This is a genomic window from Synechococcus elongatus PCC 6301 (assembly GCF_000010065.1).
In the GTDB taxonomy this organism is placed as follows: Bacteria; Cyanobacteriota; Cyanobacteriia; order Synechococcales; family Synechococcaceae; genus Synechococcus; species Synechococcus elongatus.
Window position 1 is genome coordinate 2,055,633 of sequence record NC_006576.1, and the last position, 226,633, is coordinate 2,282,265.

The 226,633-nt window shown below is 55.8% G+C and carries 223 protein-coding genes, 2 tRNA genes and 5 pseudogenes (2 of these 230 only partly in view); 127 read left to right on the forward strand and 103 right to left on the reverse strand.

Annotated features, from left to right (window positions below; all coding sequences use genetic code 11):
• The 5 genes from SYC_RS10175 to SYC_RS10195 form a co-directional block, all read left to right on the forward strand.
• Positions 1-154, forward strand: the 3' portion of a protein-coding gene (locus SYC_RS10175) for a hypothetical protein (protein ID WP_011378353.1). It extends 32 nt beyond the left edge of the window; the window shows 154 of its 186 coding nt (coding positions 33-186); its start codon lies off the left edge, out of view; it ends in the stop codon at positions 152-154.
• A 52-nt stretch (positions 155-206) separates the two neighbouring features.
• The gene (locus tag SYC_RS10180) at positions 207-1,418 is read left to right on the forward strand and encodes a site-2 protease family protein (protein WP_041677030.1); all 1,212 of its coding nucleotides are present in this window, start codon (positions 207-209) and stop codon (positions 1,416-1,418) included.
• Between the two features lie 52 nt (positions 1,419-1,470).
• Complete coding sequence (locus tag SYC_RS10185) at positions 1,471-1,908, forward strand: peroxiredoxin (RefSeq protein WP_011244225.1); 438 nt, start codon at positions 1,471-1,473, stop codon at positions 1,906-1,908.
• Between the two features lie 166 nt (positions 1,909-2,074).
• Entirely contained in the window at positions 2,075-2,953 is an 879-nt protein-coding gene (locus tag SYC_RS10190; RefSeq protein ID WP_231621387.1) for a lipid kinase, read from the forward strand.
• 49 nt (positions 2,954-3,002) lie between these two features.
• Positions 3,003-3,344 carry a phage holin family protein gene (locus SYC_RS10195; RefSeq protein WP_011244227.1) on the forward strand — a complete coding sequence of 114 codons (342 nt, stop codon included), beginning with the start codon at positions 3,003-3,005 and terminating at the stop codon, positions 3,342-3,344.
• A gap of 20 nt (positions 3,345-3,364) precedes the next feature.
• Here the strand turns inward: SYC_RS10195 and SYC_RS10200 are convergent, their stop codons facing one another.
• Complete coding sequence (locus SYC_RS10200; RefSeq protein ID WP_039755585.1) at positions 3,365-4,237, reverse strand: branched-chain amino acid ABC transporter permease; 873 nt, start codon at positions 4,235-4,237, stop codon at positions 3,365-3,367.
• 64 nt (positions 4,238-4,301) lie between these two features.
• Here SYC_RS10200 and SYC_RS10205 point away from each other — a divergent pair, with 64 nt between their 5' ends.
• Both SYC_RS10205 and SYC_RS10210 read left to right on the forward strand, forming a co-directional pair.
• Entirely contained in the window at positions 4,302-5,447 is a 1,146-nt protein-coding gene (locus SYC_RS10205; RefSeq protein WP_011244229.1) for an NAD(P)/FAD-dependent oxidoreductase, read from the forward strand.
• 103 nt (positions 5,448-5,550) lie between these two features.
• Positions 5,551-6,651: a Fe(3+) ABC transporter substrate-binding protein gene (locus tag SYC_RS10210; protein ID WP_011244230.1), complete on the forward strand. Its 1,101-nt coding sequence runs from the start codon at positions 5,551-5,553 to the stop codon at positions 6,649-6,651.
• A 242-nt stretch (positions 6,652-6,893) separates the two neighbouring features.
• Here the strand turns inward: SYC_RS10210 and SYC_RS10215 are convergent, their stop codons facing one another.
• From SYC_RS10215 to SYC_RS10225, 3 genes are all read right to left on the reverse strand, one after another.
• The gene (locus SYC_RS10215; protein WP_011244231.1) at positions 6,894-7,523 is read right to left on the reverse strand and encodes a Crp/Fnr family transcriptional regulator; all 630 of its coding nucleotides are present in this window, start codon (positions 7,521-7,523) and stop codon (positions 6,894-6,896) included.
• Positions 7,524-7,619: 96 nt separating this feature from the next.
• Positions 7,620-8,180, reverse strand: a complete 561-nt coding sequence (locus SYC_RS10220; RefSeq protein ID WP_011244232.1) for a (2Fe-2S) ferredoxin domain-containing protein — start codon at positions 8,178-8,180, stop codon at positions 7,620-7,622.
• A complete protein-coding gene (locus tag SYC_RS10225; protein WP_011244233.1) occupies positions 8,177-8,437 on the reverse strand; it encodes an Asr1405/Asl0597 family protein in 261 nt (86 codons plus the stop codon). The genes SYC_RS10220 and SYC_RS10225 overlap by 4 nt, the downstream gene beginning before the upstream one ends.
• A 234-nt stretch (positions 8,438-8,671) precedes the next feature.
• Between SYC_RS10225 and SYC_RS10230 the strand changes: the two genes are divergently transcribed.
• On the forward strand, positions 8,672-9,202 hold the full coding sequence (locus SYC_RS10230) for a Dps family protein (RefSeq protein WP_011244234.1): 531 nt from the start codon (positions 8,672-8,674) through the stop codon (positions 9,200-9,202).
• Between the two features lie 198 nt (positions 9,203-9,400).
• Here the strand turns inward: SYC_RS10230 and SYC_RS10235 are convergent, their stop codons facing one another.
• Positions 9,401-9,850: a Fur family transcriptional regulator gene (locus SYC_RS10235; protein WP_011378350.1), complete on the reverse strand. Its 450-nt coding sequence runs from the start codon at positions 9,848-9,850 to the stop codon at positions 9,401-9,403.
• A gap of 109 nt (positions 9,851-9,959) precedes the next feature.
• Here SYC_RS10235 and SYC_RS10240 point away from each other — a divergent pair, with 109 nt between their 5' ends.
• Positions 9,960-10,238 carry a hypothetical protein gene (locus SYC_RS10240; protein ID WP_231621389.1) on the forward strand — a complete coding sequence of 93 codons (279 nt, stop codon included), beginning with the start codon at positions 9,960-9,962 and terminating at the stop codon, positions 10,236-10,238.
• A gap of 94 nt (positions 10,239-10,332) precedes the next feature.
• On the opposite strand, the gene pcrA is transcribed toward SYC_RS10240, so the two are convergent.
• Positions 10,333-12,717: a DNA helicase PcrA gene (gene pcrA, locus SYC_RS10245; protein ID WP_011244237.1), complete on the reverse strand. Its 2,385-nt coding sequence runs from the start codon at positions 12,715-12,717 to the stop codon at positions 10,333-10,335.
• A gap of 212 nt (positions 12,718-12,929) precedes the next feature.
• Between pcrA and SYC_RS10250 the strand changes: the two genes are divergently transcribed.
• From SYC_RS10250 to SYC_RS10260, 3 genes are all read left to right on the forward strand, one after another.
• On the forward strand, positions 12,930-13,382 hold the full coding sequence (locus SYC_RS10250) for a hypothetical protein (RefSeq protein WP_011244238.1): 453 nt from the start codon (positions 12,930-12,932) through the stop codon (positions 13,380-13,382).
• Between the two features lie 158 nt (positions 13,383-13,540).
• Positions 13,541-13,912, forward strand: a complete 372-nt coding sequence (locus SYC_RS10255; protein ID WP_011244239.1) for a hypothetical protein — start codon at positions 13,541-13,543, stop codon at positions 13,910-13,912.
• A gap of 116 nt (positions 13,913-14,028) precedes the next feature.
• Complete coding sequence (locus SYC_RS10260) at positions 14,029-14,409, forward strand: hypothetical protein (RefSeq protein ID WP_011244240.1); 381 nt, start codon at positions 14,029-14,031, stop codon at positions 14,407-14,409.
• On the opposite strand, the gene SYC_RS10265 is transcribed toward SYC_RS10260, so the two are convergent.
• Positions 14,406-15,791 (reverse strand): Rieske 2Fe-2S domain-containing protein, encoded by a 1,386-nt coding sequence (locus SYC_RS10265; RefSeq protein WP_011244241.1) that lies wholly within the window; start codon positions 15,789-15,791, stop codon positions 14,406-14,408. The two genes, SYC_RS10260 and SYC_RS10265, sit on opposite strands and share 4 nt — an antisense overlap.
• A gap of 81 nt (positions 15,792-15,872) precedes the next feature.
• Positions 15,873-16,361: a hypothetical protein gene (locus SYC_RS10270; RefSeq protein WP_011378348.1), complete on the reverse strand. Its 489-nt coding sequence runs from the start codon at positions 16,359-16,361 to the stop codon at positions 15,873-15,875.
• A 102-nt stretch (positions 16,362-16,463) separates the two neighbouring features.
• On the opposite strand from SYC_RS10270, the gene SYC_RS10275 reads away from it, so the two are divergent.
• On the forward strand, positions 16,464-16,673 hold the full coding sequence (locus SYC_RS10275) for a hypothetical protein (RefSeq protein WP_039755588.1): 210 nt from the start codon (positions 16,464-16,466) through the stop codon (positions 16,671-16,673).
• Here the strand turns inward: SYC_RS10275 and SYC_RS13875 are convergent.
• The 5 genes from SYC_RS13875 to apcB form a co-directional block, all read right to left on the reverse strand.
• Positions 16,654-16,821 (reverse strand): hypothetical protein, encoded by a 168-nt coding sequence (locus tag SYC_RS13875; RefSeq protein ID WP_155813921.1) that lies wholly within the window; start codon positions 16,819-16,821, stop codon positions 16,654-16,656. The two genes, SYC_RS10275 and SYC_RS13875, sit on opposite strands and share 20 nt — an antisense overlap.
• A 40-nt stretch (positions 16,822-16,861) precedes the next feature.
• Positions 16,862-17,518, reverse strand: coding sequence for a class I SAM-dependent methyltransferase (locus tag SYC_RS10280; protein ID WP_011244243.1), 657 nt, complete (start codon positions 17,516-17,518; stop codon positions 16,862-16,864).
• 12 nt (positions 17,519-17,530) lie between these two features.
• The gene (locus tag SYC_RS10285; protein ID WP_011378346.1) at positions 17,531-18,685 is read right to left on the reverse strand and encodes a pyridoxal-phosphate-dependent aminotransferase family protein; all 1,155 of its coding nucleotides are present in this window, start codon (positions 18,683-18,685) and stop codon (positions 17,531-17,533) included.
• A 61-nt stretch (positions 18,686-18,746) separates the two neighbouring features.
• Entirely contained in the window at positions 18,747-19,679 is a 933-nt protein-coding gene (locus SYC_RS10290) for an alpha/beta fold hydrolase (RefSeq protein ID WP_011244245.1), read from the reverse strand.
• Between the two features lie 89 nt (positions 19,680-19,768).
• On the reverse strand, positions 19,769-20,278 hold the full coding sequence (gene apcB, locus SYC_RS10295; RefSeq protein WP_011244246.1) for an allophycocyanin subunit beta: 510 nt from the start codon (positions 20,276-20,278) through the stop codon (positions 19,769-19,771).
• Positions 20,279-20,671: 393 nt separating this feature from the next.
• Between apcB and glnA the strand changes: the two genes are divergently transcribed.
• The 3 genes from glnA to SYC_RS10315 all read left to right on the forward strand — a co-directional run bounded on the left by glnA (position 20,672) and on the right by SYC_RS10315 (position 22,897).
• Complete coding sequence (glnA, locus tag SYC_RS10305) at positions 20,672-22,093, forward strand: type I glutamate--ammonia ligase (protein ID WP_011244248.1); 1,422 nt, start codon at positions 20,672-20,674, stop codon at positions 22,091-22,093.
• Between the two features lie 197 nt (positions 22,094-22,290).
• Positions 22,291-22,665, forward strand: coding sequence for a hypothetical protein (locus SYC_RS10310; RefSeq protein WP_039755593.1), 375 nt, complete (start codon positions 22,291-22,293; stop codon positions 22,663-22,665).
• 28 nt (positions 22,666-22,693) lie between these two features.
• The gene (locus SYC_RS10315) at positions 22,694-22,897 is read left to right on the forward strand and encodes a hypothetical protein (RefSeq protein WP_011378343.1); all 204 of its coding nucleotides are present in this window, start codon (positions 22,694-22,696) and stop codon (positions 22,895-22,897) included.
• A 73-nt stretch (positions 22,898-22,970) separates the two neighbouring features.
• On the opposite strand, the gene SYC_RS10320 is transcribed toward SYC_RS10315, so the two are convergent.
• The gene (locus tag SYC_RS10320; protein WP_039755595.1) at positions 22,971-23,399 is read right to left on the reverse strand and encodes a hypothetical protein; all 429 of its coding nucleotides are present in this window, start codon (positions 23,397-23,399) and stop codon (positions 22,971-22,973) included.
• Positions 23,400-23,754: 355 nt separating this feature from the next.
• Between SYC_RS10320 and SYC_RS10325 the strand changes: the two genes are divergently transcribed.
• Positions 23,755-25,014, forward strand: a complete 1,260-nt coding sequence (locus SYC_RS10325; RefSeq protein ID WP_011244250.1) for an HlyD family secretion protein — start codon at positions 23,755-23,757, stop codon at positions 25,012-25,014.
• Between the two features lie 29 nt (positions 25,015-25,043).
• Positions 25,044-27,257 (forward strand): glycosyltransferase family 2 protein, encoded by a 2,214-nt coding sequence (locus SYC_RS10330; protein WP_011244251.1) that lies wholly within the window; start codon positions 25,044-25,046, stop codon positions 27,255-27,257.
• Positions 27,258-27,375: 118 nt separating this feature from the next.
• Here the strand turns inward: SYC_RS10330 and SYC_RS10335 are convergent, their stop codons facing one another.
• The 5 genes from SYC_RS10335 to SYC_RS14030 all read right to left on the reverse strand — a co-directional run bounded on the left by SYC_RS10335 (position 27,376) and on the right by SYC_RS14030 (position 31,365).
• Positions 27,376-28,419 carry a linear amide C-N hydrolase gene (locus SYC_RS10335; RefSeq protein ID WP_011244252.1) on the reverse strand — a complete coding sequence of 348 codons (1,044 nt, stop codon included), beginning with the start codon at positions 28,417-28,419 and terminating at the stop codon, positions 27,376-27,378.
• Positions 28,420-28,640: 221 nt separating this feature from the next.
• Positions 28,641-29,501 (reverse strand): ABC transporter permease, encoded by an 861-nt coding sequence (locus SYC_RS10340; protein ID WP_011244253.1) that lies wholly within the window; start codon positions 29,499-29,501, stop codon positions 28,641-28,643.
• Between the two features lie 51 nt (positions 29,502-29,552).
• A complete protein-coding gene (locus tag SYC_RS10345) occupies positions 29,553-30,575 on the reverse strand; it encodes an ABC transporter ATP-binding protein (RefSeq protein ID WP_011244254.1) in 1,023 nt (340 codons plus the stop codon).
• A gap of 96 nt (positions 30,576-30,671) precedes the next feature.
• Positions 30,672-31,082 carry a type II toxin-antitoxin system VapC family toxin gene (locus tag SYC_RS10355; protein WP_011244255.1) on the reverse strand — a complete coding sequence of 137 codons (411 nt, stop codon included), beginning with the start codon at positions 31,080-31,082 and terminating at the stop codon, positions 30,672-30,674.
• Complete coding sequence (locus SYC_RS14030) at positions 31,075-31,365, reverse strand: hypothetical protein (RefSeq protein WP_162010013.1); 291 nt, start codon at positions 31,363-31,365, stop codon at positions 31,075-31,077. The genes SYC_RS10355 and SYC_RS14030 overlap by 8 nt, the downstream gene beginning before the upstream one ends.
• Positions 31,366-31,487: 122 nt before the next feature.
• Here SYC_RS14030 and SYC_RS10365 point away from each other — a divergent pair, with 122 nt between their 5' ends.
• Together SYC_RS10365 and SYC_RS10370 are read left to right on the forward strand one after the other, a co-directional pair.
• A complete protein-coding gene (locus SYC_RS10365; RefSeq protein WP_011378338.1) occupies positions 31,488-32,375 on the forward strand; it encodes a carbon-nitrogen hydrolase in 888 nt (295 codons plus the stop codon).
• A 5-nt stretch (positions 32,376-32,380) separates the two neighbouring features.
• Positions 32,381-32,869, forward strand: coding sequence for a thermonuclease family protein (locus tag SYC_RS10370; protein ID WP_011244257.1), 489 nt, complete (start codon positions 32,381-32,383; stop codon positions 32,867-32,869).
• Positions 32,870-33,227: 358 nt separating this feature from the next.
• Here SYC_RS10370 and trpB read toward each other — a convergent pair whose 3' ends face one another.
• Complete coding sequence (gene trpB, locus SYC_RS10380) at positions 33,228-34,439, reverse strand: tryptophan synthase subunit beta (protein WP_196794078.1); 1,212 nt, start codon at positions 34,437-34,439, stop codon at positions 33,228-33,230.
• A 155-nt stretch (positions 34,440-34,594) separates the two neighbouring features.
• On the opposite strand from trpB, the gene SYC_RS10385 reads away from it, so the two are divergent.
• Positions 34,595-34,930, forward strand: a complete 336-nt coding sequence (locus tag SYC_RS10385; protein WP_011378336.1) for a translation initiation factor — start codon at positions 34,595-34,597, stop codon at positions 34,928-34,930.
• Here the strand turns inward: SYC_RS10385 and SYC_RS10390 are convergent.
• The 5 genes from SYC_RS10390 to SYC_RS10405 all read right to left on the reverse strand — a co-directional run bounded on the left by SYC_RS10390 (position 34,903) and on the right by SYC_RS10405 (position 37,739).
• Positions 34,903-35,367 carry a hypothetical protein gene (locus tag SYC_RS10390; RefSeq protein ID WP_011244260.1) on the reverse strand — a complete coding sequence of 155 codons (465 nt, stop codon included), beginning with the start codon at positions 35,365-35,367 and terminating at the stop codon, positions 34,903-34,905. The two genes, SYC_RS10385 and SYC_RS10390, sit on opposite strands and share 28 nt — an antisense overlap.
• A 378-nt stretch (positions 35,368-35,745) precedes the next feature.
• Positions 35,746-36,099: a cupin domain-containing protein gene (locus tag SYC_RS10395; protein WP_011244261.1), complete on the reverse strand. Its 354-nt coding sequence runs from the start codon at positions 36,097-36,099 to the stop codon at positions 35,746-35,748.
• Positions 36,100-36,318: 219 nt separating this feature from the next.
• Positions 36,319-36,483: a hypothetical protein gene (locus SYC_RS14245; RefSeq protein WP_247223783.1), complete on the reverse strand. Its 165-nt coding sequence runs from the start codon at positions 36,481-36,483 to the stop codon at positions 36,319-36,321.
• A gap of 172 nt (positions 36,484-36,655) precedes the next feature.
• Positions 36,656-37,087, reverse strand: coding sequence for a cytidine deaminase (locus SYC_RS10400; protein ID WP_011244262.1), 432 nt, complete (start codon positions 37,085-37,087; stop codon positions 36,656-36,658).
• Between the two features lie 97 nt (positions 37,088-37,184).
• Positions 37,185-37,739, reverse strand: a complete 555-nt coding sequence (locus SYC_RS10405) for a glutathione S-transferase family protein (protein WP_234701770.1) — start codon at positions 37,737-37,739, stop codon at positions 37,185-37,187.
• Between the two features lie 379 nt (positions 37,740-38,118).
• On the opposite strand from SYC_RS10405, the gene SYC_RS13880 reads away from it, so the two are divergent.
• Positions 38,119-38,268, forward strand: a complete 150-nt coding sequence (locus tag SYC_RS13880) for a hypothetical protein (protein WP_155813922.1) — start codon at positions 38,119-38,121, stop codon at positions 38,266-38,268.
• 170 nt (positions 38,269-38,438) lie between these two features.
• Here the strand turns inward: SYC_RS13880 and SYC_RS10410 are convergent, their stop codons facing one another.
• Complete coding sequence (locus SYC_RS10410) at positions 38,439-39,464, reverse strand: type II toxin-antitoxin system HicA family toxin (RefSeq protein ID WP_011244264.1); 1,026 nt, start codon at positions 39,462-39,464, stop codon at positions 38,439-38,441.
• A gap of 353 nt (positions 39,465-39,817) precedes the next feature.
• Between SYC_RS10410 and SYC_RS14250 the strand changes: the two are divergent.
• Positions 39,818-39,895, forward strand: a pseudogene (locus SYC_RS14250) (hypothetical protein); the annotation flags it as partial.
• Positions 39,896-40,103: 208 nt separating this feature from the next.
• Here the strand turns inward: SYC_RS14250 and SYC_RS10415 are convergent.
• Both SYC_RS10415 and SYC_RS10420 read right to left on the reverse strand, forming a co-directional pair.
• Positions 40,104-40,673, reverse strand: coding sequence for a hypothetical protein (locus tag SYC_RS10415; RefSeq protein ID WP_039755600.1), 570 nt, complete (start codon positions 40,671-40,673; stop codon positions 40,104-40,106).
• A 161-nt stretch (positions 40,674-40,834) separates the two neighbouring features.
• A complete protein-coding gene (locus tag SYC_RS10420) occupies positions 40,835-44,821 on the reverse strand; it encodes a magnesium chelatase subunit H (protein ID WP_011244265.1) in 3,987 nt (1,328 codons plus the stop codon).
• Positions 44,822-45,110: 289 nt separating this feature from the next.
• Here SYC_RS10420 and dapB point away from each other — a divergent pair, with 289 nt between their 5' ends.
• From dapB to SYC_RS10440, 4 genes are all read left to right on the forward strand, one after another.
• Entirely contained in the window at positions 45,111-45,932 is an 822-nt protein-coding gene (dapB, locus tag SYC_RS10425; RefSeq protein WP_011244266.1) for a 4-hydroxy-tetrahydrodipicolinate reductase, read from the forward strand.
• 9 nt (positions 45,933-45,941) lie between these two features.
• Positions 45,942-46,625 (forward strand): hypothetical protein, encoded by a 684-nt coding sequence (locus tag SYC_RS10430; protein WP_011244267.1) that lies wholly within the window; start codon positions 45,942-45,944, stop codon positions 46,623-46,625.
• A 64-nt stretch (positions 46,626-46,689) separates the two neighbouring features.
• Complete coding sequence (locus tag SYC_RS10435; RefSeq protein WP_011244268.1) at positions 46,690-47,739, forward strand: N-acetylmuramoyl-L-alanine amidase family protein; 1,050 nt, start codon at positions 46,690-46,692, stop codon at positions 47,737-47,739.
• 137 nt (positions 47,740-47,876) lie between these two features.
• Positions 47,877-48,428 (forward strand): hypothetical protein, encoded by a 552-nt coding sequence (locus SYC_RS10440; RefSeq protein WP_011244269.1) that lies wholly within the window; start codon positions 47,877-47,879, stop codon positions 48,426-48,428.
• Positions 48,429-48,430: 2 nt separating this feature from the next.
• Here the strand turns inward: SYC_RS10440 and glmM are convergent, their stop codons facing one another.
• Both glmM and SYC_RS10450 read right to left on the reverse strand, forming a co-directional pair.
• Positions 48,431-49,849 (reverse strand): phosphoglucosamine mutase, encoded by a 1,419-nt coding sequence (glmM, locus tag SYC_RS10445; protein WP_011378332.1) that lies wholly within the window; start codon positions 49,847-49,849, stop codon positions 48,431-48,433.
• A gap of 54 nt (positions 49,850-49,903) precedes the next feature.
• Complete coding sequence (locus SYC_RS10450; RefSeq protein WP_049749333.1) at positions 49,904-50,083, reverse strand: hypothetical protein; 180 nt, start codon at positions 50,081-50,083, stop codon at positions 49,904-49,906.
• Positions 50,084-50,142: 59 nt separating this feature from the next.
• On the opposite strand from SYC_RS10450, the gene SYC_RS10455 reads away from it, so the two are divergent.
• Entirely contained in the window at positions 50,143-52,215 is a 2,073-nt protein-coding gene (locus SYC_RS10455) for a transglycosylase SLT domain-containing protein (protein WP_011244271.1), read from the forward strand.
• A gap of 32 nt (positions 52,216-52,247) precedes the next feature.
• On the opposite strand, the gene SYC_RS10460 is transcribed toward SYC_RS10455, so the two are convergent.
• The gene (locus tag SYC_RS10460) at positions 52,248-52,832 is read right to left on the reverse strand and encodes a hypothetical protein (RefSeq protein WP_011244272.1); all 585 of its coding nucleotides are present in this window, start codon (positions 52,830-52,832) and stop codon (positions 52,248-52,250) included.
• Positions 52,833-52,839: 7 nt separating this feature from the next.
• Entirely contained in the window at positions 52,840-53,244 is a 405-nt protein-coding gene (locus SYC_RS10465; RefSeq protein ID WP_011244273.1) for an NIL domain-containing protein, read from the reverse strand.
• Between the two features lie 72 nt (positions 53,245-53,316).
• Here SYC_RS10465 and txlA point away from each other — a divergent pair, with 72 nt between their 5' ends.
• Positions 53,317-53,892 (forward strand): thiol:disulfide interchange protein TxlA, encoded by a 576-nt coding sequence (gene txlA / locus SYC_RS10470; RefSeq protein WP_011244274.1) that lies wholly within the window; start codon positions 53,317-53,319, stop codon positions 53,890-53,892.
• 159 nt (positions 53,893-54,051) lie between these two features.
• On the opposite strand, the gene nblA is transcribed toward txlA, so the two are convergent.
• The gene (gene nblA, locus SYC_RS10475) at positions 54,052-54,231 is read right to left on the reverse strand and encodes a phycobilisome degradation protein NblA (protein WP_011378330.1); all 180 of its coding nucleotides are present in this window, start codon (positions 54,229-54,231) and stop codon (positions 54,052-54,054) included.
• 362 nt (positions 54,232-54,593) lie between these two features.
• Here nblA and SYC_RS10480 point away from each other — a divergent pair, with 362 nt between their 5' ends.
• Positions 54,594-54,998, forward strand: coding sequence for a hypothetical protein (locus SYC_RS10480; protein WP_011244276.1), 405 nt, complete (start codon positions 54,594-54,596; stop codon positions 54,996-54,998).
• On the opposite strand, the gene SYC_RS10485 is transcribed toward SYC_RS10480, so the two are convergent.
• Positions 54,995-55,396, reverse strand: a complete 402-nt coding sequence (locus SYC_RS10485; protein WP_011244277.1) for a hypothetical protein — start codon at positions 55,394-55,396, stop codon at positions 54,995-54,997. The genes SYC_RS10480 and SYC_RS10485 overlap by 4 nt on opposite strands.
• A 122-nt stretch (positions 55,397-55,518) precedes the next feature.
• Between SYC_RS10485 and SYC_RS10490 the strand changes: the two genes are divergently transcribed.
• The 10 genes from SYC_RS10490 (at position 55,519) to SYC_RS10535 (ending at position 65,124) form a co-directional block, all read left to right on the forward strand.
• Entirely contained in the window at positions 55,519-56,490 is a 972-nt protein-coding gene (locus SYC_RS10490) for a histone deacetylase family protein (protein ID WP_011244278.1), read from the forward strand.
• A 60-nt stretch (positions 56,491-56,550) separates the two neighbouring features.
• Positions 56,551-57,597: an anthranilate phosphoribosyltransferase gene (trpD, locus tag SYC_RS10495; protein ID WP_011244279.1), complete on the forward strand. Its 1,047-nt coding sequence runs from the start codon at positions 56,551-56,553 to the stop codon at positions 57,595-57,597.
• 65 nt (positions 57,598-57,662) lie between these two features.
• Positions 57,663-58,838 (forward strand): glutamine-hydrolyzing carbamoyl-phosphate synthase small subunit, encoded by a 1,176-nt coding sequence (gene carA / locus SYC_RS10500; RefSeq protein WP_011244280.1) that lies wholly within the window; start codon positions 57,663-57,665, stop codon positions 58,836-58,838.
• Between the two features lie 50 nt (positions 58,839-58,888).
• The gene (locus tag SYC_RS10505; RefSeq protein ID WP_011244281.1) at positions 58,889-59,281 is read left to right on the forward strand and encodes an STAS domain-containing protein; all 393 of its coding nucleotides are present in this window, start codon (positions 58,889-58,891) and stop codon (positions 59,279-59,281) included.
• Between the two features lie 2 nt (positions 59,282-59,283).
• Positions 59,284-59,700, forward strand: a complete 417-nt coding sequence (locus SYC_RS10510; RefSeq protein WP_041677031.1) for a ribonuclease III domain-containing protein — start codon at positions 59,284-59,286, stop codon at positions 59,698-59,700.
• Positions 59,701-59,741: 41 nt separating this feature from the next.
• On the forward strand, positions 59,742-61,301 hold the full coding sequence (rlmB, locus tag SYC_RS10515; protein ID WP_011244283.1) for a 23S rRNA (guanosine(2251)-2'-O)-methyltransferase RlmB: 1,560 nt from the start codon (positions 59,742-59,744) through the stop codon (positions 61,299-61,301).
• A 115-nt stretch (positions 61,302-61,416) separates the two neighbouring features.
• The gene (locus tag SYC_RS10520) at positions 61,417-61,704 is read left to right on the forward strand and encodes a DUF1816 domain-containing protein (protein WP_011244284.1); all 288 of its coding nucleotides are present in this window, start codon (positions 61,417-61,419) and stop codon (positions 61,702-61,704) included.
• A gap of 99 nt (positions 61,705-61,803) precedes the next feature.
• Positions 61,804-63,243, forward strand: a complete 1,440-nt coding sequence (gene gatA / locus SYC_RS10525; protein ID WP_011244285.1) for an Asp-tRNA(Asn)/Glu-tRNA(Gln) amidotransferase subunit GatA — start codon at positions 61,804-61,806, stop codon at positions 63,241-63,243.
• A gap of 4 nt (positions 63,244-63,247) precedes the next feature.
• A complete protein-coding gene (locus tag SYC_RS10530) occupies positions 63,248-64,108 on the forward strand; it encodes an alpha/beta hydrolase (protein ID WP_011244286.1) in 861 nt (286 codons plus the stop codon).
• A 161-nt stretch (positions 64,109-64,269) separates the two neighbouring features.
• Entirely contained in the window at positions 64,270-65,124 is an 855-nt protein-coding gene (locus tag SYC_RS10535; protein WP_011244287.1) for a GNAT family N-acetyltransferase, read from the forward strand.
• A gap of 118 nt (positions 65,125-65,242) precedes the next feature.
• Here the strand turns inward: SYC_RS10535 and SYC_RS10540 are convergent.
• From SYC_RS10540 to SYC_RS10550, 3 genes are all read right to left on the reverse strand, one after another.
• Positions 65,243-65,315: transfer RNA gene (locus SYC_RS10540), tRNA-Glu, on the reverse strand.
• A gap of 92 nt (positions 65,316-65,407) precedes the next feature.
• Entirely contained in the window at positions 65,408-66,571 is a 1,164-nt protein-coding gene (gene sasA / locus SYC_RS10545; RefSeq protein ID WP_050738290.1) for a two component system sensor histidine kinase SasA, read from the reverse strand.
• 101 nt (positions 66,572-66,672) lie between these two features.
• Positions 66,673-67,668, reverse strand: coding sequence for a ribose-phosphate pyrophosphokinase (locus SYC_RS10550; RefSeq protein ID WP_011244289.1), 996 nt, complete (start codon positions 67,666-67,668; stop codon positions 66,673-66,675).
• Positions 67,669-67,896: 228 nt separating this feature from the next.
• Between SYC_RS10550 and SYC_RS10555 the strand changes: the two genes are divergently transcribed.
• Entirely contained in the window at positions 67,897-68,439 is a 543-nt protein-coding gene (locus SYC_RS10555) for an AAA family ATPase (RefSeq protein WP_011244290.1), read from the forward strand.
• 26 nt (positions 68,440-68,465) lie between these two features.
• On the opposite strand, the gene SYC_RS10560 is transcribed toward SYC_RS10555, so the two are convergent.
• Positions 68,466-69,374, reverse strand: coding sequence for an ROK family protein (locus SYC_RS10560; protein WP_011244291.1), 909 nt, complete (start codon positions 69,372-69,374; stop codon positions 68,466-68,468).
• Between the two features lie 124 nt (positions 69,375-69,498).
• On the opposite strand from SYC_RS10560, the gene fmt reads away from it, so the two are divergent.
• Positions 69,499-70,482 (forward strand): methionyl-tRNA formyltransferase, encoded by a 984-nt coding sequence (gene fmt, locus SYC_RS10565; RefSeq protein ID WP_011244292.1) that lies wholly within the window; start codon positions 69,499-69,501, stop codon positions 70,480-70,482.
• Here the strand turns inward: fmt and SYC_RS10570 are convergent, their stop codons facing one another.
• Positions 70,483-72,258, reverse strand: a complete 1,776-nt coding sequence (locus SYC_RS10570; RefSeq protein WP_011244293.1) for an ABC transporter ATP-binding protein — start codon at positions 72,256-72,258, stop codon at positions 70,483-70,485.
• Positions 72,259-72,312: 54 nt separating this feature from the next.
• Positions 72,313-72,681 carry a hypothetical protein gene (locus tag SYC_RS10575; protein WP_011244294.1) on the reverse strand — a complete coding sequence of 123 codons (369 nt, stop codon included), beginning with the start codon at positions 72,679-72,681 and terminating at the stop codon, positions 72,313-72,315.
• 531 nt (positions 72,682-73,212) lie between these two features.
• On the opposite strand from SYC_RS10575, the gene SYC_RS10580 reads away from it, so the two are divergent.
• The 5 genes from SYC_RS10580 (at position 73,213) to SYC_RS10600 (ending at position 77,281) form a co-directional block, all read left to right on the forward strand.
• The gene (locus SYC_RS10580; RefSeq protein WP_234701771.1) at positions 73,213-74,535 is read left to right on the forward strand and encodes an ABC transporter substrate-binding protein; all 1,323 of its coding nucleotides are present in this window, start codon (positions 73,213-73,215) and stop codon (positions 74,533-74,535) included.
• A 9-nt stretch (positions 74,536-74,544) separates the two neighbouring features.
• A complete protein-coding gene (locus SYC_RS10585; RefSeq protein WP_011244297.1) occupies positions 74,545-75,336 on the forward strand; it encodes an ABC transporter permease in 792 nt (263 codons plus the stop codon).
• A gap of 3 nt (positions 75,337-75,339) precedes the next feature.
• The gene (locus tag SYC_RS10590; protein WP_011244298.1) at positions 75,340-76,209 is read left to right on the forward strand and encodes an ABC transporter ATP-binding protein; all 870 of its coding nucleotides are present in this window, start codon (positions 75,340-75,342) and stop codon (positions 76,207-76,209) included.
• A gap of 10 nt (positions 76,210-76,219) precedes the next feature.
• Positions 76,220-76,660 (forward strand): cyanase, encoded by a 441-nt coding sequence (gene cynS / locus SYC_RS10595; protein WP_011244299.1) that lies wholly within the window; start codon positions 76,220-76,222, stop codon positions 76,658-76,660.
• Positions 76,661-76,876: 216 nt separating this feature from the next.
• Positions 76,877-77,281, forward strand: coding sequence for a DUF3291 domain-containing protein (locus SYC_RS10600; RefSeq protein WP_011244300.1), 405 nt, complete (start codon positions 76,877-76,879; stop codon positions 77,279-77,281).
• Between the two features lie 42 nt (positions 77,282-77,323).
• Here SYC_RS10600 and SYC_RS10605 read toward each other — a convergent pair whose 3' ends face one another.
• From SYC_RS10605 to rfbC, 5 genes are read right to left on the reverse strand one after another with little or no spacing between them, the layout of a single operon-like run.
• Positions 77,324-77,563: a 2Fe-2S iron-sulfur cluster-binding protein gene (locus SYC_RS10605; protein WP_011244301.1), complete on the reverse strand. Its 240-nt coding sequence runs from the start codon at positions 77,561-77,563 to the stop codon at positions 77,324-77,326.
• An 11-nt stretch (positions 77,564-77,574) separates the two neighbouring features.
• Positions 77,575-78,459 (reverse strand): glucose-1-phosphate thymidylyltransferase RfbA, encoded by an 885-nt coding sequence (rfbA, locus tag SYC_RS10610; RefSeq protein ID WP_011244302.1) that lies wholly within the window; start codon positions 78,457-78,459, stop codon positions 77,575-77,577.
• On the reverse strand, positions 78,456-79,529 hold the full coding sequence (gene rfbB / locus SYC_RS10615) for a dTDP-glucose 4,6-dehydratase (protein WP_011244303.1): 1,074 nt from the start codon (positions 79,527-79,529) through the stop codon (positions 78,456-78,458). Before rfbB ends, rfbA begins: the two co-directional genes overlap by 4 nt.
• On the reverse strand, positions 79,526-80,395 hold the full coding sequence (rfbD, locus tag SYC_RS10620; RefSeq protein ID WP_011244304.1) for a dTDP-4-dehydrorhamnose reductase: 870 nt from the start codon (positions 80,393-80,395) through the stop codon (positions 79,526-79,528). The genes rfbB and rfbD overlap by 4 nt, the downstream gene beginning before the upstream one ends.
• Entirely contained in the window at positions 80,392-80,943 is a 552-nt protein-coding gene (gene rfbC / locus SYC_RS10625) for a dTDP-4-dehydrorhamnose 3,5-epimerase (protein WP_011244305.1), read from the reverse strand. The genes rfbD and rfbC overlap by 4 nt, the downstream gene beginning before the upstream one ends.
• A 65-nt stretch (positions 80,944-81,008) precedes the next feature.
• Here rfbC and SYC_RS10630 point away from each other — a divergent pair, with 65 nt between their 5' ends.
• The gene (locus tag SYC_RS10630) at positions 81,009-81,929 is read left to right on the forward strand and encodes a DUF1853 family protein (RefSeq protein WP_041677032.1); all 921 of its coding nucleotides are present in this window, start codon (positions 81,009-81,011) and stop codon (positions 81,927-81,929) included.
• Between the two features lie 9 nt (positions 81,930-81,938).
• Here SYC_RS10630 and SYC_RS10635 read toward each other — a convergent pair whose 3' ends face one another.
• From SYC_RS10635 to SYC_RS10665, 7 genes are all read right to left on the reverse strand, one after another.
• A complete protein-coding gene (locus SYC_RS10635; RefSeq protein ID WP_011244307.1) occupies positions 81,939-83,933 on the reverse strand; it encodes a diguanylate cyclase domain-containing protein in 1,995 nt (664 codons plus the stop codon).
• 228 nt (positions 83,934-84,161) lie between these two features.
• Positions 84,162-84,545, reverse strand: coding sequence for a hypothetical protein (locus SYC_RS10640; protein ID WP_011244308.1), 384 nt, complete (start codon positions 84,543-84,545; stop codon positions 84,162-84,164).
• 244 nt (positions 84,546-84,789) lie between these two features.
• Complete coding sequence (locus tag SYC_RS10645; RefSeq protein ID WP_011244309.1) at positions 84,790-85,191, reverse strand: fasciclin domain-containing protein; 402 nt, start codon at positions 85,189-85,191, stop codon at positions 84,790-84,792.
• Positions 85,192-85,237: 46 nt separating this feature from the next.
• Positions 85,238-86,530 carry a CO2 hydration protein gene (locus SYC_RS10650; protein ID WP_011244310.1) on the reverse strand — a complete coding sequence of 431 codons (1,293 nt, stop codon included), beginning with the start codon at positions 86,528-86,530 and terminating at the stop codon, positions 85,238-85,240.
• A gap of 48 nt (positions 86,531-86,578) precedes the next feature.
• Entirely contained in the window at positions 86,579-88,120 is a 1,542-nt protein-coding gene (gene ndhD3 / locus SYC_RS10655; RefSeq protein ID WP_011244311.1) for a proton-translocating NADH-quinone oxidoreductase subunit NdhD3, read from the reverse strand.
• Between the two features lie 11 nt (positions 88,121-88,131).
• The gene (locus tag SYC_RS10660) at positions 88,132-89,970 is read right to left on the reverse strand and encodes an NAD(P)H-quinone oxidoreductase subunit F (RefSeq protein ID WP_011244312.1); all 1,839 of its coding nucleotides are present in this window, start codon (positions 89,968-89,970) and stop codon (positions 88,132-88,134) included.
• 250 nt (positions 89,971-90,220) lie between these two features.
• Positions 90,221-91,519, reverse strand: coding sequence for a homoserine dehydrogenase (locus SYC_RS10665; RefSeq protein WP_011244313.1), 1,299 nt, complete (start codon positions 91,517-91,519; stop codon positions 90,221-90,223).
• Positions 91,520-91,814: 295 nt separating this feature from the next.
• On the opposite strand from SYC_RS10665, the gene SYC_RS10670 reads away from it, so the two are divergent.
• Positions 91,815-92,729 carry a vitamin K epoxide reductase family protein gene (locus tag SYC_RS10670; protein ID WP_011244314.1) on the forward strand — a complete coding sequence of 305 codons (915 nt, stop codon included), beginning with the start codon at positions 91,815-91,817 and terminating at the stop codon, positions 92,727-92,729.
• A 354-nt stretch (positions 92,730-93,083) separates the two neighbouring features.
• Here the strand turns inward: SYC_RS10670 and SYC_RS10675 are convergent, their stop codons facing one another.
• Together SYC_RS10675 and hisF are read right to left on the reverse strand one after the other, a co-directional pair.
• Positions 93,084-93,398 (reverse strand): hypothetical protein, encoded by a 315-nt coding sequence (locus tag SYC_RS10675; protein ID WP_011244315.1) that lies wholly within the window; start codon positions 93,396-93,398, stop codon positions 93,084-93,086.
• Between the two features lie 85 nt (positions 93,399-93,483).
• Complete coding sequence (hisF, locus tag SYC_RS10680) at positions 93,484-94,251, reverse strand: imidazole glycerol phosphate synthase subunit HisF (protein WP_011244316.1); 768 nt, start codon at positions 94,249-94,251, stop codon at positions 93,484-93,486.
• A 157-nt stretch (positions 94,252-94,408) separates the two neighbouring features.
• On the opposite strand from hisF, the gene SYC_RS10685 reads away from it, so the two are divergent.
• The 3 genes and pseudogenes from SYC_RS10685 to chlG all read left to right on the forward strand — a co-directional run bounded on the left by SYC_RS10685 (position 94,409) and on the right by chlG (position 96,749).
• The gene (locus SYC_RS10685; RefSeq protein WP_011244317.1) at positions 94,409-94,609 is read left to right on the forward strand and encodes a cytochrome b6f subunit PetP; all 201 of its coding nucleotides are present in this window, start codon (positions 94,409-94,411) and stop codon (positions 94,607-94,609) included.
• 31 nt (positions 94,610-94,640) lie between these two features.
• Positions 94,641-95,717: a Get3/ArsA fold putative tail anchor-mediating ATPase NosAFP gene (locus SYC_RS10690; RefSeq protein ID WP_011244318.1), complete on the forward strand. Its 1,077-nt coding sequence runs from the start codon at positions 94,641-94,643 to the stop codon at positions 95,715-95,717.
• Between the two features lie 102 nt (positions 95,718-95,819).
• Positions 95,820-96,749, forward strand: a pseudogene (gene chlG, locus SYC_RS10695) (chlorophyll synthase ChlG).
• Positions 96,750-96,803: 54 nt separating this feature from the next.
• On the opposite strand, the gene SYC_RS10700 reads toward chlG, so the two are convergent.
• On the reverse strand, positions 96,804-97,475 hold the full coding sequence (locus tag SYC_RS10700; RefSeq protein ID WP_011244320.1) for a MarC family protein: 672 nt from the start codon (positions 97,473-97,475) through the stop codon (positions 96,804-96,806).
• Between the two features lie 349 nt (positions 97,476-97,824).
• Between SYC_RS10700 and SYC_RS10705 the strand changes: the two genes are divergently transcribed.
• Positions 97,825-99,813, forward strand: a complete 1,989-nt coding sequence (locus SYC_RS10705) for an elongation factor G (protein WP_011244321.1) — start codon at positions 97,825-97,827, stop codon at positions 99,811-99,813.
• A 79-nt stretch (positions 99,814-99,892) separates the two neighbouring features.
• Positions 99,893-100,843, forward strand: coding sequence for a glycosyltransferase family 2 protein (locus tag SYC_RS10710; protein ID WP_011244322.1), 951 nt, complete (start codon positions 99,893-99,895; stop codon positions 100,841-100,843).
• Positions 100,844-100,971: 128 nt separating this feature from the next.
• Here SYC_RS10710 and SYC_RS10715 read toward each other — a convergent pair whose 3' ends face one another.
• A complete protein-coding gene (locus tag SYC_RS10715) occupies positions 100,972-103,362 on the reverse strand; it encodes a phosphoketolase family protein (protein WP_011244323.1) in 2,391 nt (796 codons plus the stop codon).
• 282 nt (positions 103,363-103,644) lie between these two features.
• Between SYC_RS10715 and SYC_RS10720 the strand changes: the two genes are divergently transcribed.
• On the forward strand, positions 103,645-104,826 hold the full coding sequence (locus SYC_RS10720) for an acetate/propionate family kinase (protein WP_011378306.1): 1,182 nt from the start codon (positions 103,645-103,647) through the stop codon (positions 104,824-104,826).
• Between the two features lie 8 nt (positions 104,827-104,834).
• A complete protein-coding gene (locus SYC_RS10725) occupies positions 104,835-105,473 on the forward strand; it encodes a histidine phosphatase family protein (protein ID WP_011244325.1) in 639 nt (212 codons plus the stop codon).
• Between the two features lie 376 nt (positions 105,474-105,849).
• On the opposite strand, the gene SYC_RS10730 is transcribed toward SYC_RS10725, so the two are convergent.
• The 6 genes from SYC_RS10730 to grpE form a co-directional block, all read right to left on the reverse strand.
• The gene (locus tag SYC_RS10730; RefSeq protein ID WP_011244326.1) at positions 105,850-106,266 is read right to left on the reverse strand and encodes a thiol-disulfide oxidoreductase DCC family protein; all 417 of its coding nucleotides are present in this window, start codon (positions 106,264-106,266) and stop codon (positions 105,850-105,852) included.
• Between the two features lie 66 nt (positions 106,267-106,332).
• Positions 106,333-107,385 (reverse strand): small ribosomal subunit biogenesis GTPase RsgA, encoded by a 1,053-nt coding sequence (gene rsgA, locus SYC_RS10735; RefSeq protein WP_011244327.1) that lies wholly within the window; start codon positions 107,383-107,385, stop codon positions 106,333-106,335.
• Positions 107,382-107,633 carry a sulfurtransferase TusA family protein gene (locus SYC_RS10740; protein ID WP_011244328.1) on the reverse strand — a complete coding sequence of 84 codons (252 nt, stop codon included), beginning with the start codon at positions 107,631-107,633 and terminating at the stop codon, positions 107,382-107,384. Before SYC_RS10740 ends, rsgA begins: the two co-directional genes overlap by 4 nt.
• On the reverse strand, positions 107,630-108,760 hold the full coding sequence (dnaJ, locus tag SYC_RS10745; RefSeq protein ID WP_011244329.1) for a molecular chaperone DnaJ: 1,131 nt from the start codon (positions 108,758-108,760) through the stop codon (positions 107,630-107,632). The genes SYC_RS10740 and dnaJ overlap by 4 nt, the downstream gene beginning before the upstream one ends.
• A gap of 141 nt (positions 108,761-108,901) precedes the next feature.
• Complete coding sequence (gene dnaK, locus SYC_RS10750; protein ID WP_011244330.1) at positions 108,902-110,869, reverse strand: molecular chaperone DnaK; 1,968 nt, start codon at positions 110,867-110,869, stop codon at positions 108,902-108,904.
• A gap of 104 nt (positions 110,870-110,973) precedes the next feature.
• On the reverse strand, positions 110,974-111,597 hold the full coding sequence (grpE, locus tag SYC_RS10755; RefSeq protein ID WP_011378302.1) for a nucleotide exchange factor GrpE: 624 nt from the start codon (positions 111,595-111,597) through the stop codon (positions 110,974-110,976).
• Between the two features lie 276 nt (positions 111,598-111,873).
• Here grpE and SYC_RS10760 point away from each other — a divergent pair, with 276 nt between their 5' ends.
• From SYC_RS10760 to SYC_RS10775, 4 genes are all read left to right on the forward strand, one after another.
• A complete protein-coding gene (locus SYC_RS10760; RefSeq protein ID WP_011244332.1) occupies positions 111,874-113,874 on the forward strand; it encodes a GspE/PulE family protein in 2,001 nt (666 codons plus the stop codon).
• 70 nt (positions 113,875-113,944) lie between these two features.
• Entirely contained in the window at positions 113,945-115,033 is a 1,089-nt protein-coding gene (locus tag SYC_RS10765) for a type IV pilus twitching motility protein PilT (protein ID WP_011244333.1), read from the forward strand.
• 24 nt (positions 115,034-115,057) lie between these two features.
• Positions 115,058-116,290 carry a type II secretion system F family protein gene (locus SYC_RS10770; RefSeq protein WP_011244334.1) on the forward strand — a complete coding sequence of 411 codons (1,233 nt, stop codon included), beginning with the start codon at positions 115,058-115,060 and terminating at the stop codon, positions 116,288-116,290.
• Between the two features lie 5 nt (positions 116,291-116,295).
• Positions 116,296-116,850, forward strand: coding sequence for a hypothetical protein (locus tag SYC_RS10775; protein WP_011244335.1), 555 nt, complete (start codon positions 116,296-116,298; stop codon positions 116,848-116,850).
• Here the strand turns inward: SYC_RS10775 and SYC_RS10780 are convergent.
• Positions 116,815-118,062, reverse strand: a complete 1,248-nt coding sequence (locus SYC_RS10780; RefSeq protein ID WP_011244336.1) for an NAD(P)/FAD-dependent oxidoreductase — start codon at positions 118,060-118,062, stop codon at positions 116,815-116,817. The genes SYC_RS10775 and SYC_RS10780 overlap by 36 nt on opposite strands.
• A 26-nt stretch (positions 118,063-118,088) precedes the next feature.
• Here SYC_RS10780 and dusA point away from each other — a divergent pair, with 26 nt between their 5' ends.
• A complete protein-coding gene (gene dusA, locus SYC_RS10785; protein ID WP_011244337.1) occupies positions 118,089-119,120 on the forward strand; it encodes a tRNA dihydrouridine(20/20a) synthase DusA in 1,032 nt (343 codons plus the stop codon).
• Positions 119,121-119,216: 96 nt separating this feature from the next.
• Positions 119,217-119,471, forward strand: coding sequence for a helix-hairpin-helix domain-containing protein (locus tag SYC_RS13645; protein WP_011378297.1), 255 nt, complete (start codon positions 119,217-119,219; stop codon positions 119,469-119,471).
• 123 nt (positions 119,472-119,594) lie between these two features.
• On the opposite strand, the gene pheS is transcribed toward SYC_RS13645, so the two are convergent.
• Complete coding sequence (pheS, locus tag SYC_RS10790; RefSeq protein ID WP_011244339.1) at positions 119,595-120,596, reverse strand: phenylalanine--tRNA ligase subunit alpha; 1,002 nt, start codon at positions 120,594-120,596, stop codon at positions 119,595-119,597.
• Between the two features lie 135 nt (positions 120,597-120,731).
• Here pheS and surE point away from each other — a divergent pair, with 135 nt between their 5' ends.
• From surE to proC, 6 genes are all read left to right on the forward strand, one after another.
• Entirely contained in the window at positions 120,732-121,508 is a 777-nt protein-coding gene (surE, locus tag SYC_RS10795; protein WP_011244340.1) for a 5'/3'-nucleotidase SurE, read from the forward strand.
• A gap of 70 nt (positions 121,509-121,578) precedes the next feature.
• Positions 121,579-122,814, forward strand: a complete 1,236-nt coding sequence (crtL, locus tag SYC_RS10800) for a lycopene beta cyclase (protein WP_011244341.1) — start codon at positions 121,579-121,581, stop codon at positions 122,812-122,814.
• 121 nt (positions 122,815-122,935) lie between these two features.
• Complete coding sequence (gene pipX / locus SYC_RS10805; protein ID WP_011244342.1) at positions 122,936-123,205, forward strand: transcriptional coactivator PipX; 270 nt, start codon at positions 122,936-122,938, stop codon at positions 123,203-123,205.
• A gap of 24 nt (positions 123,206-123,229) precedes the next feature.
• Entirely contained in the window at positions 123,230-123,895 is a 666-nt protein-coding gene (locus tag SYC_RS10810; protein ID WP_011244343.1) for a YggS family pyridoxal phosphate-dependent enzyme, read from the forward strand.
• 231 nt (positions 123,896-124,126) lie between these two features.
• Positions 124,127-124,702 carry a cell division protein SepF gene (locus SYC_RS10815; RefSeq protein WP_011378295.1) on the forward strand — a complete coding sequence of 192 codons (576 nt, stop codon included), beginning with the start codon at positions 124,127-124,129 and terminating at the stop codon, positions 124,700-124,702.
• Positions 124,703-124,837: 135 nt separating this feature from the next.
• Positions 124,838-125,632: a pyrroline-5-carboxylate reductase gene (gene proC, locus SYC_RS10820; RefSeq protein ID WP_011244345.1), complete on the forward strand. Its 795-nt coding sequence runs from the start codon at positions 124,838-124,840 to the stop codon at positions 125,630-125,632.
• Positions 125,633-125,641: 9 nt separating this feature from the next.
• On the opposite strand, the gene plsY is transcribed toward proC, so the two are convergent.
• From plsY to SYC_RS10835, 3 genes are all read right to left on the reverse strand, one after another.
• Entirely contained in the window at positions 125,642-126,274 is a 633-nt protein-coding gene (gene plsY / locus SYC_RS10825) for a glycerol-3-phosphate 1-O-acyltransferase PlsY (protein WP_011244346.1), read from the reverse strand.
• Positions 126,275-126,413: 139 nt separating this feature from the next.
• Entirely contained in the window at positions 126,414-126,653 is a 240-nt protein-coding gene (locus SYC_RS10830; protein ID WP_011244347.1) for a DUF2949 domain-containing protein, read from the reverse strand.
• Positions 126,654-126,855: 202 nt separating this feature from the next.
• A complete protein-coding gene (locus SYC_RS10835) occupies positions 126,856-128,100 on the reverse strand; it encodes an FAD-dependent hydroxylase (RefSeq protein WP_011244348.1) in 1,245 nt (414 codons plus the stop codon).
• Positions 128,101-128,201: 101 nt separating this feature from the next.
• Here SYC_RS10835 and SYC_RS10840 point away from each other — a divergent pair, with 101 nt between their 5' ends.
• Positions 128,202-129,143: a class I SAM-dependent methyltransferase gene (locus tag SYC_RS10840; protein WP_011378292.1), complete on the forward strand. Its 942-nt coding sequence runs from the start codon at positions 128,202-128,204 to the stop codon at positions 129,141-129,143.
• Here the strand turns inward: SYC_RS10840 and SYC_RS10845 are convergent.
• A complete protein-coding gene (locus SYC_RS10845) occupies positions 129,140-131,071 on the reverse strand; it encodes a S9 family peptidase (protein WP_011244350.1) in 1,932 nt (643 codons plus the stop codon). The two genes, SYC_RS10840 and SYC_RS10845, sit on opposite strands and share 4 nt — an antisense overlap.
• Before the next feature lie 141 nt (positions 131,072-131,212).
• Between SYC_RS10845 and SYC_RS10850 the strand changes: the two genes are divergently transcribed.
• Together SYC_RS10850 and SYC_RS10855 are read left to right on the forward strand one after the other, a co-directional pair.
• Positions 131,213-132,085 (forward strand): ABC transporter permease, encoded by an 873-nt coding sequence (locus SYC_RS10850; protein WP_011244351.1) that lies wholly within the window; start codon positions 131,213-131,215, stop codon positions 132,083-132,085.
• 10 nt (positions 132,086-132,095) lie between these two features.
• Positions 132,096-133,538, forward strand: coding sequence for a TM0106 family RecB-like putative nuclease (locus SYC_RS10855; RefSeq protein WP_011244352.1), 1,443 nt, complete (start codon positions 132,096-132,098; stop codon positions 133,536-133,538).
• Here the strand turns inward: SYC_RS10855 and SYC_RS13890 are convergent.
• Positions 133,535-133,690 (reverse strand): hypothetical protein, encoded by a 156-nt coding sequence (locus SYC_RS13890; RefSeq protein WP_155813923.1) that lies wholly within the window; start codon positions 133,688-133,690, stop codon positions 133,535-133,537. The two genes, SYC_RS10855 and SYC_RS13890, sit on opposite strands and share 4 nt — an antisense overlap.
• A 17-nt stretch (positions 133,691-133,707) precedes the next feature.
• Positions 133,708-134,817, reverse strand: a complete 1,110-nt coding sequence (locus tag SYC_RS10860) for a hypothetical protein (protein ID WP_155813924.1) — start codon at positions 134,815-134,817, stop codon at positions 133,708-133,710.
• A gap of 544 nt (positions 134,818-135,361) precedes the next feature.
• On the opposite strand from SYC_RS10860, the gene psaA reads away from it, so the two are divergent.
• On the forward strand, positions 135,362-137,653 hold the full coding sequence (gene psaA / locus SYC_RS10865) for a photosystem I core protein PsaA (RefSeq protein ID WP_011244354.1): 2,292 nt from the start codon (positions 135,362-135,364) through the stop codon (positions 137,651-137,653).
• Positions 137,654-137,672: 19 nt separating this feature from the next.
• A complete protein-coding gene (gene psaB / locus SYC_RS10870; RefSeq protein ID WP_011244355.1) occupies positions 137,673-139,877 on the forward strand; it encodes a photosystem I core protein PsaB in 2,205 nt (734 codons plus the stop codon).
• Positions 139,878-140,026: 149 nt separating this feature from the next.
• On the opposite strand, the gene gcvP is transcribed toward psaB, so the two are convergent.
• Both gcvP and gcvH read right to left on the reverse strand, forming a co-directional pair.
• A complete protein-coding gene (gene gcvP, locus SYC_RS10875) occupies positions 140,027-142,888 on the reverse strand; it encodes an aminomethyl-transferring glycine dehydrogenase (protein ID WP_011244356.1) in 2,862 nt (953 codons plus the stop codon).
• Positions 142,889-142,946: 58 nt separating this feature from the next.
• Positions 142,947-143,336 carry a glycine cleavage system protein GcvH gene (gene gcvH, locus SYC_RS10880; RefSeq protein ID WP_011244357.1) on the reverse strand — a complete coding sequence of 130 codons (390 nt, stop codon included), beginning with the start codon at positions 143,334-143,336 and terminating at the stop codon, positions 142,947-142,949.
• A 118-nt stretch (positions 143,337-143,454) separates the two neighbouring features.
• Between gcvH and SYC_RS13895 the strand changes: the two genes are divergently transcribed.
• The 5 genes from SYC_RS13895 (at position 143,455) to SYC_RS10900 (ending at position 149,588) form a co-directional block, all read left to right on the forward strand.
• Positions 143,455-143,634 (forward strand): hypothetical protein, encoded by a 180-nt coding sequence (locus tag SYC_RS13895; RefSeq protein ID WP_155813925.1) that lies wholly within the window; start codon positions 143,455-143,457, stop codon positions 143,632-143,634.
• Positions 143,635-143,676: 42 nt separating this feature from the next.
• Entirely contained in the window at positions 143,677-147,264 is a 3,588-nt protein-coding gene (gene smc / locus SYC_RS10885) for a chromosome segregation protein SMC (RefSeq protein ID WP_041677034.1), read from the forward strand.
• Between the two features lie 143 nt (positions 147,265-147,407).
• Positions 147,408-148,421, forward strand: a complete 1,014-nt coding sequence (locus SYC_RS10890) for a PRC-barrel domain-containing protein (RefSeq protein ID WP_011244359.1) — start codon at positions 147,408-147,410, stop codon at positions 148,419-148,421.
• A 304-nt stretch (positions 148,422-148,725) separates the two neighbouring features.
• On the forward strand, positions 148,726-149,145 hold the full coding sequence (gene speD / locus SYC_RS10895; protein WP_011244360.1) for an adenosylmethionine decarboxylase: 420 nt from the start codon (positions 148,726-148,728) through the stop codon (positions 149,143-149,145).
• A gap of 116 nt (positions 149,146-149,261) precedes the next feature.
• A complete protein-coding gene (locus SYC_RS10900) occupies positions 149,262-149,588 on the forward strand; it encodes a hypothetical protein (RefSeq protein ID WP_011244361.1) in 327 nt (108 codons plus the stop codon).
• A 6-nt stretch (positions 149,589-149,594) separates the two neighbouring features.
• Here the strand turns inward: SYC_RS10900 and murJ are convergent.
• A pseudogene (murJ, locus tag SYC_RS10905) lies at positions 149,595-151,216 on the reverse strand (murein biosynthesis integral membrane protein MurJ).
• Positions 151,217-151,263: 47 nt separating this feature from the next.
• Here murJ and sfsA point away from each other — a divergent pair.
• The 6 genes and pseudogenes from sfsA to SYC_RS10935 all read left to right on the forward strand — a co-directional run bounded on the left by sfsA (position 151,264) and on the right by SYC_RS10935 (position 156,912).
• Positions 151,264-151,974 carry a DNA/RNA nuclease SfsA gene (sfsA, locus tag SYC_RS10910; protein ID WP_011244364.1) on the forward strand — a complete coding sequence of 237 codons (711 nt, stop codon included), beginning with the start codon at positions 151,264-151,266 and terminating at the stop codon, positions 151,972-151,974.
• An 83-nt stretch (positions 151,975-152,057) separates the two neighbouring features.
• Entirely contained in the window at positions 152,058-152,864 is an 807-nt protein-coding gene (locus SYC_RS10915; protein WP_011244365.1) for a hypothetical protein, read from the forward strand.
• Positions 152,865-153,337: 473 nt separating this feature from the next.
• Complete coding sequence (locus SYC_RS10920; protein WP_011244366.1) at positions 153,338-154,030, forward strand: helix-turn-helix domain-containing protein; 693 nt, start codon at positions 153,338-153,340, stop codon at positions 154,028-154,030.
• A 203-nt stretch (positions 154,031-154,233) separates the two neighbouring features.
• Positions 154,234-154,878, forward strand: a complete 645-nt coding sequence (locus SYC_RS10925) for a hypothetical protein (RefSeq protein WP_011244367.1) — start codon at positions 154,234-154,236, stop codon at positions 154,876-154,878.
• Positions 154,871-155,875 (forward strand): aromatic ring-hydroxylating oxygenase subunit alpha, encoded by a 1,005-nt coding sequence (locus SYC_RS10930; RefSeq protein ID WP_011378286.1) that lies wholly within the window; start codon positions 154,871-154,873, stop codon positions 155,873-155,875. The genes SYC_RS10925 and SYC_RS10930 overlap by 8 nt, the downstream gene beginning before the upstream one ends.
• 3 nt (positions 155,876-155,878) lie before the next feature.
• A pseudogene (locus SYC_RS10935) lies at positions 155,879-156,912 on the forward strand (Rieske 2Fe-2S domain-containing protein).
• Here the strand turns inward: SYC_RS10935 and SYC_RS10940 are convergent.
• From SYC_RS10940 to SYC_RS10950, 4 genes are all read right to left on the reverse strand, one after another.
• On the reverse strand, positions 156,889-157,971 hold the full coding sequence (locus SYC_RS10940) for a glycosyltransferase (RefSeq protein ID WP_162010030.1): 1,083 nt from the start codon (positions 157,969-157,971) through the stop codon (positions 156,889-156,891). The pseudogene SYC_RS10935 and the gene SYC_RS10940 sit on opposite strands and share 24 nt — an antisense overlap.
• Positions 157,890-158,075: a hypothetical protein gene (locus tag SYC_RS14255; protein WP_081422179.1), complete on the reverse strand. Its 186-nt coding sequence runs from the start codon at positions 158,073-158,075 to the stop codon at positions 157,890-157,892. The genes SYC_RS10940 and SYC_RS14255 overlap by 82 nt, the downstream gene beginning before the upstream one ends.
• Positions 158,076-158,375: 300 nt before the next feature.
• The gene (locus tag SYC_RS10945) at positions 158,376-159,068 is read right to left on the reverse strand and encodes a hypothetical protein (protein WP_011244372.1); all 693 of its coding nucleotides are present in this window, start codon (positions 159,066-159,068) and stop codon (positions 158,376-158,378) included.
• 21 nt (positions 159,069-159,089) lie between these two features.
• Positions 159,090-160,280: a tetracycline resistance MFS efflux pump gene (locus tag SYC_RS10950; protein WP_011378282.1), complete on the reverse strand. Its 1,191-nt coding sequence runs from the start codon at positions 160,278-160,280 to the stop codon at positions 159,090-159,092.
• A gap of 113 nt (positions 160,281-160,393) precedes the next feature.
• Here SYC_RS10950 and SYC_RS10955 point away from each other — a divergent pair, with 113 nt between their 5' ends.
• Both SYC_RS10955 and SYC_RS10960 read left to right on the forward strand, forming a co-directional pair.
• On the forward strand, positions 160,394-160,975 hold the full coding sequence (locus SYC_RS10955; protein WP_011244374.1) for a phycobiliprotein lyase: 582 nt from the start codon (positions 160,394-160,396) through the stop codon (positions 160,973-160,975).
• A 122-nt stretch (positions 160,976-161,097) separates the two neighbouring features.
• Entirely contained in the window at positions 161,098-161,850 is a 753-nt protein-coding gene (locus SYC_RS10960) for a phycobilisome rod-core linker polypeptide (protein WP_011244375.1), read from the forward strand.
• Between the two features lie 162 nt (positions 161,851-162,012).
• Here the strand turns inward: SYC_RS10960 and SYC_RS10965 are convergent, their stop codons facing one another.
• The 5 genes from SYC_RS10965 to SYC_RS10985 form a co-directional block, all read right to left on the reverse strand.
• Entirely contained in the window at positions 162,013-163,599 is a 1,587-nt protein-coding gene (locus SYC_RS10965; RefSeq protein ID WP_011244376.1) for a glucose-6-phosphate isomerase, read from the reverse strand.
• Between the two features lie 122 nt (positions 163,600-163,721).
• The gene (locus tag SYC_RS10970) at positions 163,722-164,783 is read right to left on the reverse strand and encodes a glycosyltransferase family 4 protein (protein WP_011244377.1); all 1,062 of its coding nucleotides are present in this window, start codon (positions 164,781-164,783) and stop codon (positions 163,722-163,724) included.
• 14 nt (positions 164,784-164,797) lie between these two features.
• Positions 164,798-165,541 carry a glycosyltransferase family 2 protein gene (locus SYC_RS10975; RefSeq protein ID WP_011244378.1) on the reverse strand — a complete coding sequence of 248 codons (744 nt, stop codon included), beginning with the start codon at positions 165,539-165,541 and terminating at the stop codon, positions 164,798-164,800.
• A gap of 2 nt (positions 165,542-165,543) precedes the next feature.
• Positions 165,544-166,947 (reverse strand): undecaprenyl-phosphate glucose phosphotransferase, encoded by a 1,404-nt coding sequence (locus SYC_RS10980; protein ID WP_011244379.1) that lies wholly within the window; start codon positions 166,945-166,947, stop codon positions 165,544-165,546.
• 2 nt (positions 166,948-166,949) lie between these two features.
• Positions 166,950-168,035, reverse strand: coding sequence for a glycosyltransferase (locus SYC_RS10985; RefSeq protein WP_011244380.1), 1,086 nt, complete (start codon positions 168,033-168,035; stop codon positions 166,950-166,952).
• 116 nt (positions 168,036-168,151) lie between these two features.
• Between SYC_RS10985 and SYC_RS10990 the strand changes: the two genes are divergently transcribed.
• From SYC_RS10990 to SYC_RS11015, 6 genes are all read left to right on the forward strand, one after another.
• Positions 168,152-169,012, forward strand: a complete 861-nt coding sequence (locus SYC_RS10990) for a DUF72 domain-containing protein (protein ID WP_231621390.1) — start codon at positions 168,152-168,154, stop codon at positions 169,010-169,012.
• Positions 169,013-169,176: 164 nt separating this feature from the next.
• Positions 169,177-169,638 (forward strand): ribosome maturation factor RimP, encoded by a 462-nt coding sequence (rimP, locus tag SYC_RS10995; protein ID WP_011244382.1) that lies wholly within the window; start codon positions 169,177-169,179, stop codon positions 169,636-169,638.
• A 56-nt stretch (positions 169,639-169,694) separates the two neighbouring features.
• Positions 169,695-171,020: a transcription termination factor NusA gene (nusA, locus tag SYC_RS11000; protein ID WP_011244383.1), complete on the forward strand. Its 1,326-nt coding sequence runs from the start codon at positions 169,695-169,697 to the stop codon at positions 171,018-171,020.
• Entirely contained in the window at positions 171,017-171,310 is a 294-nt protein-coding gene (locus tag SYC_RS11005) for a YlxR family protein (protein ID WP_011244384.1), read from the forward strand. The genes nusA and SYC_RS11005 overlap by 4 nt, the downstream gene beginning before the upstream one ends.
• Positions 171,311-171,460: 150 nt before the next feature.
• A complete protein-coding gene (gene infB / locus SYC_RS11010) occupies positions 171,461-174,553 on the forward strand; it encodes a translation initiation factor IF-2 (RefSeq protein ID WP_011244385.1) in 3,093 nt (1,030 codons plus the stop codon).
• Positions 174,554-174,635: 82 nt separating this feature from the next.
• Positions 174,636-175,505 (forward strand): low-complexity tail membrane protein, encoded by an 870-nt coding sequence (locus SYC_RS11015; protein WP_011244386.1) that lies wholly within the window; start codon positions 174,636-174,638, stop codon positions 175,503-175,505.
• A 63-nt stretch (positions 175,506-175,568) separates the two neighbouring features.
• On the opposite strand, the gene SYC_RS11020 is transcribed toward SYC_RS11015, so the two are convergent.
• Positions 175,569-175,814: a DUF3493 domain-containing protein gene (locus SYC_RS11020; RefSeq protein WP_011244387.1), complete on the reverse strand. Its 246-nt coding sequence runs from the start codon at positions 175,812-175,814 to the stop codon at positions 175,569-175,571.
• 60 nt (positions 175,815-175,874) lie between these two features.
• Here SYC_RS11020 and SYC_RS11025 point away from each other — a divergent pair.
• Positions 175,875-175,946, forward strand: a tRNA-Thr gene (locus SYC_RS11025).
• Between the two features lie 81 nt (positions 175,947-176,027).
• Here the strand turns inward: SYC_RS11025 and SYC_RS11030 are convergent.
• Positions 176,028-176,321, reverse strand: coding sequence for a YggT family protein (locus tag SYC_RS11030; protein ID WP_011244388.1), 294 nt, complete (start codon positions 176,319-176,321; stop codon positions 176,028-176,030).
• A gap of 154 nt (positions 176,322-176,475) precedes the next feature.
• Here SYC_RS11030 and psbX point away from each other — a divergent pair, with 154 nt between their 5' ends.
• From psbX to SYC_RS11050, 4 genes are all read left to right on the forward strand, one after another.
• The gene (gene psbX, locus SYC_RS11035; protein ID WP_011244389.1) at positions 176,476-176,595 is read left to right on the forward strand and encodes a photosystem II reaction center X protein; all 120 of its coding nucleotides are present in this window, start codon (positions 176,476-176,478) and stop codon (positions 176,593-176,595) included.
• A gap of 117 nt (positions 176,596-176,712) precedes the next feature.
• Positions 176,713-177,546 carry a Ycf66 family protein gene (locus SYC_RS11040; RefSeq protein WP_011244390.1) on the forward strand — a complete coding sequence of 278 codons (834 nt, stop codon included), beginning with the start codon at positions 176,713-176,715 and terminating at the stop codon, positions 177,544-177,546.
• Positions 177,547-177,554: 8 nt separating this feature from the next.
• A complete protein-coding gene (locus SYC_RS11045; RefSeq protein WP_011244391.1) occupies positions 177,555-178,148 on the forward strand; it encodes a TolB family protein in 594 nt (197 codons plus the stop codon).
• Positions 178,145-178,672, forward strand: coding sequence for a TolB family protein (locus SYC_RS11050; protein ID WP_011244392.1), 528 nt, complete (start codon positions 178,145-178,147; stop codon positions 178,670-178,672). The genes SYC_RS11045 and SYC_RS11050 overlap by 4 nt, the downstream gene beginning before the upstream one ends.
• Here the strand turns inward: SYC_RS11050 and SYC_RS11055 are convergent.
• On the reverse strand, positions 178,669-179,886 hold the full coding sequence (locus SYC_RS11055; RefSeq protein WP_234701772.1) for a SpoIID/LytB domain-containing protein: 1,218 nt from the start codon (positions 179,884-179,886) through the stop codon (positions 178,669-178,671). The two genes, SYC_RS11050 and SYC_RS11055, sit on opposite strands and share 4 nt — an antisense overlap.
• A gap of 120 nt (positions 179,887-180,006) precedes the next feature.
• On the opposite strand from SYC_RS11055, the gene SYC_RS11060 reads away from it, so the two are divergent.
• Both SYC_RS11060 and psbV read left to right on the forward strand, forming a co-directional pair.
• Positions 180,007-181,188 (forward strand): ribonuclease Z, encoded by a 1,182-nt coding sequence (locus SYC_RS11060; protein WP_011244394.1) that lies wholly within the window; start codon positions 180,007-180,009, stop codon positions 181,186-181,188.
• Between the two features lie 213 nt (positions 181,189-181,401).
• Entirely contained in the window at positions 181,402-181,905 is a 504-nt protein-coding gene (gene psbV, locus SYC_RS11065) for a photosystem II cytochrome c-550 (RefSeq protein WP_039755617.1), read from the forward strand.
• A gap of 359 nt (positions 181,906-182,264) precedes the next feature.
• On the opposite strand, the gene SYC_RS11070 is transcribed toward psbV, so the two are convergent.
• Complete coding sequence (locus SYC_RS11070; RefSeq protein WP_011244396.1) at positions 182,265-185,033, reverse strand: AAA family ATPase; 2,769 nt, start codon at positions 185,031-185,033, stop codon at positions 182,265-182,267.
• An 11-nt stretch (positions 185,034-185,044) separates the two neighbouring features.
• Complete coding sequence (locus SYC_RS11075) at positions 185,045-185,527, reverse strand: flavin reductase family protein (protein WP_011378274.1); 483 nt, start codon at positions 185,525-185,527, stop codon at positions 185,045-185,047.
• A gap of 89 nt (positions 185,528-185,616) precedes the next feature.
• Here SYC_RS11075 and coaD point away from each other — a divergent pair, with 89 nt between their 5' ends.
• Both coaD and SYC_RS11085 read left to right on the forward strand, forming a co-directional pair.
• Positions 185,617-186,117 carry a pantetheine-phosphate adenylyltransferase gene (gene coaD / locus SYC_RS11080; RefSeq protein WP_011244398.1) on the forward strand — a complete coding sequence of 167 codons (501 nt, stop codon included), beginning with the start codon at positions 185,617-185,619 and terminating at the stop codon, positions 186,115-186,117.
• A complete protein-coding gene (locus SYC_RS11085) occupies positions 186,114-186,800 on the forward strand; it encodes a hypothetical protein (RefSeq protein WP_011244399.1) in 687 nt (228 codons plus the stop codon). Before coaD ends, SYC_RS11085 begins: the two co-directional genes overlap by 4 nt.
• 148 nt (positions 186,801-186,948) lie before the next feature.
• On the opposite strand, the gene SYC_RS11090 is transcribed toward SYC_RS11085, so the two are convergent.
• The 4 genes from SYC_RS11090 to SYC_RS11105 form a co-directional block, all read right to left on the reverse strand.
• Positions 186,949-187,770 (reverse strand): anti-sigma factor, encoded by an 822-nt coding sequence (locus tag SYC_RS11090; protein WP_011244400.1) that lies wholly within the window; start codon positions 187,768-187,770, stop codon positions 186,949-186,951.
• 9 nt (positions 187,771-187,779) lie between these two features.
• Complete coding sequence (locus SYC_RS11095; RefSeq protein ID WP_011244401.1) at positions 187,780-188,370, reverse strand: sigma-70 family RNA polymerase sigma factor; 591 nt, start codon at positions 188,368-188,370, stop codon at positions 187,780-187,782.
• A 221-nt stretch (positions 188,371-188,591) separates the two neighbouring features.
• The gene (locus tag SYC_RS11100; protein WP_234701773.1) at positions 188,592-189,248 is read right to left on the reverse strand and encodes a CHRD domain-containing protein; all 657 of its coding nucleotides are present in this window, start codon (positions 189,246-189,248) and stop codon (positions 188,592-188,594) included.
• 104 nt (positions 189,249-189,352) lie between these two features.
• On the reverse strand, positions 189,353-190,063 hold the full coding sequence (locus SYC_RS11105) for a hypothetical protein (protein WP_155813926.1): 711 nt from the start codon (positions 190,061-190,063) through the stop codon (positions 189,353-189,355).
• Positions 190,064-190,231: 168 nt separating this feature from the next.
• Between SYC_RS11105 and minC the strand changes: the two genes are divergently transcribed.
• The 3 genes from minC to SYC_RS11125 all read left to right on the forward strand — a co-directional run bounded on the left by minC (position 190,232) and on the right by SYC_RS11125 (position 193,950).
• Positions 190,232-191,050 carry a septum site-determining protein MinC gene (gene minC / locus SYC_RS11115; RefSeq protein ID WP_050738292.1) on the forward strand — a complete coding sequence of 273 codons (819 nt, stop codon included), beginning with the start codon at positions 190,232-190,234 and terminating at the stop codon, positions 191,048-191,050.
• A 167-nt stretch (positions 191,051-191,217) separates the two neighbouring features.
• Entirely contained in the window at positions 191,218-193,440 is a 2,223-nt protein-coding gene (locus SYC_RS11120; protein WP_011244406.1) for a transglycosylase domain-containing protein, read from the forward strand.
• 222 nt (positions 193,441-193,662) lie between these two features.
• Positions 193,663-193,950 carry an RNA recognition motif domain-containing protein gene (locus SYC_RS11125; RefSeq protein WP_011244407.1) on the forward strand — a complete coding sequence of 96 codons (288 nt, stop codon included), beginning with the start codon at positions 193,663-193,665 and terminating at the stop codon, positions 193,948-193,950.
• 304 nt (positions 193,951-194,254) lie between these two features.
• On the opposite strand, the gene SYC_RS11130 is transcribed toward SYC_RS11125, so the two are convergent.
• Complete coding sequence (locus SYC_RS11130; protein ID WP_231621393.1) at positions 194,255-194,833, reverse strand: GAF domain-containing protein; 579 nt, start codon at positions 194,831-194,833, stop codon at positions 194,255-194,257.
• Between the two features lie 194 nt (positions 194,834-195,027).
• Between SYC_RS11130 and SYC_RS11135 the strand changes: the two genes are divergently transcribed.
• From SYC_RS11135 to hisIE, 3 genes are all read left to right on the forward strand, one after another.
• Entirely contained in the window at positions 195,028-195,246 is a 219-nt protein-coding gene (locus tag SYC_RS11135) for a high light inducible protein (protein WP_011244409.1), read from the forward strand.
• 184 nt (positions 195,247-195,430) lie between these two features.
• Positions 195,431-195,781 (forward strand): hypothetical protein, encoded by a 351-nt coding sequence (locus SYC_RS11140; protein ID WP_011244410.1) that lies wholly within the window; start codon positions 195,431-195,433, stop codon positions 195,779-195,781.
• A gap of 55 nt (positions 195,782-195,836) precedes the next feature.
• Positions 195,837-196,472 carry a bifunctional phosphoribosyl-AMP cyclohydrolase/phosphoribosyl-ATP diphosphatase HisIE gene (hisIE, locus tag SYC_RS11145; RefSeq protein ID WP_011244411.1) on the forward strand — a complete coding sequence of 212 codons (636 nt, stop codon included), beginning with the start codon at positions 195,837-195,839 and terminating at the stop codon, positions 196,470-196,472.
• Between the two features lie 29 nt (positions 196,473-196,501).
• Here the strand turns inward: hisIE and mtnC are convergent, their stop codons facing one another.
• The gene (gene mtnC / locus SYC_RS11150; protein ID WP_011244412.1) at positions 196,502-197,218 is read right to left on the reverse strand and encodes an acireductone synthase; all 717 of its coding nucleotides are present in this window, start codon (positions 197,216-197,218) and stop codon (positions 196,502-196,504) included.
• A gap of 5 nt (positions 197,219-197,223) precedes the next feature.
• Positions 197,224-197,844, reverse strand: coding sequence for a methylthioribulose 1-phosphate dehydratase (gene mtnB, locus SYC_RS11155; RefSeq protein WP_011244413.1), 621 nt, complete (start codon positions 197,842-197,844; stop codon positions 197,224-197,226).
• A 119-nt stretch (positions 197,845-197,963) separates the two neighbouring features.
• Here mtnB and mtnA point away from each other — a divergent pair, with 119 nt between their 5' ends.
• The 5 genes from mtnA to SYC_RS11180 all read left to right on the forward strand — a co-directional run bounded on the left by mtnA (position 197,964) and on the right by SYC_RS11180 (position 202,674).
• Positions 197,964-199,010, forward strand: a complete 1,047-nt coding sequence (gene mtnA / locus SYC_RS11160) for an S-methyl-5-thioribose-1-phosphate isomerase (protein ID WP_011244414.1) — start codon at positions 197,964-197,966, stop codon at positions 199,008-199,010.
• Between the two features lie 66 nt (positions 199,011-199,076).
• The gene (mscL, locus tag SYC_RS11165; RefSeq protein ID WP_011244415.1) at positions 199,077-199,478 is read left to right on the forward strand and encodes a large conductance mechanosensitive channel protein MscL; all 402 of its coding nucleotides are present in this window, start codon (positions 199,077-199,079) and stop codon (positions 199,476-199,478) included.
• 392 nt (positions 199,479-199,870) lie between these two features.
• Positions 199,871-200,533, forward strand: coding sequence for a TMEM165/GDT1 family protein (locus SYC_RS11170; RefSeq protein WP_011244416.1), 663 nt, complete (start codon positions 199,871-199,873; stop codon positions 200,531-200,533).
• 46 nt (positions 200,534-200,579) lie between these two features.
• Positions 200,580-201,491, forward strand: a complete 912-nt coding sequence (locus SYC_RS11175; RefSeq protein WP_011244417.1) for a cation diffusion facilitator family transporter — start codon at positions 200,580-200,582, stop codon at positions 201,489-201,491.
• Between the two features lie 49 nt (positions 201,492-201,540).
• Positions 201,541-202,674 carry a hypothetical protein gene (locus SYC_RS11180; RefSeq protein ID WP_011244418.1) on the forward strand — a complete coding sequence of 378 codons (1,134 nt, stop codon included), beginning with the start codon at positions 201,541-201,543 and terminating at the stop codon, positions 202,672-202,674.
• A gap of 590 nt (positions 202,675-203,264) precedes the next feature.
• Here SYC_RS11180 and SYC_RS11185 read toward each other — a convergent pair.
• Entirely contained in the window at positions 203,265-203,579 is a 315-nt protein-coding gene (locus SYC_RS11185; protein WP_011244419.1) for a hypothetical protein, read from the reverse strand.
• 213 nt (positions 203,580-203,792) lie between these two features.
• Here SYC_RS11185 and SYC_RS11190 point away from each other — a divergent pair, with 213 nt between their 5' ends.
• Both SYC_RS11190 and SYC_RS11195 read left to right on the forward strand, forming a co-directional pair.
• A complete protein-coding gene (locus tag SYC_RS11190; RefSeq protein WP_041677039.1) occupies positions 203,793-205,067 on the forward strand; it encodes a M16 family metallopeptidase in 1,275 nt (424 codons plus the stop codon).
• Positions 205,060-205,953: a fructosamine kinase family protein gene (locus tag SYC_RS11195; RefSeq protein WP_011244421.1), complete on the forward strand. Its 894-nt coding sequence runs from the start codon at positions 205,060-205,062 to the stop codon at positions 205,951-205,953. The genes SYC_RS11190 and SYC_RS11195 overlap by 8 nt, the downstream gene beginning before the upstream one ends.
• 32 nt (positions 205,954-205,985) lie before the next feature.
• On the opposite strand, the gene crtB is transcribed toward SYC_RS11195, so the two are convergent.
• Together crtB and pds are read right to left on the reverse strand one after the other, a co-directional pair.
• Positions 205,986-206,912 (reverse strand): 15-cis-phytoene synthase CrtB, encoded by a 927-nt coding sequence (gene crtB, locus SYC_RS11200; protein WP_011244422.1) that lies wholly within the window; start codon positions 206,910-206,912, stop codon positions 205,986-205,988.
• An 80-nt stretch (positions 206,913-206,992) separates the two neighbouring features.
• Positions 206,993-208,417, reverse strand: coding sequence for a 15-cis-phytoene desaturase (gene pds / locus SYC_RS11205; RefSeq protein WP_011244423.1), 1,425 nt, complete (start codon positions 208,415-208,417; stop codon positions 206,993-206,995).
• Positions 208,418-208,566: 149 nt separating this feature from the next.
• Between pds and SYC_RS11210 the strand changes: the two genes are divergently transcribed.
• Positions 208,567-208,899: an NAD(P)H-quinone oxidoreductase subunit M gene (locus SYC_RS11210; RefSeq protein ID WP_011244424.1), complete on the forward strand. Its 333-nt coding sequence runs from the start codon at positions 208,567-208,569 to the stop codon at positions 208,897-208,899.
• A complete protein-coding gene (locus SYC_RS11215) occupies positions 208,899-209,507 on the forward strand; it encodes a hypothetical protein (RefSeq protein WP_011244425.1) in 609 nt (202 codons plus the stop codon). The genes SYC_RS11210 and SYC_RS11215 overlap by 1 nt, the downstream gene beginning before the upstream one ends.
• Here SYC_RS11215 and SYC_RS11220 read toward each other — a convergent pair.
• A complete protein-coding gene (locus tag SYC_RS11220; RefSeq protein WP_011244426.1) occupies positions 209,504-210,493 on the reverse strand; it encodes a LysR family transcriptional regulator in 990 nt (329 codons plus the stop codon). The two genes, SYC_RS11215 and SYC_RS11220, sit on opposite strands and share 4 nt — an antisense overlap.
• A gap of 168 nt (positions 210,494-210,661) precedes the next feature.
• On the opposite strand from SYC_RS11220, the pseudogene SYC_RS11225 reads away from it, so the two are divergent.
• From SYC_RS11225 to SYC_RS11265, 9 genes and pseudogenes are all read left to right on the forward strand, one after another.
• Positions 210,662-211,385 (forward strand): annotated as a pseudogene (locus SYC_RS11225) (NnrU family protein).
• A 33-nt stretch (positions 211,386-211,418) separates the two neighbouring features.
• The gene (locus SYC_RS11230) at positions 211,419-211,754 is read left to right on the forward strand and encodes a thioredoxin family protein (protein WP_011244428.1); all 336 of its coding nucleotides are present in this window, start codon (positions 211,419-211,421) and stop codon (positions 211,752-211,754) included.
• An 80-nt stretch (positions 211,755-211,834) separates the two neighbouring features.
• Entirely contained in the window at positions 211,835-213,832 is a 1,998-nt protein-coding gene (locus SYC_RS11235) for an NAD(P)H-quinone oxidoreductase subunit 5 (RefSeq protein ID WP_011244429.1), read from the forward strand.
• A gap of 169 nt (positions 213,833-214,001) precedes the next feature.
• The gene (gene ndhD1, locus SYC_RS11240) at positions 214,002-215,606 is read left to right on the forward strand and encodes a photosynthetic/respiratory NAD(P)H-quinone oxidoreductase subunit D1 (protein ID WP_011244430.1); all 1,605 of its coding nucleotides are present in this window, start codon (positions 214,002-214,004) and stop codon (positions 215,604-215,606) included.
• Between the two features lie 29 nt (positions 215,607-215,635).
• Entirely contained in the window at positions 215,636-215,989 is a 354-nt protein-coding gene (locus tag SYC_RS11245) for a LapA family protein (RefSeq protein ID WP_011244431.1), read from the forward strand.
• Between the two features lie 185 nt (positions 215,990-216,174).
• Entirely contained in the window at positions 216,175-217,011 is an 837-nt protein-coding gene (locus tag SYC_RS11250; RefSeq protein WP_011244432.1) for a segregation/condensation protein A, read from the forward strand.
• Positions 217,012-217,078: 67 nt separating this feature from the next.
• Positions 217,079-218,248, forward strand: coding sequence for a nucleotidyltransferase family protein (locus tag SYC_RS11255; RefSeq protein WP_011244433.1), 1,170 nt, complete (start codon positions 217,079-217,081; stop codon positions 218,246-218,248).
• Between the two features lie 93 nt (positions 218,249-218,341).
• Positions 218,342-219,109: a tetratricopeptide repeat protein gene (locus tag SYC_RS11260; RefSeq protein WP_011244434.1), complete on the forward strand. Its 768-nt coding sequence runs from the start codon at positions 218,342-218,344 to the stop codon at positions 219,107-219,109.
• A gap of 65 nt (positions 219,110-219,174) precedes the next feature.
• Positions 219,175-220,362, forward strand: coding sequence for a M20 family metallopeptidase (locus tag SYC_RS11265; RefSeq protein ID WP_011244435.1), 1,188 nt, complete (start codon positions 219,175-219,177; stop codon positions 220,360-220,362).
• Between the two features lie 186 nt (positions 220,363-220,548).
• On the opposite strand, the gene SYC_RS11270 is transcribed toward SYC_RS11265, so the two are convergent.
• The 5 genes from SYC_RS11270 to SYC_RS11290 all read right to left on the reverse strand — a co-directional run bounded on the left by SYC_RS11270 (position 220,549) and on the right by SYC_RS11290 (position 225,675).
• Positions 220,549-220,926 carry an AbrB family transcriptional regulator gene (locus tag SYC_RS11270; RefSeq protein WP_011244436.1) on the reverse strand — a complete coding sequence of 126 codons (378 nt, stop codon included), beginning with the start codon at positions 220,924-220,926 and terminating at the stop codon, positions 220,549-220,551.
• 435 nt (positions 220,927-221,361) lie between these two features.
• The gene (locus SYC_RS11275; RefSeq protein WP_011244437.1) at positions 221,362-222,720 is read right to left on the reverse strand and encodes a TIGR03279 family radical SAM protein; all 1,359 of its coding nucleotides are present in this window, start codon (positions 222,718-222,720) and stop codon (positions 221,362-221,364) included.
• Between the two features lie 46 nt (positions 222,721-222,766).
• A complete protein-coding gene (locus tag SYC_RS11280) occupies positions 222,767-223,633 on the reverse strand; it encodes an undecaprenyl-diphosphate phosphatase (protein ID WP_011378257.1) in 867 nt (288 codons plus the stop codon).
• A gap of 101 nt (positions 223,634-223,734) precedes the next feature.
• Positions 223,735-223,992: a chlororespiratory reduction protein 7 gene (locus SYC_RS11285; protein WP_011244439.1), complete on the reverse strand. Its 258-nt coding sequence runs from the start codon at positions 223,990-223,992 to the stop codon at positions 223,735-223,737.
• A 33-nt stretch (positions 223,993-224,025) separates the two neighbouring features.
• Positions 224,026-225,675, reverse strand: coding sequence for a Ppx/GppA phosphatase family protein (locus tag SYC_RS11290; protein WP_011378256.1), 1,650 nt, complete (start codon positions 225,673-225,675; stop codon positions 224,026-224,028).
• An 87-nt stretch (positions 225,676-225,762) separates the two neighbouring features.
• Here SYC_RS11290 and SYC_RS14190 point away from each other — a divergent pair, with 87 nt between their 5' ends.
• Positions 225,763-225,918 (forward strand): hypothetical protein, encoded by a 156-nt coding sequence (locus tag SYC_RS14190; RefSeq protein WP_336884506.1) that lies wholly within the window; start codon positions 225,763-225,765, stop codon positions 225,916-225,918.
• A gap of 39 nt (positions 225,919-225,957) precedes the next feature.
• Positions 225,958-226,633: the 5' portion of a 4-hydroxybenzoate octaprenyltransferase gene (locus tag SYC_RS11295; RefSeq protein WP_336884507.1), read on the forward strand. Its footprint extends 8 nt past the window's final position; only the first 676 of its 684 coding nucleotides appear in the window; its start codon is at positions 225,958-225,960; the stop codon falls past the right edge of the window.

The window sequence follows — 226,633 nt, forward strand, 5'->3', positions numbered from 1 at the left end:
CAGCCTGATCGCTTGCTTGCTACTGGCGGATCTGCCGACCTTTCTTAGCCATCACACTTGGATGGGACTCGTTGCTGATGGCATGGGGCTTTTGTTGTGGATCCTCGCGCCAGTGATTGCTGTTTGGATTGCGGCTCAAAACAGCCGTTACTGAAGCTGCCAGAGGGCTTCGGCTAAGGTGAAACTGCAGGCTCGGAGCAAAGTGCATGCAAAGTGGCTGGCGGATTGGCTCCATTTTGGGCATCCCGCTCAGGATCGATCCTTCTTGGTTTGTGATCGTGGCACTCGTCACGTTCAGCTATTCCGAAACCTTCCGATCGCAGCAGCCGACTTGGTCGCCGGGGCTGTTGTGGGGGGCTGCCCTCGTCATGGCCTTGCTGCTGTTTGCCTCTGTCTTGGCCCATGAGTTGGGGCACAGTCTGATTGCCCGCGCCCAAGGGATTCGCGTCAGCTCGATCACGCTCTTCCTCTTTGGTGGTGTCGCGGCCATTGAGCGCGAGTCGCGGACCCCGGGGGGCGCTTTTTGGGTCGCGATCGCGGGGCCGTTGGTCAGCTTTGCCTTGGCGTTGTTACTGCTGATCAGTCAGCTGTGGTGGCCAGCAGGTTCACCAGCGCAAGTTTTATCTCTCAATCTGGGGCGACTGAGCTTTATCTTGGCGGTGTTTAATCTCATCCCGGGGTTGCCCTTGGATGGTGGTCAGGTGCTCAAGGCGATCGCCTGGAAAGTGACGGGCGATCGCTATCGGGCGGTGCATTGGGCTGCGAACTCAGGTCGGATTCTCAGTGCGATTGCCATGGCGATCGGGCTATTTAGCTGGTTTTTGGGGCCCGGCGGTTTTAGCGGCGTGTGGCTGGCGCTGTTGGGCTGGTTTGGCTGGCGTAATGCCACGGCCTACGATCGCACCACCACCTTGCAACAGGCGATCCTGGCGATCGGCGCCAGCGAAGCGATGAGTCGTCGCTATCGGGTGCTGGAAGGATCACTGACCTTACGGCAGTTTGCGGAGCTGCTGATCACTGAAGAGCAGGAAGGATTTGCCTACTTTGTGGCTAGTGACGGGCGCTATCGGGGTCGGATTAGCTTAGCGACCCTGCGGCAAACTGAGCGATCGCAGTGGGATCGGCTGACCTTAACGGATTTAGCAGAACCGTTCGACCGCTTGCCTGCGCTGCCCGAGACGGCCAATCTAGCCCAAGCGATCGCTGCTTTGCAAACAGCCCAGCCCAGCTACGTCACAGTTCTGACTCCCAGTGGCGCGGTCGCCGGCATCATTGACCATGCCGATGTGATTCAAGCCCTCGGCAAAAAACTGGGCTTTCAGCTCCCCCCTGCCGAACTCCAGCAGATTCGGGGCCGTGCCGCCTATCCCGATGGACTGCCGCTAGAAATGCTGGCGCAGTCAGTTCTAAACAACTGAAGTTGCCGGGCTGGCAGTGCTACGATCGCCGCCAAAAGCTTGGATTTGCACGATGGCTTTGACTGTAGGTACTGCTGCACCCGACTTTACCGCTCTCGATGATGCGGGCCAGAGCATTCAGCTCTCGCAATTCCGAGGCAAGACGATCGTTCTCTACTTCTATCCGAAGGACGATACCCCTGGCTGCACCAAAGAGGCTTGCAGCTTCCGTGATTCCTACAGCGCCTACCAAGGTAAAGACATTATTGTCTTGGGCGTCAGCACGGATGATTCCAGCTCCCACGAACAATTTAAGACCAAGTTCAGCTTGCCCTTCCCGCTGGTGGCGGACCCCGATCGCAGCATCACTCAGGCTTACGATGTCGATGGCGGCGGCTACGCCAAGCGCGTCACCTACGTGATTGACGGCGAAGGCCAAATTATTCGCGTCTACGACAGCGTCAAAACGGACACCCATGCCGGCGACATCCTCGCTGACCTAGGACTCTAGGCGACCGCCCAGATCGGCGGGGTCAGGCAGTCCCTCGACCCCGCTTTTGGCCGTTCCCGATGAGCCTTGACAGCCGATCAAACTGGAGTGTGTTTCCCTAGAGGCATCTGACCATTCAGTCTGGGCCTTCTTGTTAAGGAGCAATGTTCTGAAGCAACGTGCCCTCTTGCTCGTTAATCGGCGATCGCGCCGAGGTCGTAAGCTGCTCAAACCAGCGATCGCGCAGCTGGAAGCGGCTGGGTTTGAGTTGGTTCAACCCTACCTCGATCGTCACAGTGATTATTCGGAGCTAATTACAGCCCACCGCGATCGCGTCGATCTGGTCATTATTGGGGGCGGCGACGGCAGCCTCAACGCCGCAGCCCGAGGGCTTGTTGAAACGCAGCTTCCCTTAGGAGTTTTGCCCCTCGGTACCGCGAATGATCTGGCTCGCACCCTGGCCCTACCGACGGATCTCAGTCAAGCCTGCCAAGTCATTGCCCGAGGGCAAACCCAAGCCGTCGACCTCGGTTGGGTCAACGGTTACTACTTTTTTAACGTCGCTAGTTTGGGGCTGAGCGTCAAAATTACCCAGGGCTTGACCTCGGGCGTCAAGCGCCGTTGGGGTGTCCTGGCCTACGCTCTCGTCGCTCTGCGATCGCTCTGGCGTTTCCGCCCTTTTCGCGCCGAGATTCAGATTGGCGATCGCCGGCTCCAGACTAAAACTGTCCAGATTGCAGTTGGCAATGGTCGCTACTACGGCGGTGGGCTCTCCGTCGCCCACGATGCTGCGATCGATGATCAACGACTCGATCTCTATAGTCTCTCGATCAATCACTGGTGGCAGATTGTTCCCTTGCTACCATCGCTCTATCACGGGCGTTACCCTTCGCCGCTGACAGAGCAATGTGGCCCAGGCGAGACCATTGAAATCCGCACCCGTCGTCATCGCCACATCAACACAGATGGTGAAATCCACACCACGACGCCTGCTCAATTTCGTGTCATTCCCCAAGCGCTGCGAATTTTTGTGCCAGTTACAGCGGCGTCGCCCCCAACACTGTGATGCTTTTCCCCGATTCGCTACCCTGAATCCAGCAGTGAGGCGTTAATCCATGGATTTACTGGTGACTTGGCTGGTGACCGCTTTTGCCCTGCTGATTGTGGCTTGGTTGCCTACTGGCGTCGAAATTGATGGTTTTGGCAAAGCCCTCGTTGCCGCTCTGGTCTTTGGCCTGCTGAATGCTTTGGTCAAGCCGGTACTTCAGGTTTTGGCGCTGCCGCTCAATATTTTGACCCTTGGTCTCTTCAGCTTTGTAGTCAATGCAGCTGTGTTTGCCTTGGCCGCAACTTTAGTCAGTGGCTTCAGCCTGCGCAATGGTTTTTGGTCAGCCTTGTTGGGTTCGATCGCCCTCAGCCTCGTTTCGCGGCTCTTGGGTCTGATTCTGCCGAGCTAGATGGCAAACGGGGTCTTCTCCTAGCGAGCAAATAGGCCTTGGGGCCGGATCACCAGCACGCCAATCAAGATGACAAAGGCAACGGCAAGCTTGTATTCCGCTGGCAGCCAGTAAGTGCTGAGTTCTTGGGCAAATCCCAGAATCAGCCCTCCTGCGATCGCACCGTAAGGGCTACCAATCCCTCCGAGGATGGCGCTGGCAAACAGCGGCAGGATCAAATTCCAGCCCATAGTGGGACGGACAGCAGTGATCAATCCGTAGAGGCCCCCTGCGATCGCTGTCAGACCGCCCGCAATCACCCAAGTCCAGCGGATCACGGTTTCGACTGGTACGCCACTGACCCGTGCCAGGTCGGGGTCATCAGCGATCGCTCGCATGCCCTTGCCGATGCTGGTGCGCTGCAAAACCCAGTGCAACAGAACCAAAGCGGCAGCTGCCCCAATCACCACGAGGAGGCTATTGAGCGTGATCCTGAGTCCCCAGAGGGTTAAGGCCGGTTGGACTGCCAGCCGGTAGGCCTGATTGCCCGCGCCCCAAATCAAAATCACCAGATTGCGCAGGAACAGCGACAGGCCAATAGTCAGGATGATCAGAGTGGTGGTGTTCACCCGTTGCCGCCGCAGCGGTTCCCACAAAACTGCTTCGCCCAGCAAGCAAAGTGCGATCGTCGCGATCGCCCCGAGAGGAATGGCCAGCCAGAGACTGAGCCCAAGGCTGTTGGCAACCAACGTGAAGTAAGCGCCGAGGGTCAAAAACTCGCCTTGGGCAAAATTGGTCAGTCGCAGGATGCCGTAGATCAAGGTCAGACCCGTTGCGGCTAGGGCCAGGAGGCTGCCGGTCGCCAGTCCATTGATGGCCAATTGAGCCAGTTGTGAGAGGTCTGGGCTTGCCATCCCAAGCGCTCGATGCAACGTCCTCCAAGTTTTATCATCAAGGCGCAGACAGAGGCAGGCAGCAATGGATTGGCTCGTCATCGGGGCAGGGTTGACGGGGGTGGCGATCGCCTACGAACTGCAGCGGCAGGGAGCCAAGGTGCAACTGGTTGATCCCCAGCAGCCCGCCAGCCAAGCCAGTCGCTTTAGTTACGGTGGAGCCCCTTTTTGGTCGGCAAGCCGTCCTGCAATCGCGGATCTCTTTGCAGAGAGTCAGCAAATTTATGCAGACCTCAGTGCCGAAACGGGTTTGACCCTCGGCAGCGATCGCCAAATTCTCTTGACCTGTAGCCACGTCGATCACATTGCGATTGCGCAAGACCTCTTTGCAACCCTTGCTCAACCGCCGCAATTGCTGGATCGCACTGAAGCGATCGCCCAAGAGCCCTTGCTGGCTGAGGGCAACACAGTGGCTGCCTTCGTGAATTCCCATCCGCTCTACGATCCTGAAACCGTGGTGCAGGCCTACCGCCAAGCCTTTCTCGCGATCGGAGGACAGGTCTGCTGCGATCGCCTTAAAGCCATTCACCCCCAAGTTCAAGGCAGTCTCGGTACCTACGCTGCCGATCGTCTCGTCATGGCCACGGGTGCAAGCAGTTACCAGTGGGCGCGATCGCTGGGCTATCGCTGGCCACTCTACTTTAGTCATGCGGAAATTTTGGAAACGCCGCCACTGGATCTACGCCTGCAGGCAATCGTGATGCCTGCTCTACAACAGCGGTTTCAAATTGAGCAGCAGGCCGGCCAATATGCCTGGGATAGTGATCATCCGCCGGCAGAATTTGTCAGTATTCTCGATGCCGGTGCTGTGCAATTGAGCGATCGCCGCTATCGGCTGGGACAAATCAGTCGTCTGGCTGCCAGTCCGGCTGATCAGCTTTCCCCTACGGCTAGCGAGCAGTCGATTCGTTCTGCCCTCGCCCCCGTTTTGCCGGCGGTCAGTGTCCTACCGGGCGATCGCCATCACTGCTGTGTCAGCTTCAGTACTGACGGCTTACCCATCGCAGGCAATACCCCAGAACATCCGCAAATCTATTGGTTTACCGGCGTCAGTGGACCCTTTGCGTGGGTTCCTGGACTCGCTCGCGCCTTAGCTCAGACTTGGCTGCAAGCGGCAGGAGACAACGGAATTTGGTCAGCACTCTCACCGCAGCGCTGGATGTCCCCCTGAGTTATCGCGGTGCGAGTTCAGGCTGGGTTTACCAGCTCAAAAGGCGCCGATACCAAGAGTGTGCTGGCACACCTACTTGGGCCTATGGGGTTTCCTAGTGTAAATGCATCACAACCTATCTCTACCCTCCATGTCTGAATCAATGTTCAGTCGTCGGGACTTTTTGTTGGGCGGGACAGCTCTCGCCGGAACGCTATTACTCGATAGTTTTGGTGACTGGCGCCGTCGGGCAGAAGCTGCTGAAGGTGAAGTCAATTTGTACTCGGGTCGGCACTACAACACCGACAATCAAATCTATCGGGAATTCACCCAAAAAACAGGGATTAAAGTCAATCTAATTGAAGGTGAAGCCGATGCACTTTTAGCCCGTCTCAAGAGTGAAGGCAGCCGCAGCCCGGCAGATGTTTTCATTACGGTTGATGCGGGGCGCCTTTGGCAAGCGACTCAAGCCAACCTGCTCAGACCACTGACTCAAGCCCAAGCTCCGAAACTGTATCAAGCAGTTCCGGCGAATCTGCGGGATCCCCAGGGACGTTGGTTTGCCTTGTCCAAGCGGGCGCGAGTCATTATGTACAACCGCGATCGCGTCAATGCTAGCCAGCTGTCTACCTACGAGGATTTGGCCAATCCAAAATGGCGCAATCAAATCCTCGTGCGCAGTTCCAGCAACGTCTATAACCTCTCCTTGACCGGTGAGATGATTGCTGCGGATGGTGCGGCCAAAACTGAGGCTTGGGCGCGGGGGCTTGTCCAAAACTTTGCGCGTCAGCCCCAAGGTGGAGATACCCCGCAAATTCTGGCTTGCGCCGCGGGTGTCGGCTCTCTGGCAATTGCCAACACCTACTATTTGGTGCGTCTCTTCAAGTCGAAAAAAGCAGAAGAGCGGGAAGCTGCAAGAAAGATTAAAGTCTTCTTCCCCAACCAAAAAGGACGGGGCACCCACGTCAACATCAGCGGTGCTGGCATCGTCCGCACGGCCCCGAATCCACGGGCTGCTCAACTGTTACTGGAGTACCTGCTCAGTAGCCAAGCCCAGGCTGTGTTCGCTAGAGGCAATGGTGAATATCCAGTCTTGCGTGGGGTCTCGCTCGATCCGATTTTGGCAGGCTTTGGTCAATTCAAAGAATCCAAAATCAGTGCCTCAGTCTTCGGGGCCAATAATGCTCAAGCCCTGCAGTTGATGGATCGTGCTGGCTGGAAATAAGACGTTATTGGATCACTTCACCTCCTCTCTACAGCAACGCGCGCTGTAGAGAGGAGTTTTTTATGGATATTGATATTGTTTTGAGTCGAAGAACTAGGACATTTTAATTGGCACTCATCAGCCTAAAGTCGATGATCAATATCGGCTAACTTTACTCACTCAGATTGACTCAGATTGAGTCCTTAAAAAGACGTCCAGAACCCCTGGGCGTCTTCGTTTGTAACTGCTTGATGGGCGATCGCTTAGGCATCTATGGCATCAATCGGTAGGAGCTGATCGATGTTGGTGATCAGCAGTCGCTGACCACTAAGTCGGATCAGTCGACCTTCCGTTTCAAACTGATTGATCAGCTTGGTAATGGTGACGCGCGTACTGCCGACAATATCGGCGAGGACCTGATGGGTGAGATGGAGGTCTAGCATCCAGCCATGTTCGGTGTTGAGCCCGAATCGAATCGTCAGCCAGTGCAGGAGGCGCAGCAGGCGGCTGGGGACTCGGCGCAGTCGAACAATACTGAGGAGTTCCTCAACTTGCTGGAGTTGCAGGACAAGAGTGCTATCCAGGTTGTCCAAAGGAGCCGTGATCACAGTAGCGGTCACCGGCGTCAGGCATTGCAACTCGTAGGGCTGGAGACGCGACAGCGAGCCCCCCACCCAGTCGCCGGGGCCCCAAATACCGAGGGTGATCAGCTCGCCAGCTTCGTCCCAAGTCAGGCTGCGGACAAATCCAGTTTGAATACACCAAGTGGATTGCACTGGCAGGGGCTCATTGCGACCCCAAAGATGAATTTCAGCCGTTGTCGGCGATCGCAGAGGAACCACTTTCCCTCCCACTAGAACAGTTGCTTTGGGGGTTACGTGACTGGCAATCATGATTCAAATCCTTTGCCAAACAGCAGATTGAAATGCAGATCAAAAAGGTTGGGGCTGGAGTGAGAGCAATGAGTCCAGCCAAAAAATCGGAGCCGTTTAGCCCACGGCAGTGCCTGAGACAACCGCTGGGGTTCGCCAGGGCGAAAGCAGCTCGGCGGCAGCCTGCGGTGAAAGCTGTGACAGAATCTGGTTGTCGGAGCTGCGCCGGACATTGATGCCTTGCTTACAGCGGCCGAGACAACCTCTCGTTCGCACCTCAACTGCACAGGTTTTTGCTTCAGCCTGCAGGCGATCGCACAATTCCAGCGCGCCGCGTCGGCGACAGGTTCCCCTCGTACAGACTTCTAAAACAGCTGGTTGGGGCTTGGGGGGTTCCTCAGAGGCAATGAAGGCTGGTAAGCCAGCAGGATCGAATAAAACCCGCTCTGCTTTGAGCTTGGGGGGCAGATCTAGACCTTGAAAGGACTGCTGACCTTCAATCCGCAGAGGTTGCCCCACTGTCAACTGTTGCCAGGGTAAGTGTCGCAGTGGCTTAGCCAACTTGAGGGTGTAGCGGTTGCCTCCGTCACTCTGAACGTGAATAAAGCGAATGTTGTCGGGGGTATCGGGATCTTGCAGCCCTAGAAAATACCCCTCTAGGTAGAACGGCAGTTTCATCGTTGTTGCTCGTGGTAGACCGGTAGCTGCCAGCAGCTCTCCAAAAAGCCAGACAAACTGGGGCGATCGCGTTGAATCCACTGGCAAATGCTCCAAACCTGCAGCGCTTGGAGCGGCGTTTCGACATAGATCCGCAGTGGCTGGCAGGGGGTGCAGTAGCAATCCAGCGCTAGTTCACAACAGCGGTGGTAACAATCCCAGCGGCTGGTGCTGTCGAGGTCGAGCTGAATCCAGTGCGAAGAGTGCCGAGAGTCCACAGTCTTGTCCCAATCAAAATTTGTGAATCGAGAAATTGAAAATATTCAGCAATTAGCAGGTGATGGAGTCCTGTCGATTGGCGATGCGATTCAGGTCTGCCGCACGATTAAAAGTTGAGGGGGGAACCGAAATCGGGAAAATAGTTGAGAATGGGTTCCACTCGGCTCAGGAAAGGCCTTCTCAGCCTTGTCTAGAATGGCAACAACAGTTGTTGAAATGCGAGCGAAGCTGCCATGACGAATACAGGTTTGGTCCAATCCTTTAGCCAAATTGAGCCCAATGTCTTGGGCTTGGAAACATCGGTTACGAGTCAGATTTGTGAAGGTCTGAACCGGGCCTTGGCCAGCTTTCAAGTTCTCTATTTGCAGTACCAAAAGCACCACTTCACGGTTCAAGGGGCTGAATTCTACTCGCTCCATGAGTTTTTTGAAGATAGCTATGGTTCGGTGAAGGATCATGTCCACGACTTGGGTGAGCGCTTGAATGGCTTGGGGGGTGTTCCGGTTGCCCACCCGCTCAAGTTGGCTGAGCTGACCTGTTTCGCGATTGAAGAAGACGGTGTCTTTAACTGTCGGACGATGCTCGAACACGATCTGGCGGCTGAGCAGGCCATCTTGTCCTTGCTGCGGCGCTTGACTGCCCAAGTTGAAAGTCTGGGCGATCGCGCAACTCGCTATCTGTTGGAAGGAATTTTGCTGAAGACCGAAGAACGGGCTTATCACATTGCTCACTTCTTGGCTCCCGACAGCCTCAAGCTTGCCTAACCTGCAAGTCACTGAATGATTCATCCCCAGAGGGGCAGCGAGCTTCAGCCAGCTGCCTTTTTTTGTGTGGGTCATTGTTCTCGACAGGACAGGACGGAACAAATTCCTTGACAATTGAGAATGAATCCTAACTTTTGACTTATGCAAGACTTTAGCACGTTTTTATAGTGGTGCAACTTATTCTCAATAAGCGGCTTACTAGTAGCGACAAGCAGCGCAAATGCCCATGATCAAGAGCTGGCAGTTCAGTAGTTGAAAGCCGTAGCGATCGGCGATGCCCTCGCTCAGGTGGATGACGCGATCGTCGAGAAACTCAATCACCGCTTGGCAATGCAGGCAGGTGAGGTGGTAGTGAGTACCCTCACGATTCAACTCGTAGCAACGTTGCTTACGGTCTAAGGTGATGCAGCGCAGCCAAGCGGCATGGCAGAGGCTCTCGAGACTGCGATAGATGGTGGATTTGGATAAGGGGGTTTGGCGATCGCTGAGGTGACGCTGCAGATCAATCGCGCTGAGATGCTCACCCTGAGCCAGTCCCTCAAAAATCTCTGCAATCCAGTAGCGCTGGGGGGTGAGGCGATACCCTGCCTGCTCCAAAGCACTGCGGAGCGCGGCCACTCGGACTGCCGATAGCGAGGAAACGGTCACTGTTGGCACCAGTTGAAAGTTAATTGCAACTAAAGCAGCGCCAACCTAAGATAAACAGTGTTCGATGTCAACAACAGCTGTTAGTTATTCTCAAGTTCAGCAGGTAAGCATGACGGTGTTACCCAAAATCTCTCACTTCGGGGGCAATGCTCCGGTGCTGAATTGTGAGGCGGGCATTCGCCTAGCAATCGCCCCGCTCTACTGCGACTTAGCGGTACTGGAGTTGCCCCCAGCTGTGCAAGAGGCGCTGCAGTTGCAGTCCCGTCAGCAGATCAGAATTGAGGCGCGGTCGCCCCTCGGGTCTGTACTGGTGCGTATTCTTCCCGATCGCCTGATTTCCCTAGGCCCAGATTGGGCAGCGGCGATCGCGGTCCAGAGCCCAGGCTAAATCGACTGTTGCGATCACCGGTCCGGCGATCGCCCGTTGTCTTAGACAGCAGGATATTGACCCATTCCTGGATGGGAGAGTGATCGCTTTGGCCTCAACCGAGGGGTTCAATCGGTGCTAGGCGTGGATCGAGGATGCGCTGACCTGTCGCGCCGCTGAACTGGACCACAATCGATTGGCGATCGCCCGCACCGAAAATTCGGGTGATGCGTCCAACGCCAAACTGACGATGCTGAAGGCGATCGCCGACTTGCCAATGGCGGGCCGGTTGCTGAACTTGTTGCACTTTGGCTGCATTCGCGGCCACGCGATCGCGCAGGCTGGCGCGGCGCTCATGGGTAACCGGTGGCTTGAAGTTTGCTTGGGTCTGACGACGGGTCTGTGGTGAGTGACCCACGATCAGTTCTGCCGGTAGTTCACTCAGGAAATTGGAGGAAATGGCGGGCTCTCGACCTCCACCCCACAGACGACGAGCACTGGCATGGGTCAAGAACAGTCGCTCTTGGGCGCGTGTGATGCCGACGTAGCAGAGGCGTCGTTCTTCTTCAACGGCGCGCGGATCGTCGAGCGATCGGAAACTGGGGAAGAGGCCCTGTTCTAGTCCAACTAGAAAAACAACCGGAAACTCAAGGCCTTTTGAAGCATGCAAAGTCATTAATGAGACTTGCTGGTTCGCTTCTTTGTTATCTGCATCTGAGGCTAGTGAAGCTGTTCCCAAAAAGCCAATCAGGCTAGGGTCATCATTCTCCTCCTCATGTTGAACAGCTGCATTCACCAACTCTTCCAAGTTCCGACGACGGTCCTCGTCTTCACCAGTGCCGCTGCGTTGTAATTCAGCAATATAACCAGATGCTTCTAAGAGCTGGCGAATCAATTCGGAGGGGCGTAATTCATCTGCTTGATCTTGAAAATGCTGAACTAAATTAGCAAACTCTAGGATGCCTTTCGCCGATCGCCCCGCCAGGTTTTGCACCGTTTCGGAATCACTCAGGATTTCCCAAAGGGGTACATTTAGCTCTTGCGCAGCATCAACCAATCGGCCAATCGTGGTTTTGCCCACGCCGCGTTTAGGAACGTTCACCACCCGTAGTAAGCTAACCGCATCGAAGGGATTGGCGATCGCCCGCAGATAGGCCAAGATATCTTTGACTTCGCGGCGATCATAGAACCGCAAGCCACCAATGACGGTGTAGGGAACATTCCAGCGAACGAGAGAATCTTCAAAGGCTCGCGGTTGAGCGTTAGTGCGGTAGAGAATTGCAAAATCGCCCCAATTCAACTCAGGATGCTGTTGCTCAAGCTGGCGAATTTGTTGAACAACATACTCCGCTTCGGCCATTTCATCGTCAGCCCGATAGCAGGCGATCGCTTCGCCACTACCTCGGGTGGGGCGCAAAACCTTATCGATGCGCTCAGTGTTGTTACGAATTAGCTCATTGGCAGCCTGAAGAATGTTTTCAGTCGAACGATAATTTTCTTCCAGCTTGACCATCGTGCGAGTGTCATCATCCGGCAGACGATCGCCAAAATCATCCTGAAAGCCCATCAGAATGGTGAAGTCTGCGGCTCGGAAAGAATAGATTGACTGATCAGCATCGCCTACGACAAAGACTGAGCGATGATTCCACGGATCAAAATCTCGCGTTTCAGCACCATTCGTTGTCAGCAGCCGAATCAAATCGTACTGAGTGCGGTTTGTATCCTGATACTCATCAACCAAAACATGGCGAAAGCGCTGATGCCAATAGGCCAAAACCTGTTCGTTTTGCCGGAAGAGTTGCACTGGAATCAGCAACAAGTCATCGAAATCAAGAGCATTATTTGCCGCTAGTTGATCTAAATAACGCCGATAGACCTCACCGATCACGCGGCCCCGATAGTTCGGCTGCTGGCGCTCAAATTCATCGGGTGACCAACCATTGTTCTTAGCCGAGCTGATTGTGTAGCGAACAGATTTTGGCTCAAACTTCTTGGTATCTAAATTGAGCTGATTGCCAACAATCTCTTTGATTAAGCCTTGGACATCATTTTCATCAAAGATGGAGAACTGCTTTGTCCAACGGCGGCCATTGGGATCGCAATACTTGTCGATATCAAAGCGAAGAATCCGTGCACAAATTGCGTGGAAAGTGCCAATCCACAAATCCTTGGTAACTTCGCGATAGACACGCGATCGCAGTTGAGTTTTTTCTATTTCTCGCAGTGTCGTGAAGGGCTGGCCGTACTGCAACTCCGCCAGTTGCTGAGCAAATAAGCGCTCCAGCCGCTCCTTCATTTCCTTCGCCGCTTTATTGGTGAAGGTCACCGCCAAAATGTTTTCTGGACCGACCCGATGCTGTCGCAGCAGATGGGCAATCCGAAAGGTGAGTGCCCGCGTTTTGCCAGAACCAGCACCAGCAACCACCAACAGCGGCCCGCTGTAGTGTTCGACGGCTCGACGTTGGGAGGTATTGAGCTGGCTTAGAAAGTCGCTGGACATTGCGATCGCAAACAGGGCTGCTCCTCAGCCTATCGTCTCTGGTTATCGCTCCGCTCTGAATCACCGCCCGTAAGGGCTGGGCGATCGCCCTCGATCTCCCTGTGATCAAAATCACAACGGTGGCGGACCAGGGTCACAGCGATCGCGCAATGCAGCAACGAGAGTAAGCACAACCGCCGCTGAGGCGACCTGCTCTCTTTTCCCAAACGGCCATGATTTTCTCCTTGCACAAACTGGGTTCTGCGATCGCTCCCGTTACTGCGATCGCGATCGGTCTCACGGGGCTCACGCTGCCTGCTCAGGCCTATCCGGCTTGGACTACACAAGATGATTACGAATTTGTCCGCAGCTTCACTGCCTCTTTTCAGGCCCAGATGGGCTACGCCCCCAGCGACAGCTTGGTGGCCTGGAGCTTGAATTGCGTCAAAACCAACTACACCCAATCGGTTGTGAGCGGGATCAATCCCAGTACAGCGGTGAATACAGCGATCGCGAACTGTGGTCGCGCCCTGCAGACGGTAGTCGGTAATGGCAATGGCGGTACAGGTCGGGGCAGCACGATTTACAACTCCTCTGGTGATTCCAGTCTTTCCAGCGATTCCAACGGTTGCCTCTATTTCTCATCGGGATCTTTTTCGAATTCCACCTCCTATTCGACCTGCTGATCAATTGAGAGAGGCCGCTCTCATCTGAGGCGGTCAAAGCGGCTCTAGCAGTCCTGATTAACCGAGCGTGATCAACATCACAACGGCGACTGATCTGGCTCACGGCGATCGCAGTACCGACGCCCGACAGTAGGGTCAGTCGCCCGGAAGTCCCCCTGATGAAAGCCTCTGCAACTTCTGACTCGCGCCTCACTTACTGGCTCAGCCAAGCCGCTGCGATCGCTCTGACAACGACTTTTAGCGTGCTGAATAGTGCTGCGATCGCGTCGGCTTCAACCCCTTGGACAGTGCAACAAGCCCAGGCTTTTGCAACTGACTACACGGCCGCCTTTCAAGCTAGCCAAGGTTATCGCCCTAGCACTCAATTGGTAAAAGACACGCTTGCCTGTATGCAGCGGGCCTACGACTGGCAAGTGCAGCAGGGGCGGAGCAGCAATGAAGCCTTGGACTATGCCACCCAGCAATGTCATCGCTATCTGCGCTATCTCGGCACGGATTTTGCGGGCGACAGCGATCGCGCTGCCGACTAGGTGCTGAAGATCCAATCCCAGCGATCGTCTCAGCCGCCTTGCGCATTCACTAGGACTTTAATGAGTCCAGTACCGTTCTCTACACTGAACGCAATCCTTGAGTTCTGGCAACAACGATGGGTGTAGCACTTTTCATCGTTCTCGATCGCGACCTACCCACGGGCGACACTGCCATGGACGGCAAAGCTCTCGCTCGCCATGCCGATCGCCTTGCAGAACTGGCGCAACAAGCTGGCGTTCCTGACCTGATGAGCTTCTGCAGTTTAGATGAGAACGATGGCTTGTTTGAGGACTTTGGGATCGAGCCAGAACCTACGGTTTGGCATCCTGCCTCAGCGGGTCTGACCACGATTCGTGTTCTCCTCGCTGCGATCGCTGCTGCTGGTCTAGACCCCGAACAAGCACAGTGGGTCCAAGAGGATTTGCAAGTCGCGCAAACCATTCTGGAGCAAGCCGAACAACTCGGGATCCAATGGCATTTAGCGGTTGATTTTTAAGCTTTTTGGTTACGGCGTACCTGGCGAGGACCCTGTTCAAAACGCCGTTGTAACTGTTTCAAGCCCCAAGCGATCGCAGCAGCACTCAAGCCTAGAACTGCAAGCAAGATGACCGTAGTCGCTGAAACACCAGCCACTGCAAGGATTGGGGCCAATGTCCAACTAAGAGCCGCGATCGCGATCGCTACGGTTTGTCCTTGCTTCGAGCGTCGCCAAGCGGCGGCACAACTGCGACAGTGCAGCGTATGACTCTGATAGCGCTCTAACAGCTCGGGAATGGAACGACTCGCCGGGAGCGGTTCATTGGGGAAAGGAACACCGGCATAGCGATCGACCCAGCGATGCAACGCCAGCACAAAGCGATCGGCGGAGGTCGGCAAATAACACTGACGGCTGTAGGTGGCACTGCCGCCCTGCTGCTGAATCCGTCGTTCTTGGTGATGCAAAAAGATTTGGTCTTCTTCCAGCACGGTGTTTTGCCCCAGATGCTGAAACCAAGTTGGGGCGATCCGCAGGAAAAAGCGCGGGATGGCGGACTTAAAGCGAAAGGGGAAGCGCGCAAAAATCCGACATTCGCCAGCGCGAATCGGCGTGGCGTAGACCACGGTCATGGCTCGCCCGAGACTGTCAGCTTCAAGGTCGTGCCACATCAAGCTCGGCGCAATAAAGGTCGTGGATTGGGTGCCCAGTTTGCCGCGCCGTGGCCCCTCAGGCCAAACACCCTGAAAGCCTTGGCGATCGCTCTCCACAATCTTCAGATCAGTCATTGGCCCCGCGTTGGCGCGATTCCCCACCGACCCGTGGTGAGTGAAGGGCAGGTGGCTGGGATCGAGCACGTTTTCCAGCAGCGTTAGGGCGTCGTAGGGTAAATCCCGAAAGGTATCGATGCAAACCCAGTCCGCATCCGTCCCCCACGGTTCAACCAAAGGTAAGGGCACGCGATCGGCTCGCTCCGGCGTCCCAGCGTAAACAAACAACAGCCCTTGTGCAGTCGCCGTCGGGAGCGTTTTGGCGCAGGCGCGATCGCTGGTGTGGGCTTGCCCTGTGGTGGCTTGTTGGGGGATAACCGCGCAATCCCCCGTCCCTGTAAAAGCCCAGCCGTGATACGGACATTCCAGCCGTCCCTCGGCATCCAAGCGACCCTCCGACAGGCGCACTTGGCGATGGGGACAGGCATCCTCAAAAGCCCGCCATTGTTCAGCACTACGATCCCACCAAATCACCAGATCGCGACCCAGCAGGGTGAAAGCGTTCGGGCGATCGCGATTGAGATCCCGCAGGTAGTGAACGGGATACCAAACCTCAGCCCAATCAAAGCGATCGCTGGCAGGCCCACCGGCGGGTAAAACCTGAGCATCGGCTAAAAGCACGTCAGCAGTCATGGCGATCGCAGATCCGCTTGTTGTTAAGACTTGTAACGAATCCTAACAACTCAGTAGTAGCGATCGCTTGCCTGGACTCTGCTAGTTGCAGCCAAACACCGTCAGACTGTAATCGCTGCCGATCGCGCGTTCACCCCCCACAACCACATTGACCTGATAGGGCGCTTCGTAGGGGCGGCTAAACAGTTGGATATCAAAGGGCACACCTTGGGGCAGCTCAATTGACTGGTCAAATAACTTGTCGGTGTTGCTGTCGTTGTACTTGAGATAGGCGCGAATCGTATATAGCTCTTGCCCCGCTGAGTCCCGAGTGCCAGACCCGACGGTTTTCGAGGTCAAGCTGACCAAAAATTGGCTGTAGCGACTTTCCGGCGGGACAAAAAAGTCAGTGTTCCAGTTGTCACGTACAAAGAAGACGGTATTGGGCGAAACGCGCTTGCTGACCACCGACCCTTCGCTACCCACAGCTTTGAGAGGCACACATTGGGGTGCTGTTTGGGCGGTCGCCTGTGATGACCAGCCCAGAGACAGCACGCCAGCAAAAAGGGCAAGGCGAGAGAACAAAGCCATAGCCAGAGTGAAGCAAGCGTCGCTACGAGAATACAGCACCCCTGCAACTCTGCTGCTGATGGCATACTGCTGGGACGATTTGGATTCTGCGATCGCATGCGGATGTCTAAGCAGGTTGTGCCTCCCCGAGCGGGCTGGCGATCGCCTCGACTGTGGCAACTGATTCTGTTCCTGCAGGTGATGAGCTGCCTGGCTCTGGCCTATCGCTATCAATCCCTTCAGCAAGCGATCGCCACCCAACAACAGCAAATCCAATGCCTCGAAGCGCGATCGCTTGATACTCGGGCCGATCTCAGTCGCTGCCGTCGTTAAGTAAGGAGGTATGCTTGATGGCCTGCCCGATTCGATGGCAATAGGTGAATGTTGGCAGGCAATCAAAGCGCTCAACAATTAAATGATCTTCGACAAAAGCATTGAACAAGAGATCCAGTTCAACGTTGTCGGTGTCGTCCCAAATCATCAGAGACCCATGCTTAGCTGAGTTGTGACAGTTCATGAAATCAGCAGTTGCCGTTTGGTAGGCATGAGTGAGAGCCGTCAATGTGGAGTAGATCAAAATAGACTGCTGGGTGCTCTAGCCGAAAGAGTGGAAGAGTTGTATTAGAGTCCCCCGCAATTAAGTCAATTCGGTGAGGGAAACGCTCAGCTAAAACGGCAAAACATCCTTCCGTATAACGATGTTCACAAATATCGAATGCCAATAGATTTGAGTTGGGATTCGCTAGCAGCATTAAAGCCGCACTATGGCCAGCATTGAAGCCAATTTCTAATATTTTCTGGGCTTGTGTGGCTGAGGAAAATAAGTTTATCCGCTTGTTTTCCAACAGTGCAGATGGTTTAAGGCTGAGGTGATAGTAAAAACAATTGCCTTCTAGAGGCTCGCCAGACTCAACAACTACATGATCAAGGGCTTTGAAGAGTTGTTCTTCCTCAGTGACAATAGTTCGATAGCAATTGATTGTTTGAGAATCTAGGGATTGCTGTTCCGCTTTTGCTGCTTGTTTGCGATCGCACCAAAGTATGAGCTGGTGGGCAGCAGCATAGTCTGGGACTTGCTTAATCAGGAACTGAGCAAAATTCCTGCAAGCCTCAAGACCAAAGTCAGGACTTTGACTTAAGACTTGCAGAATTTGATCTAAGTCGAGACTGCCAGACACCAGTAGGACCGATTAAGAGCGGGGGAGAACGTCTGCCAGAATGCTCAGCAAGCGATCGACATTTTCGCGACGGCTGTTGTAGCCCATCAGGCCGATCCGCCAGACTTTACCTGCCAATTCGCCCAAGCCACCGCCCATTTCGATGCCGTGTTCATCCAGCAGTTGACGGCTGACGGCTTTGCCATCGACGCCCTCAGGAATCCGCACAGTCGTCAGGGTCGGCAGGCGATTTTCGACTGGGACGTGACAGGTCAGGCCCAAATCCTCCAAGCCTGCCCAGAGATATTCGGCATTGTCGCGGTGGCGCTTCCAGACTGTTTCGATACCTTCGTCGGCAATCAGGCGCAGCGCCTCACGGATGCCGAAGTTCATGTTCACCGGCGCAGTGTGGTGGTAAACCCGATCGCTGCCCCAGTACTGGTTGAGCAACGACATATCCAGATACCAGTTGGCAACTTTGCCCTTGCGGCGCGCCAGCTTCTCTTCAGCGCGGGGCCCCATCGTGAACGGCGACACACCCGGCGGGCAGCTCAGCCCTTTTTGGCTGCAGCTATAGGCCAAATCGACGCCCCACTCATCCAGCAGGGTTGGAACCGCACCCAAGCTGGTGACGGTGTCGATCAGTAAGAGGCAATCAAACTCACGACAGAGATCGCCAACGCCGGCTAGCGGTTGTTCAGCGCCCGTCGAAGTCTCGGCATGAACGAGAGCAAGGATTTGTGGCCGGTGTTCTTCCAAAGCTTGCCGCAATTCAGCCAAGCTAAAGACATCACCCCAAGGCTTGTGAATGGTGCGCACATCAGCGCCGTAGCGACCCGCCATATCAACAAGGCGGTTGCCGAAGTAGCCCATGACGCCGACCAGGACGACATCCCCAGGCTCGACGCTGTTGGCGATCGTGGCTTCCATGGCAGCACTGCCCGTGCCGCTGACGGGAATGGTCAGGCGGTTATCGGTTTGCCAGATGTAGCGCAGCAACCCCTGTACCTCGGTCATCAACTCGAGAAATTTAGGATCGAGGTGACCGATGGGTGGCCGACTGATCGCCTCCAGCACAGCTGGATGGGCGTTCGACGGACCGGGCCCGAGCAGCAGACGCTCCGGTAGCTCCAGCGGCTGGAGACGGACACGGTGTTTTTCGCTAACGCTCGGAAGAGTGACGGTCATCGGGCAACCCTGCGGCAGATGAGAGAAATGCTTAGAGCCATTAAAGCTTGTTACAGGTCGACTACTGCACTGCATCGTTGAACTGTTGCGGAGTGAAATAGTTGGCGCAGAACTCTGTAAGGGCTGCGATGAAAGCAGCAGTGGCTTCGTAGGGAAGAACGTTGCGACCGGGCAGAATCTGACCCTGATTGCAGGGCATGACTTGGGCGTAAGCCTGTAGGCGATCGCGAGCGTCCTCCTTCCATCCATCGCGGCTGATACTACTTGCCCCTTCGCCAAAGAGCAGCAGCGTCGGTTGGGTCATTTTGGCAAGGCGATCGCCCCAGCCCTGTTGCCAATTACGACTGAGGAACGCGTAAACCGCATGACGGGAAGCCTTCTTCCGGCTGCCTTCTGCCAAGAGCTGCATCCATTCGCGATCGACTTGCTCCGCTCGGGCAAACAGTTGTCGCTGCGAGAAGCGGCGCAGGAAAAAGGGCGTGCGAGCGTACTGAAAAAAGAGCCAGCCTAGGGGTGAGCAAAACAGTCGCCAGAGCCGCCGCTGCTGTTGAGCCGTTTGTTTGCGCTCAATCACGCGCCAAGCGGGCGGCCCCGAAAACGCCAGCCCTAGGACTAACTCTGGCTGGATTTCAGCAAGAGCGACGGCTGCGGGCATCAACGCTCCTTGGGCCACCACGATCGCGGGCTGCTGAATTTCGATCTGGAGCAGATGTGCCAGTTGCTCAGCCCAATTTTGCGGGCTGTAGGGCTTCTGATCCATATCACTGTCGCCGCAGCCCAGCAGATCCGGCACGATCAGTGGGCGATCGCTCTGGGCGCACCAAGCCTGACAGAAGCGCTGCCAAAATCGCCGCCAAAGACCCACGCCCACCGGATGCACTAGCAGCAACGGTGTTTGACCGGTTGTTAAATCGCCCCAAATCTCGTAGATGTAGCGCTCACCGGTCGGTAGCTGTCCCTGACGTACTTGGGGAGTTGTCGGCGTCACAGTCATCCTCAGTCTCTCAACGAAAACAGGGCAAGCGTTTGCCTGCCCTGTCGATTCAATCCGGCTTCATCCCTGCGATCGCAGGCGCTACCGTCTTAGATGTCTTGCTCTGCGAGGTTGCGTCCGAGGTGATCGAACGGCACTTCAACAAAGGCGGCATTGCTGATGCCAGCCTGCTCAACTAGCTGCCGCACGCGATCGCGCAGGATAGCAATGCCGCGCACCGTTGGGCCGCTGGGCACGCCTAGGGACGTATAGGTTTCCCGCAGACCTTGGAGAACGCGCTCGTCAAGGACTTCGGTGTTACCAGCCACCAAGGCATAGGTCGCGTAGCGAAGATAGTAGTCGAGGTCGCGCAGGCAAGCCGAGTAACGACGGGTCGTGTAGGCATTGCCGCCCGGACGCAACAGCTCAGGAACCTCTTCAAAGAGTTGAGCACTGGCATCGCGCACAAGGCTGGCGGCATTGGCGTTGATGATTTCTGCCGCTTGGACGCGGGCATTGCCTTCGGCAAAGTAGGCCCGAAGACTATCGACCGCATTGCGATCCAAGTATTTGCCAGCCAGGTCGTAGCCGGCAATTAGACTGCTAACCGCATCTCGCATGAATTGCGCTCCCGAGTGCTGACAAAACGGTTCAGATGTCGCTCGAATCGAGCCAGGGAATTTCAGAAAAAGACTACCATGCAGCCTTGTCCTGCCTGCGATCCAGCACCGCCGAGCCGGCTCGCCTGCAAGATTTCGTTACCAAACTTCATAAGATGGCACACTCAGGCTTGTCAGTGCCAATCGCCTCCATTTTTATGTATCAGCTGTTACAAAAGTGCCGTTTCGGGCTACCTAGGATGAAAGCGGTCAGCAATGCTTGTCTTCAGTTCCTGGTTGTGATCCAGCTGCGATCGCAGCAGCGTTGTTTCCACAGTTAGGCTTGTGGACTACCAATCCCAGGGCCTGCTTCGCTGAGCCGTACCACCAAGAGCACACAAGGAGTTGTCGCTCATGCCTGAGACCGCTCAAGAGGTCCTTCAGCTTATTCAAGAGAAGGGTATCCAGCTTGTCGATTTGAAATTTATCGACATGCCGGGGATTTGGCAGCACTTGACACTACACGTCAGCCAAATCGACGAAAACAGCTTTGTTGAGGGCGTTCCCTTCGACGGTTCCAGCATCCGGGGCTGGAAAGCGATCAACGAGTCGGACATGACGATGGTGCCCGATCCAACCACTGCTTGGATCGACCCATTCATGAAAGAGCCGACGCTCAGCATGATCTGTACGATCTACGAGCCGCGCACTAACACCCCCTACGAGCGCTGCCCCCGGGCGATCGCTCAAAAAGCGGTGGATTACCTCAAAGCTAGCGGGATCGGTGACACGGCTTACTTCGGCCCCGAAGCAGAATTCTTCATCTTTGATGACGTTCGCTTCGATCAGGCTGAGAACAAGAGCTACTACTACGTCGATTCGATCGAAGGCCGCTGGAACTCCGGCCGCGAAGAAGAAGGCGGTAACCTCGGCTATAAGCCTCGCTACAAAGAGGGCTACTTCCCAGTGGCCCCGACCGACACCAGCCAAGATATGCGTAGTGAAATGCTGCTGACCATGGCTGATTGTGGCGTGCCAATTGAGAAGCACCACCACGAAGTGGCGACCGGCGGCCAGTGTGAGCTAGGCTTCCGCTTCGGCAAGCTGATCGAAGCAGCGGACTGGCTGATGACCTACAAGTACGTGATCAAAAACGTGGGTCGTCGCTACGGCAAAACGATTACCTTCATGCCCAAATTGCTGTTCAACGACAACGGTTCTGGTATGCATACCCACCAGTCGATTTGGAATGATGGTCAGCCGCTGTTTGCGGGCGACCAGTATGCTGGCCTGAGCCAAATGGCGCTCTGGTACATCGGCGGTATCCTCAAGCACGCGCCGGCCTTGTTGGCTCTCACCAACCCCACCACCAACTCCTACAAGCGCCTTGTGCCTGGCTTTGAAGCGCCGGTCAACTTGGCCTACTCCCAAGGCAACCGCTCGGCTTCGGTGCGGATTCCCCTTTCAGGCACCAACCCGAAAGCGAAGCGCTTGGAGTTCCGTTGTCCTGACGCGACCTCCAACCCCTACTTGGCGTTTGCGGCGATGCTCTGCGCTGGTATCGACGGCATCAAGAACCAAATTGACTTGGGCGAACCGCTGGATGTGGACATCTACGACCTCAGCCCCGAAGAGCTGGCTAAAATCCCCAGCACCCCGGGTTCACTCAAGGATGCGCTGAAAGCACTAGAGGCCGATCACGACTTCCTGACTGTGGGCGGCGTCTTCACGGAAGACTTCATCCAGAACTGGATCGAGTACAAGCTCGACAACGAAGTGATTCCGATCAGCCTGCGTTCGCACCCCTACGAATTCGCGCTCTACTACGACTGCTAATTCGTTAAACCTCACTGCGTCTTGAGAGTTGAGGCTGTTGCCGCTAGGCAGCAGCCCTTCCCTTTCGATGGACTGCTGTGATTGCTCTGGATCGGTCGACTGCGGGTTATCAATGGGCGATCGCAGCCATGAAAGCTGTGATGGCACAGATAAGGATGTGCCTTCTACAATCATTAGCGAACCACTCGGCTGTCTTTATGTTTCGCTTCTGCCTCTGTCTGCTCTTGCTGCTTGGGTTGATTTTTCCCCGTCCCGCAGCAGCTGCAGAAGTCTTGAGTGTGCGGGAAGGCGGATTACTGCGAATCGGAGATAGCAATCGCAGCTATACGGTGCAGATCGACTGTGTGCAACCGATCGCGGGCCAAGAGGTCGCCCTGCGAGATCGCCTCCAAACCTTGTTGCCTCGCCGGACTCGAGTTAATTTGCGGCCCAACGGTCTTGACTCTGCAGGTCGTGTTGTAGCAACGGTCTATCGGCTCCCTGATGGTCTCGATATTGGGGTGAAACTCCAGGAAGAGCAGCTAGCTACCCTGTCTGAGCAGTGTGCAAGCGCCACCGTCAGCCAAGGGTAGGATCAGGCTGACTGTCGGACTGCTGACTATGGCAAAAAACACCTATGCCCGAATTTTGACTGGGGTGCCTCTCCTGTTTGGCACGCTGGCCTTTACTGCTGGCGGCTTAGCAGCCCTGCGATCGCATTCTTCAGAAGTGGCCGCGATTGGCTTGATTATTGCTGGATTGCTGGCGATCGCCACGATTGGAATTTGGCGTCAGGCGGATGACACGGACCCCGATTTGAGCTAGAAAGCAGTAATTCTAAGGCTCACGATCGCCTCTAGTTGTTCTAAGAATGAAATATCCGTTAGACATTTAAAAACTAGCGATTGGGTTGCACTTTAGATGATGCATTGATGATGTGAAGAGTTCGCTCTGCGTAGCGACGAACATAGGCTTTAGGGGAAGTTAACGCTGCGATCGCAGACACTTGCATCTGTTTGGGATCCAGCCGAACTGTCATGGATAGCTGATCCATAAATTGCTCAGAAAAACAGCCATCGATCAACCGTTGGATGATGGCTGCGATCATCCGATTTTGCTCCTCCACCTCGGCTGGGGGATGATTCTTGAAGTGTCTACAAAGTTTGGCTCGCGCACGATTGTGCCAGAGACCAAAACTCTCATGAGCTACAAAAAGAGCCGCTTTTGATACAGCATCACGATTGCCGGTCTTGACCTCTTCAATGAGCTGATGAAGATCATTTTTCGTTAGTTTGCTGATCCATGAGTGATTGATAGCAGGTTGCATCATCCCACGACAGACGAAAGAGCACCGGCACAACCCACGAAGGAGGGGCATTCCTTCGCGATCGCAGGCTTGAGCAGAGCAATGAGTGGCTTGTTCTCAACTCAGTTATCAGTGTGGATTATAGACAGGCGGTCTCTGCAGCTCAATCTGCTGGTAACCCTAGATGTCGAAAATATAGTTGGCAATTCGTGGTTAGATCTAGGGACTAGCGGCTGAAAATCCGAGCTGAAGCGGCATTTTGTTTCACAAATTGAAAATAGGGCTAAGAAACATAAAAAGTATTCAATGATTCTTGCACTCTCTGGGTCGCCTTATTAATTTAAGAATGCTTGTTCTTAAAGTTGAAAGCTAAGTTGTGCCAGAATCCATCACTGAACCTAAGAGCTCGCCAACGCCCCGTCTGCCCTCGCCCCCCGATCGCCGCACCTTCTTTCGCTATGCCAGAATTGCCCTCGGCGTAGGCCTCATCTCGCTAGCAGCCTACATACTCTGGCTGCGCAACAGCAGCGTTTCCAGTCGAGTTGGCTATATTAATGGCACTGTTATTAAGTTATATGCCCCGATTCCTGGGGTCGCACAACTCAAGCCGCTAGAGCCGGGGCAAGCCTTGCAAAAAGGGCAGGTACTCGGTGAGATTACGAACGATCGCAATCCAGAATTGGAAACCGATCGCCAAAATCTGGTGACGCGTTTGGCCCAAGCTGAAGCAGAGCGAGCTGCTTTCGATGCCCAAATCGCGAGTCGTGAGCAGGTGCGATCGCAAATTCTCAGCAAGGCCAATAACCAGCAACAACTTGAGGAACAGTTCTTTCAGCAGGGGTCTGACCGAACCCGTAATGAATTACGCCAAGCTCAAGAAAGTCTGGCCTTTGCGGAAATCGAGGCAAAACGATATCAAAGTTTGGTGGAGAGTGGTGCTGTCTCACAGCAACTAGCAGACGCTGCCTTGTCGCAGGCACGTGAGGCAAGAGCGGTAGTAGCGGCCAAACAAAATGAGTTACAGCGCCAACGAGCGTCCCTCTTAGCGATTCGTCAAGGATTACAGCTCGATTCAGCTCGAACTCTAAGTATTCCAGAACTACGACTTCTCGATCTGGAAAAAGAACTAGTCGACCTGACTCTGAAACGACAGACTGTTAACACAACAATTCAAGAAATTCGCCTTGAGATTATCAATATTCAAGAGCAGATTAAACTTCAGAAAAAAGCCTTAATTAAGGCTCCGATTCAAGGAGTTGTTTGGTCAATTATCAATCGAACTGGACTGTTAGGTATTCCACTAACGGCGGGTGATCCGCTGTTGGAAATGGTGACCTGTGAAGACACCTGGATCACGGCTTTAGTTTCTGAGCGCGATCGCAATCGACTGCGAGTGGGTCAACAAGCAGATATTCGTCTACTGGATGGCAGCAATACAAACATTTTGGGCCGAATTCGCTCGATTCGAGGAGGACCCGGTAAAGTCACTGCCGGAACTGATGTCGCAGTACCTCCGCCGGATTTAGTGCGCAATGAACTAGAAGTTCAGGTGAGTCTCCTCGAGAAACCGCCAGCCTTGGGAGCCGGAAATTTCTGTGGCATTGGTCAAAGTGTGACCGTCAACTTTAATCCCTAGTCTTTATCCTTTTTTGATCAAGCTACCCAATGCAATTAAAACAACTGCGAAAACTTGCTCCTGAAATCTCTTTTCTTCTAATTGCTGGCCTCACGTTACTTGCAATATTACTGCTGCAATTTGATTGGCAAAATGCTTTTGCTAACTTGATTGGATTATGGTACTCAGGTCAAGCTCTGTTCAAGCCGGAGGGATCCACACTAGAGAACTTACTCTATCCCGCCTTTGTTTGGCTAGCGATTACTTTTCTACTCAAGGAGCTTTCTCCTCAACCGTCATTTTGGCCTCGACTGATCACGAGCATCGGCATTGCAGTTCTAGGAATCCGTTACGAGCTATGGCGATTCTTCGGAAGCCTCAATCTCGACGATCCCCTCAATGGCACTCTATCTGTTCTACTCTTTTTTGCTGAATTGCTGACAGTTGTTAATACAATCGCATTTTTTCTCCATACAATTTTTAGCTATGATCGCTCGCCAGAAGCAGACATCCTCAGCCAAGCAGTGATCAGCCAAGCCTATCAACCAAGCGTTGATATTATTCTGCCCACCTACAACGAAGGGGTTGATATCCTCAGAAGATCGGTCATTGCTTGCCAGGCAATGGACTATTCTAATAAAAAGGTCTTTCTTCTCGACGATACTCGTCGTCCAGAAGTTCGAGCGCTTGCAGAAGAATTAGGCTGCGGCTACTTCGATCGCCCAGACAACAAACATGCGAAGGCAGGTAATATCAACCATGCCTTGCCCTACTTATCTGGAGAATTATTAGTTGTTTTTGACGCAGATTTTGTCCCTAGTAAAAACTTTCTAATTCGAACAATTGGATTTTTCCAAGATCCAAAAACGGGCCTGCTACAAACGCCTCAGCATTTTTTTAATGAAGATCCGATTTCAGTCAACCTTGGACTTGAAGGAATTTTGAATAACGAACAAAGTTTATTTTTTCGGTTTATTCAACCAAGCCGGGACTATTTTAACTCAGTCGTTTGCTGTGGTACCTGCTTTGTTATTCGGCGATCGGCACTCGATGAGATTGGTGGAATTCCGACGGAAAGTATCACTGAAGACTACTTTACTTCGATTAAGCTGCAAACTCATGGCTATCGCGTCAAGTATCTCAATGAGGCATTGGCAGCAGGCCTAGCACCGGAAACTATTAGCGCCTATGTTAATCAGCGACTTCGTTGGGGGCAGGGAACTCTCCAGTCCCTCTTTACAGATTCCAATTTTCTAACGGTCCCAGGCCTCAACTGGCAGGAGCGCCTTTCCCAGTCACTCAGTATCGTTTACTGGTTCCTATCGATTCCTAGAGTTGTCTTTCTCGTTGTTCCCTTAGCATTTCTGATATTTGGGTTGGCACCTCTCCGTGCTACTGTCAATGAAATTCTTTATTTTTTCCTTCCATATTACATCGCAAATATCATGGCATTTTCTTGGCTGACAGAAGGAAGGCGATCCGCATTTTGGTCTGATGTTTATGAGACGATTATTTGTGTGCCAATGGCAATTACTATTCTCAGGACTTTAGTTAGCCCTAAGGGAAAACCTTTTAAAGTGACACCCAAGGGGGATACTAATTCTGATGGAATCACAATTAACTGGTCGCTCATTACTCCTCTCTTAACAGTAATGATCCTGACTATAATTGGAATTGTTATGAGGAGTTCTAGTCTGCAAGATACGAATGTAAATCCCGATAGCTTAGTAATTAATATAGTTTGGGCTGTTTATAACTTATCACTGCTGCTCATTTGTATTCTTGTCGCAATCGATGTTCCTCAACGCCGTCACACTCGGTTTTCCCATGAAGAAGCTTGTGAATTGCGTCTGGGAGCAGTTGTCTTTTCAGGGGTTACTGAAGACCTTTCAGAAGAAGGGGGGCGAATCTTACTGAATCGCTTCGAGGGTTTAGTGGATATTGAGGATGAAGCACCTCAAACTACTTTGGAAGGAATTTTTCGTCTGCGATCGCCTAGCCCTTTAGCTGACATGCCAATTCATGCAGAAGTGAGATGGCACGATCGCCGTGCTCTTGCTGCTCTACGTTTTGAGGCTGCTGTAACTGAGGTAGAGGTACGCCTTTACTTCTCAAATCTGACGCTTGCAGAACAGCGCCGCTTAATTCCTTATCTCTACTGCCAGCCCGGCCAGTGGCAAGACTTACAAGTGCCTGAATTCAAGACAGCTTGGGCTATGCTTCAATCGGTCTTTCGTCTGCATCCCTTGGCAAATAGCCGCTGACCTTCATTGGATTGACAAACCTACGAATAGGTAACGATGGCTGTTGAAGAGTGAGGCTGATCTTCGCAATCGTTACCTATCCATACTGTTCAAATCATCTGTCAGCTCTCTATGTGATTTATAGTCCGGCAAACTCGAATGGCTTGGCGTTCTGGAATGAATTGAGGGCATCACCCGCATAGACTTCATTGTTTGAAGCCAATAGTCGCTTGACAGGTCGGTTCTCGCTAAAATCAACTTTCTTGAGATCAACCCAGAAAGTATTGGGTGTTAGAGTTGTCTCAAAGTAGTAGACTAAATTTTTCTGGTCAGATAAAGACCGCCAGCGAGTTGAAGAGATATTCGGCTCTTCCTCAGAGGAGATACCGAAGGGCACAGATGCATTGCGAATTACACTAAAGACACTTGCAACAGCGACCCTAGTATCTGTTGTCTTAGGAATGGCATCAATATAAAAAGATGCTCTAACAAAGCGATCAGCAGCCCGATTTGTTCCTGGCAGCATATTTAAACCGCCAACTTGTTGCCAGTAGCCATCTAATGCCAACTGCTTTTCAAAGGTGGGGGAGTTCGTCATCACTGTGTAGTCCATGCTGTGATGAATGACGAGCTTGCCATCGATATATTCAAAGATGGCATTGTCTCCTTTCGCATCGGAAACTGAAAGGTGTAGTGTGGCAAAGCGGTCGGTGCCGGGAATGTTAGCGGATACAACCACAAATGGTTCCGATCGCAGTGCATTTACAGCTTCTTCGACCGTAGCGAAATTATCGAGAACGTACTGAACCCAAGCAGCAACCGATAAGCCTTTCTGACTAGGTTTATACTCTGGATACTTCGACTCAGCGAGCCAAAGTAGATTAGCGACAAGGCCTTTCTCATTCATGCCATCTGCACTGGCAATATCGAAGGCACTGGCGACAACACTGCCATATTTTGAGACCCAAGTTACAGAGTTAGGTCCCACTGCTCCATCTCGCTGTAACCCTCTGGGAAACAACCATAGATTTGCTGGAATTTCATCCTTCCAATCCATCGATCGCCCCGTAATGATTGTGCCTTCAGGCCCTTGATAGACGGCCCTTGTACAGGCTTGAACTGGGGCTGAAGCTAATAAAAAGCAAGCACAGGCGATCGCAGCAATTCCGAGAGTATTGGTCATAGTTAGCTACTCTTTCTATTTTCAGCATAAGTGCCTGTATCTGTATTTCAAGACACTAGAGGTTAAGTGATAGTAACTTTCATGGCTTAGCCTAGCTTTCTAATTAGCCTAGTTAGGAACTATCCACTGTGCTTACGGGAAGAGCCCTAAAAAGCTGTGTTAATCACATGCCTAGCTCAACACAGTTACGACTAGAGGGTTATGCATAACCGTAAATTTGACTAGCTTAGCGATCGCTTGAGGGCAGGTTGAATGAGTAGCAAAGCAGTAACGCAAAAGCCAGCGAGGATTGCCAAGCAGCCACCGATCGAAATCTCTGCAAAGGGTGTCGCGATCGCGATGTCACTCCATTGCCAGCTGTCATGGAGATAGAGAAAGCGAATCGGCTCAATTGCGTAGCTAAGCGGGTTCAGGCTGGCTAACCACTGCAGCCAAGTTGGCATAAAGTCCAGCGGTGCAAGAGCCGTACTCGCAAACAGCAACGGCAAATTGGTGATAAAGATAGCAGCGATTAATTCAATATGGCCGGGCAAACTAAAAGCCAAGCCTAAACTCAATGCTGTTACGCCTAAGACTAAAAGCAGCACGATCGTAAGAACCAATAGGAGACCTGTCGCTGTTGGTAAGCCCGCACCTAAAGCTGAACTGACGAGCAGAATTGCGATCGTTTGAATCAGGCTCAAGGTTGTGATGTAGAGCGCCGAAGCAACCACGATCGAAAAGCGTGAGGTCAGGGGTGCGACGAGTAGGCGATTGAGAAAACCAAACTCGCGATCGAACATCACGGGCAAGCCAGCATTCAGTGCACCACTAAACGCCGTGAAGACAATCACGCCCGCGCCCAAGAATTGCCCGTAGCGAACTTCAGGCCCAAAGAATCCGGTTGGTGCATTCTGGAACAACGCCCCAAATAGAACGAGCCACATTAGTGGTTGAATCACACCGGCAATCAGCGTTGTGGGGCGACGCTGCAACTGAATAAAGAGCCGCTTGGTCAGCCCTGCCGTTTCTTGCAAAAAGGCAGAAAACTCAGACGGTTCCGACAAGTTCGACAGCTCAGACTTCGGTAGCGTGGTAGTCATAACGGCTTAGTTCAACAGAAAGAGATGAAAACGATCGTTCAGTGATTAGCGCTAACGTTGCATGGCGCGCTTTTTCTCAGCTTTCGGATCTCGGCTAGCGATCGCAGCGAGTTCTGCATCCAACAGCGTGCGGCCGGTAGCGGCAAGGTAAACATCATCCAAACTCGGGCGAGCTTGGGCAATGCCGAAGGTTGGGAGTCCTGCTGCTTGCAAGCTGGTTTGAATTGTCGCTAGAGCATCAGTCTGACCATCGACCACGAGGTTGAGCGAGTTCCCTTGGGCGGTGTTGATGATCACGTCCTGCACACAACTCAAAGATTTCAGTAGTTCTCGTGCTTGCTCCGCTTCATCTCGGGGGGAAAATTCCCGCAGCCGCAGGGTAATGCGATCGCCACCAACACGGGCTTTCAACTCGGATGGACTGCCGACAGCAATCACTTGTCCGCGATCGATAATCGCCACGCGATCGGCCAGCGCATCAATTTCTTCTAGGTAATGGCTGGTAATCAGAATCGTGATTCCCTCTGCCCGCAACCGCCGCAGAAACTCCCAAACGACGACGCGGCTTTCAATATCCAAGCCCACGGTCGGTTCATCTAACACCAACAGGCGCGGTTGATGCAGCAACCCCGTCGCCAGATCCAGCCGCTTGCGAATCCCACCGGAATACGTCCCACAGCGGCGATCGAGCCAGTCATCCAGCTCCAGCAGTTGACTCACCGCCGCAATGCGATCGGCGATCGCGCCTTTGGGTAAGTGATAGAGCGCCGCATGCAGCGCTAGGAGTTCTCGCCCCGTCAGCACCTTATCGATCGCGACTTCCTGTGCCACATAGCCCAGTCGCTGACGGGCGGCGCGGGGCTGATCAGTCACCGACAGGCCATCGACTTCTACAAGACCGGCATCCGGACGACTAAGGGTGCAAAGGCAGCGCAGCGTTGTGGTTTTGCCAGCGCCATTGGGTCCTAGCACCCCAAAAATTTCACCGGCGGTCACTTCAAAGCTGACGTCTTCGACCGCCACCACCGAACCATAGGACTTGCGCAGGTGCTCAATACGAACGGCTAGCGTCATTGCAGATCCAGAAGTGATTCAAGCGTTAACCGTTTCCATTCTAGGCGGCTCCGTTAGCCTCACTCAGGCGATCGCCTGCTCACATCCCCCTAGCGTTCAAGTAAATAGCTGGTTGATTAGCGCTTCACCGCCTGGCAGTCGATAAATCCCAAAGTCTCGTCGATCGAGCGTCACGATCTCACTCAAGCCCCACTGTCCGGCTACCCAAACCAAGGAAGCATCTGCCAAATCCATCGGGATATCGCTGTAACGCTCCATCAGATTGGCAATTCCCGTGATTGCGGTCGTTCCAAGTTCTTGCACTTCGAGACCGCCCAAAGCGACCCAACGCATAAATCGATTGACCCCATAGGACGGAATCAAATGACAGACCTCAGTTAGGACTGGCCATGTCGTTAGTAGTGGGCGATCGACGCTGCTGAAGAAGGAGCGGCAGCGATCGTGAAAATTGTCGCTCCGATCAAACCAAGCAATGAGTGGTCCCGTATCCACCAGTAGCTTAGACATTGAACTGCTGCGACTGAGCGTGCCGGAGGGCTAGCTTATCTTTTAGGTGCTGAGCATGGTGTTGTCCTAAATCACCGACTCCACTCTCAAAACAGCCCACGAGTCCTAACTGCTCAGCAAGGGTAGCGGGAGAGTTCATGGGGGCAGTCAACTTTTGAATTCCTGCTTTGATTGCTTCTGTTTGGGTCACACCCGTACGTTGGCAATATGCCTGCAATACAGCATCGGTTTGCTCATCGAGTCGAACAGAGATCAGCCGACTAGCGCGGGAAGGAACACCCACAACTTCCACCCTGAAGTAATACAAGTCATATTACAAATCTAACCTTGGCGATCGCCTTAGCCCCAGTAGATGACGCCGATCGCGGCAACGGGTGATGATGCGAACAGTGCTCTGCGGTTTCTATGGCTTCGACGTTGCGTGTCGCTCTGGCTCAACTGGCATTTAGCGATCAGCCGGTGATCGATCGCGATCGCGTGACAGCAGCGATTCGGGAAGCTGCAGCAGCTGGGGCAGAACTGATTGTGCTGCCCGAGATCCACGGCGGCTACTACTTTTGCCAGACCGAAGATCCAGCTCAGTTTGATCGCGCCGAGTCCATTCCAGGACCGAGTACGGACTACTACAGCGCGATCGCCCGAGAACTGTCCGTTGTTCTCATCCTTTCGCTGTTTGAGCGGCGGGCAGCCGGACTCTACCACAACACTGCTGTCGTGATTGAACGGGATGGAACGATCGCGGGTCGTTACCGCAAAATGCACATTCCTGACGATCCGGCTTACTACGAGAAGTTCTACTTCACGCCGGGCGACTTGGGGTTTGAACCGATTCAGACTTCGGTGGGCAAGTTAGGGGTTCTGGTCTGCTGGGATCAGTGGTATCCCGAAGCAGCGCGACTGATGGCGCTGGCTGGTGCCGAGTTGCTGATCTATCCGACCGCAATCGGCTGGGATCCGCAAGACGTGCCCGAGGAACAACAGCGGCAACTCGAAGCTTGGCAAACCGTGCAGCGGGGTCACGCAATCGCCAATGGAATTCCCGTGTTGAGTGTCAATCGGGTTGGCTTTGAACCCTCGCCCGATCCAGCTGCTGCGGGCAGTCAATTCTGGGGCAGCAGTTTCATTGCCGGGCCGCAGGGGGAATGGTTAGCAAAGGCTGGCGATCGCGAGCCGGAACTGCTGATTGCTGATCTCGATCGCGATCGCAGTGAACAGGTGCGGCGGATCTGGCCCTTCCTGCGCGATCGCCGCATCGATGCCTACGGCGATTTAGTACGTCGCTATCGAGACTAACCCCGATGCTCAAACCCCTGTCTGCGCTCGGTCTGCTGCTCTTACTGGCAACCAGTAGCTGCCAAACACCCGGTCGATCGGCTGAAGTCAACCTGATTAGCGACGGTGACACATTGACTGTGCAGCAAGACGGGGAGTCAGTCAAAATCCGCTTGGCTTGTATCGATGCGCCAGAACTAGGGCAGAAACCTTGGGGGGAGCGAGCCCGTGGGGTGTCAGGTGTCTTGGCTCCAGTTGGTAGCGAAGTGACGGTCGAGTCCTTTGAACGCGATCGCTATGGCCGTACGGTGGCGACGGTTTGGCGGGAAGGGCGATCGGTCAATCTCGAAATGGTCCGTCGCGGCTGGGCGATGGTCTACCGGCAACACCTCCGCAACTGCGATGCCAGTGCCTACTTTGCGGCGGAGACTGCAGCAAGACGCGATCGCATTGGCTATTGGCAAGCAGGTCGCAATCCCCAACCGCCCTGGGAGTGGCGTCGCCGTCAACGCTAACTCAGGGCAACAGCAACTATCAGCTTGAACTGATCGTTCTAGCTCGATTGACGTAGCCGCAATCCAAGGTCAACACCGGCTTGTTTTACCGGCTGCGATCGCCGCTCAGCCGATATGTCCCATCCAAAATCTTGTTGCAGGGGGGCTGGGGAACTCGACTCCCCCACGGACAGCAAGTTTCGATTTCTATCGAGTCCAGTCGAGCTAGTCCCAGGCCAATTGTTATCGTCACAAAAAAGTCCCGGCAGAACTGCCGAGACTTGCCAATGACCCAGGGTAATTCGCTGTATCCATGCTGGGATTGTTGTAGGCGATCGCAGGCCGGTGCTTCTGCCACGCAAGCTACAAATTGCCGCCCTTAAAACTGGAGTCTTTGCGCCACCGTCTGTACGTCTTTATCGCCACGTCCCGAGCAGTTGATCACCAAGTTGGGATTGCCGCTCAAGGTTGGACAGAGCTTCTCAAGGTGAGCAAAAGCGTGGGCTGTTTCCAGCGCCGGAATGATGCCCTCCAGTCGCGAAATTCGTTGGAACGCTTCGAGTGCTTCGTCATCGGTGACGCTGTAGTACTCGGCACGCCCCGCATCCATCAGGTAGCTGTGCTCAGGGCCCACACCGGGGTAGTCCAGACCAGCGCTGATTGAGTGGGCTTCGATCACCTGCCCATCGTCATCTTGGAGCAGGTAGCTCATCGCTCCATGTAGGACGCCGACGCGGCCTTTAGTCAGCGTGGCGGCATGTTCCGGCGTATCAACGCCGCGACCGGCAGCTTCCACGCCAATTAATCGCACCGAAGGCTCATTAACGAACTCGTTGAACAGACCCATGGCATTCGAGCCACCGCCAACACAGGCCAGCAGAATATCTGGCAGGCCGCCCCAGAGTGTCTGGGCTTGCTGGCGCACTTCGCGGCCAATCATGCTGTGGAACTCCCGCACGATCATCGGGTAGGGGTGCGGGCCTGCTACTGAACCGAGGATGTAGTGCGTCGTTTCGACGTTGGTCACCCAGTCGCGAATTGCTTCGGAAGTGGCATCTTTGAGCGTTCCAGAGCCTGCTGCCACACCCCGCACTTCCGCGCCCATCAAACGCATCCGGAAGACGTTAAGAGCCTGGCGCTCCATGTCATGGACGCCCATGTAGATCACGCACTCCAGACCAAAGCGGGCGCAGACCGTCGCTGTGGCTACGCCATGCTGACCTGCGCCGGTTTCCGCAATGATCCGCTTTTTGCCCATGCGCTTGGCCATCAAAGCCTGACCCAGGGCATTGTTAATTTTGTGGGCGCCCGTGTGGTTGAGGTCTTCGCGCTTCAGGTAGATGTTGGGGCCTTGACCGTCGGGACGGCGGTAGTATTCCGTCAGTCGCTCGGCGAAGTAGAGCGGGTTGGGGCGACCGACGTAGTCGCGTAGCAGTCCTTCAAATTCCGCTTGAAACTCGGGGTCGCGGCTATAGCGAGCAAAGGCTTGTTCCAGCTCTGCCAAGGCTGGCATCAGGGTTTCGGGCACGTATTGGCCGCCAAAGCGACCAAAGCGCCCTAGTGGATCGGGCCGTTCGCCCAAGTTTGCGATCGCGTTGGCCCACGCGTTGGTGGTGGATGGATTGACCGGCGTTTGTGTCACGATCGGCTCTGAACCCCAGGCAGAACGTCAGTTGCTTCCATTGTGCCACTGGTCAGAGAAGCCCAGAAACAGGACGGGGAACGGACGCACGGAGAACTCATCCCTTGGCTCAAAAGAAAAATAGCGATCGCATTGTTTGGCGCGAGTTTGGTAGTCAGGATGCTGCGTTGGAACGAGGGCAGCCCGATCGCCCGCCCGCTCAGCATGATCTCCGCATCCAGTGCAGCCGTAAGGGGCGCGGCGGCAAAACCGTGACGATCATCACGGGCTTCCAGCATCGGCCAGAAACGCTGGCGAGCCTGTGCAAAAAACTGAAGGCGCGTTGTGGCAGTGGCGGTACCGTTAAGGACGACACGATCGAGATTCAGGGCGACCACCGTCAAACCCTGCTAGAGGCACTCAAGGGCTTGGGCTACGGTGCAAAACTGAGCGGCGGCTGAAGCTCTGCGCTGGCTTTTTCCTGCAGGAGTCGGCCTGCTTCCAGAGCTGGTAGGGGGATTCCCTTTTCGGTGGGAATGTAGATCACGGTGCGATCGCTTTGGTTTTGGCTCTCAGCGACACTTGTAATCCAAAGCCACTGCAGATAGACCTCGTTCTCTTTCAGGGAATTGCCAATGATTTGGTTGGACTGGGCTAAACCCCGCGCCCGTTCAACTTCGGCTTGGGCTTGAAGTTTGGCGCTATCCAATTTGGCTTGTGCTTCAAGGACGGCGATGCGGCGAGTGTATTCCGCTTCTTTGAGCTGGGCTTCACCGCGTAGCTTTTGCACATAAATCCCGTACTGCGGCCCTAGTCCGAGCCAAAGACCAATCAGTAGAACGAGGGACAAGGCGATCGCCAGAATCGGACGCCAAGACGGAGGTGTATTTTTAGTCATTGCGCTAACTGCAACTGTAGCAAAACTGCCCCTGTTGTAGCTGATTTAGGCTTGAAGCTAGATGAGCTAGCTATTTGGACATGAGCGACGCGACACTGTACTGCTTTGATGCTATTCCACCCATTTCAAGGCGCGATCTTAGCTTTGTTGACTACAGGAAATGCACAAAGTAGACACCAAACTATTAAGGCTTCCTCACAAACATTGTGGTGACTTTCACTTAATCATCTCCAGATAATCGTTTGGTTTTGAGCTAATTGAAAACTCCAGCAAAGTAACGATCTCGTTGTGTGTGTTGATCGTTAGTCAATGGATTTAATAAACAATAGTAACTATTGCGCCTTTAGAAACTAATGATTAGAAAAAATTTGTTAAAGCTTACTCTGGAGAAACGAGTTTATATCCTGCATCAGACGGCGACACGACAGAAATAAAAATCAATGGCTCGTCACCATTGTTGAACACTCCATGTACACAGCCAGTGGGAGCAATTACCACGTCTCCTGCAGCAATCGCCTTCTTCGTTCCTTCTGCATCCAGACAATATTCTCCCTTCCCACTCAAAATAGTCCAGGTATCTTGTCCATGAGGATGGATATGCGAATGGATTTCCTGCCCTGGCTTGATATACCAACCTACAACAACAGCTTCCTTAGATTCAGTTATGACTGATCGAATAGGCTCTTCGTCGGCTGGCCGAAAAAAATCAGTAGCTCTGTATATTCTGCTCATACCTAACTTTTCTCTTTGTTCCAGATCAAAAACAACGTAGGTGGAAAGAATAGACTGATCTCACAAGGCTTTTTGTGTTGCTGACAACATTTCAGTGACTCAGATTTGATTGAATGCTAGGCGATTTAATCTCACTGTTTCTATACAAGTGATGCAAGCTAAATACCATTCCAGTTGAGCAGCTGCAAACAGCTTCAGTATGACCAATAAGATCTCTTTTCAGTTTGCTCTAACTGGGTTGTTGGCTAGGAGTAAATCTGATGAGAAATAGCTCTGTAGATACTGTAAAGCAAGGCGTTTCGTTTCTATCACTAGATGCTGCCGAAATGATTGTTCTTGACCAAGGGCAAGCCATAGTAACGTGCCGATCGCTTTAACCAACACAAAGGCTATCGCCTAATTCAACCCTCAAGGTTTATCAGCCGTAGCCGTCTTTTTCGTAGTAATTCAGTGCGGCAAGGACTTGGAGAATCATTAGCTAGCGATCGCGAACATCGTTTAGTTACACAGGTCAGTGCTGCTTTAAACTTCTGTTCGACGTCACCTAGCCCACGGATCACTCCTTAAAAGCTTTCGCCCAGTAATACGGCTGGACCTCCCCAAGCGTCTTGGCGATCCACCTGCGAGCATCTTGAGCGGTGGGCGTGGCGACCTCCACGCTCTCTCCCCAGTGAAATAGGCGCTCCTGACAGATTCCACACGGGGTCAGGATCATAATTGGGCCATCGCCCGACAACCGCGAGACGCACACCGAAGCCGTGATCCGTTTGTCTAACTTCACTGCTTCACAGATGGCGCCCGTTTCGGCACACAATCCACCCCCGCCCCACTCAGGCTGGAAGACAACGCTCGTTAGGATCTGACCGTCGTCCGTGTATAAAGCTGCCGCAATCCCTTCTGCCATTGGAAAGCGTTGTTCCAAGAGATCAATGGCAGCGTCGACTAGCGCTTGGTCAAGCTTCATCGCTATCTCCTCATTCTGTTGCATTGCCACTTCTCGGCAGCTCAACGTTCCGCTTCAGCCGCTGCGACGCTCTCTCACTCCTAACCGATACCCTTGATACGGTCGGTGTGCAAGCGGATTGTTACGCGTTTTCTCTCGCCATTTTTACGTAGCCAGGAATGCTCTCAAAATCTTTGAACCATCGCTGAATATTTTTGTACTCTGACAAATCAAAGCCACCCTCATGGGCGACATGCGTGTATGCATACAAACTGATATCAGCAATGGATGCATTCACACCAAGGAAAAATCTATTTTCAGCTAAATGTTGTTCCATCACGGTAAGAGCCTTATGCCCACCAGCTTGCTTCGCGTGATATTCTGCTTCCCGCTCTTTGGGTAATCCCAAGTACTTATTGATGTATCTTGCTGTTGCAATATATGGCTCGTGACTATATTGCTCAAAAAACTGCCACTGTAAGACTTTAGCCCTTTCATACTTTTCTTGTGGCAGAAATTCAGTTCCTTCCGCAAGGTAATTCAAGATTGCATTAGACTCCCATAGATACTTGCCATCATCCAACTCTACGACTGGTATTCTTGCATTTGGATTCATCCGCTTAAATTCTTTGGTATGAGTTTCGTTAGCAAGTATGTCAACATGAACCCATTGATGGGGCATATCAATAAATTGCATCAGTAATTTGATCTTGTAGCAGTTCCCAGACAACATATCTCCGAAAACCTTATACATATGCTTTTTGTCCTCAACTCACGTATTCTTCATGGTCAACTAACTTTACAACTTTTCTTGTCCGCGTAATGCATAACATATATATCTCCGGCTAATGCTTGGATGTCTACTTGTATATCTATAGATGAAATTATTGATGACTTTCCTGATCTAACAGAAGCTGATATCAGATTCATCGATCAGCTGATTGAGGTTGCTACACGCCTCAGTAGCAGTAATCCTGATCATGACAAACCTCTACGCATGCTCAACTCTTCATCAAGAGTACGCTTTCCGGTACTTACGGCAAGTTAACCGTCGCGCACAACGCTAGCTGAGATATATGGGTGTAGATGGGCTCGTTGATGGCGATCGCCCAATTCAACCCTCAGGGTTTGTTGCCCGTAGCCGTCTTTTTCGCAGTAATCCGGTGCGGCAAGGACTTGGAGAATCGTTGGCTAGCGATCGCGCCATTCAAAATCGGGTCGCCTGATCAGGGGACCGCAGGCAAAAAACCTAGGTGCGATCGCCATCTGTAAGTGAAGCTCAATAAAATGATAAACTATCAAAGCTTTCGCGGAAAAGCAGCAGCGTAAACCTAGGTATTTACAGATAATCTCTAGCTGCTTTCTTCCTGAGAGTTCCAGTAGTACAACGGTAAATTTAGCTAACTTTTCTAGCTTCTATAATGTTTTTCTCAATGCTTTTAACAACAAAGGGAGATATCTTTGTATGTCTAGGAACAGGAGTAATTCCCTTCGATTGAGGATGCTGCCAAATTTCGTGTCCACCTCCTTCTCTAATTTTTATGAATCCTTCTCTTTGTAATAACCGGATAATTTCTGATTTCGACAACTCAGAAAATTTAACTATAGAAAAGTTTGATTTGCGATTAAAATTTTCTTGAACTTTGGCTTCAAAATTAAGAATCGAATCCTCAAAAAAGGAGCTATATTCGTTAGCAGCAGAAGTTAGGATTTTGTAAACTGGTTCAACAAGACTGAGGGTTTTGATATTTCTTATCTTGACTTGATAATCTTTAATATAGTGTGACTTCTCAAGCTTTTCTTTAATCTTCTTTTCTAGGTTGTCAATCTTAATTGATCCATGTTTGCTAGCCATATTTTCGGTGGATGTAATAATTGACCAATAAATAGATTTTATGTATTCATAAATATTTCTGTCAGTCTTATTAGGCAAGATAATAACTATACGAGAGCTATCAAAGCTTGCCCAAAGAACGATCGCTGGTAATTCAGACAAGTTAATCCCAAACCCTTTAGCAGCAATTCGAGCCGCTTCATGTGCCTGTTTTTTGCCGCAAAAAAGAGTAGAGAGCCAATCGTTACTATCTGCCATGTAAGCATCAATGTCTTCTGCCCCTAACTCCTGCAAAAAGGCTCTTATTCTGTTGTGAGCGGGTTTTAAAATCTCTTCTATGTATACATGATTAGAATGCAAGAATTTAATGTTTGGGGTATAAGGCAAGTAAATATTAGGAGTACGACCTGTTCGGTTATGTAGCCACCAAGCGAGTTGAGGGTTTTGATCGCTTAATGCTGTATCCCATTCATCCAATTCACAATCATGCAAAAGAAGCGAAGATGACCATATTTTACTGTAATGCTGCCTCAAATGAGAAATAAATCCAGAAACAGCAAAATAAGAAAGGTCAGGAATTGGAATCATTTTTGAGTTAACACTTAGAGGTTAATATATAATCGCAGAATTTTACAGTCTCATGATAAGAGCTTGCTACCGAGAGACTTAAATAGCTAGCTAACATATACATCTCTGACTAATAACTGAATCTCTACTTTAGCCAAGGCTTTCTCCTTTGCTTCATAAAGCAGTACCCCGTTAGGGTTGAATAATCACCACCTTGTAGATTAGTCCTCTTGTCAAGACTTTGATCTGGCTTAATGGACACCAACACTCCTACCCCCAGACCCAGAAAGCTCCTGGAGCACATCACTAACGTGCTCTAGGTCAAACACTGCTCCTACCCAACTGAGAAGGTTTATCTTCTTTGGCTCTGTCGCTGTATCCTATTGCACCATAAGCAACACCCAAGGGAGAGAAGCGACGGAGAGGTCAATGCCTTGCTCTGTGGGATGTAGATCAGGGTGCGATCGCTCTGGTTCTGACTTTCAGCCACGCTGGTAGTCCAGATCCACTGGAGATAAACCTCGTTCTCTTTCTAAGAATTGCCAATGAATCGCGCAGACGGGACGCCATGAAGGCGATATGTTTCCAGTCATTTCTCTGACTGCAGATAAGGCAAAACTGTTACTTACATAGGCAATCGCTCCCTAAAATTCATAGGATTTACGAATGTAGCAGTTGCCATGCTTTATAAAAATTGTTTCTTAAGTGTGATTCAGATTTATCACGGATTGTCATTACATAATTTGAAAAATGTTGGTCAATACTATCGACCAATGAATATCTGTCAACAAGAATAAACTGAATCGAGTTGTCTTGAGAGTTGATCATGAGCCTAAAGGTAGGCGAGCCATCCTGAAGTAAAACTTTTGTTCGCGTCATCCCAAAGTGAGAAAGTCCACAACGTCCATCTTTATAGAGAATTTTAATAAACTCATCCCATATTGACTGCTGATATTGACTTGGCTTGGGAAAAACAGAATTGAAACCTTCTGCGAAAAATTCCTTTGATCTCTTGTAGCTATCTTCACCCCTGAAAAAGATTGTATAACTTTCAAAATAAGCAAGCGCTGTTTGTAAGACACCGAACCCTGCGTGCTCATGATGATTCAAAATCCTTCCGCAATTTATTAGCCATCCCCTGACCTTATCTTCATAAACATCTACAATGTCCTCCAACAAACCCGAGTCTAATTTGGTCGAATAATACTTGGGACTAATCTTAAAAGCCATTCCAGTTATTCCTCTGGGTTTGTTGTTATCTTAGCTACCTAGTTTATTAAGTGTGTTTGTTTTCCAAGGTGAAGGATCAACAAAGAAAAACTCCAAGAGTACCGTTAGCATAAGTACCTCTTGGAGTTGTTGGGATATGTTCGAATTGCCCTAGGCTCTAGTTATTCGACGCCTTCGATTCGGTCTTCGACCTCTTGATAGAGCTCTTGCAGGCGTTGGATATTTTCGTCACTGGTTTCCCAGTAGCCGCGACCTGCAACCTCTAGTAGCGTGCCCACCATGCGGCGGAAGCTGTGGGGGTTGAGATCCATCAGGCGCTTCTGCATTTCCGGATCAGAAATGAAGGTCGTATTCGCCTCCTCATAGACCCAGTTATCAACCGCGCCCGCCGTCGCTGACCAGCCCGAAGTGTAGTTCAAGCGCTTAGCAATTTCCCGCACGCCTTCATAACCGCTGTTCAGCATCCCTTCGTACCACTTGGGATTGAGCAGCTTCGTCCGCGAGTCCAGCCGCACCGTTTCATTTAGCGTCCGCACTTGGGCATTCGCCGTGGTCGTGTCGGCAATGAAGCTCGCCGGTTTCTTGCCGTCTTCCCGCAGGCTCGCCACCAACTTGGTCGGGTCGCTGTCGAAGTAGTGGCTCACATCCGTCAGCGAAATTTCCGACGAATCCAAGTTCTGGAAGGTAACATCCGCTGTCTTCAGCGATTCCCGGAACAGTTCCTGATTTTGGTTCATCATGCCGGGGTTGTCGCTATCAAACGCGAAGGATTTACGCTCCAGATACATGTTCTGGAGTTCGCTTTCCTCTTCCCAGCTGCTGTTCTCGATCGCCAAGTTGACGTTGCTGCTGTAGCTACCGGAAGCGTTGGAGAAGACACGGCTTGCCGCTTGGCGCAGCTCAATGTTCAGCTTCTTGGCTTGCTCCAGCGAGTGCTTGCGCACAAAGTTCATCTCCAGCGGCTCATCAGCTTCGGCAGCCATTTTCACCGCTTGGTCGATCAGCGCCATTTGGTTGATGAACAGATCGCGGAACACGCCCGAACAGTTGACGACCACATCGACGCGGGGACGACCCAGCTCTTCCAGCGGAATCAGCTCCAGCTTGTTGACGCGACCGAGGCTGTCCGGCTTCGGCTTGACGCCGACAAACCAGAGGATTTGCGCCAGCGACTCGCCGTAGGTCTTGATGTTGTCGGTGCCCCAGAGAACGCAGGCGATTGTTTCTGGCCAGTTGCCGTCATTTTCTGCCCGCTGGCGATCGAGCAGGCGATCGACCACGACTTTGGCCGATTGCACCGCTGCGGTCGTCGGAATCGACTGGGGATCCAGCGCGTGAATGTTGCGACCGGACGGCAGCACGTTGGGGTTACGAATCGGGTCGCCACCCGGCGCGGGCATCACATATTCGCCGTCCAGCGCCTTGACGAGGTTCTGCATTTCCAAGTCGGCGCAGACTTGCTCCAAGCAGAATTGCAGATAGTCGAACAGGACTTTCAGCGCATCCTCATCAACCTTGTAGCCCTTGGCTTCCAAAGCCCGTTGGTAGGCCGGTTTCAGTTTGATGTTGAAGAAAGCCAGCAGCTTTTCGATCCAGCCAAAGCGTTTGACCAGCGAGACACGGCCATCACTGCCGGTGACTTCCCGCACCATCGCTGCCACTGAAGCACGAACCGCTTCGGTGATCGACTGGTTGAGGTTGACGTCATCCAGCACGCCCAGATCAGCGCTGCGGAAGATTTCTTCCATCTCGCGACCGAGGCTGCGGGCAATCAAGGTCGGTAGGCCGGTGATCCCTTCTTCATCGCGATCGAGGCTGGCGATGTTGACGAGGGTGGCGATCGCTTCTTCGGCAGTTGGCGGTTTGCCAATCACGTGCAGACCGCAGGGCAGCAGACGGCTCTCGATTTCCATCAGCTTGCGGTAGACGTTGCCCACTAGGCGATCGCGATCGTCGGCGCTCAGTTCTGCGGCATCAACGTCCGGTAGTTCGACGTCTTGGTCGAGGTTGACCTGACGGCAGGTTTCCACAATCGAGTTGCAGATGGCGACACCGCGGCCACTTTCCCGCAGGGTTTGGTAGCTGCCCACCAGCTCGCTCAGTTCCTTCAGACCCTTGTAGAGACCCGCGTTTTCAGCGGGTGGGGTCAGGTAGCTGATCGTTTCGGCATAGCCCCGTCGTTTGGCGATCGTGGCTTCTGAGGGGTTGTTCGCCGCGTAGTAGTAGAGGTTGGGGATCGTGCCGATCAAGTTGTCGGGGTAGCAGGCACCGCTCATGCCCATCTGCTTACCAGGCATGAACTCCAGCGAGCCGTGGGTGCCGAAGTGCAGCACCGCGTTCGCCCCCCAAATGTGGTTGAGGTAGGTGTAATAGGCAGCAAAGCCGTGGTGAGGGCTAGCGCTCCGGCTGTAGAGCAGCATCATCGGGTCGCCTTCGTAACCGAAGGTCGGCTGGACGCCGATGAAGACGTTGCCAAACTGCTTACCGAAGATCAGCAGGTTTTCGCCGTCGCTGTTCAGCTGTCCCGGAGGTGGCCCCCAGTTTTCTTCGAGGCGTTCCGCGTAGGGCGTCAGCCGCTGGTATTCGCTCACCGACATGCGGTAGGCGATGTTCAGTTCCGGCGAGGCGTATTGGGCTTGGGCGTCGTGGATGACTTCCTCCATCAACTCCTTGGCGGTCTTCGGCATCCCTTCCACGGTGTAGCCTGCCGCTTTCAGCTCTTCCATGACGCGATGGATCGAGCCGAACACGTCCAGATAGGCCGCCGTACCAACGTTGCCCTTATCCGGCGGGAAGCTGAAGACGGTGATCGCCAGCTTTTTAGTGGCGCGAGGCGTGCGGCGCAGGTTGGCCCAGCGGATCGATCGCTCTGCGATCATCTCGACCCGATCTTGCAGGGTGTGGGCTTTGCCGGTGGCGCTATCGCGGCCAGACATAATGATCGGCTCGATCGCGCCGTCTAGCTCAGGAATGGCGATTTGCAGCGCCACTTGCACGGGGTGCAAACCGAGGTCGCTCTCTTCCCACTCTTCCGTGGTTTGGAAGACCAGCGGCAGCGCCACCATGTAGGGACGATTCAGCTTTTTGAGGGTTTCGATCGCCTTGGGATGGTCTTGGCGCGCAGGGCCACCCACCAGCGCAAAGCCGGTCAGCGAGACGGTTGCGTCGATGATCGGTGTCTCGGGATCGAGGGGATCGAAGAAGTACTGCTGCACCGGCTTCGAAAAGTCCAGCCCGCCGTTGAAGACGGGAATCACTTTGGCACCGCGATATTCCATCTCGGAAACGACCGCCACGTAGTGCGCATCGTCGCCGGTGACCAAGTGGCTGCGCTGCAGCACCAGGCCGATGGTTGGACCATCTTGCTTGGGCAGGTCTTGGCGCGACTGATACCAGTTGAGGTACTCCTTCAAGTCCTCAAACATCTGGGGTGCCAGCGGGTGCCAGATGCCTTGGTCGGGGTAAACGACTGGCTCTTCAAAGTTGACGTTGACGTCGCTGTCTTTTTTGAAGACGTAGCGATCGGCAATCATCAACAGGAAGTTTTCCAGGTTCTCTGGCGAACCCCCCAGCCAGTACTGGAAGCTAAGCATGAAGTTGCGAGCGTCCTGTGCCTTCTCAACCGGCAGGTACTTGAGGACGTTCGGCAGGGTACGCAGCAGCTTGAGCATGGCGTCTTGGAAACCTGCTCCACCCGCTTCCTTGCGCTTCTTCATGAAGCTGGCGATCACGCTCTTGCTTTGGCCCAGCTGCGCCATCGAGAAGGAGCCGAGCTTGTTGAGGCGCATCACCTCCGGCATCGAGGGGAAGACGATCGAGGCGGCAAGGCGATCGCGCACCGGTTGCACGGCGCTGACCACTTTCTCAGCTAGGTCTTCGATGAAGATCAGCGAGCCGATGAAGATATCTGCATCCTGCAGATCGGCTTTAAAGGCGTCGTAGTTTTCGGGATCGCGCAGTTCTTCGATCAGGTAGCCGCTCAGTTCAACAGCAACTTGATGGGAGCCAGCATTGATCGATCGGACGGCGGCCGAGAGCGCACTCTGATACTGCGCTTCCAAGACGACGTAGACCACTTTCAGCCGCGATCGCCCGTTAAGGTCCTCGGGCACGATGCGACGGATTGCGGACTTGACCTGGGTGAACATGCGCTTAGCAGCCTCCGGCGTGTTCTCGAGATGCGGGCGATCGGGTACAGGGCCGGCAAAAATACCCAATCGTGACAAATCACTCAAGATTGAGTTCTAACAGAAAATCCAGACTGGGTGGGGCCTCCCGGCGATCGCAGATACAATTTGCAATCCCTTTTGACAAGTAACTTCATAAAACTTGACAGAATGGCGATCGCTCCTTTTCCCCTAAGAGCTAAGGCGGTTTCGACCGCGCCCCGCCATTTCAGGAAACAATGGCAACAGTGCAAGATTCTGTGACTGGTTTATGGCTCACCCGATTCCTGTGGTTGTCAATGGGGCGACTGGCAAGATGGGGCGCGAAACGATCAAGGCGATCGCAGCGGCGGATGATGTGACCCTCGTGGGGGCGATCGCCCGCAGTGCGGATGTGCAGGGGCAAGACATCGGCGAGATTGTCGGGCTTGGGCCGCTGGAAGTGCCGGTGACCAATGACCTTGAAGGAATGCTCTGCCTGGCTTCGCAGGAGCGGGAAGTGCCCGTTGTTGTCGATTTCACCCACCCTGACTGCATCTATGACAACGTCCGCAAGGCGATCGCCTATGGTGTGCGGCCAGTTGTGGGCACCACCGGCTTAAACAATGAGCAGTTGCAGGAACTAGCGGAGTTTGCCGAAAAAGCCAGCGTTGGCTGCTTGGTAATTCCTAACTTTTCGATTGGCATGGTGCTGCTGATGCAGGCAGCGATTCAGGCCAGCCGCTTCTACGACCACGTCGAAATTTTGGAACTGCATCACGACCAAAAGGCGGATGCGCCCAGTGGCACGGCCATCAAAACCGCGCAGATGCTGGCAGAACTGGGCAAAACCTTCAATCCTCCCAAGGTAACCGAGAAGGAGACGATGCCCGGCGCCCGCGGTGCTGTTGGCCCTGAAAATATCCGCATTCACAGCGTCCGTCTGCCGGGACTGATTGCCCACGAAGAGGTGATCTTTGGTGCGCCCGGTGAAATTCTGACCCTGCGTCACGACACCATGGATCGCAGTTGCTATATGCCGGGTGTGCTGTTAGCAGTGCGGAAGGTGCGGCAACTGACGGGGCTGATCTACGGCCTCGATCGCATTCCCTAACGCAGGACCATGCTGATTCCCATCACCGAAGCCAGTACGAGGCAACTGATTCCTGCGATCGCGACGGGGCCGCAGTATCGCTACTGCTGGGGAAAGCCTCAGGACTTTCTGCGGCGGCTCCTGATCTCCGTGATCGTAGCGGTGGCTGCCTTGCTGGCCGAAACCCTGGCGGGGGTCTCCGGGGAAATTGCCCTCGTCGTCGGCATTCTGGGCGGCTTCTTTTGGTGGTGGGCACCGATCGCGATCGCTGCTCAACGCAACTACCGCCTGCGCCGCTATCGCTATGCCGCCTTTTGGGAGGGGGAGATCGTTGATCTTTACCGCAGCCAAGCCCGCATTGGTACAGAGGAAACGGTCAATTCCCAGGGGCGGTTGGTGCTGATTGACAAGGTCGAAACTCGCGTCAATCTGGAGCTGCTGGACGAGAACGACTTTGAGCTGCGGCTACAGGTCCCGATCAAAAACGACTACAAGAAATTGCGACGGGGGCAACTAGTGCAGTTGCTCCTGTTTTCCAACGATCCGCAGCTGGCCAAGCTGGAAGCCTACAGCGACGCCTACGTGCCCGCCTTGGATCTCTGGGTGAGTGACTACCCCTATCTGAGCCGCGAAGCCTTCAAATTCACCAGTGCCCGACTCATTTCCGAAACTGAGGCAGCTCGCTATGATGACCGGGGTCGCGGACGCCGCTAGGGAACTGAACCCCGGCGAAGTGCATCATGGCCTTTGATAACTGTTCTCAATAGGAGAAAGAGGCGTGAGTAAACGCTGGCTAGCCCGGAGCGCTGCTGTGGCGATCGCCTGTCTACCGGCGCTGATCAGCCTCGAAGCAATCTCCACCCAACCAGCGATCGCCCAGGCGGCAGTCAACAATTTGCGCAGCATCGATGCGGATGCAGAAGGTCAACTCATCTTTCGCACGGATGCACCGCCGCGCTTTGAATGGACGCCAGACCTCGGTGGTAACTATCAGCTGACGCTCTTTGATACCCAGCTTCCCCTGAACTTTCGGACTCTGCCGCCGCCCTTGAGCTTGGCGCGCTTTGAAATCAATCGTCAGGGAAATAACATTGTCATCCGCCTGCGGACGCGCCCCGGTAGTCGTTTAGAACCGCCGGTGATGACAGCAGCAGGTCTACTGGGGCTGATGCTACCGAAAGCGAGCCTGCCGGCCCTAACGACGGCACCGCCTCGCCTGACGCCGCTGGTGCCCAACCTAAACCCGATTCCTCAGCCCTCTGTAGTCGGACTGCCGCCCCTGACGCGACCGGCAGTGATTGTGATCGATCCCGGCCATGGCGGGCGCGATCCCGGCGCGATCGGGATTGGTGGCATCCGTGAGACGGATATCGTGCTCGATATCTCTACTCAGGTCACCCGACTGCTCCAAGCGCAGGGGGCACAGGTGGTGATGACGCGGCAAGACGATCGTGAGGTTGATTTAGCCCCGCGCGTGGCGATCGCTCAGCGAGCACGAGCAACGGTCTTCGTCAGCATCCACGCCAATGCTCTCAGCATGAGTCGGCCAGACGTCAACGGCATCGAGACCTACTTCTTCTCGGCAGCCAGTCGACCACTCGCCCAGGCCATCCAAGACCGGATGATGCAGTTCTTCCCCGACATGCGCAATCGTGGTGTCAAGCAAGCGCGTTTCTACGTCATTCGCCAGACAACGATGCCCTCAAGTTTAGTGGAAGTGGGATTTGTGACGGGGGCTGAGGATGCGCCTCGCCTCGCGGATCCCACGTTTCGCGCCCAGATGTCCCAAGCCATCGCGGCCGGCATTCTCGACTTCCTCAATCGCTGAAGCTAGGTCTGGTGCTGAACTGGGCGATCGCTCGACACCAGGCTCATGAAGCAGAGCGGAGAATGGAGTAGTTCTTCTGCCTGCGATCGCGATCGCCGTCGGTAGGCTGGGAGCTGGTTGTCGTCCCTTTGCTAACCATGACCTCGCCGCAACTCTTGGCTTCCCTCGTGCCTTGGGATTTGATGTTTTCGACCCAGGGAATCATGATCGGGCTGTTGGCGGCCTATGCCGGGGCACTCTGGCTCTTCCTGAGCAGTACGCCCAAGGTTCACACTGTTCTGGTCTCGGACCTAGCCCAAGCGCAGATTTTCTATGAGCGGGTGCTGGGGCTGGTGGCAGCGGATGTGCCGCTGAATTACTACTACAACACCGAACAAGGCCTGGCTGGTTTGGGGTACGACGGATCTCTCGGCATCGCCGCCCCGTCCCGTTTGGGTCGCGATCGCCCGCAGGATGGGCTATGGTATCGCCTCAAGCGTAAAACCCAGCTGCATGTGGTCGCTGGGGCGAATCCTGGCGATCACCAACGCCTGCGGCAGGTGTCCTTCGATCGCGATGGTCTGCAGCAGATCCTCAGCCGCATTCAAGCTCAAGGGTTGCCCTTCAAGCTCAAACGACAACTACCCCTCCTCTTTCTGGTCAAGGACTGGGAAGGGCAGGTGATCGAGTTCGAAGAGCTAGAGGTCTAGCGCTAGAGCAGGTGTGATTCCGCCACTTGCACGAGATGGGTGGTCCAATGTTCAACCTGCTGGGCTTCCTCGGCTTCCACCATGATCCGCAGCAACGGTTCCGTGCCGGAGGCGCGTACCAAAACGCGGCCGCGATCGCCCATATCGGTCTCTGCCGCTGCGATCGCTTGGGTCAGAGCCGCGCAGTTCTGCCAGTTGCAACGGCGATCGCGATCTTCCACGCGCACATTGCGCAGCAGTTGCGGATAGGGTCGGAAACTCTGGTCAACCAAGTCAGCAAGAGAAACTCCACTAGCTTGCACTAAGGCTGCAACATGGGCAGCTGTCAAAGTGCCATCCCCCGTCAATGCGTAGTGACGGCAAAGGATATGCCCGGACTGTTCGCCGCCTAGCATCGCCCCGCGAGCCTGCATTTCCGCTTGCACATACTGATCACCGACAGCGGTGCGGACAAATTCGCCACCCACGGCTTGCCAAGCTCGCTCAAAGCCCAGATTAGCCATCACTGTCGTCACAATTGCCTGACCCGGAAGCTGCTGTTGCTGCTCCAGTTCCCGTCCCCAGAGGAAGAGGATGTGGTCGCCATCGACGCTACGGCCCCGTCCATCGACGGCCAAAACGCGATCGGCGTCGCCATCAAAGGCAAAACCCATGTCTGCGCCCTGCTCAAGGACAGCGGCTTGTAGCCGTGCCAGATGAGTCGAGCCGCAGTTGACGTTGATCTGATTACCATCTGGCAGGTCATGCAGGGCGATCACCTCAGCGCCGAGTTCCCGGAACAGTCGAGGAGCGAGTAGGGCGGCAGCCCCCCAAGCGAGGTCAAGGACAATCTTGAGCCCTTGCAGGTTGGCTCGCTGTCCCAAGGATTGAGCGATCGCCGCTTGGTAGTGATCCGCGAGTTGGGGCTGGTAGTAATGTTGCCCCCAAGTCGTCGCTGGCAGGCTGGTTTGCTGACCGCGCAGGCCCGCTTCGATCGCGGCTTGGAGCTGGCGATCGAGTTTGCTGCCATCGGCCCCGAACACCTTGATGCCGTTATCGCCGGGTGGATTGTGGCTGGCGGAAATCATCACCCCGCCGATCGCTTCACTGTGGTGGGTCAGGTAGGCGACACCGGGCGTGGGACACAGGCCGAGGTGCAGCACTTCCACACCCGCGGCGGCCAGCCCTGAAGAGAGCGCCATCGCCAGCATGTTGCTGGAATTACGCGAATCTTGGCCGACGACGACTGGCCCACGATCGCCCCCAGCTTGCCGCAGCACCTGTCCAGTCCAGAAGCCGACCTGCTGAGCCAGTGGCGCTGTCAAATGCTCACCGACGCGACCGCGAATGCCATCGGTTCCAAACAGCGGAACCTGCTCAGCGATCGCTGCGATCCAAGGAGTAACTTCAATCGCTGTCTCCCAACGTGTCGCTGAGACCATTCCACACACCTTTGCAGTTGGACAAAACAAGAGGATCGGAATCCTGAGGCCGGGTTAACGCCAGCGTCGGGGGGCGTAGAGTGCTTGCAATCCAAGAACTGCAGAGCTTAACAAGAGTAGCCAGAGGATAGCGCCTGGCAGGAAGCCTAGCCAGCCCAGACCTCGCACAATCCAGACAAGAGCTGTGACAGCCAGACTAATCCCAAACCAACGATAGCGACGACGGCTGACCATAGAGATGGGTGAAGAGAACCCGCAGAAGATTCTAGCGGTTGCAGTGTTACCCTAGGCCGATGTCTGCTCCTTCTTCCCCTTCGACATCCCAGACTCGGCCCCCAGCCCGATCGCTCTGGCGCCGGCGGCGTACCTGGTTTTTGGTCGGTGGAGGTGGCCTTGGAGCGGCAGCAGTCGTTGTCTTGTTGGGGATTTGGTGGCGATCGCCCACCCCGGAAGCTGCGATCGCGCTGCGTCAGTCGGATTTTGCAGAGCTACGCTGGCAATCGCGCTTTGCCATGGATGCCGCCACTCGTCAGCGGGCTCGTTTTCTCTACGCCCTGGCGATCGCCCCAGATCAGCCCCAAGCGGCCCTGCAAGCCCTGCAAGGACTAGAACGCTCCTATCCGCTGCTGGGTCCCTACATCCTCAAACTCCGTGCCCAAGTTCAGACGCAACTGGGCCAAGACCCCCGCGAAACCTGGCGGCAACTGCTCAATACCTATCCCGAGAGTCCTGTGCAGGCAGAGGCTGTCCTGGCCTTGGGACAGTGGGATCTCGCCCCAGCAACGATCCAGCGCTGGCCTCGCTATCCAGCCAGCAATGAGTTGGCGCGTCAGTTGGCGAAACGGCAGCCCGCAGAAGCAAAACGGTGGTTGCTGCAGATTGCCCAATTCGGTCGCTATCGCTTTGATATCGATGCCGTACTGTCGGAATTGCAAGCTCTGCCCAATCTGACTGCCCGTGATCGCCAACAAATTGCTGATGCCTATTGGCAACGCGATGACTATGCAACGGCAGCAGACCTCTACGCGCGATCGCCCCAGACCGATGAAACCCTTTATCGGCAAGCGCGCAGTCTCGACCTGACCAGTCAACCTGAGGTGGCGCGGACCCTCTACCAACAGCTGCTCCAGCGTTTCCCTCAGTCCCCTGAACGGGAGCGGGCTTTAGTCCATCTCGTGCGCTTGGACCCAGCCAATCGCGATCGCTATTTGCAACTGCTAGAGCGGCAATTTGCTCTTAGTCTGCCCGAGGCCCTGGGCCTAGCAGCCGCCACTGAACCGCGTTACCGCCCGATTTTGCTGCAACGGTTTCCCGCCTCACCTGAAGCGGCTGCCCTGCGTTGGCAACAGGCTTGGCAGCAAGCCGAGGCTGGCAATCTACCCCAAGCGATCGCCCTGGTGACTCAAACCCGCGATCGCAGCCCCACCATCGAAGCGGCAGCCCAAGCAGGCTTTTGGTTAGGTCGTTGGCAGACTCAGCTGGGGCAAACTGACGCGGCTCAAGCAGCTTGGCAATGGGTACTTCAGCAGCATCCCGATTCCTACTACGCCTGGCGATCAGCGGCGGCACTGGGTTGGCCGGTTGGGGATTTTTCCCAAGTTCAAGCGCAACAACCGGCTTGGCCGCAAGCCCAATCTCCCCAAGCGTTACCCGCGGGTTCTGCTGTTCTGAAAGAGCTCTATGCCCTCGGCCAGACGGAAGATGCTTGGCGGCTCTGGCAACAGGAAGGCCCTAGCCGCGATCCCAGCCCCAGCGATCGCTTTATCTCCGCTCTGCTGGAGGCCAGCATCAGCCGCTACGATCGCGCCGCGAGTCTCCTCAAAGGTCTGCCGATCGATAGCCCGTTGCGGCAGCGATCGGATTTTGTCAGCACCCTGTATCCAGTAGTTTTCAAAGAGGAAATTACAGCAGCAACCCAGCGCGATCGCCTCAATCCGCTGTTGGTATTAGGTCTGATTCGCCAAGAGTCGCGCTTTTTGCCAGGAGCGACATCAGTCGTTGGGGCGCGAGGCTTGATGCAGTTGATGCCAGAAACGGCCGCTGAAGTGGCGGCAGAACTGGGGCTTCAGCAATACGATTTGGGCGATCCTCAGACCAATATCCAGTTGGGTAGTCGCTATCTTCGCAATGTCTTGGACTATTGGCGCGAGGACAGTCTCTTTGCGATCGCTAGCTACAATGCTGGCCCCGGTAATGTCGAAAATTGGGTGCGTCGCTTTGGCCGTAGAGATCGCGATCGCTGGTTAGAGCAGATTCCTTTCCCTGAAACGCGCGATTACGTCGAGAAAGTCCTCAGTAACTATTGGAACTATCTGCGTCAGAGCGATCGCAGCTTAGAGCAGCGTTTACAACAACTAGACCGTTAATCTCAAGCTTGCGGAGACAGTCACCTAGTCGGTTAATTCAGGCGCGACTGACTCAGAATCAAAGGCTCCTTGGACGGATGAGCGAACTGAGCCGAGGATTCTATGGGCTGAGAGCGCGTCTGCGATCGCTCGGGCATGACAACATCTGATTGATGCCAAGTATGGGCGGTAATCCCGAGGCTGCAACCAATGACTGCTGCCAACAGCAGTGACAGCCAAGATTGCCGCGTTGAGTAAGCGCGAATTTGCAAGTCGAGACGGGCGATCGCAATCACCGTGCCCAGCACCAGCAGAGTAGCCAGTGCATTGATATGGGTCAGGATCAAGACCGTAAAAACACTGGCAAAAACCATAAAGATAAAGGAAAAAAGACTGGAATCAAACCAACTTAAAACCCGTGAATTAATAAAGCTGCGTGGAACCGTACAAAGGCTAATAATAATCAAGTTGACAATAATAATAAAAGGCCAGAAGAGGATTGGAAATTGCCGAAAAAATGGCATTCTCTCGAGGTTTTCGAGGAGGCTATGCCAATACCAACCAAAGGCAATATAAGTAAAAATAACCAGCCACCAAGCTGGAATAAAGAGGGCATTTTTATGAGAAGCGGAGGCCATAGTTCGGTTACAAGTTAGTGGCGATCGCCTGTACCGGACAGGTGGGAATGCACTGTTCACAGACACTACAGCGCGGCCGATCGAACTGAAGCTGAAAGCTCTTGGGGTCAAGTCGCAGAGCGCCAGTTGGGCAAACCCCTGTACAAAGGCCGCAATCGACGCAGCGATCGCGATCGATCACAATCTCAGCAGTGGTGAGCGAGACATTAATATCTTGCATCCCCATCCAGTCGATCGCGGCTTCTAGCGCATCGATATCGCCGGATAGCTCGACTACCAGTTTGCCGCTTTGGTTAGGCGTGATCTGGGCGCGAATAATATTGGCTGCCACATTAAATTCAGTCGCTAGCCGATAGGTAATCGGCATTTGGACAATCCGTCGTGGAAACGTGAGGGTCACGCGCTTCTTCATGGCTGCGGTCCCACTGCCTCAGACTCCTCGGCTTCGATAAACTGGGACTGTTCCGGCCACCCTTGAGGCAGCATGACTGCGGATAATTCTGTACCCAGCCGTCTTCGCAACATCTTGGTGATTGCCGCAGCACTCGTACTCACCATCCTAGTGGTGCTGGGGTCTCGTCAGCCATCAGCCGCTGCATCGCTAGCAAGTTTGGCCGAGCAAGCTACGCCCTACGAAGTTGCGATCGCTAACGATCGCCCCATGCTGCTGGAGTTCTACGCCGACTGGTGTACCAGTTGCCAAGCCATGGCTGGCCGCATTGCGGCTCTCAAACAGGACTACAGCGATCGCCTCGACTTTGTCATGCTCAACATCGACAACGACAAATGGCTGCCTGAGGTTTTGGACTACAACGTCGATGGCATTCCGCAGTTTGTCTATCTCAACGGTCAAGGCCAGCCCCAAGGCATCAGTATTGGTGAGCTACCGCGTTCAGTCCTAGCAGCAAACCTCGACGCGCTGGTCGAAGCCCAGCCTCTGCCCTACACCAACGCTCGAGGCAACCTTTCAGAATTCTCAGCGGATCTGCAACCTAGCCGTTCCAGCCAAACTGACCCGCGTAGCCACAGCGGTCAAGTCCAAGACGGTGTTCTAGATTAGAGCCTTGCTCACAATTGATCAATGGCGAGCGATCGCAGTCGTGGAACTTGAGGTATCTAGACTCGATTCGTGCCCTCGTTGGCAAAACTGGGGCTGCCCGGAAGTTCAACAGCTCATCGCTGAGTCAACAACGCTTCGCGGGCAAGTCTTGCACACGGTCTAACTTCCTTGGCGAATCATGCCTTTGAAGATGTTCTCGTGTGCCATCTTCTGGCGAACCACTTCGATGAACAGATCTTCGAGGTCTTCCCGTGAGATGTCACGCACCTGCTGACGGTACTTCTGCAGATCAAACTGCTGTTCAACACTGAGGGAAAAGTCGGGGAGAGGGGGGAGCATGGGAGCCTCCGGCACTGCAGATGAACAAGCTGTCTCAGACAGCAACTGTTTCAGAGTCTTTCTGAATTGTTACACAAGGTAACTATGGCTTGACGAGCCGTCAATACTGCTATCTCGAATCTTATCTGTGTAGTGATTGTTTACAATCTACGCGCTGCTCCTGCTACGGGTGCTACAGAATTGGCGTGACTTTCCCAGGCAGCGCCTTGATCCTGAGAAAGGATTTGCCCTTTCTGAGACAGCGAACTGCCGGTAGGGCGATCTGCAGGACGCTTAAGGAACAGCCACAGATCCCCCTCGGGTGAAGCTCGGCGGCCACTCAGAATGAAGTAGAGGCAGCAGCATTGGAGGGTTGGCCTAATATGCGTTACTTCTTCTGGTCTTTACTTGCGATCGCTGCCGTCTTACCGATTTCGATCGCTCAGGCTGGGTCAGTGCGTATTGAGCAAGCCCCAAACTTGCAAATGTCTGGCATGTCTGGAGGGGGTCGTGCTAGCGACTGTGGCTACATTGGCAACCGCCCAAGCGAGCAAGTGACTATCAGCCCGCAGTATGTGGAACAGTCAGGCTATCTGCGCATCAGTGTGACGGCTGCAGGCAATCCCACACTTCTGATCGAAGGCCCTTCAGGGCGCTTCTGCTCCGTGGGCCAAGGCGGACGCAATCCCCAGCACGTGGGCGTTTGGCCGGCTGGAGTCTACAACATCTACGTCGGCGATCGCCAGGGCCAGAGCCATCCCTACCAGCTCAATCTGTCGGGGCGCTAATCCTCGTCGAGATCCTGCACTTCGACCGCCTGCACATCGAGGGTTCCTGGCGGTGTGACGCGGACAAGCTGCCGATTTTTGACCTGCAAAACTTCGCCACAGCCTGGGCATTGCAGTGTCGACTGCCCTATCCCACTAACCGGGGTGCCACAGACTGGGCAAGGAGCGTTGATTAAGTTGCGGTTGATCCACCAGCGCAGGCCGAGAATGCCCAGAATGGGCAGCAGGATCAGCAGCCCAACCAGCCCAAACAAGGCATCGCGCAGCCAATTGGGCAGAACTGAGAGCACCAACACGATCACCGCGATTGTGGCGAGACTGCGCCAAGGCGATGGACTGGGGCCAGCACCAAAGTTCACAGGAACCTCCTCAAGTGGCTGTTGTTTCCAGCTTGCCACTTGCCTGTCCTCCAGCGCGTCGCAATGACCGCCCTAAAACCTTGGCAATAGCCGCTGTGCAGAGAGCTGAGTGAGACTGATCAACTCGCTATAGACTCGCGGAAGACGAACAGTAGCTGGCCATGAACCTTGAGCAGGCCCTATCAGGGCGATTGCCGATTGTCTACAGCGATCGCTTTTTGGACCATGACACGGGCTTAGGTCATCCGGAGCGGCCAGAGCGGTTATCGGCGACGGTGACCCATCTGCGATCGCAACCTTGGAGTACGGCTCTCGACTGGTATTTGCCCACCGATCTGGCGACGCGATCGCCCCTGCCTTGGATCGAGACTTGCCACTCGCTGCACTACATCGACAGCGTTCAGCACTTGGCTGAGCGGGGCGGCGGCTCCTTGGATCCGGATACGCCTTGCTCCGCCGCGAGCTACGAGGTAGCGCTGCTGGCCGTTAACGTCTGGCTGGATGGCATCGATCGCTTGCTGACCAGGCAATCTCAGGCGGCCTTTGCCCTGACTCGCCCCCCCGGACATCACGCGCTGGCCACCCATGGCATGGGTTTTTGTCTGTTTGGCAATGCCGCGATCGCAGCCCGCTATGCTCTCGCTCAAGGACTGACGAAAGTTGCGATCGTCGATTGGGATGTCCATCACGGCAACGGGACGCAAGCCTTAGTCGAACAGCAGCCGGCGATCGCCTACGTCTCCCTCCACCAAAGTCCGGCTTACCCTGGCACGGGCTCCGCCTCGGAGACTGGCTTTTATGAAAATGTTCGCAACCTCCCCCTCCCCCCTGGCAGCGATGGGCAGGACTATCGCCAGTGTTTTGAGACGATCGTGCTGCCGTTTTTGCGCGCTTGGCAGCCGCAGTTGCTCATTGTCAGTGCCGGCTACGATGCGGCAGCAGCCGATCCACTCGCCAACATGCGGTTACAGCCAGCGGATTACGGGGCCCTGACCCAGCAGCTGCGATCGCTGCAGATTCCTATTCTGTTTGGCCTCGAAGGGGGTTACGACCTCCCGGCTTTGTCGGCGTCGGTGGCGGCAACGCTGGCTGCTTGTCTGGAACCCCCGTCGGCTCCTAAGCAGTCAGGGTGAATCCTGCGAGTACCTGGCGCGATCGGTTCTAAAATCGAGCCAATTGTCCGAACTGCCGCCATGCTCGTTGCCCCGCCTGCCTTCGCCGAAGCTCAAGTCCTGCTGCAGCGTCTGTTAAATCACGAGTCGCTAGGGGCAGTGCAGGCCCGAGCCTTGATGGAGCAGTGGTCGTCGGGCACCCTGCCCGAGGCTCTGTCTGGGGCACTTTTGGCTGCTTTGCAGAGTAAGGGCGTGTCTGCTCAAGAACTGGCGGCCATGGCGCAGGTGCTCCAAGAACAGGCCGTTGCAGTTGAAGCGAGCGATCGCCGGGAGCCCCTTGTCGATACCTGTGGGACCGGTGGTGACGGTGCCGAAACTTTCAACATCTCAACGGCCGTGGCTTTTGTGACGGCAGCGGCTGGCGTCAAAGTTGCCAAGCATGGCAATCGTTCTGCCTCTGGTCGGGTGGGGTCAGCGGATGTCCTCGAAGCTCTGGGGCTTAACCTGACAGCACCGAGCGATCGCATCCATGCGGCAGTGGATGAGGTCGGCATTACCTTCCTGTTTGCCCCAGGCTGGCATCCCGCCATGAAAGCCGTCGCTCCGCTCCGCAAAATCCTCGGAGTACGCACCGTCTTTAATCTGCTGGGCCCCTTGGTCAACCCGCTCCGCCCGACGGGGCAAGTCATTGGGGTCTACAATCCCGGGCTGCTGCCCACGATCTCAGGAGCCTTGGCGGAACTCGGAGTTCGTCGGGCGATCGTGTTGCATGGTCGCGAAGGTCTGGACGAAGGGGGGCTAGCCGACTGCATGGATCTGGCGATCGTGCGCGAAGGGCAGCTCAGCCAGCAGGTTGTCGATCCCCGCGATCTGGGTTTGACCCAGGCCCCGACGGTCGCACTCAAGGGCGGCAGTGTTGAAGAGAATGCCGATATTCTCAAAGCGGTTTTGCAAGGGAAGGGGACGCGGGCTCAGCAGGATGCGGTCCTGCTTAATGCCGCCTTAGCCTTGGAAGTTGGGGAGCAGGTCGATCGCCTTGACCAAGGCATCGGTTTGGCGCGATCGGTCTTGGCCAGTGGCGCGGCGTGGCAAAAGCTCACCCAGTTAGCGGCCTTCCTTCAGAGCTAAACTCCTCAGGACTCTCGCTGGCCCTAAAACTCGAAATCGACCCGCGGTCGCGAGCCAGTGCGATAATGGTTCGGATCTCGGGCTTTTGCTGCGCTATGTCCCTTGCTGAACGCCAAGCTGCTCTGCTCGTCTTGGCTGACGGATCCGTATTCCATGGTTACGCCTGCGGGGCGGCGGGAACGGTCATCGGTGAAGTTGTCTTCAACACCGGCATGACCGGCTATCAAGAAGTGCTGACAGACCCGAGCTACTGTGGGCAGATTGTCAGCTTTACCTATCCCGAGCTGGGCAACACCGGGGTCAACCCCGAAGACGAAGAGTCTGCCCGGCCTCAAGTCAGCGGCTTGATTGCTCGTAATGTTGCTCGCCGCCACAGCAACTGGCGGGCCGATCGCTCCCTGCCTGACTATTTGCAACAGCACAACATTGTTGGCATCTACGGCATCGACACCCGCGCCCTCACGCAACATTTGCGATCGACGGGGGCGATGAATGGCGGCATCTCCACAACTATTTTGGATCCTGAAGAACTCTGGGCAGAAGTCAAAGCCGCCCCATCCATGGAAGGGTTGAATTTGGTCGATCAAGTCACGACCGATCGCCCCTACGAGTGGCAAACTCCCACCAGTCAAACCTGGGAATTTATTGAAGGGCCAACCACAGAGTCCCTGACAGTTGTCGCCATCGACTTCGGCGTGAAGCGCAATATCCTGCGCCGCTTGGCCAGCTATGGTTGCCGTGTGATCGTGGTTCCGGCCGATACGCCGATCGAAGAAATCCTGCGGCACGAGCCAGATGGTGTCTTTCTCTCCAATGGCCCTGGCGATCCAGCCACGGTCAAAAATGGGATCAGCACCGCCCAAGCACTCCTGCAAACTGGACTGCCGTTGTTTGGGATTTGCCTCGGGCACCAGATTCTGGGGTCAGCCTTGGGGGCTCAAACCTTCAAGCTCAAGTTTGGCCACCGGGGGCTCAACCACCCCTGTGGCTTGTCCCAGCAGGTCGAGATCACCGGCCAAAACCACGGCTTTGCGATCGCGGCGGACTCCTTAGGGCCGGATGTGGAAGTCACCCACCTCAACCTCAACGATCGCACGGTAGCGGGGTTACGACACCGCCATCTGCCCGTCTTCTCGGTCCAGTATCACCCCGAAGCCAGCCCAGGGCCCCATGATTCTGACTATCTGTTTGAGCAGTTTGTGGCTTTAATGCGCGATCGCCAACCCACTCCAGTGGCTTAGACCAGTTGCGACTCTGGCTGCCCTGCCCCTATACTTGAGCGTCTGCTGAGATGACAACGCTGGAGGATACGGCCATTCGCGAAACGCTCGCCCTGACGGTTAGTTTGCGAGGAACCGTAGAAGTCAGGGACGATTACCAATTGTTCCGGCTTACGGGTCAGCTCGATGCCTTCTCGGAGCCGACCTTCCGCAAGGTTCTTGGCAAGAGCCTAGAAGATGGGCCAAAACATGCTATTCTAGATCTCTCGAAGATCGATTTTATCGATAGTTCTGGCTTAGGCGCTTTGGTTCAACTTGCGAAGCAAGCTCAAACCAGCAAAGGAAGTTTGCAAATTGTCACGAATCCCCGTGTCACACAGACTGTGAAACTCGTGCGATTAGAAAACTTCTTGGCCCTTCAGCCTTCGGTGGACGTAGCGCTGTCCAATATCAGCGTGTCATAAGCTTGTTCGTTCCCGAGTCAGACCCCCTCCGCGGCGATCGCCGCCTCAGTCCTGCGGCAGCAAAGCAACTGGCGCCCCAGGCACTAGCCTACCTAGGAGATGCCCTCTACGAATTCCATGTGCGCCTGCGTTTGTTACTGCCGGCGCAGCGTTCCCATCAAGTTCACCAGTCTGTGGTTGGTGCAGTGCGAGCCGAGCGCCAAGCGGAATTGTTGGTGAGTCTACTACCGCTGCTGACAGCGGAAGAACTTGAGATTGTCCGTCGCGGTCGTAATGCGGCCGGACGTGTGCCACGCCGCCTGACTGGAGAATACTATCAGCAGGCAACAGGGTTAGAGACCCTGCTGGGCTATCTCTATCTGTGTGATCCCCAGCGCTTGCAAGCGCTACTCCAGCAGCTGCCCGTCACCGAGTACTGACGCCAGCTCTTCTGAATTTTTCTCCACGCGCGAGCTTTTTCATGTCTGACTATTCGGATCGTTCTGACTTTTCTGAACGCCAAGATCGTTCGAGTGACGATCGCCCGAACTTCCGCCGTTTTGATCGCGATCGTCCCAGTGAAGGTCGCCGTCTTGAAGGCCGCTCAGAGGGCGGATACCGAGGCCGCGATGATCGCGGCGGCAGTGGCGGCTATCGCCAGAATCGCGACGACCGCGGTGGCTTCCGGGGTCGTGATGATCGGGGCGGCTATCGGGGAGGCGACCGCGATCGTCCCAGTGAAGGTCGTCGTTTTGAAGGCCGCTCAGAGGGCGGATACCGAGGCCGCGATGATCGCGGCGGCAGTGGCGGCTATCGCCAGAATCGCGACGACCGTGGTGGCTTCCGGGGTCGTGATGATCGGGGCGGCTATCGGGGAGGCGATCGCGATCGTCCGAGCGAAGGTCGTCGTTTTGAAGGCCGCTCAGAGGGCGGTTTCCGGGGTCGTGATGACCGTGGCGGCAGTGGTGGTTACCGGGGTCGCGATGATCGCGGTGGCTTCCGAGGTCGTGACGATCGGGGCGGTTTCCGGGGCCGTGATGACCGTGGCAGTAGTGGTAGTTACCGGGGTCGTGATGATCGTGGTGGCTTCCGAGGTCGTGATGACCGACGCGACGATCGTGATAACTTCCGGCCCAGCCGCGATCGCGAATTGAATCGGGAAGTCAACACCAGTCCCGCCGGCGATCAGGAAGCGACCGATCACGAATTGATCTACGGTCGTCATGCTGTCTTGGCTGCCCTCCAAGGCAACCGGACCCTCAACCGTATCTGGGTGACGCCGCGTCTGCGCTATGAATCAACTTTCCTGGAGTTGATTGACGCTGCTAAAGCCGGTGGTGCCGTGGTTGACGAAGTTCCCGTTGAGCGGATTCGTCAGCTGACCGATGGTGCTGTTCACCAAGGAATTGCCGCTCAAGTTGCTCCCTACCCCTACCAAGAACTCAGCGATCTCATTGCCCAAGCTAAGGCTGCAACCACAGATCCCGTGATTGTGGTTGCCGATGGGATCACTGATCCCCACAACTTGGGTGCCATCATTCGGACCGCAGGAGCCTTGGGCGCTCACGGTTTGGTGATCCCGCAGCGGCGTGCGGTCGGTGTGACTGCGGCTGTCGCGAAAGTAGCTGCTGGTGCACTGGAAAGCTTCCCTGTCGCGCGAGTCGTCAACCTCAATCCCGCCCTCGAAGAGTTGAAGGATGCCGGTTTCTGGATCTATGGTGCGGCTGGCGAAGCCAAGCAATCGATTCATGAGACCAGCTTCAGCGGGCCAGTCGTGCTGGTTGTGGGATCCGAAGATGAAGGCCTCAGCCTTCTGACTCGAGAGCGCTGCGACCACCTCATTTCGATTCCGCTCCGTGGCAAGACGAACAGCCTCAATGCTTCGGTGGCAGCCGGCATGGTGCTGTACGAAGTGAGCCGTCAACGCCAACAGCTGACCCATCATCTTGAGGGGATCGCTGACAACGGCGCAACAGCGTTGACGACGGCAGCAGTTGAGTTTGCTGGAGCTGCGGCTGGCCTTGGGGAACTAGGTCTCTAAGCACTGGCCAGTGAATTGAAAAATCGAGAGGCTCGGAGTATAACCATGCCTAAGTGCAACTAGCCTCTCGGTTGCCCTCCATTTTCTCCTGCTCTTACGCGAGGTCTCGGCATCGATGATTAATCTCGCCCATGCGATCGCAGCAAACCTAGGTCTGGCTATCTGGGTTGAGATTCAGACAGATAGCCCTGTCTGCACCTATTACTTTGGGCCATTCCTGTCTCGATCATCGGCAGAAGCTGCAGTGGAAGGCTACAAGGAAGATCTGCTGCAAGAAGGGGCTCAAAATCTTCGCGTCAAAATTCAGCGTTCTAAGGAACCGGAAGTCTTGACGGTGACAGAGGATTGGGGGGCTTACTCCCGCACTGCTTCGCCCAGCCCGATGTTCAGTGGCCAGCTTTAAATCAGGCTTGCGATCGCAGATCTAATTCTTTAGATATCGAGAGCCGCCGCCCCGGCTTTTATACTGAAGAGTGACTTTTCAGGAGTGCTGGGGCGCTACATGGCTTCAATTCGAGAACTGCACAGCCAGCTAGTTCGTAAGGAGCGCAGTGCAGTCGAAATTGCTGAAGCGGCGCTACAGCGTATCGAAACCCTCGAGCCACAGCTCAAAAGTTTTTTGCACGTCACAGCTGATCAGGCAATCGCTCAAGCCAAGGCAGTAGATCAGCGAATCGCTGCCGGTGAAGAGATTAGCCTTCTAGCGGGCATTCCGATCGGCATTAAGGACAACCTTTGCACGCGGGGTATTCCCACTACCTGCGCCTCCAAGATTTTGCAGGGGTTTGTCCCTCCCTACGAGTCCACCGTCACCCAACGGCTTGCAGAAGCAGGAGCCGTAGCGGTTGGCAAGACAAACTTGGATGAGTTTGCCGTGGGCAGCTCGACCGAGAACTCTGCTTACCAAACCACTGCCAATCCCTGGGACTTAACCCGTGTTCCTGGCGGATCGTCCGGGGGGTCGGCGGCAGCGGTTGCAGCGGATGAATGCGTGGTTGCCCTCGGTTCAGATACGGGTGGTTCCATTCGCCAACCTGCTGCCTTTTGCGGCGTTGTTGGGCTGAAGCCAACCTATGGTCTGGTCTCTCGCTATGGCTTAGTCGCCTATGCGTCTTCGCTCGATCAGATTGGCCCCTTCTCTCGGAGCGTCGAAGATACGGCGATTTTGTTGGGGGCGATCGCCGGACATGATCCCAAAGATGCCACCAGCCTCAAAGTCGAGGTACCGGACTACACCCAGTTTCTCAAGCCCAGTTTGGCTGGCATCAAGGTCGGCGTGATTACTGAAACGGTGACAGATTCACCGGCAGGACAAGCGATGCAGGCTGCCCTAGAAGTCCTGCAGGGGCTGGGGGCAGAAATTCGCGAGATTTCCTGTCCGCGCTTCGCCTATGGTCTGCCGGCTTATTACATCATTGCGCCGTCGGAAGCATCAGCGAACTTGGCTCGCTATGACGGTGTTAAGTACGGCTACCGCGTCGAAGAAGCAGAGACCCTGATCGACATGTATTGTCGGACGCGGGCAGAGGGTTTTGGCAGCGAGGTCAAGCGCCGGATCATGATCGGCACCTATGCGTTGTCGGCTGGCTACTACGATGCCTATTACCTCAAGGCTCAGAAAGTTCGCACGCTGATTAAGCAAGACTTTGAAGCAGCTTTCGCAGAAGTCGATGTTTTGGTTTCACCCACAACCCCGACCACGGCTTTCAAAGCAGGCGAAAAAACTGCCGACCCGCTGAGCATGTACCTGTCAGACTTAATGACCATTCCGGTGAATTCGGCCGGTTTGCCAGGCTTGAGCTTGCCCTGTGGCTTTGATGAGGCTGGTTTGCCCTACGGTTTGCAGATCATCGGTAATGTCCTGCGCGAAGACCAGGTGCTCCATACTGCCTACGCTTACGAGCAGGCAACGGAGTGGCATCTGCGGCAGCCGGCGCTCTAGGGCAATGCTGCTGCGATCGCTCCTCCTGATCCTCCTTGGCTGTGGGAGTGTCGTTCTGCTGTTTCTGGCGGCAATCTGGCTGGGACAGTCGCGGCTGATTTTCCGTCCTGCTAAGGATGAGCCTATCCCGGAATCGCTGCTGGCCTATCAGCCCGCAGAGGTCTGGATTGCCCTGCAGCCCCAAGCAGTGCGATCGCCTCGGCTCCAAGCCTGGTGGTTTCCCAATCAGGGGGTTACTCCTTGGACCGTTCTCTACCTGCACGGCATTCAAGGGCGCTGGGTCGACACGGAAGATCGACTCTTGCAGTTGCTCTCCTTGGGGCTATCAGTGCTAGTTCTGCAATATCGCGGTTACGGACGCAGCTCTGGCCCTTTCCCCAACGAGCAACGGGTCTGCGCGGATGCTGAAGCGGCAGTTGCCTATCTGGCCAAGGAACACGCCATTCCCAGTGATCGCTTGTTAGTTTATGGCCACTCTTTGGGTGGTGCGATCGCGGCTGAGCTAGCTAACCGTCAGCCCAAACTAGCAGGCTTAATTCTGGAGGGATCCTTCAGCTCGATGCGGGCGATGACTCAATATCGGCAGCGGTTTGCTTGGTTCCCCAACTGGCTCTTGCACCAACGCTTTGATACCCTCGCTAAAGTGCGGCAGTCGTCGGTACCGGTGTTAATTCTGCACGGTGAAGCAGATACCGAGGTGCCAGCCCTAATGAGTGAAGCCCTGTTCTTGGCCGCTGCAGGGCCAAAGCAACTCTGTCGGATTCCCGATGGGGGGCATAACGACTTGCCGAAGCTGGCAGGCGATCGCTATCGACAGGCTTTTCAGCGTTTTCTCGATTTAGTGGCTGCGCGATCGCGAGCCTAGGTAGGCATCCCAGCAACGTTCCAGTGAATCGGGTGAGGCGTTTCCAGGCATGACTTGCACTGCTTCCTGCTGTTCTCGTCGCTAAACCTGTGCAGGGGGGCATCCTAGGACGGGTCGTTTCAGGCTGTCTGAACGAGCCATCGCCCCTTGGGAGATTGAAGATGACCCTGGCTGGCTACACCATTCGTCCCATGACGCGATCGGATTTGGATCTAGCGATCGCTTGGGCTGCTGCTGAAGGCTGGAATCCGGGCTTGGATGATGCCGACAGCTTCTATAGCGCTGATCCCACAGGGTTCTGGATGGGCTGGCTAGATGATCAACCGATCGCTTGTCTGTCGACGGTCAAATATGGCGATCGCTTTGGCTTTGTCGGCTTTTACATCGTCGTACCCCAATACCGAGGTCAAGGCTACGGCTGGGCGATTTGGCAGGCTGGGCTGGCGAGTTTGGGGGATCGCCTGATCGGTTTGGACGGTGTGGTGGCACAACAGGAGAACTACCGGCGATCGCGCTTTGAATTGGCTTACTGTAACCAGCGCTATAGCGGCCTGAGTCGTAGGCTACAGTCCGAGCTCCCTGCGGCCATTCGTCGCTTAGAACCGGCGGATTTTCCCTCGCTCTTGGCCTACGATCGCCAGCTCTTTCCTGAAGATCGCCACTCGTTTCTGGAAAAATGGCTGACTCAACCTCGAGCAATCGCCCTTGGCTATTTCGCATCCCAAGGACTCCAGGGCTATGGACAGATTCGTCCAAGTCAGGCGGGCTATCGGATCGGTCCCCTATTTGCCGATCAGCCTGAGATTGCTCAACAACTCTTTCTGGCTCTGCAGAGTCAAATTCCCGAGAGTCAGCCCATCTTTTGGGATATTCCCACGGTCAATACGGCCGCGATCGCGTTCGCCACAGAGCAGGGGTTCACCTCGATGTTCGACACCGCTCGGATGTATCGCGGAGCAGCCCCCGATATTTCCCTCAATCGCCTCTATGGAGTGACGAGTTTAGAGCTGGGCTAATTCATCACGCAGTGCGATCGTTGACTTTTGCGTTAAAGCAAAAATCCTGCTCACACTTGAACAGGATTTTTGAGAAGATTAGAAGACTTGAAGTGATTCACTTAAGTCTCTGTTTTAATACCCCCAAGGGGATTCGAACCCCTGTCGCCTCCGTGAAAGGGAGGTGTCCTAGGCCTCTAGACGATGGGGGCAAATCGCATCGCCAATTAAGAAATTATCGAACTTCTAGAGTGGTGTCAACCCCTTCTCCAAAAGAAACTGCAGAGACCGCGATCGCGGTGCGTTAGCAGGGCATGGTGTAGCGATAAACCGGCATCGTGAAGTGGAAGGTGCTGCCTTGGCCCAGTTCCGAAGCAACCCAGATGCGGCCAAAGTGGGCCTGAACAATTCGCTGGCAAACCGATAGTCCAATGCCGTAGCCCTCTTGGCTGCTATCGCGGGAAAGCCGCACCAAGTTCTTGAAAATGACGCTGAGCTGGTCGCGAGGGATGCCAGAGCCCGTGTCGCTGATGCTGATCTGCACTTTCTGGCTCGTGCGATGGAGCGCTGCGATCGTGATTGTGCCCCCGGGCGGAGTGTATTTGATGGCGTTGTCTACCAGATTGACCAGAACCTGCCGCAGACGGTCAGGGTCGGCGTAGAGCGTGGGCAGGTCGCCTGGAACATCCGTGATCAACTGCTGCTGCTTACTCCGCCAGCGTTCATGCAACTGTTCCAGAACCTGCTGCAGGAGCGGCTCAAAGACGACTTCGCGGGGATTGATCCGCAAGCTTTCGCCAGAGTGGCGAGTTGCCTCCAAAATCTCGGCAATCATGCGCTCGATTTCACGCAATTGCGATCGTGCCTGATCGAACAGACTGCACAGTCCCTGCATTTCCTTGGCTGTCGCCACAGAAAAGGATTGACTGCGGATTTGAATGGTGTCGACCGCCAAAAGAGCAGCGGTTAGCGGATTGCGGAGGTCGTGGGCGACGAGAGCAATGACCTGCTCAAGGAATTTTGTCCGCTCCGAGAGATCAGCGTATTGTTGCTGAAGCTGAAAAAAGGCATCAGCCTGCTGCAACGCGGGGGTCTCGGGTTGGCCTAGCTCCGTGAACGGAATGTTGACTTCAGGTGGCTCTCGATCGGCAAAAAAGGCCTCTTGCTGAACCAGCCACTGGGGCAACTGGTTGGCTAATTGATCGGTGAGGTCGATGCCACTCAGAACTTGGCGAGAGCCTGGACCAATTTTAACCAGGGCAGGCGTGACGACTAGGCGGTAGTACTCCACCAGTTGTGGCTGGTCCGCCACATTGATCACCTGCAAGCTGATGGGGACGGTTGCCTCTACTGCTGCCAAAATATTTTTAACCCGCTGCACAATGTGCTGTGACAGGGGCCGGGTATCGACGAACAGTTGCAGTAGCAACGGTTGAGCCAGTGCTTGTGGTGACAGAGACTCTCCCATTAACTCGCGATCGCTGGCTGGGGGGCAAACACCCACGGGGTCGTGCGTGTTCCCAACAGTCTACCGAAGCGATCGCGAATTCGTTGGTAAGTAGGATGGCTCTAGCGGAACGTACTGCTCACTGAGCTTTCTTCGTGAATCCGCCAAATTGTTTCACCCAACAGGTTAGCCACCGACAGGATCGTCAACTGAGGGAAGCGGTTTTCCTCGGGGATCGGAATCGTGTTAGTGACAATTACTTCCTCGAAGAGGCCGCTGGCCGAGAGACGCTCGATTGCCGGTGGCGAGAAGACTGCGTGCGTCGCACAGGCGTAGACCTGGCTCGCGCCTTGCTTGCGCAGGAGACGGGCACCCTCGCAGATGGTGCCAGCTGTGTCGATCATGTCGTCCACGAGCACCGCTGTTTTACCCTGAACGTCACCAATGACGTTGAGGACTTCCGCAACGTTGTGAGCTTGTCGACGCTTATCAATGATCGCTAAAGGCGCATCATCTAATTTCTTGGCGAAGGCACGAGCCCGAGCGACACCACCGACGTCAGGAGAAACCACTACTAGATCAGCGAGATTTTTGCTGCGCAGATAGTCGATCAGGACAGGCGACCCATAGACGTGATCGAAGGGAATGTCGAAATAGCCTTGAATCTGGGCTGAGTGCAAGTCCATCGCCAGCACCCGATTCGCTCCAGCCTGAGTGATTAGGTTAGCAACCAACTTGGCTGTAATCGACTCACGACCTGCCGTTTTGCGATCGGCGCGGGCGTAACCGTAGTAGGGCAAGACTGCCGTGATTTGGCGGGCTGACGCACGTCGACAGGCGTCGATCATGATCAGCAATTCCATCAAGTGGTCGTTGACCGGCCAGCAGGTCGGCTGCATCAAGTAGACATCACAGCCGCGGATCGATTCTTGGATTTGAACGTACAATTCACCATCCGCAAACCGCTTGCGGATCATGGGCCCTAAATCAATCCCGAGATAGCGAGAAACTTCTTGGGAGAGGGCGGAATTGGACGAACCAGAAAATAGCCGTAGGCGATGATTGTCCGGGAGTGAGGGCAGTGCAGACGCGAAGGGCAGGGTGGCAGAACGGATCACAGCAGACCCCGGAGCATAACCAACGAAATCTTATCATCCCTGCCTAGGCGTCGACCGTGGCAACAGGACGCTAAAAGGCATGCCTACTGGGCCGTTCGCCTGTTTTTGATCGCGAGCGATCGCCTTCAACAAGTTTTCGTTTCCGATTGGCTGGAGCGATCGCCCGGTGCATCGTCTTGGTAACAGTTCCCGTTAGGCTGAAGACGCTCCTTTGCTGCTTCTTTCGTTATGCGTCTGCTGATCAGCAGTACTTCTTCCGGCGCTGGTAAATCCGCGATCGCCCAAGCACTACAGGCCTATCAAGCTTGGCGACGGCAACCGGTTTGGTCGCTTCAAGACTGGCTGGCGTCAGATCAGTCCTTGGCGGAACGCTGGCAGACTTTGCAGCAGAGCGAAGCCTGTTTTCTGGAAGCGCCCGGTTGTTTGGGAACACTGGTTGCACCGGAATTGACCGTGGCAGATCTAGCACAGGCTTGGCGATTACCGGTGCTGTTGGTGGCTTCAGCCCAAATGGACTGGCCCGGACAGGCGATCGCGATGGTGGCCTTGGCTCAACAACGGCAGCTACCGATTTTGGGCGTGATTCTCAATCAAGTTACGACTGCAGCTCCCGTTGCACAGGAATCTTTCCAGTTACTGACTGGCATTCCTGTGCTGGGAACTTTTCTAGCGGGAGCAGCCCAAGCGGCGATCGCAGATCAGGCGGCGATCGTCCGTAATTGGGATCTCGAACGCCTACCCGGATTCCTGCCAGCGATCGCGAGAGTCTAGTAGCTGAAGTCGTTTTTCAGTTGGACTCAGACCTTGCCCAGTGCTTGTAGCTTGTCCCAAGCCAACTTGGCAGCCCCAACTCGACCGGCTTCGTTGCCGAGTGCCGCGATCGCAATCTGCAGATCTTCACGAGAGGTCGGGAGGACGCGACGATGCAGCTCCTCCGTCAGTGCCGGTAAGAAGAAAGCTGCACTGCCGCTGATGCCGCCGCCCAGAATAATCACTTCGGGCGTCAGGACATAGACCAGACTGGCAAGACCGGCAGCGAGCGTTCGGCCATAGTCCTGCCAAGCCGCGATCGCTTCAGGACCCCCTTGGGAAGCGCGATCGCCGAGGTCTTTGGGATCGCAACCAAAGCGCCGCTGAACGGCTCCGATCGAGGCATATTGCTCTAACGATCCTTGGTTGCCACTATTGCAATGCGGCCCAGCCGGGTCCAGTGTGATCAGCCCGAGTTCTGCTGCTGTTCCCGTGCGACCCACAAACAGCTCGCCATTGAGTACGATCGCCCCGCCCACGCCGGTCCCGAGAGTCAGCAAAATGGCATCGCGATAGCCCCGACCGCCACCCAGCCAGACTTCACCCAAGCCAGCGCAGTTGGCATCATTGGCCAAAATGACCGGCCGTTGCAGATCGGCTTCCAGCCAGTCAGCCAGGGGGACCTCAGTCCAGCCGTCTAGATTGATGGCAACCCGCGCTACCCGACCGGCTGCATCCGCAGGCCCCGGTGTACCAATGCCGATCGCCAGTGCTTCAGCTTGGGGATCGAGCTGACGGATCGCCTCTACGAGCGCAGCCCGAACATTGCTTGGCGTGCTGGGGGTTGGAGTTGGGACGGTCAATTCCTGCTGACACTGTCCCTCAATCGGGTAACGCCCCAATTTCATGGCAGTTCCGCCCAAATCGACGCCGATCACGGTCGCGGGGTATGCCATAACGATTGCCCTAGCCCAAGTTGCAAAAGAGTTTCGCAATCCTAGCAAGCAGCGATCGCCTCAGTGAAACAGACATGCCACGATCGCCAATAGTCCCCCTGTTTTGAAGCGAGGAGCGAACACCGTGCGCGTCGTCTTTTTTGGAACCCCCCAATTCGCGGTTCCAACTTTGCAGCAGTTGCTTGATGCGCCGGATGTTGAGGTGATGGCGGTGGTCAGCCAACCCGATCGCCGCCGAGGGCGGGGTAATCAGGTCAGTGCTTCGCCGGTCAAAGCCCTCGCGATCGCCTATGATTTGCCAGTCTGGCAACCGGAACGCCTGCGCCGCGATCCAGAAGTCTTGAGTCAGTTACAGCAAACCCAAGCTGATGCGTTTGTCGTTGTCGCTTACGGCCAGTTACTGCCAGCGGAGGTGCTGGCGATGCCACGACTGGGCTGCATCAACGTCCATGGTTCGCTGCTGCCGGCCTATCGTGGTGCCGCCCCGATCCAGTGGAGTTTGATCAACGGCGATCGCGAAACGGGGATCGTGACGATGCAGATGGATGTAGGCATGGATACGGGGCCGATGCTGTTGCGCTGGACGACCCCGATCGCCTTGGACGATAACAGTCAGACCTTGGGCGATCGCTTGGCGACAGCGGGCGCTGAACTGCTCTTACAAACGCTGCGGCAACTGGATCAGGGGCACCTAACTGCGATTTCTCAAAACGAGGCTGAAGCGACCTATGCTCGGCTCCTGCAAAAGGAAGACTTTCAGCTGAGCTGGGATCAGTCCGCCTTGGAGCTGCATAACCGGATTCGTGGGCTGTATCCCGGAGCGAGTCTACCTGTCCAAGGCGATCGCCTCAAAGTTTTGGCCAGTCTGCCCTTGGGACTAGGTCTGCTCCTGTCGGCGGCCTATGCAGATTGGCAAGATTGGCAGCCTGATCCAGCAGCTCAGCCAGGGACCGTATTGGCGATCGCCAAATCCTTGGGGCCGATCGTGGCGACTCGCGAGGGAGCATTACTACTACTACAAGTTCAACCGGCAGGCCGCAAACCACTGAGTGGCTGGGATTGGGCCAACGGCCTGCGCTTGCAAGAAGGGCTGTCTTTGCTGGAGTAACTAAACGCGATCGCTCAGACGTTCGCCGGTTTGCACTTTCCAGAGGTTGGCATAGAGGCCATCCAAGGCAAGAAGTTCGTCATGGTGTCCGGCTTCGACCAAGCGACCCTGATCCATCACATAGATGCAGTCCGCATGACGAATCGTCGAGAGGCGGTGGGCGATCGCCAAGGTGGTCCGATCGCGGGTGATTTGTTCGAGCGATCGCTGAATGGCGGCTTCGGTCTCGTTATCGACTGCCGAGGTTGCTTCATCGAGGATCAGGATTGGCGGATCCTTGAGAATGGCTCGCGCGATCGCCAAACGCTGCCGCTGTCCACCCGACAGTTTCTGGCCTCGTTCGCCCACAACTGTGTCGTAACCCTGGGGTAAATCCATGATGAATTCGTGGGCTTCAGCGAGCTTGGCAGCTTGCTCAATTTCAGTCTGAGTCGCGTCAAAACTACCGTAGGCAATGTTCTCAGCAACACTGCCATGGAAGAGAAAAACATCCAGGCTAACGAAGCCGATCGCCTGCCGCAAATCCTTCAGTTTTAAGTCACGCAAATCAATCCCATCGAGTAGGATGCGACCGGTTTGAGGTTCATAGAAACGCAGCAGCAGTTTGACTAAGGTACTTTTGCCAGAACCAGTAGCCCCGACGATCGCAATCGTTTGACCAGCGGGGATGTTCAGATTGAGATCGATAACACTGGGTTCGCGATCACGGTAAGCAAAGGTGATGCCTTCAAACTGGACAGCACCTTGCACTTGGCCGATCGGCAAAGATTGGCGACCGCTGGGAATTTGCACCGGGATCGCCAGCAAATCCATCACCCGCTGGGTCGAAGCCATCGCCCGTTGGTAGTCATCCAGTACTCGCCCCAAGCTGGTCAAGGGCCAGAGAAGACGTTGGGTAATGAACACCAAAAAGCTATAGGTGCCGACATCGAGCCGTCCGTTAATGGTTTCCATTCCACCGACATAAAGAATGGCGATGAAAGCAAACAGAATCGCGAAACGAATCAATGGAACAAAAGCGGAACTGAGCGCGATCGCCCGACGATTCGCTTGGCGATAGGCATCACTATCCTCAGCGACCCGCCCTTTTTCAAATGCCTCAGCCGTGAAACTTTTAATCGTGGCAATGCCGCCCAAATTGTTCGCCAGTCGTGCACTAATCAGACCGGCTTGTTCGCGAACGCGGGCATAGCGCGGGGCTAAACGCCGTTGGAAGCGCAGCGATCCCCAGAGAATGACAGGAATCGGCAGAATCGCCAGCCCTGCCACGGTTGGAGAGAGATAAGCCATCGCCCCACCGACTGCCAGAACGGTGGTCGTGACCTGCAAAATCTCGTTTGCGCCGTGGTCGAGGAAGCGTTCGAGCTGGTTGATGTCATCGTTGAGAACACTGAGTAGCTGACCAGTACTCCGCTCCTCAAAAAAGCTCAGCTCCAGTTCTTGCAAATGGCCGTAGGCATCCAAACGCAACTCATGTTGCAGCGTTTGCGCGAGGGTGCGCCATTGCCAAGCGTAGAGATACTCGAACAGTGATTCGAGGCTCCAAATCACAAAGGAGAACAGCACCAACAGCCCTAACTGCTGTTCAACGGGGACGACGCCCCACTTGGCCAGCCAAGAATCCTGCCGCTGGACAACCACATCCACCGCCATGCCAATCAGGACGGGTGGGGCAAGGTCAAAGATTTTGTTGAGGATCGAACAAGCGATCGCACTCAGCACCTGCCGTTGATGGGGGGCACTGTAGCGATACAACCGCACAAGGGGATGGGGCATGGTTCTCGCAATCAGCCAGCTCTTTCCAGCATGGCAGGCGATCGCAGTTCCATATTAGAGAGGGTGGTAGCGAACGGAGTAGCTCGGCCCAAGTTCGAGCCTCAAGGCTTGCAAAGCAGCCTGGGCTGCGACTTCAAACTGAGCTGACTCTTCAGCCGTCCAAGGGCTTGGCCCTGCCGGATCATTCCAGTCCAAAGCAGTGTCATGCCAAAGAGACAGTTGGTCTAATTGCTGTCGCAAGCTCTGGGATAGTGGCAGTTGATCTTCGATCGCGCCAACATCAAAGCGATCGCGACTCGCCGCATCATCCGCCCAAAGAATCCCACCACCCCATTCAAAGCTAAGGCGAAGTGCGAGGGGTTTAGGTGAAGAATTATTGGCTCCAAGCTGAGGTTCAGTGCAGTTAATTGGGTATGGATCCATCAAGGTCAACCTGTTCTAAAGCCAGTGAATGCAATTTTTGGAACGATGATGCCGCTCGCAACAGTGTTCAGCGATTACGTTCCCGAAGAAAGATCTTCTAGGGCGATCAGGCTGGGAGGCCTAGGACAGTCTGCCTTGATTGCTTACTAGTGAACGTGCTAGCACCCGAGTGCTCAAAGCCGTAATGACTTTGAGTTGTAACGACGGCTACATTTTGACCCTGGGGTTACTACTACCATTCGCCCTTAACTGAGGAAAGTTTGATGGTCCCCCCAACACTTCTTGAGGAGCAATCTAAGCTCCTCCATTCTGCTGCGTGTCGCTGTCAGGATTGCTATCGTCTGACGACCGATCACGATCGCTTTTTGGAAGATATGCCGCAAGACCCTGAGATCTTGATGGCAGATTTTCAAAAGATGGGTTTATTCAAACCTGAATCGATTGCGATCGCCGATCGTCTGACGACTTCAGAGTTGCGCCAAGCCTTGTTCTTTAAAAATGCTTCCCAAGGGGATCCTGAACAGGGAAGCAATGCTGAGAGCTTTGGCTGCAGAAGCAGGTGGTTTAGATCAGGCATTTGCTGCTGCTTTTGGACCGCAAGCGGGTCGTTTTTTCAGCAACATTCAAGCTAGTGGCGGGGTCAGTCGTCGGGTTTTCCTGCGCAACTTGGTCGTTGGTGCAGCTCTCGTGACGCTGACCAACTGTGCCCAACAGGCTCAACAACCCGATAGCCCAACCACGACTGGCAGTGGCAATTTAGAAAAAACGGATCTGAAGGTTGGCTTTATCCCGATTACCTGCGCCACTCCGATCATCATGTCAGATCCCTTGGGCTTCTATCAGAAATATGGCTTGAAAGTCCAAGTTGTGAAGATGCCGAGCTGGGGGGCAGTTCGAGATTCTGCGATCGCAGGCGAATTGGATGCCTATCACATGCTGGCACCGATGCCGATCGCGATGACCTTGGGTCTTGGCTCAGCTCCCTTCAGTGTCAAGTTAGCCAGTATTGAAAATATTAACGGTCAGGCGATTACGGTTGCCAAACGTCACCTTGGCAAAGTCAAAGAAGCGAAAGACTTCAAAGGCTTTGTGATTGGGGTCCCCTTCCCCTTCTCAATGCATAACCTGCTGTTGCGCTACTATCTCGCTGCTGGTGGTTTGAATCCCGATACCGATGTCCAAATTCGGCCAGTTCCCCCGCCAGATAGTATTGCTCAGCTCGTCGCAGGTGATATCGATGCGATGCTGATGCCCGATCCCTTTAATCAGCGGGCAGTGTATGAAGATGCTGGCTTTATTCATCTGTTAACTAAAGAAATTTGGAATGGTCATCCTTGCTGTGCATTTGCAGCAGGTGAGCCTTGGATTCAAGAAAATCCCAATACGTTCCGAGCGCTTAACAAAGCAATTATTGAAGCAACTGGTTATGCCAGTAAGGCCGAAAATCGTGCTGAGATTGCCAAGGCTATTTCTAGCCGTCAGTACTTAAATCAACCACCCGAAGTCGTGGAAGCTGTGCTGACCGGTAAGTTCCCCAATGGTCAAGGTCAAGAACTGGATGTTCCCGATCGCATTGACTTCAATCCCTACCCATGGCAGAGCTTTGCCAACTGGATTCAATCGCAGCTAGTGCGTTGGGATCTGGGTAAAGCTGCCGGTGTGATCCAGCCCGATCAGTACGACAAGAACGGTCAGGCAATTTACCTGACGACTGAAGCACAAACCCTCGAGAAGGAAGTGGGCCTGCAGCCGCCGACTGAAATCTATCGGGAAGAAAAGCTCGCTTACGACACCTTTAACCCGCAGGATCCAGTCGCTTACCTCGCATCTCAAAAGCAGAAATACGGGAGATAAACACAACTTATGGTGAGAACTCCTGTACCGCTTTACCTACGTTGGGCGGTCTCCATCCTCAGCGTGCTTGCGTTCCTAGCCATTTGGCAAATTGCGGCAGCTTCAGGATTTTTAGGCAAAACTTTTCCTGGCTCCCTGCGCACTTTGCAGGATTTGTTTGGATGGCTTTCAGATCCCTTCTTTGATAACGGCCCCAATGACTTAGGGATTGGCTGGAACTTACTGATTAGTTTGCGTCGCGTTGCGATCGGCTACCTGCTGGCAACAGTTGTTGCAATTCCTTTGGGGATTGCAATCGGTATGTCGGCGCTAGCTTCCAGTATTTTTTCGCCCTTTGTGCAACTCCTGAAGCCAGTTTCACCTTTGGCCTGGTTGCCGATTGGTCTCTTCTTATTCCGAGATTCGGAATTGACGGGTGTTTTTGTCATCCTGATTTCGAGTCTGTGGCCAACGTTGATCAACACAGCGTTTGGGGTGGCGAATGTCAATCCTGACTTTTTGAAGGTTTCGCAATCTTTGGGAGCTAGTCGTTGGCGCACGATTCTGAAGGTGATTCTGCCCGCAGCATTGCCCAGCATCATCGCGGGAATGCGGATCAGCATGGGCATTGCTTGGCTGGTCATTGTGGCAGCAGAGATGCTGTTGGGAACAGGAATTGGCTATTTCATTTGGAATGAGTGGAATAACCTATCACTTCCTAATATTTTCTCGGCCATCATCATCATTGGGATTGTTGGCATTCTTCTCGACCAAGGCTTCCGTTTTCTTGAGAACCAGTTTTCTTACGCAGGCAACCGATAACCCATGATTTCTGAAGCTGTGCCAGCCAAGGAGGAGACAGGGCAGGCTCAATTGCTGATTGAGCAAGTTGGCAAAGTTTTTACTGTCAATTCACCTTCTCTCCTCGATCGCCTTCGACAGCGATCGCCCAAACGCTACGTTGCATTAGAAGATGTCAACCTCACGATCGCGTCGAACACATTTGTCTCGATTATTGGCCCTTCGGGTTGTGGTAAATCAACCCTTCTCAACTTGATTGCTGGCCTTGATTTACCAACGTCTGGCCAGATTCTGCTGGATGGTCAACGCATTCGATCGCCGGGGCCCGATCGTGGCATCGTCTTCCAGAACTATGCCCTGATGCCCTGGATGACCGCGCTTGAGAATGTCATCTTTGCAGTTGAAACGGCGCGCCCAAACCTGAGCAAATCCCAAGCTCGCGAAGTGGCACGAGAGCATCTAGAGCTGGTGGGTTTAACCAAAGCTGCCGATCGCTATCCGGGCCAAATTTCAGGGGGGATGAAACAGCGCGTAGCGATCGCCCGTGCCCTCTCCATCCGTCCTAAGCTCCTGCTGATGGATGAACCCTTTGGTGCCTTGGATGCCCTCACCCGTGGCTACCTCCAAGAAGAAGTGCTGCGGATTTGGGAAGCCAACAAACTGAGTGTGGTGCTCATCACTCACAGTATTGATGAAGCACTGCTGCTTTCCGATCGCATTGTGGTGATGTCTCGTGGGCCACGAGCCACTATTCGAGAAGTGATTGATTTACCAGCCGTTCGCCCTCGGCAACGGTCTGTGATCGAAGAAGATGAGCGCTTCGTCAAAATCAAATTGCGCCTTGAAGAACATTTGTTCAACGAGACGCGTGCAGTTGAAGAAGCCAGTGTTTAGGAGAATTCCAATGACCTCAGCGATTACTGAACAACTTCTGAAAGCGAAAAAAGCAAAGGGAATTACCTTTACTGAGCTTGAGCAATTACTTGGACGGGATGAAGTCTGGATTGCGAGTGTGTTCTACCGTCAATCTACGGCTTCGCCTGAAGAGGCAGAAAAGCTACTGACTGCTCTGGGCTTAGATCTGGCCTTGGCTGATGAGTTGACGACTCCGCCGGTCAAAGGTTGTTTGGAACCGGTGATTCCAACTGATCCGTTGATCTATCGCTTCTACGAAATCATGCAGGTCTATGGCTTGCCCCTCAAGGATGTTATCCAAGAAAAATTTGGCGATGGCATCATGAGTGCGATTGATTTCACCTTAGATGTCGATAAGGTTGAAGATCCCAAAGGCGATCGCGTTAAGGTCACGATGTGTGGCAAGTTCTTGGCGTACAAGAAGTGGTAAATACTGCTAGCTAATCAAGCTTCAATTCTTGATCACTGGAGGAGAGAGGTTTCCGCTTCTCTCCTTTTTTGATTGGAATTCTCTCATTAACTACGATACCGCTCTGCACTGAATGACCTCGAGCTGAGTGGAAGGTAGCTCGCCGCCGATGATAATGGCGCCTCTGGAAGAGTTTGGCTAAGCTGTGGACGGCGATCGCGGTTGTCTGTCTGTGCTATGCCCTTGATTTCGGTGACCCGACTCAAGCTTAGAAATGTTCTTTATTTGCCCCGCTTGCTTCCCTTCTCGTTGCGATCGACGTGGCAGGCTAAACGAGCGCCTGGCAATCTGGGCGTTAAGCTGTTGCAGGATCGTAACTTGGCTTTTTGGACCTGCACCGCTTGGACGGATGAAGGAGCCATGCGTCGGTTCATGAGAGCGGATGCCCACGGGCAGGCCATGACGAAATTGATGGATTGGTGCAGCGAAGCCTCAGTCGTCCATTGGCAGCAGGATCAGCCAGACTTGCCCGACTGGCAGGAAGCTCACCGCCGCATGATCGCGGAGGGGCGCCCCTCCAAAGTGAACCATCCTTCGGCTGCCCACCAAGCATTTCAGGTCGATCCGCCGCGCCGCGCCTAGCTCAGTGACTGCGGTCGCGCTGTCTTGCATCATTGCTTCGCTCTACCAGCCCGGATCGCTGGCACAGTCCACGGTGATCTCACCCGAGGCGGCATCGGGAATCGCAGTGATACAGCCGCAGACTGGCTCGCCATCGAGGTCAACCTCGCAAGCATGACAGGAGCCCATCAGGCAGCCGGTGGGAATCCGTAAACCGGCTCGCTGCGCCACATTGAGTAGGGGTTCACCCACTTCAGCGGCCACGCGCACATCGTCGGGTAAGAAATGCACCGTAATCGTCATAGGGCGATCGCTTAGAGAGGATTGTGCAAGAGGTCCAGTAGATACTGGCCATAGCCATTTTTACGGAGTGGCTCAGCTAACTGCTCAAGCTGGGTAGCCGTAATCCAGCCCTGGCGATAGGCGATTTCTTCCGGGCAGGCGATCTTGAGCCCCTGCCGTTTTTCCAGTGTCTGGATAAAACTGGCGGCATCGAGCAGGCTGTCGTGGGTGCCGGTGTCCAGCCAAGCCATCCCGCGCCCGAGCAGTTCCACCCGCAGGTGACCCCGCTGAAGGTACGCATTGTTGAGGTCGGTGATCTCTAGCTCTCCTCGGGTTGAGGGTCGGACTTGCTTTGCTAGCTCTACGACCTGCTGATCGTAGAAGTAGAGTCCCGTGACGGCATAGCGCGATCGCGGTTTCTTGGGCTTCTCTTCAATCGAAAGCACCCGCTGCTGGGCATCGAATTCTACAACGCCATAGCGCTCTGGATCGGCAACGCCGTAGGCAAAAACGGTTGCCCCCTGCGAACGCTGACTGGCTTGCTGGAGTTGTACCGCCAGATCGTCACCATGAAAAAGGTTGTCGCCCAGAATCAGAGCGGCGGGTGAGCCATTCAGGAATGATTCGCCAATCAAAAAGGCTTGCGCCAGACCTTCGGGAGCCGGCTGAATGGCATAGCTCAGCGAGAGTCCCCAGCGATCGCCGTTGCCCAAGAGCTGCGCAAAACGATCGGTGTCTTGGGGGGTGGAGATAATCAAAATCTCACGAATGCCACTCAACATCAGCGTGCTGAGCGGGTAGTAAATCATCGGCTTGTCATAGACCGGCAGCAGCTGTTTGGAGACTGCATAGGTGGCGGGATAGAGCCGAGTGCCAGATCCACCCGCCAGAATGATGCCGCGCCGTGCCTCGGTCATACTGTGGTTTCCTGCTCCTGTGTCAAGCCGAGGCGGCCACCATCATAGCCACTGCGTTGTCGGACTTTTTGGCACCAATCCAGATAATTGAGATACCAGCAAACCGTTTTGCGTAGACCCGTTTCAAAACTTTCTTGGGGTTGCCAACCGAGCTCACGCTCAATGCGGCTGGCATCGATCGCGTAGCGGCGATCGTGGCCGGGGCGATCGCGGACAAATTCCATCTGTTGGCGATAGGACTGCGATCGCGGCTTGAGTTCGTCCAACAGATCGCAAATCGTCTCAACGACTTGGAGATTGGTCCGTTCGTTAAAGCCGCCGATGTTGTAGGTCTCGCCGATCTGTCCTTTTAGTAAGACTTGTTCTAGGGCGCGGGTGTGATCTTCCACGTAGAGCCAGTCGCGGATATTGCCGCCGTTGCCGTAGATCGGCAGTGGATTACCGGCGATCGCATTGAGGATGATTACAGGGATCAGCTTTTCAGGAAACTGCCATGGGCCGTAGTTGTTGGAGCAATTCGTGACCAAAACTGGCAGGCCATAGGTGTGATGCCAAGCCCGCACGAGATGATCGGAACTGGCTTTGCTTGCCGAGTAGGGCGATCGCGGATCGTAGCGAGTTGCTTCAGTGAAAAGTCCAGTCTCGCCGAGGCTGCCATAGACCTCATCGGTAGAGATGTGATGAAAGCGAAAAGTCTGTTGCTCTGACTCTGATAATTCTTGCCAGTAACGGCGGGCAGCTTCTAGCAGATTAAAAGTGCCGAGGATATTACTTTCGATAAAGGGGCGGGGTGAATCGATGGAGCGATCGACGTGGGATTCCGCCGCCAAATGCATGACGGCAGTCGGTTGATAGGTCTGGAAAATTCGCGTCAGTGCAGCTTCATCCAGCAAATCAACTTGTTCAAAGACATAGCGATCGCTGTCCTCAAAGGGTTGCAACGAGGTCAGATCGCTGGCATAGCTCAGTTTATCGAGGTTGATAATCCGAGCATCAAGGCGAGTGGTCAACAAGTGTCGAATCAAGGCTGAGCCGATAAAGCCAGCACCACCCGTAATCAAAATCTTCATTGGTTCTTTGCAACTTGCGTCAGCATTTGAGCCAAGGCATGGCGCCAGTGTAGGGGATCGTGGCCAATCGCTCGATTAAAGTCGGCACAATCCAGCACGCTATAGGCCGGGCGGGTGGCTGGGGTCGGGTAGTCACTGCTGGGAATGGCAGCGATCGGGACTGCCTGCTGAAGTAATCCCAGCTCTAGGGCAAGGTCTTGAATGGCTACGGCAAAGTCATACCAACTGGCTACACCGGCATCGGTGCAGTGGTGAATTCCCATGAGGTTCTGGGCGATCGCTTGCCAAAGAGCAGCGGCCAAACTATCAGTCCAGGTGGGTGTCCCAACCTGATCCCAGACGACAGTGAGGTGATCGCGTTCTGCCATCAAGCGCAGCATCGTGGTGACAAAGTTGCGGCCACCTAGTCCATAAACCCAAGCTGTGCGTACAATCAGCGATCGCTCGGGCAGAAACTGTAGGATTGCTTCTTCAGCGGCAGCTTTGGTTGTGCCATAGACGCTCAAGGGCTGGCGTTCAGCATCGGTTGGATAAGGCCGATTGCGATCGCCATTAAAAACAAAATCTGTCGAGATTTGCAGTAAATTTCCACCCGTTTCAGCCAAACTTTCGGCCAGAATTCTGACTGAATTGCTGTTGATTGCTATCGCCAGGGCTGGCTCAGATTCTGCTCGATCGACAGTGGTATAAGCACCGGCATTAATTACCCAGTCAGGACGAAGGGTCTGAATGGCTGCGCGGATCGCAGACTCGTCACTGAGATCGAGTTGCTGGCGACCGCAGGCAATCAGATCGACCCCATCAGGATGCGATCGCTGGAGGGCTTGCCCGACCTGTCCAGCAGCCCCTGTCAGTAAAACCTTCATATGAATACCTCCGCTTCCAAGAGGTTAACGGCGGCGGCATCCTTGGCAGAGAGTTGCGGTTGCTGGCCGGCTGCTAAGGGCCAGTCGATTGCGATCGCCGGATCATCCCAGCGGAGCGATCGCTCGTGAGTAGGTGCGTAGTAATCAGTCGTTTTGTAGAGCACTTCAGCGCTCTCAGAGAGCACCAGGAAGCCATGGGCAAAGCCAGGGGGAACCCAGAGCTGACGATGATTGTCTGCAGACAGCCGCTCCCCAACCCACTGGCCAAATTGGGGTGAACTCTGGCGTAGATCGACGGCAACATCGAAGATTTCACCGACTACACAGCGGACTAATTTGCCCTGTGCCTGCTGGATTTGATAGTGCAATCCCCGCAGTACGCCCTGTTGCGATCGCGAATGATTGTCTTGGACAAAGGTCACATTTAGACCCGTTAGCTCGGCAAAGGTGCGAGCGTTGAAGCTTTCCAAGAAGAACCCACGATCGTCCCCAAAAACCTTGGGCTCCAAAATGCAGACATCAGCGAGAGCGGTGTGGCGGATCTGCATAGCTTCCCTTCGGAGCGATCGTTGGTGAACATACCACTAACACCGCTGCAGCTTCGAGTGTGTTCATGTCATCTTCTGCCTCCCTGATTTGGCCGCGCGAGTTGGCAGATGTCCTCTGGCTCCTGCAAAGTCCAGCCATCATTCGCCGTGATCGCTATCCCTTGGTGGGTGATGCACGCTTGTATTTGGCGGGTCGGCAGCTCCGAGCCCAGTGGCAAGACCAAGATCGCGATCGCTTAGCGGCTGAAGCAGCAGCTTGGGTTGCAGCGCAACCTCGCACCTATAAATTAGGCATCCGTGCTGAGGCGCTTCTCGTTTGGGCACTGCGTCAGTTGCCGCGCTTTCGTCTTTTGGCGCATCAACTGCAATTGCGCGATGGCTCAACCTGTCTGGGTGAGCTGGATTTCCTGATTGAGGATCGCGCGCTGGGGCGATATGAACATTGGGAATTGGCGCTCAAGTTCTTCGGGTGGAGCGGCGAGCAGTGGATCGGGCCAGATAGCAAAGATCAGCCCACTCAAAAGCTAGAGCGAATGCAGGGGCGTCAGTTGAGTTTGAGCCAAACACCTGCGTTTCAGCAGTGGCTACAGCAGCACCATCCCGCAGCAACCGCTGGGCCTTGGCAGCGGCGTTTACTCTCGCGGGGGTTTGCCTTTATCCCTTGGGGAATGCCTTTTCCAAACAGTCAGCAAGAAGTGTCCCTGCAAGCGCAACAGGGGTGGCTAGTTCATCGCGATCGCCTGCCACCCACAACTGTGTTCCCCTTTGTTCATGGCTGGGTGAGTTTGCCACGGGAGTTGTGGATGTCGCGCTACGTGCACGATCGCGATCGCCATGGCTGCTTGGCGGCAGCTGCCAGCTTACAGGAACTGGAAGCGATCGCCCCTCAAGATGCCGCCCAACTCGTCGTTGGTCTTGGTGTAGGGGGCGTGGAAGTGACACGAGGATTTCTGGTGCATTCTCATTGGCCGCTAGTTGCAATCTAGGCAATTAGACTACGTCGTCTCAAGGAGTCGAACACCCCCCAAACAAACGCGATTGCGTCCTAATTCTTTCGCTTGGTAGAGTGCTTGGTCTGCGGCTCCAATCAGTGCTTCAGGTGACTTATGAGGCGTGGGAACCCAGGTGACGGCTCCTAAACTTAGGCTGACCGACGAGCACACTGATGAACTTCGATGGGGAATTTTGAGCTGCTGAACAGCGGATCGCATCGATTCTGCAATTTGCAATATGCCTTGTTCATTCGTATTAGGTAAAATCACCACAAATTCCTCGCCGCCATAACGGGCAACTAAGTCAGCAGGGCGAGCGATGACTTGAGTGAGCGCAGTGGCAACTGCCTTAAGACAGTCGTCTCCAGCTTGGTGACCGTAGGTATCATTAAATTGCTTAAAGCAATCGATATCAATCAGGATTAATCCTAGGGGATGCTGCTCTCGTATTGCCCGCTGCCATTCGATGTCTAAACACTGATCAAAATGCCGACGATTGGCTAAGCCTGTGAGTCCATCAGATTGGGCCAGTCGCAAGAGCTGTTGATTGGCGGCAGCGAGTTGAGCATAAAGACGGGCTTGCTGGATCGCAATGCCGACCTGAGTGGCTAATTGCTTTAGCAGGTCAATCTCTAGCTTTTCCCAGCGACGAGGTTGTGAGTTTTGGCCAACAATTAAAAGTCCCCACAGTATTTCTTGGGCAAAAATTGGAGCGACAAGACTGGCTCGCAGTTGGAGGCGTTTGAGCAAGGTTGCATTGGTGAGCTCTAAGCCCTGGGCTTGCAGATCGGGAATGGAGTGAATCCGATCGCAACTATAGAAAGTTGGATCAATCTCCTGCAGAATTGCTTCAAGTTCGGCGTTCCCTTGAATCAGAGTTTGGTTAGAGTCAGTTGACTCCGCAGCGATCGCTCCTTGCTGATTTGGCTGAAACCGATAAATAAGCACTCGTTCAGCTTTGAGGAATTGACGAACTTCTGAAACAGTGGTTACCAAGATTTCATCGAGCTGTAGTGATTCTCGAATCCGTTGAGCAGTTCGATTGACCAAGCGTTCGCGATAAATTTGCTGTTGTAAAGCTGCTTTGGCTCGTTTTCGTTCCAGGGCTTTGCGCTCAAGTTTCTCATTGGCTGCATCTAGCGCAACTGTTCGCTCTCCCACCATCTGCTGTAAAGTCTCAATCGTGAGAGTTGCCTCAACGGGATCGATCATATGAATGAGGCTGGTTTGGGTGAGTAGGCCAACCATAATATTGCGCTCGTCAACCACAAGCAGTCGCCGGATCTTGCGAGCTCTCATGTATTGATTAGCTTGCCAAAGCGTATCGCTAGCCTGAATAAAAACTGGCGGTGAACCCATGAAATCAGCAGCTATTGTTTGGCTTAAATCAGCGCCCTGAACTTGCAAATGTAAAATATCGCGTTCAGTGACTAGGCCAATCGGTTTAGGAAAGCCTGAAGGATCTTTCTCCGTAATGACAACACAACTAATTAGGCGATCGCTCATTAATTCAGCTAGCGATAAAGCCGATTGATAGCGGTCAGCACAAATGATCGACTTCACCATCACCTCGGAGACTCGCCACAGCCGTAGTAAATCGATCGGTTTTAATAGCCGCCGAATCCCTTCATAGGTCATGATGCCAATAAGCTGATGGGTGGCATTGACGACCGGCAGATGTCGAACGTTGTACTGACGAAAGAGGTTCAGTGTCCTAATAACGTCGTAAATATCTGATTCTTGAATCGTCGTCACAGTCGAAGTTGCGACCTCTTCAATCGGTGTTGAAGTGATCGTGATTCCGATGGCCGTGAGCCGGACTAAATCCCGCTCTGTGAAAATACCAACAAGGGTTTGATTCGATTCCATCAACAGCACATAGCTGGAATGCTGCCGCTCCATCACTGCCAGAACCTGAGCAACCGGCAAAGTTGGCGCAACTGTGAGTGGCTGCCGATCGATGGCTTCTTCAAGCTCGAACATCGGAATCTTTGTCATCAGACTGTTCCTAGCCCTAGTGCGGTTTGTCGAGGTCTGTCGTGCACGATTCCGTGACAGTCAGTCAGTGTTGATCCCCGTGTCTATCGTTCCCGCTTTGGGCAGTAGAGCGGCTCTCTTATCGATTGTTGACCATGAGCGTGAGGCCTCTCGAGAGTGCTCTCTGAGTGAGGTTGATGGCTGGGGCCGATTAGCTGAAATTTATTTCAATGAAAGTAAACAGATTGTTTAAGTCGTGGGATCCAAGCGATCGCAGGCAAAGTCTTGGCGATCGCCCACTTTCAAAAAGAAGGTGGGATGCTCAGGATCAGTAAGTCCCCAAAACCATTTGTTATCGCTGTAAGTCGGAGCACCGGCAATGTTGGTGCGGGGCAACTGTAAATTCAAGTTGCGCCAACGCAAGACAACAAAGGCTCCGGGCAAAGTTCCAGTCAGCTGATTATTGACCCGTGGGTCATCCACAGGGCCGTTATCGTACAGAGCGACCAGCGGTTCTTGGACACAGCTGTAAGTCACTTCAGTTCTAGCAGCAAGGGCAGTCGGCTGTAGCCCCAGCCAGAGAACCAGGGCGATCGCGATCGCTGCTAGCCGCCCTATCCATCGATCTGCCATGCCTGTTCACTCTCTACTGCGATCGCTGCCTGAGATTCTATCGGTTGCGCTCCCTGAGGGTCGATTCAGGCTGCTCAAGGGAATGTGGTCGCTCAAAAATAACTTTGCTAAAAAAGCACTCAGCTCATGACTGTTCTGAAACAAGCTGAGTGCGCTTAAGGCGGTCGCCTACCTTGATCGTCCGTACTCAAGGAACGATTGAGAGAGGTTTAAATACCTGAGGCTGGAAAGTCAAAAGAATCCGTTAGCCCATTAAAATGACGCGATTCAAGACATGAACAATGCCGTTATCACAGGCAATATCAGCAGACAAAACTGTCGCATTTTTGATTTCAAACGGCTCTGCTCGTCCAATGGGAATTGGTGCGCCTTCTAACGAATCAACTGACGGGCGATCGATCAGGTCTGCTTTGGATAGAGCACCTGCCGTAACGTGAAACTTGAGAATTCGAGCTAGTTGCGGCGGGTTCTGAACCAGCGTTGTCACTGTGCCCGGTGGTAGTGCTGCAAAAGCATCATCGGTAGGTGCAAAGACGGTAAAAGGACCGTCGCTATTGAGTGCATCGACTAAGCCAGCGACTTCAACGGCTGTGAGTAGCGTCTGAAAACAACCCGCCTCGCGGGCAACCTCAAGGATTTTGGCCATGGTGTAGCAAGCCTGGGTGATAAGAAGTCCAGCAGAGCAAAAAAGACTAGCGGTAGTCTTGGCTTTGGATGTCCGGCAGCCGTGCTTCGGGGCGTAGGAAGCGATCCATTTGCGCCTCAAAGAAAGCCCGATTGGCTTGCAGATGCACCGGATCTGTATCGTCCAGCGGATAGAGCAGCGCCGCCCGGAGGGCTTGAATGACAGCGGAGGTGACGTTGTACATCGACCGCTGGAAGGTGACGCCTAGCTGGATCAGAATGTCGTCTTCACCGCGACAGTGTTGCCGATACTCCTCGAGCAAGTAGGGTGGTAAGAAGTGCAACATGTCCTGCATCAGCAGCGTCGGCGGAATGCCGGCGGAACCGACAGGGAAGACGTCTGCATAGAGAATGCCGTAGTGGAAGTCTGCCTGTTGATCAGGCACTTGCTGAGCCTGAGCGTTGTAGGACTTGGTGCCACGGAAGGGGGCTGTGCGGTAGAACACTGCTTCCACGTAGGGCAGAGCTGCTTCATAGAGCCAGGTAAAGCCTGCCGACTTGGGAATAATCTCGAAGCACTCGCCGTTGATGAAGACGTGGTGATAGATCGGACGACCGGCGATCGCAAAAATACCGTTGACGAGGAAGTTCATGGCGTCCGGTACGCCCTTGAAGCCGCCTTCATCGTAGATGTCGCTCATCTCGAAGAAGACCGGCGCCATCACTTCCCAGAACAATCCGAGGTTGGCGGTGTAGGAGAGCATCCGCACTTGCTCGAGGAACATCTCGGGGAAGAGCTTGTATAACCCCAGCATGAGCGGGTTGCCCTGGAAGTAGGCCCGGATGGCGCGATCGGCGTTTTGGCGGTACTCCTCACTTTCGAGGTAGTCATTGAAGCGTCCGCCCATGCCTTGGTGCCAAAGCATGGCGTCCATGCAGGCTTCGGCAAACTCCATGTTGACGCGATCGTGCCAGAGGTGATGCAGCCACTTGGGCAGTTTGCGCTTCAGTTCACCCTTCTGCATGAATTCCAGCAGCTCGGGGTGCGCTGTGGCAGGACCCCGCCAAATCCGGAGGTCAGCGTTGTCACCGGCGTAGGAGTTGGGGCGATCGAGATACTCCTGCGAGATGAAGTACTTGAAAGCCGGAATGGGGTTGAGAAACACCTGCTCAGCGATGTAGAGCAAGTCCCGCCAGTAGAAGTCCATCGGCACGGCGTAGGCCTTGTAGATGCCGATGATCTGCTTGAGGTTATCGGGCGTGTCCGGCAGCATTGAGCCGCCAGCTTCAAGCCGATGGATCACCTCAGCAAAGCGGTGCTGAGAAGGGGGCAGGGGGGTGGTACGGGTTGTGACGGTCATTGCAGCATGCCTCGGAAGGTAGGGAGCGGTGGAAGACGCCAGAGTCCGTTACTGCAGGACGGCGGACAACGAAGGGGTTGGGAAGACGGGGGTCGATCGCGATCGCCCTTCCGCGATCGTGGATTGAAGCGGTTGGGGCAGGTGAGCAGCGATCGCCAGACTGCTGCTTTCGCTCCAGCGCACCAAGCCTTGCGGAGCCAGCCCTAACGCCATCACAGTGAGTGCAAGGACAACTGCCGGCCAGCGTTCGCTCACCGTCACTGGACGCCAGCGAGCTTCTTGGTTATCGAGTTTGCCAAAGCAAGCGCGGTTGATCAGGCTGACAAAGTAGACCGCAGTCAGCCCCGATGCAGCGATACAACCGACGGTCGCCCAAGGGAAGATGGCGAAGCTGCCTTGAAAGATCAGGAACTCTGCCACAAAGCCGACGAGTCCGGGGATTCCAGCGCTGGCCATGGCAGCCAAGAGCAACAGACCCGCCGTAAGCGGTAGACCGCGAATCGGATTGAGTAGACCTGAGAGTTGATCGCGATCGCGGCGACCCGTGACCCGCTCGATCGTGCCGACAAGCTGGAACAACAGCGCCAAAATTAAGCCGTGAGCAACCATTTGCGCGATCGCCCTTTGCAGAGCCAAGGGAGTACCAGCCGCGAGCGCCAGCAGCAGAGTCCCCATGTGGCCGATGGAGCTAAAGGCTACCAAGCGTTGCAGGTCAGTCTGACGCAGGGCGTTGAGGCTGCCGTAGAGAGCGGTCACGGCAGCGAGCACAGCCAGGCTCGGTGCAATCAGAGACCAGGCTTCGGGGAAGAAGCTGCAGCCAAACCGGAACAGACCATAGCCGCCCAGTTTGGCGATCGCGCCACCCAAGAGCATGGCGATCGCCGGGGATGCTTGACCGTAGGCCGCAGGTTGCCAGCTGTGGAAGGGTACCAACGGCAGCTTGATCGCGAAGGCAGCGACAAACAGCAGCAGCAGGGGTAGCTGCAGGGCCAAGGGCAGCTCAATCGTCTGGAGCTGATCAAAGGCAAAGCTAAAGGGTTGGCTGCTCAGGACGGCGGTCGCGATTGCCCCCAATAGCAGCAAGATGCCAGAAATGGCCGTGAAAATCAGGAAGCGCGTTGCGGCAGGACCCCGTTGTTCTCCCCCCCAGATTGAGATCAGGAGGTACATCGGAATCAGTTCCAGCTCATAGCCGAGTACAAACAGCAGCAAGTCACGAGACAGCAGCGCGATCGCCATGCCTGCAGCCGCCAGAAAAATCAGGCTGTAGCAGAGGCGCGGACGCGTTTGATCGGTGGGACTCGACGCGATTGCCAGCAGGGTGAGCAAGCTAGAGAGCAGCAATAGCGGCAGCGAAAGACCATCGAGGCCTAGGCTGAAATGAATTCCGAGGGAGGGCAGCCATCCCCAGTCGATCGCCTGTTGCGGTTCGGCGACTGCCGGGTCAAAGCCCATCAACAAACTGCCCGACAGCACCAAAATGGCACTGGCTGCTGCAATTGCCCAGCGACGGATTTGAGCGCTGTCCTGACTGCCCAAGGACAGTAGGGAAGCTCCAAGGATCGCTGTAATTAAAAGCACCAACATCATGTCATTTCCTCCTAAAGCAGACCGAGGACGAAAGACTGCCGCAGGAACGGCATCAGGAAGAAGACACTGCCCACCGCGATCGCGAGCAACATCGTCAAGGCATAGCCCTGGGTGCGCCCGGAAACGTTGTAGCGCAGGCCTTGGCCGCTACCGAGGGTGATCAGACCCATCAGCGTGGCGGTGCCATCAACGATCGTGCGATCGAGGAATTGCAGGACGGTCGCCACGAAGCTGACACTCGCGACAATCGTGCGGCGATAAAGGATTGGCGTGTAGAAGTCCTGGGCAAAGAAGTTTTGTAAGCCTTGCCAAGGCAGTTGGACCGGTTGATTACGAGCCGGTCCATAGTGGACAACGGTGCCCGTTGCCACCCCAACCAAGCTGGCCCAGACCAAAGGAATTGCCAGATTGTTCAACTGGGGCAAGAGGCCAGCCTGAGCTAGCAAGATCGGCAAGTGTAGTGTCAATCCAGCCAGGACCAGCATCGGCAGCACCATCAGCCAAAGCACCTCCGCCGATCGCACCGACATTGCCTTGCTCGGGCCGCCCCAGACGCGGGCGAAGATCCGAGCGAGACCAAAACCGACAGCAGCCAAGACAAAGACCAGGACAATTACCAGCCAAGGTGAAACTGGCCAGAGACCTTCGGCCATACCTAACCAAGCCCAGAACCCACCGAATGGAGGCATGGCCAGCAGCGACAGACCGCCCAAGGCAAAGGCCAGCGCCGGCAGCGGACGACGGGACCAGAGACCCCCCAACTGAGTGATGTCTTGGCTGATGTTGCGAATCACAATGGTGCCGACGCTCATCATCAACAGCGCCATCGATAGGCTATAGACCAGCAAGAGCCGCTCGGCTGCGATGGTTTGACCGGCACCCACGGCGATGAAGACGAGGCCCATCCAGGTGCTGACAAGGTAGGACAGCGCCCGTTTGACATCCACCTGGGCGATCGCAATCAAGCTGGCGCAGATGGCAGTGACGACCCCGACGCTAATCAGCAGGGTTTCGGCAACAGGTACTGCTGCGATGATCGGCTGGATGCGAATCAGCACCCAAGCCCCAGAGACAACGACGATCGCGTTCCGCAGGATAGTCGAGGGCAAAGGCCCCTCCATGGCTTCATCGAGCCAGAGGTGGAAGGGGAATTGCGCACATTTACCCAAGGGGCCGGCAATCAACGCGATCGCGATCGCGGTTAGAGCCAGAGAAGGTTCCGCTGTCGAGGCCCATTCAGCCAGTTGGTCAAAGTTCCAAGTCCCTGCCAGCGGCAGCAGCCCCAAGACGCCAACCAGCAGGATCAAGTCTCCAATCCGCTTGGTCAAGAACGCATCGCGTGCGCCGGTCAGAACCAACGGCTGGTTGTACCAATAGCCAACGATCAGGTAGGTCCCCAGCGTCAACATCTCGAGGATGACGTAGCTGAAGAAGAGCGAGTCGCAGAGTACCAAACCGCTCAACCCCGCCTCGAACAGACTGAGGTAGCCAAAGAAGCGCGCCCAGCCCCAGTCCCGCTTTAGGTAGCCAATGGCATAGATCTGGGAGAACCAGGTCAGCCCGGTGATTACAGTCAAGGCAACTAGGGCCGCTGTCGTGCTGGACCAATCAAAGCTCAACTCGAAGCCCACGGTGTTGAGCCAGCGGAAGGAGCCTTGTGCGGGTTGCATTGCCCAGAGCGCCAACAGGGAATGCAGAAAGGCAACACCACTGGCAATAACGTTGACATAGCCAGACGGACGCGGCCCGGTCAGGCGAATCAGCCCAGGAGACCACAGCAAGGAAGCGATCGCGCCGAATAGGGAGTAGCCAGGAATCAGCCAGACGCTCTGGCTGGCAGCAGAAAGCATCACAACCTCCAAGGTGCGGAACTAGACCCCTCTGCAAAACCAGAGGTGAGGAGCAGTTGGTTTTAAGAAAATCTATGATTTCTGAAAATACTAGGGGATAAATCTATGGGTTGATCCCCCAAGACCCGCAGAAATTTTCAATCGACACCCCAAGCGAAACTTATCGATGCCAATTCACAGACTGAGCAAAATCCGTTCACTTGGGGGGACGTCTCGGAACCTTGGGCTGGATAACCAGCAACAACGACCCCTAGAGAACGTGCAAGAGGTTGGCAATTGCCTGCACTAAGGGTAAGGCTTCTAGCTGCGTAATTGCCTGCCGCATGATCCCTTCTTGCACCTCGTGGGTAATCACCACCAGCTCAGCCGTTTCGCCACTGACGTCTGTCTGGACGATCGACTCGAGGCTAATCCCCTGCTCACCAAAGATTGTGCCGACTTTGCCGATGACGCCGGGGCTGTCTTGAACGACGATGCGTAGGTAAAAACGAGCGGCGGTTTCGGCCGCTGGCGCCAGCTCCACAGTTTGGAGATAGCGGCAAGCCAGCAGCGGGTCGAGGTGATCGCGATCGCTGCCAGCACTGAGGACAGCAGCGATGTTGAGGATGTCAGCCACCACGGCACTAGCCGTTGGTCCTGCCCCCGCCCCGGGCCCAAAGAACATGACCTGTCCGACGGGGTCGCCCTCGACCAAGATGGCGTTGTAGACATCGTTGACGCTGGCGAGGGGATGGCTGAGGGGTACCAAGGTCGGATAGACGCTCGCTTCCAGCCGCCAAGTATCGCCCTGGTGCTGCCGTTTGGCCTTGGCTAACAGCTTGATCGTGAAGCCCAATCCTTCGGCGTAGGCAATATCGCTGGCTGTAATTGCCCGGATCCCTTCGCAGGTAATTTGCGATCGCTCGACCCGTCCGCCAAAGGCAAGAGAAGCCAGGATGGCAATTTTGTCTGCTGCATCCCAGCCATCAACATCGGCGGTGGGATCGGCTTCGGCATAGCCCAGCCGCTGGGCATCGGCCAAAATGGGACCAAAATCCCCGCCCTCGCGCTGCATGCGCGTCAGGATGTAGTTGGTCGTGCCGTTGATGATGCCCAGAATGCCCTGGATACGGTTGGCACAGAGCGATTGCTTCAGGGGCTCGATCACCGGAATGCCGCCGCCGACTGCTGCCTCTAGCAGCACGTACACACCCGCATCAGCTGCCGCTGCAAAAATTTCCTCGCCGTAGCGAGCAATCACCGCTTTATTGGCGGTCACCACATGCTTACCGTGGGCGATCGCAGTCAGGATCAGGCTGCGCGACGGTTCTAGGCCACCCAGCAGCTCGACCACAATATCCACGGCTGGATCGCGAACAATACTCTCCAGATCAGTGGTAAGGCGATCGCGAGAAATGTCGACGCTGCGGGGTTTGTCGAGGCTACGCACCCCTACCCGATACAGCTCCAGTTCTTGCAGCAGGGGTTGCCGATCTGCAGGGTCTAGCAAAATTTGTGCTGTGCCAGTACCAACGGTCCCCAGCCCCAACAGCCCAACCTTAAATGTCACTCGTTGTTTCCAATCATCGACCGATACGGCTTGCACCATTGTTGCGTACCCTTGGTCGCTCGCAGCGATCGCTCAGCGATGTTCCCTGGCAATTGCTGGATGAGGACTAGCTCCTGCCGCAGCAATTCCAGATTGCTGAGTCGGGGCTCTTGCGGGGAGTGCCCAACTTAAACAGTTGTTGACAGACTACTTTCGACCACAGCCAGCGAGTGGGCTGAGCCGTTATTGTGGACAGCAACGACGCCACACAGAACTCTGTGGGTGTTTAGTCCCTTGGTAAGTACAGAACAGCACTATGGTGCGCAAACGTCCGACTCCTTGGCTGCATCGTTGGTCACGGCCAATCATCCTCTTCCTAGCCACCATTGGCTTGCTAGACACGGGCTACATCACCCTAGAGAAGTTCGGCATTATTCAACAGACAGTTTGCCCCCTGTTTGGGGGTGGCTGCTCCCAAGTCCTGAATAGCCCCTACGCGGTGTTCTTTGGCCTGCCGCTATCGCTGTTTGGGGCGATCGCGTACTTCAGTGCTGGTGCTCTGGCTGCGATTCCCCTGTTTGTCAAAGCGGAGCAAGCCAAAAGCCTGCGCTTACAGCTTGAGAAAACCACTTGGCTCCTACTGTTTCTGCTCTCGACAGCCATGGTGGTCTTTAGCGCCTACCTCATCTACCTGATGGCCTACGAGATCAAAGCCTTTTGCTTCTTCTGCGTGGGCTCTGCCATCCTCTCGTTGGGAATTTTTCTCGTGTCACTCTTTGGTCACGACTGGGAAGATCTCGGTCAGGTCCTGTTTGGCGGCTTCATCACTGCGATTGCTGTGTTAGTGACCCTGCTAGGAATCTATGCCGGTGGCAGTGAGAATCCGGCCTTGGCCGATCAAGGTCAGACCGGCCCGCCAATCGTCAATGTTTCCAAGCCAGCTGCGGTGTCCTTAGCTGAATACCTGACCAAGACAGGCGCCAAGATGTACAGCGCTTACTGGTGCCCTCACTGTCACGACCAAAAAGAACTGTTTGGTCAACAAGCGGTTCAAAAACTGGATGTTGTGGAATGTGATCCCCAAGGTCGCAATGCTCGCCCCCAACTGTGTCAGCAAGCTGGCATTCAAGGGTTCCCAACTTGGGAAATTAATGGGAAACAGTATTCCGGTACGCGGCCCCTCCAAGAACTGGCGAAACTGTCGGGTTATACCGGTCCGCAAAACTTCTAGATTTTCAGAGCCTCTAACCATTTGAGAGAGTGCTGAAATCACTTCCCTAGGGCCGCTATCGCGGCCTTTTTTATGGTGGTCAGATGTTGCTTGACTCCGATTTCCATAAGCAACAGCGACTGAAGATTGCGCTGGACTAAGCAATGAGCGGGCTCGAGCTGGATAGGCGATCGCCCCCCGCCAAGGTTTTTTGGGTGAGTCACTGGTCAACAGAAGCGATCGCTCTGCGTGAGACAGACTGCTACTGACCTCGAGTTGGCAGCTAACCAGGGCAGACTAATCCGTGAGCCGCCCCAATCCATTCACTGCGCAAAGTCAGGGCTAGCGGGTGGATTCAGTTGAATGACTGGACCGCTACTCAGCCGTGCTTAACAACATCTCAGCCCAAGCATTCGCCTGAGCAGGGCCAGCATTGGTCGGTTGATTCAGTTCCATCAGCCAACCCAGAGATTCCTCGCCCCAGTCGGGAGCGATCGCTTGCTGTCCCGAGTAGCCGAGATACCCCATGTAGCTGTTCGTCAGCATGTAGACCGCCACTAGGGCAGCCGCAGCCGAAGAGACCAGGAATCCTGCCAACATTAGTGAGAACTCACGACGGTCGATCGCTTGCCGCATTAGCTGCAAGGCCCAAAGCACAAGGGCTACGACGACTAGCAGGATCAAGAACATTCGGCCACAGGGGTCAAGGGGATTTGGGGGCGCTGTTAACTATTGTAAAGTTTTTCCCAGGTTTAGTCCCTGCACCTGCTCTTTCTTAAGGTCTTGTGGGGATTTGCGCCGATCGCAGGTGGTCTTTGATTTCAGCGATGGTGAGCTGGCCGTAGTGTAGGAGCGAGGCTAGCAGTGCTGCTTCGGCGTGCCCGGTGCGAAAGGCTTCAGCAATGTCTTCGCAGGTGCCTGCACCGCCGGAGGCAATCACGGGAATTTCAACGCGATCGGCGATCGCACGGGTCAGCTCCAAGTCGTAGCCTGCCTGAGTACCATCGGCATCCATGCTTGTGACCAGCAACTCGCCCGCGCCGTTACGGGCGACGGTTTCTGCCCAAGTCAGGGCATCAATCCCAGTGTTTTCGCGGCCACCGCGCACATAGACATCCCAACCCGGATTGTCGGGATCTGTGCGACGACGGGCATCGATCGCCACCACAATGCACTGACTCCCGAAGCGATCGCTGGCACGACGAATCAGATCGGGGTCACGCGCAGCAGCAGAGTTAATGCTGACCTTATCGGCTCCAGCCCGTGGCAATTGTCGGATCGTCTCAAGGTCATTAATGCCGCCGCTCACGGTCAGCGGAATGAAGACTTGCTCGGCAGTCCGATAGACCACATCCACCAAGATCTGACGCTCTTCATGGGTAGCCGCGATATCGAGGAAGACCAGCTCATCGGCACCGGCTGCATCGTAGGCCTGCGCGAGTTCAACCGGATCACCCGCATCGCGCAAATCAACAAAGTTGACCCCTTTGACAACACGCCCCGCTTTGACATCGAGGCAGGGCAAAATGCGCTTGGCAAGCATGGGGTCCGACTAGAGCAGCAACTTCTCTCCACTCTACGATTTGGACCAAGGGCTGCGATCGCTTGGCCTAGGGCGGAGGGTCCGTCTTCGCAACCAGCGGTGTCGGGGGAAACAGGCTGATAGACTGAAAAGCGGCCTATGTACAGACGACTCAATCATGGAGATTGGACAAAAAGTTCGGGTTCGCCGCATCCGCGATCGCGTGCCTGCAGAATTGGTGAGCCGTTTGCAACAATCTCCGGTCGGCGTGATCAAGGCGTTCAAGATTGTCGATGGCAAAGGTCTGGGCGTCATTGTCCAGTTTGGCAACGACTTCAGCACTTGGTTCTTTGAAGACGAAGTTCAACTCGAAGCCTAGGGGCTAAGGTGCGGGGTCTCAGCGGGCCAGCATGACTCAAATTCTTTCGTTCCTGGGTAAGGGCGGTAGTGGTCGAACAACGGCTGCGATCGCCCTTGCTCGTCAGTCGGCTGCCAGCGGTGCTCGGACCTTGGTGCTGAGTTTGGGCAGTGATCCGTCGCCAGATATGTTGCTGGACAAAGATTTGGTGGCAACACCGACCGTGATCTCGCCCAACTTGGAGGCGGTACGAATTCCGTCTACGGTAGCGATCGGCAAGGGATGGGAAGAATTACAAGCCCTTGAAGGTCAGTATCTGAAGACACCCTTCCTCCGCAACATTTACAGTTCTGAGCTGGCCCTGTTGCCGGGCTTTGAGCCTTTATTACTGCTGACGGAATTGCGGCGTTGGCTCGAGCAAGGCTACGACCGGATTTGCCTTGATGGCCTCTCTAGTCCAGAACTACTGCGCCTTTGGGGCGTTCCTGAGAGTTTGGATTGGTATCTGCGGCGCTTTCGAGGGGCGATCGCCGATTCAGAGTTTGGTCGGAATTTAGGGCCGTTTTTACCTGCTTTATCTGCGGCGGTCTTTAGTGTTGGCCTCAGTCTTGATGACTGGGGACCGGCGGCTCGCCTGCTAGAAACATCGCTCGAACAAGGGCGATCGCTCTTGGCCGATCCGCGCAAAGCAATGGCGATTCTGACCACGCGCAGCGATCGCGTCTCGCAGGCCGTGGCTTTGCAATGGTGGGGGGCGGCGCAACCGATTGGTTTACGTGTCGGTGCCGTACTCGCTAGCGAGAGTTCAGGCTTGGACGACCTCAAGCGCGACTTTGCGCCCTTGCCCGTTTTTTCACTGAGTTCTGCCGCGTCTGATTCGGTGCTGCCCAGCTTTGATGTCTTGAATCATGCCCCGGAGCCACTGAGTATCGATTTGCAGGCGCGACAGATTCGGTTGTTCTTGCCGGGCCTCGCCAAAGAAGCGGTCAAACTCTCGCAATCCGGCCCAGAGATTACCATTGAAGCCGGCGATCAGCGGCGTAATTTACGGTTGCCGGTTGCCCTGCAAGGACGAGCTGTGACTTCGGCTCGTTTCCAAGAGCAGTCTTTGATCCTGTCCTTTCAATAGTTAGCGGTCGCGATGTCTGAGCAACCCGTTACGCCTCCCGCGATCGAAGACATTGCCCCTGAGGATACTGCCAGCGGAGCGAAGGCGCGCCAACTCCTTGGCATGAAAGGGGCGCAAGCCGGAGAAACGTCGACCTGGAAGATTCGGCTGCAATAGATGAAGCCGATCACTTGGATTCCCTTGATTTGGGGTGTGGTGTGTGGTGCGGCTGCTTCTGGCGGCTATGAATGGCGCTTCGATCATGTCTTGATTGCCGCAGCCTGCATGTTGATGTCGGGGCCGTTACTGACTGGTTACACCCAGACCATTAACGACTACTACGATCGCGAAATTGATGCGATCAACGAACCCTATCGACCGATTCCGTCCGGTGCGATTTCCCTGAGTCAAGTGCAGGCCCAAATCTGGGTGCTATTATTGGCGGGAATTGCGATCGCTTTTGGACTGGATCGCTGGGCCAATCACGACTTCCCGATCATCACTGCTTTGGCGATCGGCGGCTCGTTTGTCTCCTATATCTATTCCGCTCCGCCCCTGAAACTCAAACAAAATGGTTGGCTGGGGAACTACGCCTTGGGTGCCAGTTACATCGCTCTGCCTTGGTGGGCGGGTCAAGCCCTATTCGGCCAACTGAGCTGGACGATTGTAGTCGTCACCTTGGTCTATAGCTTGGCTGGACTCGGGATCGCTGTTGTCAACGACTTCAAGAGTGTCGAAGGCGATCGCGCCTTGGGCCTAAAGTCTCTGCCGGTTTCCTTTGGTATCCAAACCGCCTCTTGGATTTGCGTGTTGATGATCGACCTGTTCCAGTTGGCGGCAGCCGGCTATTTGGTTGCGATCGGTCAGAATCTCTACGCGGCCATCTTGGTGCTGCTGATCATTCCGCAGATTACCTTCCAGGACATGTATTTCCTGCGTGATCCGCTGGGTAATGATGTCAAATATCAAGCTAGTGCTCAGCCGTTCTTAGTTCTCGGTATGTTGGTCACGGCGCTGGCGATCGGTCATAGCACAGTCGCAACTGTGTTCTAATTCTCCACGTTCACTGAACTGACTGTGTCTGAAGTCCCTGGGTGACGCGATCGCTCAGGGACTATTGATAATGGCCCGATTGATAAAGCCAATCGTAGCTTCGCCCAATCCATTCAAAATGAACTGAACTCCGATTGCCGCTAGCATTAATCCCAAAAGACGGGAGGTAATTTCTAATCCGAGATCACCCAAGATCCGCTCGAACCAGCTGGCAACTGAAAGCGTGAGCCAACTCACTATACAAATAGCAATGACTGCGCCAATTAAGCCCAAGTTGGTTGCTAGGTTATTGGCTAAATTGCCGTAAAGAACAGCGGTGCTAATTGAGGCAGGGCCGACAAAGATCGGGATACCTAAAGGGATGAAAAAAGATTGATAGACGGTTTCCGCTCGACGAAACGCGCTCTTAATCCCAATGTCAGCAAGCTTTTGGTTGGCTTTCGTGCGATCGCCTTGAATCATGTTGATACCAATCAGCAGCAAAATGATGCCGCCGGCAATCCGAAAAGCGGCCAAAGAAATCCCGAAGAAGCGAAGGATGGCGGTGCCGCTCAGCAGGAACACTAGCTGAGAAATAAAAACTGTCAGCACTAAAAAGAGAGCAAGCAGACGTTGAACCGAAGGCTTTTCCTTGCCCACGTAGCTGATGAAGATGGGAAGATTGCCCAGAGGGTTGGTGACGGCAAAGAGAGCGACTGCAAAATTCAGCACTAAGGGCCAATTCATAGCAACTTTGGCCAAGTGAATAAGTTCAAGCGCTTGAAGACTCCGATTGCAAACTTCGGGGCGGGAAGCGCGGTATATGCTCAACCCCTCGTTCTACTCTGCCATCAATCCCTCAGGCCTGATTGGCCAACAACCCTGTTCTGAGCAGTAGAGTTCTCGCCCGAACTGAGAACAGAAGAAAAGCTTTCAGTCGTGTTTAGGACGTAGCGATCGCCCTACAGTGCTATCAGAGCGCGAGCCCTCAGGTGCGCTCCCGGACGCTGATTTGCCCATCTGCACGCTTCCTTGGCCGGAGGTCGAGCCACCTGCACTCTGACAATGGCTGCTGGCACAGCAGCAGGGGAGCTCTATGCAAGATCACAAGCTGGGTCGCCGCAATATTGCGATCGTAGGGCCTTATGGCTCTGGTAAAACCAGTCTGCTAGAAAGTCTGCTGGCGGAACTCGGGGCAATCAATCGGCCGGGTCGCGTCGATGCTGGTAATACGGTCGGCGATAGCTCGCCCGAAGCGCGATCGCGGCAAATGACCGTTGAGATCAATGTTGCTAATACTGACAGTCTGACCTTCTTGGACTGTCCAGGTTCGGTGGAATTCCAGCAGGAAACCTGGAACGCTTTGATTGGGGTTGATGGGGCGATTGTTGTCTGCGAAGCCGATCCCGATCGCGCCTTGACCCTCGCCCCGATTTTCCACTTTCTCGACAGTTGGGAAATTCCCCACTGCGTCTTTATCAACAAGCTCGAGCGGGCAACGGAAGCGCGTTGGCAAGCCACCCTCGATAGCCTGCGCAGCTGCTGTAGCCGGCCACTGGTGGCGCAGCAGTATCCCTTATTCCAAGGCGATCGCGCCGTGGGCTTTGTCGATCTGATCTCTGAGCAGTCCCATTCCTTTGGCGAAGCGCTCAACCTGCCGCTATCGATGGCAGAGTCCGTAGCTCGCAACACGCTGCTGGAAACTTTGGCCGACTACGACGACCATTTACTTGAGGAACTACTGGAAGAAATTGAGCCGCCCGTTGAAGAAATCTTGGACGATCTGCGTCAAGACGTCAGTGCCGATCTGATTGTGCCGGTGTTGACGGGGAGCGCTCAGTTGTACTGGGGAATCTCAGCACTATTAGCAGCGCTGCAGCAGGAGATGCCGACCCCAGCGGAGACGGTGCAACATCGCCGCCTGATTCCCTGCGATCGCCCAGTGGCGCAAGTCCTGAAAACCTTCTTTCATCCCCAGGCGGGCAAACTCTCCCTCATTCGACTCTGGCAGGGTGAGCTGCAGGAAGGCGATACCTTGGATGGCGATCGCCCCAGTGGCATTTACCGGATGATGGGCGATCAGTTGCAATCGGTGCAGCAGGCTCGCAGTGGCGAGATTGTGGCCCTGGGCCGGATGGAATCAGCCCTGACTGGCGACAGTCTTGGCTTGGATGCTGTCGATAGTCCGTTGCCACGGGTCGCGATTCAGACGCCGGTTTATGCTCTGGCACTCACGCCCGAGCGGCGCAGTGATGAAGTCAAACTCGGCAATTGTCTGCGTCGTCTTCAAGAAGAAGATCCGTCTCTGCAGTGGGAACAGCACGGCGATACCCATGAGGTGATCCTCTGGGGACAAGGTGAAATTCATCTGCAAGTGGCTCTCGATCGCTTGCGCCGCAAGTACAACCTGCCGATGAGCACACACCTGCCGCAGGTGCCCTTCCGCGAAACGATTCGCAGCGCGGTCAGTGGCGTCCACGGGCGCTATAAACACCAGACCGGCGGCCATGGTCAGTTTGGCGATGTCTATCTCGACATCCAACCGCTGCCTCGGGGTGAAGGCTTCCGCTTCCAAGAAACGGTTGTCGGTGGCGTGGTGCCGCGCCAGTACATTCCTGGGGTCGAATCGGGAGTGCGCGAATTTCTGGAACGCGGGCCGCTGGGTTTCCCCTTAGTGGATGTGGAAGTGACACTGACCCATGGGTCGTACCACAGCGTCGATAGCTCCGAGCAGGCTTTCCGGCAGGCAGCTCGCTTGGCGATGCAGTCCGGCATTCCGGCAGCAGAACCGCTGCTACTGGAGCCGATCCTGCAAGTCGAACTCTTCGCCCCAGCGGTGTTTACCTCCTCTATGCTGCGGTTGCTGAGCGGTCATCGTGGCCAAATCCTTGGCTATGAGTCCTGCGACAACCGCGAGGGTTGGGATCAGGTCAGTGCTTATCTGCCTCAAGCCGAAATGCAGGCCCTTGGTATTGAGTTGCGATCGGTGACTCAGGGCGTGGGCTTCTTCCACTGGCGGCATAGCCACCTCGCGGAGGTTCCAGAACGGCTGCAGCAACAGCTCCTGAGCGATCGCAGTCAATAGACGATTCAGCGATCGCCCCCTAGAGCGACCCGGCTGCCTCACGCCTCGGCGATAATGGGCAGGAAAGGCCGGGCGCTCTATGGTGTTTTTTAGCGTCGTTGTCCCCACCTACAACCGTCGTCCCATTCTGGAAAAATGTCTGCGTGCTCTCGAGCAGCAGCAAATTTCAGCTGAGACAGCGATCGCGGGCTATGAAGTCGTGGTGGTTGATGACGGATCCACGGATGGCACGGTGGACTGGCTGAAAGCGCAAGCCTCCGAATTTCCGCACGTCCGTTTGTTTGAGCAGGATCATCAAGGCCCCGCTCGAGCGCGTAACTTGGGGGTCCAGCAAGCCCAAGGCGACACGATCATCTTTATCGATAGCGACTTGGTGGTGACGCCGCCTTTCTTGCAGGCTCACGCTACAGGCTTGGAAAAAGGGCGACAACGCCTTGGCAGCGATCGCTGCTTTACCTACGGCGCGGTGATCAATACCTGTAACTTCGATAACCCGACAGCGGAACCGTTCAAAGTGACGGACTTTTCCAACGCTTACTTTGCAACGGGCAACGTCGCGATCGCCCGTCACTGGTTGGAGACTGCGGGACTGTTTGATACCGCCTTTCAGCTCTATGGCTGGGAGGATTTGGAACTGGGGGTTCGCCTTAAGAACCTGGGGCTAAAGCTCATTCGTTGTCCAGAAGCTGTTGGCTATCACTGGCATCCGCCCTTTAGCTTGGAGCAAATTCCCAAGCTGATCGATCAGGAATCCCAGCGAGGCCGCATGGGAGTGCTCTTTTACCAGAAGCATCCGACTTGGGAAGTGCGGCTGATGATTCAGATGACCTGGCTGCACCGCTTGCTCTGGGGCACGCTTTCGCTCGGCGGATTCTTGAATGAGCGAACTTTGCGACCGCTGTTGGCTTGGTTGTTGAAGCGCGATCGCCCACAACTGGCGCTGGAAATCGCCCGCATTTTCCTGAACTGGAACAACGTCCGCAGCGTTTACGCCGCCTATCGGGAATCTCAAGGCTTAGCCTCTTCCTGAGTGGCGATCGCGCCTGATTTTCACTGGCACGCGGTCGCTATCAACACGATCAACAGAGCCCTAGCTTCCCTCTTAACTGAAGTGAGCTAGGGCTATTACTTTGAGTTGCTATCCAGAAGAATGGCTATCTAGAAAGGCCATTGCCACTGATTGATTTCAGGGCGATCGATCCCTTCTTGATAGGCATATTGAATGTGGTCGTGGATTTGATCCTTGAGCCACTCTTTGACATGGGCACCGCGATCACGTAGATGCGGAACGCGATCGATCACATCAATTGCAAGGTTAAAGCGATCGACTTGATTGCGAATCGCTAGCTCTAATGGCGTATTGATGTTGCCAACTTCCTTGTAGCCGCGCACGTGCAAGTTGTTGTGATTGTGGCGGCGATAGGCCAGTTTGTGAATCAGCCATGGGTAGCCATGGAAGTTGAAGATAATCGGCTTGTCAACCGTAAATAGGCTATCGAAATCACGATCGCTTAACCCATGGGGATGTTCGGTATCCGGCTGAAGACGGAACAGATCCACCACATTAACAAAGCGAATTTTGAGATCGGGAAAATGCTCACGGAGCAACGCTGTTGCCGCCAACGCTTCCAAGGTGACGACATCACCGCAACTAGCAATCACGACATCCGGTGAAGCTCCTTGGTCATTGCTTGCCCAATCCCAAATGCCAATCCCTTTAGCGCAGTGGCGAGCAGCTGCCTCAGCATCGAGATACTGAAGGTGACTTTGTTTGTCCGCCACGATGACGTTGATATAGTCTGTGCTGCGCAGACAGTGATCAGCAACGGAGAGTAGACAGTTGGCATCCGGCGGTAGATAGATGCGGGTGACTCGTGCACTCTTATTCGTAACCAGATCAATAAAGCCGGGATCCTGATGGCTAAAGCCATTGTGATCCTGTCGCCAAACGGTCGAGGAGAGCAGGATATTTAACGACGAAACAGGGGCTCGCCAATCGACTTCCCGCTTGCTGACATCCAACCATTTCGCATGCTGATTGACCATCGAATCAATCACATGGGCAAAGGCTTCATAGGTGGCAAAAAAGCCGTGGCGACCCGTGAGCAAGTAGGCTTCGAGCCAACCTTCGAGGGTGTGTTCACTCAGAATTTCCATGACCCGGCCGCGATCGCTCAGGTGGCCGCCATCCTCATCCTCAGGAATGCGATCGCCCAGCCAGACTTTCGAAGTGACTTCATAAACCGCATCTAGCCGGTTCGAGGCCGTTTCATCCGGCCCAAACAGGCGGAAGTTATCGGGATTGTGACGGATCACCTCGCGCAGGAATTGACCCAGCGGTCGCGTTGAATCTGCACGGCTTTTGCCAGGAGCCGGTACAGACACTGCTTGATCGCGGAAATCTGGCAGGGTCAAGGCACGCCGTAGCAAGCCGCCATTTGTAACTGGGTTTGCACTCATCCGCCGATCGCCGATTGGTGCGATCGCTTGCAGTTCTGCGACTGGTGCGCCACTTGCATCAAACAATTCTTCCGGTCGGTAGCTGCGGAGCCAGTCTTCCAGCAGTTGCAAATGCTCAGGATTCGTCAGCACATCAGCCATTGGTACTTGGTGCGATCGCCAAGACCCTTCAACAACGTGCCCCTTGATCGTGGCGGGGCCGGTCCAGCCTTTGGGTGTGCGCAGCACAATCATTGGCCACATCGGGCGATCGCTACTTTCTCCCGATCGTGCCGCGGCTTGAATCGCCTGAATCTTCTGAACACAAGTCGCTAGGGTGCTAGCCATCACGCCATGCAGGATGGCGGGATCATTGCCTTCGACGAAAAAGGGTTCGTAGCCGTAGCCAATAAACAAACTGCGCAGCTCCTCATGGGAAATCCGCGACAGCAAGGTGGGGTTGGCAATTTTGTAGCCGTTGAGGTGCAGAATCGGCAGCACCGCTCCATCCTGCGCCGGATTCAGGAATTTATTGGAATGCCAAGAGGTTGCCAGCGGGCCAGTTTCGGCTTCGCCGTCACCAATCACGCAGGCCACAATCAGGTCGGGATTATCCAACGCCGCCCCAAAAGCGTGGGAGAGGCTGTAGCCCAACTCGCCACCTTCGTGGATCGATCCGGGTGTTTCGGGCGTGCAGTGGCTGCCAATGCCGCCGGGGAATGAAAACTGCTTGAAAAATTGTTGGAGTCCAGCGGTCGACTGCTGACAGTTGGGATAGACCTCACTGTAAGTTCCCTCGAGCCAAGCATTCGCCAGTAGTGCCGGAGCGCCGTGACCTGGGCCTGTGACGTAGATCAGGTTGAGATCCAAGCGGCGGATCAAGCGGTTGAGATGAACGTAGACAAAGCTCAAGCCGGGATCGCTTCCCCAGTGCCCCAGCAACCGCTGTTTGATATGTTCGGGCCGCAGCGGTTCTTGCAGCAGCGGATTATCTCGTAAATAAATTTGCCCAACCGACAGGTAGTTGGCGGCTCGCCACCACGCATCGATCGCAGCCTGTTCGTTGGGACTTAGTGTGGCAATATCCGTCGCTTGCAAGGTACTTGTCATCGCTGACTCAACCAAAATGAACGCTATCGCGATCCCGAATATTTTTATGTTTTCATTACGATCGCAGTCATATTCTGCAATGTCGCTGAATAGAATCGGGACGGACTGTTAAAACCCTATCGCAAAATAAAAATAACGGCGATCGTGGAGAATGGTTGCTCAGCCAGCCTTTCCAGCTCTCTTCAAAACTAAAAAATTTTAGTAATCATTGCAGGTTGATGTGATTAAGCACACATACATTGTTGGCTATGGTTGTTAAATACCCAAAAGGAGCACTGACGATTGCAACTACTAACCTTCAATGCAGGTTCCAGTAGCTATAAATTGTCAGGATTTGAGATCACAACAGCTGCGGAGCAAACAGATCCCGTCTGGCAAGTCCAAATTGATTGGAAAACCGATCGAGCGGCGACGCTGACGCAGCCCGGACAGCCTGTTCAGATGCTGGATAGCAGCGATCGCAGGGCTTGGCTTGAAATAGCGCTAGAGACATTGCCCGATCGCAGCGCGATCGCGGCGGTGGTGCACCGGGTCGTTCACGGTGGACAGCAACAAGCTCCCGCTGTGGTGACGCCAGAGCTGAAAGCGACGATCGCCGCCGCCGCTAATTTAGCGCCCTTGCACAATCCCCTCAATCTGGCGGGGATCGAGCAGATGGAGCAGTTGTTTGGCCTAGCGATGCCTCAGATTGCTGTGTTTGATACGGCCTTTCATCAGCAAATGCCAGTGGCTGCGGCCATCTATGGCGGTCCCTATCACTGGTGGGAGCAAGGATATCGGCGCTATGGCTTCCACGGCATCAGTCATCAATATCTGGCGGAACGCTGTGCCCAGTTGAGCGATCGCTCTCTCTCGAATTTGCAATTAGTGACCGCGCATTTAGGCAATGGGTGCTCGCTGGCGGCGATTCGTAATGGCCATAGTGTCGATACCAGTATGGGCTTTTCGCCGTTGGAAGGCCTAGTGATGGGCAGTCGGAGTGGCACAGTCGATCCGGGCTTACTCCTGCATCTCTTGCAACAGCCAGATTGCAGCCCCAGTCAGCTCAGCACGGTCCTGAATCAGCAATCGGGGCTTCTAGGTTTGAGTGGTCGCTCCAATGATGTGCGGGCGTTGGCGATCGCAGCGGACGCCGGGGATCAGCGATCGCAGTTAGCGTTAGCAGCCTTTACCCACAGTCTGCGGCGACATCTTGGGGCAATGTTGGCCAGTCTGACGCGGCTTGATGCGCTGGTGTTTGCCGGTGGGATCGGCGAAAACTATCGGTCGCTCTGGCCAGCGGTCTGCGAACACTTTGCGGGCATGCCGATTCGGCTTGATCCGGAAGCGATGGCTGTTGCAGGCGATCGCCGCATCAGTACGCCAGATTCTGCGATCACCGTTTGGGTGATTCACAGTCGTGAGGACTGGCAGATGGTGCAGTTGGCCCTGCCTTTGCTTCGATCCCCACAGTCTTTCAATTGAGGTTTGGCATGGTTTTAAGACTCTATCTCGTCCGCCACGGTGAAACGACCGCTAGCCGTGAAGGCGGCTACAGTGGCAGCGGCAATCCGCCGCTGACAGAAGCGGGGCAGCAGATGGCTCAGGCTTTAGCGGATACCTATGCTGATTTGAATTGGCAGGCTGCCTATGTCAGCCCGTTGCTACGGGCACAAGAAACTGCGCAACCCCTCTGTCAGCAGGCCAAGCTTGACATGCGGATTCGCGATGGACTGCGTGAGATCGACTTTGGCATTTGGGAGAACCGCACGCCGGATGAAGTCATGGCCAGTCATCAGCAGGACTATCTTCACTGGCTAGCGGAGCCTGCCTGGAATCCCCCCACGGGTGGCGAAAGTGCGGTGGTCGTCGCCAGTCGGGTCAGCCTCGTGATTCAGGAAATCACTGAGACGATCGCCGATGGAAATGTCCTTGTTGTCTCTCACAAAGCAACCCTGCGGATTCTGCTTTGTAACCTCTTGGGGATCGATCTGGGGCGTTACCGCGATCGCATTGCTATGCCAGTCGCCTCGCTCTCCATCCTGTCTTTCAATCAGCACGGGCCCTGTCTGGAACGCTTGGGCGATCGCAGTCATCTGCCACTGGAGTTGCGCGATCGCGCTGGAACTTAAGCAACTGGTATCCGTCCCCGTCGCGCCTCTCTGTCACGATCGGCACGGCACTCTACAAGCTGCTTAGGACGATTGGATTTTGGGTGGGTATCGAGTCAACAACTTCTGTCCGTGGGAGTGATTGCGCACTCCCCCACCCACGCCTTGGGAGACTCGACTCCCCTAGCACCGAAACAAGATTTTGGATGAGGCTGCTCGGCTAAATCGCATATTGTCACGGGTAAAATTCGCCGGTGTTGGTCATGGGGTGGAGGCTAGACAGCTCGGGTAAACGTCCTAAACCACCTGTTGAATAAATGGTGTCTTCACCTCGGTGATCGCGACTGCTGAGCTAGGGCAATAGCCCAGCTGAACCGCTCATCAATGTTGTCAATCTTCAGACCTGACAGCGATCGCGGCATTGACGGTCGGCCGCTAGGGTTGCTAAATCTGGACGTCCTGTGAGGGCTAAGCGGCGATCGGCCCAGAGCCCGTAGACCCAATCGATCAGCGATCGCAAGAGGGGCCAGCGCGTTGGGGCGTAGATCCAGCCGAGGCCAATCGCGGCGTAAAGCTGCCGAAAAACTTCCACATCCTGCAGAATGACACCATCATTGCGAAGGGCATGGATTCGGCCCATGGCCTGCTCGTAGCTGATCCCGGCATGCTCCTCGGGGGCATAGTCCGGTGCATCAATATCGACAAACTGGATGCGGTTCTGGCGATCGCGTCCTTGCAGAAAGCGAACCTCGCGTAAGCAGAGTGGACAGCCACCGTCGTAGAGCAATGTGTACTGCCAAATCGAGCCAGTCATGCCGCGTCAGAAATCGTCGGGACGCTGTGATCCTAACGAACCCTCCGGCTCTGCCTCGACTTTCACTTAGTCTTCTAGCTCGGCATTGTGCAAGGCTTCCGCTACAGACTGATGCTGCGATCGCCGCGAATCTCGTCGGTAGCGTCGACTTTGCAACTTGGGTTCGTAGCGAAGCTTGCCGCCATCGGCACTTTTGCGTTTGGAGCCAGCATCTTCTTGGGTACTGCGGTTTTGTTGCTGGGTTTGGGCGATCGCCTCTTCTAGCAGATCTTGGTAGTGGCTGTAGCGTTCCCAGTCACCTCGGATGCTGCACCCCGGTTCTTCCAGATGGCGGCAGTCGTGGAACTGACATCTGTCTGCGGCCAAGCGCTGGCGAATTTCAGGAAAGTACTGGGCCAATTCGCGATCGCTACAGATCAGTTCAGGTTGGTTAAAGCCGGGACTATCAGCCAGCAGTCCACCTTGAGGTAGCTCAAATAACTCCACATGGCGAGTTGTATGGCGACCGCGCCCCAGCTTGCCCGAAACCTTAGCGGTCCGTAGTTCTAGATCGGGGATTAAGCGATTGATCAGGCTGGATTTCCCGACCCCAGAAGGACCGGCAACAACTGTCATCCGGCCGATTAGCTGCTTCAGCAGCAGGGGCCAACGCTCCGGTTGGTTCTGACTCAGCCAGAGAGGTTGATAGCCCCATTGCGCCAATCGTTCCTGCCAAGCCGCGATCGCACCGGCTGTCACAAGATCACATTTGCTCAGACAGAGCTGTACTGGAATGCCCGTGCTTTCTGCCGTAACCAAGAAACGGGTAAGTTGTAGCGGCTCGAGTTCGGGTTCGGCAACTGCAAAAACCAGCAGGATTTGATCGACATTGGCGATCGCGGGGCGATCCAGTTCACTGCTTCGGGGTTCAACCGACGCGATTGCGCCCCGTTGCCCTTGCCAGTCTGGTTCTTCTACCCAAACACGATCGCCCACCATAACCCGCTGCCCCGTTTTCAGCAGTCTTGTCCGGCGAGTACAGAGCAACATCGCAGGTTGGTTAGCCGGAGGATGGTGAAGTTGCACACGGTAGAAGTTCGCCTGAACCGCTACCACCGTTCCAGCTAAGGCAGCAGTCATGCCGTCGGCTGCTCCGGCGATCGCACCCAGAGACGGCGATGAGGCTGCTCGGTCTCGGGCGGGAGTAACGCGACTTCGTAGCCCTCCAAACGCAGGCTGTCTGGCACCTGTTCAACGGGCTCACCCGCATCAAGCCAAACCTCCAGCAAGCTACCCGCCGGCATTTGTTCTAGCTTCAACTTGGTGCGGACAAAGTTGATCGGGCAAACAATGCCTCGGAGGTCGAGGCGATCGTCAGGCTGACTCATCCGCCAAAGACTCCTTTGAAGAAGCCTTCAATCCCTCCTTTTCCAGCGCGATCGCCGCGAATTTGCACCACTTTTTCCAACAGTTCGCGTTCTTCAGCGCTAATTTTGGTGGGAATTTCCACCTTAATTGTGACCAAAAGATTGCCCCGAGCGACCGGATTCCCCAGTCGTGGCACGCCCTTGCCCTCCACCGTCAGTACGGCATTGGGTTGTGTTCCGGGCGGAATGATCAGCTCGGTGGGGCCGTCTACAGTCGCAACTTCTAGGCTGCAGCCCAAAATGGCTTGCAGGTAGCTGATGGTCACGGTGGAGAAGAGATTGATGCCTTCCCGCCGGAACTGGGTGTCCTCACTGACGAACAAATAGACGTAAAGGTCGCCCGGCGGCCCACCGCGCAGCCCCGCATCGCCTTCATTGGCTACTCGCAGCCGCGTACCGCTATCCACCCCAGCTGGAATATTGATCTTCAGTTTCTTCGGCCGCCGTAGACGCCCTGCTCCGCCACAGTCATCGCACTTATCAACGATCATCTGCCCGCTGCCCTCGCAGGTGGGACAGACTGAAACTTGGGTAAAGCTGCCGAAGGGCGTCCGGGTTGCTCGTCGGACTTGGCCTGCACCACCACAGGTCGTACAAGTTTGCGGCCGGGTTCCGGCCTTAGCCCCACTCCCCTGACAGGTGCCGCAAGTTTCTTCATGGGTGACCCGAATTTCTTTCTCGCCACCAAAGATGGCATCTCGGAAATCCAGTTTCAAATCCAGCCGTAGGTCTTCACCCCGAGTGGGTCCGCGCCGGCGAGCGGAGGCTTGTTGCCCGCCCATGCCTCCAAACCCGCTGAAGAAGGTTTCAAAGATGTCAGCGAATCCACCCATGTCGCCAAAATCTTGGAAACCAGCGGCTCCGGCACCAGAGACACCCGCTTCCCCAAATTGGTCGTAGCGAGCGCGGGTTTCAGGCTCCGACAGCACCTCGTAGGCGCGGTTGATTTCTTTGAACTTGTCTTCAGCGCCTGGCTCCTTGTTCACATCTGGATGGTACTTGCGAGCCAAACGCCGATAAGCACGTTTAATTTCGTCCTTGTCTGCGTCGCGAGCAACGCCAAGCAGTTGGTAGTAGTCAGCAGCCATGGGCTGGATGGGGTCGAGCGAAGTGAGCAGATTTTCCTAGGATAAGCCGATCGCTCTCCCCACAGTGCTGATGCCGCCGAATTGACCGCCCCACTACCCTGCTGGAGCAAAGATCTTCGTCTAGCCCCAGCCCCGATCGCCCTACTCAATCGCCTCGTAGTCAGCGGTCACAGTTGCGTCATCGTCATTGCGTTCGATGGCAACGGTTTCGTTCGAACCGTTGTCGTTGTCGCCGATTAAATCAGCAAAGGTGGGCTGAACGGGGATCGTGGTGACAGAACCATCTTGGCGGTAAGCAGCGGCCCCAATCGCGTAGAGTTGCTGCTTCAGGGCCTCAAGTTGCTGCCGGAGCTGGTTGAGTTCAGCCTCATTGCTGACAGACTCCAGTCCGCTTGCCAGCGCGTTGAGAGAGGCCTCAAGCGGTTCTTGTTGCTCTGCCGTCAGCAGCTCGCGATTATTTTGCAGCGTCGATTCGAAGCTGTAGCGCAGGTTCTCAAATTGCGTCCGCAATTCAATCATCTGCAGATTAATTTGATCGGCTTCTTGATAGAGTTCGGCATCGCGTCGCATTGCCTCAATTTCATCGCTGGTTAAGCCGCCTGTGCTGGTGATGCGGATGCCCTGCGCTCGGCCCGTCCCGCGATCGCGGGCGGAGACATTCAGAATGCCGTCAGCATCAATATCGAAGGCCAGCTCAATTTGGGGAACTCCCCGAGGTGCTGGCGGAATGCCAGTTAATTGGAAACGTCCCAAACTCTTGTTGTCTTTGACGAGGGCACGCTCCCCTTGCAGGACATGCACTTCCACCATGACTTGGCCATCGGTAGCTGTTGTAAAGACCTGAGTGCGACTGGTGGGAATTGTCGTGTTCCGCTCAATGATTTTTGTGAACACACCACCAAGGGTTTCTAAGCCGAGAGAAAGCGGAATGACATCGAGGAGCAACACATCTTTCACTTCCCCGCCCAAGACGCCAGCTTGGATAGCGGCCCCCAATGCGATCGCTTCATCCGGGTTGATCGTTAGGTCAGGAGTTTTTCCCCCAAAAAATTTCTGCACCGCCTGTTGAATCGCAGGAATGCGGCTCGATCCTCCAACGAGCAGGATGCGATCGATTTGATCAATCGTGAGGTTACTGTCCTTGAGCGCCTGTTGGATCGGCTCGATCGTGGCTTGAACTAAGTTGCTCGCTAGGACTTCAAACTGCTCACGCTGTAGTTCTACTTCGATGTGCTTCGGCTCTGGTGCCCCATCGACGGTTGCGGTGGCAATAAATGGCAAGTTTATCGTGGTTGTCGGCAGGGTTGAGAGGTCGATTTTGGCTTGCTCTGAAGCTTCTCGCAGCCGCTGAATCGCCATTTTGTCCTGGCGGAGATCGATACTCTCAGCCTTGAGAAAGTTATCGGCTAACCAGTCAACAATGACAGCGTCAAAGTCATCCCCACCTAAGTGGTTATTTCCTGCTGTTGCTTTGACCTCGAAGACACTATCGCCGAGCTGCAAAATCGAAACATCGAGGGTGCCGCCCCCCAAGTCAAAAACGAGAATGCGGCTATTTTCATGCAGCTTATCGAGTCCGTAAGAGAGAGCTGCAGCCGTAGGCTCATTGACGATCCGCAGCACTTTTAGTCCGGCGATCGCTCCAGCGTCCTTCGTGGCTTGACGTTGGGCATCGGTAAAGTAGGCCGGCACCGTAATCACGGCTTGGGTAACTGGCTCCCCCAAAAATGTCTCCGCATCCTGCCGCAGCTTCTGCAGCACCATGGCCGAAATCTCTTGCGGGGTACAGACGCGATCGCGGATGGTGACGTTGACGGTGTCGTCTTTCCCCGGTACACAGGTGTAGGTCACGCGGCTGCGCTCCGCTTCCGTATCTTCCCAGCGCCGCCCAATGAAACGCTTGATGCTGTAGACCGTATTTTCAGCATTGGTTACAGCTTGGCGCTTGGCCATGCGACCCACGATGCGATCGCCCTTGCGACCCACCGCCACGATACTGGGAGTTGTGCGATCGCCCTCGCGATTCGTCACGATGATGGGCTTGCCACCTTCGAGGACTGCAACACAGCTATTGGTTGTGCCGAGGTCGATGCCGATAACCTTGCCCATAAATTTTTGTGTAGGTGGCTACCTGAAATGATCCTGTGCTGAATGAGGTAAACACTTACCCCAGTGTTTAGCCTAGGGTAAGAGTCTACTAAGAGCTATAGAGATTATTCTGTTACCGCTGCAGAATTTTCCTCTGCCGCAATCGAGACTTTGACCAGAGCATGGCGCAGGACGAGATCGCCCAAGAGGTAGCCTCGTTGTAGCTCCTCGAGCACGATGCCATCCGGATGCTCCGTCGTCTCTTCCCGTAGGACTGCATCATGCAATGAGGGATCAAAGGGCTGGCCCTCAGCCCGCATCGGCGAGACGCCGATACGCTTCAAACAATCGACCAGTTGCTTGTAGAGCCCTTGGTAGCTCTTGTGAATCGCCTCCGCTTCTTCGCCCTGAGGCTTAATTTGGGCGCGGGCGCGATCAAAATTGTCGATCACCGGTAGTAGTTCAGTAATCGTGGTGCGCTTACTCTGCAGCTCCAGCTCTTCTCGTTCCTTCAAGGTTCGACGCCGGAAATTTTCAAAATCTGCCGCGAGACGCAGATAGGCGCTGTTCTGCTCATCCAACTCAGTCTTGAGGCGATCGCGATCAGCTGCAACCAAAGCCAATTGAGCGGCCAACTCTGCGGCCTCCTGCCCAGAAGCAACCGTGACATCAGGCTCCGACACTGCCTCTGCCGAGTCTCCATTGGCCACAGTCAGATCTTCCTCTGGAGGGGTCTGATGTTCGCTCATGACGATTGAGAGTCCTACCACAACAAGCTAAACACTACCCAACCAAGCATGAAATCAGTCATTGCAGGCGATCGTCGCTGCATTTGACAGACCTTTCTGGTTAGAGAAACTGAGCTAGGTAGTTTCTTTAGCGATTTGAACCGCTATCTTCAGAGCATAATTCCCAGAGACTCCAGAAAGACAGCTTAGGCTGTTAAACGACGCTTGCAGATTCGGGCACGCTGGGGCTACTCCCTGCGATTCCTTGAGATCTTTTCCTCTCAGCCACTGCCACCCATGCCAGACCAACCGATCTCTCCCCGTTACGCCCTGATTGCCCTCAATCAGTTTTCATCGTTTGGTAACAAGCTGGTTCAAGCGGGCTTTGTCGATCCCGAGCAACTACAGACAGCCCTGGTGGAAAGTCGCCGCAGCGGCCAGTCGCTGCCTCAAGTGATCTCAGCCCTCACTGGCCAGTCTTTGCCCCCCGAACTGATGCAGCAGTATCGGCGGCAGCAGTTGTTTGAACTCAAAATTCTGCACGGGGTCGAGTCGCTTAACCCAGACCAGGGGCAGTACTCCGAAGAGGTCATCCACGAGCTGATCGCTGACTTAGTGCCGATCGAAACCTGTCGCCGTCATCAACTCGTCCCCCTCGAACGCCATGAAGCGCCGCCGCGAGCCGTGGTCGCTATGGTCGACCCCAATAACCTCGATGCCTTGGACGAACTCAACCGGCTACTGCGACCCAGGGGCTACACCCTACAGCGGCTCGTGATTACCCTCGAGGATCACGAACGGCTGATTGCGGGCTATCTGGATCAGCAGCTGGAACGTCAGCAGGCTATGCAAGCCAAGCAGCTGGGGGATTTTTCCGAGGAGCTTGCGAACCTCGACAACTTAGAACTGACGGAAATTTCAGTCCAAGAAGAGGATCTTGCCAAGGCGTTGCAAGAGGCCGATGATGCGCCGATCGTGAGTCTCGCTAACAAAATCCTGCTGAAGGCTTTGACGGAAGGCGCTTCCGATATCCACGTCGAGCCCCAGGAAGACGGGCTACGAGTGCGACTGCGACGAGATGGAGTCTTGCACCAAGAATTTGGGACGCTTCCCAAAAAAATTCAACCCGCCCTGACCTCTCGGCTAAAGATCATGGCCAATCTGGACATCGCCGAGCGGCGGGTCCCTCAAGATGGCCGCATTCGACGCATGTTCCAAGGCCGCAAGATCGACTTCCGGGTCAACAGCCTCCCTAGTCACTTCGGTGAAAAGATTTGTATGCGGTTGCTGGACAACTCAGCAACCCAATTGGGTTTAGACCAGTTGATTACTGATGAAGAAGCGTTGGCCTTGGTGCGTGACATGGGTAGTCGCCCCTATGGTCTCATTCTCGTAACAGGCCCTACGGGGTCTGGAAAGTCGACGAGCCTGTACTCGCTGCTGGCGGAGCGCAATGATCCGGCGATCAATATCAACACCGCTGAAGACCCGATCGAGTACACCTTGCCCGGGCTGACCCAAGTGCAGGTTCTCCGGGAGAAAGGCATGAACTTTGCCTCAATTCTCCGGGCCTTCATGCGGCAGGATCCCGATGTGATTCTGGTGGGTGAAACGCGCGATTTGGAAACGGCCCGCACGGCGATTGAAGCGGCCTTGACCGGCCACTTAGTCTTGACAACCCTGCATGCGAACGATGCTCCGAGTGCGATCGCGAGGCTGAGTGAAATGGGAGTGGAGCCCTACCTAGTCTCGGGGTCACTGATTGGGGTGGTCTCGCAACGTTTGATGCGCCGCGTCTGCCCCGACTGTCGTGTTCCCTACACCCCCAACCCAGAAGAACTAGGTCGCTATGGACTGTCGGCGAGTCAGGAGCTGGATGTCACCTTTTATAAGGCCAAAACATTGACGTCGGATTCGCTGGCTCAGGCGCGATCGCAGGGACAGGTTTGCAGAACTTGTCGTGGGACTGGCTACAAGGGCCGCGTCGGGGTTTATGAGGTGATGCGGGTCAATGAAGTGCTTCAGGTGGCGATCAACCAAGGACTCCCGACTGAACGCCTCAAGGAAATTGCGGTGGAGCAGGGGATGAAAACCTTACTCTCCTACAGCTTGGAGTTGGTCCGTCAGGGATACACCACCTTTGAGGAAGTTGACCGGGTGACCTTTACCGATTCTGGCGTGGAGGCCGAACTCAAGGCCAAGCGCAAACTAGGCCTGACCTGCAACGCCTGTGGGGCGGGTCTGCAACCCGAATGGCTGGACTGCCCCTATTGTCTGACGCCCCGCTTTGGGAACTAACAGTCAGCAGCGATCGTGCAAAACCGGCTCGAGTGAGTTCAAGTCCTCGTTACTCCCTAGGAGGCCCAAGATGGAGCTGATGGTTGAAGACCTGATGGAAAAGCTGGTGGAGATGGGTGGATCTGACCTTCACCTTTCCGTTGGTCTGCCGCCCTATTTTCGAATTAGTGGCAAACTGACACCGATCGGCGATGAGCCGATGGGCGAAGAACAGTGCCAACGCCTGATTTTCAGCATGTTGAACAACACGCAACGCAAAATGCTGGAGCGGAACTGGGAGTTAGACTGCTCCTACGGCATCCGTGGTCTAGCTCGGTTTCGGGTCAACGTCTATAAAGACAAGGGAACCTATGCGGCCTGTTTGCGGGCACTCAGTGCCAAGGTCCCAGTGTTTAACGATCTCGGCCTGCCACAGGTTGTCCGGGAAATGAGCGAGAAACCGCGAGGGCTGATCCTAGTGACAGGGCCCACGGGTTCAGGCAAGACCACAACTTTGGCTGCAGTGATTGAACTAATCAATCGCAGCCGTGCTGAACATATCATCACGGTTGAAGACCCAATTGAGTTTGTCTATCAACCGGCAAAAAGTATCATCCACCAGCGTCAGCTGGGTGAGGATACCAAGAGTTTTGCCAACGCGCTGCGAGCTGCCCTGCGGGAAGACCCTGACATTATCCTCGTGGGTGAGATGCGGGACTTGGAAACGATCCAGTTGGCAATCACTGCTGCAGAGACCGGCCACCTTGTCTTTGGTACCTTACACACCAGCTCTGCAGCCCAAACCGTTGACCGGATTATTGACGTTTTCCCGGCTGAAAAACAGACACAGGTGCGGGTGCAACTCTCGAACTCTCTGATTGCAGTTTTTAGTCAGACCCTAGTACAGAAACGCAATGCTCGTCCGGGCAGTTTTGGCCGAGTCTTGGCTCAGGAAATTATGATTGTGACGCCGGCAATCTCGAACTTGATTCGGGAAGGGAAAACGGCGCAGATCTATTCCCAAATTCAGACGGGTGGCAAGTTGGGAATGCAGACGCTCGAAAAAGCGCTGGCAGACCTCTACAAAGCAGGTGAAATTACCTTTGAAGCAGCTGCATCCAAAACGTCGAAGCCTGACGAGATGCAACGACTCATCGGTAATGTTCCGGTTGCTGCATAGCGTGGTTGCACAGGAGATTGAGTAATGCCGACATATGTTGCTCAGGTTCGTGATAGCCGAGGAGCTCTTCGCAAGCAGCGCATCCAAGCAGGAAATGTTCGTGAAGCGCGGGTTGGATCGCGCCAGCAAGGGTTTTTGGTTCAGTCAATCGATGAGTCTGCTGGATTGTCTCTGGGCGGGTTAAGTAGTTTTAATCTCGAAGAAGCGACGAGTAAGGTCACTGTCAAAGACATGGCCCTTTTCTCGCGGCAGCTTTCATCCTTGGTCGATGCGGGGGTTCCAATTGTTAGAGCCCTAGGATTGCTGACTGAACAGACACGTAATCCCAAGCTTCGTAAAACCCTGAAGCAGATTAATATCGATGTGCAAGAGGGCTTAAATCTCTCGGACTCGATGCGTAAGTTCCCGAAAGTTTTCGATGGTCTCTACGTAGCGATGATTCAAGCTGGAGAGACAGGTGGCGTCTTAGATGACGTCCTCAACCGGCTTTCCAAACTACTGGAAGATATGTCGAGATTGCGCAACCAGATGAAGTCTGCAATGACTTATCCGATGGCAGTCTTTGTGACTGCAATTCTTGTGTTTTTAGGGATGACTATTTTTATCATCCCAACCTTTGCAGGAATTTTTGAAGACCAAGGAGCGGAGTTGCCTGGCTTCACATTGCTGTTGCTGTCAATTAGCCAGCTATTGAGAACACCGATCTTTTGGGGCTTCTTCCTGATCTTTCTATTTGGATCAATCTTTGTCTTTAAACAATACTATTCAACTCCACCTGGCCGCCTCAGTGTAGACAACCTAGTGCTACGCCTGCCAGTTTTGGGAGAGATGATTCAGAAGGCTGCCACAGCTCGCTTCTGCCGAACCTTTGGTTCACTCACAAGGGCAGGGGTGCCGATTATGACTGCTCTTGAAATCGTGCGAGATACCGCAGGGAATCAGGCGATCGCTCGCTCAATCGATGCAGCCCGGATGGAAGTACAGACTGGCGGCATGATGAGTGTGGCACTGTCGAGATATCGGGTCTTCCCCTTGATGGCTCTCAGCATGATTACGATTGGGGAAGAGACGGGTGAACTTGACACCATGGTAAACAAAGTGGCTGACTTCTATGAAGATGAAGTCGAGCAAGCGGTCAAGGGTTTGACCAGTTTGCTAGAGCCGATCATGATTGTGCTGGTAGGCGGTATTGTCGGCTCGATTTTGCTGGCGATGTATCTGCCAATGTTCAGCATTTTCGACCAGATTAAGGGGTAATCACGATGAGCGGTCCCGACACGATTGACCGCTGTTTGACAGCCTGCTGCGATCGCGCCACGGCGGTGGCTCTTTTGCAGCAGCATCGGCCCTACTGGGAGCTACTGCCCAGTCTGCGGCGCCCGGCTGAGAGCCTTTTGCCCTTGCCCTTGCCGCTGGTGCGCTGCCGAACCCGCATTCAGAGCGATCGCGGTTCTGAAACTGTGGTGCAGCTCGTCCCCGTCCCCTGCGACTTGGTCTTTTTGCTCTGCGATCCCGAGTGGAAAGTCAAGGTCGGGCCTGATATTTGTCTACTCATTCATCGGCCAGCGGAAAGCTTCCACGACCTTCTCAATCGCTGGCGGCAGACCCAGATCTGTCTTAGTCAGCCCTACGAGTGGCATCTGGAAGAGACGCAAAAGCAACTCCAAGCTGAAGCGGGTGAAGCTGCGTTACCCCTGTTTTTGTTGCAAACCGACGGTCCAGAATCAATTCGCAAAGCTCTGAGCACTGTCGGTTTACCTTGGGTGACGCTGCCCCTAGAACTACCGGAGATGAGCCTCACTCCTGTGATCAGCTAGGGCTTGGCCGGCGATCCAGCCACTGGTCCAGGCATTTTGAAAATTAAAGCCGCCGGTGATGCCATCGACGTTGAGCAGCTCGCCCGCCACGAAGAGCCCCGGGCAGCGTTTACTTTCCATGCGTTGACTATTGAGGCTGTCGAGAGGGACACCGCCAGCGGTGACAAATTCTTCTTTGAAAACACCTTTGCCCGCGATCGCGTAGGTACCGGCGGTCAAGGTTTGCCAGAGCGCTGTCAATTGCTGATTAGAGACTTCCCCCCAACGACGATCACTGGGAAGACCTGCCTGCTCTAGCAGATAGAGCCAGAGGCGCTGGGGCAGATCGGCCAGTCGCCCATTTTTAAGCTGACGTTTGCTCTCGTTGCTGCGCATGGCCTGGAGCTCGAGCCGAACTTGTTCCGCCGAGCGATCGGGTAGCCAGTTGATCCGCAGCTCTGCGCTATAGCGATGCTGTTGGAGCAACCTTGCCCCAAAGGCCGAGAGCTTGAGGACTGGTGGGCCGCTCAAGCCCCAGTGGGTAATCAGGAGAGGTCCTGTATCCTTGAGGCGATCGCCGCCGACTTGTTGGGTGGCCTGAACGCGATCGCGACTGATCCCCGCCAGAGCGCGCAGGCTCGCATCCAGCACCGTAAAGGTGAACAGAGAAGGAACTGGCGGGATCAGGTCATGTCCCAGCGCTGTTGCTAAGCGATAGCCACTGGGGCTGCTGCCGGTTGCTAGCAAGAGGCGATCGACTGTGACAGTTGCTGCTCGCAGCTGTAGCTGAAACCCGTCTGCATGGCGCTCGACCCCAATGATCGGTTCCCGTAAGCGCAGCTGAATGCCCAAGCGTTCAGCCTCTCCTAGAAGGCAGTTGATGATGCTGCTGGAGCGATCGCTGACCGGAAACATCCGTCCGTCGGCTTCTGTTTTCAGGCGGACGCCGCGAGCTTCAAACCAAGCAATCGTGTCTTGGGGCTGAAAGCGACTGAATGGCCCCAGCAAAGCTCGACCGCCGCGAGGGTAAGCCTGAATTAGCTGCCTGGCTTCGGTGCAATGGTGGGTGACATTACAGCGGCCTCCCCCCGAAATCCGCACCTTGCTCAGCGGTTCTGGCCCTGCTTCGTAGATCGTAATGTGGGCGTGAGGATTGGCTTCTGCACAGGCGATCGCTGCAAAAAAGCCCGCAGCCCCGCCCCCAACAATGGCAATCTGAAGAGAGTCTTCCATGCTCTCTATTGTCGGTTGTTGTTGCGATGCTTACGGTGCCTGAATTGCTTGATCGGACAGCTGTAGTCCGCAGTCATCGTCTGAGTGTGGCGCCCATGCTCGATCGCACCGATCGCCACTGCCGCTACTTTTTGCGCCAGATCAGCCGCCGCACATTGCTCTACACCGAAATGATTGTGGCGCAGGCGATTCAGTACGGCGATCGCGCCCGCCTCTTGGACTACGATCCCCAAGAGCATCCCGTAGCGTTGCAAGTAGGGGGCGACAACCCCCAATGGTTGGCAGACTGCGCCCGTATTGCCGAAGACTGGGGCTACGACGAAATTAATCTCAACGTCGGTTGTCCGAGCGATCGCGTTCAGAAGGGGCAGTTTGGCGCTTGCTTGATGGCGCGACCAGAGCAGGTAGCGCAGTGTGTAGAGGCAATGCGATCGGCCTCAACTCTCCCCGTGACAGTCAAGCATCGGATTGGCATTGACGATCGCGACAGCTATGAGGAACTGCAGGACTTTGTGCGCATCGTAGCTGAGAGTGGCTGCGATCGCTTCAGCGTCCACGCCCGCAAAGCTTGGCTGCAAGGGCTCGATCCCAAGCAAAACCGCACGATCCCGCCGTTGCGCTACGACGTGGTTTATCAACTCAAGCAGGATTTTCCGCAGTTGGTGATCGAAATCAATGGCGGCATTCTTGATCTGGATCAGGCTCAGCAGCATTTACAACAGGTTGATGCTGTCATGATGGGTCGCGCCATTTATGACAATCCCTATTTGCTAGCGGCAGCAGACGCGCAACTCTACGGCGATCACCTTGAACCGCGATCGCGATTGCAAGTGGTCCTGGCAATGATGCCTTACATTGAACAGCAGCTCAGCCAAGGTGTCCGATTGCATAGCATCACGCGTCATCTGCTACAGCTCTTCCACGGTTGTCCAGGTAGCCGAGCCTGGAAACGGGTCCTGACTGAGCAAGGCTGCAAACCTGGTGCGGGTCCAGAAGTGCTGTTAGCGGCGCTGGAGCAAGTGTCGGAATCGCCTATCCTGATTCCCGTCCGTTCTTGACAGCTATCAGCAAGACTTCGCATCCATAACCCTGCATAAGTTCACGGTCAGCCAATAGGTAAAGTGCGATCGCCTAGTGAGGTCAATGTCAACAGAATGAAGTCTGACCTTTTGTCGATTCCCGGAATTGGCCGCACATTTGTCAAGGACTTTGCACGAATTGGTATTCACTCGATCAGTGATTTAGTCGGTCAAGATCCCAGTGCTCTATATCAAAGCCTCTGCGAGGTCAATGCAGCAGAGGCTCATGCAACTAGTAAAAATTATCTCTACGTCTTTCGTATGGCTGTTTATTACGCCAATGGTGGTCGAGATTCAACAAAGCTTAAATGGCATGTTTGGAAGGATTAATGTCGCTGAAATCTGTGAGATAGCCTGAGCGATCGCATGCTGGATATTGACTCAATTGGCTATTGAAAAAGGCTTTGCAGAATTCTGCAAAGCCTCTTGATTCGTTGGTGCCTTGAATTAGTTTTAGAACTGCCTGAGGAAGCGCAAATCGCTGGCGTAGAGGCGGCGAATATCGTCCATGCCGTGCAGCACCATCGCAAAACGCTCCACCCCAAAACCGGCTGCAAAGCCGCTGTAGGTTTCTGGGTCGCAGCCCACGGCTTTGAGAACATTGGGATCGACCATGCCGCAGCCCAAGACCTCTAGCCATTTCCCTTGCCAGAGCACATCGACTTCTGCCGAAGGTTCCGTGAAGGGGAAGAAGCTGGCACGGAAGCGGATCGGTAGGTCGCCGAATAGCGCCTGAATCAGGGTTTTGACGGTGCCTTTCAGGTCAGTGAAAGTCAAGCCTTCATCAACGGCGAGTAGTTCCACTTGGTGGAAGACGGCCGAATGAGTCGCATCAACGGCATCGCGCCGGTAAACGCGTCCGGGCGCGACGACTCGAATCGGCGGCTCCTGCTCTTCCATGTGGCGAATCTGCACGGACGATGTGTGAGTGCGCAGCAGATTGCCGTCAGTGAGGTAGAAGGTGTCCTGCATGTCCCGCGCTGGGTGGTCGGCGGGCATGTTTAGGGCTTCGAAGTTGTAGTAATCCGACTCCATTTCTGGCCCCTCAGCGACTTGATAGCCAAGGCCAACGAGGATGTCGAGAATGCGATCGATCGTGCTTTGCAGCGGGTGAAGGTGTCCCTGGGGACGATACTGCCCTGGCATGGTGACATCGATTGCTTCTGCAATCAGTCGCGCTTCTAGTTCTGCTTTGCCGAGGGCTTCACGCCGTTCATCGAGGTCAGTACTAATGCGGGCTTTAACGGTGTTTGCCAACCCACCAATGCGAGGGCGATCGCTGGCATCCAGTTTGCCCATCGCACCCAAAATGGCTGAAAGCTCCCCTTTTTTGCCCAAAAAGGCGATGCGCAGTTGCTCCAAGGCTTCCCGATCGCTCGCTGTGGCGATCGCTTCCAGAGCACGGGTTTGCAGAGCTTCGAGTTGAGCCTCAAGCTCGCTGAGCTGACTGAGCATAGGATTCAAGCAAAAGGGGCGGGGGAGCCATCAAAGTCCAGATTACCAGCCGTGCGATCGCGCCGGTGTGCGGGTCTAGACCGGTTATGCTCCCCGAATGCCGTTAGGGTTAATGGGCAGACCCTGCAATTCGGCATGCGACTTCTGATCAGCAACGACGATGGCGTTTTCGCCCTCGGTATCCAAACCCTCGCCAACCGTCTCGTTCAGGCTGGCCATGAGGTCACGGTTGTCTGTCCCGATCGCGAGCGATCGGCCACCGGCCACGGCCTGACGTTGCATAAACCCATCCGCGCCGAACGGATCGAAGGGCTGTTTGATCCGGCAGTACAGGTCTGGGCTTGCTCTGGGACGCCTTCGGACTGCGTCAAGCTTGCCCTTGGCACACTGCTGCCAGAACTGCCCGATTTTGTGCTCTCGGGCATCAATCACGGCCCCAATCTGGGAACGGACGTGCTCTACTCCGGCACCGTCTCAGCAGCGATGGAGGGCGTGATTGAAGGTATCCCCAGCATTGCCCTGAGCTTGGCCAGTTTTACAGCGCGGGACTTTGAACCAGCGGCTGAGATTGCTGTGGAATTACTGGAGCGCCTGCCGCACCCCAGTTCGCCCAAGGTGCTGCTCAGCGTCAACATTCCGCCGGTACCGAAGGAGGAAATCGCTGGCATTCGCCTGACCCGCCAAGGCGTCCGACGCTACGTCGATCTGTTTGACCAGCGGGTCGATCCACGCGGTAAGCCCTATTTCTGGCTAGCCGGTGAGGTGGTGGAAGAAAGTGAACCACAGGAACCGGCTGATAGCCACTGGTGCGATGTCGATGCGATCCGCCGCAACTACGTGACGGTAACGCCGCTGCAGTACGACCTGACGCACTACAACAGCCTCAGTCAGCTCGATCACCTCAGCCGCTAGGGGCGATTGCCCCCTCAGGGCTAGGATCGCAAGCGGTGATAGTAGCGCAAGCAACAGGGAGAGCGATCGCGTGTTCGATGCCTTAGTGATCGGGTCGGGGCCAGCCGGACTGGCGATCGCGGCAGAGCTGGCACAGCGCGGCTTGAAAGTCCAAGGACTATCCCCCGTCGACCCATTCCATCCTTGGGAAAATACCTACGGCATCTGGGGACCCGAGCTGGATAGTCTTGGCCTCGAGCATCTCTTTGGGCATCGCTGGTCGAACTGCGTTAGCTACTTCGGTGAGGCGCCGGTTCAGCACCAATACAACTACGGGCTGTTTGATCGCGCCCAACTACAACAGCACTGGTTGCGGCAATGTGAGCAAGGCGGCCTGCAATGGCAACTCGGCAAAGCAGCTGCGATCGCCCATGACTCCCACCATTCCTGCGTTACGACAGCAGCAGGGCAGGAGTTACAGGCGCGGCTGGTTGTCGATACGACTGGGCACCAAGCGGCTTTTATCCAGCGACCTCATTCAGACGCGATCGCCTACCAAGCGGCCTACGGCATCATTGGCCAGTTTTCGCAGCCGCCGATCGAGCCCCATCAGTTTGTGCTGATGGACTACCGCAGCGACCATCTCTCACCTGAAGAACGCCAACTGCCACCGACCTTTCTCTACGCGATGGATCTCGGGAACGACGTCTACTTTGTAGAGGAAACATCGCTGGCGGCTTGCCCGGCTATTCCCTACGATCGCCTCAAACAACGGCTCTATCAACGCTTAGCCACTCGCGGTGTGACGGTGCAAGTGATTCAGCACGAGGAATATTGCCTGTTTCCGTTGAATTTGCCGCTGCCCGATCTCACTCAGTCAGTGGTTGGCTTTGGGGGGGCGGCCAGTATGGTGCATCCCGCTTCGGGCTACATGGTCGGGGCGCTACTGCGGCGCGCTCCTGATCTGGCGAATGCGATCGCGGCTGGACTGAATGCCAGTTCCAGTCTGACCACGGCAGAACTTGCTACCCAAGCCTGGCGAGGACTCTGGCCAACCGAAAAAATTCGCAAGCACTACATCTACCAATTCGGCCTCGAAAAGCTGATGCGCTTTTCCGAAGCCCAGCTCAATCATCACTTCCAGACCTTCTTTGGCCTGCCGAAGGAGCAGTGGTACGGCTTTTTGACCAATACGCTGTCGCTACCGGAGCTGATTCAAGCGATGCTCAGATTATTTGCCCAAGCGCCGAATGATGTGCGCTGGGGTCTGATGGAACAACAAGGTCGCGAATTACAACTCTTTTGGCAAGCGATCGCGGCCCGCTAGCTGCTAAAAACTAGCCGCCCTTGCCAATATCCCGTAAAGTTTTTGAAGCGCTGCTGCACTTGTTACAGAACCCTAGCGAGCACTTGTCCTGGTTCCACTTGAGGATCGATTCCCCCGAGTAATGGCTTCCGAGAACTACCTCAACCATCCCACCTTCGGATTGCTCTACCAAATCTGCAGCTTTGGGGACAGCAAAGAACTCTTCGCCACTCTTTATGCTCAGCGCCTCTTTTTTCTCGTAGCCTTTGATGCTCGGGGAACCCGCTTTGAGCCAATCGGTCGTAATGAAGCGCGGATGTTGGTCGACAACCGTCTGCGCCAGCTGCGCCGAGATGCCAGTCTGCAGGAATACAACCAGCTGCAGCAAGTCTTCAAACAAACCTTTCTGTAGCCAGCTAGGGAGTCAGAGGCAGGCATGGCCCAAATTGCCGAGCGGTTGGCCAGTCTCCGATCGCAACTGCCTCCCAGCGTTCAGCTGATTGCTGTCAGCAAGAACCATCCCGCTGCTGCCATCCGAGAAGCCTATGCAGCAGGTCAGCGGCACTTTGGCGAAAATCGGGTCCAAGAAGCGATCGCTAAGCAAGCGGAACTGACGGATCTGCCCGATTTGACTTGGCATCTGCTGGGAAAACTGCAGAGCAATAAAGCCCGGAAAGCTGTCGAGCATTTCGACTGGATTCATTCAGTTGATAGCTGGGCCTTGGCTGAACGACTCGATCGCATTGCGGGAGAGTTGGGGCGATCGCCCAAGCTTTGCCTCCAGGTGAAGCTCCTGCCTGACCCCAACAAAGCGGGCTGGGACCCTGCTGATTTGCGGGCTGAGTTACCGCAGCTCAGTCAACTCCAACAGGTACAAATCCGCGGCTTGATGGTGATTGCGCCCCTCGGACTCACCGCCGCTGAGACTCAGGCTCTGTTTGCGCAGGCTCGCACCTTCGCCGCCGAGTTGCAGCAGCAGGCTCCGCAGCTACGGCTCACGGAACTCTCGATGGGCATGTCGAGTGACTGGCCTTTGGCTGTGGCGGAAGGGGCAACTTGGATTCGAGTCGGAACCCAGTTATTTGGGCCGCGATCGCTGTAATCTTGGCCATAGTTAACAAACCTTTACGTCTTAGAACTGGCCTGGCAATTGCCATTTCAGGTGCTTTAAGTGGCTTTCCTTAAAAAAAGCTGAGATTTGTTCGGTAAAACCAGTCGAAATCTTGCCGTTTGTGCTATTACTACTGCGTCTCCATCGACCTAAGCAGTGCCCTGCGCTCTCGCTAGTGGTCAGCGGAAAAGTGTGGTGTCGTTGCCCTTGGAGGAACTGATCGTGTCTTTTGTGAACCGGATCCGCGATATCGTCGGTCTCAATGAGTCGCTGGACTACGACGAAGAGTACGAAACCTACGATGTGGCAGCGGACTCTTACAACGGTTATAACGACGCTGCCGAAACCAGTTCCCGCCGGAGACAGCGCAACCATACGCCGACTGCCAGTATTGAACCGGTTAGTACGGCCAGCAATGTGATTGGCTTGCCCGGTCTGAGCAGCAGCTCAGAAGTGGTGGTAATGGAACCCCGCTCTTTCGAAGAAATGCCCCAGGCCATTCAGGCTTTGCGCGAGCGCAAGACGATCGTGCTGAACCTGACGATGATGGAGCCTGACCAAGCACAGCGCGCCGTCGATTTTGTCGCCGGTGGCACCTTTGCCATTGATGGCCACCAAGAGCGCGTCGGCGAAAGCATTTTTCTGTTCACCCCGAGCTGCGTTCATGTCACCACCCAAGGTGGCGAGCAGTATCTGAACGAGTCCCCTGCCCAGCCGGTGCAGACTACGACTAGCTTTGGCCGGACTGCGACTCCGACCCCGGCTTGGGGCACCGATAGCCGCTACGCTGCTCAATAGCCTGCTAGGCGCTCTGTTCTAACCCTCACTAGACGGCACCACATCTGTTTGCCTGTCGAGTTCGATCCCTGCGATCGCGCTTGGCAGGCATTCGTTGCTCTAGGATCAAGCATGGTTTTTTGAGTCGGAAACGGCATGATCAGCAGCTTGGGCATCATTGGCGGTGGCGTGATGGGAGAAGCCTTGCTCGCCCGACTGTTGGCCCAAGGACAGGTGGCCGCGACGGCCGTTACTGTCAGTGAACCCTTTGCTGCTCGGTGTGAGTTCCTGAACGATCGCTACGGCGTTCGTTGCGTTGATGACAATGCTGAAGCTGCTCAGGCTGATTGGGTTTTGCTGGCGATCAAACCTCAGGTCTTTGATCCGGCAGTGGCAGGCCTAGCAAATTTGCGCAGCGATCGTTTGATCCTGTCGATCTTGGCAGGAGTACCTTTGGCCAAGCTGGAGGCTGCTTTTCCGCATGAAGCGGTGATTCGGGCCATGCCGAACACGCCGGCGACGGTGGGTGCTGGGGTAACGGCGATCGCAGCTGGACAGCAGGTAACGGCGGATCAGCTCAGCCAAGCACAGGAATTTTTTGCGGCAGTCGGTCGCGTTGTCACCGTACCGGAATCGCAATTGGATGCCGTGACAGGACTGTCTGGTTCCGGCCCCGGCTATGTCGCTCTGATTGTTGAAGCCCTCAGTGATGGCGGTGTCGCTGCTGGTCTGCCCCGCGCGATCGCGACTGAACTGGCGATTCAAACGGTGCGGGGAACGGCGGAATTGCTCCAAGAAACCGGCTGGCATCCGGGCGAACTCAAAGATCGCGTCTGTAGCCCCGGCGGTACCACAATTGCGGGGGTAGCGACCCTTGAACAAAATGGACTGCGATCTGCCCTGATCGAAGCGGTCAAAGCAGCAGCGCTGCGATCGCAACAATTGGGCTAGGTGCCTGCCTTAACGATTGGTTGATAGCCGTTGTCCAATGCGGGGTTCTTCACCCCGCCGTAGGCGATCGAGGTTGCTCCGGTGCCGGTAGATCACGTAAATCCCAGAAGCGATACCCAGAATCTTGTTTGGTAGGGGTTCCGGCAAGATCAGCATCAAGACGATGACAGTAATGGCCCCGGCGATCGAGCCAAGCGAGACAATCCGAAATAGGGCTAGGAGCAGGAGGAAAGCGCCGAATCCTGACAGCCCAACCACGGGCGATAAGGCGAGGAGTACGCCTAAGCTAGTGGCAACAGATTTGCCACCCCGAAAACTGAGCCAAACCGGCAGGCTGTGACCGACGACAGCAATGATCGCGGCAAAGGCAGCAAGCCAAGCGATCGCACTCGGATCGAGTCCATTGGTAGAGGCGATCGCCCGTGCCGCAACAACTGCCAGGACACCCTTGAGAATGTCGGTGATGAACACCACCAAGGCTGGACCCTTGCCCAGCACCCGTAGGACATTGGTGGCTCCAGTCGAACCAGATCCTTCCTTGCGAATGTCAATGCCCTTGAGCCAGCGGCCAGCCAGATAGCCTGCTGGGAAGGAGCCCAAAAGGTAGGCAAGCAGCGCGATCGCGACAACACTGAGCAACATGGGTCTGGGTCAGAAGTCTGGACACTACCTTATTACGCGGCGTGAGCTTGCGGATCTGGACTTGGTAACAAACAACAAAGCCGACTGTCTCAGACAACCGGCTTGAGGAGGAGAAGCTGGGCTGGAGGTGCGATCGCTCCTAGGCGGCAGCTTCCATCCAGTCGTAGATCTGTTCCAGTTCTTGCAGGTTCACCAAGCCGTAGCGCCAGAGCACCATTGGGATCGGGCCTTGTTCTTGCTCGCTATGACGGACGGCCATTTCAATCGAGGCATCCGGCAGAGCCAATTCTTCCTGCAGGAAACGAATCAGCTCAGGCTTCGCTGCAGCGATCGGGGTATTGAGGCTGGATTCGTTGCCCGGGAAGGGAATGAAACTCATGGGAATGTTAGATGGATTACCAATGACAATGCTTAGGAGCCCAAATGTTACATCGATGACAAAAAAAGTCAAGCGATGTGCATTCAGAGTAGTGCAGCCTGTGGGAAGCGATCGCCAAACTGCAAACGAAAGCAACAAAGCAATAGCGTTCAGTGCGCCGATGTTAACAGTCCTGCCGGATTTGCCAAGGGAGCAAAAGTGCCTAGTGGCTCTTGAGTTGAATGCGCTGTACCCATTGCCCCGTCATCACCTTGAGGGCGAGAGTCCGAAGCAGGGGCACATGGCGCAGGAGCCACAGCCCCAGACGGCGTAACTGGACGAGGGGCCAGAAATGATTGGAGAAGAGGCGATCGAGCAGATCGGTAAAGCCCAAGATCAGCCAAGTTTCGCGTTTGCGACGGCGTTCGTAGCGCTGGAGTAGTGATAGTCGGCCGAGATCTTTGCGGCGACGGCGATCGCTAGTCAAGGTTTCAATCAGGGCGCCCGCATCCTGAATGCCGAGGTTCAGCCCTTGGCCCCCCACCGGATGGCAGCAATGCGCGGCATCACCAACGAGGGCAAGGCGGTGCTGGACGTAGCGGCGGCTTTGGCGCAGTTGCACCGGAAAGATGCGGCGATCGCTGAGCAAACGCAGTTGTCCGTAGCGATCGCCAAAGGGTTGCCGTAGTTGTTGGAGAAATTCTGACTCGGGGAGATCCCGCAACTGTTGTGCCTGAGCATGGGGTGCCGTCCAGACGATCTGAGCGCGATCGCCCGGTAGGGGCAGAACGGCAAAGGGGCCACTCTTACGGAAACATTCCTGGGCAACGCCCTGATGCGATCGCTCGAGGCCAACCACTGCCGTCAGACAGGACTGCCAGTAGGCCCAGCCATCCCGCCGAATGCCGCAAGCCTCGCGCAGAGGGGAGTTGGGGCCATCAGCCGCGACAACCAGTTGGCTTTGCCACTGCTGTTGAATGCCATCGCGTTCGAGGAGCAGTGTGGCTTGGTGGGTGTCGAGGTTGACTTCCAGTAGTTGCGTTGAGGGCAGCCAAGTAAGGTTGGGCAGCGACTCAAACTGCTCGTAGAGCGTTTCCAGCAGGACCCGATGTTCGGCTACGTAGCCAAGGCTCTGCGATCGCTGCAAATCCTTCGGCAACAGGCGTACGGATTTGGGAAGCGCTGTGTCGCTGAGCTGAATTTCTTGGAAAGGTTGAATGCGGGGCAGCAAAGTTTCCCACAGTCCCAACTGCTCCAGTAAATCGGCGGCGGCCAAGGTCAGAGCATAGGCGCGATCGCGTTTCAGGACTGCCGCAGGAGATTGGGCCTCAACTAGGGCAACCCGCAATCCTTGGCGGGCTAAGCCATAGGTGACCAAGCTGCCGACAATGCCTGCTCCAACGACAACGACATCGGTGGTCAGCGATCGCGACGACACAAGATCAGTGGGGTTGGCCTCAGTCAGCATGGATAGGCACCACTCCAGCAGGGGACAGCTTTATTTTCAACGCTTCTCAGGAAAGCAGGGGGCGATCGCGATAATAAGCAGAGAGAATTCTGGGCGTTTCCATGACGGCTACGACGGTAAAACCGATGGGGCTTGCCTCTCGTTTGGTCAGTGGCATCCTCCAGATTCAGCCACTCTTCAACATCGCGCGCAAACGAGCGCGATCGATGATGGTGCAACGTGCTAGCCAGATCGGCGTCGATTGGCCGGCCAGAACTGCAGCCCTGCGTCAACGTCAGAGCGAGCAGTCGTTTTCGCCGGATTGGGAACAGGATCTGCAGGCGCTAACCAATCCTGATCTCCAATACCCGAGCTACTACGTCGCACCCTTTCATGCCTATCCCGAGGGCAACTTGGGCTGGGAACCGGCGATGGAAGTGGAAGTGGCGGCGCTCTCCGTCCATGCCCGCATTTGGCCCGAGGCGGGTGCCCAAGGCGATGCTCAACTCCGCGCCAGCTATCACCAAGTTTTGAAAGAGCATCTGCCGACTGCACCCCAGCGGATTTTGGACATTGGCTGCAGTGTTGGCATGAGCACCTTCACGTTGCAAGACACGTTCCCGCAAGCAGCGATCGCGGGTCTCGATCTTTCGCCCTATTTCCTTGCCGTCGCGAAATATCAGGCAGAACAGGCGGGGCGATCGATTCAATGGCACCATGCCGCAGCGGAAGCGACAGGACTGCCGGATCAAAGCTTTGATCTCATTTCTGCTTGCCTGGTCTTTCACGAACTACCGGCTCAAGCAGCACAAGACATCCTCAAAGAGGCGCGACGCTTGCTGCCGGTCGGCGGTCACATTGCTCTGATGGACATGAATCCGCAGTCGGATGTGTTTGCCAAAATGCCACCCTACATCCTGACGCTGCTGAAGAGCACCGAGCCTTACATCGACGAATATTTCAGTTTGGACTTGGATGCGGTTTTCCAAGCGGCGGGGTTCACGACTCCGACTCGGATCTGCAACAGTCCCCGCCACCACACGCTGATTGCCCAGGCGATTTAAGCCTTAGGCCAGTTAGCGATCGCCACCGGTTCGATTTCGTCTGCAAGGTCGAAGCCGAAGATTTGGCTGTAGAAGTACAGCTCCCCTTCCAGCGATCGCTTGATGTTAGCAGCCTGCCGGAAGCCGTGCTGTTCCTCGGGGAAGAGCACATAGGCGACAGGCAGGCCTTTGGCTTTGAGTGCGGCGACCATGGTTTCTGCCTGCGCCGGTGGCACAACTTTGTCTTCCAAACCTTGGAAGAAAATCACAGGGCAGTTGAGCTGCTCGACGTGGTGAATCGGCGATCGCTCGCGGTAAAGATCCGCCGCCTCGGGCCAAGGGCCAATCAAGCCATCGAGGTAGCGGGACTCAAATTTGTGGGTGTCTTCAGCGAGGGCTTTGAGGTCGCCAATGCCATAGCGGCTCGCTCCGGCTTTGAAAACATCGGTGAAGGTCAGGGCACAGAGCGTTGTGTAGCCGCCCGCGCTACCACCATCAATGCAGAGGCGATCGCCATCCACTAGCCCTTGATCGGCTAACCACTGGGCACCAGCGGCGCAATCTTCAACATCGACAATGCCCCACTGCCCTTGCAGGGCATCGCGATAGGGGCGGCCATAGCCCGTGCTACCGCCGTAATCGACATCAAGCACAGCGATACCGCGACTCGTCCAGTACTGAATGCCAAGGCTAAGGCTGCTGCGAGTTTGCGCCGTCGGGCCGCCATGACTTTTGACCAGTAGCGGCGGTTTCTCGCCCGCAGGCGCTCGGTAGTCCGGATTATTCGGCGGGTAGAAGTGACCGTATGCCACCCGACCATTGGCACTCGGGAAACTAATGCTCTGGGGAATCGAGAGATAGCGCGGGTCGAGATCCAAGCTGGAGCTGGACTTGAGGACTTGCCACTCGCCACTGCTGATTTGCAGTTCAATCACCGCACCCGGGCGATCGGTATTGGCTGCCGTAAATAAAGCGCGATCGCCTTCTACAACTAAGCCAGAGATATCCGTGAACGGCAGATCAAATGGCTTCAGGCTGCCCGTGGCGAGATCCACTAGCGAGAGCGACCAGTGCCCTGCCCTTGTAGAAGCGGCCAACCAGCGATCGCCATCGATCGGTGCCCAAGTGCGCATACCAAACACCCATTGGGGCAGGCCAAATTCCGCCTCAGTGGGCGCGATCGCCTGCGTGTTCTGACCATCCCAGCTGTAGAGATTCCACCAGCTGCTGCGATCGGAGACAAAGCCCAAACGCCCATCCGGCAGCCATTCCGGCTGAAACACCGACTCGCGATCGCCTCCTGCAACTTTCTGCGGCGTGGCCAGCGACCCATCGGCTAGGAACTCCGCCACCCACAACTCGGTGCCATCCCAGGGCATATTCGGGTGCGACCAAGTCAGCCAAGCCAGCCGTTGCCCATCGGCACTGAGGCGCGGCGATGCATAGAAGTCCGCTCCGATCGTGAGAATCTGCCCTTCACTGGGTTCGCCAGTCAGAGGAATCGCTACGATCGCATCGATCGCTTCGCCCTCCGGTCGGTGATCTTCGCGGACGCCAATCCAGCGCTGCCGCTGGCGATCGATCAGACCATCTGCAAATTTCAGCGGTAGCTCCGGCGTCAACGGCTGCGGATCTTGCCCCAGAATCAGGCGATAGAGCCGCTGATCCTTGTCGTGGCTGAAGTAGACCTCGCCCTGATCGATGCAGTAGGAGCCGCCGCCATACTCATGGGCTCGAGTGCGAACGTTCCACGGTGTCGGAGTTAGTTCTTCAATCTGTCCTGTCGCGGATTGGCGAATCAATGTCGTACGGCCGCGTTCCGTGGGGCGCGACTCCAGCCAGTAGCGATCGCCCCCTGACAGCATCACACCGCTCAATCCAACACTGCCTTGCACAATCAGGTCGGCACTGATCGGCGATCGCCAAGAACCGTAGGCAGCCGTGATCATCAGGGAGTCTCCATCGCTTTCTCCACTCTGCCATCTGGCTGGAGCTGGCTTTAGAGCGATCGCCCCTCCGAGGGCTTGCCAGCCGTTCCATCTCCGCTGATGATGGGGCCACTTTCTGCTCTTCCTGCCTGATCAGACCTAATGCAACTTGCAGTGCTGGATCGCTTGCGTCTGCCCGGCTTTACCGGCGCTACTTTTGCGGCGCGGCTGGCGCGGTGGGGACTGGGCATCAGCCTGATCTACGTACTGATTGCGATCGCGGCACCACTCTTGCAGGCTTGGGGCTGGCTCCAAAATCCGACGGAAGCGTTGCTCAATCCCATCCATGCCGCGCCCTCTTGGCAGCATTGGTTTGGCACAACGCGGCAGGGCTATGACGTCTTTTCACGGACGCTGTTTGGGACGCGAGTCGCTCTGCAGGTCGTTTTGCTGGGAACGAGTTTGAGTTTGGTGATCGGGGTGCCACTGGGCTTGATTGCCGGTTACTGGGGCGGTTGGCTCGATCGCGCCCTGGTTTTTTTGATGGACGTAATCTACACGCTGCCCGGCCTGCTGCTGTCGATCACGTTGGCTTTTGTGGTGGGACGCGGCGTGCCCAATGCAGCGATCGCCCTCAGCATTGCCTACGTGCCGCAGTACTTTCGAGTCGTGCGCAACCAAACGGCGAGTGTCAAAAGCGAACCCTACATCGAGGCGGCGCGATCGCTGGGGGCTTCGACCCCGCACATTTTGCGCAAGTACTTGGTCGCCAACGTCATCCAAAGCGTGCCGGTGCTATTCACCTTGAACGCAGCCGATGCCGTCTTGATTCTGGGTGGTTTGGGCTTTCTGGGCTTAGGTCTACCGGAGGCAGTTCCCGAGTGGGGCTACGACCTACGGCAGGCACTGGACGCTCTGCCTACAGGCATTTGGTGGACGGCGCTCTTTCCGGGCTTGGCGATGACTCTGCTCGTCGTGGCGCTGTCGCTGCTAGGCGAAGGCCTGGGTGAAACCCTGCAACCCAAGCGGCGCTAGGCTAAGGGCTATGGGGCTTGGCGATGCTGATTTACTCGATTACCTCCGTTGTGCGCGGCGGCTCTATCTGAATCGCTGGGGCGATCGCCAGCAGGCTGAAGCCCCCAATGCTTACCTGCAACGGTTGCGTCGTCTTGCTTTGGAACGCCGGCGAGATGTGGCCGCGGAATGGCAGGCGATCGCGGTGGATCCGAGCGATCGCGCCGCCTCCACCCTCGATTTGATGGCTCAAGGTGTTGACTGTATTGAGGGCGGACGGCTCCAGGTGGAACCCCATTGGGCAGACCCGGATTTGTTGGTGCGCCAGCCCGGACAGTCGATTTGGGGCGATTGGATCTATCAGCCGGTGGCTGTCAAACTGGCCAAAAAGCCGAAGACGGAATATCTGCTGCAGCTAGCCTTTCAAGCAGAATTGCTGACTAGCATTCAAGGCGTTTGGCCTGAACAGGGTTGGCTGCTGCTGCGGGATTGCCATCCCAAGGCCTACAACCTCGATCTGCGGCGATCGCAATTACAAGAACATTTGGCGGCCTGTGCGCCGATTTTGCAGAATCAGCAGGAACCGGAGCTGTTCATCAGCCGGAGTCGCTGCGATCTCTGTGTCTGGCAAACGGACTGTCGCGATCGCGCCCGCGATCAAGTCCATCTGTCACTCTTGCCCGGGGTATCACCCAGCCGCTTTGCCATCCTGCGCGATCTCAAGCTGGATCAATTGGAAGCTCTGGCGACCGCCGATCCACAGAGTTTGGCGATCGCGGCGGACTGGGAACTGGGTCTGGCGCAGCGCTTAGTGCAGCAAGCAGCTGTCTTCCTCAGTCAACAGCCTCAGCCGCTCCAGACCTACGCCTTCCCCGATTCAGATGTTGAGTTTTTCTTTGATATCGAGGCGCAGCCAGATCTCGATCTCTGTTACCTACATGGGGTGCTGATTCGCGATCGCCGCCAGCCCGAAAGTCAGTTTCGCCCCTTGTTAGCTGAGCAGCCTGACCAAGAGGCAGACACGTGGCAACAACTGCTGCAATTACTCGATCGCCATCCGCAAGCGCCGGTCTATCACTTCTGCAGCTTTGAAGTCGACAGCTTGCGGCGTTTGGGTCAGCGCTATGGTTGCTCAACTCGACGCTTAGAAGCGTTACTGACGCGCTTCATCGACATCCATGCCGTGCTAACTCGCAGCGTGCTGCTGCCCACCGAAAGCTATGCCCTCAAAAGCATTGCCCGCTGGCTGGGTTTCGACTGGCGGGATACCGAGGCAAACGGCTCTCAAGCCATCCTCTGGTACGACTACTGGCTAGAAACGGGCGATCGCACTTGGCTCGATCGAATCCTGCTCTACAACGAGGACGACTGCCGAGCGACGGCGATCGTCAAGGATTGGCTCGCCGAGTTCCTGCGGGAGCCTTGCCTGACTGGCGTTGCTGCTGTCGATGAGGAACAGCCGCTCAGACACTAGTCATAGAAGTCGAAGAGATCATCAAACGTCTCCGGGTTTGATTCTGGTTGCTTTGCAGACTGCTCAGCTTTGCTGGGAGCGGTTTGAAGGGCCGTTTCAACGTCCTCGCGATCGGTAGAGGGTTCCGCCGGTGCGACAGGTGCCTCTGGCAAGGCGATCGGTTCCGCCTCTACCGTGCTGCGGTCATCTTCAGTTGCCGACGGCGCGATCGCGGCATCCTCAGAATCTGCTGTGGCACCCTCAGCGTCTGAGACTGTTGGGGACTCTGTGGGAACTGCAGTCGACGGCTCTGACGCCTGCTCAGAGAGAACGCTGGGTTCCGGCACCTCTGGTGCCAATTCAGGTGCCACAGGTGTTGCTTCCGGTTCTGCGATCGCGGGTTCCGGTTCGGGTGCTGGCGGCACGTAGTTGCGATCGACAATCCCCAGAATTTCGCGGCGATCGAGTTCCCCCGCACCGAGCGATCGAGTACGGCTTGCCCGCCAGGCTGATAGTCGATTAAACGCACGGTGGTATTAAACGGCCCCGATCGCGGCTGGCCTCGTTCATCCAAAAGTTCCAGCTTCACCCAGTTACGGCCGGGTTTCAGCCCTTCAAGATAGATCGGCTGCCAGTCCTCGGTGCGGAAGCTTTCACCGTTAACCGTGACGCGGATTTGCCAGTCTTCAATCTCATCATCCGCTTGAGCCAAACTATGGAGCGGCGCATTGGTCAAATAAAAATCCAACATCACCGGCTCAGCCCCGTAGCTCCCCTTGGGACGGCTGTAGGTCAACAGGGGCTGGATGAGATTGGGGCGATCGCTCTCAGTGGGAGTGAAGACGCTGAAGCTCACTTGAGCGTAGGCACCTTCATTTTTGAAGCTCTCATGCCAGGGCCGCGAGGCAAAGACGCGCAGGGTATGGGTTCCGGGCTGGAGATCCGTCAGTTCAATCGGTTGGCCGACGTCATAAATCGCCTGATAGGGCTCGTTATCGAGAATCAAGTGGAGGTGCGGCCCCATCTGCCACTGCTCATTTAGGAAGAGCGGATAGTCACGAACTTGAAGCTTGACCTCGACGCGATCACTCTCGATAACTTGGTCAGGCTTAGGGCTAAGAATTTTGACCTGCGGTTGATACTGATCGAGCGATCGACTCAGATCGGCGACTAATGCTGGTGGCGGAACTTCCTTGAGGCGACTGGCTCGCAGCGGCGTGGTGTCGAAGAGTGAAGCGCTGGGATCTGTCCGACAACCGATCAAAGCGATCGCTAAAAAAGAAACTACGACTCCCTTCAAGAATCGCGTCAGACCGAACTGCTTCACGTCGAGCCTCTCACTTGCCCCTTGTCCTGTTGATACACCCTTGGGGGACACTCCTCCAAATCGGGGATCCTGACGGCTAAGCGATCGCCCCCAGCACAGTTGGTCAGCATAGACACAGTCATTCGGCAAACCTTTACATCTCTCAATGATCATTCAGCCTAAAGGCAGTCAATGAATGCTTTGCATTGGTCTTAGGAGCCGAAAACCCTTGTCCTGAAAGCTCTTTGAATTATTGTTAATCGCCTTCGGAGGCCCAAAAACCCGCCCCTATAATGCTCCCATCAGTGCTCCTTCCCGTGTGGAATCCTGCGTCGCTGTTTTTGTTTTCAGAGATTGCAGGTCCTTCCTAACCCTGGCGCCCACCGCTCCCTTGCTGAGCCAACTGCGCTATCCGGGTTCATGGTGCTGTTTAGTCTCGGAGTTGCCGAGGGGGTGGCCCCGAGAAATCTGAGGTCGCCACGTGTGGCTCTCAGAGGAAGGAGGAGGCCTCACCCTGTCTGAAGAGAGGAGAGTCTCAATGACGATAAGCCCACCGGAGCGAGAAGCGAAGGTGAAGGCGACGGTTGATAAAAATCCGGTTCCGACTTCTTTTGAGAAGTGGGGTAAGCCGGGTCACTTCGACCGGACGCTGGCCAAAGGACCCAAAACCACAACTTGGATTTGGAACCTTCACGCTAACGCTCACGATTTCGATAGTCATACCAGTGACCTTGAAGATATTTCACGGAAAATCTTCAGCGCTCACTTTGGTCACCTTGCGGTGATCTTTATCTGGTTGAGCGGCGCTTACTTCCATGGCGCTCGCTTCTCCAATTTCAGCGGCTGGCTGGCCGATCCAACCCACGTCAAGCCCAGTGCCCAAGTCGTTTGGCCGATCTTCGGACAGGAGATCCTCAACGGCGATGTTGGCGGTGGCTTCCATGGCATTCAGATCACCTCCGGTCTGTTCCAGCTCTGGCGGGCCTCCGGCTACACCAACGAGTTTCAGCTCTACGTCACGGCGATCGGTGCGCTCGTGATGGCGGGTCTCATGCTGTTTGCTGGCTGGTTCCACTACCACAAAGCAGCTCCCAAGCTGGAATGGTTCCAAAACGTCGAATCGATGTTGAACCACCACTTGGCTGGCTTACTCGGTCTGGGCAGCTTGTCCTGGGCGGGTCACCAGATTCACGTGTCGCTGCCGGTCAACAAACTGCTGGATGCGATCGACGCTGGCGAACCGTTGGTTCTCAACGGCAAAACCATCGCTTCTGCGGCTGATATTCCGCTGCCGCATGAGTTCTTGGATGTCAGCCTGATCTCGCAGCTGTTCCCGGGCTTTGAAGCCGGTGTGAAAGCCTTCTTCACGCTCAACTGGTCAGCCTATGCCGACTTCCTGACCTTCAAAGGTGGCCTGAACCCCGTCACCGGTGGCCTCTGGCTGACCGATACGGCTCACCACCACTTGGCGATCGCCGTCCTCTTCATTGTTGCGGGTCACATGTACCGCACGAACTGGGGTATCGGCCACAGCCTCAAAGAAATCTTGGAAGCTCACAAAGGTCCTTTCACTGGCCAAGGCCACAAAGGTCTCTATGAGATTCTGACCACTTCTTGGCATGCCCAACTGTCGATCAACCTAGCCATCCTGGGTTCGATCAGCATCATCGTGGCTCACCACATGTACGCGATGCCTCCGTATCCGTACTTGGCGACCGACTACCCGACGATGCTGTCACTGTTTACTCACCACATCTGGATTGGTGGGTTCCTGATCGTCGGTGCTGGTGCTCACGCTGCCATTTTCATGGTGCGGGACTACGATCCGGCCAAGAATGTCGACAACCTCCTCGATCGCGTTCTGCGTCACCGCGATGCGATCATCAGCCACCTGAACTGGGTGTGCATCTGGCTAGGCTTCCACAGCTTCGGCCTCTACATCCACAACGACACGATGCGTGCGTTGGGCCGTCCCCAAGACATGTTCTCGGATTCGGCGATTCAACTGCAGCCCATCTTTGCGCAGTGGATCCAAAACATTCATGCCCTTGCACCGGGTAACACTGCTCCTAACGCCCTGGCTTCGGTCAGCCAAGTGTTTGGTGGCGATGTGGTTGCAGTCGGCGGCAAAGTCGCTGCTGCCCCGATTGTGCTGGGTACTGCGGACTTCATGGTCCACCACATCCACGCCTTCACGATTCACGTCACGGCGCTGATTCTCCTCAAGGGCGTTCTCTACGCTCGGAGTTCGCGTCTGGTTCCTGACAAAGCCAACCTTGGCTTCCGGTTCCCCTGCGACGGCCCTGGCCGTGGCGGCACCTGCCAAGTCTCTGGTTGGGACCACGTGTTCCTAGGCTTGTTCTGGATGTACAACTCCCTGTCGATTGTAATTTTCCACTACAGCTGGAAAATGCAGTCCGATGTTTGGGGTTCCGTGCTGCCTGATGGTTCGGTAGCGCACATCGCGAATGGCAACTTTGCTCAAAGTGCCCTCACGATCAATGGCTGGTTGCGTGACTTCCTGTGGGCGCAAGCGTCTCAGGTGATCACCTCCTACGGCAGCTCGACCTCTGCCTATGGCCTGCTGTTCTTGGGTGCTCACTTTGTCTGGGCCTTCAGCTTGATGTTCCTGTTCAGTGGCCGTGGCTACTGGCAAGAGCTGATCGAGTCCATCGTCTGGGCTCACAACAAGCTCAAAGTGGCTCCTGCCATCCAACCGCGTGCGCTCAGCATCATCCAAGGCCGGGCAGTGGGCGTTGCTCACTACCTACTGGGTGGAATTGTGACCACATGGTCTTTCTTCCTGGCCCGCATCATTGCAGTTGGTTAGGAGCGAGCATCTAGGACTTATGGCAACCAAGTTTCCTAAATTCAGCCAAGACCTCGCTCAGGATCCGACAACACGTCGGATTTGGTACGGGATTGCTACCGCCCATGACTTTGAAAGTCATGACGGCATGACCGAGGAAAATCTTTACCAAAAGATTTTCGCCTCGCACTTTGGACACCTCGCAATCATCTTCTTGTGGGTGTCTGGCAACCTGTTCCACGTCGCCTGGCAAGGTAACTTCGAGCAGTGGAGCCAAGATCCGCTCCATGTTCGCCCAATCGCCCACGCGATTTGGGATCCCCACTTTGGTCAAGGGGCGATCGACGCCTTTACCCAAGCGGGTGCTTCTTCTCCGGTGAACGTCGCCTACTCGGGCGTCTACCACTGGTGGTACACCATTGGCATGCGCACCAATGGTGACCTCTACCAAGGCTCAATCTTCCTTTTGATCCTGTCTGCGCTCTTCCTGTTTGCTGGTTGGCTGCACTTGCAGCCCAAGTTCCGCCCCAGCCTCAGCTGGTTCAAGAACGCCGAATCGCGCCTCAACCACCACTTGGCAGGTCTGTTCGGCTTCAGCTCGCTGGCTTGGACGGGTCACTTGGTGCACGTCGCCATCCCTGAAGCGCGTGGCCAACATGTGGGCTGGGATAACTTCCTGTCCACCCTGCCTCACCCGGCTGGTTTGGCTCCGTTCTTCACCGGTAACTGGAGCGTTTACGCCGAGAATCCGGACACCGCTAGCCATGCCTTTGGTACGGCTGAAGGTGCGGGTACCGCAATCCTGACCTTCCTGGGTGGCTTCCATCCGCAAACGGAAGCGCTCTGGCTAACGGACATTGCCCACCACCACCTGGCGATCGCAGTGATCTTCATCATTGCGGGCCACATGTACCGGACTAACTTTGGTATCGGCCACAGCATCAAAGAGATCTTGGAAGCCCACAAACCCCCGGCTGGTGGTTTGGGTGCAGGCCACAAAGGTCTCTACGAAACGCTGAACAACTCGCTGCACTTCCAACTGGCGCTTGCGCTGGCTTCGCTGGGTGTGGTCACCTCACTGGTGGCTCAACACATGTACTCCATGCCCCCGTATGCCTTCATCGCGAAGGACTATACGACCATGGCTGCGCTGTACACCCACCACCAGTACATCGCGACCTTCATCATGTGCGGTGCGTTTGCCCACGGTGCGATCTTCTTGATCCGCGACTATGACCCTGAGGCAAACAAAAACAACGTCTTGGCTCGCGTTCTGGAGCACAAAGAAGCGATCATCAGCCACCTGAGCTGGGTCTCGCTCTTCCTGGGCTTCCACACTCTTGGCCTCTACGTTCACAACGACGTGGTCGTTGCTTTCGGAACTCCCGAAAAACAAATCCTGATCGAGCCGGTCTTCGCGCAGTTTGTGCAAGCGGCTTCGGGTAAAGCGCTCTACGGCTTCAACGTGCTGCTGGCGAATGCCGACAGTGCTGCGACGGCTGCAAGCCTGGGCACCTACCTGCCCAACTGGCTGGATGCTATTAACTCCGGCAAAACCGCTCTCTTCCTGCCGATCGGCCCTGGCGATTTCCTGGTTCACCATGCGATCGCTCTCGGCCTGCACACCACCACCTTGATTCTGGTCAAAGGTGCTTTGGATGCCCGTGGCTCCAAACTGATGCCGGACAAGAAAGACTTCGGTTACAGCTTCCCTTGCGACGGTCCTGGCCGTGGCGGCACCTGCGACATCTCGGCGTGGGACGCTTTCTACCTGGCTGTCTTCTGGGCGCTGAACACCGTTGGCTGGGTGACCTTCTACTGGCACTGGAAAAACCTGACCGTTTGGCAGGGCAATGTGGCTCAGTTCAATGAGTCCAGCACCTACCTGATGGGCTGGTTGCGCGACTACCTCTGGTTGAACAGCTCGCAGCTGATCAACGGCTACAACCCCTTCGGCACGAACAACCTGTCTGTCTGGTCTTGGATGTTCCTCTTCGGCCACCTGATCTGGGCAACTGGTTTCATGTTCCTGATCTCTTGGCGGGGTTACTGGCAAGAGCTGATCGAAACCATCGTCTGGGCGCACCAACGCACCCCGCTGGCCAACATCGTTGGCTGGAAAGACAAGCCGGTGGCTCTGTCGATTGTTCAAGCCCGTGTGGTTGGCTTGGCTCACTTCACGGTGGGTTACTTCCTAACCTATGCGGCCTTCTTGATTGCTTCCACAGCCGGCAAGTTCGGTTGATAGCGCTCAGCTAGGCCAATAACAAAGCAAAGCCCCTGACTTCGGTTGGGGGCTTTGTCGTTGAAAGAAGTTGAGGCAGATGTTCAACATGAGATAAGGGGCATCAGCCCCTTGCCCTCAGAAATTTTTAGCTTGATTCACTGACCTCATCAGCGATCGCTGTAGGCGCTCATGGGTAGACAGGAGCAGACGAGATTGCGATCGCCGTAGGCGTTATCGATGCGGCTGACCACTGGCCAGAATTTGTGTTCTCGCGTCCAAGGGGCAGGATAAGCGGCCTGCTCGCGGCTGTAGGCGCGATTCCAGTCAGACTGGAGCAGCACATCTGCCGGGTGGGGCGCATGCTTGAGGGGATTGTCGAGGGGATCCAAGTCACCGCTGGCGATCGCGTCCACCTCGTGATAAATGCCGATCATCGCTTCACAGAAGCGATCGAGTTCTGCCAGCGATTCACTCTCGGTTGGCTCGACCATCAACGTGCCGAGCACGGGCCAAGACATGGTTGGCGCATGAAAGCCGTAGTCCATCAGCCGTTTGGCGACATCCTCGACTTCAATCCCGGCTGTGCGTTTGAGCGGTCGTAGGTCAAGGATACATTCGTGGGCAACAAAGCCGCGATCGCCCCGATAGAGGATTGGATAGTAGGGCGCTAGTCGTGTGGCAATGTAGTTGGCGTTGAGAATTGCGATTGCGCTGGCTTGCGTCAACCCAGCTGCACCCATCATGCGGATATACATCCAAGAAATGGGCAGGATGCTGGCACTCCCCCAAGGGGCGGCTGCGATCGGGCCAAGGGCTTGCGGATCGGCATTCGCTTCTGGGACGAGCGGATGACTCGGCAGGAAGGGCGCAAGGTGCGCGGCAACACCGATCGGGCCAACGCCGGGGCCACCACCGCCGTGGGGAATGCAAAAGGTCTTGTGGAGGTTGAGATGACAGACATCCGCCCCAAATTGGGCGGGCTGACAGAGGCCGACTTGGGCGTTGAGATTGGCACCATCTAAATAAACTTGGCCGCCCTGCTGATGAACGATCGCACAGATCTCCGCGATCGCTTCCTCAAAGACGCCGTGAGTAGAGGGATAGGTGACCATCAGTGCTGCGAGCTGATCCGCATACTGGGCAGCTTTTTGCTGCAGGTCACTGACATCAATGTTGCCGCGATCGTCACAGGCGATCGGCACGACTTTCATGCCAGCCATCACCGCGCTGGCGGGATTAGTCCCGTGAGCCGACTGCGGAATCAGGCAAATCTGGCGGTGATCTTCGCCGCGACTCTGGTGGTAGCGCTGGATGACGAGTAGACCCGCATATTCCCCTTGAGAGCCAGCATTGGGTTGTAGGGAGACCGCTGCGAAGCCCGTAATTTCGGCTAGCCAAGACTCAAGCTGCTGGAACAGCTGTTGATAACCCTGGGTTTGACTCAGCGGTGCAAAGGGGTGAATCTGATTAAACTCCGGCCAACTGATCGGTAGCATCTCCGCCGTGGCGTTGAGCTTCATCGTGCAGGAGCCGAGCGGAATCATCGCTGTAGTCAGCGATAGATCACGACTCTGGAGGCGATGGATATAGCGCAGCAACTCGGTTTCCGAGTGGTACTGCTGAAAGACGGGATGGGTCAGGAAGGGCGTTTGGCGGGCGAAGGCTGGATCCACTTCGTCAGTCACAGCCGCTTGTAGATCCTCCCAAGCTGGCAACGATCGCCCTTGAGCAAAAACAGTGAGCAGGTCGAGGAGATCGCTGTCAGTCGTCGTTTCATCGAGGCTGATACCAAGCTGGCGATCGCTCAGACAACGCAGATTAAAACCCGCTGCTTCAGTTCGCGACTGCCAAACTTTCGGGTCTTCGACCTCAACGATCAGCGTGTCAAAGCCCGGCTGCTGAGGAATCTTGAATCCGAGAGACTGCAACTCCTCCGCCAAGATCTGAGTCTGGCGACGCACTTGCCTCGCGATCGCGGTCAGTCCTTCTGCCCCGTGGTAGACCGCGTAGAAGCCAGCCACCACAGCCAGCAAGACCTGCGCCGTGCAGATATTGCTCGTGGCCTTGTCGCGACGAATATGTTGCTCCCGCGTCTGCAACGCCAAGCGCAGTGCTGGTTGACCTTGGGCATCCTTAGAGACACCGACAATCCGCCCCGGAATCTGCCGTTTGTAGGCTTCCTTGGTGGCAAAGAATGCCGCATGAGGACCGCCGTAACCGAGGGGCACGCCGAACCGCTGACTATTCCCAACCGCGATATCCGCGCCAAATTCCCCTGGAGGGGTCAGCAGGGTTAGTGCTAGCAAGTCGCAGGCAACGGTTGCGATCGCGCCCTGAGCATGGGCTTGCTCAATCACCGAGCGGTAATCTGCGATCGTGCCGTCGGTGGCGGGATATTGCAGCAGCAGTCCAAAAATCGGCGTCTGGAAGTCAAACTGCAGCAGATCTGCGACGAGCACTTCAATCCCCAGTGCAGCAGCCCGAGTCTGTACCACCGCGATCGTTTGCGGATGGCAGTTGTGGGCAACGAAGTAGGTCTGAGACTTTGACTTCGCGACTGCCAAACTGAGGGTCATCGCTTCGGCTGCCGCTGTTGCCTCATCCAACAGGGAGGCGTTGGCGATCTCCAGCCCCGTCAGATCGCTGACCATGGTCTGGAAGTTGAGCAGTGCTTCCAAGCGTCCTTGGGCAATCTCGGCTTGGTAGGGCGTGTAGGCGGTGTACCAGCCCGGATTTTCGAGAATATTACGCTGAATTACAGGCGGCGTCAGGCAGTTGGCATAGCCTTGGCCAAGATAGGAGCGCAGGATCTGATTTTGATGGGCGATCGCTCGCAATTCCGCCAGCGCTTCGGCCTCACTGCAGGGCTCAGGCAAATTCAGCGATCGTGGCAAACGAATATCTGCAGGGACTACCGCCGCCAGCAAGTCTTCTAGGCTCTCGCAACCTAACTTCTGCAACATCTGCTCGACATCGGCCGGCCGTGGCCCGAGATGCCGCTGAGCAAAGTTGTGGGGCGAAGCAGACATGGGCAAGTCCCCGCAGTGTTGGGCTTATTGTGCAAGATTGCGCGGCGATCGGCAGGGCCTACTGACCCTCAACCAGAGCTTGATACTGGGCTGCATCGTAGGAGTCTGACAAATCCGGCTTGCCCGTCAACTGCACCTTGAGCAACCACCCCTGTTCGTAGGGATCGCTGTTGAGAATTTCTGGGGCTTCTAGTGCGGCTTCGTTGCGCTCGATGATCTCGCCGGTCACCGGCGCGTAGACTTCCTCTACTGCTTTGACCGACTCGACGGTGCCAAAACTGGCTCCGATCGCGATCGTGCTGCCAACCTCAGGAAGCTCGAGAAAAACGATGTCGCCCAACTGGTCGATGGCGTAGGCGCTGATGCCAATGACGGCAATATCACCATCAAGGCGGACGTACTCGTGACTGTCGAAGTAGCGAAGGTTGTCAGGGTAGATCAGCGCCATCGCAACAAAGTAGAGAGGACGCTTTCAGTTTGCCCGCTGCCCGTCCGGAACAACAGGGGGGCCAGCCGAGAATCTGTAATCCCCGTTGCAGCAGCGGTGAGGCAATGGAGTTCTCGCAATGGTTGTTTCGAGATCAGCGCCCTTCAACCGACTGTCAGCTGGTGCGATCGCGGCTTTTGGTTGCCTTGACAGCTCAGTGATTATGGTGCGGTCGCGATCGGCACAACCGCTGCAATCCAGTCCAGCCCCCCTGGGCTGTGGAGTCTGCAATCTTGGTTTCTGCCATCCCGAGAATTGAAACCGGTACACTAACCTCTGACCTCGTGGCAGAGCAGCCGTTTTGGTCTACATCAAACAGATCGAGCTGAGCCATTTCAAGTCCTTCGGGGGCACTACCTCGCTGCCGCTGCTGCCGGAATTTACGGTGGTGACGGGGCCAAATGGTTCTGGGAAATCCAACATCCTTGATGCGCTGCTGTTTGCCCTAGGACTCTCGAGTTCCAAGGGAATGCGGGCCGATCGCCTGCCGGATTTGGTCAATTCCACCTACGCCAGTCGCAGCCGCAGCACGGTCGAAACGCTGGTCACGGTCACCTTTGCCCTCGATGACTGGCAGCCCGAAGCCGAAGAGACAGAGGAGGGCGAGGGCACCGGCCTACAACCGGGGATGGCGGAGTGGACGGTCAGCCGCAAGCTGCGAGTGACGCCTTCTGGCACCTACACCAGCACCTATGCCATGAATGGCGAGGCCTGCACGCTGCAGCAACTGCATGAGCAACTAAGTCGGCTGCGGATTTATCCCGAGGGCTACAACGTGGTCCTGCAGGGGGATGTGACCAACATCATTTCGATGAGTCCCCGCGATCGCCGCCAAATTATTGATGAGCTGGCGGGGGTCGCCCAATTCGATCGCAAGATTGAGCAAGCTAAGGGCAAGCTAGAGGCGGTCAAGGAGCGGGAAGATCGCTGCCGCATTGTCGAACAGGAGTTGATCGAACAGCGCGATCGCTTGGCTAAGGATCGAGAAAAAGCCCAGAAATATCAAGCGCTGCGTCAAGAGCAGGCGACCAAGCAAAGTTGGGAGGCGGTCTTGCGCTGGCGGGCTGGGCAGCGGCAAGTTCAAGCGCTGCAGCGATCGCTGGCCCAACTGGCGACGGATGCGGCGACCGATCAACAGACGCAGCAGACGCTCGAGCAACAAATTCAGCAAACTGAGGCCACCCTCGACCGCCTCAATCAGCGGGTCAAGGCGCTGGGAGAGGAAGAACTGCTGAAACTGCAAGCGGCGCTGGCTCAGCAAGAGGCTGAACAGCGGCAGAGTCAGCGGCAGCAACAGGAACTAGTCGAGTCACAAACCCAGACGCAGCAGCAGATTCAGGCGTTGCTGCAAACTCAAGCTCAGTTGCAGACGGAAGGGCAACAGCAGGCGGAGCAGGCCCGAACCTTACAGACAACGATCGCCCAGACTTTACAGCCGCAATATCAGCAAGCACTAGAACAAGTCGAAGCGGCCCGGCAGTCGGCCCATGCCCTCGCCGCCCAATCCCAAGATTGGGTGACGCGCCAAACGAGTCTGCGACAACAGGCTGATGCGATCGCGGCTCAAGTGGAACCGCAGCGAGCAGAACAAGCCCAACTACAAGAGCGCCAAACGCAGCTCCAGCAGCAATTGGAGGCAACCCAATCGGCCTTAGTAACGGTGACAGCCGAGCTGGAGACGGAGACAGAACAGGCGGAAGGCGATCGCGCCGCTCTCAGCCAAGCGGAAGCGGCGGTGGTCACGGCAGCAGATCAGCTTGTGCGGCTGGAAGAAGAACTGCAGATCCAGCAGGAAACCCGCGATCGCCTGCTCAAAGAACAACGAGACAAGCAGCGCCAGCTCGATCGCCAAGAGAGTTTGCGTCAAGCGATGCAGGAAACCCAGGGGACAGCGGCGGCGCGGCTGATTCTCGATACTGGCCTGCCCGGAGTGCATGGTCTAGTGGCGCAACTGGGACGGGTGGAACCCCGCTATCAACTGGCGCTAGAAGTGGCCGCCGGTGGACGGCTGGGCTATCTGGTTGTCGATGATGATGGCGTCGCCTCGGCGGGAATTGAGCTGCTCAAACAGAAGAAAGCGGGGCGAATCACGTTCCTACCCCTCAACCGGATTCGTGCGGGCAAACAGCCAGAAATTCCGCGTTGGCAGCAGCCGGAAGGGTTGGTCGATCTTGCGATCGCCCTAGTCGACTGCGACGATCGCTACCGCGAAGTCTTCAAATTTGTCCTTGGCGGCACTGTCGTCTTTGAACGGCTTGATCAAGCCCGTCGCTACATGGGGCAGTACCGCATCGTTACCCTCGATGGTGAGCTGCTGGAAACCAGTGGGGCGATGACCGGCGGTAGCATCGCTCGGCGATCAGGCGGCCTCAGCTTCGGTAGTCCCGACAGTGGCGAATCGGCGGAAGTGCGAGCAATTCGCGATCGCCTCGAACAACTCGAAGTCATCCTCGATCGCAGTGAGTTGCAAATCCTCAATCTGCAAGCGGCGATTAAAGATGCAGCCAGTACGCTCAGCGATCGCCGCCAACAACAGCGCGAGCAGCAACTGACGGTTCAACAACGTCAGCAAACCCTGCAGCGCCTGCAGCAACAACAGCAACAGCTCAACGCTGAACTGCAGCAACGCCAACAGCAAGCCAGTCAAGCGCAAGCACGGCTGGCAGCCTTGGCTTTGGAATTGCCCGCCGCACTGAAACAGCTGAAAACACTCCGCCAAGCCCTTGCGGAACTAGAAGATTCTCCGATTCATGGTGAGTGGCAGCAGCGGCAAACGCTTCTACAACAGCAAGAAGCCCTGCTCCAGCAACAGGAAACTGCCCTGCGGCAAGCCGAGCAACAGCTGCAGCAATTGCAGACTGATCAAAAACGCCTGCAGGAACGCGCGATCGCAGCTCGAACCCAAGTCAGCCAGCTCCGGCAACAGCAGGGGGAACAGCTCAATCGTCTGGCTCAGCTCGATGAACAGCAACGCCAACAGGCGACGGCGATCGCCCAACTGCAGCAACGCCAAGCCCAACTAGAAGCCCAACTCGGGCAAGAGAAAGTCGATCGCGATCGCACTGAACGCCAACTGCAAGAACAGCGATCGCAGCGACAAAACCTCGTCTGGCAGCAAGAAAAACGCCAGCAACAACAACAGGAACTCCAACAGCAGCTGACCGATCTCGAAGTCCAACTTCAGGCGGAGCAGCAGGAATTGCCGCAACCCCTGCCCGATATTCCCGAAATGGTGCAGCAACAGGGCATCGAAGCACTGCAGCATGAATTGCGATCGCTGGCGAAGCGGATTCAGGCGATGGAGCCGGTCAACATGCTGGCGCTGGAGGAATACGAGCGCACCCAAGCGCGACTGGAGGAGCTGTCAGAGAAGCTAACGACAATTGAAGCGGAGCGAACGGAATTACTGCTGCGCATCGAAAATTTCACGACTCTGCGCCGCCGAGCCTTCATGGAGTCGTTTGAGGCGATCGATCGCAACTTCCAAGAGATCTTTGCGCACCTGTCGGACGGGGATGGCTCGCTCCAACTCGACAATCCTGAAGATCCCTTTAGCAGCGGCCTCAACCTGATTGCCCATCCCAAGGGCAAGCCGGTGCGTCGTCTAGCCTCGATGTCGGGTGGTGAAAAGTCGCTGACTGCCCTCAGTTTCATCTTTGCCCTGCAGCGCTACCGGCCCTCCCCCTTTTATGCACTGGATGAGGTAGACAGCTTTTTGGATGGGGCGAACGTCGAACGGCTGGCGCGGGTGATTCGTCAGCAAGCGCAAGCAGCCCAATTCATCGTGGTCAGCCATCGCCGACCGATGATTGAAGCGGCGGAGCGCACAATTGGCGTCACCCAAGCTCGTGGCGCTCACACCCAAGTTCTGGGGATCCCACAACCCTAGCCAACCGGCCGCTAGGATTGCTTTATGCTGGGCGACAATGTAAAGATGTCGCGACATCAGCCGCAATCCGAAGCGACTGCTTCTGACCAAGCTGTCGCTGCTTCTGGGGCCTAGGCATTGGTCCCTCACGATAGGACTCAAGAATGACCGCTGAGCAAGTTTGGTTGCGTTCCGAAATTATGGGAACCCAAGTCATTACTCGTGACAGCGGGCGACGATTGGGCGTCGTTGGCGAGTTGCTCGTCGATATCGATCGCCGCGAAGTGGTGGCTCTGGGCTTGCGCGACAACTTGCTGACGCGCTTCTTGCCCGGCGTGCCGCGCTACATGTTCCTGAGCAGCATCCGACAAGTCGGTGATGTCATCCTCGTCGACAACGACGATGTGATTGAAGATAATTTCGATGCGATTGGCCTCAGCAATCTGATTAATTGCGAAGTGATCACCGAAGCGGGAGAGCCGCTGGGTCGCGTGCGCGGTTTCAAGTTCGACATCGCTACCGGCAAGCTAGAGTCCCTCGTGATCGCCTCTTTGGGCTTAGCCTTTGTGCCGGAAAGCGTCCTCAGCACTTTTGAACTCGGTGTCCAAGAAATCGTCAGTGGCGGCCCCGATCGCGTCATTGTCTTTGAAGGTGCCGAAGATCGGATGGTGCAGCTAACCGCTGGCCTACTGGAGAAACTGGGGCTCGGTGGTTGGGACGACGACGAATACGATCGCTACTCCCTGCCGATTACGCCAGTCGAAAATCAGCTCGGTGCCGGTGACCCACTACCGCCCCAACGGGACTATAACCAGCAGCCGTTCCGGGCCCGTCGCGAGGATCGCCGCCAAGAGGAATTGGTTGAGCCGCTGCGCCAAAGCCGTCCGGCTGCCCGCCGCATGTACCTCGATGAGGAAGAGAGCAATCCCGCGCCGCGATCACGATCGCAGCAGCCCAGTCGCGATCGCTACGAAGAGGGCGACTACGAAGAGCTGCCCGCACCCCGCGTTCAACGTCGGCCGGAACCTGCGCCTCGCTCACCCGCCGCTCGCCCTAGTGCTCCCCAGCCACTCCCCCAAGATGACGATCCGTTTGGCGATGCTTGGGGTGAGCCTGATGACAGTCCAGAGCTGCAACTACCGCAACGACAACGTCAGCCGGAATACGAAGAAGGCTAGGCGACTCTGAGCCATCCAATTCGGCCACTGTTGGACGTCGTTGTCTGCAGTGACTCGTTGACTGGTATCGTGTAAAACGCGTACAACTCAAGCGCTGTCGACTGTTGCCCGTTTGGTGATGTCGTTGACTCCTCCGTCTCACCCTGCAGTTGCACCCCGAAATAGCGATCGCGGCCTTCCGATTCCCGTGCTTCAAATCAAGGCCTAGACAAGGGTGAGCCAGAAATTTCTCGCAATCGCTTGCTAAAAACACAGCACACAAGTTATACCTGTTTAACAGGTTGTCTTAGTTCAACGGAGAACCATGACCGTTTCCCTCAATCCCCTCTTGGCTGATCCCCCTGCACTCGGTGTTGGACGGCACTGCATTCTTGAGATTTACGGCTGTGCCGGTGAACTGCTCAACGATGCTGCCTACGTCGATCGTTCGATTCGGGAAGCCGCGATCGCTGCTGGAGCAACTCTCCTCAATCAGGTCTGCCATGAGTTTGAACCTCAGGGCGTGACGGCTCTAGCGTTGCTGGCTGAATCCCATATTTCCATCCACACCTGGCCTGAAAATGGCTATGCGGCAGTGGATGTCTTTACCTGCGGCGACCATACTCAACCTGAAGTCGCTTGCCACCATCTCATTCAAGCTTTTAAAGCTGAACATCATAGTCTGCACAGCATTGTCAGACGGCCTCCCGCTGCGATTCGCGAACACGAGCGCGTTCCGGCCTAGCGCCAACGATTCAATCTAGTGATTAGTGGTGGGCGGCTCCTTGAACCGATATCTGGGGGCCGCCTACTCTTTTCCGTTGTCTTTCCTTGTTGCGTTGCACAGCTGATGAACGAACCATGGCAAAAAAAATTTTTGGTGTCCGCGTTGAGGAAGATTTACGCCAGCAACTCAAGCAGTTGGCGTTGATTAAGGGCTTCTATCACAACAGCGGTCAGCACAAGGGTAAGCCCGATCTAAGTGGCTTGGTGCTAGCAATTCTGGAAGAGTATGTCGCGCAAAATCAGGCGGCGCTCGATGCAGCAGGGCCGTTTGTGGAAGAGCCGGTCACGGTTTCCAAGCCTGCGACGCCACGGCAGCGCAAACCGGCTAGCACCGCAACGAAAGCGAAAACCACGCGATCGCCCCGTAAGCGCAAGCCTTCAGGACCCAGTGCAGCAAAGTAGGGCTGGCTAGGACTCTGCTGACTGGCGGCGACGCAGCAGGCGATCGCGTAGCTGCTGAACCTCCGGTAAGGGCAGGCGACTGACCGGCAGAGCAAAGGTCAGTAGACCCACCCCGCTGGCGATCGCCAGTTTCACAATCAGCAGAATGAGCGTCGATTCCGGCCAGAGGCGATCGAGGCTGATCTGCGTAAAGTAGGCCAACAGGCCACAGCCAAAGCTCCAAATACTGAGGAGGGTGATCCAGCCCCCCCAGGGCAAAAGGGGCAGCCCGCCCAAGCGTCGGTGCAAAATCCAGAGCAGGGCGATCAGGGAAATGATGTTGACGGAAACCGTCGCTAAAACCAGACCCGTTGCGCCAAACGGCCCGATCAACAACCAATCAAACAGGGCATTGAGAAAGATGTTGATCATGCTGATCCGAAACGGCGTCTGTCCATCCCCCAGGGCATAGAAGACGCGTACCAAGACATCGCGCCCAGATAGACAAACATACCGATGCTGTAGGCCACCAGTAGCGCGGCGACCAAGTCGGTTGCATCCGTCTGGAACGCCCCCCGTTCATAGACGAGCTGCACGATCGGCAGGGCCAAGGCCGCCATCAAGGCACCGAGGGGCAGCATCAGCAAAGCCGTCAGGAATAAGCCTTGGCGGATGCGCTGCTTCAGCTCCGGCCACTGATCCGGCTCCGCTAAACGCGAAAGCACCGGCAGCAGTGGCACCAAAATGACATTCGAGAGAATGCCGAGCGGTGTTTGTACGAGCAAACCGGCATAGCCCAGACCTGCTGCCGCTTGAGGAATAAAGGAAGCGAAGAACAGATCAGTGTAGACATTGATCTGCAACATCCCAGAGGAAAACGTCGCTGGCCCCAGAATGCGCAGGACCTCTTTGACCTCGGGGCGCTGCCATTCGAACCGCAACCGCAGTCCGGCGAGGCCATGGCGAAACTGCGACGGCAACTGAATTAGCCATTGCAGAATTGCGCCCAGTAAAGTGCTGCCCGCCAGCACCAAGCCACCCACGATCGCGAGTTGGGGGCTGGTAATGCGGCTACCGACTTGCCACCAGAGTAGCCCCACACCAGCAATCACGGTCACGCTGGAAAAAAGCGGGCTGATGGAAGGCAGCCAGTAGGTATCGGCAGCGTTGAGGACGCCAAAGCCAATCCCGATCAGACCGGCGAGTAGCGCCATCGGCGCCATAATCCGCAGCTGCAAAACTGCGATCGCTCGCGTTTCTTGACCGGTGGGCGTCAACTCTAAACCGGGTGCGACCAGTCCAATCAGTGGATCGGCAAAGACTACGATTACGACGGTGACGATCAATAAGCTGATGCCGACGAGCGTTGTGATCGTTTCCACCAAGGGGCCACTGTCTTGGCGATCGCGCTTGGCAAGGACGCTGACCATGGCGCTGTGGAAGGGGCCATTGATGCCACCGAGCAGAATTAGCAGAAAGCCTGGAATAACGTAAGCGTAGTTGTAGGCATCAAAGGCAGGCCCGACGCCGAAGGCCGCGGCGATCGCCTGTTGCCGGACCAATCCAAAGACTTTACTGAGTAGGGTAGCCACCGCAACGATGCCAGCAATGCCAGCAAGCGATCGGGCCGGTTTAGAAGCGTCGGGCACAGGATGCGAAAGAATGGATGGCGGCCTGAACAGTCTACGATGCCCCCATGCCTCAGCGGCTCTATACCTATCCCCCTCTGTTGCGGGGGCGCTTGCTCCAGCGCTACAAACGCTTTTTTGCTGATATTGAACTCGACAGTGGCGAGACGATCACGGCTCACTGCCCGAACACGGGGCCAATGACGGGCGTTTGTCAGATGGGCAATCTGGTTTATGTCTCTAAATCAGACAATCCCAAACGGAAGTTGGCCTACACCTGGGAACTGATTGAGGTCACGGATAACGAACCGACTTGGGTGGGTGTCAATACGGGGCTACCGAATCGGGTGGTTCAAGCCCTGCTCGAGCAGCGTTGCTTGCCGGTGTTGGGCGACTATGGCGAGGTGCAGCGCGAGGTCCCGTATGGCGAGAACAGTCGGATTGATTTCCGATTAACGGGCGATCGCCCCATCTATGTCGAGGTGAAAAATACGACTTGGACGGCTGGTCGCCTCGCGCTTTTCCCAGATACCGTCACGACTCGCGGCCAGAAGCACTTGCGGGAGCTGACAGCGATTTTGCTGGAAGCGCGAGCGGTCATGCTCTACTTCATCAATCGGGGCGATTGCACTGCTTTCGCGCCGGGAGATAGCGCCGACCCAACCTATGGGCAGCTGTTGCGGACTGGCATTGCTGCCGGTCTTGAAGTCTATCCCTGCCAATTTCAGATCAGTCCTGAAGGCATTGATTTTTTAGGCGTTGCCCCTTTGCAACTCTAAATAACTGCCGTGCAGTTGTTCAAAATGCACTTGGGTTTCCCTAGAAACCTGCGCTAGGCTGCGATCGCTTCTTTTGCTTTGCTATGAACTACGCTCTTACCCAAGCTGTCCTGACTGGCACCCTTGAGGTGATTACCTTTGGGGGGGCTACCATTCTTGGTGTGGCGGCTGTCCGCAGTTGGATCAAGGATGTTTTAAATCCCGATCGCACGCTCATTCAGCTGCGCCAGCAGCTCCAAGATCTAGAGCGCAAGTTAGAGGAAGCTCCCGAAGACCTACGGCAAATCGGTCGTCTTCGGGCTGAAAATGCGCTCTTAGCTCAAAATAATCAACAACTTGAGCGCCTTGTTAGTCAGTTACAGCAACAGGTTAAGAATCAAGAATCGACCCTTCTAGGATTGGTTCAGGAGAAACAAGAACTGCTGACCCAAGTCGGCGATCGCGATCGCCAAATCGTGCAGTTAACTGCTGATTTGCAAACCCTTGAGGCGCAAGCCCAACAGCGATCGCAGGATTTCCAAGAACTGTTAGAAGAGCGGGAACAAATTCTTGAGGCAATGGAGCTTGCCCAAACTGAGCGGGAACAAATCGCTCAGAATTACCAGCAGCTGCAGGCACAGCAAGGGGGCATGGCCAGCCGCGCCCATAGCCTTGAAGAGCAGAATCGTGATTTGGTCGGAAACATCCAAACCCGCGAGCAGACAATTCTGGAACTACAAGAAAATTTGACTGCCTTGGAAGCGTTGCTGCAGGAGGAACAACTCCGTAGAGCTGAACAAGAAACGCAACTGATTCAAGTGCGTGAACAGCTGCAAATTCTGATTCGTCAGCGTTTAAACCAACAATCGGGCGTTCGGCCGGCAACTATTCGCCGCTGGTTAGGGTCTTAGTTCTGCTGCGATGCGTTAGGAGTCGCTGAAGTTGCTGATCGGCTTGGATCTATCCGCCAGTAGACCCTTCTGCTCTCGAACCTTCAGCTCTGATGTGAGATTTATGCAGGAAAATCAGTTTCCTCAGAGTGGAAAAGCGTTTGCTAACCCAGCCAGACGCTGAATCACGATCGCTGCTGAGTCAGGCTTTCTGCTTCGGCCACTGACTCAGGTCTCGGTTCTTGATTGTCAACCTCCCTGCGACAGCTTTAAGCGCAATAAAACCAATCACTGATATTGAGATTGAATTATGGGTACGGTCTGTTGAGAACTGGTCATCTTGTCATAAATTAGCCTCAAGAAACAAAGTTTCTTGTCGGTGGAATTGCGGCCATTCACTCTCCAAAATCGAGATCATCTCTTCTAAAATATGCTCAGCAGTTACATATTCCGGTTTACAGTTATAAGAATCTCTTTCTTACCTGGGGTTTAGGATGGAGTCGGCGGACGCTGAGTTTCAGAATTCAAGCGCTTCTGCAGAGGCAAGTAATGCTCTTTGCCGGTATCTTGGCAATACCATTCGTGAATTGCGGCAGCGCCACGATTTGACGATTGCAGAGGTCTCTCAGAAGGCTGGAATTTCGCGTGGAATGCTGTCAAAAATTGAGAATGCTCAAACGTCAGCAAGCTTAGAAACTTTAGAGAGGCTTGTCTCAGTCTTGGGAGTCTCTCTGAGTGCTCTTTTTAAGGGCTATGAAGCCTCTTCTGAACAGGTTTTTTTGGTTCCAGAGGGCACTGCCAAAGAAGTTGTTCGACGTGGCACCCGCAACGGCCATACTTATCAGCTTTTAGCGAGTGATCCAACTGCTCAGTTTTGCTTTGAATCGTTTTTGATTACACTTCATGAACGATCAGAGCCGTTTGCTGCTTTTGAACACCCGGGATTTGAGTCGATCTATGTTCTAGAAGGGAAAATGCAGTATCGCCATGGCAGCCAGTCTTACTTGTTAAAAGCGGGTGATGCTCTGACTTTCCAAAGTGATATTCCTCATGGCCCTGAGCTGCTGATTGATCTGCCGATTCGGTTTTTGGCAACAGTTTTTAATTCGAAAGGGCCGATTCCTGACTTCATTGCTTCACCTTCCGTTGAGATTAGTGAAGTGGAAAGCTCAGAAGATGTGGAATAAGAGAGTTGCCCATCCTGAAGTATGGTTCCCGTAATCTGTGCTGGCCTTCGTCGATCAACTACTCTGATCAGAACCGTTTCAGCGAACGCCTGACTGCTGACTGTTCGCGAGCGACTGGCGGGATCACCCACTGACCTCTACCGCGATCGCCGGAGTGGGCGCTAAAGTCTGGGAAGTTTGCGCCGTCCCCCAGACTCCAGCCCATGGCGACTGTTGTGTTTATTGGCTATAGCTTTTTGCATAGCCTGTTGTTGTTCGGAGCCCTGCTGCTCAGTTGGCGATCGCCCGGTTGGGACACGGCCATCCTTGCATTTGTGGCGATCGGGCTGGTCTACGATAACGCGATCGTGGCGGCTGGCCGCTGGATTGGTGAAGGCGATCGCTTGGCGGGTCTGGCACGCTGGCGTTATTTACTTCATATTTTTGGTTCACCACTGTTGATCGTTGCGGGTTGGCAAGTGGCGTTGCGGGCAGGGTTTGCTTGGGCGGAAACATCAACGGCTTTGTGGCTGGCGATCGCGCTGACTGCCAGTCTGATTGGCGTTGACCTCTGGACGCGCTATCGCGGTTTGGAACTTGCCCCCGTCAACTTCGGTGGCACGCTGCGCTATAAAGATGTCCGTTTCAATCCTGAGATTCCTGTCATTCTGACCACGCTGATCCTGCTGGGGCTGGGCGTTCTCTTCGATCGCCAGCGCCAATGGCCGTGGTTGGAAGCGGGAGCGATCGCCATGTTGGTGACCGGCGCTATTCCGATTCGGCTGGTGGGGGTGCTGGCTAGTAATGGCGGTGAAGTGCTGTTTTGCGCCAGTCTGCTGTTGAGTGTGTGGCACTTCAGTCATGGCTAATCTAGACGTCGCGCTGCTACCGAATCACTGGTACGCGATCGCTGCCAGTACTGATCTGGGTTCCACACCGATCGCAGCGTCGCTACTCGATCAACAGCTGGTGGTCTATCGCACTACTGCTGGACAAGTTGTGGTGCTCGACGATCGCTGCCCCCACCGTGGGGCTTCGCTAGCCTGCGGTCAGGTCAAGGGCAACGCGATTGCCTGTCCCTATCACGGTTGGCAATTTGATCTCGATGGTCATTGCGCTCAGATTCCATCTCAGCAGGCTTCGGCACGAATTCCCCAAGCGGCAAAAGTGGCGAGCTATCCTGTCCAGGAGCGCTATGGCTTGATTTGGGTGTTCACCGGCGATCGCGATCGGGCGGCACAAACGCCGTTGTGGGAACTGCCGGAATATGACCAAGCCGGTTGGCGGGTGGTTCAAGGTCAGTTCGATTGGGCGGCAGACTATCGTCGCGTTACCGAAAATGGCATGGATGTGGCCCATTCACCCTTCGTGCATGCCAATTCCTTTGGTGCTAGCGGCAATGAAGTGATCGCCGATTTTGAGTTGGAAAAGAGCGATCTCGGCGCCCAAATCTGGATTCCGATCGAGCCGAAGGCGAACTATCGTGGCAGCTTCAACCTGCTAGGACGCAAGCAAGAAACCCCCAAGGCAGGGCGATCGGGGGCAGCCTTTCACTTACCGAACATCACTCGTATCGATATTGAATTCGGCAACTTTCATTTGATCTTGGTCGGTATTCACCAGCCGATCTCGGCCACAACGACCCGTAGTCACTGGCTCCATGTCCGCAATTTCTTGACGGCAGGCTGGGCGGATGGTGGGACACGCAAACGCACCGCCAAGCTTTTTCAGGAAGATCAAAAGATCATTGAGGGGATTGCTCCTCTGCGCGATCGCAATGAAATTTCGGTTGCCTCCGATCGCCTGCAACTCTACTACCGCCAGCTCTGGCAACAGCACCATTCCTCCCTCGTCGCCCAAGGCTGAACCATGTTTCTCAAGAACTACTGGTATCCCGTGGCGCTGGCTCAGAAGGTCGGCGATCGCCCCCTGTCTGTCACTCTCTGCGGTGAAGCGATCGCCCTCTACCGCGACAGTGCGGGTCAAATTCACGCCTTGAGCGATCGCTGTGTGCATCGGGGTGCAGCACTTTCCGGCGGCTGGGTTGAAAATGACTGTCTCGTCTGTCCGTACCACGGTTGGCAGTACGACGCCCAAGGGCACTGCCGCAAAATTCCTGCCAATACGGAGCAACAGCGCATTCCCTTTGCAGCCAAAGTTCCCCACTATGATGCGATCGAACGCTACGGCCTAGTCTGGCTGTTCTACGGCGATCTACCTGAAGCGGATCGTCCACCCTTGCCGCCCTTGCCGGAATACGACGATCCAGCCTGGCGCACCGTGCAGGGTGAAGTGACCTACACCACCCACTACACCCGCGTCACCGAAAACCTGATGGATTTCGCCCATGCACCCTTCACCCACTCGGGTTCGTTTGGGGCAGCGTCCGATCCATTAATTGAGCCTTACAAAGTCGAACAACTTCCAGACGGTCTACGCGCCCAAACCCAGTTCACAAATCGGCCTATCGCGGCATTTGGAAGCTGTTCAATCGTGGCGATGCCCCACGTACCGTCACCACCACAATCACCCTTTACATGCCCTGCATCGTCCGCACCGAAACGGACTTAGGCAACGGCTTCCGCTTCATTGGCTACGGTGCCAATCTGCCGATCGATGCCGAGACCACCAAGACCTTTTGGCTGACCGTGCGCACCTTCTTTACCGGTGCTTGGGCGGATGGCGACACGGTGCGCCGCAGTCTCAAAATCATCGAAGAGGACAAACGGATCGTCGAAACCCAGCGTCCCAAGATGATTCCCTTGGACGATCGCAGTGAAACCCACGTCGCCGCTGATGCCCTACAAATCGGGCTACCGCAACTTGCTGCGACAAGCCCGCGATCGCGGTTGGGCAATTGCCGAATCTCAGCCAGCCGATCAGGAACTGGTGCCCGCCGCTAAGTAGTCACCCAGCAGTTTCACTGCTTTAGAAACCCCATTCTCTGCCCGTAGCCGTTCCCCGATCGCCTGCGCCCGCGATCGCATTTGCGGATCGCTGACGGCTTGGGCGATCGCAGTCGCCAGAGTCTCAGCCGTCAAACCCTCGCGGGTAATTGGGGATGGCCCTGCCCCTAGTTCTGCGACCCGCTTGCCCCAAAAGGCTTGGTCATTGCCGTAGGCCGTGATGATTGTTGGCAACCCTGCCTGCAAACTCGCTGCCGTGGTACCACAACCACCGTGATGCACTGCCGCTGCGAGGCGCGGAAACAGCAGGCCAAAGGGCGCGGACTCTAGTGGAAACACCGTGTCTGGTAGCTGAGAGCGGTCGATCCGGCTCCAGCCTGCTAGCAAAATGCCCCGCTGATTACTTTTCTGCAGCGCTTCGACTGCGATCGCGGTCAACCGCTCCGGTTCTTGGTCGACCATGCTGCCAAAGCCAATGAACACCGGCGGCTCACCCGCTGCTAGAAAGGCTTCCAGTTCGGGTGAGAGCGTTGCCTCAGCTTCCGGTAGCAGCCAATAACCCGTCAGATGCGCTTGCTCTGGCCAGTCTGCAGGTTTCGGCAAGGTCACTTCACTGAGTGGATGCAAGAAGACTTGCCCTCTGCGCACCAGCTGTTTGTAAGGACTGCTCCAACTCAAGGGCTTCAGTCCTAGATCAGAAATGCGCCACTCGTTGACCGTCTTGCGAGTCGCCACCCAGAGCAATTTATCGACGGCATAGTGACTGAGCCAATTGCCCCAGCCACCTCCCAGCATGAAGTTCGGCGGAAACCAAGGGCTCGCAAAGGCTTGGGTAAACCCGTAGGGCGTGGGCGATCCCAGAAAGCAAGGAATCTTCAGCGCTTCGGCAATATGAGTCGCACCCCGCGCATTCGGCGAAGCCACGATCGCATCCGCATCCTGACAAGCCGCCCAAGAATCCTTGAGAATCTGGCCTAGCAGCTGCGCTGCCGCCGCGACCGTTTCCTTGGAGTAAGCGCCTGATTGCTGCTGCACCCCTTGGGGATCACCCGCCACCAACCGAAACTCCAGCCCCAGCCCTTCCACCATCGACTGATAGTTGGTTGCGTGGCGATCGCCACCTCATAGCCCGCCGCTTTCAGCCCCAAACCCAGCGCCATAAACGGTTGGACGTCACCGCGCGTCCCAATCGTTCAGAATGACAATCCGCATCACTGAATACCCATCCTCCCAGACCTCAACGTCCTATCACCAGACCAACTCTTTAGCCCATATCAGGATGCTGGCTCCGACAAGTTGACTAATTGCGCAGCTAGGCTCTCACCAGTCAAAACCCCACCGACCCTCCTTTTGCGGGGGGCTGGGGGAGTCGAGGCCCCCAGTGCGTGGGTGTGGGGGTGCGCAATCACCCCCACGGACAGAGGCTTTAGATGTCTTCACCAGCAGACCCTCGCAATCCTTTACGCCGCTGGACGAGTTAACAGCAGCATTTGCGTTTCGCCATAGACCGGATCTCGCACCGCTTTCAGTTCCGCCGGAATTCCCGCTGCCGTCAGATCGCTCAGCAGCTGTGCCACGTAGGCATGGCTGCCGCCGCCACTGCCCCGCGTCGGGGAAATGCGCACCTCGCGATCGCAAACCCGATAGAGCTCCAGCACCGATTGGTAGTGGAAGGGATAGTTAAAACCGTCATCGCTGGCGTAGATGAACAGGAAGTTGCCGCAGAGGACGCGATCGAACTGGCGATCGTCGAAAGGCAAGACCGGCAGTGCCGCTTGAATGTAGCGATCGCGATTGGCTTCAAAATCCGCAAGAAATCCAGCTGCTGCCTGACGTGCCGAGCCTTCCACCAAGGCAGGATCTGGTGCCGCATCGCCCAACTGGGCCGAGATGATCGGGAATAGCTGCACAACCGTATCGATATCGGCCTCGATCCGCTGCCGCACGACTTCCAGATCGGGGTCATAGGCCGGATCGACTCCGATCGCTGCGATTCCGAGTGCATTGGCCTCCGATACAAACGAGGCAGGCCCGCCCGAGCAGTCGAGGATGCGATCGCCCTGCCAGTCCGTCGCCTGAAAGCCAAAAATTTGCTCGTACTGGGCCAGGGTCCGGCCGTAAACACAAACTGAAGTGGAGACCGAGTCAGCCATTGCCGCAGCTCTTAACTGCGGTCATTCTAGGGGCTGACGCGATCGCGGCAAGAGCAAGAGAACTGCGATCGCATTCAAAGCAGCCAAACTCCAGAAGAAGGGATCCGCACCGCCGCGATCGTAAACAACGCCCAAGATCAGCGGGCCAATCACCTGGGCGAGGCTCTGCCAGCCCTGGACACTGCCCAAGACCTGACCCTGTTCCTCAGCCGTGACACGCCGCGAAAACAAGCCGCTCAAGGCTGGAATCACAAAGCCGCCGAACAGCGCTGTCAAAATCTGAGCCGGATAGAGCTGGCTTCCTGGAGTGGGCACCTGTGCCAGCCAGAGATAGCCAACGGCCATGCCGCCCAGCCCTATCAACGCCAAGCCCTTTTCTTGGAAGTAGGGCAGTAGCCGCCCGAAGATCAATCCTTGCCCGAGTGCTGACGTAAATCCACCCGCAATCAAGACACCCGCCACTTGCAACGGTGTCCAGCCAAAGCGATTTTGGACGAACAGCACAAACAGACTGGTGAAGCCGGCAAAGGCAAAGTTATAGATGAAGGCACTTGCTAGCGATCGCCGTAGTTTGGGGTTACGACTCACTGCCCAGAGCTGTTTAAGCGGATTGAGATCTTGCCAAGGCACAATGCGGCGACGCTCCGGTGGCAGCGATTCCACGACGGTGAACACCGTTAGGGCTGCGTTGATGAAGGCCAGAATTGCAGCGAACCAAATTGGTAGCCGCAGGTTAATGCCTGAAAGAAGGCCGCCCAGTGCCGGCCCAAACAAAAAGCCCAATCCGAAGGCTGCACCAATCCAGCCAAATTGAGTCGATCGCTTCAGGGGATCCGACTCGCGATCGGCAATGTAGGCTTGGGCGATCGCAAACACCCCACCCGCTAATCCGGCCAAAATCCGTGCCGCAAATAACAGCGGTAGATTCTCAACTAAACTCCCTACCGCAAGTAGCACATAGGCCAGTCCCGTAAACACCAGCGTCAGGATCAGTGGCGGGCGACGACCAAAGCGATCGGAGAGCGAGCCCAGAACGGGCGTCGAAATAAACTGCGCCAAGGTGTAGACGCTGGCAAATGCACCGAGCAGAAAAGCATTGCTGCCAAAGGGGCGGAGCAGTTCCGGCAGGATCGGCAGCAGTAACGTTACCCCCAAGGCATCCATGAAGACGTTGAGCGCAACTGAGAAGAAGGCGAGGCGTTGGCGGGCCATAAGCGGGGGAAATACTGCCACGATTCACGCAGGCTCAGCCAAGCCTGTCAATTCAGACGAGTGAACTGCGATCGCCCCCTAAGATCAAAAGCGGCGCAATTCCCCCAGAATGCATGGACGCAATGGAATTCTTCCGGCAGAGTGCCGGTCAGTGGCGATCGCAGCGAACCACCCATCACCTTGCCTTTCGGCGAGCAGAGAATGGTGACTCCAGCATCTCGGTAGAAGCCCTAGAGAAAGACGATCCGCGCGTCATTGAGATCTGCACCATGCATGAGGTCGATCCGGCTACCGCGATCGGGGGAGCTTACGTCAGTTGGCAAGGGTCGATGGAATGGGATCGCGACGCGGAAGGCCATTCCGGGACGACTGTATTTGCGCTCGTACCCGATGATGCCAGTGGCCGCAGTGGTCAACTTCTGCGCGAGCGGGGCTATGCCGAAATCGTGCCGGTGATCGGTCGCTTCGAGCTCGATGAGAACAACAACCTCAACCTCGTGACCGACTACGAAACCATGAGTGCTGTCGAGCAATTTTGGTTTATGGGGCCTAGCCTACGCCTCCGAGCCAGTACGGTGACTCGCTTTGGGGGGCTGAGCACCGCAGCTTTCTGTGCGGAAGTGCGTCAGACCGAAGCTGCAGCCGACAGTGAACCCCTAAAAGCGGATCAGCTCTACTCCAGCTTGGGTTGGTAGGAAAAGCAGCGATCGTTAAGCTCTGTAAGAATTTCGCGGTTGAATTCCGGTGGCGTTCCCCGACGCCGATATGATTGGGCTTAATCTTCGCAAGAATTCGTAAGGTTAGGGAGTTTTATTGCGTGGCCCTTCCCCTCTTGAACTACGCGCCAACAACGCAAAATTCGCGCGTAGCTGGCTTCGAAGTTCCTGGCGACGAGCAGCCAAAACAGTACAACACCGAAGACCAGTACTCACCGGTCCAATTTGATGAAGTGATTCAGGCGGCCTATCGCCAAATCTTCTTCCACGCCTTCAAGTGCGATCGCCAAACTGTTCTGGAATCGCAGCTGCGGAATGGTCAAATCACCGTTCGCGATTTCATCCGTGGGCTGTTGCTCTCTGCAACCTTCCGTTCCAGTTTCTACGACAAGAACAGTAACTATCGTTTTGTCGAGCAAGTGGTCCAACGGGTGTTGGGTCGCGATGTTTACGGCGAACGGGAAAAAATTGCTTGGTCTTTGGCCGTTGCAACCCAAGGCTATGAAGGGTTCATCGACACTCTGCTCAACAGCGATGAATACCTGAGCAATTTCGGCTACGACAAGGTGCCTTACCAACGTCGTCGCGTCCTGCCGGGTCGCGCCCTGGGCGAAACCCCGTTCAACATCAAATCGCCCCGCTACGACAGCTACTACCGCACGATTCTCGGCTTCCCGAAAGCCGTCTTCGCCGGTGGTCCTGGCAAGCGCTTCCCTGCGCAATACCTCAGTGCCAAAGCGGGTGATCCAGGTGCCTACTTGGCCTTGGCTCGCAGCATCGGTGCTCGTGGTCAAGCCCTGAGTGCTTCGGCGGATATCGATTACCTCAGCAAAGTCCCTTACCGCAAGCGCTAAAGGATCGGGTCACTCCCTAACCATTAGCGTTGCCGAAGCTGTTGCTTTCTTTGAGAGCAGCAGCTTTGTTTTTTGCAGGATCTGGACTGCCAGCGTGAGCGCTAAGCAAGACAGAAAGCCACCTTGCCGAGCGCTCGTGATTTTCCCCACTCGCATGAGGATTTATCGTTGCCAACTCGCAATCAGACTGAGGGGATTATGGCGATCGCCGGTTAACTGAACGCCGCGTTGATTGGCTTCGAGATGGCGCAGGATTTTGTAGATCGTTTCAATCTGCTCACTCTGACCTAAATCGTCTGCGATCGCTGCGATCGAGAGTGGTTGTCCCTGTTGGAGCAACTCCACAATCTGGCGCTGGATCTCGAGAACACCGGCAGCAGCCTTTTTGCCGGCTTCCACCCCCGGCTGGTGATAGGCATTGATGCCAACCAAGCTGGCATAGAGTCCCACCGCCCGTTCATACAGCGCGATCAAGGCCCCCACCTGTTGTGCATCAACGCGCGGCACCGTAATCGTGATCGACTCACGCCCATTTTCGTAAAGCGCCGCGCGGGTGCCTTGAAGCAGCCCGCTGAGATAGTCGCCACTGGTGATGCCAGGCTCCACGACTGGCGACGGCCCCTGTCGGTCTTCGAGCACCTCGATAAACGTGGCAAAGAAGTTAGGAATGCCCTCGCGCAGTTGCTGGACGTAGGCATGTTGATCGGTCGAGCCTTTGTTGCCGTAAACGGCGATGCCTTGGTGAACTACCTTGCCGAGCAGATCGCGCTCCTTGCCCAGTGACTCCATGATCAACTGCTGCAGATAGCGGCTAAACAGCAGCAGGCTGTCCTTGTAGGGCAGGATGACCATGTCTTTTTTGCCTTGCCCATTGCCGGCCCAGTACCAGCTCAAAGCCAAGAGCGCTGCCGGATTTTGTCGCAAATCGGAATGGCGGGTCAGGGCGTCCATTTGCCGCGCCCCGGCCAGCATGGCGGTGATGTCGATGCCCAGTAGGGCTGCCGAGAGTAGACCGACTGCAGATAGTTCAGAGGTGCGGCCGCCCACCCAGTCTTCCATGGGGAAACGGGCCAGCCATCTTTCTGTGATCGCTACATGATCGAGATGGCTCCCCACCCCTGTGACGGCGACAGCTTGGGGCGCAAAGGCAATCCCTCGCTGGGCAAAGGCGGACTGAACCTCCAGCATGCCGTTGCGGGTTTCGGGAGTGCCGCCAGATTTGGAAATAACGATTACTAAGGTGGAAGCAAGGCGATCGCCGAGATCAGCTAAAACGCGATCGAAGCCAGCTGGATCGGTGTTGTCAAAGAAGTGAATCTGGAGCAGTGCCGCTTGAGGCCGGAGGGCTTCTGAGACAAACTGCGGCCCTAGGGCCGACCCGCCAATGCCAATTGAGAGAATGTCGGTGAAGCGGGAGCCGGTGGGTGGCCGCAACACGCCACTGTGTACTTTGAGGGCGAAGTCTTGGATCGCGGCCAGCGTGTCGCGAATTTGGGTCTGCAGCTCCGGTGTGGGTGCCAGCTCAGGATCGCGCAGCCAGTAGTGGCCGACCATCCGCTGTTCATCGGGGTTGGCGATCGCTCCGGCCTCGAGCTCTGCCATCGCCGCAAAGGCGTGCTGGAACTTGGGCTGCATGCTAGTAACGAAAGCGTCATCGAATCCCATGCGGCTGATGTCGAGGTAAAACTCCAGCGAGGGATCGTAGTAGAGCCAATCGAGGTAGCGTTGCCAGAGCTGCTGGGCGGTCATAGACAAGCTGGGAGCGACCTCGCTAGTCTATCGGCGCGATCGCGGTTTTCTGTGTGCGATCGCCCAGAACTTTTCCAGTTTTTACGCTCTGCGCCTTGGTTAGCCGACTGCAGTGGCTAGTTCTAAAGAAATTTTTCGAGCACTTGGCAAGTTTCTTTACCGGTGGCTTCCCAGCTGAAACGGCTGGCTTGCTGGAAGCCCCGATCGCGCAGGGACTGCCGCAGATTTGAATCGTCGATTAGGTCGCGCATGGCGGCAGCGATCGCCTCAATGCGATAGGGGTCGACGTAGAGAACGGCCTCACCGCCCACTTCTGATAGCGAAGAGCCATGGGCAGTGATCACTGGGGTGCCGCAGGCCATCGCCTCTAGAATCGGTAGGCCAAAGCCTTCCCAAAGGCTGGGATAGACGAGGGCGATCGCCTCACCAATCAGCCGCGGCAGATCGGCGTAGTCCACGTAGCGCAGGAATTGCACCCGATCCCGCAGTCCCAAACTATGCACAAGTTGCTCTAACCGAGGTGTTTCGGAGGCATGACGACTGCCAGCGAGATACAGCTGATAGTCCGTCGGTAACTGGGCAAACGCCCGAATCAGGCGCTCTAGATTCTTGTGGGGAAACTGTTGCCCAATGTGGAGGAAGTAGTTGCTGGTTTTGCCGCTCCAAGGCTGATAGTGCTGGCGATCGTAGCCCAGGTAAATCGGCGTAATTTTCTGGGCGGGCAGTTGATAAAAATGACAGAGATCGGTAGCGGTTGCTTCCGAGTTGCAGAGCACATGACTCGCCTGCGCCACAATTTTGGGCACGACCCAGCGGAAATAGTAGGTCTGCCAAGAGTGCGATGGCAGTTGCAGGGGACGCAGATCATGAACCATCACCACCGATCGGCAGTGGCGATCAATCGGGGCTTCGGGCGCCGGTGAAAATAACAGTCGACTACCCAGCCGGCGATAGAGTTTGGGAACTTGGGTCTGGGTCCAATAGAGCCTAGCCAAGCGGGCTCTTCGCCCGCGATCGGAGCAGAGCCGCGAGGAAATGAGCTGATGGTCAAACCCCTCGTAGAGGCGATCGCTCAGGAGGGTGGGCTGCAGCGATCGCAGATAGGGCAACAAACTGAGGGCATAGGTACTGATCCCTGTGGGCTGGCGCAGCACCATTGCCAAATTGACTAACAGATTGCCCACGATTGCGTCTGCACCTAAGCCAATCCTATGAGTTTACGGCGCCCGAACTTCAGCCAATTGATCAGCCAATAAACACCACTGCGCCATCGGCCTAAATCCGGCTGGCGACGCTGGGCTTGGAAGGTCTCAGCAAAGACTCGGCTAATGCGGGTGTTGCTTAGCCCGCCCATGCTCAGGCAGAGGATGACTTGATTGGTGTGGACGGCCTTCAAGTCGGGCGGTAGCCGCAGGAGCCAGTCGTAGTCGCCACAGATGCGAAAGCGCTCATCAAACAGGCCAATACGATCAAACAGCGATCGCCGCATCAGCAGTCCCGGATGACTGAGGATCATCGACTCCCGCATCCGCTGCCAATCCCAGGCATAGCCCCAGGTGCGTAGAAATTTCCCCTCGGGGCTGTAGTAGGCATTGCGCCCGCTCACCAAATCGGGCTGCCCCACAGTCAGCTCTAGCAGTTGTTGGAGAGCTGTGGGACTGGCGTAATAATCGTCTGCACCAACGAAGGCGACATAATCGCCACTGGCGCGGGCGATCGCTTTGTTCCAAGCGTGATAGATGCCACGATCGCGCTCACTTTCCCAGTAGGTCAGGCGATCGCTCCAGCCTTGCAGCAACTCAACCGTGCCATCGCTGGAGGCATTGTCAAAGACCAAGACTTCACAATCTGCCCGTACTGTTTGTTGTTCAATACTGTCGAGACAGCGGGCTAAGCCGATCGCATCGTTAAAGGTGGCGATGATCAAAGAGAGCTTGGGCACGCCTAGTACGCATTGCGACTGAGGAAGCCTTTGAGCAGCGTCATGCCAATAATCTGCAGGTCAAAGGCAAGGGACCAGTTCTCAATGTAGTAGAGGTCGTACTCAATCCGCTTGCGTAGATCCGTGTCGCCGCGCAGCCCGTTCACCTGTGCCCAGCCAGTAATTCCTGCCTTGACCATGTGTTTCTTCATGTAGTCAGGGATTTCATCCTTGAACTGCTCGACAAACAGCGATCGCTCGGGACGAGGACCGACGATCGACATCTCACCGCGCAAGACGTTAATAAACTGCGGCAACTCATCCAAACTAGTGCGCCGTAGGAAACTTCCCAGCGGTGTGGTGGGCTTGGCGTAGGCTTTGCCCCACTGCACCCCTTTTGCTTCTGAATTCACCGGCATCGACCGGAACTTGAGCATCATAAACGGCTGCCCATTCCAGCCAATTCGCTCCTGGCGATAGAAGATTGGGCCCGGTGAGGTCAGCCTGATGCCGATCGCGATCGCCAGCATGACTGGACTCGCTAGTAGCAGAATCATGCCTGCTAAGACCTTGTCCTCGATCGCCTTGATGAAGCGATTGGAGCCCATCATCGGTGAGGCGTTGAGGTCAATGAGTGGTACGCCCAAAACTTCTGTGAAGCCGTGGTTGATCAGCCGGAAGCTAAAGACATCAGGTATTAGGCGGATTGTCACCGTGCTGTGGCGCAACAGATGCAAAATTTCTTGGACGCGATCCTGTGCCCGTAAGGGCAAGGCTAACCAGACTTCATGGGCGTCAAAACGATCGATCCAAGTTTCAATCTGGTCAACCTGAGCCGTGATTGGAATGCCGCGATAGTTTTGTCCCTCTAGCTCCGGGTTGTCGTCGAGGAACCCAACCACGCGCAGTCCGGTCCAACGAGCGGCCGCCAAGCGATCGGTCAGTACTTGCCCCAGGTCACCGGCCCCGACAATGAGGAGACGGCGTTCGTTCCAGCCCTTGTGGCGCATCATCTGTAAACCGGCCACCCAGAGCAGGCGAATCAGTCCAAAGCTGTAGAGACTGCCGATCGCCCAGGTCGTAAACCAGAGCCGCGAGAAGGAACTGCCGTAGTGCAGGGCAAAAATGATCGTGACGGTGGTAGCGATCGTTAGACCCCAAGCGGCGGCGACCCGCAGCATCAGTGGAATCATCGATCGCCCGCGCCAGGAATCGTAGAGGTTAAACAGCGGGAAATAGATGGCCGCAGCGGGCAATGCTAGCAGCAGTGGCAGCAGGTAGCGAGCGTTGTCTTGGAAATAGCTGAACTCGAAGCGCAGCCGAAAAGCGATGACTGCATTGAGCACAATCAGCAGCAAGTCGAGCGCAAGCTGCAGGTAAGGCAGTTGTCGCTCGTAGGGACGAATCCAAGACCGCTGGCTTGGCATACCTAGAGCACCGACGTGAGGAAGCGCTGGAAGTTCGTTTTGAAGGTATCGCAATCAAAGCCCATGGCATGTTCTCGAATGGCCACTGGATCAAACTGTCCCTGTTGCACTTCAAACTGGGTGATCGCGTTCGTGAGCGCTTCAACGGTAGCGGACTGAAAGAAGAGGCCCGTCTCACCGGCTTTCACGGTTTCTAGCGCTCCACCATCGCCGTAGGCAATCACTGGACGACCGCTGGCCATTGCTTCGAGGGGCACGATACCGAAGTCTTCAACCCCAGGGAACAGCAAGGCGCGGCATCGCTGGTAGTAGCTGGCGATCGCAGCATCGGACTGACGACCGAGAAACTGCACGGTGGGTCCTGCCAGTTTTTCCAGTCGCGATCGCTCTTCCCCATCTCCAATCACAATGAGTCGCTTCCCAAAGGCGGAACAGGCTGCGACCGCTAAATCAGCTCGCTTGTAAGGCACGAGCTGGCCGACGTAGAGGTAAAAGTCCTCTGGCTCACGGTCGGCGATCGCAAAGCGATCGGCATGGACGGGCGGATGCAAGACAGTCGCCTCACGGCGGTAATACTTGCGAATCCGCTGAGCAACAAAGCGAGAATTAGCCAAAAAATGATCGACGCGCTGGGCTGTAGCCTGATCCCAAACCCGCAGCGGCGGCAACAGCAGATCCATGGCCCGGCGCTTGAACCAACCTGCTTGGCGACGATAGCTGGGCGCTAAGTCCCAGAGGTAGCGCATCGGGCTGTGGCAATAGCAAATATGGAGACTGTTCGGATCCGTGATCACGCCTTTGGCAGGGCCAGACTCACTACTGATCACCAGGTCATAGCCCCGCAAGTCAAATTGCTCGAGAGCAAAGGGCATCAGCGGCAGGTAGGTGGGATAGCGCCGTTGCGCCGCTGGTAAGCGTTGAATGAAGCTGGTTTGGATGCGGTGACGTTGCAGCGTCGGGCTGAGACGATCGCGATCGCAGACATGGGTGAACAGGTCAGCTTCGGGAAAGAGATCGCAGAGTGCTTCCAAGACCCGTTCGCCGCCCCGCATTTGCACCAGCCAATAGTGAACGATCGCAACTCTCATTACGGCTGGGTGGCGGCTCCATCGGCTGGTGATCAACTGGGATCCACGATCGCAAATCCTTCTCTCACCGTACGCTGTTTGGGACAGACTCCTGCGATCGCCCGATGCCTAGTCCTGTGACTGATCGATTTTGGTTGGGCTGTGCTGTGTGGGCCTATCGCAACTGGGTCGGTTCCTTCTATCCCCCAGGAACAGGTAGTGATGCATTCCTGCGCTGCTACGGCGAACGCCTGACGGCGGTGGAAGGCAACACCACTTTCTACTCGATTCCCTCGACCGAAACTGTCCAACGCTGGCGTCAAGAAACGCCCGATCGCTTCCGCTTCTGTCTGAAGTTGCCGCGATCGCTCAGCCATGCCGGTCCCTTGGCCGCCCAAATTGAAGCCGCGGCGGCTTTCCGTCGGCAACTGCAACCCCTGGGTGATCGCCTCGGCCCTGCCTTTCTGCAACTGCCGCCCCGCTATGGTCCCGGTGCGATCGCCGATCTCTCCCAGTTTCTGGCTGCTTGGCCGGTAGTTCAATGGCCCTTGGCCGTTGAACCCCGTCATCCCGACTGGTTCCAGCCCCAGCCGCGTCAAGCGCTCAATCAATTGTTGCAACGCTATGGCTGTGGCCGAGTCCTGCTCGATACCCGTCCTGTTTATAACGGTGTAGATGATCCCCAAGTGACGAGTGATCGCCGCAAACCTCAGCTACCGCTGCATCCAGATGTGATCGGAGAGTACGCCTTAGTGCGCTTCATCAGCCATCCCGATCGCGATCGTAATCCGGCTTACCTCGCGGAATGGCAGGAGCGGATCCGCCACTGGCTCGCGCAGGGAATCACGGTCTATTTCTTTGTCCACTGCCCCCAAGAAATTTACTCGCCTGCCACTGCGATCGCCTTCCAAGCGCAGCTAGAGAGGGCTGGGATCCCCATCCTGTCTCTCCCGACTCCACCGGCTCCTGCCCAACAGCAGTTGAGCCTCTTCTCCTGACACCCCAGGAAGCCATGCTGTCAGAAACCGCTTATGATGGGAACTGATAGAGCTGTCGGCTTTTATCGCGCGATTCGCATCTTTCAGCGAAATTGCTGTCGGTCTACCGCAGCTTTTGGAGGAGTGGGTAAGTGTTTGCCCGCTTTTTTTATTGACAGTTAACCATGGCTCATCCGCTTATTCCTGCCATTTTGGATCTGGCACGTCCCATTGCCGACGACCTCGACTTAGAGGTTGTCCAAGCGGTCTTTCACACCAACCAAAGCCCCCCTATCCTCCGCCTCGATATTCGGAGCCGTGTCGGGGATACCGGTCTTGAAGATTGTGAGCGAATGAGCCGGAGTTTCGAACTAGCACTTGATGAGGCCAACATCATTCCTGATGCCTACGTGCTGGAAATTTCTAGCCCTGGCCTCTCCGACACCCTTGAAAGCGATCGCGACTTTCTCTCCTTCAAAGGCTTTCCTGTCCAGGTGACCAGTCGCTCTCCCAACGACGACACTGTCGAGCAGCAAGGCACGCTCCTCGGTCGAGATGCAGATTCTGTCTATCTCAATAAACGGGGACGGACCGTCCGGATTGCCCGCAGTCAGGTGCTGGAAGTCAAGCTGATTGAACAGCTTTAGCGATCGCCCCACAACGTTGCTTTTGTCCTTACGCTCACTCCTTGGAGGCTCTCCCTATGTCAATGGTCACCCTGCCCGGCCTAGAGCAGCTGATCTACGCCATTAGCGAGCAAAAAAAACTGCCCGCCAATGTCATTGAAGAAGCCCTCAAAGAAGCCTTGCTCAAGGGCTACGAGCGCTATCGCCGTACCCAGCAGATGGGTGAGCAGTTTGAAGAAGACTACTTCGACAACATTGACGTTGAACTCGATGTCGAACAGGAAGGCTTTCGGGTACTGGCAACCAAAACCATCGTCAATCAGGTCGAAAATCCTGACCATCAGATTGCCCTCGCCGATGTTCAGGAAGTGGCTCCAGATGCCCAAGCAGGCGAAATCGTCGTTCTAGATGTCACACCCGATAAAGACGACTTTGGGCGAATGGCGGCTATTCAGACTAAGCAAGTCCTGTCGCAAAAACTGCGCGATCACCAGCGCAAACTGATCCAAGAAGAGTTCCAAGATCTAGAAGATCCGGTCTTGATGGCCAAGGTGCTGCGCTTCGAGCGCCAGTCTGTGATCTTGGGGGTCAGCAGTGGTTTAGGACGTCCTGAAGTCGAGGCAGAACTGCCCCGTCGCGAACAACTGCCCAACGACAACTACCGGGCCAACGCCACCTTCCGCGTCTTCCTCAAGGAAGTCAGTGAAGAACCCCGTCGTGGACCGCAGTTGATTGTCTCTCGGGCTAACGCCGGTCTGGTTGTCTACTTGTTCGAAAACGAAGTTCCTGAAATCCAAGATGGTGTCGTCCGCATTGTGGCGGTAGCGCGGGAAGCGAATCCGCCGACTCGGCATGTTGGGCCGCGCACCAAAATCGCTGTCGATACCTTGGAACGCGAAGTCGATCCGGTTGGGGCTTGCATCGGGGCGCGGGGATCGCGGATTCAGGTGGTCGTCAACGAATTGCGGGGCGAAAAAATTGATGTGATCCGCTGGTCGCCGGATCCGGCCACCTATATTGCCAATGCCCTCAGCCCTGCCCGGGTTCAGGAAGTGCGCTTGGTCGATCCCGAAGGTCGGATCGCCCACGTTTTGGTCAACGACGACCAACTCAGTCTCGCGATCGGCAAAGAGGGTCAGAACGTGCGCCTCGCGGCTCGACTGACCGGCTGGAAAATCGACATCAAGGACGTGGCGCTCTACGACGCAGTCACGGAAGGTCAACGGATTTCTGAACTGATTCAAGAACGCCAAGAGCGGGCGGCGATTGCTGCCGAAGAAGAAGCCCGTGCTGCCGCCGAAGCTGCTGAACTGGCGGAATGGGAGGCGGAAGAGGCTGCTCTCGCAGCCGCTGAACCTGCGGCAGAACTCGCAGCTGCTGAAGCTGAGGAAGAGACTGTTTGAGTCGGCTGCCCCAAGGGTATCGACGCTGTATTGCTTGCCGGCGACTCGCTCACCGGCAGGAATTCTGGCGAGTTATTCGGCTGGCAAGTACCGGAGCGATCGCCCTCGATCAGGGTGAAGGGCGATCGGCCTATCTCTGTCCAACCGTGGCTTGCTTCAACCAGGGTCGCCGCAAAAATCGTCTGGGGCGAGCCCTGCGATCGGCGATTCCTGACTCCGTTTGGGTGGCCCTCGAAGCAAGGCTGAGTGTGACAATCTGCCCGAGCCTGTCAGAGGGCTCTGACGGATAGCTCGATTTTTGAGGCAAGATGAAAAGAGGTGCCGACCCAGCGCCCATCGATGATGGCGCTAAAGCAAGCCTGACTGAACAATTGCCCTTGTTGACTCAGGCCCTCCTGCACCTTTTCAACCGCGATTGCAGACAACGGGAATCGAACTGAATGAACAATGGCAAGGTCAGAATTTACGAACTGTCGAAGGAGTTAAACCTCGACAACAAGGATGTGCTGGCCGTCTGCGATCGGTTGGAAATTCCCTATAAGAGCTACAGCAGTACGCTCAGTGAAGAGCAAGTCGTCCAAGTGCGCCAAGTTTTAGCTGGGGCGGCCCCATCAGAACCCGTGGCAGCGGCCTCTGCCGCTGATTCGCCCAAGGCAGAGCGCAAGCAGGAAATCGTGTCAGTTCGTCGCCCGACTCCCCAAGCAGCCGGCGGTGCTAAGCCGGAAATCGTGGGTCGTCCCACAGCGTCCGAGAAGCCTCAAGCGGAGCGCCCCAACATCGTGGCGCCGCCCCGTCGTCCGGCTGCTGCGAATGAGCCTGCCAAGGCACCCATCAAGCCTGCGCGTCCTGAAAAATCGGCTGAGAAGCCTGAAATTGTTACGCCTCGCCCCCCCGCTCCAGCCGCCAGTGCTGAGCCTGCCAAATCTCCGAGTCGTCCAGCGCCAGCTGCCACGCCGCGCCCGGTTGCCGAAACCAAGAAGCCAAAACCAGCAGCAGCCGAGCTTCTGCGCAAGCCAGAAATCGTGCGGCGCAGCGAGGCAAAACCGGAGCGCACCAGTGAAGCTCCAACGCCACGACCCAAAATTGAGCGTCGACCGGAGCAAACGGGTCCAGCAAGACCGCAGCTCGGTCAGCCAGTGGCTGGCAATGGCGTTAGTAAGCCTGCTAAGCCAGTCAAGCCGATTGAATTGGTTGCGCCGCCCTCACGTCCCAAAGTGGCTGCTAGTGCCAGCGGAGTGCCTGCCGCTGCCTCGCGGGTTCTGCCCAATAAGCCCCAGAAGCCCACAGCTCCCGGCGGCCCAGAGCTGAAGCAACGGCCCAAACCAGCAGCTCCTGCCAGCGGAGAAGACTTAGCGGCCACAGTGGATGTCTTCCAACCGGTACCGCCGTTGGAACTGCGTCGGCCGACAGCCCCAGCGCGTCCGGCTCGTCCCCGCAAAGGGTGGGAGGAAGAGGAAGACGAACGGGCAGCAGCGAACCGTAAGGCCGGTAACAAAGCGGCTGCGAAGGCGAAGCGTCGTCAGCTCATTCAAGATGATGACGATGATGATTTGCTGACGGCTGAGCAGGAGCTAGCAGCGGCGGACGCTTTGAACTTGGCGATGTCCTTGGCACGTCCGAGCAAGCCCAAAGTTCCTCAGGCCAAGCCAGCCGTCGCCGTGATGCCCACCAAAGGGCGGAAGCCTCGGCGGGAGTCGGCCCGTGAGCGGCAGCATCGTCGTCGGATGGAGCGGGAGCAAAAGCCAGTCCGTCCTGAGCTAATCAGTCTGCGATCGAGCATGACGGTGCAAGAGTTAGCGCAGCTGATGGTGGTGCCCGAAACAGACATCATCAAGTCCCTGTTCTTCAAGGGCATTGCAGCGACGGTGACTCAATCGCTGGATGTCGCCACGATTGAACAAGTGGCTGAAGAATTCGGCATTCTTGTGGAGCAAGAGACTGAGGAGTCCGGGGCTCGCAAAACGACCCAGATGGTTGAAGATGCCGACGCTGAAAGTCTACAGACTCTCCCGCCTGTCGTTACGGCTATGGGTCACGTGGACCACGGTAAAACCACTCTGCTTGATGCGATCCGGAAAACTCGGGTTGCTGCAGGTGAAGCTGGGGGCATTACCCAGCACATCGGTGCCTATCACGTTGATGTGGAACACAACGGCGATCAACATCAGATCGTCTTCTTGGATACGCCGGGCCACGAAGCCTTCACGGCCATGCGGGCACGGGGTGCTCGGGTCACCGACATTGCCATTTTGGTGGTAGCCGCTGATGATGGCGTCCGGCCTCAAACCCTAGAAGCCATCAGCCACGCCAAAGCGGCGGAAGTGCCCCTAATTGTCGCAATCAACAAGTGTGACAAGGAAGAAGCGCAGCCCGATCGCGTCAAACAAGAGCTGACGGAATACGGTTTGGTTCCGGAAGAGTGGGGTGGTGAAACGGTCATGGTGCCGGTCAGCGCCATCAAAGGCGAAAACATCGACCAGCTGCTGGAAATGATCCTGCTGGTGACTGAGGTTGAAGAACTGGTCGCCAACCCCGATCGCGCAGCGCGGGGCACAGTGATCGAAGCTCACCTTGACAAAGCTCGGGGGCCGGTGGCGACCCTCTTGGTCCAAAACGGCACCCTGCGCGTCGGTGATGTGCTCGTTGCTGGCTCTGTCCTCGGCAAAGTGCGAGCCATGGTTGATGATCGCGGCGATCGCGTCGAAGCGGCAACCCCATCCTTCGCCGTTGAGGTGCTGGGGCTCGGCGACGTGCCGGCTGCAGGCGATGAGTTTGAAGTCTACAGCGACGAGAAAAGTGCTCGGGCCGTGGCCACTAGCCGTGCTGACGAGCAACGTCAGTCTCGCCTCCAGCAGGCGATGGCTTCGCGCCGAGTCTCCCTGGGTACTGTGTCGGCGCAGGCTCAAGAAGGCGAGCTGAAGGAACTCAACCTAATTCTCAAGGCCGACGTTCAAGGTTCCGTGGAAGCCATCCTTGGCTCCTTAGAGCAACTACCGCAGAAGCAAGTCCAAGTGCGTGTTCTCTTGGCAGCACCGGGTGAAATCACTGAAACAGACGTCGACTTAGCGGCTGCTTCTGGTGCAGTGATCGTTGGCTTCAACACGACGCTGGCCAGCGGTGCGAAGCGGGCTGCCGATGAAGCGGGTGTGGATGTTCGGGACTACGACATCATCTACAAGCTGCTAGAAGATATCCAAGCGGCAATGGAAGGTCTGCTCGAACCCGAATTGGTCGAGGAGCCCCTGGGGCAAGTCGAGGTGCGAGCCGTCTTCTCGATTGGTCGCGGTGCTGTGGCTGGTTGCTATGTCCAGTCGGGCAAGGCGATTCGCAACTGCAACATTCGCGTCCGGCGCGGTTCCAACTTGGTCTACACCGGTACCTTGGATTCGCTGAAGCGGATGAAGGAAGACGTGAAGGAAGTCAACTCCGGCTACGAATGTGGGATTGGCCTCGACAGCTTCAGTGCTTGGCAAGAAGGTGACATCATCGAGACCTATCGAATGGTCACCAAGCGCCGCACCTTGGAAGTGTAGACACGTTGGCGATCGCGGCGGCAATTCTTGCTTACCCGCGATCGCTCTGAATTTCTGCCCTGCGTTGAATAGTGAGCTACCGATGTCGCTAAGTCCTCGTGCTGAACCCTTTCTCTGGATTCATCTAGCAGGACTGGCGACAGTGCCGTTATGGGCGGCTCTTTTTCTGTTTGCGATCGCCAATCCTGATCCCTTTCTGCCCCCAGGATTTACAGCGCTGCTGGCGGGGATCCTTGGGATTGGCTCTGTGCTGTGGATGCAGCTACGCCGGCCGTTCTATATCTTTTCCCTAGCGATTCTGGCCTTGCGACCCGAGGCTTTACAAGAGCATCAACGTAAACTATTGCGCTGGTTCCTCTCCGGTCTCAATCGCATTTTGGCGATCACCACGGCGATCGGACTGGGACTGCTGTTGATTCAGCTCTATCGCTGGCTGCCGATTGTGCAGCTGCAAAACCCACTGGCGGCGTTGGATCCCTTCCCTGCATTTCTACTGGCGATCGTGACCGTTTGGGTACTCAGCCTGTTTGTTCAGGTGCCGGTCAGTGTCGCGCCCTTGCTCTGGCTCTCAGATACCGCGATCGCGAACACGGAACCTCTCGCACCGGGGCAAGTTGCTCAGCAGTTCACAATTCTCGGTTTGCCCTTGAAAGGCCTGCTCCCTGCCCAGTGGTATGGCGATCAGGGCTTGTCTGAGGTCTCGGAAGCGAATTGGTCCCAACCACTCGTGAGTCCGACACCTGTTGAGACGGTGGCAATGACGGAGACGGAAGCCGTTGTTCAGCCCGAAGGAGCCGCTTCACCTGAAGAGTCATCAACTGCGGTCGTCACCTCTCCAGTCGATCTAGTTTCTGAGGCGGTCAGCTCAGACGTCAGCTCAGTCAGCGCGATCGCCACCTCCAATCCAGAAGATGCAACGACTGAGGAAACAGCTGAAGAGACTGCCTCCTGATGTTTTGAGATCAGCCAGCGAAGCCTCGGCAATCCGCTGTCTTTGGATCCCTAGGGCTAGACCCTAAGAAGACTTCTTCTGCTCCAGCCGCAGGAGACTGACCATCAAAGCCACAACACCCAGTTGGAGGGCGAGGTTGGGGAGAGTAGTAGCTAAAGATTCACCGGCGATCGCCTTCAGCAAGAAAATGAATCCCCCGATCGCTCCCGAGGCCGCAAAAACGGCGTAGAAGGTGCGGCGCAAGCCTCGATAGGGAGCAACAACCTCTGCCTGTAGGCGAGCGCGTTGTTGGGGATCTAAATGAGACACAGGTTTTTCGCCGAAACTTGTCCTGATCCTAGTGGCTCCTGATACAATCAGAGACCGTGCGCCGATGTAGCTCAGTGGTAGAGCACTCGATTCGTAATCGAGCGGTCAGGGGTTCAAATCCCCTCATCGGCTTTTTTAGCTCTTAGCTGCCGCAACTCCCGATGATTGCAGGGATCAAGATTGCGATCGCCTTAATTCCAGCTCAACGTCTTCCTAGCCTTGGCGCAGCACCATCGTCAACAATCCCTGTTGCCCCAGCAGTATCTCGCGGAGCAGGCTGATCAGCGCAACCCAGATGATCGGCGAAATATCGACGCCGCCTAGGGGGGGGATCAAGCGACGGGTTGGAGCAAGAAACGGTTCAGTGGGGAGGGCGATCGCGCGGTAGGGCCCCTGTTGCAGATCGACCTGGGGATACCAAGTCAACACAATCCGAAAAATGAACAGGAGGGTCATGCCAGCCAGCACACCGCCCAAAATCCAGCTAAACCACAGCAAGGGTTGCATCGATACTCTTCCTACAGCGCTGACCTTATCCTAGGGGACGTCGACCTTTGGCTTGGGGGACGGTCTGTCTAGAAATAGCCGATCGCTTCTCAATTGCGAGGACAGGTCGATACAATCATGAGACGAAACTTAGAGCTGCCGAGGGAGTTCATTTATGACGCCGACGTTGTCTGCTTTCATCTGGAGCCTTGTTCTGGGAGGTGTCATTGTGGTGATTCCTCTGACGGTTGCGCTCATCTTCATCAGCCAAACGGATAAAGTCCGTCGCAGCTAGACTCACAGGTTTGCCAAGACAGCCTGAGTCGTTGTGCTTAGGCTGTTTCACGCTACAGGTCCATCGGCACCGGCCGCTAAGATGTAGAGTATCGAGCCGCGTCTGCGGAGGATCGTAATGGTTAACGCCAGTCTGAACTGGGCCAGCATTGTTGGCATTGTTTTGGCAGTTGGTGGAGCACTTCTCTACTTCCTGCGGACGATTCGCCCAGCTCTCGCCCGCGACTACGACGTCTTTTTCGCCGCGGTGGGTCTGCTCTGTGGCGGTATTCTCTTTTTCCAAGGCTGGCGCCTCGATCCGATTCTGCAGTTCGGCCAATTTTTGTTGGCTGGAACGACGGTCTTTTTTGCCTACGAAGCCCTACGGCTACGCGGAATTGCGACAGAGCAAGCGAAGCGCAACACGCCGTTGATTGACGACGATCGCCCCGTCAGTCGCGTCTATCGCTACGAACCCGAAGATGGCTACGATCGCTTCGAGGACCGCGCCCCTGCACCGGAACGCCGCCTGCGTGGGAGTCGCTTCCAGCGGGAAGAGCTAGAAGAGGATAGCTACGATATGCCGATGCGACCGCCCCGTTCTCGCCGAGCGGAGCCTCCAGCCTTCGAGAGTCGCGTCAGCAGCCGTCGTTCCCCAGCGCGGGATGACTGGGATGACTACGGCACCCCTCTGCCAGCGACCGATCGCTTTGTCGAAGAGTATTCAGAACCAGAGCCGGCACCAGAGCCCGCTCGTCCTCAGCGTCGCCTAACCGGGGTTTCCGACCGCATGCCCCGTAGCTCTCGACGATCGCGGACGGAAGAGTCAGCTGCTGCTAGCCGCCGCAGCCGTCCTGCTGCCCGAGATTCTCAGCCTTCGGCTGATGAACCCTACGTGGACTTCCAGCCCCTCAACACCAGCCGTAGTCCTAAGCCTGACGAAGACGATAACTCGAGCCAATTTGACGACTAGGGAGTCCTGTGCCGCGCCGTCGTCGCTGGAGTGATCGTCGCCGTTGGCTGGGGTTACTAGCCGGAGTTGCGGTATTGCTAGGCATTGGAGCCGCCCTGCTCAGCTGGTTTTTGCGGCCCGGTGCAGTGGTAGTGACCCCTAATCTCAACAGTCGCTATAGCGAGTCTCAGCCTGCCCTTAGTGGTGATGGCCGTTACTTGGCCTACGTAGCCGAGCGAGATGGCCACCGTACGATTTATCTCTACGATCTGCAAAGGCGTCAACTACAGCCTCTGCCAGGGTTCGCCGATCGCGATGCGATCGCAGAATCCCCCAGCTTGAGTTGGACTGGTCGCTACATTGCTTACGTGGGTAGCGATCGCGGTCGCCCCGAAATTCAGGTCTATGACCGGGCTACCCAGCGGCGTGAGGTCCTGACCCAAGGCTGGCGAGGCTGGGTTCGGCAACCCAGTATCAGTCCTGATGGTCGGTTGGTCGCCTTTGAAAGCAGTCGCCGTGGCCAGTGGGACATTGAACTGTTTGATCGCGGGGAGTTGACTGAACTCGATCGCCCCGAGGGGAGCCGCGAGAGTTCCGCCCCGATCGCCTCCCCACAGCCATGAAGCAGCGATCGCCGTGGTTACTTCGAGGGCTAGCACTGCTCCTGAGCCTGATTTTGATGGGGTGTTCTGGTGCTCCGCGCTTGATAGCCTTGCCCAGCGGTGATCGCGGGGTAAACAGTCGCTATGCAGAGTTATTCCCGAGTCTGGGCGATCGCTCGCTACTGGTCTTTGTCTCCGATCGCCGGGGTAGCCGGGATGCGTATCTCTACAGTGTTGAACAGCGCCAGCAGATTCCTTTACCTGGGCTGAATAGCCTGGATTTACTGGTCGAACATCCGGCAATTTCCGCTGATGGGAACTGGATCGCCTTTGCTGGAAGTCGGGGCGATCGCACCAACATCTACCTCTACGATCGCCGCAGCCAGCAGCTCCGCAACCTGACCGCCGATCTAGAGGCGATCGTGCGCAATCCTAGCCTGAGTCGCGACGGACAGCGGATTGCCTTTGAGGCAGCGCTGGGTGGTCAGTGGGACGTGTTGGTCTATGACCGCGATGCTGGCCCGCTCGATTTCATTCAGCCCTAGTCTTGAGCACTGATGAGGTCGCCGCCGCTTGAGTTCTGGGCGATCACCCCACCTAGGGGACTGAGATTGGTGTTCTGGTAGAAATGCGAAAGAATGCGGCGGTAGTCTACGCCTTGGCTGGCGAGGCCATAGGCCCCCCACTGGCTGAGACCCAAACCATGGCCATAGCCGCGGCCAATAATCGTGAACTGGCTGGGGGGTTGGGGGGCTGGATTGGGTCGGAGGAAGTCGAACCAATTGCTGCTGGCTTCACTGCTGACGGTGAATAGACTGCTGCGGAGATTTAAGGCACGACGTACTTCATCTCCTTTAACCACCCGGCTGCCGCGATCGCCCGTGATGCGCAAATCTCGAATGCGGCCGAAGGGCGTTGTTTGGAGGGGCTCAGTCTGGAGAATCCGGCCGACGCCGGTTAGCTTGGCTGAGAGCTCTTGCACCGAAAAACTTTGACTCCAGTTAAAGACTGGTGCGTTTTGGTCGTAGTCTTGGACCCCTCGTAGGTAGGGCAGGGGCTTGCCCCAGACATCTTCGACGTTTTCAGTATGTCCGCCACTGGAGGCGTGGAAGACGGCTTCAATGACACGGTTGTTGTAGGTCAGGACTTGGCCGGCTGTGGCATTGACCGCTGCGATCGTGGTTGGGGCTTCACTGGCGATCCCTTTGTAGACCTGCCAAGTCGTGGAATTGCCAACATCAAAGCGAGGATCGCGGTTGCGATCGCGACGGTAGAGCACAAAAGAGCGAGCGGCCACAGCTTGGGCTTTCAGAGCCTCTGTTGGCCAACTGGCATAGACCTCGCTGCCGACAACGCTGTAAAGATAGGACTCCAGCCCGACATGATTGATGGCCGTGACTGCCCCTTGATCCAGAATCAGTTGCAGGCGCCCTCGATACCAGCGATCGCCAACCCAAACGAGACCGTCATTCGTCGGTTCTAGCCAAATTTGCCGAGCCCGGAATGAACCGAGCTGCACCTGTCCATTGGCGGAGGGCTGGGCGTAGCTACCTTGCTGAGTGGGAAGTTGCCCAATCTGCTGGCCTTGCTCATTGCGGATGATCGCGGGAGTCGAGCTGCCAACCCGAATCTGGGGGCGGGCGATCGCAATACCCACGCGGATGGTGGGAGCCGCTTGAGCGCTGGCTGGCGGACTGAAAGTCGGAAGAACAGCGATCGCTGCAAGGCTGGCGAACAACGCCGACCGGAGGGTTGCCATGGGCATTAAATTGACTCACTCCACACCACAGATCCGAAGCTGCCGGACGCTGGCAACTGACTGCAGGTTCCGCTGCTGTCCTGTGACAGGATAGGGAACGAATCTCCATTCCTCAACCCCTTGCAGGTCACTTTTCTTGGTACGAGTTCCGGCGTACCCACGCGATCGCGCAATGTCTCGGCCGTTGCACTGCGCTTGCCCCAGCGTGCCGAGGTCTGGCTGTTTGACTGTGGCGAGGGCACACAGCATCAATTTCTGCGGAGTGAACTGCGGATCAGTCAGCTACGGCGCATCTTCGTCACCCACATGCACGGCGATCATGTCTTCGGTTTGATGGGGTTGTTGGCCAGTGTGGGTTTGGCGGGAAATCCAGAGCGCATCGACCTCTATGGTCCCAAGCCCCTGCGTGATTATTTGCAGGCCTGCGCCCAGCATTCGCGCACCCATATCAACTATCCGTTGCAGATTGCGACGGTGCAGCCGGGAGTGATCTACGAAGATGCAGAGATCGTTGTCAGTTGTGCGCCCTTGCATCACCGTGTGCCGGCCTTTGGCTACCGCATTCAAGAGCGCGATCGCCCCGGTCGGTTTGATGTTGAGAAAGCACGATCGCTGGGCATTCCGCCAGGGCCAATTTACAAGCAACTGAAGGATGGCGAGACGGTCACTCTAGAAGATGGTCGCCAGATTGACGGTCGGCAGCTCTGCGGCCCAACAGAGCGCGGCCGTAGCATGGTCTATTGCACCGACACGATTTTCTGTGAGTCAGCGATCGCACTGGCTCAGGATGCCGATGTCCTGATTCACGAGTCGACCTTTTCCGATCGCGATCGCGAGATGGCTGAGCAGCGCTTGCATGCGACGGCGACAATGGCAGCAGAGGTCGCCAAACAAGCGGGTGTCCGGCAGTTGATCCTCACCCACTTCAGCCCGCGTTATGCCCCAGGCAATGAGCAGACCCTCGATGATTTGCTCGCGGAAGCCCAGGCCATTTTCCCGCAGACGATGCTGGCCAAGGATTTCCTCAGCTACGATGTGCCCCGCCGTCTAGCTGCAGATGCAGATGAGCCGACGGAAGTTCCAGCCGTCGCTAAAAGCCCGAGTCAGCCAGAGCCCAGCGCGATCGTTCCTGACTCGCGGCGGAAGCCTCAAATTACCAAGGAAGTGTTGGTGGCTCGCTTCAGTGGAGAAGGAGAACCAGCCCATCGTGCCGCCTATCGCTACCTGCGGGAAACCTGCGGTGTGACCCCTAAAGGGCGGAGCTGGGAGGCTGTGCTGGCAGCCTTCAACAGCTTGGATTAGCAGCGATCGCTGAACTTGTCACAAGTTTGCAACGGAGCCTAACAACTTTCTCATTTGCCTCGCCCCTGCATGGTAAATATTGAGGATGGTTTTGGTTGCCTTTGGCTGCTGCAAATCATTTTGCCCTGTAGCCAAACCGCCTCAACCTCTTCATCACATTGGGCTGGCGAGAGCTGTCCTCTTCGAGAGCTAGTCAGGAGCAGTTCACCATCCATGGTTTTCAAGACGCTGAGAAGAACCCTCTGGCTGACTTTGGCGGCCCTGCTTGCCGTGTTTCAGTTCAATCTTGGTGCCGCTCAGGCCGCTGAACTGACAGCAGAAACTCGCACAGTCAAGCTGAATCCCCAAGGCGACAATGTCACGTTGAGCCTGAAGCAGGTGGCTGAAGGCAAACAACTGTTCGCCTATGCCTGCGGTCAATGCCATGTGGGTGGCATTACCAAGACTGACCCGAACGTGGGTCTTGATCCTGAGGCTTTGGCGCTGGCCACCCCGCCTCGCGATAGCGTCGAAAGCTTGGTGGACTATCTGCATAACCCCACCACCTACGATGGTGAGCGCGAGATTTCGGAATTGCACCCCAGCACCAAGAGCACCGATATCTTCCCGAAAATGCGTAACCTGACGGAAGACGATCTGGTGGCAATCTCGGGTCACATTCTGCTGCAACCCAAGATCGTCGGTACTAAGTGGGGCGGCGGCAAGATTTACTACTAAGCCGCGATTCTCGCTATTCAAGTTTGAACCAGAGCCGGGCCGAGCGTCCGGCTTTTTTGTAGTGGCTTGTAGAACACACATCGTTGAGCAAAAAATTTAGGACGTTTATCTCTGAACTAATCAGCCTCAAGTCTGTGGTCAACACCGGCTAGTTTTACCCGTTGCGATCGCTTCTCCACCGATAAGTCCTACCCGAAATCTTGTTGCGGGGGGCTGGGGGAGTCGAGTCCCCTAGTGCATGGGTGTGGGGGTGCGCAATCACCCCCACGGACAGCGGCTGTTGATTCTAAGCCAACTCCTTCGTCAAATTGTCCTCACCCGATAGAAGGCTGCTATGGCTGACTGCTTTAAACGGGCAATCAGACGAGCTGCCGCTCGACTCGCACGATGTTTTCGGTGAGATGCTCGAAGGTGTCGTCGTGGCTGATCACAAAGAGCTGCCGGAAGCTCTGAAGATTGCCGATCGCATCTGCCAACTGGCGTCGCCGTTGTAAATCCATGTTGGTGGTTGGCTCATCAAAGAAAGCGATTGGGCATTGACCGATGACGCGCAGCAGCGCCAAGCGCACGGCGAGGGCTGCACACATCTGTTCGCCACCCGAGAGGGTTTTGAACGAGCGCCAGCGCCCGCTTTCCTGAACCCGAATTTCGTAGTCCTCTGTCCAGTCGAGGGCGACACCGGGACGGGCGAGTAGCTCGCGGTAGAGGCGATCGCCTTCGCGGCTGATTTCGCCGATAAAGTAGCGACTCAAGCGCGGGCCGCTCTGGTTATAAATCCGGCGCGCAGTTTCGATGAACTGGCCGATCGCCTGATGCTGTTCCAACTGCTGTTGTTGCTCCGCCAGTGTTTGGGCGGCAGCTTGGCGACGACCAATTTCAGTCTGCAATCGTTGCTGTTCTTGTTCTAAGCCAGGTAGGGCACCGGTGAGGCGCTGACATTCTCCTTCCAGTGCCTGCCAGGTTTGTTCCGCGGCAGAAAGGATAGCTAGATCAAGGGCTGGTTCAGCTGCGATCGCCTCTTGCAAGAGCTGCCATTGAGCCTGAAGTTGCGCCAGTTGCTCGCTGGTCTGCTGGAGCTGGGCTTCCCGTTCTGGCAGTTGTTGGCTGATCGACTCAGCTTGCAGGTAGCGCCGATAATCCTCGGCTGCTTGTTGGCGAGCTTGCTCCGCTTGATTGAGTTGCTCTTCGAGTTCAGCCAGGGCTTCGAGGCGATCGCGCAGCGGTTGAATCTGAGGTTGAAGCTGGGCTTGTTGGGCTTGATTTTGCTGGAGCTCACTTACGACCTTCGCGCTAGCTTGCAGTTGCGATCGCAATAGTTGTAGCTCCCGCCGCGGAGCGCCGAGCGCTTGTAACTCTGATTCGGTTTGGGCGATCGCGGTAATGACTGCAGGAGCCGCCTGTAGTTCCGTCGAGAGTTGGCGGCGTTCCTGCTCAAGTGACTGCTGTTCGGTCTGAAGTTTCTGCAGCTGCTGTTCCAACAATGTTTGCTGCTCGACCTGTTTTTCGAGGGCGCGGAGCTGGGCTAGCGTCTGCTGCTGTTGCTGCAACTGTTGGCTGAGAGCGATGCGATCGCCGCCTCCCAGTTGAGCAAAAAAGGCCTGCTGATCGTCGAGTTGGCTGGCGAGTAGTTGTAGCCCTTGTTCTAGCGTCTCGCCAACCTGAGCTAAATGAGTTTGGTAGAGCGGTAGCGCAGTCTGTAGGTCTTGCAGTTGCGCCTGAGCTGCAGTGACGGCTTGCTGATGCTGGGCGATCGCAGCCGTGAAGGTCTCTAGCTGGGTTCGGCGATCTTGCGCGAGATTACCCAGCGTGTCGGCTCTAGCCAAGCGTGCCTGCAATTGCTCGATTTCAGCCTGGCAGCGGGGAAGTTCAGCTAGCTGTACTGCTAACCCCTGTAATTCGCTTAGCCGCTGTTGCAGGGACTGTTGTTCTGTCGCGATCGCTTTCAACCGTTGCTGGAGCCAATGACGGCGTTGCTCCAGTTGACTCAGCGCCTGTTGCTGCTGCTGCTGTTGCCGAAGGGCTGCTTCTAGTTGCTCTTGTTGCTGAAGATCGGGTTGGCGCTGCTCGATCTGTCGTTGCCAATCGGCCTGCAAAGCGACCTGCTGCTCCAACCCTGCGGCGGTTTCCCGTAACTGGTTGAGCTGCTGCTGCCACTGACTGAGCTGGCGTCGCCCTTGTTCTCGCTGCCGCAGTTGTCCATTTAGAGCTTGAATCTGCTCCGTCAAGCTCTGATAGCGCTGCCATCCCTCTCGACTGGCGCCCAGGATCTGCTGCGCAGCGATCGCTTCATCCCGCGATCGAGCTTGGGCTTGCTGCTGCTGCTCCAAAGCCTGTCGTTGCACTTCGAGCTGTTGCCGCTGCTGTTGGCGCTGTTGCTGCTGTTGGGCTTGTTGTTTGATTTGTTGCAGATGGGTCAGCGCCTGCTGCCGCGCTTGCTGGCGTTGCCGTAGGAGCGATCGCTGCTGTTCTAGGCTCTGGCTGATCTCCTGAAGTTGCTGTTCCAGTGTTGGCAGATCCGCCACCTCCGCACTCAGGATGGCGACTTGTTGGGCGATCGCCTGCTGCTGGCCCTCGGCATAGCGCTGTAGGTCGATCGACTGGCGATGGGCATCTCGGTAGGATTCCAGACCGAGGATGGGATCAAAAATGCGGCGGCGATCGCTGGGTGTTTTCAGAAAATCAGCCGTAAACGTGCCCTGAGGAATGCCGATGACTTCCGCAAACAGCCGCGATAGATCCATCCCTGCTCGAAAGCCAAGATGGTCGCAGAGCCATAGCCGCGCTGCGCTGACATTCTCAAGGTTGTCCAGCTTCAACCCCAGCTCGGGATCGTAAATCTGGTAGCTGTCGGGGCGGTTTTTGAAGGAGCGCCGCTGCACCTCGTAATAGCGACCGTCGCGGGCCGACACCAGCCCAACGGTGACGCTGGTATTACTCTCGCCCTGCCGCCGCAACTCTTCCTTGCGATAGCCACTGTCAAAGTCAAAGAGGGTCCAGGCGATCGCCTCAAGAATTGAGGTTTTGCCGGCCCCATTTTCGCCACAGATGGCATTGACGCCCAGCCGGAACTCAAACGCAGCTTCGGCATGGGTTTTGAAGTTGCGTAGACTGACCGAGCGAATTTCCATAGCAACGGATTTTAGCCGCCGTAGTTCCAGCCGGTGCTTTCCAGCGTCAGCAGGTCCCCCTCGCTGTGTAAGCCTGCAGCAATCACTTCACCGACGAAAACCGTGTGATCCCCGTGCTCAACCTTGCCGACTACACGGCATTCGACGTAGCCCAGGGCCTCTTCCAAAATTGGGCAACCGGTGGCTTCGCCGAGGTAGGCGTTGACCGTTTCAAATTTATTGGCAACCAAGCGCTGCGGCTTAAAGAATTGAGCGGCCAGATCCTTCTGGCCTGCTTCCAAGAAGCTCAAGCTGAAGACGCCGCTTGCCGAGAGCATGGCATGGGAGCGCGAGTCGGATTTGACACAGTTGATCACTAAGGGCGGCTGGAACGAGCCCTGCATCACCCAGCTGGCAGTAAAGCCGTTGATCTCCTCGCCATCCTTGACGCCGCAAACGTAAAGACCATGCGGAATTTTGCGCAGCAAGGTCTTTTTAGCTTGTTCGTCCAACATCGGGTGGCTCTCCAACGCGCTCATCTGTATCCCAGTGTAGAATCCGCGGGGCTGTGGGCTAAGATTGAGCCACCGCAACGAGTCCTGTTTTGAACGCCATCTATCCTGGCAGTTTCGATCCAATCACCTTTGGCCACCTCGACATCATTGAGCGCGGCTGTCGCCTCTTTGACCAGGTCTACGTAGCAGTCTTACGCAACCCCAACAAGCAGCCAATGTTCTCGGTGCAGGAGCGCTTGGAACAAATTGCCAAGGCGATCGCTCATCTACCGAATGCTCAAGTAGATAGTTTTGAAGGCTTGACGGTCAACTATGCGCGCCAACGCCAAGCCGGTGCCATTCTGCGCGGCCTGCGGGTGCTCTCCGACTTTGAGCTGGAGTTGCAGATGGCGAATACGAATAAAACGTTGGCGAGTGATTTGGAAACGGTGTTTCTGACAACATCAACGGAATACAGTTTCCTCAGTAGCAGCCTTGTGAAAGAGGTGGCGCGCTTTGGGGGCAATGTTGAACATTTCGTGCCCAGCCATGTGGCAGCCGCCCTTTATGATCAGTTTCACCCTGTTGTAGAGCGCGATCGCCTGACGTGACCCAAGCCCAATCACTCGATGTCTTGAACTTGCTAGAGCAGCTCGAAGAGTCTGTGCTCGACGGGACTCGCGTGCCGCTTTCGGGGCGCATTCTGGTTCGAGAAAACGACCTGCTCGACCTGTTAGATGACGTGCGTGCCGGGTTGCCCGCTGCGATTCAACAAGCTCAGCAAATCCTCGAGCGCCAAGCCCAAATTTTGGCTGACGCCCAACAGCAAGCACAGGCGATCGTGGCGCAGGCGCAGCAAGAACGGGCCCTGCTGATTGACCAAAACAGTATTCGGCTTCAAGCTGAGCGCGATGCGCAGCAGCTCCGCCAAACCCTTCAACAGGAATGTGATGCCCTTCGGCAACAGGCGATCGCGGAAGCAACACAAGTGCGGGGCGAGGCCCAACAGTTCCAGCTCCAAGTCCGCCAGGAAACCGACAGTCTTCGCCAGCAGACCCAAGCCGAAATCGAGCAGCTGCGCAGCCAAACTCAACAGCAGCTATCTGAGCAGCGCCAAAGGATTTTGGTCGAATGTGAGGAGTTGCGGCGGGGTGCTGACAGCTATGCTGACCAAGTTCTGCGGGACATGGAGCAGCGATTGACCCAGATGATGCAGATCATCCGCAATGGTCGTCAGGCCCTGAACTTGAGCGAAAATACGCCGCCCCCTGCTCCCCGTCGGCGATCGCGCTAATTGACGACTACTCGGCTGCATCGGCCTGTAGCGGTGAGACACCCACAGACTCTGCCGGGGTACCCAAGGTAGTTGAATGGTTCGTACGGTCCAACACCGTCCTCAAGGATAAAGCTCGTATCCCAGTGTTTGGGGCCAGACGAGAGGCTTAAATCCGCTGAATCAAAATCGGTTTGGCAAGGTGCTTTTGAGGGGCCTTTGCGTTCTCAATCGTGACGGCGACAGCTTGGACTAAACCGCGATCGCGAAAAACGGGCGGTACTGCAATGCGCTGGCTGAATTGACCTTGAGCATCGACGCGGAACACTTGGGTCAGGATCGCATCTTTGTCATCAGTCGTGACTGGGGCATTGGGTTTCACCACCGTCCAGAGCACGTAGACTTCGCCGTCCGCTAAGGGCGGCAAGTTTTTGATGTCGAGGGTCGCTTCCAAATCCTTGGGATCGACAACCACCTGCACAGATGCATCTGGGCTGGGCGCGAGGGGTGTGCGCTCGAGGGTGAACACCAGTGGATTTTGATCGGTTGTCCGGCGGCTGACCTGGAGGGATTGTAGGGACTGCCAGAGAATGATGTTGCTGATGCCTAAGCCGGCAATGACGACAGCCGCCGCAGCGCCGAGTCCCCGTCGCCAACGACTCAGAGGAATGACATTGCTGGGGGCTGGACTCGCAGGAATTGATGGAAGAACGGCAGGTCCAGACTCGGGAGTGCGATCGCTGGCTACTGCTGCCTGTTGCAGGACTTCGGCGGCACTCAGAATGGATTGCTTGAGATAGGTCGGCGGCGCTTGTTCCTCGATGCCAAAGCTTTGCTCGAGGGCTATTTGAGCCTCGCTGACCGCAACCCACAGGTCTGGATCGTCCTGCAGGAGTTGCTCCAACTCGTCGGCTTCCTCTGGGCTCAGATCCCCAAGGACGTACCCTGCAACGAGTAGCTCAATTTGTTCGGGCGTAACAGGAGCAGTCATGACAGGAACTCAGCTCAGATCATCTTGAAGCATTTGCCTTAACTTGAGCAGGCCGCGGCGGGCTCTTGCTTTGATCGTTCCCAACGGTTCACTGAGGCGTTCTGCAATATCCGATTGGGACAACCCTTCGTAGTAGGCCAGTCGCAACACTTGTTGTTGGCTCTCCGGCAGCTGTGCTAGGGCCTTCTGGACTTCTGCACTGGTTTCTGCGGCCCCCAAACTGGCAATTGGGGGATCCTCCGTCGCTTCTTGTTTGACCTGGTTTTGCACACGCTCGATCGCTGAAGCTTGGGTGCGCCGCGATCGCAATCGATCGATGGCTCGCGAACGTGTCAGTACGGCTAAATAAGTCCTGAGGGATCCGCGTTTGGAATCGTAGTGAGAGTGCTGGCGATCGACTAAGCGAATAAAAATATCTTGGGTGAGATCCTCTGCCTCTTGAGGATTGCCTAAAACCTGCATGGCGATGCCGTAGACCAGACCGGCATGGCGATCGTACAGACGTGCAAGGGCCGCGACCTGCCCCTGTTGGAGCTCTGACCACAGATCTTGATCGTCGCTGTTGGAAGTGCCAGTTGGACTGGAGAATCCAAGGCTCATAACTGAGAGCTTGGTGAATCAGTCCTGAAAATATAACACTGAAAACTTCACTGTTTATTCCATTGCAATCGCTATCAAAAGCGGGCCACGACTGGACGGTTTGTCGCTGTTGTTGAGAGGGATCCTCAAGAATTGAGTTCATGAGTGTTAGCGATCCCTCTCCCAAAACATTAGGTCTGACAGCAGCAACTCAGGTTACTTACTGGGTCAGGACGATCGCGCTACGAGCTGGGCATCAACACGCCCCGCAGTTCGCCGCCGCGGTTGCGAGTGGTGTGAATGTCGAAGTAGATCAGGCCATCTGCCAGTGCTTGCTTCTGTTCCGGCGACAACGTCAGTTCCCCCGCTGCGGAACCGCTGGTTCCTGAAGGGTCTAGGGTGACGACCAAAGCGTACTGAAAGGGGCTATTTTGATTGGCATTGCCCCGATGCAGGTGGAAGCCCGAGGTGATGTTGGGGTTGGGCGGGCTGACGGGATCCTTCGCATAGTCGCGAAAGGCACTGGAAAGATCGCGGAAGTTAGCGCGGATCACCAAGCGATCGCCGACTAATACGGCACCCACCACGGCTCTAGCTGGTGTTTCAGGTGCTGTGGGGACAACTTCGCGCGGCGTCAGGATGGCAATGTAGGTTTGGCGCATCTCGCCAGCATTGGCTTGGGCAAGCGGGCTGGATTCTGCTTGGCTGAGGGTAGCCTGTAAGTCTGCGAGCAAGGTTGGTCGGCTCGAGGATTGCGATCGCGCAGTCTCCATCAAGGGCGTTGGCTGGGAGACTGTTGCCCGCACGGGCCTTGGGAACGTCGTGTGCAGACCAGTGAGCAAGAGACAGGTGCCTAGCGCGATCGCGATCGACCGTAGGCGGAGTCTAGGGATCAGCATTGGGAAAAAACCTGAATGGATAGGGCTCGTGGGGTTGAGTGCTCTAAGCAGACTCATAGGGGGTACGAACCCAATTCGGTTTTGGATGCATCGATCGCTGGCAATTAATCCGAACGAGTTGCGGTGACAGGGGGTTGCGATCGCCGACGAGGCTTGGGCCGAGAGGGGACCAGCAGTTCTGCCTCAACAATCCGCAACTGACCGTACCGAGTCACCTCGCAGTCAAACTGCCACCACCCTGGACGCAGTTGCTCAGGTGCCCCGCGCAATTGCAGTCGTTTGATTTTCCAGGCTGGCTTGTCGATCTGTCCGGGTGGCGCGGCCTCATTGCGACCAATCCAGACCTGCACGGCCCCGTTTTGATCCTTCCAGCTTTTGACAAAACCGCAGATCCGTACCCGACCAGCTTGTAGATCTGCGGGAGCCTGATTTTGCCAGCCCCGCAACCAAAATTGCAGATGCTTGTGGCGTTGCAGCGGCCAGCTGACCCAGTAGTGAGGGGTTTGCATGAGCTGCTGCAGCTGCTGGGGATGGCGTTGTAGGGTCGCTTGCACCAATCCACTCAGCGCTACATTCAGGCTGTGATTGTCCGTAATCTGCAGAGTGGCTGTTTCTCCCTGTTGGTCCCAAGCCAAGCTGCCTTGGAAACAAGCAACCGCCCGATAGGTGACGCTGTCGGGCTTCGGGGGCAGTTCCGTGCGGCGGGGTGGCTTGCGGCTGGGACGCGATCGCGACGCAGCAGGGCTAGAACGGGTGATCGGTCGCGCAGGGCGTGGACGACCACTCGGCAAAGGGGATGGGGGAGGCGTAGCCATGGATGGCACTGGGCAAGGGCGATCACTGTTATTCTGGCGGCTCCCGCTCGACTTGCCCGTACTCTTTAATTTGTTTTGGGCTAAATATCGGGCCAAGTCTGCTTGGGCAGCGGATCTCTGGATCCATCCCAGCCCAATTGCTAACCTGCTCTCTACCCCGTGGTTCCGATGAGTGACGTAGACGCTTCTACCCCCTCGGCAGAGGAGGCGATCGCACCTGACATCGACAGTGACAGCGATGCGGCAGTTGAGCCACCTGCTGCTGAACCCGCGATCGCACCGCCAATCCAGCTCGAAGCGGAGGGCGATCGCTGGTGGTTGAGGCTGCCAAGTGCACCCCCGGTTGGTCAAGAAGCCAATGCGGACGGCTTGACTTGGCTAGATTTGCAACAGTCGCTCCAACAATTGCTGCAAGGTCAGGAAAACTTCTGGGATGCGGGAGCTGAGCTCCACCTCTTTGCCGATAGTTGGCTACTGGATGGGCGTCAGTTGGAATGGCTAAGCCAGCAGCTAGCGCGGGCTGACCTGAAATTGACACGGATCACAACCCAGCGCCGGCAGACGGCAGTGGCAGCCGTGAGCCTTGGGCTCTCGATTGAACAGCCAATCACCCAGGCCGATCCTTGGCAGCGCAAGACCTCGACCAGCCCCATTGCCGCGCCGCTCTACCTCAAACGCACCCTGCGATCGGGAGCTGAGGTACGCCATAACGGCTCAGTGATTGTGGTGGGAGATGTCAACCCCGGCAGCAGCATTGTGGCCAGTGGCGACATTCTTGTTTGGGGTAACCTGCGGGGCATTGCCCATGCGGGGGCTGCCGGTAATTCAGACGCGACAATTTTTGCCCTGTCGCTGGCGGCCACCCAACTGCGGATTGGCGATCGTCTAGCCAGACTGCCCAGTAGCCAAGCAGCCGGCTATCCCGAAACGGCCCAAGTGATTGATGGTCAAATTCAGATTCGCCGCGCCGATCCTGGCGGGAAGTAGGGGCACATCTTGAGACGATCGCCCGATGCGACCGCTTCGCGGAGTGAACCTTCGACTGAACCTTAGCGCCCGCCAAAATGCAAAACTGACAGAGAGCCTGTCCTGCTCTGTCCTACTTCCGTTTCAATACTGTTTCACCTGCAAAGGTGCTTTTCCTAGGTTGGCAGATGAGCGATCGCCCGCAGCCGGCACCCACCGTCCTGAAACGCCTGACCCAATTGGCAACGCAGGTTCAGCGACGGGCCAAGTTTGATAATCTCAACCTGCGTGACTCTGACTCAGTTCCCCAATTGACGGTCTGTCAGGGAGACCGCCGGCAGTCTTATCCGCTGCTTGGGGACTATTACCGCCTGGGCCGAGGCCGTGACTGTGACATCCCGATTGATAGCCCGATCGTCAGCAAGCTTCACCTCAGCCTCGGTCGCTCGGGCAAAGAGCGCGGTGACTTTGTCCTGCAAGACGAAAACTCGACCAACGGCGTCTTTTGGCGGGGCCGCCGTGTCGATCGCTTGGAATTACAGCATGGCGATCGCATCTACCTGGGGCCACCAGAGCTGACCGATCGCGTTGAGCTGCTCTGTGAAAACGCTCCTCCTCTCTGGCAGGACTGGCTGAAACGAGGGGTGACTATCACTACAGCTGTGGTCGGAGCGATCGCGATCGGCATTACCCTCGAGGCCAGCCGAGTCTCCGTGCGATCGCTGGGGACGGTGCAAGGACCGATCGCTGCCTATGCCGCTGATGGCGAGCCCCTACAAACTCTGCGCAGTAGTAGCCACGTCGAATTACCGGCCCTCTCAGATTTTTCGCCCGTTCTCCCCAAAGCCCTGCTTGCCTCCGAAGACAGTCGCTTCTACTGGCATCTGGGTATCGATCCCTACGGCACGGCGCGTGCGATTCTGACTAACTTCCGCAGTGGCGAAGTTCGCGAAGGCGCCAGCACCCTCACCCAGCAGATTGCTCGCAGCCTATTTAGCGACTACGTCGGGCGTGAGGACTCGATTGGTCGCAAAGTCCGCGAAGCGATCCTGGCGCTGAAGCTGGAGTTTTTTTACAGCAAGGATGAGCTGCTGCGCACCTACCTCAACCGGGTTTACCTTGGGGTCGGCTATGGCTTTGAAGACGCTGCCCAGATTTACTTTGGCAAGTCTGCCCGTGATCTCTCGACCTCCGAAGCGGCGCTGTTGGTGGGACTCTTGCCCTCCCCCAATGGATTTAGCCCCTGCACCAACCTCGCTGCTGCCCAGCGCCAAAAAAATGGTGTGATTGAACGGATGCAGTCCCTCGGTTTGATCAGCGAAGAGGAGGCCCGCACGGCGCGGCGATCGCCGGTGACAATTAAGCCGGAGGCTTGCCAAACCAGCAGCCGAGTCACCGCCCCCTATTACTACGGCGCCGTGGTTGAGGAACTGGCTCAATTAGTGGGTGACACAGTCGTTGAAGAAGGCAACTTTGCCGTTGAGACCAGCCTCAATCCTGCGATGCAAACTGCGGCTGAACAATCTCTGCAGTCGCTCTTGGCACAAACAGCCGGTGTCAAACAAGGGGCGATCGTCACGATTGACAGTCGTAATGGCGAAATCCGAGCCCTCGTCGGTGGGGTCGATTACCAAGCGAGTCAGTTCGATCGCGCCACCCAGGCCTATCGTCAGCCGGGTTCGACCTTCAAAGTCTTTGCCTATGCAGCAGCCCTAGAACAAGGCATTTCGGCCGGACGACCCTACGATTGCTCGCCTCTTGTCTGGCAAGGTCAGCAATTTCGGGGCTGTGAACGCAGCAGTGGCAGCATTGACCTCGCCCGCGCCTTGGCTCAATCCGAAAATGCGGTGGCTCTGCGCGTCGCCCGCGAGGTGGGGCTGGATGCCGTTGTGCAGATGGCCCGCAAGTTTGGCATTAAAGCGGATCTACAACCCGTCCCCGGCCTGGTATTGGGGCAAAGTGAGGTGACATTGCTGGAAATGACCAGCGCCTTTGCTGCGATCGCCAACGAAGGGCGTTGGAACCCGCCCCATGCCATCCGCCGCATCTACGACAGCAGCCGTTGCACCACTGCGGAGCAACGTCGGAGTTGCACCCTTACCTTTGATGTCCAGCAGCAACCCCGCCGCGATCGCGTTGTGATTTCAGCCGCGACGGCTGCGACCCTAACGGCCATGCTGCAACAGGCGGTGAGTAGTGGGACTGGCGGAGCCGCTGCGATCGGCTATGGAGCAGCGGGCAAAACTGGTACGACGAATGATGGCGTTGATCTTTGGTTTGTGGGCTTTGTGCCCTCTCGCCACCTGGTCACTGGCGTTTGGCTCGGCAACGACGACAACCAGCCGACCGGTAACAGTAGCAGCTTGGCAGCCCAGCTTTGGGGCGACTACATGGCCCGAATACTGCGCTGAAACCCGCTCTGGCAGCCAAATTGTGACGAGAGTGAAATAATCTGGCACTTTCAGTTTTTTTTAACCTGACGTTCCCAGTTGCTCCGCTATTATTGGCGTGGTTTGTTCGGCAGCGCGCAGGTTACTTTGGTCGGCCCATCCGACCCAGCGTCTGAGAGGTTCAGGTTCAGAGTTTGCTTTCCGTTTTCCCGAACAGTCCGATTCTCGCTTTAGGATACGCAAGTGACGATTTACGTTGGTAATCTTTCCTTCCGCGCGACCGAGGAAGATGTTCGGGAAGTGTTCGCAGAGTATGGCCCCGTTAGTCGGGTTAGCCTGCCTGTCGATCGTGAAACAGGTCGCCTCCGTGGCTTCGCTTTCATTGAAATGGAAGAAGATGCTCACGAAGATGCTGCTATCAGCGAGCTCGATGGCGCTGAGTGGTTTGGTCGCCAGCTGCGCGTCAGCAAAGCGCGTCCCAAAGATGATCGTCGTCCTGCCGCACGTAGCGGTGGCTACGCCGACAACTAAGCAATTGACTGTCTAAGTTAAATCTGTGTGTGAAGAGTCTGGGCAAGCGCTCAGGCTTTTTTGTTGGCAGGGTAGGTGCTCATTGAATGGCATGGAGCAGAGCAATAGGGACGCCTCGAGTTGAACTGATGGGATCCCACCCCACAGGCAGAGGCGGTGGTTGCCTCTAATCTCGATCTGTCAAGGCGACATAGTCCTGACCGGCTTAGAGACTGCTGCGGTATGTATAGTCTTGCCTCTCTGTCGACTGAAATTCGCGATCGCCCACTGAAATTGCTGGCATTGCCGCGACGCGAGTGCTGCTTTAGATTTGCTCCAGAAATTGAGTCTCTAGGGTTCGCAGCAGTTGTTCCACCACCTGCTGATCGGCTGGAGAAAAGGGAATGACTGCAGCACCGTAGTTGTCTGCGGTGAGTCTCGCTTGGCGATCGCACTTGCGGTTGATCAGCTCCACAATGCCGATGATGTCTTGGCGAGCTGTCTTGAGAGGCAGCACCAAGATCGACTGGGTGCGATAACCCGTGGCGCTATCGACACGGGGCTGGAAGTGATAGGGCAACCCAAGGGGAAGCTGATAGACATCGGGAACATTCAGCACTTCGCCAGTAGTCGCCACGTAGCCCGCCAAACTATTGCGCAGGATCGGCAGTGGATTGCCCTGGAGTTGAATATCTGGCTGGGAGAAGTTACGGGCCAAACTGCAGATCAGCTCGGGTCCCCGTAAGTCCCAACGCAGCTGGAAGATACTGCCTGCATCCGCTTGGGTCAACGCGATCGCCGTATCCAGAAACAGGCTGAGGGCAGCATCCGTGCTGTGTAGAGCGATCAGGGATTCCCGAAACTGAGTCAGTGGGTTTTCGGCGGGATTGAGAGGGAGCGTCATCGCAGGCATGAGGAAGGCGATCGCTGCGCTCAGTCGAGGAGGCGCAAGCAGTCGCAGCTTACCGCCAGCGGCGAGAAATCGCAGTAGGGATCAGGCTTAGGGACTGACTGGGCAGAAAAAGATTAAGAAAAACGTCACAGAACTTTACGTTGTGTTACACTTCAAACAGAACAACCAACCAAAAGGAATTCATTATGCGTAGCGGACGGACAGTTGACGAATTCGGTCGTCAGAATAATTTCGCCATCGAACCTCAAGTGGTTGTTGCTGAAGCAGACGCATCCTGGGGCTTCCATGACCGCGCCGAGAAACTGAATGGTCGCCTGGCGATGATCGGCTTTGTGGCTTTGATCCTGACTGAAGTTGCTTTGGGTCAAGGCCTGCTGCCTTTCCTCGCGAGCGGCTTGAGCTAATTCAGTAGCAGTCAACAACTTAAGATGATGAGTAGGGGCTTGCTGAAGTATCGGCAGGCCTCTATGATTTCGGCTCAGTACCCTTTTGCCATTAGGGGCTTGGAGCTAAAGCAGTTACAGCGGTAGCTCCAGACGATTCATCGACGGAAAAGGCGGCTCATCATTCACTGCTGCCCGAGGCACCATGGATTGGGATATCCAAATCATCAAGCACTACAGCTCGACGTCACATTCACGACTACTCAACCAACTGAAGCGCGAACTGCGCGATAACCCCTTACCCCGCCGGGCTCCTACGGCGGCGGCTAACCCGGCCAACGCCATGGAACCGCCGCTGCGGATGCCAGCCAAGGGGGGTAACAATCGCCGATTCCGCTATGTTCCTCTGGGTCAAACCGACTCGCGATCGAGTGGTGGTCAGGCTCAGTCATCCCGTCCCTCGACGAATACTGGAACTGACCCTCGTTACACGACTCCTAGCCCAGCGCCCCAAACCAGCTTTCGCGACCGTCTGCAGGCGGTAGAAGTGCGCTAGGACAAGACGCGATCGCGGCGGTGATAGCGTAGAGAAGTTATCCAGCCTGAGGCTCATGGCTCCTCTGTCTCTGTCGCTGCCGCTTGATCAACTCCGTTTTGACGAGCGAGGACTCCTGCCAGCGATCGCCCAAGATTACTTGGACGGCACCGTGTTGATGTTGGCCTGGATGAATCGAGAGGCGTTAGAGAAAACGCTAGAAACGGGCGAGGTTTGGTATTGGAGCCGATCGCGTCAGGAACTGTGGCACAAGGGTGCGACTTCCGGCCATTTTCAGAAATTACAAGCGATTCGCTACGACTGTGACAGTGATGCCCTGCTGCTGACGATCGAGCAGATTGGAGACATTGCTTGTCACACCGGTGAGCGTAGCTGCTTCCATCGCGATGTAGACGTTGTGACGCCACCACCTGCCGATATCCTCACGGAGGTCTATCGGGTTGTTTGCGATCGCCGCGATCGCCCCAGCGAAGCTTCCTATACCAGCAAGCTATTTGCGGGTGGCGACAATAAAATCCTCAAAAAAATTGGTGAGGAAGCCGCTGAAGTGGTGATGGCCTGCAAAGACGATGACGCCGATGGTCTAGCGGGTGAAGCGGCAGACTTGTTCTTCCACACGCTGGTGGCACTCGCTCAGCACAACGTTGATCTGCGCTCGGTCTATCGCAAGTTGCAAGAGCGTCGCCGTTAGTTCTGGTAACCAGCGCTGCCTGAACTTAGCTACAGCTCATCGAAGCTGTGAATTGTCGTCCAGTCACCGATTTCGACAGTAGCATTGCCCGGTCGTAGAGACAGGCGGGTCTGGAAGCCAGCTGTTGCCGCAGCCTCAAGTTCTGCTGGAATATCTGAGACAAATAGAACTTGCGCCGGCGCTTTCCCGAGTTGCGCCGCGATCGCGCCGTAACTTGCTGCCTCCCGTTTGGGGCCAGTCCGAGTGTCGAAATAACCGCTGAGATGAGGGCTGAGGTCGCCAGCTTCGCTGTAGCCAAAGAGCAGTTGCTGGGCTTGGACGCTACCGGAGGAGAAAATTGCGATCGCCAGTCCGGCCGCTTGCCAACGCTGAAAAGCTGGCAGTACATCGGCAAAGAGTTGCCCTTTAATCTCGCCGCTGACGTAGCCCTGCTCCCAGATCTTGCCTTGCAAGGACTTCAGCCCTGTCGATTTGCGATCGCTGTCGATTAGCCACTGGATGTAGGGTACTGCGGCGATCGCGTCTTCCCCAGCCCAATCAGGAAGTTCGGCGGCGGCCTCCTGCGCGTATTCCTGCCGCAGCAAGTCGAGGTCGGCTTGAACCTCGGGATCCGCACCCTGAGTTGCTAAGAAGTCGGCAACGCGATCGCGGGCGTAGGGGAACAGCACCTTGAAGACAAAATCGACGGGTGTCGTTGTGCCTTCAATGTCGAGCAGCAGCGTGGTGATTGAAACAGGAAGAGGCATGGCTGTTAGTGAGGAAGGAGAGTGAGCTCGCGGTAGTGCAGTTCCAGCAGGAATTCTAGGATCTCAACATGTCGCCGCGCCGCAAACAGACTATTGCCCCAGGCATAGAGGCCGTGGCCTGCAATCAACACGCCCCAGGGTGGTGCAGCTTGGAGCTGCGGTAGGACAGCCTGGCTGAGGGCTGCCATATCTTGATCGTTGGGAAACACCGGCAGGTGAACTTCAGTCTCGTGAGTGGTGATGCCCTCCAGCCCCTTCTGCATTTCGTAGCCGGAGAAGGCGATCGCGCCAGTAACTTCCGCTCGCCGCGAGAGTAGAGTCGCGATCGGGGAATGGGTGTGGAGCACTGAGGCTGCGCCTGTTTGCTGAATGATCGCTAGATGCAGTAGTGTTTCTGCTGAAGCTTTGCCATTGCCTGTTACCACCTGACTTTTGGCGTCCACTTCAATTAGTTCATCGGGCTGCACGAGTCCTTTATCGACCCCACTAGGAGCCATCAGCAACCGGAGTGGATCGCGGCGCGTGACCAGACTAAAGTTGCCACCGGTGCCTGTGGCCCAGCCTCGTTTGTGTAGGTCTTGAATCACCCAACTGAGGGCTTGGCGTGGGTCAGAAGAACTGAGCATGAACGTTGATCAAAGCCGGGCAACAGCATAGCGAAGAACGGCGATCGCTGCGGGTATCCCCGGCGCTTGGCAAGGGTCGGCCTTGGCAGCGAGGATGGGAAAATGTCTCGCAATCTGCCATGAGCCCCTTTCAAAGCCTTCTGTGGACGGGTAGCCAACTCCGACTACTCGATCAGCGATCGCTCCCACAGGAAACTCAGTATCGGTACTACGACACGGCGGCAGGGGTCGCTCAGGCGATTCAAGACATGGTGGTGCGAGGGGCGCCGGCGATCGGGGTGGCTGCAGCTTTTGGTTTGGTTCTGACCAGCCAGCAGAGTGCAATGACCGATTCTGCAGACTTGCGGGCACAACTGGCGATCGCAGCGGAGACCCTGAAAGCAGCACGCCCGACTGCCGTCAATTTGGCTTGGGCCGTTGACCGGATGTTAGCGGCGATCGCAAATCCTGATTTAGAGGCGGCGGCGATTCATGCCACGCTGCTAGCGGCGGCACAGCAGCTCTACGACGAGGATGTGGCGGTCAATCGTCAAATTGGCCTGAATGCGCAGGCGCTGATTCCGCAGCAAGCCAACGTCATTCACCATTGCAATACCGGCGCTTTGGCTACGGTGGACTACGGCACTGCCTTGGGTATCATCCGCATTGCCCACGAGCAGGGTAAGCAGATTCATGCCTATCTTGATGAGACTCGTCCGCGCCTACAAGGTGCCAACCTTTCGGCCTTCGAATTGCAGGCTTACGGTGTGCCCCACACAGTCATTGTCGATGGGGCTTCTGGATTTTTGATGCGACAGCAGCAGATTGATTGCTGTCTAGTTGGTTGCGATCGCGTCACGGCTAACGGTGATGTGGCTAACAAGATCGGCACCTACAATTTGGCACTAGCAGCGAAGGCGCATGGTGTGCCTTTCTACGTGGCCTGCCCAATCAGCACGATCGATCGCAGTTTAGCGACAGGCGCTGAAATTGAAATTGAGGAGCGGGACGGTCGAGAAATTACCGAAATTCGAGGTCAGGCGATCGCGCCTGCTGGAACAAAGACTTGGAATCCAGCCTTTGACATCACGCCTGCAGAACTGGTGACAGCAATCATCACCGAGCGCGGGATTCTCTATCCACCCTACGGCCAGGCACTTGAACAAGTGTTAATCAATCCAGGTTAGATGACTGGAAGTCTTGAGCGTCCTTGGTACAGTGGGCACGTTTCAGATCTGAGTTGAGGCGATCGAATGACTTCTCGTCGTGGGCGAGCTGTTGGCTTTATTCGTGATTTTCAAGCGTTTATTCTCAAGGGCAATGTTGTCGAATTGGCAGTCGCCGTGATTATTGGCGGTGCTTTCAATAAGATTGTGAGCTCTTTTGTGGGCGATTTAGTGATGCCACTTGTCAATCCCCTGATTCCAGGAGGAGACTGGCGAACAGCAGTCATTGGCCCCGGACTCAAAATCGGCAGCTTTGCTGGGTCGGTCATTGATTTTCTGATCATTGCCTTTGTTCTCTACCTTGCCATCCGAGCGATCGAGCGCTTCAAGCGCAAGGAAGAAGCTGTTGTAGCAGCCGCAGAACCGGATGTTCAACAGCAAATGTTGGCAACACTTGAGCGAATTGCAGACAACCTCGAAGCTCGTTAAGTCCTAAAACTAAACTAGATGCAATCCCGAAAGGCTCAATGACTTGGGCCTTTTTGTGTTTTAGGAGCTTCTATGGCAGTAATTGTTTCAGTTTAGACAGTCTCCCGAGAGAAAATAAGGGACTTAGTTCCCTTGCCCTAAAGAATAGTCATCTTGGTCAAATGTCTTCGCTAAATTAGAGAATGCAACACAATAATCATCAAATTTAGTTTTATTTCAAAGTGATTGAAACAAAATGATTGTCGGTCTGATTTTTGAATAAGGGATTGTTGTTGATCAGCCCTGAGTCTGTGGATTTGAATGCTCTGAAGAGCAAAAGTATGAATTAACAATGAAATTTTCAGGATAAATAAAGGTGATAGGGTGACTAAAGTCTTGCCCTTTCTGGCGCTGTGAACATCCCTTCCTTACTGGCGATCGATCCTAATTTTCTCAAAGGCTTTACGAGTGGCCTCATTTTTATCAGCATTGCTGAATTAGGGGATAAGACATTTCTGATTGCAGCTCTGCTAGCGATGCGTCACCGTCGCCGTTGGGTGCTGTTGGGAACGGTGCTGGCTTTGGCCTTGATGACCATCTTATCGGTGGCGATCGGACAGTTGGCCAACCAACTCTTGCCTGAGACTTGGGTGCGTTGGGCTGAAGTGGCCTTTTTTGCAATTTTTGGCCTGAAGCTTTGGCGAGATTCCTTGGGGATGCCCCAGGTCGGAGACAGTGCAGAGGAGGAAGAAGCTGAAGAATTGGTGCTGGGGGCTGAAGCCAAGCTCGGGAAGCAGGTGACAGTTTTTACAGTCGTTTCAGAAGCTTTTAGCCTTGTTTTTGTGGCGGAATGGGGCGATCGCACCCAATTCACAACGATGGCGTTAGCAGCGGCTGGCAATGCTTGGGGTGTTGCCCTGGGTGCCATTTTGGGACACGCGATTGTTGCTGTCATCGCCGTTAATGTCGGCCGTTGGGTCAGTCGTCATATTTCTGAGCGAGTCTTGACCCAAATTAGTGCTGGGTTATTTTTACTTTTTGCTGCGATTGCCTTGTGGGGCATTGTGTCGAAATAAGTGATGAGGCGCTCTACACTGAGGATGCGACATTTGACTGCTGACTATGGCAAAGAATCGTCACCAGCAAGTTCGATATGTTCTCTTGCTGACACTTGCTCTCAACCTTTTGGTTGTGGTGATCAAAGCTGGAGTTGGCCTATTTACAGGCTCACTAAGCCTCTTGGCAGACGCTCTGCATAGCGTGACAGATAGTGTCAATAATATCCTGGGCTTGTTGACGAATCAGCTCTCTGCCGCAGAACCCGATCGCGATCATCCCTACGGCCATCACAAATACGAAGCCATCGGTGCTTTGGGGATTGCTGCTTTTCTAGGGATCACCTGTTTTGAAATTATTCGGGGGGCGATCGAACGACTGATTACTCCCGGCGATCCCATCACAATTACCTCCACTGATCTATGGCTACTACTCATTGTTTTAGGAGTTAATATCTACGTTGCTTTCTATGAGCGATCAGTTGGTAAACGCCTCGGCAGTCAAATCTTGATTGCTGACGCCTATCACACGATGAGCGACATTTGGATTACGATCGTTGTCTTGATAGGGCTGCTTGGAATTCGCTTCTTTAACTTGCAGTGGCTTGATATTGTCCTGTCACTCCCTGTTGCTGTCCTCGTGCTGCGTAGTAGCTGGATCGTACTCAAGAGCAATTTGCCTTGGCTGGTGGATGAAATTGCGGTTGCCCCTGAAGCCATTCACCAAGTGGTGACCAGTGTGCCTGGGGTGGTCAATTGTCATGACATTGCCTCTCGGGGACTATTGGGTCGCCAAATCTTTGTGGATATGCATCTGATTGTCGATGCACCCGATGTTTTAACCGCCCACCAAATTACTGAGGCAGTCGAGGCGAGACTCGCAGAACGCTACGCCCCCATCCGCGTTACCATTCATGTCGAGCCACCCAACTACCAATCCACCCAAATCACCTATGGCTCTGATACACAAAATGCTTGATATTCCTGCCGTATAATTGTCGTCCTTCTGCTTTAGTCATTTGCAGGCTATGTCATCACTCCAACGTTGGGTTGTTCCATTGACGGTGGCCTTGTGCTGTCTAAACAGTTCTGTTCCCCGGGCGATCGCAGCGACTGAGTTGCAAGCCCCTGCCAGTACAGCGATTGAAGCCCCCCTGCCAGCTAAAATCCTGCAACCCTTGTCTCGCTCGGCCAGTGCTAACCCTCGGCTAGCGGCTTATCAATCGGGGGCGACCCTCGCAGACTTGCCAGAAGCCACTGTTTTGAGTTTTGACCCGCGCTGGGTGCGAATGGATCTCCTTGAAGGCTGGGATCAGGAAGAGGCGGCTTTTAAGGATGGTGGAGCCTTGGCCTTTGTCTCCGGCCCGATGTATGAGCGGGTTGTAGATGAGAAAACGGGGCAGGAAATTGGGGTCGCACTCGGCGATATGAAGTTTGGGCGATCGATTACCTGGGCCCGTAATCGAGCAGCAGCGCGGGAACGTGCCTATGTCGGTGTTACCCAAAATGGTCGGGTCGAATTTGGCTATGGTGCCTTAACGCCAGAACGGCAACTTCGCTACGAAACCTTTATCGGCGGCCTGCATGCTATCTACAACGATACTCAACCGCAGCCGCCGGAATATCGTGGGGGCTACAACAGCGGTATCCAACAGGAATTTCGTTATTTTTTACCACGTATCCGGATTATCTATGGCCTCCGACCCGATGGTCAGTTTTCATTCTTTATGAGTAAAGAAGGTATGACCATGAATGAGGCGATTACCCTATCGCGTCGCCTCGGCTATTTGGCAGCCTATATGCCCGATCATGCTTCGAAATCCCGCTTAATTATTCCCGGTGAGAAACCCTTTTCATCTGAAGATGCTGACTGGATGAGTAATGGCGTTTTGAACTATGCTCACGTTCCTTTCTTGGTGCGTATGACACCGCGCCGAGCACCAGTCGGTTTTGTGCGAAATCAGCGACTGAGTATTCGTGCTCGAGTTCAACGGGATGAACTTTGTCAGGAATGGCGCGGTTGTGACTGGCCATCAATGGTTATCCGTATTCGCGATCGCCTCCGCGATCGCGCGATCATTGCGGTTGACCAAGCTGTTAGACAGCAGCTACAACCAGCGCTTGATCGCTTCTGGGCTTGGACCGGAGGATCTAGCCTCTAAGCAACACCAACTCTTGCATTCTGTTGGAGTCTAGATGGTTACTGAGCGAAGGCTAACGGCGTCGGTTAGCGATCGCGCCCAACAGGAGTCTCACGGCTACTTCTACTAAGACCCCCACGACTGTGGCGATTACCGCTCCCAGCTAGATGCCCAATCAGCTAATCGCGATCGCTCCTGCTAACTCGAAGAAACTGGAAGTCCCGATCCGCGCCACAGGATCTGCTTGGCTGTAGGGCAGTTTACAGTGCCAAGCCTAGGTGTAGCCGATCGTAAACATCAGCAAACTTTGCAGCAGGATGGGCTCTGCAATGAGGGTAATAATCTGGGTCTGAGCCAGAGACCTTAGAGGTAAAAGTGGTGTACTCATTACCGCTTTCGATCGTATGAAATTCAGTCTGAAATATCCCTGCCTCTTGAACGAGTTGATCTGTTCAACCGATCAAGCACTCTCCTGGATTGGTGCGGCAACCATAGGTGCCAACCCAGACGCGACTGTTGGCTGAAAGCCCATAAAAAACCCAGTCAGCAGATGCTGGCTGGATAGGGTGAGAGAAGGAGAGCGATCGCAATTAGCGGTGAGCCGTTGGGATTTAGCTGGGGTTAATGGCTGGATTACTAAATGAGAGCTCAGCCGGTGTCGTCATGCTAGATTCTGCACTCGCTTCGAGGGGACGTAGCTCAATATGGTTGAGCAATGTCGTCACAAAGGCAAAGAGTAGGAACGGTAGCGAAACCACAAGAATCAAGCCAACAGTTGTGAGTGCATAGATGGGTTGTTGAGCACCCATCAAGGCTAGAGCCGCGGCTAGACTCAGCAAAATAACGATAATCCAGGTAATAATCTGACCGTAAATGTCGCCAAATGTGAGCGTGCAGGCGACACGATAACGTTTTAGTCGATCCATAGCAGCGGAATTTTGGCAGGATGCTCCCAGCCTAGATTCCCTAATCCGAGGACTGAGAAAACGCAATGATTGTTCAAGGTGAAATGAAGAAAGATGTCTTGATCTAGATGGGTGCCACTCGACCTGCCTGCCTCAGCGCCTTGCTTGCCAAAGTCTTGGGTCAAGATGTCACTATGGGGCAATAGAGTTGACTGCTACGAGGTTGCGCGTTCCATGGTTGCTGCGCTGGCTGCTCCCCGGTTGAATGCCCCCCATTGGCAGCAACTTGAAAATGGACTAATCATTATTGCCGAACGCCTGCCGGTTCCTGCGGTGACCTTTGATCTCTGGGTCAAGGTGGGATCAGCTGTAGAACCTGACGCTGTTAACGGGGTGGCTCATTTCCTCGAACACATGGTGTTCAAGGGCAGTCAGCGCCTCAAAGCCGGTGAGTTTGAGCAGCAGGTGGAAGCTCGGGGGGCGATCGCCAATGCTGCCACTAGCCAGGATTACACCCACTTTTATTTCACCTGTGCGCCCAGTGACTTTACAGATCTCGTTTCGCTGCAAACCGATGTCGTGCTCAATCCCCTGCTTGCGGAAGCAGAATTTGAGCGGGAACGGCGGGTTGTCCTAAAAGAAATTCGCCGTGCGGCGGATAATCCTCGGCGTCGAGCCTACTACCGCATGATTGAGGCTGCGTTTGAGCGGTTGCCCTATCGGCGGCCCGTGCTGGGCCCCTACGACACGATCGCCCAACTCCCGCTCACCGATTTGCAGGCCTTTCACCGCCAATGGTACGGCCCCAATCAGCTAGTCGCAGTGGTGGTCGGGGATCTCCCGGAAGCGGAAATGATCGATGCAGTGCGAGCTGCGGTTGCCGATCATCCCCCTGTCACTGCTCAGCGATCGCCCCTGTTGCCCGAGCCTGCCTTCAGTCAGCCCCAGCAGCAGATCTATCACGATGCTGATCTGCACCAAGCCCGGCTGTACCTAACTTGGCGGGTTCCTGGGCTCAGCCAACTCTCCCGGACTTATGCTCTCGATGCGATCGCGTCGATCTTGGCCAGTGGTCGCACCTCTCGGCTGGTTGCTCAGCTTCGAGAACAACAGGGCTTGGTCAGTAATATTGTGGCGAGCAACTCCACCTATCGCGATCAGGGCCTCTTTGCAATCACAGCGCGGCTGCCGGTTGCCCATCTCGACACCGTCCGATCGCAGGTTCTTGCAGAGCTGCAATCCCTGCAGACTGAACCCGTGACCCCAGCAGAGTTGGAGCGGATTCGGCGGCAGGTCGTCAATCGTTTCATCTTTGGCAATGAGCGCCCCAGCGATCGCGCCAGCTTGTATGGCTATTACGCTACGCTCCTCGGTAGCCTGGAACCGGCCTTCAATTACGTCGACGAAATCCACGCGCTCAGCGTTGATGATTTGCAGGCAGCGGTTCAGACTTACCTTGCTCCCGAAGCTTGCTCCACGATTCAGATTTTGCCAGGAGAGCATGGCTGAAGCAGAGTCTCTTTGGAGCGCGATCGCGGCGGTGATTAATACTCAGCGCGATCGGCCAAGCCTAATTCAGCAGGCCCAACCCGTGGGTGGTGGCTGCATCAACCGCAGCTATCGCCTGGTGCTGGAAGATGGGCAAGCTTGGTTTGTCAAACTCAATCAACGCGACTCTTTAGCGGCTTTTGCGGCGGAAGCAGAAGCCCTGACCGCGATCGCAGCCAGTCAAACAATCCGAGTGCCTCAGCCAATTGCTTGGGGAGAGACCAATCGCAGTGCCTACCTAGTGTTGGAATGGCTAGAGCTTGATCGCGGCCCCACAGATTGGCGACAGATGGGGGCCCAATTGGCGCAGTTGCATCGTCAGACTCGCTCACCTCAGGGTTTTGGCTGGCATCGCGACAATGTGATTGGCCAAACCCCACAAATCAACCCGTGGCAATGGGATTGGGGAGCATTCTGGCAAGTCCAGCGTATTCAGTTTCAACTGGATCTGGCTGCCCGTAACGGCTACCGCTGGCCCCATGCCCAAGCACTGTGCGATCGCATTCCCGATCTTCTGGCCGATCATCAACCCAAGCCTGCATTGGTGCATGGCGATCTTTGGTCGGGAAATGCCAGCTTCCTGGCAGACGGCACGCCAGTCATCTTTGATCCGGCGACCTACTACGGCGATCGCGAAGTCGATCTAGCGATGACCGAACTATTTGGGGGTTTCCCTCCAGCTTTTTACGAAGGCTACCGCCAGGTTTGGCCGCTGGATCCGGGCTATCGCAGCCGCCGCGATCTCTACAACCTCTATCACGTTCTCAATCACGTCAACTTGTTTGGCGGGGGCTATGTCCACCAGGCTCAACGACTGATCGATCGCCTTCTGGCAACGAACCGTTGATCGATGGTCGAGAAAAGCGGCCGCGATCGTAGCTAAAGAACCGTAGCTCGTAGCATTGCCACCGGCAGACTACAGAGTTTCCGCCAAGTCGGTACGTAGGCCCGCTTTCGGAAGACGTCGTAGTTATTCTGCTCAATCACATCGAGAATTTCGCGATAGAGCATCAGGGAGGCCCAGACTGGCCAGCGAGCATCATGGCTGAGTTGACGAATGCCACGCTCGGCTTGCTCAAAGTAATCACGAGCGCGATCAAGCTGGAACTGCATAAAGGCCCGCCAGCGATCGTCAATCACGCCATTGAACAAGTCTTGTTCGCTGTAGTTGAACTGCGCTAGCTCCTCTTGGGGGAGATAGATGCGGCCTCGACGGGCATCTTCACCGACATCGCGCAGAATATTGGTGAGCTGGTTGGCAATGCCAAGTGCTAGCGCTTCTTGCGTTGGGTCGGGCGGAGTTGTCGGATCCCAAGGGGCACGACTATTGGTCGATTCAATGCCCATCACCGGCTGTGACATCAGTCCCACAGTACCGGCGACACGGTAGCAGTAGGTGTAGAGATCCTCAAAAGTGGAATAGCGGTTTTGCAGCAGATCCATCCGCTGCCCTTCGATCATGTCGCGGAAGGGCTGGATATCGAGAGGATAGCGAGCCAAGGTATCCACCAAGGCAACATCGCAGTCGTCTTCGGGTTCCCCAGCAAACAGTCGTTCCAACCGCCGCTCCCAAGCATCCAGGGTCGCGAAGTTAGTCTGCGCTGCTTGAGGGCCATCGACTAGTTCATCGGTACGACGACACCAGACGTAGATGGCCCAGATGGCCTGACGCTTGGCCTCGGGCATCAAAAGCGTCCCGAGGTAAAAGGTCTTAGCGTAGCGAGCGGTAATTTGTCGGCACTCCTCGTAGGCCTCCGACAGAGAGGCGAGCGCCCGTGAAGGCCGTGCCGGTATCATCTGCAGCATCAGACAGACGGTGCGAGTCGGGGGTGAGAGGGTGACCAGTGAAGCTTCAGAGCTAGCAACTGCAACATGGGTAACAGTGTCTATGCCTGACTCGCGGCCAGCGGTCGTCCGCTGCTGCGACGTTGCAACTCATCTTGGCGAGCAATGATGGCTTGCGCTGTCAGCTTACCAGATAGGACCGCCCCTTCCATACTGGCGAGGTAGCGCTGCATGGTGTAGTCGCCGGTCAGGAAGAAATTAGCGATCGGGCTAGCTTGATCGGGGCGATATTGTTGACGGCCCGGCGTGGCTTTGTAGACCGACAGGGGCGTTTTGACAATTTTGTATTTGCGCAGACGTGCCGGATTCTCACCGCTGAAATGCTGTGGGAATAGCTTTTCAATCTCGGCCATGGTGGCAGCCAAGATGTCTTCGTCGGAGCGGCCAATCCAGTCTTTGGCGGGGGCGAAGACCAGCTCTAGCATTGAGCGATCGGGATCTTCGTACTCGCGACAGGTGTTACTCATGTCGGCATAGACACTGAGCAGGGGCGATCGCGAGAACAGCAGGTGATCGATATCGGTCAGCTTGCGATCGAACCAGAGGTGAATGTTGATGACCGGCACGCCCTGCAGACCGTCGAGTTGCTGGAAGTAGGGCATGGCTTTCCATGCATCCGGCAACAGTAGCTTGAGCGGATCAACCGGCAGTGCCGAAACGTAGGCATCTGCCTCAATGAGTTGTTCTTCTTGACCTTTGATGCCAGCAATCCGAAAAGCTTGGACGCTACTGTCGTCATTGAGCACGAACTCTTTCAGAGGCGCATTCAGCAGCACATCACCACCGCGAGCTTGGACATGTTCGACGATCGGCTGGCAAAGACGCTCGGGCGGCGCACCATCCAAAAAGGCCATCATTGAACCTTTCTTCTCTTGCAAGAAGCGGTTGAGTGCCGTTAGGACGACCGTGGCGGAAATTTCGTCCGGGTCAATAAAGTTGAGCGCTTTAGCCATGGCGATGAGGACTTCATCGTTGACCCGCTCTGGAATATTTTGTTTGCGCAGCCACTCCGTCCATGAGTATTGATCCATCTCTTCGACGTAGGACTGGCCGCGAATCATCGCTGGCAACAAGCCCAAGCCAAACTTGATTTTTTCTTCCCAGGTCAACATGTCGTTGTTGCTGAGGATTGCTGCAACACCGTTGATTGGCGCTGGAATGTCTGGGAAGTCGAAGCGCGAATAGGTGCCCGGCTTTGTGGGTTGGTTGAAGATCATCGAGTGGGACTTCCACTGCAGGCGATCTTCAATGTTCAGCTCCTTAAAGAGCTGCAACATGTTGGGGTAAGCCCCAAAAAAGATATGTAGGCCAGTTTCGTACCAGTCGCCGTCTTCATCTTTCCAAGCGGCAACCTTGCCGCCAAGGACGTCCCGACGTTCATAGACGATGGGCGTATGACCGGCATCGGCCAAGTACTTGGCACAGGAGAGTCCGGCAAGTCCGGCACCGGCGATCGCTACGCGCATGGCTTTTGGCTGGAAGGGCAGAAGAATCGTCTCTTAGTATACGTTGCATTCTGTAACAATTCTGATTCGCGATCGCGCTGTCAACACTGATCAAAGTGCGATCGCTCCGTAATAATGATGGAGACGTTTCAGCGGTCCGTCTGCGAGTCATGCTTCTAAAATCTACGACCCGCCATATCCGCATCTTCACGGCCGAGATCGAAGGCAACGAACTCCAACCCAGCGACACGGTGTTGACGCTGGATGTCGATCCTGACAACGAGTTCAACTGGAACGAGGAAGCGCTGCAAAAGGTCTATCGTCAGTTTGATGACCTCGTAGAATCCTACGCGGGGCAAGAGCTGAGTGAGTACAATCTGCGTCGTATCGGCTCGGAACTAGAAGTCTTGCTGCGGCAGATGTTGCAGGCTGGAGAAATTTCTTACAACCTCAACTGCCGCGTGCTGAACTACAGCATGGGCGTGCCGCAAGCCGTTGTCTAATGCAGGCGTTGAGTCTACGGACTCACCTCGCAGGGCAACTGACGGCTGCTACCTCTGGAGCGCCGCGTCTCTATCGCGATCGCGGTGCGCAAGGTCTGGTCTACAAAGTTGCAAAGACTGGAGACTGGCAATCGCCGTCCGAATCACCTTGGCCTTGGCTGATGCAGGGTCGAGGTTTTGTTTTACCTGAGGCTGAGCTTTGGCAGTGGCTTCAAAAGCGATCGCAGCCTTGGCCTGTTGTGGTTGAACCATTACCGGCAGCTTGTCCAGTCTGGCCACTGCAACTGACCCATGCTCGCTGCTGGCAGCGGTGCGACACGATCGCAGCTGTCAATCCGCGGTGGTCGACTGAATCACCAGAGGCGATCGCCCCGGCCCTGTGGCCAGTCACAGCCTGCTTAATCGACTTGGCTGATGCCTGGCAAGGTCCGACTAAGCCAGTCCTGACCATTGCCCGCGAGCACCTCCTACCCGCTCTTGATCAACTCGATCGACGGCCCATTCCGACTGTGCCTCGAGTTGCAACAACTGAGCTGTATCACGCTGCCGCCGCTGCTCTGGCTGCTTGTCTACATCGCTGGGGGCAACCCGCGTCTCGTTGGCTCTAAGCCACGGGCGATCGCTTTGGGATGAAGTCGTCGAGGCTGGCTTGCCCTTTCCAGAGCGGACTGTTTTCAGTTGCGAAATCTGGCAAGATTTCCTGGCTGAAGGCCACAGCTGCTTTCGAGCGGTAGCGGTTGGGGTTGTAGATTACCGATAGGGTGCGTTGAACGCACAGATCATTGGTTTGGGCACGGTGCAAACTGCCCATCTCCAGTTCCTTCTCGATCGCGGAAACCGAGACGAAAGCTGCCCCTAGACCCGCTTGCACCGCATTTTTAATTGCCTCGATCGAGTTGAGCTCCATCTCAATCCGCAGGCGACGGGTCTCAATGCCGCTGCGGCTGAGCACTTGGTCAATCACCTTGCGGATGGTTGATTGAGAATCAAGGGCAATGAACTGCAGCTTGTAGAGGTCTTCGCGCTGAATGCTGGCTTGTTGGGTCAACGGGTGCGACACCGGCAGGATCAAGGCCAGCTCATCCTCAGCATAGGGAATCGTGACCAAGGAATCCTGCAGTTCCGTCGGCACTTCACCGCCAATAATCGCGAGGTCAATCTGACCATTGGCCACGCTCCAAGAGGTGCGGCGGGTGGAGTGGACGTGCAGTTGCACGGCAACGTCGGGGTAGCGCTGGCGAAAACGGCCGATCATGCGGGGCAAGAGATAAGTGCCCGTGGTTTGGCTAGCACCAATGATCAACGTGCCGCCCTGTAAATATTGTAGGTCTTCGATCGCGCGACAAGTCTCAGCGCAGAGGCTGGGGATGCGTTCGCCGTAGCTGAGCAGCAGATGTCCGGCTTCCGTCAGTTGGGCGCGGCGACCCCCGCGATCGAACAGCGGCACATTCAGCTGCCGTTCGAGGTTTTGCACCTGCAAGCTCACTGCCGGTTGCGACACGTAAAGGCTGTCAGCCGCACGCTTGAAGCTACCCTCAGCAGCGATCGCTCGCAAAATGCGTAATTGGTCCAGAGTGAAAGGCAAATCGGACATGAACGCTGTCCTGGCAAGAGTGGGATGCCGGGACTCCACGGCGATCGCGCCATGATCCCTGCCTTCATTAAATACTTGTCCGGCTCTTCAACGCGTTGATGACTTACGAGGTAAGCCATAGGCGATCGCGTTAGACTCAAACGCTGGAATCTGTATTTCGGTCTGATCATGCCCCTGTCTTGGTGGACACCCAGCCACACGATCATGCTGGCGTTGCTGCTGCTGTTTGCGATCGCCCATAGTGGCTTGGCTGCATTGCGACCTTGGGGCGAAACCAAAATTGGGGCGCGGGGCTATCGCATCCTGTTTGCACTAGTCAGCCTGCCCTTGGCCGTCGTGACGATTAGCTACTTCATCCTCCATCGCTATGATGGTGCGCTGCTCTGGCAGCTGCAGGGGATCCCGTGGATTGCCCCGCTCGTTTGGGTGCTGACGGCGATCTCCTTTCTGCTGCTCTATCCAGCGACCTTTAACTTGCTGGAAATTGCTGCGATCGCCCAACCGCAAGTGCGCCTCTATGAAACTGGGATTACTCGTATTACCCGCCATCCCCAAACCTTTGGCCAAATTCTCTGGTGCCTCGCCCACAGTCTCTGGTTGGGCACCTCGTTCATGATGGTTGCCAGTGCCGGTTTGATTGCGCATCACCTGTTCAGCATCTGGCACGGGCGATCGCCGCTTACAAAAACGCTACGGCGAAGCCTTTGAGGCGCTCAAGTCACGCACCTCGATCATCCCCTTCCTCGCGATCGCTCAAGGGAAGCAAACCCTCGTCTGGAAGGAGTTTCTGCGACCGGCTTACCTCGGCGTGGCGATCGCAATTGGACTCTTCTGGTTCGCCCATCGCTGGATCCCACAGGCAACTGCTGCACTTGCTGAAATCGGCTGGTAGCATGATCCCCAAGGCAGAGAGGTTTCCCGACGTATGCTTCCAGTCGTCACAGCGCAAACCTTCAGCGCTGAAGTACTCCAAGCAAAAGATCCTGTTCTGGTTTACTTCTGGGCTGCTTGGTGCGGGCCCTGTCGACTCTTAACTCCCTGCCTCGAACAATGGCATCAGACGGCTAGCCAAAATCTACGGGTGGTCAGCATTAATGCCGATGAAAATTTCACCTTGGCCAATCGCTATCGACTAGCGACGTTGCCGACCCTGATCTGGTTTGCAGACGGTCGCATTCGCGATCGCCTAGAAGGGATCAGCGATCGCGAAGCCCTGCAGACCTTCCTCAAGCGCTACCAACCTGTGGCAAATGCCGTCTAAAGTCTGCGTTGGCTGAGCAGCCGTGGCAAAATGGAGGCGATTTTGCGTGGTTCCGGCCACTGCTGCATTCCCGCCAAGGCATGGAATTTCTCTACGATTACGCCTGGCTGATCCCAGTCCTTCCGCTACTAGCCGCCACTGGGGTTGGGCTGGGACTGATCACCGTTAACCAGGCCACCAACAAATTGCGTCAGCTCAATGCGGCGCTGATTATGACTGCTCTCGGAGGGTCTGCCACCTTTGCCTTCGGGCTACTGGCAAGCCAACTCTCAGGCCACCCAACTTACACCCGCATGTTTGATTGGGCCTCGGCGGGTGATTTTCACCTCAGCATGGGCTACACGATCGATCCGCTGACCACAGTCATGCTGAGGGTCGTCACCACGGTGGCTCTGCTGGTGATGCTCTACACCGATGGCTACATGGCCCACGATCGCGGCTATGTGCGTTTCTACGCCTACCTCAGTCTGTTCAGCTCCTCAATGCTGGGCCTGGTGATCAGCCCCAACTTGGTGCAGATCTACATCTTCTGGGAGCTGGTGGGCATGTGCTCCTACCTGCTGGTGGGCTTCTGGTACGACCGTAAAGCAGCGGCGGATGCCTGCCAAAAAGCCTTTGTCACCAACCGCGTTGGTGACTTTGGTCTGCTCCTAGGGATGCTGGGGCTCTACTGGGCCACTGGCAGCTTTGAATTCACAGAAATTGGCGATCGCCTCCAGAGCCTGATCAGCAGTGGGGCGCTGAGCGCCGGTCTGGCGACGCTCTTCGGCATCTTGGTCTTCCTAGGGCCGGTCGCGAAGTCAGCGCAATTCCCCCTCCATGTCTGGCTGCCGGACGCGATGGAAGGCCCGACCCCGATCTCGGCACTGATCCACGCGGCCACGATGGTTGCGGCTGGGGTCTTTTTGATTGCCCGCATGTATCCGGTGTTCGAGCAATTGCCGACGGTGATGGATGTCATCGCTTGGACTGGTGCCTTCACTGCCTTCTTGGGAGCCTCGATCGCTCTCACCCAAAACGACATCAAAAAGGGTCTGGCCTACTCGACCATTTCCCAGTTGGGCTACATGGTGATGGCGATGGGCGTTGGTGCCTATAGCGCTGGCCTGTTCCACTTGGTCACCCACGCCTACTTCAAAGCGATGCTCTTCTTGGGCTCCGGCTCGGTGATTCACGGCATGGAAGCCGTGGTTGGCCACAATCCGGTGCTGGCGCAGGATATGCGTCTGATGGGCGGCTTGCGGAAATACATGCCAGTCACCGCCATCACCTTCCTCATCGGGAACCTTGCGATCGCGGGGATTCCTCCTTTTGCCGGCTTCTGGTCGAAGGATGAAATTCTGGGCGCGACTTTTGCCGCCAATCCGATTCTCTGGGGTGTGGGCTTTGCCACCGCTGGCCTGACGGCCTTCTACATGTTCCGCATCTACTTCCTGACCTTTGAGGGATCGTTCCGGGGTGAAGATGCGACGATTCAAGCAAAACTGCTGGCGGAAGCGGGTGTGACTGCAGGCCATGGGCACGACGAACATCACGACCATGTGCCCCACGAATCGCCCTGGACGATGGCTTTGCCGCTGGCGATTCTAGCGGTGCCTTCCGCTCTGATCGGTCTACTGGGCATGCCTTGGAACAACCGTTTTGAGGCCTTTGTGAAAGCTCCCGGTGAAGCAGTTCACGCTGGTCATTTCGAGCTACAGGAATTCCTGACCCTGGGCGGGGCTTCGGTGGCGATCGCTCTGACTGGGATCACGATCGCGTTGCTGACCTATCGTCTAGGTCGGATCAATCCGGCTGCGATCGCAGAACGCTTCCAGCCGCTCTATCAGTTTTCGCGCAACAAGTGGTACCTCGATGATCTCAACGACGTCCTGTTCGTTCAGGGCAGTCGTCGCTTGGCACGGCAGGTGCTGGAAGTCGATTCCAAAGTGGTGGACGGCTTGGTCAATCTGACAGGTCTGGTCACCTTGGTCACCGGCGAAAGCCTCAAGTACTTCGAAAACGGTCGGGCTCAGTTCTATGCCCTGATTGTCTTTGGCGCAGTGCTTGGTCTGGTGGTGGCCTTCGGGGTGACCTAGTCGCGATCGCGCTGCTTCACTAGGCAACAAGACTACAAATCGACGGGGGTTGGGATCATCTAGCCCCCGTTTCTATTGATTGCAAGATATTGAGCTTTCCTTAATACCTCCCAAGAGAGGAAAGAGAATTCTCTACACTGCAGGCAGAAACGCCCTACAGGAGCGGTTTATGGAGATCGGGACGTTTCCCTGGCTCACCACAATCATTCTGTTGCCGATTGTGGCAGCGCTGTTCATTCCCCTCCTGCCCGATCGCGATGGTAAGGGGACAACAATTCGCTGGTACTCCCTGATCGTCGGGCTGGTCGACTTTATTTTGCTGGTCGTCGCTTTTTGGACGAGCTACGACTTCAGCAATCCCGACCTGCAACTGGTCGAAAGCTATGCCTGGGTGCCGCAGATTGGCCTCAACTGGTCAGTGGGTGCCGATGGCCTGTCGATGCCATTGATTCTGTTGACCGGCTTCATCAGCACGCTGGCAATGCTGGCGGCTTGGCCCGTCACCTTCAAGACGCGCTTTTTCTACTTCCTAATGCTGGCCATGTACGGCGGCCAGATTCTTGTTTTTGCCGTGCAAGATTTGCTTGTCTTCTTCTTTGCCTGGGAACTCGAGCTGATTCCGGTCTACCTGTTGCTGGCAATCTGGGGCGGCAAACGCCGTCAGTATGCGGCGACTAAGTTCATCCTCTACACCGCCGGCAGCTCGCTATTCATCTTGGTCGCATCACTGGCCATGGCCTTTAGTGGCGATGTCATTTCCTTTGACTTCCAAACCTTGGCAGCGAAGGAATACGCGATCGGCTTCCAACTGCTCCTCTATGCCGGCTTTTTGATTGCCTACGGTGTCAAGCTGCCGATCGTGCCCCTGCACACCTGGCTACCGGATGCTCATGGTGAAGCAACCGCCCCAGTCCACATGCTGTTGGCTGGCATCCTGCTCAAGATGGGTGGCTATGCCCTGTTCCGCATGAATGCGGGGATGTTGCCGGAGGCTCACGCCCGCTTTGCGCCCATCCTCGTTTTGTTGGGGGTGGTCAACATTCTCTACGCAGCGCTGACCTCCTTTGCCCAGCGGAACCTCAAGCGAAAAATCGCCTATTCCTCGATCTCGCATATGGGCTTTGTGCTAATCGGTCTGGGCTCATTCACGCAGCTTGGATTAAGCGGATCAATGCTGCAGATGGTTTCCCACGGCCTGATTGGGGCTAGCCTTTTCTTCCTTGTTGGCGCGACTTACGATCGCACCCACACTCTGATGCTGGATGAGATGGGCGGCGTCGGCCAGAAAATGCGCAAGATGTTCGCCATGTGGACGACCTGCGCCATGGCTTCCCTCGCCCTGCCCGGGATGAGTGGCTTTGTCGCTGAGCTGATGGTCTTCGTTGGCTTCGCCACCAGCGATGCCTACGGCCTCCCCTTCAAAGTCGTGGTGATCTCTCTCGCTGCGATCGGGGTGATTTTGACACCGATCTATCTGCTCTCGATGCTGCGGGAAATTTTCTTCGGCCCCGAGAACAAGACCCTGACGGAGCACGAGACCCTCGTGGATGCCGAGCCACGTGAGGTCTACATCATCGCCTGCTTGCTGGTGCCGATTATTGGCATTGGACTCTATCCCAAGTTGACCACCCAGGTCTACGACGCCACATTGGTGCAGCTAACCGAGCGTCTGCGATCGGCGGTGCCGGTGATTGCTCAGCAGGCTGAGGCCAGTCGTGATCGCCTTTCTCATTTCCCTGGCCAAGCCCATCGTCAGGCGCCGCCGTTGGGGTAATGTAGCTGCTGTCGCGTTTGGCTGTCTCTATGCGCCAAGTTAATTTTGTTGTGATCTTCGTGATCAGTCTCGCTCTTGTGCTCTTTAGCCTCGAGAATACCGAGACTGCCACCATCCATGTCTTGGGTAGCACGGAACTCACAGCTCCTCTCGCCGTAGAGCTGATCGTGGCTATGGGGATTGGCGCGGTCTTTGCCTGGATCTTCAGTGTTTGGTCGGGGGTTCAAAAACTGGTGGCCCTGAAAGCAGAGCAAGAGCAGATGGAAGCTCAGCAGGTGCGGATTCAGGAATTGGAAGAGGACCTGACCCGCTACAAAACGGAGCTAGAGGTGCAGCAAAAGCTGCTGCCTTCTGCGGCGATCGGAACCTCTGAAGACGCCTAAGCCCCCTACCAACCGAGTTGGAGACGTGGGCGCTAGGCTAGACAGCGCATTGCTGCCAAGGCAAAACCATGTCTGCGATCGCGATCGATTGTCTGCCGCCGCTGGGATTACTCTTGCTGATCCTCGGGGCGGCGCTATACTTTGGTCGCCAAGCCCGTGTCTAACTGCTTGGTCAGACTTTCTTCATGAGTTCAGCGGCACAGAATGCGATCGCCCTGCTAATTGAAATGGCAGAGAGCGGCGAGATCGATCCCTGGGATGTCCAGGTCGTCGACGTTTTCGATCGCTTTTTGGAGCAACTGCAACAGCGTCCCAGTCTGACGCCGCTGACTGATTTCAGCCGGAGTCGCTACGAAGCTGATCTCTCAGAGTCCGGTGAAGCCTTCCTCTACGCCTCGATTTTGATTCTGCTCAAGGCCGATGCCTTGGCTCGTCTGGAGTTTCCGCCAGCGGAAGTTCTGGAAGAGTTTGTCGAGAGTTTGGATGATCTGGCGGCGATGCCTCAATTGCCGGCCAAGTTGGAACAGCAGTTGCGCCGCCGTGCCGTTGCGCTCCCACCACAACAGCGTCGAGTCACCCTCAGTGATCTGATTGAACAGCTCGAACAGGTAGCCCAATCCCTAGCCGATCCGCCGGCCCGATCGCGGCGTCGACAACCCAAACCAGCTCCGAGACGACAGGCTATTCAGGCGATCACCCACCTAGCGCACCAAGAGAACCTGGCGGAGACGGCTGCTGCTCTGGGTGATTTTCTGCAGCGGCAATGGTCAGCCCTGCAACCGGAGAATGACTGGCTCAACTTTGAGGATCTGGTGCAGCTTTGGAGCCAGACTCAAGCAGGCGACCACCATTTAGACGGCGATCGCGTCGGGGCCTTCTGGGCCTTGTTATTTTTGGCAGCCCAGTCGATTGTTGAGCTGCAGCAAGAGAGTTTGTATAGCCCACTGTGGATCCGCTGTCTGACACCCTTTGGCAACCCGATTGCTGTCCCCTTCGAGCCAACAGCCTCAGCCTCGGTCTGATAAGATTCAGGGGCTTTAAGGGAGCTGCTCGCGGTTCCTACTGACTTCCTATATCAATTTGCCCTCAATGAAAGCAATGATTTTGGCCGCCGGTAAGGGAACCCGAGTTCGGCCGATTACCTACACCATTCCTAAGCCGATGATTCCTATCCTGCAGAAGCCAGTGATGGAGTTTCTGCTGGAGCTCTTAAAGGAGCATGGCTTCAAGGAAGTCATGGTCAATGTCAGCCATTTAGCCCAAGAAATTGAAAGCTATTTCCGAGATGGGCAGCGCTTTGGCGTCGAGGTTGCCTATTCTTTTGAAGGCCGAATTGAAGATGGTCAGCTGATTGGAGAAGCCCTCGGCTCTGCGGGCGGGATGAAGCGAATTCAGGATTTCTCGCCTTTCTTTGATGATACGTTTGTCGTCCTTTGTGGTGATGCCCTGATTGACTTAGACCTGACAGAAGCTGTGCGCTGGCACAAGGAAAAGGGTGCTCTTGCCACGATCGTGATGAAGACGGTTCCCCGTGAAGAAGTGTCGAGTTATGGGGTTGTGGTTACCGATAGCGATGGTCGGATCCAAGCCTTTCAAGAAAAACCCAGTGTTGAGGAAGCGCTGAGCACGACGATCAATACCGGGATCTACATCTTTGAGCCCGAGATCCTCAACTACATTCCTTCGGGACAGGAATACGACATCGGTGGTGATCTCTTCCCGAAACTGGTAGAGACTGGTGCTCCGTTCTATGGCATCTCCATGGACTTCCAGTGGATCGATATCGGTAAGGTGCCGGACTACTGGCAGGCAATCCGCAGTGTTTTGAATGGAGAAGTGCGAAACGTCGCTATCCCTGGCAAGCAGGTCAGACCTGGGGTCTATACCGGTCTCAATGTGGCGATCGACTGGGATTCGGTCGCAATCGAAGGCCCCGTCTACATCGGTGGTATGACGCGCATTGATGAAGGTGTGCGAATTGTGGGGCCGGCAATGATTGGGCCGAATTGCCACATCTGCAAGGGTGCCACGATCGAAAACAGCGTGATTTTCGAATATTCGCGCCTGGGTTCCGGCGTCCGTCTTGTCGACAAACTGGTGTTCGGTCGCTACTGCGTCGACCGCAACGGCAACGCAATTGATGTGCAAGCCGCCGCTTTGGACTGGTTGATCACCGATGCCCGCCGTGCTGAACCGGTGCAACCTTCAGCCGAGCACCAGGCGATCGCTGACCTCTTGGGCAGTAATGTCTTGCCCTAGGGCGATCGCTGCAACCTGGTGATTGAACCGACTGCGACTGCCTGCCGGATCGGGAAGCGGCTAAAATCAGCAGCGTTAGCAACGAGAAGCGGCATGCTGCGTTCCTGGATAGTTTGGGTTCTAGTAATCTGCATCGGATTCGGCGGGCCTGCACAAGCCGCAACCCTCGATGAGCTTTACCAATCCGCTCTAGAAGCAAGCTATCGCGGTGAGTTTGGGCGAGCAGAACAGCTCTGGAGTGAGGCGATCGCCCTAGCTCCTGACAATGCGGCACTCTGGAGTAATCGCGGCAATGTTCGCGTCAGCCAAAACCATCTCGAAGAGGCGATCGCGGACTACAACGAATCTGTGCGGCTAGCTCCTAATGCCCCCGACCCCTACCTGAATCGGGGCACGGCTTGGGAAGGGCTGCAGGAATGGGACAAGGCGATCGCCGACTATCAGCAGGCTCTGCAGTTCTCTCCTGGGGATGCTGCCGCCCACAACAATTTGGGTAATGTGCGCCTGAGCTTGGGCGAGTACGAACAAGCCCTGAGCGAGTTTGAGACGGCCAGTCGGTTGGCTCCGGGCTTTGCCTTTGCGGGCGCCAATGTTGCTTTGACCCTGTTCCAACTCGATCGCACTTCCGACGCCATTCAGCGGATGCGATCGCTGGTGCGCAAGTATCCCAACTTTGCTGACATGCGGGCGGCGCTCACGGCGGTGTTGTGGCAACAGGGACAACGGGGCGAAGCTGAAAGTAACTGGGTCGCCGTCATGGGGCTGGATACCCGCTATCGCGATCTGGACTGGGTACGTCAAATTCGCCGCTGGCCACCAGCTGCAGTCACAGCCCTCGAGCAATTCTTGGCCTTGCAGTAGAAGCAAGAGTGCCAAGATGGAAAAGCTGATACGAAGGACGGCGATCGCCGTTGGTAGTCTTTCCTGTGCTTGATCGAATTCGTGAGGTTGCGACGCGCCTTGAACCGCGTCTTCTAGAAATTCGCCGCCATCTCCATGCCCATCCAGAGCTCAGCGGCCACGAACACCAAACCGCGGCCTACGTTGCCGGTGTGCTGTCCTCCTGTGGGCTACAAGTCCGGGAGGGCGTAGGCCGTACGGGCGTCGTGGGGGATCTGCCAGGAACGGGGCGCGATCGCCGTTGCCTAGCGCTGCGAACCGATATGGATGCCCTGCCGATCGAGGAGCAGACTGGCTTGCCCTTTGCCTCTCGCCAGCAGGGGATCATGCATGCCTGTGGCCATGATCTGCACACCACCTTGGGCCTTGGGGCTGCCATGGTCTTAAGTGAACTCGGTGAACCGCTGCCAGGAGACGTGCGCTGGCTATTCCAGCCTGCTGAAGAAATTGCCCAAGGGGCACGCTGGATGGTGGCGGCTGAGGCCCTAGAAGGGGTGGATGCAATCTTAGGAGTCCACGTTTTTCCTTCGATTCCGGCAGGGGTTGTGGGCATTCGCTACGGCGCTCTAACGGCTGCCGCCGATGACCTTGAGATTGTGATTCAAGGGGAATCGGGGCATGGTGCTCGTCCCCACGAGGCGAAGGACGCGATTTGGATTGCGGCCCAGATCATCACAATGCTGCAGCAAGCGATCAGCCGCACTCAAAATCCGCTGCGGCCGGTGGTTTTAACTATCGGCCAAATTCAAGGGGGGCGAGCTGCTAATGTGATCGCCGATCGTGTGCGCTTGTTGGGCACGGTGCGATCGCTCCATCCCGAAACTCACGCGGGCTTACCTGACTGGATTGAAAGCATTATTGCCAGTATTTGTAAGACCTATGATGCTCATTACGAGTTTCACTATCGACGCGGGGTTCCCTCGGTTCAAAATGACGAGACCCTAACTCGTTTGGTCGAAGCTGCTGCGATCGAAGCTTGGGGACAGACGGCAGTGGAACGCATCGAGGAGCCCTCGCTTGGGGCGGAAGATTTCTCCGTGTACCTAGAAAAAATCCCCGGCATGATGTTCCGGTTGGGGGTGGGCTATCCTGACCGCCAGAATCCGCCACTTCACCATCCGCAATTCGAGATTGATGAACGGGCTCTAATCGTGGGTGTGATCACCCTTGCTTACAGTATTTGGCGCTATTGGCAGCCTGCTGTAAAGGGATAATGATCGTGAAAAACAAGTCTCTCATAATGGCTGTTTAGCCAGTTGAGAGGGCCTGCGATCGCCCTCAAAGCCTTGATCAGATGACTCTGGTGATCAGACAAAAGCCTCCCCAAATTTTGGGGAGGCTTCTTGCCATCACTTTCAAAGAAGTGCCACTAACTCAGTTGTTGTCTGAGTGTAAGTCGCTTATTCTTCGGAATCGTCATCACCGCCGTTGACAGGGACAAGACGGATTTGACGACGGCCCAATTTGATTTCAAACTCATCACCAACTTGCAGGTTCAGCTGCTTGGTATAAGCCGAACCAATCAAGAGATTACCGTTGCTTTGAACGCGAACGGTGTAGCTGGGGTGGCGGCCTTTACGTGGTGCTGCTTCATCAAAAGCAACGCCTTTGGAGGCGAGGAGTGCTTCGTAGAACGCTGTAAAGTTAATGCGTTCACGGCCTGTTTTGGTGATGGAGTAGTAGCCGCAGGCCTTGGCTGTTTCCGAACGACTCGCGTTACCGAGTTCTTTCAGTCGTGTTAGCAATGCTTTACCGGTCAGTGGCGTGATTGATGTCATTTCGACATTCAGTGATTCTCAACTAAATTCAATCTATCACAGTAATCATCACAAATGAAAATATCAAATTAATGATCGGGTGTGTGAATGTCAGCCTGTGGCCTGACTGTCGGTCGGCTATTGCGTAAAATTTCAGCTATCAATTAGCCTGAACAACTCTCTAGGACCTGAAATCGGCTGCTCTGAGGATCGGCTGATGGGCGGCATGATGCAGTCAGAAAGGTTTGCAACAGCTCAGCTCAGCTACCACTTTTGAGCGGTAGCGTTGTAGACAATCACCCGATTTTGCTGCGGCTGCCCTAGGAGATTAACCCTGTCAGTGATAGGAATAGAGCCGATCGCGATCGCCAAGGCCCACTCCCTTAACCATGACAGTGATAGACGATGAAAAAACAGGATTGTGGCCGAGTGCTGGCAGGGAAGTGACACAAAGGACTAGTGGTCTTGCACCGTCGCTGCTAGCGGCGATCGCAGACATTCTGTCAACAGACCCGTAATTCCTTCAGCAACAAAGATCGGCGTGTGCAGCGCCTTTTCAACCTCTGCCACCGTCAAGTCGTCGAGGAAGCAGCGATAGCCATGAAGCAAAATTAAGGAAGGCAATAACAGCCCATCTCCCAAGTCGCGATCGCTCAAAACCTCAATCAAATCCTGGCCAGTAAGTAGCCCTGTGACCGTGAGGGTTTGCCCCCAGTAGCGACTGGCGAGCCCCACCAGATCAACCTTTAGACCTTGCACTGCATTGAGGCGGGCCTGTAGCGGTTGGAAGGCTTGCCCCACCACATTGCCGACCACCCAAGTAAGACGGCGCGCTGGCTCGATCTGGCTGGGTAGCGTTGCTGCTTGGCGTTCAAACTCACTGATGAAGGCCCGGATAGAACCGACGCCATTTTCTAGCTGGGGATATTGTTCATACCAACTGGCCGAGGGCAGCGGCTGGCCTGCAATCAGATACCACTCATCGGCTAACCAGGCAAAACGACTGCCCAGTTCTGTTTGGAATTGAGTTTGCAGGGCTTCGACCAGGGCGATCGTGGCAGCCGCATCAGCAGGCTGGACAGGACGCAATTCATCTTCAGTCGGTCGAAAGCGGGTCAGGCCCACGGGCACGACGGCCACGGAAGCGACGGTTGCCGGATCCCCGCGATGAAATTCAGCCAAATCCATCAAGGTACGCTGTAGTTGCGCCCCATCATTGAGGTCGGGACAGACCACCACTTGGGCATGAATTTGCAGCTGCTGCTGGCGAAACCAGTGCAGTTGTTCTCCAATCAATCCGGCCCGTTCATTTTTGAGAAGACGCCGCCGCAGATCGGGCTCAGTGGCATGTACTGAAACGTAGAGGGGCGAGAGCCTCAGTTGGGCAATCCGTCGCCATTCCGCTTCGCTGAGGTTGGTGAGGGTGAGGTAGGAGCCATAGAGAAAACTGAGGCGATAATCATCATCTTTGTAGTACAGGCTCTCGCGTTTGCCCGGTGGCTGTTGATCGATAAAGCAAAAGGGGCAGCGGTTGTTGCACTGAATCAAACCGTCAAAGAGCGCGGTCTCAAATTCCAGCCCAAGCCCTTCATCGGTGTCTTTTTCAATTTCGATTTGGTGCGATCGCCCGGCTGCATCCAAGACCTCCAGCTCTAAAAATTCATCACTGCAGAGGAATTGATAATCGATCAGATCGCGGGGTTGCTGGCCATTGATTGAAATAATTGCGTCGCCGGGCTCAAACCCGATCTCTGCCGCAATGGAATCTGGTAAGACTCGGCTAATGCGGGCGGGTTGAAGGGTCGAACGGCTCATGGGGGCGATCGCAGGGCGGGGTCAGTAACAACAGCACTCTCTTCTATTAAATATTCTGTAAAGTTCCCGTGGCGATTGCCGTCAGAATTACCCCCCCGAAGATGATCCGATAAACCACGAAGCTCCACGTGTTATGAGTGCGGAGAAAACGCAGTAACCAGGCGATTGCCAACCAAGAAAAAATCAGGGAAGACAGGGTCCCGATCGCGAGCACCCCAAGCGAAGAGCCATCGATGCCGGCTTCTAATAAATCTTTGAGTTCTACTAAGCCGGCGATTGTGATTGCTGGAATCCCGAGCAGAAAGGAAAAGCGAGCAGCCGTATCCCGTTTCAAGCCTTGAAAGAGTCCGGCAGTGAGGGTCGAACCCGATCGCGAAACGCCGGGAATCAAGGCCAGTGCTTGGGCAAAACCCATCCAGAGGCCATCAGCGAGGCGCAATTGACTGAGGTCGCGCTGATGCTTGCTCAGTTGTTCTGCAATGCCCAGCAGCAAACCCATCACAATTGAGACGATCGCGATCGCGGCCAAACTGCGCAAGGGAGAGTTGTCGTAATCGGGAATGAACCGCTTGATCAGCAGCCCGCCAATCAGGATCGGAATAGTGCCAAATAGAATGCCCAGACCCATCTGAGCTGGTTCACTACGAAAATCCTGCCGGCGCACAGCGCTGACCAAGCCGCGCAACACGTAGGTCAAGTCCTGACGGAAATAGGACAGTACCGCGACAATGCTGCCGAGTTGAATGACTGCGGTAAAGGCCACCCCAGGATCGCCCCAGCCGAGAACCACCGGCACCACTTTCAAATGGGCGGTGCTGCTGATCGGAAGGAATTCAGTGGCGCCTTGCACAAATCCCAAGACAATGGCCTGCCAAAGGTCGAGGCGATCGGCACTACTGACAGCAATGAGCATGGCGATCGGTTCCTGGCCGTTAGTCACGGGCGCGAGACAACTTCAGCATTTTGACTGATTGTTGCCCGTTCTTCTTGCCAGCGATCGCGGGGGAGTGGGAGTTATTTTTCGAGACGCACCACATACCACTGAACGACGAGCCCCGGTTCTGTTTCGAATTCGCAGGCGGTGTTGAGTAGATCCTGTGCTTGAGCCCTGCGATCGCCGCGATCGGCGGTTCCCACGGGCACGTTGTCGGGATAGCGATCGATTAATTCCTCGAGGTATGCCAACATTTCTGCCGGCGTCACAAACCGTTCTGGGCAGTTGGGCTCCAGCAGCACGTAGGCATCTTCCTGATAGAGCAGGGCCTTGACCATAGGGCACTCCAAGTAGAAGTCAGGTGAGAGAAACTAGACTGCGCTGAGCGGCTGCGGCACCAGTTCTGCGGCGACATTGATTGCAAACGCGGCTTCTAAAGCATGGCGGTTGTAGTCAAAACTCCAGAGTTCGAGGGCGCAGTCCTCACTGGTTCGAGCCGGATGCAGTTGAAGAAGAAGCTGCCGTTGCGGAGCAAGGTAGCGGCAATGAAGACTCGCGATCGCTCCTACCTGCCGGCGATCGAGGGCAACTGCCGCCCGCAGAATCGCGCTGAGTTGTTCTACCAAGCGCCGTTGCTCCTTGGTGGGCAGGGTGCGGAAGTTTTCGTGCTTTTTCTTGGGCAGGCTCTTGCGGTGATAGCGAGCCAGATTAGCAATCAGTTCAATCTCCGTCTCGTTGTAGCCCAGCAGACCCCCGTGGCGGATCAGGTAATAGGAATGCTTGTGATGGGAGGAGTGGTCGATGTGATGGCCGCAATTGTGCAGGATGGCGGCTGCCCAAAGGAGTTCCCGTTCGCTCTCGCCCCATTGGTGTAGTTGTCCGCGCAGTTGGTCAAACAGGCTGAGGGCTAATTGCGCCACTTGCTCGCCGTGACTGACATCTACCCGAAATTTGCGCGCTTGGTTGTAGACACTGCGCTGCCGCACCGATCCCTGATAGCGCAGCTTGTCTTCGATCAGTCCGTGGCTGAGCATCCAGTCGACGATCAGCCCCTCGCGCAAGGCCCGTTCGCAGATGGTGACGCGATCGCAACCCAACAGCTGCATGGTTTCCTGCAGCACGATCGCCCCTGCAACGATAATCTCAGCTCGTCGTTCCGACAGCTCGGGCAAAGTCTGACGTTCGGCAAAGGGCATACGCCGCAACTGCTGCACCAACTGCTGCAGATCGCCAAGAGCTAAGCTGTAGCCATTGAAGGTGGTCGGCAAGCTGCCTTGGCTTTGGTGGGCATGGAGGGCGGCGAGGGCTTGAATGGTGCCGGAAGTGCCGATCAGTCGTAGGGGCGTGTTGGGTGGTAGAGCGGCTTTGACTTCATCGACCGCCCGTTCGACCATGCCGCGCACGTAGGCTTGCAGCACGGTGTACTCGCTGGGGCTAATTGGGTCGGTGTGAATGAATTCTTGGGTGAGACGGACGGCGCCAACCTTCGTGCTGGTCAGGCAGAGCGGCTCTTGCCCCGCTCCCAGAATCAGCTCGGTCGATCCACCGCCAATATCAATGATGGCGTGGTGTCGCTGCTGAAAATCCATGCCGGACAGCACCCCAAGGTAGATGCGTCGTGCTTCCTCTGGCCCCGAGATCAGATCGACTTCTAAACCGACTTCATGGATGACCCGCTCGAGAAATTGGCGACCATTGGGAGCCTCTCGCACAGCACTGGTGGCGACAGCCACAATTTGCGTGGCCCCCCGAGCCGCCGCGATCGCTCGACAGCGTTGCAGCGCTTGGAGTGCCCGTTCCATCGCCGCCTCGGTCAACTCACCCGTGGCAGGATCGCGATCGCCCAGTCGGACGGTGGCTTTCTCGGTGCCGACGATATCGAAGGCCGGCAGGTCGGGACGAATCTGGACCACCACCATGTGAATGGAGTTTGTGCCCACATCGATTGCTGCCAAAATCGGTTCTGGCCCGAGCTCACTGGGGAGTGCTGGACGGGCGTGGGGCGCAATCTCGGTGCTCATGGGCGCAGGGTTCCAAGCTAGGCCTAGTCTGCCATGCAGCGGGGGCCTCACTCGCAGTGGGATAATAAAGCCGCATCTGACAATGCCATGAGTACCTCTCTCCCCCGTGAATCGACTTGGCTGGCAGTCATTCGCCTGTTGCGCTGGGATAAGCCAGCCGGGCGATTGATTCTGTTGTTGCCAGCGCTATGGGCGGTGGTCTTGGCTTCTGGCGGACGGCCTGATTTTGGTCTGATCTGGTAGATTATCTGCGGCGGTTTGGCGGCTAGTGCGGCCGGTTGCGTGATCGATGATCTTTGGGATCGCAACCTCGATCCGCGGGTTGAACGCACCAAGCAAAGGCCCTTGGCCTCCCGTCGCCTGTCCACAAGAGTCGGCGCGATCCCGGCGATCGTGTCGCTGTTAGCGGCTTGGGGGTTGGCTCAATTTCTGACGCCGCTGGGCTACTGGCTGTGCGTGGCAGCTGTGCCCGTGATCGTGCTCTATCCGGGGGCAAAGCGTGTCTTTCCGGTTCCGCAACTGGTGCTGGCGATCGCCTGGGGATTTAGTGTGCTGATCAGCTGGGCGGCGGTGCAGGGGGAGCTGACTTGGGCAGCGATCGCCCTCTGGGCAGCAACCCTGTTTTGGGCCCTTGGCTTTGATACAGTCTATGCCTTGGCCGATCGCGAGGACGATATCCAAGTGGGAATCCAGTCCAGCGCTCGCTTCTTTGGCGACTTAGCCCCACTGGCGATCGCAGCTTGCTACCTGTTGACCAGTCTCTTTCTGGCCTGGACGGGGGCTCTGCTCAACCTCCATCCCCTCTTTTGGCTGGCTTGGGGCGGAGCGACGGGCTTGTGGGTCTATCAAAGCTGGCGCTTGCGCGAGCCCCTGCCTCGGGCAATCTATAGCCAGCTGTTTGCTGAGAATGTCTCGATTGGTCTACTGGTGCTGACGGGCTTTTGGCTGGGAGCTTGGT

Bases quoted from the DNA above. Each gene is read 5' to 3' on its own strand.
- SYC_RS10180 (WP_041677030.1), top strand. From the start codon at position 207: ATGCAAAGTGGCTGGCGGATTGGCTCCATTTTGGGCATCCCGCTCAGG.
- SYC_RS10185 (WP_011244225.1), top strand. From the start codon at position 1,471: ATGGCTTTGACTGTAGGTACTGCTGCACCCGACTTTACCGCTCTCGAT.
- SYC_RS10195 (WP_011244227.1), top strand. From the start codon at position 3,003: ATGGATTTACTGGTGACTTGGCTGGTGACCGCTTTTGCCCTGCTGATT.
- SYC_RS10200 (WP_039755585.1), bottom strand. From the start codon at position 4,237: ATGGCAAGCCCAGACCTCTCACAACTGGCTCAATTGGCCATCAATGGA.
- SYC_RS10205 (WP_011244229.1), top strand. From the start codon at position 4,302: ATGGATTGGCTCGTCATCGGGGCAGGGTTGACGGGGGTGGCGATCGCC.
- SYC_RS10210 (WP_011244230.1), top strand. From the start codon at position 5,551: ATGCATCACAACCTATCTCTACCCTCCATGTCTGAATCAATGTTCAGT.
- SYC_RS10215 (WP_011244231.1), bottom strand. From the start codon at position 7,523: ATGATTGCCAGTCACGTAACCCCCAAAGCAACTGTTCTAGTGGGAGGG.
- SYC_RS10220 (WP_011244232.1), bottom strand. From the start codon at position 8,180: ATGAAACTGCCGTTCTACCTAGAGGGGTATTTTCTAGGGCTGCAAGAT.
- SYC_RS10230 (WP_011244234.1), top strand. From the start codon at position 8,672: ATGACGAATACAGGTTTGGTCCAATCCTTTAGCCAAATTGAGCCCAAT.
- SYC_RS10240 (WP_231621389.1), top strand. From the start codon at position 9,960: ATGACGGTGTTACCCAAAATCTCTCACTTCGGGGGCAATGCTCCGGTG.
- pcrA (WP_011244237.1), bottom strand. From the start codon at position 12,717: ATGTCCAGCGACTTTCTAAGCCAGCTCAATACCTCCCAACGTCGAGCC.
- SYC_RS10250 (WP_011244238.1), top strand. From the start codon at position 12,930: ATGATTTTCTCCTTGCACAAACTGGGTTCTGCGATCGCTCCCGTTACT.
- SYC_RS10255 (WP_011244239.1), top strand. From the start codon at position 13,541: ATGAAAGCCTCTGCAACTTCTGACTCGCGCCTCACTTACTGGCTCAGC.
- SYC_RS10260 (WP_011244240.1), top strand. From the start codon at position 14,029: ATGGGTGTAGCACTTTTCATCGTTCTCGATCGCGACCTACCCACGGGC.
- SYC_RS10265 (WP_011244241.1), bottom strand. From the start codon at position 15,791: ATGACTGCTGACGTGCTTTTAGCCGATGCTCAGGTTTTACCCGCCGGT.
- SYC_RS10270 (WP_011378348.1), bottom strand. From the start codon at position 16,361: ATGGCTTTGTTCTCTCGCCTTGCCCTTTTTGCTGGCGTGCTGTCTCTG.
- SYC_RS10275 (WP_039755588.1), top strand. From the start codon at position 16,464: ATGTCTAAGCAGGTTGTGCCTCCCCGAGCGGGCTGGCGATCGCCTCGA.
- SYC_RS13875 (WP_155813921.1), bottom strand. From the start codon at position 16,821: ATGATTTGGGACGACACCGACAACGTTGAACTGGATCTCTTGTTCAAT.
- SYC_RS10285 (WP_011378346.1), bottom strand. From the start codon at position 18,685: ATGACCGTCACTCTTCCGAGCGTTAGCGAAAAACACCGTGTCCGTCTC.
- SYC_RS10290 (WP_011244245.1), bottom strand. From the start codon at position 19,679: ATGACTGTGACGCCGACAACTCCCCAAGTACGTCAGGGACAGCTACCG.
- apcB (WP_011244246.1), bottom strand. From the start codon at position 20,278: ATGCGAGATGCGGTTAGCAGTCTAATTGCCGGCTACGACCTGGCTGGC.
- glnA (WP_011244248.1), top strand. From the start codon at position 20,672: ATGCCTGAGACCGCTCAAGAGGTCCTTCAGCTTATTCAAGAGAAGGGT.
- SYC_RS10310 (WP_039755593.1), top strand. From the start codon at position 22,291: ATGTTTCGCTTCTGCCTCTGTCTGCTCTTGCTGCTTGGGTTGATTTTT.
- SYC_RS10315 (WP_011378343.1), top strand. From the start codon at position 22,694: ATGGCAAAAAACACCTATGCCCGAATTTTGACTGGGGTGCCTCTCCTG.
- SYC_RS10320 (WP_039755595.1), bottom strand. From the start codon at position 23,399: ATGCAACCTGCTATCAATCACTCATGGATCAGCAAACTAACGAAAAAT.
- SYC_RS10330 (WP_011244251.1), top strand. From the start codon at position 25,044: ATGCAATTAAAACAACTGCGAAAACTTGCTCCTGAAATCTCTTTTCTT.
- SYC_RS10335 (WP_011244252.1), bottom strand. From the start codon at position 28,419: ATGACCAATACTCTCGGAATTGCTGCGATCGCCTGTGCTTGCTTTTTA.
- SYC_RS10340 (WP_011244253.1), bottom strand. From the start codon at position 29,501: ATGACTACCACGCTACCGAAGTCTGAGCTGTCGAACTTGTCGGAACCG.
- SYC_RS10345 (WP_011244254.1), bottom strand. From the start codon at position 30,575: ATGACGCTAGCCGTTCGTATTGAGCACCTGCGCAAGTCCTATGGTTCG.
- SYC_RS10355 (WP_011244255.1), bottom strand. From the start codon at position 31,082: ATGTCTAAGCTACTGGTGGATACGGGACCACTCATTGCTTGGTTTGAT.
- SYC_RS10365 (WP_011378338.1), top strand. From the start codon at position 31,488: ATGGCTTCGACGTTGCGTGTCGCTCTGGCTCAACTGGCATTTAGCGAT.
- SYC_RS10370 (WP_011244257.1), top strand. From the start codon at position 32,381: ATGCTCAAACCCCTGTCTGCGCTCGGTCTGCTGCTCTTACTGGCAACC.
- SYC_RS10390 (WP_011244260.1), bottom strand. From the start codon at position 35,367: ATGACTAAAAATACACCTCCGTCTTGGCGTCCGATTCTGGCGATCGCC.
- SYC_RS10395 (WP_011244261.1), bottom strand. From the start codon at position 36,099: ATGAGCAGAATATACAGAGCTACTGATTTTTTTCGGCCAGCCGACGAA.
- SYC_RS10400 (WP_011244262.1), bottom strand. From the start codon at position 37,087: ATGCAACAGAATGAGGAGATAGCGATGAAGCTTGACCAAGCGCTAGTC.
- SYC_RS10405 (WP_234701770.1), bottom strand. From the start codon at position 37,739: ATGCAATTTATTGATATGCCCCATCAATGGGTTCATGTTGACATACTT.
- SYC_RS13880 (WP_155813922.1), top strand. From the start codon at position 38,119: ATGGGTGTAGATGGGCTCGTTGATGGCGATCGCCCAATTCAACCCTCA.
- SYC_RS10410 (WP_011244264.1), bottom strand. From the start codon at position 39,464: ATGATTCCAATTCCTGACCTTTCTTATTTTGCTGTTTCTGGATTTATT.
- SYC_RS10415 (WP_039755600.1), bottom strand. From the start codon at position 40,673: ATGGCTTTTAAGATTAGTCCCAAGTATTATTCGACCAAATTAGACTCG.
- SYC_RS10420 (WP_011244265.1), bottom strand. From the start codon at position 44,821: ATGTTCACCCAGGTCAAGTCCGCAATCCGTCGCATCGTGCCCGAGGAC.
- dapB (WP_011244266.1), top strand. From the start codon at position 45,111: ATGGCTCACCCGATTCCTGTGGTTGTCAATGGGGCGACTGGCAAGATG.
- SYC_RS10430 (WP_011244267.1), top strand. From the start codon at position 45,942: ATGCTGATTCCCATCACCGAAGCCAGTACGAGGCAACTGATTCCTGCG.
- SYC_RS10440 (WP_011244269.1), top strand. From the start codon at position 47,877: ATGACCTCGCCGCAACTCTTGGCTTCCCTCGTGCCTTGGGATTTGATG.
- glmM (WP_011378332.1), bottom strand. From the start codon at position 49,849: ATGGTCTCAGCGACACGTTGGGAGACAGCGATTGAAGTTACTCCTTGG.
- SYC_RS10450 (WP_049749333.1), bottom strand. From the start codon at position 50,083: ATGGTCAGCCGTCGTCGCTATCGTTGGTTTGGGATTAGTCTGGCTGTC.
- SYC_RS10455 (WP_011244271.1), top strand. From the start codon at position 50,143: ATGTCTGCTCCTTCTTCCCCTTCGACATCCCAGACTCGGCCCCCAGCC.
- SYC_RS10460 (WP_011244272.1), bottom strand. From the start codon at position 52,832: ATGGCCTCCGCTTCTCATAAAAATGCCCTCTTTATTCCAGCTTGGTGG.
- SYC_RS10465 (WP_011244273.1), bottom strand. From the start codon at position 53,244: ATGAAGAAGCGCGTGACCCTCACGTTTCCACGACGGATTGTCCAAATG.
- txlA (WP_011244274.1), top strand. From the start codon at position 53,317: ATGACTGCGGATAATTCTGTACCCAGCCGTCTTCGCAACATCTTGGTG.
- nblA (WP_011378330.1), bottom strand. From the start codon at position 54,231: ATGCTCCCCCCTCTCCCCGACTTTTCCCTCAGTGTTGAACAGCAGTTT.
- SYC_RS10480 (WP_011244276.1), top strand. From the start codon at position 54,594: ATGCGTTACTTCTTCTGGTCTTTACTTGCGATCGCTGCCGTCTTACCG.
- SYC_RS10490 (WP_011244278.1), top strand. From the start codon at position 55,519: ATGAACCTTGAGCAGGCCCTATCAGGGCGATTGCCGATTGTCTACAGC.
- trpD (WP_011244279.1), top strand. From the start codon at position 56,551: ATGCTCGTTGCCCCGCCTGCCTTCGCCGAAGCTCAAGTCCTGCTGCAG.
- carA (WP_011244280.1), top strand. From the start codon at position 57,663: ATGGTTCGGATCTCGGGCTTTTGCTGCGCTATGTCCCTTGCTGAACGC.
- SYC_RS10505 (WP_011244281.1), top strand. From the start codon at position 58,889: ATGACAACGCTGGAGGATACGGCCATTCGCGAAACGCTCGCCCTGACG.
- rlmB (WP_011244283.1), top strand. From the start codon at position 59,742: ATGTCTGACTATTCGGATCGTTCTGACTTTTCTGAACGCCAAGATCGT.
- SYC_RS10520 (WP_011244284.1), top strand. From the start codon at position 61,417: ATGATTAATCTCGCCCATGCGATCGCAGCAAACCTAGGTCTGGCTATC.
- gatA (WP_011244285.1), top strand. From the start codon at position 61,804: ATGGCTTCAATTCGAGAACTGCACAGCCAGCTAGTTCGTAAGGAGCGC.
- SYC_RS10530 (WP_011244286.1), top strand. From the start codon at position 63,248: ATGCTGCTGCGATCGCTCCTCCTGATCCTCCTTGGCTGTGGGAGTGTC.
- SYC_RS10535 (WP_011244287.1), top strand. From the start codon at position 64,270: ATGACCCTGGCTGGCTACACCATTCGTCCCATGACGCGATCGGATTTG.
- sasA (WP_050738290.1), bottom strand. From the start codon at position 66,571: ATGGGAGAGTCTCTGTCACCACAAGCACTGGCTCAACCGTTGCTACTG.
- SYC_RS10555 (WP_011244290.1), top strand. From the start codon at position 67,897: ATGCGTCTGCTGATCAGCAGTACTTCTTCCGGCGCTGGTAAATCCGCG.
- SYC_RS10560 (WP_011244291.1), bottom strand. From the start codon at position 69,374: ATGGCATACCCCGCGACCGTGATCGGCGTCGATTTGGGCGGAACTGCC.
- SYC_RS10570 (WP_011244293.1), bottom strand. From the start codon at position 72,258: ATGCCCCATCCCCTTGTGCGGTTGTATCGCTACAGTGCCCCCCATCAA.
- SYC_RS10575 (WP_011244294.1), bottom strand. From the start codon at position 72,681: ATGGATCCATACCCAATTAACTGCACTGAACCTCAGCTTGGAGCCAAT.
- SYC_RS10580 (WP_234701771.1), top strand. From the start codon at position 73,213: ATGCTGAGAGCTTTGGCTGCAGAAGCAGGTGGTTTAGATCAGGCATTT.
- SYC_RS10585 (WP_011244297.1), top strand. From the start codon at position 74,545: ATGGTGAGAACTCCTGTACCGCTTTACCTACGTTGGGCGGTCTCCATC.
- SYC_RS10590 (WP_011244298.1), top strand. From the start codon at position 75,340: ATGATTTCTGAAGCTGTGCCAGCCAAGGAGGAGACAGGGCAGGCTCAA.
- cynS (WP_011244299.1), top strand. From the start codon at position 76,220: ATGACCTCAGCGATTACTGAACAACTTCTGAAAGCGAAAAAAGCAAAG.
- SYC_RS10600 (WP_011244300.1), top strand. From the start codon at position 76,877: ATGCCCTTGATTTCGGTGACCCGACTCAAGCTTAGAAATGTTCTTTAT.
- SYC_RS10605 (WP_011244301.1), bottom strand. From the start codon at position 77,563: ATGACGATTACGGTGCATTTCTTACCCGACGATGTGCGCGTGGCCGCT.
- rfbA (WP_011244302.1), bottom strand. From the start codon at position 78,459: ATGACCGAGGCACGGCGCGGCATCATTCTGGCGGGTGGATCTGGCACT.
- rfbB (WP_011244303.1), bottom strand. From the start codon at position 79,529: ATGAAGATTTTGATTACGGGTGGTGCTGGCTTTATCGGCTCAGCCTTG.
- rfbD (WP_011244304.1), bottom strand. From the start codon at position 80,395: ATGAAGGTTTTACTGACAGGGGCTGCTGGACAGGTCGGGCAAGCCCTC.
- rfbC (WP_011244305.1), bottom strand. From the start codon at position 80,943: ATGCAGATCCGCCACACCGCTCTCGCTGATGTCTGCATTTTGGAGCCC.
- SYC_RS10630 (WP_041677032.1), top strand. From the start codon at position 81,009: ATGTCATCTTCTGCCTCCCTGATTTGGCCGCGCGAGTTGGCAGATGTC.
- SYC_RS10635 (WP_011244307.1), bottom strand. From the start codon at position 83,933: ATGACAAAGATTCCGATGTTCGAGCTTGAAGAAGCCATCGATCGGCAG.
- SYC_RS10640 (WP_011244308.1), bottom strand. From the start codon at position 84,545: ATGGCAGATCGATGGATAGGGCGGCTAGCAGCGATCGCGATCGCCCTG.
- SYC_RS10645 (WP_011244309.1), bottom strand. From the start codon at position 85,191: ATGGCCAAAATCCTTGAGGTTGCCCGCGAGGCGGGTTGTTTTCAGACG.
- SYC_RS10650 (WP_011244310.1), bottom strand. From the start codon at position 86,530: ATGACCGTCACAACCCGTACCACCCCCCTGCCCCCTTCTCAGCACCGC.
- ndhD3 (WP_011244311.1), bottom strand. From the start codon at position 88,120: ATGATGTTGGTGCTTTTAATTACAGCGATCCTTGGAGCTTCCCTACTG.
- SYC_RS10660 (WP_011244312.1), bottom strand. From the start codon at position 89,970: ATGCTTTCTGCTGCCAGCCAGAGCGTCTGGCTGATTCCTGGCTACTCC.
- SYC_RS10670 (WP_011244314.1), top strand. From the start codon at position 91,815: ATGGTGCGCAAACGTCCGACTCCTTGGCTGCATCGTTGGTCACGGCCA.
- SYC_RS10675 (WP_011244315.1), bottom strand. From the start codon at position 93,398: ATGTTCTTGATCCTGCTAGTCGTCGTAGCCCTTGTGCTTTGGGCCTTG.
- hisF (WP_011244316.1), bottom strand. From the start codon at position 94,251: ATGCTTGCCAAGCGCATTTTGCCCTGCCTCGATGTCAAAGCGGGGCGT.
- SYC_RS10685 (WP_011244317.1), top strand. From the start codon at position 94,409: ATGGAGATTGGACAAAAAGTTCGGGTTCGCCGCATCCGCGATCGCGTG.
- SYC_RS10690 (WP_011244318.1), top strand. From the start codon at position 94,641: ATGACTCAAATTCTTTCGTTCCTGGGTAAGGGCGGTAGTGGTCGAACA.
- SYC_RS10700 (WP_011244320.1), bottom strand. From the start codon at position 97,475: ATGAATTGGCCCTTAGTGCTGAATTTTGCAGTCGCTCTCTTTGCCGTC.
- SYC_RS10705 (WP_011244321.1), top strand. From the start codon at position 97,825: ATGCAAGATCACAAGCTGGGTCGCCGCAATATTGCGATCGTAGGGCCT.
- SYC_RS10710 (WP_011244322.1), top strand. From the start codon at position 99,893: ATGGTGTTTTTTAGCGTCGTTGTCCCCACCTACAACCGTCGTCCCATT.
- SYC_RS10715 (WP_011244323.1), bottom strand. From the start codon at position 103,362: ATGACAAGTACCTTGCAAGCGACGGATATTGCCACACTAAGTCCCAAC.
- SYC_RS10725 (WP_011244325.1), top strand. From the start codon at position 104,835: ATGGTTTTAAGACTCTATCTCGTCCGCCACGGTGAAACGACCGCTAGC.
- SYC_RS10730 (WP_011244326.1), bottom strand. From the start codon at position 106,266: ATGACTGGCTCGATTTGGCAGTACACATTGCTCTACGACGGTGGCTGT.
- rsgA (WP_011244327.1), bottom strand. From the start codon at position 107,385: ATGACTGCTGCCTTAGCTGGAACGGTGGTAGCGGTTCAGGCGAACTTC.
- SYC_RS10740 (WP_011244328.1), bottom strand. From the start codon at position 107,633: ATGAGTCAGCCTGACGATCGCCTCGACCTCCGAGGCATTGTTTGCCCG.
- dnaJ (WP_011244329.1), bottom strand. From the start codon at position 108,760: ATGGCTGCTGACTACTACCAACTGCTTGGCGTTGCTCGCGACGCAGAC.
- dnaK (WP_011244330.1), bottom strand. From the start codon at position 110,869: ATGGGCAAGGTTATCGGCATCGACCTCGGCACAACCAATAGCTGTGTT.
- grpE (WP_011378302.1), bottom strand. From the start codon at position 111,597: ATGAGCGAACATCAGACCCCTCCAGAGGAAGATCTGACTGTGGCCAAT.
- SYC_RS10760 (WP_011244332.1), top strand. From the start codon at position 111,874: ATGCCAGACCAACCGATCTCTCCCCGTTACGCCCTGATTGCCCTCAAT.
- SYC_RS10765 (WP_011244333.1), top strand. From the start codon at position 113,945: ATGGAGCTGATGGTTGAAGACCTGATGGAAAAGCTGGTGGAGATGGGT.
- SYC_RS10770 (WP_011244334.1), top strand. From the start codon at position 115,058: ATGCCGACATATGTTGCTCAGGTTCGTGATAGCCGAGGAGCTCTTCGC.
- SYC_RS10775 (WP_011244335.1), top strand. From the start codon at position 116,296: ATGAGCGGTCCCGACACGATTGACCGCTGTTTGACAGCCTGCTGCGAT.
- SYC_RS10780 (WP_011244336.1), bottom strand. From the start codon at position 118,062: ATGGAAGACTCTCTTCAGATTGCCATTGTTGGGGGCGGGGCTGCGGGC.
- dusA (WP_011244337.1), top strand. From the start codon at position 118,089: ATGCTTACGGTGCCTGAATTGCTTGATCGGACAGCTGTAGTCCGCAGT.
- SYC_RS13645 (WP_011378297.1), top strand. From the start codon at position 119,217: ATGAAGTCTGACCTTTTGTCGATTCCCGGAATTGGCCGCACATTTGTC.
- pheS (WP_011244339.1), bottom strand. From the start codon at position 120,596: ATGCTCAGTCAGCTCAGCGAGCTTGAGGCTCAACTCGAAGCTCTGCAA.
- surE (WP_011244340.1), top strand. From the start codon at position 120,732: ATGCGACTTCTGATCAGCAACGACGATGGCGTTTTCGCCCTCGGTATC.
- pipX (WP_011244342.1), top strand. From the start codon at position 122,936: ATGGCTTCCGAGAACTACCTCAACCATCCCACCTTCGGATTGCTCTAC.
- SYC_RS10810 (WP_011244343.1), top strand. From the start codon at position 123,230: ATGGCCCAAATTGCCGAGCGGTTGGCCAGTCTCCGATCGCAACTGCCT.
- proC (WP_011244345.1), top strand. From the start codon at position 124,838: ATGATCAGCAGCTTGGGCATCATTGGCGGTGGCGTGATGGGAGAAGCC.
- plsY (WP_011244346.1), bottom strand. From the start codon at position 126,274: ATGTTGCTCAGTGTTGTCGCGATCGCGCTGCTTGCCTACCTTTTGGGC.
- SYC_RS10830 (WP_011244347.1), bottom strand. From the start codon at position 126,653: ATGAGTTTCATTCCCTTCCCGGGCAACGAATCCAGCCTCAATACCCCG.
- SYC_RS10835 (WP_011244348.1), bottom strand. From the start codon at position 128,100: ATGCTGACTGAGGCCAACCCCACTGATCTTGTGTCGTCGCGATCGCTG.
- SYC_RS10840 (WP_011378292.1), top strand. From the start codon at position 128,202: ATGACGGCTACGACGGTAAAACCGATGGGGCTTGCCTCTCGTTTGGTC.
- SYC_RS10845 (WP_011244350.1), bottom strand. From the start codon at position 131,071: ATGATCACGGCTGCCTACGGTTCTTGGCGATCGCCGATCAGTGCCGAC.
- SYC_RS10850 (WP_011244351.1), top strand. From the start codon at position 131,213: ATGCAACTTGCAGTGCTGGATCGCTTGCGTCTGCCCGGCTTTACCGGC.
- SYC_RS10855 (WP_011244352.1), top strand. From the start codon at position 132,096: ATGGGGCTTGGCGATGCTGATTTACTCGATTACCTCCGTTGTGCGCGG.
- psaA (WP_011244354.1), top strand. From the start codon at position 135,362: ATGACGATAAGCCCACCGGAGCGAGAAGCGAAGGTGAAGGCGACGGTT.
- psaB (WP_011244355.1), top strand. From the start codon at position 137,673: ATGGCAACCAAGTTTCCTAAATTCAGCCAAGACCTCGCTCAGGATCCG.
- gcvP (WP_011244356.1), bottom strand. From the start codon at position 142,888: ATGTCTGCTTCGCCCCACAACTTTGCTCAGCGGCATCTCGGGCCACGG.
- gcvH (WP_011244357.1), bottom strand. From the start codon at position 143,336: ATGGCGCTGATCTACCCTGACAACCTTCGCTACTTCGACAGTCACGAG.
- SYC_RS13895 (WP_155813925.1), top strand. From the start codon at position 143,455: ATGGTTGTTTCGAGATCAGCGCCCTTCAACCGACTGTCAGCTGGTGCG.
- SYC_RS10890 (WP_011244359.1), top strand. From the start codon at position 147,408: ATGACCGCTGAGCAAGTTTGGTTGCGTTCCGAAATTATGGGAACCCAA.
- speD (WP_011244360.1), top strand. From the start codon at position 148,726: ATGACCGTTTCCCTCAATCCCCTCTTGGCTGATCCCCCTGCACTCGGT.
- SYC_RS10900 (WP_011244361.1), top strand. From the start codon at position 149,262: ATGGCAAAAAAAATTTTTGGTGTCCGCGTTGAGGAAGATTTACGCCAG.
- sfsA (WP_011244364.1), top strand. From the start codon at position 151,264: ATGCCTCAGCGGCTCTATACCTATCCCCCTCTGTTGCGGGGGCGCTTG.
- SYC_RS10915 (WP_011244365.1), top strand. From the start codon at position 152,058: ATGAACTACGCTCTTACCCAAGCTGTCCTGACTGGCACCCTTGAGGTG.
- SYC_RS10920 (WP_011244366.1), top strand. From the start codon at position 153,338: ATGGAGTCGGCGGACGCTGAGTTTCAGAATTCAAGCGCTTCTGCAGAG.
- SYC_RS10925 (WP_011244367.1), top strand. From the start codon at position 154,234: ATGGCGACTGTTGTGTTTATTGGCTATAGCTTTTTGCATAGCCTGTTG.
- SYC_RS10930 (WP_011378286.1), top strand. From the start codon at position 154,871: ATGGCTAATCTAGACGTCGCGCTGCTACCGAATCACTGGTACGCGATC.
- SYC_RS14255 (WP_081422179.1), bottom strand. From the start codon at position 158,075: ATGGCGCTGGGTTTGGGGCTGAAAGCGGCGGGCTATGAGGTGGCGATC.
- SYC_RS10945 (WP_011244372.1), bottom strand. From the start codon at position 159,068: ATGGCTGACTCGGTCTCCACTTCAGTTTGTGTTTACGGCCGGACCCTG.
- SYC_RS10950 (WP_011378282.1), bottom strand. From the start codon at position 160,280: ATGGCCCGCCAACGCCTCGCCTTCTTCTCAGTTGCGCTCAACGTCTTC.
- SYC_RS10955 (WP_011244374.1), top strand. From the start codon at position 160,394: ATGGACGCAATGGAATTCTTCCGGCAGAGTGCCGGTCAGTGGCGATCG.
- SYC_RS10965 (WP_011244376.1), bottom strand. From the start codon at position 163,599: ATGACCGCCCAGCAGCTCTGGCAACGCTACCTCGATTGGCTCTACTAC.
- SYC_RS10980 (WP_011244379.1), bottom strand. From the start codon at position 166,947: ATGCCAAGCCAGCGGTCTTGGATTCGTCCCTACGAGCGACAACTGCCT.
- SYC_RS10985 (WP_011244380.1), bottom strand. From the start codon at position 168,035: ATGAGAGTTGCGATCGTTCACTATTGGCTGGTGCAAATGCGGGGCGGC.
- rimP (WP_011244382.1), top strand. From the start codon at position 169,177: ATGGCTCATCCGCTTATTCCTGCCATTTTGGATCTGGCACGTCCCATT.
- nusA (WP_011244383.1), top strand. From the start codon at position 169,695: ATGTCAATGGTCACCCTGCCCGGCCTAGAGCAGCTGATCTACGCCATT.
- infB (WP_011244385.1), top strand. From the start codon at position 171,461: ATGAACAATGGCAAGGTCAGAATTTACGAACTGTCGAAGGAGTTAAAC.
- SYC_RS11015 (WP_011244386.1), top strand. From the start codon at position 174,636: ATGTCGCTAAGTCCTCGTGCTGAACCCTTTCTCTGGATTCATCTAGCA.
- SYC_RS11030 (WP_011244388.1), bottom strand. From the start codon at position 176,321: ATGCAACCCTTGCTGTGGTTTAGCTGGATTTTGGGCGGTGTGCTGGCT.
- psbX (WP_011244389.1), top strand. From the start codon at position 176,476: ATGACGCCGACGTTGTCTGCTTTCATCTGGAGCCTTGTTCTGGGAGGT.
- SYC_RS11040 (WP_011244390.1), top strand. From the start codon at position 176,713: ATGGTTAACGCCAGTCTGAACTGGGCCAGCATTGTTGGCATTGTTTTG.
- SYC_RS11050 (WP_011244392.1), top strand. From the start codon at position 178,145: ATGAAGCAGCGATCGCCGTGGTTACTTCGAGGGCTAGCACTGCTCCTG.
- SYC_RS11055 (WP_234701772.1), bottom strand. From the start codon at position 179,886: ATGGCAACCCTCCGGTCGGCGTTGTTCGCCAGCCTTGCAGCGATCGCT.
- psbV (WP_039755617.1), top strand. From the start codon at position 181,402: ATGGTTTTCAAGACGCTGAGAAGAACCCTCTGGCTGACTTTGGCGGCC.
- SYC_RS11070 (WP_011244396.1), bottom strand. From the start codon at position 185,033: ATGGAAATTCGCTCGGTCAGTCTACGCAACTTCAAAACCCATGCCGAA.
- SYC_RS11075 (WP_011378274.1), bottom strand. From the start codon at position 185,527: ATGTTGGACGAACAAGCTAAAAAGACCTTGCTGCGCAAAATTCCGCAT.
- SYC_RS11090 (WP_011244400.1), bottom strand. From the start codon at position 187,770: ATGACTGCTCCTGTTACGCCCGAACAAATTGAGCTACTCGTTGCAGGG.
- SYC_RS11095 (WP_011244401.1), bottom strand. From the start codon at position 188,370: ATGAGCCTTGGATTCTCCAGTCCAACTGGCACTTCCAACAGCGACGAT.
- SYC_RS11100 (WP_234701773.1), bottom strand. From the start codon at position 189,248: ATGCTGATCCCTAGACTCCGCCTACGGTCGATCGCGATCGCGCTAGGC.
- SYC_RS11105 (WP_155813926.1), bottom strand. From the start codon at position 190,063: ATGGCTACGCCTCCCCCATCCCCTTTGCCGAGTGGTCGTCCACGCCCT.
- minC (WP_050738292.1), top strand. From the start codon at position 190,232: ATGAGTGACGTAGACGCTTCTACCCCCTCGGCAGAGGAGGCGATCGCA.
- SYC_RS11120 (WP_011244406.1), top strand. From the start codon at position 191,218: ATGAGCGATCGCCCGCAGCCGGCACCCACCGTCCTGAAACGCCTGACC.
- SYC_RS11130 (WP_231621393.1), bottom strand. From the start codon at position 194,833: ATGACGCTCCCTCTCAATCCCGCCGAAAACCCACTGACTCAGTTTCGG.
- SYC_RS11135 (WP_011244409.1), top strand. From the start codon at position 195,028: ATGCGTAGCGGACGGACAGTTGACGAATTCGGTCGTCAGAATAATTTC.
- SYC_RS11140 (WP_011244410.1), top strand. From the start codon at position 195,431: ATGGATTGGGATATCCAAATCATCAAGCACTACAGCTCGACGTCACAT.
- hisIE (WP_011244411.1), top strand. From the start codon at position 195,837: ATGGCTCCTCTGTCTCTGTCGCTGCCGCTTGATCAACTCCGTTTTGAC.
- mtnC (WP_011244412.1), bottom strand. From the start codon at position 197,218: ATGCCTCTTCCTGTTTCAATCACCACGCTGCTGCTCGACATTGAAGGC.
- mtnB (WP_011244413.1), bottom strand. From the start codon at position 197,844: ATGCTCAGTTCTTCTGACCCACGCCAAGCCCTCAGTTGGGTGATTCAA.
- mtnA (WP_011244414.1), top strand. From the start codon at position 197,964: ATGAGCCCCTTTCAAAGCCTTCTGTGGACGGGTAGCCAACTCCGACTA.
- mscL (WP_011244415.1), top strand. From the start codon at position 199,077: ATGACTTCTCGTCGTGGGCGAGCTGTTGGCTTTATTCGTGATTTTCAA.
- SYC_RS11175 (WP_011244417.1), top strand. From the start codon at position 200,580: ATGGCAAAGAATCGTCACCAGCAAGTTCGATATGTTCTCTTGCTGACA.
- SYC_RS11180 (WP_011244418.1), top strand. From the start codon at position 201,541: ATGTCATCACTCCAACGTTGGGTTGTTCCATTGACGGTGGCCTTGTGC.
- SYC_RS11185 (WP_011244419.1), bottom strand. From the start codon at position 203,579: ATGGATCGACTAAAACGTTATCGTGTCGCCTGCACGCTCACATTTGGC.
- SYC_RS11190 (WP_041677039.1), top strand. From the start codon at position 203,793: ATGGTTGCTGCGCTGGCTGCTCCCCGGTTGAATGCCCCCCATTGGCAG.
- SYC_RS11195 (WP_011244421.1), top strand. From the start codon at position 205,060: ATGGCTGAAGCAGAGTCTCTTTGGAGCGCGATCGCGGCGGTGATTAAT.
- crtB (WP_011244422.1), bottom strand. From the start codon at position 206,912: ATGCTGCAGATGATACCGGCACGGCCTTCACGGGCGCTCGCCTCTCTG.
- pds (WP_011244423.1), bottom strand. From the start codon at position 208,417: ATGCGCGTAGCGATCGCCGGTGCCGGACTTGCCGGACTCTCCTGTGCC.
- SYC_RS11210 (WP_011244424.1), top strand. From the start codon at position 208,567: ATGCTTCTAAAATCTACGACCCGCCATATCCGCATCTTCACGGCCGAG.
- SYC_RS11215 (WP_011244425.1), top strand. From the start codon at position 208,899: ATGCAGGCGTTGAGTCTACGGACTCACCTCGCAGGGCAACTGACGGCT.
- SYC_RS11220 (WP_011244426.1), bottom strand. From the start codon at position 210,493: ATGTCCGATTTGCCTTTCACTCTGGACCAATTACGCATTTTGCGAGCG.
- SYC_RS11230 (WP_011244428.1), top strand. From the start codon at position 211,419: ATGCTTCCAGTCGTCACAGCGCAAACCTTCAGCGCTGAAGTACTCCAA.
- SYC_RS11235 (WP_011244429.1), top strand. From the start codon at position 211,835: ATGGAATTTCTCTACGATTACGCCTGGCTGATCCCAGTCCTTCCGCTA.
- ndhD1 (WP_011244430.1), top strand. From the start codon at position 214,002: ATGGAGATCGGGACGTTTCCCTGGCTCACCACAATCATTCTGTTGCCG.
- SYC_RS11245 (WP_011244431.1), top strand. From the start codon at position 215,636: ATGCGCCAAGTTAATTTTGTTGTGATCTTCGTGATCAGTCTCGCTCTT.
- SYC_RS11250 (WP_011244432.1), top strand. From the start codon at position 216,175: ATGAGTTCAGCGGCACAGAATGCGATCGCCCTGCTAATTGAAATGGCA.
- SYC_RS11255 (WP_011244433.1), top strand. From the start codon at position 217,079: ATGAAAGCAATGATTTTGGCCGCCGGTAAGGGAACCCGAGTTCGGCCG.
- SYC_RS11260 (WP_011244434.1), top strand. From the start codon at position 218,342: ATGCTGCGTTCCTGGATAGTTTGGGTTCTAGTAATCTGCATCGGATTC.
- SYC_RS11270 (WP_011244436.1), bottom strand. From the start codon at position 220,926: ATGACATCAATCACGCCACTGACCGGTAAAGCATTGCTAACACGACTG.
- SYC_RS11275 (WP_011244437.1), bottom strand. From the start codon at position 222,720: ATGAGCCGTTCGACCCTTCAACCCGCCCGCATTAGCCGAGTCTTACCA.
- SYC_RS11280 (WP_011378257.1), bottom strand. From the start codon at position 223,633: ATGCTCATTGCTGTCAGTAGTGCCGATCGCCTCGACCTTTGGCAGGCC.
- SYC_RS11285 (WP_011244439.1), bottom strand. From the start codon at position 223,992: ATGGTCAAGGCCCTGCTCTATCAGGAAGATGCCTACGTGCTGCTGGAG.
- SYC_RS11290 (WP_011378256.1), bottom strand. From the start codon at position 225,675: ATGAGCACCGAGATTGCGCCCCACGCCCGTCCAGCACTCCCCAGTGAG.
- SYC_RS14190 (WP_336884506.1), top strand. From the start codon at position 225,763: ATGAGTACCTCTCTCCCCCGTGAATCGACTTGGCTGGCAGTCATTCGC.